The organism is Chitinophagales bacterium, assembly GCA_020636535.1.
Classification (GTDB): domain Bacteria; phylum Bacteroidota; class Bacteroidia; order Chitinophagales; family JADIYW01; genus JADJSS01.
In genome coordinates, this window is the sequence record JACJXT010000011.1 from 576,714 (window position 1) to 807,399 (window position 230,686).

A 230,686-nucleotide genomic window follows, 5' to 3' on the forward strand; every position below is an offset into this window, starting at 1 on the left:
ACGACTACCAATATGGTGGTGGTGCAGGAATGGTATTAATGATAGAACCAATCATCAATTGTATCAATCAACTAAAAGAAAAAAATGCGTACGACGAAATTATTTTTCTAACGCCAGATGGTGAATTGTTCCATCAAGCAATGGCAAACCAATTGTCTTTATATAAAAACCTAATTTTATTGTGTGGACATTATAAAGGCATCGATGAAAGAGTTAGAGAACACATTATTACCAAAGAAATTTCTATAGGTGATTTTGTTTTATCTGGTGGCGAAATTGCTGCTGCTATTGTTGCAGATGCAGTTGGAAGATTAATTCCTGGTGTTTTAAACAACGAAACATCTGCTTTGTCAGACTCATTTCAAGATAATTTATTAGCACCACCAGTGTATACACGACCATCAGCATATAATGGTTGGAAAGTACCAGAAGTTTTATTAAGTGGCAACGATAAACTTATAGATGATTGGCGATATCAGCAATCACTACAAAGAACCAAAGAACGCAGACCAGAGTTGTACAAAAAGCTTGATATAAATTAATTAATATTGACATTTAAAAATAATATTGTATCTTTGCACTCTCTTTAAATCGAAGTATCATGGATAAGATAAAAGAATTAGAACAAACATTGATTACTGCAAACCAGCATCCTGAGTTTAAAGCAGGTGATAATATAGATGTACACTATAAAATTAAAGAAGGAAACAAAGAAAGAATCCAAATCTTTAAAGGTAATGTTTTACAAATCAACGGAAGTGGAATGACTAAAACATTTACGGTAAGAAAAATTTCTAATGGTGTAGGTGTAGAAAGAATTTTTCCAATCAATTCACCAAACATCGAAAAAATTGAAGTGAATAAAGTAGGTAAAGTAAGAAGAGCTAAAATTTTCTACATCAGAGAATTAAAAGGAAAAGCAGCAAGAATCAAAGAAAAAATCGTAGTAAAAAAATAAGCATTACTACTTTAAAATTATATTTAATGCCTTACAATTTTGTGAGGCATTTTTTGTTTCTGGTATTCGTCGTCAATCTGAGTGTAGTTTATGAAGCGAAGATTCTCATTATACCAAAATTATGTAGTTCTCATGCTGAATCTGTTTGCAGTAGGCAGGTTTAATTCAGAATCCGTTATAAAAGTAGATTCCGAAACAAGTTCGGAATGAAGTCTGTGTTATAAATCTATGCTTTGTTTTGTGTCACACGAAACAATATAAATATTCTTACCTTACTTTTTAATCAAGATAACCGTTCTAAAATAGTTTTAATCAATTTATCTACAGGAGCTTTAGTATCTTTACTAAACTCACCCAATGCTCTATTGGCCAAAATAGCATTAAACGAAATACAATGATGACCTAATAATTTTCCCATACCATAAATACCACTCGTTTCCATTTCTAAATTGGTAATCATGCGATCATTCAAAACAGAGCGTTGAGCTAACTCATCTAAAAAGTTTTGTTGCTTGGTAGGCAAACGCAAAACTCTACCTTGTGGACCATAAAATCCTGCATTAGTTAAAGTAATGCCTTTGTAAATATCTTTAGCCAAGCTATTTAATAATTCACTAGAACAAGTAGTAGTGGTAATAGGAATTTTCAAATCACTTAAACATTTTATTATACAATTACTAATACTATTTTCTTCATTGTTTTCTTCATAATGATAAAAACTCATTAAACCTTCTAAACCAACAGCATACTCACTTACTAAAAAACTGTCAACAGGAATTTCTGCTTGCAAAGCACCACTAGTGCCAATTCTAATTATATTTAATTTGGTTAATTCATCTTTTATCATTTTCGTAGATAAATCAATATTTACCAAAGCATCTAACTCATTCATCACAATATCAATATTATCTGTTCCCATTCCAGTCGACATTACAGTCAATTCCGTATTGCCTAATCTTCCAGTATGAATAACAAATTCTCGCTTCGTTTTCTTCAATCTAATACTATCAAAATACTGCGACACTTTAGGCACTCGTTCTGGATCGCCTACAAAAATAATGTTAGTCGCAATATCTTCAGGTAATAAATTCAAGTGATAAACACTTCCATCTTCATTTAAAATTAATTCACTAGGAGCAATAGCTTGTCTTTTCATATCTTAGTAAAAATATTAGGCAATTTACATAAAATCGTGCGTAGTTTGCAAACACCACAAGACATATTAAAACAATATTGGAAATATGATGCATTCAGACCATTACAAGCAGACATTATCCAGAGTGTGTTAGATGGAAACGATACCTTAGCATTATTACCAACTGGTGGAGGAAAGTCAATTTGTTTTCAAGTGCCAGCAATGATGAAAGATGGCATTTGTATAGTTATTTCGCCTTTAATTGCTTTGATGAAAGACCAAGTACATCAACTTAAACAAAGAGAAATTAAAGCAGCCGCTATTTACAGTGGATTGTCTTATCAAGAAATTGATATTATATTAAATAATGCAGTATTTAGTTATTATAAATTTTTGTATGTTTCCCCAGAGCGTTTAAAAACAGATATTTTTTTAGAACGATTTAAAGACATGCCTGTTAATTTAATTGCTGTTGATGAAGCACATTGTATTTCGCAATGGGGTTACGATTTTAGACCACCGTATTTAGAAATTGCCAATATTCGTGAATATCATAATAGCGTACCAGTATTAGCACTTACTGCAAGTGCTACACCAATAGTTCAAAAAGATATACAAGAAAAACTACATTTTAATCACAATCAAGTTTTTAAGAAATCTTTTTTAAGAGAGAACATTAGTTTTGTAGTACGACATGAAACGGCAAAGCTACCTAAGCTTTTAGAAATTATAGAACAACTTAAAGGAAGTGGCATTATTTATGTTCGCAATAGAAAACAAACTCAGGTCATAGCCGATTATCTAAAAAAAAATAAAATTAGTGCCGATTTTTATCATGCTGGATTAGATACACCGACAAGAGATTTAAAACAAAACAACTGGATTGCTAATAAAACTAAGGTAATTGTTTGTACCAATGCATTTGGAATGGGAATTGACAAACCAGATGTGCGTTTTGTAATACACATTGATATTCCAGAAAATTTAGAAGCGTATTATCAAGAAGCAGGAAGAGCAGGAAGAGATGGCAAAAAATCGTATGCTATTTTATTATATACAGATGATGATAAAGAAAATTTAACTAAAAATATAGCACAGAAATTTCCACCAATTGAAGAAGTGAAACAGATTTACAACGCAGTATTTAATCACTACAATATTGCATTAGGAAATGGAAAGTTCAACACTAAAGAATTTGATATATATTATTTTTCAAAGTTATTTAACAAGCAAGTTGCCGTAGTGTATAATAGCTTAAAAATTTTAGAGCAAGCCAATTATATGCAACTAAACGAAAGTGTAATGATTCCAGCACGACTAAAGTTTACTGTAGATAAAATGTCGTTGTACAATTACCAAATTAAAAATCCAAAGTACAATGAAATTATTAAAGCATTGCTACGAGCTTATGGTGGAATTTTAGAATTTTATACCAATATCAAAGAAAAAGATTTAGCTGTATTTTTAAAAACAGATGAATCTTCTATCGTTCAACAACTTAATTATTTGAACAAACAAAATATTATCCACTATTTGCCACAAACCGATAAACCACAAATTACTTTCTTAGAAGAACGATTGCCAGAACAGAGTTTGTTGTTTGATACAGCATATCTACAAAAAAGAAAAGATATTGCTACTGAACAATTAAATGCAATTATAAATTATACTGAAAACACAGCTATTTGTAGACAAAAAATAATATGTACTTATTTTGGTGATGAAATTAATGATTGTGGACAATGTGATGTGTGCCTTGAAAAAAAATACAATGCACAGAAAACTGAAAAGCTAAAAGAAATCAAGAAAAATATATTAAGTATTTCTACAGATGTTTGGATAAACATTAATGATATTATACCAAAAAAACATTTTGAGAAGCACGACTACGAATTGGTAATTAGAGAATTATTAGACGAACAGATTTTAATAATGAACGAAAAAAATGAAATCAAACGAAAATAAACATATCATTTTTACAGTAAGCAACGATATTAGTTTCGACCAACGAATGCATAAAATTTGTTCAACATTAAGTAGTCAATATAAAGTAACACTTATTGGACGATTACTACCAAACTCAATGCCTATAGACAAAAGAAACTACGAAACCAAAAGAATAAAATTGTGGTTCAACAACGGATTTTTATTTTATGCAGTACTAAACATCGCATTATTTTTTAAATTATTATTTATTAAAGCAGACATTTTTTGTGCTTGTGATGCTGATACTTTACTAGCAGTTTTATTGGCAGGAAAAATTAGAAATAAAAAAAATGTTTTTGATGCACATGAATATTTTTCAGAATCTACAGAGATTGTAAACAAACCATTTGTAAAAAGCGTATGGCAAAAACTAGAACAGTTTGCCATACCAAAAGTAGATGCAGCTTATACTGTATGCGATAGCTTAGCCAATATCTTTACCAAAAAGTACAACAAAAAATTTGAAGTCATTAGAAATGTACCTTTTGAAAACAAAAACAAAACATCTATAAATGAAAAAAATAAATATTTATTATATCAAGGAAATTTGAATATTGGAAGAGGTTTAGAAGAAATGTTATTAGCAATGATGTATATCAATAATATTCCTTTATATATTATTGGTGATGGAATTATGCGACCAAAATTAGAAGCAATCATTCAAAAATATCAACTACAAGACAAAGTTTTTTTATTAGGAAGAAAAACACCAAAAGAAATTATTGCGTATACTCAAAATGCTTTTGTAGGAATTAATTTATTAGAAAACAGAGGATTAAGTTATTATTATTCTTTATCTAATAAATTTTTTGATTATATACAAGCACAAGTTCCACAAATTGCCATTGCATTTCCTGAGTATATTCACTACAACGAACAATACAATATAGCAGTAATGGTTGATAATTTAGAAATTCATACTATTGTTGATGCCTTGAATAAATTAATACAAGATGAAGACAAATACATACAACTAAAACTTAATTGTATTGAAGCAGCACAAGCATTAAATTGGAATAAAGAATCAATTCAGTTAATTAATATTTATAATAATTTATTTTAATTAAGTATATGACGGAAAAGCAAAAAATGTTAAACGGAAACCATTATAATACCAGAGATAATGAACTAATTGCAGACTATCATCATGCTAAAAAGTGGCTACAACAATTTAATCACGCTGCTTCAGATGATGCCACACTTAAAGAAAATTGTTTAAAGCAATTACTGCAATTCAAAGGAAATGGTGTTTGGATAGAAGCTCCTTTCTATTGCGATTATGGTTATAATATTGCTATTGGCAACAACTCATTTATCAATGCCAATTGCGTTTTTCTAGATAGCAATTTAATTACCATAGGAAAAAATGCACTTATTGCTCCAAGCGTACAAATTTATACAGCAACGCATCCATTAAAAGCTACAGAAAGAATAATTAATGATAGGTACATTACTTATGCATTACCAGTTGCTATTGGCGATAATGTTTGGATTGGTGGCAATACTATAATTTTTCCTGGCGTTACCATTGGCAATAATGTTACTATTGGAGCAGGAAGCGTAGTAACTAAAAATATACCAGATAATGTGTTGGCTTATGGTAATCCTTGTAAAATTATTAAAGAAATATAAATATTACAATGACTAAAAATATACATATTATTTGTTTTGATGTTCCTTTTCCAGCAAACTATGGTGGTGCTATGGAAGAATTTTATAAAATCAAAGGATTACATCAATTAGGTGTAAATATAATTTTGCATTGCTTTACTTATAACGATAGAATAGAACAAAATGAATTAAATCAATATTGTAATAAAATTTATTATTATAAAAGAGATACTAGTTTTACTAACTTATTATCTAAAATTCCTTTTGTAGTGAAATCAAGAGCCAATGAAGCATTGCTACAAAATTTACTACAAGATGATTATCCAATTTTATTTGATGCTACACACACTACTTATTTTATCAATCACGAAAAATTAAAAAATAGAAAAAAAATAATTCGACTACACAATATCGAATGGATTTATTACAATACATTGTTTCATTCAGAATTTAGTATAAAATCATTATTATACTTTTATTCAGAATATAAAAAATTAAGAAACTACGATGCTGTTTTTGAACATGCTGATATTTTATCTTGCTTATCTACTACAGATTACGACTATTACAAAAACAAATTTCCAGAAAAAAATATCCATTTTATTCCAGTTTTTCATCCAAACGAAACTATAAATTGTAAAACAGGAAAAGGCAATTACATCTTATATCATGGCAATTTGTCGGTCATAGATAATTATGCATCTATCATTTCACTACTAGAAAATGAATTAAAAGACATCGATTTTCCAATTAAAATTGCAGGTAAAAATCCAGACCAATCCTTAATAAATTTTGTCAAAAATAAATCCAATATCCAATTAATTCCAAATCCAACAGATGATGAATTGCAAACACTTATACAAAATGCACAATGTTGTTTAGCTGTTGCTGGTTCGCCAACTGGTGTTAAACTTAAATTGGTCAACACTTTATTTAATGGCAGATTTTGTTTGTCGAACGAAGGTGGTTGTGTTGGCAGCAATCTAGAAAATCAAGTGCTACGCATAGATGAATGTGATACTACAACAATTGAAGCATTGCTACAACAAAACTTTACGCAACAAAATTTGTTAGATAGACAACAAGCATTACTACAATATCATAATTTAGATAATGCACAACAATTAATTAATCATATATTTAATTAACATAAATAAAAAAATATTTTAATTGTAGCGTTTCGTTTGCTTGGAAGTCTTTTTTAGCAATAGTTGCAAATGTTTCGGAAGTGCATTGCGAAGTATGAGCAATAAGCATGAAGAAACAAATTTGTCAACGATTTGCAGCGTGCAACAAAGCAAAATTGCCTTAAAAGACTTCTTGATTTTTGCTCCACTTTGTATCAAGGCAAAGTGGAAAATAAAAACTATTTATAGTTTTTGCTACTTTTGTACCAAGATAAAAGTAGGTAGTAAAAATATTTATTTATCGGTTGGTGTCTTCACCGACCGAAATCTTATGTTAAGGAAATCAAATAATAATATGAATAAGATAATCACTATAACACTCATTTTAATTTTACTTGGATTTATATATTATAAATTTTCAACTAAAAAAGCACCACCAATTCCAATAGACAAAACAAAATTAGAGAAGCAAGATGGTATGTTTATCAACTTAGAAAATTATAGAGGCAAAGTAATGATAGTCAGTTATTTTCAAACATGGTGTGGCGATTGCATTAGAGAACAACCTGAGTTGATGCAATTACAACAAACATTTAGCAAAGAGGAACTTCAAATTTTAATGATAACAGATGAATCTTGGGAAAAAATTAATGCATTCAAAGCCAAACACAATAGTACATTAGATTTTTACAAAAGCGAAAAAGCATTAAAAAGTATTGGCATTCATCGTTTTCCTACCACTTATTTGTTAGATAAAAACGGACAATTAGTAGAAGCAAAAGTAGAAGGCATCGATTGGTACAATGAAACCATGGTAGCAGAAATTAAATCGTTAATCAGTGCAAACTAATGTCCTAGCATTACTAGAAAACTAGTTTTAAGCAATACATCATCATCAGAATAAATAACATAGTACACGCCTGTTCCTAAATTTGCAATTGGTAATGAAATATATTTATCTTGACTCTTAATAGTAATAGCTTGTTCGTATTGTGTACGACCACTAATATCAATAATTCTAATTTGTCCGTTTAAATTTTTAGTAGTATTCGTTTCAATAAACAACTGATTTCTGCCTTCTGCTACCAAATTTTCTATTGCTCTAAAAGTAATATTTTTACTAATATTTTTGATAGTAGCAGTATTGGTTATAAAAACAGAATCCATTCCAACAACTCTATATTTTTCGTTGAATTTATTTTGTGTTAGCTGGTAGTAATTCCAACCAAAATTTGGCATATCATCTACTATAACATAATTTAAAGTGTCAAACAAACCAAACTGTGGCACAAATTCTAACATCAGCTCAAATAAGTCGTTGCTATGTGTTTTCTTCTCTAATTCAAAACTACTGGTTTCGTGTTCGTGAATATTTTTCCAAACTAAATAAACCGAATCGTTACTTAACATAGCATGAAAATCAACTACGCTATCCATTATAAAATACAAAGTATCTGTGTTGGATATTTTGAATGAACCATTTGGTAATGACATTACAACTTGATAAATAGAAGAATCTTTAATTGGTAAAAAATCATCGTAATTATAATTTTGATAAGTCATTCCAACTCTTGAAACATCATCTAACAGTACTAAGTTTTCATGTATTTTGCTTCTATATATATTATAGCTGGTTGCAGTTTCTTGTTTAGCATTCCACTGTAAATTAATTCTGTCGGAAAGCTCATTCACACTAAACTGAAAAATACTGTCTTCTGTATCATCACATAATTTTATAATATTAGTATAAGAAATTTGGTTATTATAATTTACTATTTTTAATCTATAATAAGTACAATTGGTTGTAGCATTGTCTATATAATGATAAGTGGTATCTAAAAATACAGTGCGAGTAGTAACAATAGTATCTAGTGAAATAAAATTTATACTATCTGTCGATTTTTCTACTATATAATAATCAATTCCTGCTTCGTTAAGAACAGACCAACTCACTAAATTTCCGTTTTGAATAGTGATAGCATTAAAATTAAAAATAGAATCTAGTGTTGTATGTGTCGTAGTAAAGTTTTTATCAATCCAAATAGGACTACTCCACGCCCAAACTTCTGTATTGTTGACTTTATTTTTTTGTTTAGCTCTGATGTAGTACATACAGTTCTCTGTAAATGCTGCATCAATCATCGTGTATTGAATAACATTTGGTATTTGCTTTGGATAAATCCTTTTAATAACTTCAAACTGAGGAATGTCATTACTATATATTCCACTAGTAAAATTCCATTTCACAACATCAAGATAGTCTAATTCATCGCTTCCAATACATAGTATATCTAACTTAGGTAAAGTATCAGTATTCAATATCATTTCGCTACCCATTAAACTATCATTTATAATGAAATTTAAAATTATTCGTTCGCCAGTGGTAGCATAAGTATGTCTATTATAAAGTGCTTGAAACAAAGCATCTCTAGTTAATGTATCTGCAATTACGGCTGCACCACCACCTTGTGTTCTAAAAGTAGTTTGTCCTACATGATTATCTCCACTTGCAATTAGTCCAAGTCGTTCACCTTTTGTCCATCCATCTTGAATAAAAGAACCTTTAATACCACAAAAATTAATATTTCCAGAATTATTAGTGTATGATAAAGGATGATTGTCATCGTAATATTCGCTTAAACCATGAACAGAATAGACTTCTGCTAATCTTCTGTACTTAGCATTTCCATATGTACCACTAAATCCCATTGGTACCGTACAGCTATTAGCTACACAGCTAAAACATTTGCCAGTATGATGTGGAATAATTAATGTTTGAATATCGTTTGGTAACAAGTCTGCTTGCTGATACATAGATTGAATGGTAGGACAGTTACTTCGTCCCCATCTTGGAATAGAAAAAAGATTATTATCATTAAAATTAAAAATAGCATTATGATGATTAGATGGAAATGCTAAACTATTTTCAAAACCAACAAATGGTATAAATCTATTAGGTTGATGAAATTGTACTGCTTGATTTAATTGATACGACCATTCAAAATAATTGACACCAAATGTATCAGGATGATTGCCATCGCTATGATCTGTTACAGCACTAAAGTCTAATCCATCAGAATTTCTAGCATAACTTAAAGAGTTATCACCAAGACCATCTCTACTGTATTTTGTGTGTGAGTGAAAATCGCCCCAATAAATATTGCTCAATTTATCATCTACCAAAGTAAAATTTGATTTATATATTTTGCCATTTAAAATACATTCTACTTGATAGATGCCATTTTCTAAAAATGTTATAGGTACATCAATGTGATTAGAATTATTAATTTGAATGGTGTTAGTACAATTTACATTATTAGGAACATTTATACCAATAGTCTTATTATTTACATTTACAATGTTAGTAAACCGATCTGTTATCATTAATTTTAGTATAGCTGGCTCATTTTTTTTAGCTATACTTGGTAGTACCACATTTAAAATTAAATTATTAGAGTCTGGCAATACTTTAAACGATTGAGCAGTAGTATTAAGTAAGTAATTATTAGTATTAAAATTACATAAAACTCTATATTGATCTTCATAAGCATAACCTCTATTTCCTGTAAAAGTGCCGTTGCCATTAGCACCATAAATTATTTCTAATGAAGTTCCAGTTTTTAAAGTATCTAGTAATTTAATGGTTACAATCGAACCTTTATCATCATGTTCTATGTTATAGCTTTGCAAATTTTGATTGGTAAATTCTGCTCGTAATAAATTAACAGATGTTATTTGTTGTGCTTTATTATTAATAGTTGCTTTTAAATAACCTGCTCTAATATTGGCTGGTATAAAAATAAACGGAAACAAATTCATGCCATCATAAGCAAAGTCAGAATATAATTTTGGAAAAATTATCTTAATCTGGGTGTTCGGATAAATATCTGTAGAGTCATTTTTAATACTCAAGTGTTTTGCCGTAGTAGTATTTACACTTACAGTACTAGTATTTGAACTTAAGGTAAAGGCATTAGTATATCCATTAACCATTTGAGCATTTGTTTTTACAGGTATAGCAAAAGAAAAAGTTAAATAGATTAGACTAAGGATAAAACGCTTATAGGAGTTCTTGTTTAGCATGCTAGGAATATTTTAGGGCAGTAATAAATACTATAAAAAGGATTATGCTGCAAATATATCTTTTATTTTTTAAATTTTATCATTTCTTATAAAAAATATTTTGGCTTTAATTGTCTGTATTTTTAATTACATTAGCAACCCAATGCCAAAAATGAAATTAAACTATACTATATCATTTAATAACTATACCAACAACTATGTAGATATTGTTTTATCTATTTCAGATATCAATATTTCTAATGATAAACTACTTCTTTGTTTGCCAACATGGACACCAGGATCTTATTTAATTAGAGAGTATGCTAAAAATATTGACCAAGTTGTTTTATTAGAAGACGATAATAAAACAGTTCTACAAAAACAAAATAAAAATTCGTGGATTATACCTATCAATAATAAAAATGAAATTACTATTGCTTATGCTGTTTATTGTTTTGAATGGGGCGTTCGTAATAATTTTATTAACGATGAATTGATCTTTCTAACAGGTGCTGCTACATTCTTTTATGTAAAAGGCAATGAAAATCTACCTATTGAAATTATTATTGAAGTACCTAAAAATTATACTAAAATTGCAACTTCGCTTAAAAAAGTAGCAGGAAATGAATGGCACCGAAAAGCAGATAATTATGATGAATTAGTAGATAGTCCAATCGAAATTGGCAATCAAGAAAACTTATACTTTACAGTTGATGATGTACCACACCAAGTGAGTGTTTTTGGTGAAAGCAATATGCAAAAAGAAACATTCATCAAAGACTTAGAAAAAATTATTGCGGTAGAAAACGAAATTTTTACTTCCAATCCTTGCGATAATTACTTGTTTATTATACATCATTCTGCTACAAATTATGGAGGACTAGAACACAAATACTGTTCGGTAAATAATGTGCCGAGAAACAATTACAGTAAAGATAAATACGGACAAACCATGAGTTTACTAGCACATGAGTACTTTCATTTATGGAATGTAAAACGCATCAAACCAAGTAGCTTTATTCCTTACGATTATACCAATGAAATGTATACCGATTTGCTTTGGTTTTTTGAAGGCGTTACCAGTTATTACGACGATTTAATTTGCTACAGAGCAGGTATTCATACACAAGAAGAATATTTAAAAATTGTAGCCAATAACTTAAATGTAGTTATTAATACGCCAGGCAATAATATTCAAACATTAGCAGAAGCAAGTTTTGATACTTGGATTAAATACTATAGAAAAAATGAAAATACCAACAACACACAAATTAGTTACTATACAAAAGGAGCTGTTGTAGTAATGTTGTTTGATTTTATTACAATGATTGCAACTGGTGGCGAACGCAATTTCGATTTTGTTTTACGAAGCTTGTATAACGATTATCTAAAAGATAAAAACAAAGGCATTACTGAAGCAGATATTACCAACACACTTTCAAATATTGCCGGAATTGATTTTGCTACCTACATACAAAAATATATTCATCAAACTGGCTTTAACGATTTTGAAAAATATTTTGAGCAAATTGGTTTAACACTCAATACCATTACCGATAGTAAACCTACACTTGGCATTAGCATAAAGAACGAGTTTAATAAAACTACTATCACTCAAAAAAATAGTATTTACAATCAAAGCAATGGCTTTTTAAATGTAAACGACGAAATAATTGCAATAGATGGAGTTGCTCTTAATAATAATTTATCTGATATTATACAATCAAAGTATATTAATCAAAAAATAAATATTTTAGTAAATAGAGATGGCTTGCTAAAAACTTATGATACAACTATTAGTGCAAGCAAAAAAATAAGCTATCAAATAGCAATAAAAAATAATTTAAACGACTTACAGAAAAAGCTACTAAGCATTTGGCTAAAACAAAAACATTTTAATAGTTAATATGTTATTTTAATTTATATTAATTCATCTATAAACTAACTATCTATTTAAAATAATAAATAAAAAGCACAGACCAAAGCAGTTTAGCGTTGAAGCATTTTTAGCAATAGATATAAATGTCTCGAAATTGCATTGTGAGGTACGAGCAATAAGCATGTAGAGACAAATTTATCATCGGTTTGCTTCACCAAAAGAAGAAATAGAGAAAAGCAAAATTGCCTTAAATGCTTCTTGACTTTTTGGTTCGTTTTGTGTCAAGACAAAATGAACAAAGTATTGTTAAATCGACTTAAAGCATTATTCCTTCGAAAGAAGGAATCTATGAACTCTTTCATTATACTTCAATGACAGTTTTTTATTTGTTACAAATTATATATATACTAAGCTTTTATCAGTGCTATAAAATATACACTTTGAATAAAAATGCACCAAAGCATATTTAACTTTTGTTTAGTAGATTTTACATTCCATTTAGTAACTTGCTATAAATAAAATGCAAACTATGAGTACTTACAACACAGATATTCTAATCATTGGTACTGGTTTTGGTGGAATTTGTATGGGCATCAAACTAAAAGAAGCTAACAACAACAACTTCATTATGCTAGAAAGAGATCCAGAGTTAGGTGGAACTTGGTATGCCAATACTTATCCAGGTGCCGAGTGCGATGTACATTCTCACTTATATCAATATTCTTTTGAACCAAATCCAAATTGGAAGAAAATGTTTGGCACACAAGAAGAAATTTTAGAGTACACCAATCATTGTGTAGATAAATATAACTTACGACCTAATGTCCATTTAAGTGCAGAAGTCAATCATGCACAGTACAACGAAGAAGATGGTACATGGACATTAAAAACCAAACAAGGCAAAACTTATCATGCCAACAAAGTTATCATTGCTGGTGGAGGTTTAAGTAGAATTGCATTTCCAGATATCAAAGGCATCAACTCTTTTAAAGGAGAAAAATTTCACTCTGCTCAATGGAATCACGACTACGATTATAGCAATAAAAGAGTAGCCATTATTGGTTCTGGAGCAAGTGCCATACAAATAGTTCCAGCTATTGCCAAAAAAGTAAAATCACTAAGTGTTTTTCAAAGAACACCATCTTGGGTAATTCCAAAGCCAGACAGAGAAATTTCTACTGTAGAAAAAACATTGTTCAAATATTTACCAATAACACAACAACTATATAGAAATGCTTTGTTTGTAAGAAACGAACTATTTGCTACAGGTTTCGTAATCGACCAAAGAGTAATGAAGCTAGTACAACCACAAGTAGAAAAATACATTAAAAAAGTAGTGAAAGATAAATCACTTCAAGAAAAAGTAACACCAAATTATACGCTTGGTTGCAAACGCATTTTGTTGTCTAATGATTATTATCCAGCATTAAATAGAGATAATGTAGAAGTCGTTACAGAAGGTATTGATGCCATCACTTCAAAAGGAATTAAAACGAAAGATGGCAAACAACACGAGTTCGATTTAATTGTTTTTGCTACTGGATTTAAAGCGTCTGAAGATGTTGCACCATTTCCTATTATTGGGAAAAATGGCAACAACCTAAAAGAAATTTGGGATGAAAAAGGTGCAGAAGCATATTTGGGTGTTTCTATTGCAGGATTTCCAAATGCATTTATGGTCATTGGACCAAATACAGGTTTAGGTCATAGCTCTATGATTTTAATGATAGAACATTCTGTGCATTATATTATAGAAGCACTAAAAACATATAATAACAAAAAAGTTAAATCAATAGATGTAAAACAAAAAGTGCAAGACGATTATAATGCAGCTATTCAAAAAAGATTAAACAAAGCAGTTTGGAGTCAAGGTGGTTGTGCAAGCTGGTATAAAACTAAAGACGGAAAAAATACGACACTTTGGCCAGGTTTTACTTTCGAGTTTAGAGCAAGAACTTTATTTTTCGATTCGTCGAAATACAATGTTGAGTATGTTCAACCTAAAGTAGTTTCTAAAAAGAATGTTAAAAAAGACATAGTACTTAATTAATTAGCAATCAATCAATACTATATTAATACTACTAGCAATATATTGGTAGAATAATTCGTTATGTTTGTAAAAAACTATAACATGAAAATTAAAGTATTATTTTTTCTATTGATTTTTGTTTGTTTTGGAACATCATTACTAAATGCAGACAATAAAGCAGTGTACACCAAGAAGTATGCTAAAACGCAGCATAAAAAATGCAAACCAAAAAATGTATATAATCCAGAAGCAGTAGGATTTAGTAGTGGTAAAAAGAAAAAATGTCCAAAGAAAAAGAAAATTCAGTTGTCTAAATATCAGCATTAAAAATACATAGTTTATGAAAAAATATTTTTTTATCTTAATTATTTTAATTGGATTAAGTAATAAAATCATAGCACAAGCTTTTAACGGAGCTCATTATTCTACAAAAGATGCAATTCTGTCTTCTTATATAAATCCTGCAATGCCAATTGCAGGCGATGTAAAATGGCAAGTTAATTTAATAGGATTTGATGCCAATGTCGGAAACAATTATTTTGCACTAGATGGAAGCTTAAAAGATTTAATTAGCAATTTTGATAGAGCCACTTCTTTAAAACAAATCTTAGATGGCAAAAGAAAACACATGTTAATAGAAGCGTGTATTCAAGGACCAGCAGCATATTTCAATATTAAAAACAATGGAATTTCTATTGGCGTTAGAGCAAAAATGAACGCAACATTCAACGATTTTAATGAAGATTTAGTCTATTCTCTATACAACGATTTTGAAGATATTTTAAACTGGCTACCAAGTTTTAGTAACGAAAGAGCTTCTGGTGCAGTCAATGCTTATCACGAAATCTATTTTGGATATTCAAGAAGTATAAATATTGGTGATAAACATGCTATACACCTTGGAGCAAATGCAAAATTACTTACAAACATTTTTAATGCACAATTTGGAGCTAATAATATTAATTTTTCTAAAGTGTATACTTCAATATCAGACAGTGCTATTAATGTTGGCGAATCACAATTCGATTTTTATCTAACAGATAGAGTAGATGATGGCTTCAAATATAAATTTGGTATTAATGGATTTGGTATTGATGTTGGAGCTATCTACGAATTAAAAAAAGACAATAGCAACGACCATTATTTATTAGCAGGATTTTCTGTTAACGACATAGGAAAAAATAAATATACACTTGGAAAAAATAGTAGAACATTTATTGGAAACAATAGAAATGTACCAGCAGAACATTTAGTTGATGATGAAGGCAATACTAAAAACATAGATGAAATTTTAGACTCATTAGGAACGAAAACCATTCCAACAGGAAAACAAAAAATCAATTTACCAACAGCACTAAATGTATTTGTCGATTTTCAAGTAGTACCAAAATTTTATATCAATTCTAATTTTCAATTCAATGTACTCAACTATAAAAAAGGCGATGCAAAAGCCAATGCACCAACCGATATCTCTTTAACACCAAGATTTGAAACTAGAATTTTTTCAGCGTTCTTACCAATGAACTGGAATAAATACAACGGATTTAACGCTGGAGCAGGCATTCGTTTAGCACAATTTACAGTAGGTTCTAGAAATTTAATTACTGCTTTTGCCAAAAAAGAATTTACAGGAATTGATATGTACCTAAACATTGGATTTGGAAAAATAGAAGGCAAAAAGAAAAAATCATCGTCTAAAAAAGATAAATCAGAAGACAATAATAACCAAGACGATGAAATCTGGAATCCAGAAAAAAAAGAGAAACTACCAGAAGAAAGTAGATAAAGACTGAATTCCATTTTCTTGCTCTATGTTTATAATAATGTTGAAGTAAACTAATAACCAAACTTCATTCTGAATTTATTTCAGAATCTTTCTAATTAATTCCCATCAGAGTTATTTGAAGAAAACTCTGATGCAATTAAAAACTGTCTTTACAAAACTTTGGAAGGAAGCACGAACAAAATCGTGACAATCAATAGCATTGGTTCGTGTCCTCACAAAACAATAAAAAGAATAGAATAAACAATTACTTTGGTTTGTATATATAATGATGAAGTAACTTACAAATCAACTTTCATTCTGAATTTATTTCAGAATCTTTCTAATAACCTAAAGTCGATAGTTAATCAATCGCATTGGTTTGTGTCCCAATAGCATTGGTTTGCATCAGAGTTATTTGAAGAAAACTCTGATGCAATTAAATTAAACTGTCTTTACAAAACTTTGGAAGGAAGCACGAACAAAATCGTGACAATCAATAGCATTGTTTCGTGTCCTCACAAAACAATAAAAAGAATAGAATAAACAATTACTTTGGTTTGTATATATAATGATGAAGTAACTTACAAATCAACTTTCATTCTGAATTCATTTCAGAATCTTTCTAATAACCTAAAGCCGATAGTTAATCAATAGCATTGGTTCGTGTCCCAATAGCATTAATTCCCATCAGAGTTATTTGAAGAAAACTCTGATGCAACTAAATTAAACTGTCTTTACAAAACTTTGGAAGGAAGCACGAACAAAATCGTGACAATCAATAGCATTGTTTCGTGTCCTCACGAAACAATTTTTATAATATGTATCTATTGAGTTAAAAGGTATCATTCTTGAAAATTTCGTAGTAAAACGAAGAGATTTTTATCAGGAAACTCAAATCTTATTACAGCAGGAACAGCAATCGGTTATAAAAAAGATTTCCAATAAAGCATGCCTGTCGGTAGGCAGGTTGAGAAAGACAATTTTTATTTTGTTCTAATAAATGCACAACAGGTAGAGATATATACAAGCATACCAAACACATGTAAACTAGATTTCCAAACAAATTTTTAAAAAAAATAAAAATAAATCAAAAAAATAAGTCCTTGTAAAATAAGGGATTCAGCACTCTTAACAATCACATAAAATATTTTTTTTCAAAAAAGCTTGACGAATAAAAAAAATAGACTACCTTTGCACTCGCTTTTAACAAAAAGCACACAATTAAAAGTTCTTTGGCTAATCAAAATGTAGGAATAAAAAAAATAAAAATTTTTATCCACACATGGTGAATTAATCAAAAAAAGTTTTTATCTTTGCAGTCCGTTTTGAAAGAAACGACAATGAAGAAAGTTCTTTGAATTATTGGAGAAACAAATAAGGTTTGTTATCAGAGAGAAATACACAACTCAAAATCAATTTCAAAAATTTATTACAACGGAGAGTTTGATCCTGGCTCAGGATGAACGCTAGCGGCAGGCCTAATACATGCAAGTCGAGGGGTATAGAACTTTCGGGTTCTAGAGACCGGCGTACGGGTGCGTAACGCGTACACAACATGCCTGGTACTGGAAGATAGCCCTGGGAAACTGGGAGTAATATTCCATAATATTTTAGGAAGGCATCTTCTTATTATTAAAGTTCCGACGGTATCAGATTGGTGTGCGTATGATTAGCTAGTTGGTAGGGTAAAGGCCTACCAAGGCAACGATCATTAACTGGCGTGAGAGCGCGATCAGTCACACTGGCACTGAGACACGGGCCAGACTCCTACGGGAGGCAGCAGTAGGGAATATTGGACAATGGACGAAAGTCTGATCCAGCCATGCCGCGTGGTGGATGAATGCCCTCTGGGTTGTAAACACCTTTTATATAGGAAGAAACTACTCGATTCTTCGAGTCCTGACGGTACTATATGAATAAGCACCGGCTAACTCCGTGCCAGCAGCCGCGGTAATACGGAGGGTGCAAGCGTTATCCGGATTTACTGGGTTTAAAGGGTGCGTAGGCGGAATCGTAAGTCAGTGGTGAAAGCCCCGAGCTCAACTTGGGAACTGCCATTGATACTGCTTTTCTTGAATGTGGTTGAGGTAAGCGGAATGTTGCATGTAGCGGTGAAATGCTTAGATATGTTACAGAACACCAATTGCGAAGGCAGCTTACTAAGTCGTTATTGACGCTGAGGCACGAAAGCGTGGGTAGCAAACAGGATTAGATACCCTGGTAGTCCACGCCCTAAACGATGATTACTCGACATTGGCAATATACAGTTCAGTGTCCTAGCGAAAGCGTTAAGTAATCCACCTGGGGAGTACGTTCGCAAGAATGAAACTCAAAGGAATTGACGGGGGTCCGCACAAGCGGTGGAGGATGTGGTTTAATTCGATGATACGCGAGGAACCTTACCAGGGCTAGAATGCTTTTTGACCATTGCCGAAAGGTGATTTTCTCTTCGGAGACAGAATGCAAGGTGCTGCATGGCTGTCGTCAGCTCGTGCCGTGAGGTGTTGGGTTAAGTCCCGCAACGAGCGCAACCCTCATCTATTAGTTGCCAGCGAGTAATGTCGGGGACTCTAATGAAACTGCCTACGCAAGTAGTGAGGAAGGAGGGGATGACGTCAAGTCATCATGGCCTTTATGCCCTGGGCTACACACGTCCTACAATGGCCAGTACAATGGGTCGCGACATGGTGACATGAAGCTAATCTCTAAAAGCTGGTCTCAGTTCGGATTGAAGTCTGCAACTCGACTTCATGAAGTCGGAATCGCTAGTAATCGCATATCAGCAATGATGCGGTGAATACGTTCCCGGACCTTGTACACACCGCCCGTCAAGCCATGGAAGTTGGGTGTACCTTAAGACGATAACCGCAAGGAGTTGTCCAAGGTAAAACCGATAACTGGGGCTAAGTCGTAACAAGGTAGCCGTACCGGAAGGTGCGGCTGGAATACCTCCTTTTTAGAGTTTATCTCTCTAATTATATAACAAACCTGTTTCTCCTTTATAATATACACATAGATCTAGAATAGAATTTCTATTCTGTCTGTAGTTCCCAAGATCGCTGTGCCTTAAAGCCAGCATCATCAGGTAGGGAAACTGTAAACAGTCCCATAGCTCAGTTGGTTAGAGCGCTACACTGATAATGTAGAGGTCAGCAGTTCAAATCTGCTTGGGACTACTTAAGATTTCGATCTATGGGGAATTAGCTCAGCTGGCTAGAGCACCTGCCTTGCACGCAGGGGGTCGTCGGTTCGACTCCGACATTCTCCACTTTTCCGTTTGTACGGATAAAGTTCTTTGACATATTGGACAATTCTAAAAAGAAAATTTAAATAATAAGTTTTTATAAGTTATTAAGAGCACATGGTGGATGCCTTGGCTCTCAGAGGCGATGAAGGACGTGGTAAGCTGCGATAAGCTACGGTAAGGTGCAAACAACCATTATCAACCGTAGATTTCCGAATGGGGCAACCTATTATGCTGAAGGCATAATGTCTAATAAGACGCTAACCCAGGGAACTGAAACATCTAAGTACCTGGAGGAAAAGAAAACAATAGTGATTCCCTAAGTAGTGGCGAGCGAACAGGGAACAGCCCAAACCAATCTGATTTCGGTCAGCTTGGGGTTGTAGGACTGCGATGTGGATTTATTATCCTAAGTAGAAAAATTCTGGAAAGTTTTACTATAAAAGGTGATAGTCCTGTATACATAAAGTTAATATATCCTAGCAGTATCCTGAGTAGTGCGAAGTCGGTGAAGCTTTGCATGAATCTGCCGGCACCATCCGGTAAGGCTAAATACTACTGAGAGACCGATAGCGAACTAGTACCGTAAGGGAAAGGTGAAAAGTACCCCAAGCAGGGGAGTGAAATAGTACCTGAAACCATGTGCTTACAAGCAGTCGGAGTATTGAACTCGTTTCAATATGACGGCGTGCCTTTTGCATAATGAGCCTACGAGTTACTCGTCACTAGCAAGGTTAACCTTTTTTGGGAAGCCGTAGCGAAAGCAAGTCTGAATAGGGCGAATAGTTAGTGGCGGTAGACGCGAAACCTAAGTGATCTATCCATGGGCAGGTTGAAGCTTCGTTAAACCGAAGTGGAGGACCGAACCAGTATACGTTGAAAAGTGTTTGGATGACCTGTGGATAGGGGTGAAAGGCCAATCAAACTGGGAGATAGCTCGTACTCCCCGAAATGTTTTTAGGAACAGCCTTGGAATGTAAGTGTATTAGAGGTAGAGCTACTGATTGGGCTAGGGGGCTTCACCGCCTACCAAACCCTGACAAACTCCGAATGCTAATACACATGTCCAGGAGTGAGGCCCGGGGTGCTAAGGTCACGGGCCGAGAGGGAAACAACCCAGATTATCAGCTAAGGTCTCTAAATTTATGTTAAGTTGTATGAACGATGTTTGGTTGCTATGACAGCTAGGATGTTTGCTTGGAAGCAGCAATTCATTTAAAGAGTGCGTAACAGCTCACTAGTCGAGTGACCGAGCGCGGAAAATAATCGGGCATCAAACATAATACCGAAGCTATAAATACCGATTTATCGGTGTGGTAGGGGAGCATTCCAATTTTGCGTAGAAGGAAATTCGTAAGAATTTCTGGAGTATTTGGAAAAGAAAATGTAGGCATAAGTAACGATAAATACAGTGAAAAACTGTATCGCCGTAAGTCTAAGGTTTCCTGATCAATGTTAATCAGATCAGGGTTAGTCGGGACCTAAGGTCAACCCGAGAGGGGTAGCCGATGGAAAATCAGTTAATATTCTGATACCTACTTATATTGCGATGGGGTAACGAAGGAGTGAAAGTTCTCCGAGCGTACGGATGTGCTCGGTAAAAGGCGTAGGCGTTGATGTGGCAGGCAAATCCACCACTGAGCTGAAACCTGATAGTACCACAACTCTTCGGAGGCGTGGATATGAACCTAATCATACTTCCAAGAAAAACCTCTAAGCTTCAGATATAAGCAGCCCGTACCGTAAACCGACACAGGTAGACGAGGAGAGTATCCTCAGGCGCTCGAGTGAGTCACGGCTAAGGAACTCGGCAAAATGGACCCGTAACTTCGGGAGAAGGGTCGCCACGCTTTGCGTGGCCGCAGTGAAAAGAATCAGGCGACTGTTTAGCAAAAACACAGGACTCTGCTAAATCGAAAGATGATGTATAGGGTCTGACACCTGCCCGGTGCTGGAAGGTTAAGGAAGGTTGTCATCTACTTCGGTAGAGAAGCTTCTGACTGAAGCCCCAGTAAACGGCGGCCGTAACTATAACGGTCCTAAGGTAGCGAAATTCCTTGTCGGGTAAGTTCCGACCTGCACGAATGGTGTAACGATCTGATTACTGTCTCGGCCGTGAGCTCGGTGAAATTGTAGTACCGGTGAAGATGCCGGTTACTCGCCATGGGACGAAAAGACCCCGTGAACCTTCACTACAGCTTAGCATTGATTTTGAGCAAATGATGTGTAGGATAGGTGGGAGACTGCGAAGTGTGCACGCCAGTGTATGTGGAGTCGCCGTTGAAATACCACCCTTTATTTGCTTAGAGTCTAATCCTGCGCAAGTGGGAGACATTGCTTGGTGGGTAGTTTGACTGGGGTGGTCGCCTCCAAAAGCGTAACGGAGGCTTCCAAAGGTACCCTCAGCACGCTTGGTAACCGTGCGTAGAGTGCAATAGCATAAGGGTGCTTGACTGTGAGACCGACAGGTCGATCAGGTAGGAAACTAGGATATAGTGATCCGGTGGTTCTGTATGGAAGGGCCATCGCTCAAAGGATAAAAGGTACTCCGGGGATAACAGGCTGATCTCCCCCAAGAGCTCATATCGACGGGGAGGTTTGGCACCTCGATGTCGGCTCGTCACATCCTGGGGCTGGAGAAGGTCCCAAGGGTTGGGCTGTTCGCCCATTAAAGTGGCACGCGAGCTGGGTTCAGAACGTCGCAAGACAGTTCGGTCTCTATCTATGGTGAGCGTATGAGAATTGAGAAGATCTGTCTCTAGTACGAGAGGACCGGGATGGACTGACCTCTAGTGTACCAGTTATGTCGCCAGATGTACCGCTGGGTAGCTATGTCGGGAAGGGATAAGCGCTGAAAGCATCTAAGCACGAAACCCACTTCAAGATGAGTTCTCAAAGGGTGGTCAAAGACTATGACCTTGATAGGCTACAGGTGTAAAGTTGGTAACAACAAAGCCGAGTAGTACTAATTACCCGTATACTTTTAAAAACTTATTATTTTGTCCAATGTGTTAAAATATATACATGAAAATGTAAAATCTTTTAATGGCGATTATTGCAAGGGTGTTCACCTCTTCCCATCTCGAACAGAGAAGTTAAGCCCCTTAGCGCCGATGGTACTGCCTTTAGGTGGGAGAGTAGGTCGTCGCCAATTTTATTATAACCCCGAAATTTTTTCGGGGTTTTTTATTTTTTGTATTTTAGTACTCAAAATAGGTTTTATGAAAACAATTGCAATTGCCTCAGATCATGCTGGTTTTAATTTGAAAGAATTATTAAAGAAAGACTATTTAAAAGGAAAGTATACTATTTTAGATATTGGTACGCATTCTTCTGAAAGTTGTGATTATCCAATTGTAGCACATGAAATAGCGATAGAAATTCTTAAAGATAATGAGGTAGAATTAGGAGTTCTAATTTGTGGTTCTGGAAATGGTGTGGCAATAACTGCTAATAAACATGAACATATAAGAGCTGCCTTGTGCTGGAATGAACAAATTGCAATTTTAGCAAGACAACATAATAATGCCAATATATTATGTTTACCAGCAAGGTTTATTTCTAATGAAGATGCTATTACCATAGTAGATTGCTTTCTAAATACAAATTTTGAAGGAGGAAGACATCAACGAAGAGTTGATTTAATTGATATTACTGAAAACTGCTAGTTGGTGTGTGAAACACCAACCAAGGCGAGGATATTTATCCCAAATTACGCATTCTTTCTATACCATGAGTTGCACGCATGGTTACTCAAATTGAAGTATTTCACTAAATAGGAAGTACTACGCACTTCCTATTTATTAGTACTAGCTTTTAATACCATTACTTGTTAAAAAATAGTCCAATATAAAACAAAAACTGCGTAGCAGTTTAACCTCATTAGAAAAAAGTAAAGCAATATAAAAATGCCGCGTAGTGGTATAACCTTTTATAGTTAGTTTTTGGACTAATTTGTATTAGCTAATGGTATAAGTAGTAAAGCGTGGCGTAGCCATGCAACCTTAAAAACAAACAAAATGAAAAACTATATTTTCTAATGCGTAATTTGGGTTTATTGTGTAAGGAAACTTCCGACAGCACAGGGAAAATCAATGCGTCCATTGCGAAATTTTGAGAGGAACGAACAAAATTGTGGCAATCTCAAACTATGTGTATCGATCTAAAAAAGTTTACAGTTATTTAGTAAGGACACGAACCATGGCGTAGCTATTTATTGTCGGAAGGAAACTTCCGACAGCACAAGGAATGTAATGACTAATTTATCGGGCGAAGAGCAACGCCCATTGGGCAGCGTACAATGTCAGCTCGGCACAGTTGTTTGCCCACTTGGCAACCTTTAGTTCTGACTTGGCTTGACAGTTTGCCCTGTGGGCATGATGCAATGCCTATAAGGCAGAGGGCATTGCCCGTTGGGCACAGCTTAATGCCTGCTGGGCATAGAGCATTGCCCAGTTAAGAACACTTTGCTATTGCTTAATGTAATGATTAATTTATTGGGCGAAGAGCAATGTCCGTTGGGCAGTGTGCAATGTTAGCTGGGCATAGTTGTTTGCCCAGTTGGCGACACTTCGTTATCACTCCCTGTAACGGTTTGCTGGCTGATGTTGTTTGTGTAGACACGAACCATGGCGTACCTCTTTTTCTCGTCTATACTGAGTGAGGTACTTACTCGTCATGTTGAGCGAGGTACGAGCGAAACATCCCCTTATTAATCGAAGGAGACGCTTCGTTGCACTCAGCGTAGACGAATGTATCGTCCTAAAAAAAGTTTACAGTTGTTTCGTGCGGACACGAACCATGGTGTAGCTATTTATTGTCGGAAGGAAACTTCCGACAGCACAAGAATCACTCAGTGTAACGCTTTGCTTGTTTCTCAACCAGCCCAGTTGGCTCTGTCTAAGCTTCTAAATTGTATGGCTTCGGCGATGTGTTTCGTAGAAATATTTTCGGTATGGTCTAAATCGGCAATGGTTCTTGCTACTTTTATAATTCTGTCATAAGCTCTTGCACTCAACTGTAATTTACTCATTGCTTGATTAAGTATTGCTTGTACATTGTCATCAAGTGTACAATATTTTCTAGTTTGTGTAGCACTCATTTGTGCATTACAATAGATATTTTCTGTATCAAATCGTTCTGTCTGAATTTTTCTAGCAGCTATGACTCTTGCTTGTATCATTTTACTCGATTCTCCTTTTTCATTATTCGTTAATTCGTTCAAAGCAACAGGAATAACTTCTACATGTAAATCAATTCTATCTAATAATGGTCCTGAAATTTTGTTGAGATATTTTTGTACAGCACCAGGCGGACAAGTACACGATTTAATAGGATGATTGTAATATCCGCAGCTACAAGGATTCATACTGCCTGCTAAAACAAATCGACTATCGAAGTCTACTGCAATCTTTGCTCTTGAAATGGTTACTTTTCCATCTTCCATTGGCTGACGCATCACTTCTAATACACTGCGTTTAAATTCTGGCAATTCATCTAAAAATAAAACACCATTATGTGCTAAAGAAATTTCGCCAGGTTGCGGATAGCTTCCACCACCAACTAAAGCTACATCTGAAACAGTATGATGTGGTGCTCTAAAAGGTCGTTCTCTTATAATGGCTGTATCTCCGTTTAATTGTCCAGCTACCGAATGGATTTTAGTGGTTTCTAAAGCTTCTCTAATGGTTAAAGGTGGCAAAATAGAAGGCAAGCGTTTGGCGAGCATGGTTTTACCAGCACCAGGCGGACCAATTAAAATAATATTATGTCCACCAGCTGCAGCAACTTCTAAAGCTCGTTTAATATTTTCTTGTCCTTTTACATCTGCAAAATCAATATCTAAGCCATTGGTATTACTATGATAGTTAAAATCTATATCGCTTTTGGTTGTACTAAACTCCATATCACCAGATAAAAAATGTACCACTTCATTGATGTGTTCCATGCCATAGACTTTAATGCCTTCTACTACAGCTGCTTCTTTAGCATTTTGTTTTGGTAAAATGATGCCTTCAAAACCGTCTCGTTTTGCTTGTAATGCAATAGGTAAAGTTCCTCTTATTGGTTGAAGTATGCCATCTAAAGATAATTCACCCATTATAATGTATTTTGATAGTAAATCGGTGTGCAATTGTTCAGAAGCAACTAAAATACCAATAGCAATAGGTAAATCGTAGGCAGAACCTTCTTTTCTAATATCTGCTGGAGATAAATTGATAATAATTTTAGTTCTTGGCATTCTGTAAAAGTTATGTGTTAATGCACTTTCTACTCTACTCCAACTTTCTTTAATAGCATTATCAGGCAATCCTACTAAAAAATACTTGGTGCCTTTGCATACATTTACTTCTACTGTAATAGGCACAGCATCTACACCATAAACAGCACTACCATAAGCTTTTACTAACATTTTTATTAATAAGACGCAGAATAGTGTGTTTTTCCATAAATAAATTTACTAACAATAGTGAAATACTTCTTTGGTTAAGAGTTTTCATTTTATTATACATTTACACCAAACACCATTTATGTTTATTGATTTTGTTGCTCCTTTAGATGACACTACTATTCAAGAATTACAGCGTTCTAATCCTAATAAAAAACAGAGTATTGTACCGTATTACGATGGAATGCCTCTTGATGCTTTTAGCATTGCGATGGTTGGTATTAATGATTATAATAGACATGAAGCGTTTAAAGGTGTGGAAAATGCGAGTAGCAGTGTTAGGAGAGTACTTTACCAATATGAACAGTTTACAAATGGTGTTCAACTGTTAGATTTAGGAAATATTATAGCTGGCGAAACATTTAATGATTCGTTGGTTGCACTTAGAGAAGTGATTAAAGATTGTATTAAAAATAATATTATACTAATTATTATTGGTGGAGATAATGAATGTGTGAAAGCACAATATGAAGCCATGAAAATTTTTGAAGCACCAATAAAAGTAGCTTATGTTTCTTCTAACAATAAAATATATATTGATAATAATTATATAAAATTATTTTTGAATGATGTTGATTTAAACGCATTACATTTTATAGCGTTACAATCGTATATGTATAGAAGCGATTTTTTTAGTGCATTAGATGATAGTAAATTGAAACAGCTTAGAGTTGGTAAAATTAGAGCTAATTTATATGAAGCAGAACCTTTAATTAGAGAAGCAGATTTAATGGCTTTTGATATTAGTGCCATTCGATTTTCTGATGCACCTGCACAGTTAATGCCATCGCCAAATGGTTTGTTTGGTGATGAAGCTTGTGCTATTGCAAAGTTTGCTGGTATGAGTGAGTTTATAAATAGTTTTGGAATTTATAATTATTTTCCTAATAATGACAAACATTTAGTTACAGCACAACAAATTGCTCAGATGATTTGGTATTTTATGGAAGGAGTTTCTGTGAGAACAAAAGATTACCCAATTACAGATATGAACCAGTTTGACCAATTTACTATACACCATGATGATATGCCTAATGATTTAGTTTTCTTAAGAAGTAAGAAAACAGAACGCTGGTGGATGCAAATTTTTACAGAGCATAATGGCATTCAGAAACACGAGTTGATACCTTGTACTTATCAAGATTATTTATTGGCAAAGCAATTAGAAATTCCAGAAGCATATATTAAAGCTATGAATTTGTTGGTATGATGCTATGTTTCGGTCTGTGAGGACACAGTCGGATAAGAAAGTTTAAAACTTTGACAATGTTATTGGGTTATCAATTTTTCTAACTGCATGCCTCTTGATGCTTTAATTAAAATTTCGGCGTCTTTAAATGTTTGTTGGTTGAACCAAGCAACGGCTTCATCTGTGGTTTCAAATTTTAAAACTGATTCATTGCTTTCACAGTTATAGAATAATTTTCCTACTAATACTATAGTATTAAATTTGTATTTTTCTATTTCATTTACGATGTACTGATGTTCTGCCTGAGCTGCTTCGCCTAGTTCAAACATATCACCTAAAATAACTATTTTATTGGTCGATTTACTTTTTGCAAAATTTTGTAATGCATGATACATACTCGTTGGATTGGCATTATAGCAATCTAATATTACTTTGTTTTGATGCCAATCAATTACTTGCGACCTAGAGTTAGTAGCTTGGTAAGCTTCAATTGCCATTTTTATAGTAGTGGTTGGAATTTCAAAGAATTTACCAATACCAATGGCACATAAAATATTATCTAAGTTGTAATTACCATAAAGTGTAGACGCAATTTTTGTATTATCTATATCAAGTGTGATGCTTGGAAACTCTTGTAATATGGTAAAATGAGTAGTTAATATACTATGAAAACCATAGGAATATTTATTGGCAATTTGTTTTTCTTTTATTAGTGCTATAATATTTTCATCATTAATATTATAAAAAACTATTCCATCATTTGCTTTTAGATAGTCAAATAATTCGCCTTTTCCTTTCTTTACACCTTCTATTCCACCAAAACCTTCTAGGTGAGCTTTGCCAATATTAGTAATTAGTCCATGTGTTGGTTGAGTAAACTTGCAGTAGCTTTTAATTTCTTCTTGATGATTTGCACCCATTTCTATTACAGCAATTTCAGTATTGCTTGGCATTGCTAAGAGTGTTAGCGGAATACCAATATGGTTATTTAAATTGCCTTTGGTAAAGTGTGTTTTGTATTTTGTAGTCAATACGGTACTTAATAACTCTTTCGTAGTTGTTTTTCCGTTAGAACCTGTTAGTGCAATTACAGCTTTTGGTGCTACTTGTTGTCTGTGATGCAATGCTAGTTGTTGTAGTGTTGCTAAAACATCATCGACTAAAATATATTGCTCATTTATTTGGTATTTTTTTTCATCAATTATCGCATAGCTTGCTCCATCTTGTATTGCTTTAGTAGCGTATTCATTTCCATTGAAGTTACTTCCTTTTAAAGCAAAGAATATACTATTATCATATACTTTTCTGCTGTCTGTAACTACTCCTGTACTTTGTAAAAAGAGTGTGTAAAGTTGTTTGATTTCCATTAGTATAAAAATAAAAAAAGTCCTGATAATTGTATCAGGACTTTCTATTATTTAAAGCAAAATATTACTTACTGTATTGTCTTGCTTTTTCATTTTTCTTTAATACTTTCTTTTGTTCAGAGAAAGCTTTTCCTCCAAAGAAATTCCCATCTGGAGAACCTACTCTTACCATAGCACATCTAAAGCCAATGTCGTTTGAAGACATATCTTCGTTCATAAATCTTCTAGTACCTGGCGACATGTAATAACCTCTATCTTTCCAAGAACCACCTTTATAAACTCTTGCTTTGTTGTTAATTAAAGTAGAAACACCATAATTATATTCTACTTGAGAAGATGAATCACCATCTATATAATCTAATGCAAATGCTTTTCTATAGTTTAATCTACCAGCTAACTCATCATCATCTTGTCTAACATATTTTACTCTACCCATTTCATCTAAACCTTCTTCGTCAGACATTTTAGTAAATTCGTTACCTCTAAAAGTATTTAAGTCATCAGCATAAGCTTCTGTCATTGGTCTATATACATCTTGAACCCACTCGTTCACATTACCAGCCATATTAAACAAACCAAAATCGTTAGGGAAGTTTGCATGAACATCACTAGTAATCTCTGCATTATCATTTAATGCACCAGCAATACCCATATAGTCACCTCTACCTCTCATAAAGTTAGCCATGAAATCTCCTTGATTTTTATTGTGGTATTGGTATCTGAAAGTAGCACCATCCCAAGGATAAATTCTTCTGTCAGAAATAACTTCTTCACCTTCGTATGGCATATCACCAATTAAAGCTAAAGCAGCATATTCCCATTCAGCTTCTGTTGGCAATCTATAATCTGGCAATAAAATACCATCCTGCATATTTACATTTCTTGTACCAGTACCATTTGGATTTAAATCTTCTTTTTGATTTTCTCCAGGAGAACCAGTATATAATCCCATAGCATAAGCTTCTGTATTGAAGTTGTCTTCATTTTTCTGCTCTGGATTTGTAGTTAAATATCCTTCTTTAATTAAAATCATTTCATTTACTCTATCGCTTCTCCATTTACAGTACTCATTAGCTTGTAACCAAGTTACACCAACAACAGGATATGTATTGTACGATGGATGTGTAAAGTAATATTTTACATAAGGTTCGTTGTATGCTAAGTTACTTCTCCAACACAAACTGTCTGGTTTTGCAGCATCAACAAATTCTGGATGGTCTGTACCAAATACTCTGCTTAACCAATAGATATACTCTCTATAGTCAACATTAGTAACTTCAGTTTCATCCATATAGAAAGAAGAAACGGTAACTCTTCTTTGAACATTATTGTTTTCGTACAATAAATCTTGTTCTGTTGCTCCCATTACAAAAGTACCGCCTTGTATTAATACCAAGTTCGGACCAGTTGCTTGTTGTACATTATCAGATACTTCAAAACCTCCCCATTCAGGATCATTATAATTCCAACCTGTTGTAGCTGAAGACTCTCCAGACTTCTTACCGCCCTTACAGCTCGTTGCAAAAAGCAAAGCTGATATAGTCAAATAAAAAAATGTTTTCATTTTAAACATTGCCATCTTTTTTAATTTATTTTTGTCAAATTTAAAGTTAATTATTTATTCCACAAAATAGATAATATTATTAGCATTTAACGAATTTTTATAGATTTTCTTGTACTTTTATTGCAAATAGTGTAGAAACTTTTATTTTTTAAGTTTTTCTTAGGATTTAAATTAATTTTATCGCATAATTTTAACTTGTATGAAGCAAAATTATCTCTGCAAAATTATACTTTTAACAATTATTTACCAATTATTTTTCTTTGAAGGTAGCGTCCTTTGTGCTAATAACTTGGTTAAAGACATCCAATTACCTATTCCTACTGTTGAAAATAATCAGGTGAGTTTTAAAAATAGCTACCAAGTAAATGCATTAGATATGCCTTCTTATATATATTCATTTCCAATAAATGAGAATGGGTTTACTTTTCAAATGAGCAATAAAATGTATGAAAAATTATCGGTAAATCTATCTAACACAAATATTAATATTTTAAATGATACTAGTTTTATTGCTATAGAAAAAAAACAAAAAATTGGAAAGGTTGTCATCAATCCATATAAAATTGAAAATGGTAGTGTTTATTTTTTAAAGTCATGCACTGTAAATATTCAAACGCAAAATAATGCTAATGGAAATAGAAGTTCTCAAGCAAATAATACTTATGCTAGTAACTCAGTTTTAGCTAATGGTGCTTGGTATGAGTTTAGTGTAAATCAAGCTGGTGTTTTTAAAATAGACTATACTTTTTTGCAAAGTTTAGGTGTTAATCCAAGTACTGTAAATCCTAATCAAATAAAAGTATATGGAAAGAATGGTGGCATGCTCTCAGAAATTGCTGGTACTAATTATATAGATGATTTACAAGAATATCCTATTAAAAAGTATGCTTCTGGAAATTCATTTCAAAGCAATGATTATATTTTAGTGTATTGTCCTGGACCAAATTCGTGGTACTATGATAATAGCATCAATCAATTTAGAGTAACCAAACATTTATATAGCAATACACAACATTTGTTTTTAACTATTGATAATGGTAACAGTATAACACTACCTACTGTAAGTGGAAGTGGTTTAACACCAAATACTAGTTCTAACAGTTATAACGCAATTACTTTTGTAGAAGATGAATTAGTAAATGTAGCAAGATCAGGTCGTTTGCAATTAGGTGATGATTTATTCAATCAACAAGTAAAAAACTATAACTTTAATGTAGCTAACATTATAAGTGCCAAAATTTCATTAGGATTAGCTGCTAATTCAGTAGTAAGTTCTAACTTTAATATTGCTATCGGAAGCAATAACAGTACAGCAAGTATTAGTGCTATACCACAAGTCTATCCAGGAATTTACAACTTTGCATCTTACAAACAAGCAAATTATTCATATAATAACTTATCAAGCAATTTTTCTGTAGATATTACTTATAATTCATCAGATTTTGCTTCTAAAGCATGGTTAGATTATATTAATATAGATGCAAGAGCCAACTTAGTGTATAATGGAACACCTTTGTATTTTAGAGATATTCAGAGTGTTGGTAGTGGAAAAATCACACAATTCAACATACAAAATACCAATAACAATATTCAAATTTGGGAAGTTACCAATCCGTTTGATGTTAAACAGATTTCGTATTCGTTAAACGGAAGCACTGCTAGTTTCGTAGTAAATACAGACGAACTTAGAGAGTTTGTTTGTTTTGAAAACAGCAATCTAACGCCAACAGCAATTGGAAAAATTAGCAACCAAAATTTACATGCATTAACAGCACAAGATATGTTAATTGTAACTCGACAAGCATTTTTAAATCAAGCCAATGCTATTGCTCAATTACATAGAAATAACGACAACTATCGTGTTGCAGTGGTTACGCTAGAACAAGTATATAACGAGTTTTCTGCTGGTACAAACGACATCACAGCAATTAGAGATTTTGTAAAAATGTTTTACGACAGAGCTGGAAGCAATGCCAACGATTTACCAAAATATTTATTATTATTTGGCGATGGCACTTATCACAACAACGATTTAGGTCAATATTATCTACCAACTTATCAAAGTAAAAAAACATTTGAAGCATTAGAAACTTATACTTCCGATGATTATTTTGGACTTTTAGATGATGGTGAAGGAAGCAACATAGACAATACTGCTGTTGAAATTGTAGATATTGGTATTGGCAGAATTCCTAGTGACAATATGACTAAAGCTCAAATTGCAGTCGATAAAATTAGTCGTTACTATGATAATGTTGCTTTGGGCAGTTGGAGAACACAAGCTACTTTTTTAGCAGATGATGAAGACAACAACATTCATATTGCAGATGCAGATTTTGTAGCCAATTTATTTGCTAGTGCTTTGCCAAAATATAATTTAGATAAAATCTATCTAGATGCATACAATCAAGTTGGTGGAACTAGTGGCAATAGCTATCCACAAGCCAAAAGTGCTGTAAATGCTAAAATAAACAGTGGTACGCTCTTTTTTAATTATGTAGGACATGGTGGTGGAAGTGGTTTAACTCAAGAAGCAGTAGTAACACATAGTGATATTGATAATTGGAATAATACAGATAAATTGCCTTTGTTTATTACAGCTACTTGCGAGTTTACTCGATTTGATGAATACGATTATTACACAGCTGGCGAACGCACTTTCTTCAATCAAAATGGTGGAGCAATTGCAACAGTATCTACAACAAGACTAGTATTTTCTAATAGAAATAGAGAAATGAATATTAATTTCACTAATGGATTGATAGAAGCAGCCAATCAACCCAACTTAAAATTGGGCGATGTATTACAACATGCAAAATCAGTTACCAATACAGGAAATGGTAATAGAAAATTTTCTTTGTTTGGCGATCCAGCACTACGATTGGCTTTTCCTAAAGAAAATGCAATCATTACAAAAATAAATAATGTTGATATTCAACAAGCACACGATACCATTCAAGCATTAAAAACTATTACACTTAGTGGTGAAGTAAGAGATATTGCCAATGCATTATTGACTAATTATAATGGAACAGCTACTATTACAGTATACGATAAAATGAAACAAGTAACTACACTACAAAATGATCCAACAAGTTTACTGTATACATTCAATTTACAAAAAAACATATTATTTAAAGGAAAAACAAATATTGTTAATGGTCAGTTTGAAATTACATTCCTAGTACCAAAAGATATCGACTATAGTTATGGCAACGGAAAAATTAGTATTTATGCAGAAAACAATACTAGCGATGATGCTTGTGGTTATACTAGTGATATTATTGTTGGCGGAATAAACGATACCATTATTCTAGACAATAAAGGACCAGAAGTAGATGTTTTTATGAATGATGAACAATTTGTTTTTGGTGGTATTACAGATGAAAATCCAAATATGTATATCAAACTATTTGATGAAAACGGAATTAATACTACAGGCAATGGCATAGGACACGATATCACTGCTATTTTAGATAATAATACAACTAATATATATATACTAAACGACTACTATGAAATAGATTCTAATAGCAATGCTAGTGGTAAAGTCTTGTATCCATTACAAAAATTAGAAACAGGAAAACACACCTTACAAGTAAAAGCATGGGATATTTTGAATAATTCTGGCGAAGCATATACCGAATTTATAGTAGAAGAAGATGCAGCATTAGCATTATCACATGTACTAAACTATCCAAATCCATTTACTACCAATACTACATTTATGTTTGAGCACAATAAACCCAACCAAGATTTAGCATTAAGAATAGATATTTTTTCGGCTTCAGGTAAATTAATTAAAACCATTCAGCAAGATATTAATACTGCTGGTTATAGAGTTGCAGACATAAATTGGGACGGAAGAGATAATTTTGGTGATAAAATTGGAAAAGGTGTGTATATTTACAAACTGTCTTTAAAAGACAATAGTGAAAAAAAAATTAGCCAATATCAAAAATTAGTCATATTGAATTAGAATATTTACAATAATTTTACCATCTTAATCGTTTGAATATTATAATAGAGATATGAAAAAACGCTTTTTTATTCAACTAACAGCAGTTCTAGTGTTGTTAATGTCTGCTAATTCCTTGTTGGCACAACAAGTTACCGTACCTGTAAACAGTGCAGTACCTTTCCTCAGAATAATTCCAGATGCAAGAGGTTCTGCATTAGGCGATGTTGGTATCGCTACTTCTGTAGATCCAAATGCAAGTTTTTATAATGCTTCTAAATTAGCATTCTCACCAAGAAAATTTGGTATTTCCTTATCCTATGCACCATGGTTAAGAAGTTTAGGAATTACCGACATTTACTTAGCACATTTTACTGGCTTTTATAAATTCTCAAAAACAGATGTAGTAAACCTATCTATGAAGTTTTTTAGCTTAGGCGATATTACTTTTACCGATTTCGCAGGAAACGAAATTGGTCAAGGAAGTCCAAGAGAATTAGCTTTAGATGCTGGTTATGCAAGACGATTAGGGAAGAATTTTTCTTTAGGTGTTAACTTTAGATATATCTACTCTAATTTAGCAAAAGGACAAAGTGTAGGTATCGAGCCAATAACTGCTGGTCACGCTTTTGGAGCAGACATAAGTACTACTTTCAATAAAAGTTTTACCATGGGTAAAAAAGATATGAAAGCCAATATCATGACAGGTGTTGCCATTACCAATATCGGAACAAAAATAGCGTATACAAAAAGTAGTCCAGAAAAAGATTATATACCTACCAATTTTGGTTCAGGCATTGGCTTTAGAATACAACCTAACAAATATCACGAAATAGGTATTTATGGTGATATTAATAAACTACTAGTACCAACACCAACAGGAGAAGATGCTGATAGCAATAGAATTCCAGACTATAAAGAAAAGTCTTCATTCTCTGGTATGTTTACTTCTTTGTTTGATGCACCAGGCGGATTTAAAGAAGAAATGAGAGAATGGACATTAGGCGTTGGTGCAGAATATTGGTACGATCACTTATTTGCAGTAAGAGCAGGTTATTTTGTAGAAGCCAAAGACAAAGGTAACAGAAGATTTGTTGCTACAGGCGTAGGTGTAAAATATAGTGTATTTGGGTTAGACTTCTCTTATTTGATACCAACAAGTTCGCAAAGAAATCCGTTAGACAATACCTTTAGATTTACTTTAAAATTTGATTTTGCTAAACTAGGAGGCAATATAGACGATGGCGATTTACAAGACATTAATCCAGATGCAGACACCGTAGATAAGTCTACCAGAAAAAAGCAAAAGAAAGGAAAAGCAAGCACTGAGGAATAAAAGCTAAACATATGGCTTGTAATTATAGCAACGATTACCTTTTTGGATTTAATGGCATGGAACGCGATGATGAAATAAAAGGTCAAGGAAACTCCTACGACTTCGGTGCTAGAATTTATGACTCTAGGTTAGGTAAATTTATGAGTATCGATCCACTTACTAGTAAATATCCATATTATTCACCATATTTATTTGCAGGAAACAAACCAATAATGGCAATTGATAATGAAGGTAAGGAAGAAAATTATTTAAATGCTGTAAAGAATAGTGTAGAAAAAAGTGCAGCACTACAACAATTTAAACAAGATTCGCCAAATAAGGGTGTGCCTCATGCACCTGAAAATAGTAATTTTGATTTAAATCTGTCTTTTGGTTCAGATTTTAATAAGTCACTTGTTAAATCAGCAAACATAGAATACAATCCGAGCACAGGTAATGTATCGAGTTCTGCTTCATTTACTAATAAGCCAGAAATTGGTATAAAACAAGATTTGACAACAATTAATTTTGGAGTAAAGAGTTCGGCACCACCAGTAGTAAAAAAACAAGAACTTCCTCCATTGCCAATGTATGCTAACCAAACAGATGCTTTAAGCATATATAAAATACCACCGCCTGTAGAATTGTCATCAAATAATGCAAAAACAACAAGTACTTCTTTTGATGTTATACTTGCATCATCTTCGGAGTCGGTTACAACAATAAAAGAGATTGTGTATCCTAAGCAGTATTCAGGTGCACCTTATGCCAATGCTCCGGTTGGTCCTAAAGCAATACTAAATACATACCAAATCACGCAAACGGAAAGTAGTGTAGGAGCTGGTGTTTTTAGTATTGGTTATGGTACTTATGATGTAGTGAAGAATGGAGGGAATATTGGTAGTTGGGATAGAGGTAGCTTTAGTTTGGGTTTAGACAAAGGAGTGGGTGGTAAGAAAAGCCCATTTAAAGCTGGTGCTAGCGGTACTGTAAGAACTAATTATATCAAGAAGTAAAAATTATTTATGAGGATATATGCAATAGCATTTTATTGTTTGTTATGTCTTAATTCTTGTGCGAAAGACTATGTTAAAGAGGCACAAATAGCATATAACAATAAGAATTATCAACAAGTTATAGAGATAGCCAATAAAGGATTGGCAAAAAAAGAAAATAAAGAGCTCTTAAGTTTAAGAGGGTTATCCTATTTTGAATTAAAATATTTTAAACAAGCATCTGAAGATTTAAATAAAGTAATAATTGCAGGTTCAGGCAGTCTAGAAGTATTGGAAAAATCAGTACAAGTAAATCTTTACCTAGATAGAAACGACTTGGCTGTATTAGGATACAAAGAATTATTAAAAGGTTATCCTTTAAATGAAGAATATTACTATCACAGAGCAGAAGCATATACAAACTTAGGAGAGTATAATAAAGCGATGGAAGATTTAGATAAAGCAATTAGTATAGATAGCAATTATCTACAAGCAATTAATCAAAAAGGTATTGTGTATCAAAACTTAAGAAAATTTGATAGTGCAATAATTTATTTTTCTAAAGCTATCAATTTTAACAAGACTAATGATCCAGAAGTTTTATTTTTTAATAGAGGCGTATCTTTTCTTGAATTAAATAAATTTAAAGAAGCAAAAAATGATTTTAATTACTCTATTAAACTTAATAGTAATATTGGCATAGTTTTTTACAATAGAGCCATAGTAAATTCATATTTAGGCGAAAAAGATAGTTGTTGTAAAGATTTAGAACAAGCTATGGCTTTGGGGTATAAAGATATAGATATAGCTTTGTTAGATTACTGCAATAAAAATCCGTTAAAGAATTAATTTATATTTCCAAAGCTGGCGAGCTTTCATAGCTCACGGCAATGTACACAGCCCAGCAATCTCCAAGAAGCATCTACTATAAAAGGTTGGTAAAGTTGTGTGTGTTTTTATCTGCTCGTAAAATCACTAGGTTTAGTATAAGCACAAATAACAGCTAAAACATAAACAATTTGTTTGTTCTCGTCAATACGGTAATGAATGTGGTAAGGAAACTGCTTTAGCAAAATAGTTCTAACATCTTTGTACTTAACAGGACAAGCATAAGGTCGTTGAGCAATAAATGTTTTAGCATTTTTAACTTTATCCAAAAACTGTTTAGCAAGCGTAGCATTTATATCTTTGTAATAAGCAACAGCATCATACATATCCTGCTTAACAAAAGGGTTGTTTCTCAACTTCATAAAGAGCGTTCTATCTCATCAAGTAAATCATCAAAATCAGTTACATCATCAGGGTTTTGTTCCAAGTATTCCAATCTTTCATCAATAATAGGTTTATGCCAATCAGGAATATCAACATCTTTACGAGGCAGTTTAATAATATTCAAAAGCTCTAAATCTTGTAAAAGATGAATAGCATTATCATTAAGCAATTCAATAGTTATAGTTTTCATATAAAATAATTTATAATTGTTATTGTGTATTGTTTCTAAAAATAAAGTTATTAATACAAATATAGCTTATTAGCTACAAATATGCATTCTTTCTTCTTCGTCCTAGGGCGATGTTATCACCGTCCACAACAATTTCTTTTCTATCAGAGTTATTCCAAGAAAATGTTGAATAGTAACACACACGAATAAATTATTACCAATTATAGTATAAAAAATAATATTTTTTATTACCTTTAGATTGATAAACATAACTATTTCTCTAGTAATGTAAGTTATAAGTTTGTATTAATTATTTATAGCTAAGATTATTTAAAGTCATAGTTAGAATAATAGTAATTTTAATATGAATATATTTAGAGGTAATTTTTTCGGAATTGTTTGTACATTAATTTCATTATTTTCTTTGCCATTAATTTTGAGAACTTACCAAAGTTTTATATATCTATTAATATTTCCAACCTCAAAAATTATGGGTACTACAAGTAATATAACATATGGAAGTGACTCAGAAGGAAAGATTGTTTATTATAATATTAATTATGAATATAAAAAAGAAATAAAGACAGTAAATATAAGCAGTAGTATAGGGTTGGATACTTATAAATTAATAGTAGGAGATAGTATTAAACTTATCGTATCAGATATAAATCCTAATATAGCAGCACCAGTTAATGGCAGTGCTTTTTATACTAAATTTTTAAATGTATTGCTCTTCCTGTTTATGAATTATATATCTATTATATTTATTATAAGAATTATAAAAGAAATAAAAAATAAAATAACCATCAATCACTAAGAACAGCAATGTCTAAGAAGTGTTTACTATAAAAGGTTTGTATTCCCGTGGCGTCAGAAGTTACCTTCTGGCATTTTTTATCCAGCCATTTCCAATAAAACCGTACCATAAAATATCCAATATCCAAACAGTATAATAATTTGTTGAAATGGTTATTGCTAATTTTTTACTTAAATTTAGTGCATGTTTCTAGATTTCTATTTACAACTCAAAGAAGAAGGACTACCAGTAAGCATTACAGAGTACCTTAATGTACTAGAAGCATTGCAACAACGAGTAGTACAATTTGATGTTGATGAATTTTACTATTTAACCAAAACCATACTCATTAAACACGAACAATATCTTGATAGATTTGATATTATCTTCGGCAATTACTTTCACAATATTGCTATTGACGATGCACTAGAACAAAAAACAATTCCAAAAGATTGGCTCGACAAACAAATCAATAGACTGTTTACCGATGAAGAAAAAGCCATGATTGAAAAATTGGGTGGACTAGAAGCACTAATGAAACGCTTCGAAGAAATTTATAACAAGCAAAAAGAAAAACACGAAGGTGGCAACACTTGGATTGGCACTGGCGGAACTTCTCCTTTTGGTCATGGTGGCTTTCATTCAGAAGGTATTAAAATTGGCGGACAAGGAAGTGGACAAGGCAATGCGGTAAAAGTGTGGGACAAAAGAGAGTTTCAAAATTATGCTTCGGATGTAGAACTCAACACCAGAAATATTAAAATGGCGTTGAAGCAACTACGCATTTTAACTCGCGAAGGCATTGAAGATGAACTCGACTTACATACTACCATCGAAAAAACTTGTAAAAATGCAGGATATTTAGATATTCAAATGCAGGCATCTAAAAGAAATAAAGTAAAAGTACTCTTGTTTTTTGATGTTGGTGGTTCGATGGATCCACACATAGAAGTTTGCGAGCAATTGTTTTCTGCTGCAAAATCCGAGTTTAAACATTTAGAGTTCTACTATTTTCACAATTGTTTGTACGAACGAATTTGGAAAGACAACTATCTACGCTACGATGATAAAATTCCAACTTTCGATGTTATTCATAAATTCAACAAAGACTATAGAATTATTTTTGTAGGAGATGCTACCATGTCGCCTTACGAAATTACACATCAAGGTGGAAGTGTAGAGCACTACAACGATGAAAGTGGTGCAGTTTGGCTACAACGAATGATAGACAAATTTCCAAATGCTGTTTGGTTAAATCCATCTAATGAATATTATTGGGACGGAATTCCATCACTACAAATAATAAAACAAATATTTAAAGATAGAATGTTTTCGCTAACACTCGAAGGATTAGCAGATGCCATGAAAGCACTCCGAAAAAATAAAAAATAATTTACTCCATCAGTGTCACTCGAAGAGGACACTGTATGTTATATTTATAACTTGAGTTCGGTTTTAAAAATACTAAAAAATATTATAATTATATAATTTATATTATATTAGTTTTATGTTTTAGTAACTGAATAAGTGCGTAGCACTTCAACCTTATTAGAAATGATAGAAAATTTATAAAATACAGCGTAGCTGTATCACCTTTAAGATCTATTTAAATCTAAGTTTTTCTCCACCAGCATCACTCTGTATGTTATGCTAAAACACTTATAAATACGCTTGTTAAACCCAAATTACGCATTAGAAGTTTTAACTCTTCATCTTTTTTCTCCATCAGTGTCACTCGAAGAGGACACTGTATGTTATATTTATAACCTGAGTTCGGTTTTAAAAATACTAAAAAAAATATTATAAGTATTTAATTTATATTATATTAGTTTTATGTTTTAGTAGCTGAATAAGTGCGTAGCACTTCAACCTTATTAGAAATGATAGAAAATTTATAAAATACAGCGTAGCTGTATCACCTTTAAGATCTATTTAAATCTAAGTTTTTTTCCACCAGCATCACTCTGTATGTTATGCTAAAACACTTATAAATAAGCTCATTGAAAATTATCTTTAGATATTGAATTTTTCAAAACAATAATCATAGCAAAACAATAAAAAATAAGTACATACAACCTTTTGTAACTTTTTACTATCTTTGATGTAAATTCTAACAGAATGAAAAAATTATTAATCATAGTAATGCTTGCAGCTTCTGTAGTAGTATTTGCTGCAAGCAATGCAAAAAAGTTTTACGCAGGAGTTGTTTGTTATAAATCTGTTGATGGGAACCAAACAGCTCAGTACACAGAAATTAAAGAGTTCAATGTTCAAAGTCAAGATGTTTTGGCAAAAAGAGCACAGTTAAAAGCCAGTCAAGCATTTAACGATATCAATCAAGATGAAGAAATGAAAGTGTACTACTTTGTTAATCCAAGCAAAACAGTAGTAGAAAACTTAATGAATAAAAAACTAGAAGAAGTAAAAGCTATCGTCGGAGAAAACAATGTAACTCAAATTTCTAACTATACTGTTCCAAACGATTAATAAAATCATAACTTAAAATAAGTTGCCATCTGTTCTTTCAGATGGCATTTTTTTTTATCTTCAAACAGCAAATGAAACAAGAATTTAAAGGTACCGAAAATTACATTGCTACAAACGAACTTCAAGTAGCAGTAAATGCAGCCATTAGTTTAGAAAAACCATTGTTGATAAAAGGTGAACCTGGCACAGGTAAAACGCTGTTGGCATTTGAAGTTGCTAAGGCACTCAATAAAAAAATATATTCGTGGCATATTAAATCAACTACTACAGCACAACAAGGTTTGTACGAGTATGATGCTGTAGCTCGATTAAGAGATTCTCAGTTTGGCGACACTAAAGTCAATGAGATAGAAAATTATATCATTAAAGGTAGTATGTGGCAAGCATTCGAAGCAGAAGAGCAAGCTGTCCTTTTAATTGATGAAATTGATAAAGCAGATATTGAATTTCCAAACGACTTATTACTAGAGTTAGATAAAATGGAATTTTTTGTATATGAATTACAAAAAAACATTAAAGCGAAAAAACGACCTATTGTAATTATTACTTCAAACAACGAAAAAGAATTACCAGATGCTTTTCTAAGAAGATGTTTTTTTCATTATATCCGTTTTCCAGACAGAGCTACAATGATAGATATTATCAATGTACATTTTAATAATTTAGAAGAAGATTTAATGCAAGAAGCACTTAAATTATTTTATGGTTTAAGAGACATCAACGGATTAAAAAAGAAACCATCCACTAGCGAATTGGTAGATTGGATTAGATTATTAAAATTAGGAAGTCTAAATAAAACAGATTTAGAAAAAGTAGATTACTTAGAAAATGATCCACCTTATTTTGGTTCATTATTAAAAAATGAGCAAGACTACGATTTACTTAAACAAATAAAAAGAGCCAATACATTTAGAAAATTTTAAAATATATTATTGTGAGCGAATTAAATAAGTACAGCAAAACCATAACGCAAGATCCAACACAACCAGCTGCTCAAGCAATGTTGCATGCCATTGGACTTACAGACGATGATTTGAAAAAACCACAAGTAGGCATTGCTTCTACAGGTTGGGATGGAAATCCTTGTAATATGCATTTAAACGGATTGGCGGCTGGATTAAAAGGCAAAGTCAATCAATTGGGTTTAGTAGGTTTAAATTTTTATACTATTGGTGTAAGCGACGGAATTTCTATGGGAACTTCTGGTATGCGTTATTCGTTGGTATCAAGAGAAGTTATTGCAGATTCTATTGAAACCAATGCAGGTGCTCAGTTCTACGATGCTATTATTTCTATTGCAGGTTGCGATAAAAATATGCCTGGTGTTATTATGGGCATGGCTCGTTTAAATCGTCCTTCTCTAATGGTCTATGGTGGAACTATTGCTGCTGGAATTCATCATGGTAAAAAAATAGATGTCGTTTCTGCTTTTGAAGCACTCGGACAAAAATTTGCCAATAAAATTTCTGAAGAAGAATATAAAGAAGTCATACATAAAGCTTGTCCTGGTGCTGGTGCTTGTGGTGGTATGTACACAGCAAATACTATGGCATCTGCTATAGAAACGCTAGGAATGAGTTTACCTTATTCTGCTAGTAATCCTGCGGTAAGCGAAGAGAAAAAAGCAGAACTACAACAAGCTGCTGATGCTATTAAATTATTGATTGAAAAAGACATCAAACCTAGTGATATTATGACGAAAAAGGCATTTGAAAATGCTTTTAGAATGGTTACAGTTTTAGGTGGAAGCACCAATGCAGTCATGCACTTAATTGCTATGGCAAAAACAATTGGTGTCGATTTATCGTTAGAGGATTTTATTAGATTGTCTGAATCTACGCCTATGTTGGCAGATTTTAGACCAAGCGGACAGTATGTAATGGAAGATTTACACAAAATTGGTGGTGTTCCTGCAGTTACAAAATTATTGTTGAAACACGGTTTATTACACGGCGATTGTTTAACAGTTACTGGTAAAACACTAGCAGAAAATGTAGCCAATTTACCAGACTTAGCTGAAGGTCAGGATTTAATTCATCCATTAGATAATCCAATTAAAAAAACAGGACATATAAGAATTTTGTTTGGCAACTTAGCAACAGAAGGTGCCGTAGCAAAAATTACAGGCAAAGAAGGTGAGAAATTTGAAGGTACAGCCAAATGCTACGATACAGAACAACAAGCGATAGATGCTATGCAAAGAGGCGAAATTAAAGCAGGTAATGTAGTCGTTATTCGTTTTGTTGGGCCAAAAGGTGCACCAGGAATGCCAGAAATGTTAAAGCCAACTTCGGTTTTAATGGGCGAAGGATTAGGAAAAGAAGTCGCTTTAATTACAGATGGTAGATTTAGTGGTGGTTCGCACGGATTTGTAGTAGGTCATGTTACACCAGAAGCACAAAACGGTGGCAATATAGCTTTAGTTCAAGATGGTGATACTATTGTAATAGATGCAGTAAATAATACCATTGATGTTTTAGTGAGCGATGAAGAACTACAGAACAGAAGAAAAGCATGGCAAGCACCACCATTAAAAGTAAAACGCGGTATTTTATACAAATATGCAAAAACAGTATCCTCAGCATCACAAGGTTGCGTTACCGATGAGTTCTGAGCGAAACGCAGTGTAGCGAAGAATCTTTTTTAATATTGAGGCATAATACTGAAAAATAGTTGGTGTATTGTATCAAGAGTACTATAAATAAAGGTTAAACTAGATATTTTATGAAATGTATTTCATAAAATATTTTCTTTGTTAAAAAATGGCAAAAAAAAGCGATGTTGGAGCTGTAGTAGTTTAGATGTAATATGCTGGGGCAAACAACAAAACAAGCAAAGATTTAAGTGTAAAAACTGTGGCATATTATTCACAAGGAATAGACCAGAACAAAAAATAAAGAACCGATTCATATGGTTCAAGAAATGGATAATAGAAAGACAAACCTACAACACATTATGTAGAGATAGTGGTTATTCAAAAGACACCTTACAAAGAACCTTTTATAAAATTTTAGAGCGTTCGCCCACGGTTAAAATCATAAAAAGAGAACAAGTTAATCTTAGAGTGGACGGTACTTATTTTGCACAGTTCTGTTTAATAGCTTATCAAGATAATCTTGATGGCTATACACAACTTATCCGTTTTTCAGATGGAGAGCATTTTGAAGAGATTAAGGAAGATTTAAGTAATTTAATACACTTAGGCATTAAATTAGAAAGTATTACCTCAGATGGTGCTAAAAGTATATTAAAAGCAATTAAACATACTGACAGTAATATAGTTATACAAAGATGCTTGGTACATATTCAACGAATGTGCTTACTATGGCTTACTAAATACCCTAAACACATAGCAGGACAAGAACTTAGAAAACATATTTTGCTATTACTCAAAATAGAAACACAGAATGATAAAATATGGTGGACAAGAGAGTTAAAGCTATGGTATGAAAGACACAAAGACTATCTTAATGAAAAGACTATTAACTTAGAAACTAGAAGGTATTGGTATACTCATAAACTACTAAGAAGATCCTACTTCTCAATAAAAAGAGCATTGCCTAATATGTTTCACTATTTAGAAAATCCAAAAATACCAAGAACAACAAATGGAATTGAAGGTTATTTTAGCCATCTAAAAAATCATCTTGATTTGCACAGAGGTTTGACTTTAAAAAATAGAATAAATTTCATCAAATGGTATGTGTATTTATCTAATGAAAAATAGAGTTTTTTTAGCCATCAAGTATACCAAAAAATGAAAAAGGTTGATAGTTATCTATCAACCCATTTTTTGTATATACATTAATCCTATTGCTAAAAAGTTGGTCTCCACCAGTGCTTTTATCCTCTTCAGATTAACTGGAGAAAGCTAAACATTATTTTTGTCAAATGCACCAACTATTTTTCAGTACATTACCAATATTGAGTAACTATATCGTGTAGTAAGAATTTTCTGTTTATTTATCCTATTGAGCGTAGTGTAACGAAGCGAAGCATCTAGTTATTGCTGAACTTGCCTGTCTCCGAACAGGTAGGTTTCAGCATCTGTAAGTAAGTATAATAAATAATATAGTAGCATCTCTAAACCATGCTGAACTTATTTCAGTATCTACACAGAAGGAAATATAGGTTACAATGATTTTTCAAACGCTTGCATGGCATCTACTAGTACAGCTACACTTTCTATTGGCAATGCATTGTAACACGATGCTCTAAATCCGCCTACTGTTCTATAACCTTTAATTCCATGAATATTATAAGATTCTACAAAACTTAAAAACTGTTTTTCTACACTTTCATTAATTGCAGTAAATGTAATATTCATTCTGCTTCTGTCTTGTACAACTGCATGTCCGTTAAACAGTGGATTTCTATCTATTTCTTGATACAATAAAGTAGCTTTAGCAATATTTCGTTTTTCCATTTCAGATAATCCACCTAAGTTTTTTAACCATCTTAGTGTAAGCAAGCAAGTATAAATAGCAAAAACTGGTGGTGTATTGTACAACGAGTTATTCTTAGCAAAGGTATCGTAATCGAAAATGGTAGCTTTAACTCTTGGTTGATATTGTAGCAAATCTTTGCGAATAATAACCATAGTTACACCAGCACTTCCTAGGTTTTTTTGAGCTCCAGCGTAAATCAAACCATATTTATTAATGTCGATTGGTCTACTAAAAATGTCAGAACTCATGTCGGCAACTAAAGGAATGTCTACAGATAAGTCTTCTAGAATTTCAGTTCCGTAAATGGTATTATTTGTAGTGATATGGAAGTAATTTGCTTCTTTATTTATGGTATAATTTTTTGGAATATAATTATACACTTTATCTTTGCTACTTGCTACTACATTTATATTTCCAAATAAAGCTGCTTCTTTAATTGATTTTGAAGACCAAACGCCTGTGTCTAAATAACATGCTGTTTGATTTTCTGCTAGTAAATTATAAGGTACTAGCGTAAATTGCATATTGGCTCCACCTTGCATCAGCAATACTTCATAATCATTAGAAATATTGAGTAGTTCTCTAATTAATTGTAGTGTTTCTTCTAATATATCGTCAAATATTTTACTACGATGCGATATTTCTAATAGCGACAAACCACTGTTGTTGATTTCTATACACGCTTGTGCTGCTTGTTGAAATACTTCATCTGGTAGTATTGATGGTCCTGCTCCAAAATTGTGTTTTTTCATAATTTATATTTTTTAATTTATAACACTTTGTTGTATTTAAGCGTCCTCTTACGAGAGACGCTTTGGGAAAGAAAAAAACAAATTCCAAAATCAGTTTGGAATAAATCAAGTGCAAAAATCTAGTCGAATTTAGTTATTCCAATAATAGTTGTGAACAAACTTGGTTTAATTGATTATTAAAGTTTTTGAAATTAAAATATCCAATACTATTATCTATAAATATATTATAAAATTATTATTATTTAACTACTGTGCCATATAAATCAAAATCAGTAGCATCGTCTATGATTACAGTACAAAAATCGCCTACTCTACAATAATTGTTTTTAGCTTCAATCAATACTTCATTATCCACTTCTGGTGAGTCGTATTCTGTTCTTCCTATAAAATAATCGCCTTCTATACTATCAATTAAAACTTTATAGCGTTTACCAATCTTCTCTTGATTTTTTTCGTAGGAAATATCTTGTTGAATTTGCATTAACATGGCTACTCGTTCTTCTTTTACTTCGTCTGGAATATTGTCTTCCAATTCGTAAGCACTTGTACCTTCTTCGTGCGAATATTGAAAAACACCTAATCGCTCAAATTGCATTTCTTTTACAAAATGGCACAAATCTTCAAAATCTGCTTCGCTTTCATTTGGATAACCAACCAACATCGTAGTACGAATAGCAATATCTGGAATAGCTGTTCTTATTTCTTGAATGAGTGCTTTAGTTTCTGCTTGTGTAATTTGTCGTTGCATAGACTTTAGTACATTGTCGTTAGCATGTTGTAATGGAATATCTAAGTAATGACACACTTTACTACAATTTTTTATGGCATCAATTACATCTAAAGGAAATTTAGAAGGATAAGCATAATGCAAACGAATCCATTCAATACCATCAACTTCATTTAATTGATACAATAAATCTGCCAATGCTCTTTTTTTATAGATGTCTAAACCGTAGTAAGTTAATTCTTGAGCAATTAACATAATTTCTTTTACACCTTGCTTGGCTAAATTTTTGGCTTCTGCAATTAGGTCTTCTATGGTTTTAGATACATGATTGCCACGCATAATTGGAATGGCACAAAAAGAACATGTTCTATTACAACCTTCTGCAATTTTTAAATAAGTGTAGTGATTTGGTGTAGTTAAAACTCTTTCTCCAAGTAATTCGTGTTTATAATCGGCATTAAATTTTGCTAAGATATTTGGTAATTCTAAAGTACCAAAAAAATCGTCTACTTCTGGAAATTCTACTTTTAATTCGTCTTTATATCGATGCGATAAGCAACCAGTTACATATAGTTTATCAATGTTGCCATGTTTTTTAGCTTCGGTATATTCAAGTATGGTATTGATAGATTCTTCTTTGGCTCTGTCTATAAATCCACAAGTATTAATAATAATAATATTGGCATCGTCTTCTTCAGCTTGATGTGTAGTATCAATTTCGTTGTGTTGTAACTGTGCAATCAGTACTTCAGAATCGACCAAGTTTTTAGAACAACCTAAGGTTATTACATTGACTTTATCTTTTTTGTGCGATTTGGTTTTCATTAATTACGCAAAGCTACGCATCTATTTTTTAAATTTGATTATTACAACATTATTACTAATGGCATTTGATAAAGTTAGTATCAATACATTATATATATGAATTTAATATAAACTATGATGGCAAGAGAGCAACTTACTTCAAAGTAGAATGGATTCTATATATTTTAATTCCTAAAGATAAAATGCAAAAGGAATAATATATTATAGTTAAAAAATAACTATACCAACTCTTCTTGTGGCAATCTAAATTTTAGTCCGTTTATTTGTTCTGAAATTTTAATTTGACAAGACAACCTACAGTTTCCTGTGTTACATGGAAGTGTATCTAAAATACACAATTCGTCATCGGTTGCTTCAAAAAGATTAATTTCTTCGTTATTGAGTACTTCTACTCTACAAGTAGCACAAAGGGCCATTCCGCCACAAATTGCTTCTATTGGATAACCTTCTCCTTTAAGAATTTCCATTAAACTCAACTCTATACCTAAAGGAATTTCGATTGGTTTAAACTCGAAGTTTTCGTCTTGAACAAATACAGTTATACTCTCCATAATTATAAATTAAAAAGCATTTACACCATTTACGGTGGTGTATTTTAAAGTTGGTTTTTTTCCGCTTATCATTTCAGAGGCACTATGACACATCAATGCTGCTTCATGAAATCCGCATAAAATTAATTTTAATTTGCCATCGTAAGTATTAATATCGCCAATAGCATAAATTCCTTTTATGTTAGTACTATAATCTCTAGTATCTACAAGAATGGCATTTTTATCAATATTTAAACCCCAATTAGCAATTGGTCCTAGTTTTGGACTTAAACCAAACAATGCTAAAAAGTGATGTACTTCTTTGTCGGTAACTTCTCCATCTTTATTGGTGATAGATACTCGTTCTAAAGCATCGTTTCCGTGTAAGTGAGTAACATTTGAGTTTAATACCATATTGATTTTTCCATCTTCTGCTAGTTGTTTACATTTATCTACGCTATCTGGTGCACCTCTAAAGGTTTCGCCACGATGTACTAAAGTCAACTCTTCTGCAATATCTGCTAGAAACATCGTCCAATCCAAAGCACTATCACCACCACCAGCAATTACAATTTTCTTATTTCTAAATTTCTCAGGATCAAGCACCATATACTCAATACCTTTATTTTCATAATCATTAATATTTGAAATAGCAGGTTTTCTTGGCTCAAACACACCTAGTCCACCAGCAATACAAATTATTTTAGCATGTATTTTAGAACCTACATGTGTTGTTAGTATAAATGATTCATCTTCTTGTTTATCTATGCTTTCTACTCTTTCGCCTAGTGTAAATGTTGGATCAAATGGTTTTGCTTGTTCCATTAAATTGTCTACCAACTCTTGTGCTAAAACTGTAGGAAAACCTGGTATATCATAAATGGGTTTTTTAGGATAAATTTCGGAAAGCTGACCGCCTGGTTGTGGTAAATAATCTACTAAATGGCATCTCATTTTTAACAATCCTGCTTCAAAAACTGTAAATAAACCAACTGGTCCAGCACCTATAATGCAAATATCTGTTTCTATCATAATTTAAAAATTGTACTAAAATATTAATTCCTATGAATTTATAATGTTATTACTTCTTTAACTTATGGTTTAATGGATTAATTTGCTTGTGATTTTTTTTTGAAAAAAGATTTTTTTTTTGAAAAAGATTTGCATATTTGTTGAGTAAATCTCTGTTTATGATTTCTAAAATAATCAAGTCCATTTTTTCAGATTCCAAATCAAAAAAAGCAGATGCGAAGAAGAAATCAGAGAAAGTGGAAAAACCAACGCCAGTTGCAAAAAAGAAAAGTAGTACTACTGCATCTAAGCCAGTGAAAAAAGTGGCAAATAAGAAAGCTACTACAACTACCAAAACAGCTAGTAAATCTACGGCTACAAAAACAACCGCTAAAACACCTAAGAAAAAGGAAGTAGCTGCTACGCCTAAAAAAGCTACAGCAAAAAAATCAGTACAAGAAAAAACAGTAAAAGCTACACCTAAGAAACCAACTGTGGTTACGCCTAAAAAAGTGGCTAGTAAAAAAATGGAAACAGCTAAAGCTCCTAGCAAATCTACGGCTACAAAAACAACTACAAAAACACCTAAGAAAAAAGAAGTAACTGCTACTCCTAAAAAAGTGATAAGTAAGAAAGCTGTTGAAACAAAAAAAGCAGATAATAAAAAAACCGAAACACAGACTAAATCAAAAACAATAAATAAAACTGAGTCTACAAAAACTCAAGCAACGAAACAAAACGAAACAATAGTACAAAAAAACGCAACAATAGAAAGTAAAAACAATCCGCCAGTGAAGAAAAAAATTATTGTAGATTACAAGAATGTACCAGATGAGGTACTACAAGCTTTGTCGGAAAAATATCCGTTTGGTTATAACAAAGCAATTATTAAGTTTGTAAATGCTAAAAAAGAGTTAGTCTCTGCTGTACCAATAGAAGTGAATGATATTTCTTATTTGGTTAAAGTTAGCTCTCAGTTACAAAAAATGGTAGATAATATTGAAGAAGATGACAGCGATGATGATTTTGATGATGTAGTGAGTAAAGAAATTCCATCTGGTGTTGGCAATGACTTTGATGATTTTGACCAAGAAGATGATAGCAGTAGCAATAGTTATGATGATGACTATGATGATGCTGATGAAGAAGATGAAGACGACGAGTAATCTAAGATTCTTCCTAAATAAAAAGATATTAAGTTTTTCATTTTTGGTTTGGGTATGCTAAGTCCATCATATTAGTGTATTCTTTAAAGCTCATTTGCTTAACTTTTGAATTTAGAATACTACTTTACTTTCCGATACAAAAAGTAACTTAACTTGATAATCAATAAGTTATGGATATTGGGCAACAAATAGGCAACAAAATCTGTAAAATTGGTGGCAAATAAGAGAAAATGCCTTTGTTGAATTAGAACCTATCTACGAGCAAATATAAGCCTTTTTTCTTTGTTTTAGCCCTCAAATTCAATTCTTGATACTTTGGTAGTTCGGAACAATAAAGTTTATCATAAGGCTTTGCAAAGCCGTTCTTGACCATTATTTCGTTTAAGGTGTTGCCGTTAGGCAATACCACATAAGCCAAAGTTCTGCCGTATGGGTCTTGCTCGTTGCCTACTTCTTGAATTAATGTAATCCGCTTTCCAATCTTTGCCTTAGTTCTCAAAAACTCATAAGACTGGTGTGCAAGCTCCATCAAGAAACGTCCTGATAAATGAGTTTCTCTTTCGTCCTGCTTTAGTTTTTTGCAAGGGGTCAACTCTGGTGCATCAATGCCATAAAAACGTATTTCTTCCTCTTTATTTGAGATTATATTCTTTGCGATTATACCGTCACCATCTACAACTTTTACTATTTCGTAGTTGGTTTTGATTGTGGTCTGACCCCTTACATCTAATTGCTTCATATTGCACTATTTAAGTAATTGATAAACAGCTATTTATGGCGTAAATTTACAATAAATTTTCAACATATAAATAGCGTATCATTATGGCAAGACAAACAGGTCTCGTTCGATACTCTGGCACAATGGGCGGAGTACGACATTTCAAAATTAAAGGACTGCAAGGCGACTTTGCAGGATTATCAGGTGGTCCATCTGCTGAACAAATTGCAACTGATCCAGCTTTCCAAAGAACTCGTGAAAATATGAACGAATTTGGCGGAAGTGCAATTGCAGGTAAATCCTTAAGAACAAGTATTGCAGGTTTAATCCGTAATAATGGCGATAGCCAAGTTACTGGAAGGATTACCGCAATAATGAAAAAAATCAATCTGGAAGATGGTTCAGAAGCCAGAGGTCGAAGAGCAATTTTAGTAACTGTTGCTCCTCAATACTTAGATGGTTTTGAGTTTAACAAGTACACTGCTTTCAATGGTGCTTTTAACGCTCCTTATACCATTACTCCAACTGCTGCGAGGGATAGTTCAACTTTAGATATTGCTTCGTTTAATCCTTTGGATAGAATGTATATTCCTGCTGGTGCTACTCATTTCAAAATCATCAATGCTATTGCTGTATTGTCGGATTTTGAATATAACAGTACGACTGGAGTTTATGAGCCAAAAGACGGTACTACAAACGGCTTAACAGATGTGCAAGATTCAGGGTATCTCCCTGTAAATGCTGTAACTAGTGCGATTAGTGTTGTAAGTACTTTACCGGGTTCTCCTACTATTTCTGCGGATGTGTCGGTTGTTAATGTGTTGGCTGTGGAATTTTATCAGGAAGTAAACTCAAACTACTACTTATTTGCTCAAGGTAATGCAATGAAAGTAGCCAAGATATTCTAATTCTTCATCAGTGGATTAGATGATTTCGGAAAATCGGGAAAGCCTGCTCATATCGAGTGGGCTTTTTTCGTTTGCACCTTTTTTCCTATAATGGTTAAATAAGGTTTAAATAAGTGTAACTAAACCATAAGACAACCATAGGAAAGGTTTTTTATCTCCTTTTGATGTATCGGTAAAAAATAGCCCTTTTAGCATCATTGATAAGTAGCAAAGTTTCTTTGTATTTTTTCTCTTGCTGCTCTAAAATTTCTAATGCCTTTACTGACTTATTGAAGCCTTTTAAATCGTTTTTGGCTTGCTCTAATCCGTTATTTATGGCTTGTTTGCAATCGCCAATGGTAATGAATGGGATAACAGAACCTTTTAAAAAATATTCAAAGGATTTTGCCTTCCATAAGCCGAAACAAAGCGAGTAAAAAAACTGCTTTTCTTCTTCAGTTTTGGCGGTTAAAACAAAGCAATTAGGGCAAGGCTCTGAAAGTGGTTTTCCGCTGTTGTTTCCTTTGCATAGGATGTAGAAATGTGGTTCGTTTATTTGAGCTTTTGGGCTGTACGTTTTAAGTGAGAATTTTGCCATTTTGAGATGATTTTGTTTGCTCCCGAAATCCCCTCTGACAAAAAATTTTTTGACAAAGAAAAAAACGAAAAAAAAAGAAAGCCATCTCATCAGGTGGTGGAGATTGGACAAGCAAGGTTTTTGAGAAAAAAATACTACCCGATAGGGTGGAGATTTTTTTTTCAAAACCCGTAGGGCTTGACCTTGATGGGCCAATTGTAACCACCTACTTTTGCTGCCTTTTTTATTCTTTTTTGTTAAAATATCTCTTATAATTCTAATCTTAATTGATGCACCTTATTTTCAATTCCAATGGGGTAAACACTACCAGAAAAAAAATAAACTATACCTTATTTGTGCGTTGGCTTGTGCGTGGCAAGTGTAGTAACTGAACGGAATGGAACGATTGCGTGGGTGTGGAATGGAGCAATACTGTATGCTTTTGCAGGGTTGCAAACTTTGCAATCTTTACATTTCTGCAAAGTTTATTGTGTTGGGGAAAGCATACGGATTGCGTAATGGAATAGTGCGTTGGGTATCGTGGAATGGAGAGAAGGCACTACTCTTGCTGGCAAATTAGGCTTTAGTGGGTGCTATGTAGAGAAACGGAATAGTACCTACTAAAAGCCGATACTAAACAACATAGTTTATTTTTTTTCTGACCGCTGAAAGGGTGGTGGGGAATTGTGGTTCTTAGGGTGGGTGCGGCTGGTTAAAACACGGCTCTGGACTGATAAGGACAGCTATGGTGCTGGATACTTAACATAATGTTATTATAGGACAGACTGTGCGGTTGGGTGCTTGCACAAGCAGGGGAAAAGGCTGTACTATAATGCCACATTATGTTAATGTAGCTTCCGACATTTTTAATACTGGCATAAGCGAAATGGTGGTGGTGGTTGGAATGTAGCGGCTTTTTGTTTGGGGTGTGTGGGTTGGCAACAGCTCTTTGCTTTTTTAGTTTTTACCGCTAAAGAAATAAATGCTTTAAACAAAAAAGCAATGTGCTGTATAGCGTTGGCAACAGCCCACACAAAAAGTATGACAGTTTAAAAATGGCGGCAGTACCATAGTATGCACTGAAGCGTTGGCATTGTGCGGTGGGAGTGCATAAGCCGTGTTTTGTGCGGTGGCTGGGTGGGTCTTATTTCTTCTTACCTTGTTCGGTAAAAATATGATAGCCATTACCTAAATCAGTTGATTTTAATACTTTGGCTGAATCGAAAGATTTGGGAAGTTTTACTTTAGCAGAATACACGCTTCCTTTAATCAAATTAGAGTTTTCCTCTCTTGATTTTAAAGGTGTATTGTTATATGTTAACTGCTTTGGCATCATCTTAATAGCTAACGATAATTAGATCGAATTATTGTTTAATGCTTTCTTAACAAGCGAATAAGCATCTTCAAATGTAGTGCTTTTTACGCAATAATCCTTTATCTGACGTTCCTTTGCACTCAATAAGCCTTTTTTGGTAGTTTTTAATTCAGCTGTTTTATCATCCTTACCTATTATAGAAATATTATACTCTTTATCGTCTTTTACACATTGCCAAGTGCAACCATTCTCTAATGGAATCATTTGCCAGTTGTGAGATATTTCAATTTTAGCAAGGTCATTTAAAAAATCTAATACGTTTTGATAACGATGCTCAGGATTGGGTTGTAAAGCTGTTCGAATATAATTTCTAAGGGTTTGCGGAATATGATGTAAATATGCACTTCTATCAGGAAACTTACCTTCAAAAATTGCTTTCAAGAATTTGTTTTCATCAATTGTACCCTCTTTAGTTGCAAATTTATTCAGTTGGCTTTTAAAAAAGGCATTACCATTACATAAGCGATATACTGTTAAACCAGCTTGAAAAATATCGCTGTGATGGCTTATTTCATTTGATTGGATTGTTTCGGGTGCTCTATGAAAATGATAAAACTTATCAATCAAGGTTAAGCCATCTTCATTTAGGTAACGGGCTAAACCAAAATCAGTAAGGATTGCATCATTACTATCAGATACTAAAATGTTTGTCGGTTTAATATCGCAATGCAATAATCGTTTTGAATGAATATGATGTAAGCCACTTAAAAAATCAATACTGTATTTAACTATTTCGCCAACTGTGAGAGGTCTTTGATCTATTATGCTGTTCAATGAGCCTTTTTGAAACAAAGGCATTGTAATGTAAATATAATCTTCATCTTGACAGGAATACTGAATTGGTGCGATATTGGGATGGTTTGAGCTATACAACATCTTTGCTTCATCAAAGAATAAAGAATCGTCCTTGAAATCAGATTTGTTTATTTTCTTAACTACTATTTCAGTGTCTAACTGGTTGTCGTGAGCAATATGAACGGTTGAGTTTTTACCTTCCTGACCTATATCTTTTAATATTTTGAAGTGTAATGATGTTTGGGTATAATCAAGCATAAATTTGTATTATAAAGTTATTGAAGCAAAACCTACTAATATTGATTCTCTATGTTCTTTTGAAAATAATTTCCAATCAGTAATATTATTATAATCTTGCGAGCCATCAATTAACAAACCAATTGCACCATCATTACCAATACCTAATTTGGAAGCAATAGACCCTTTTACACCAGTAAAATAGTACTCTACATTGCTGCTTGCTATTAATTCTTGAATGACTGCTTCTAACATTATTCTAAATAAGTCAGGGGACTGGGCATTGTTTTCAGTAATACGTATTCCAGCACGAACTACATTATACTCTTTGAATATATCTAATAAAGTCTTTCTTATATATTTTAGCTTATTAGGAATGTCAAATGACTTAGGGATAATCAATTCTTGATTAACCAATGAAAATGAATCATCTTCTTTTAACTCTATAATGGTATAAAAAACCTTATGCGGTGTACATCTTAATCCTGCTGCAATCATATTTTTTATTTACGAGAATATTGTTTTATAGCGTTCTGACCTTAGTTGAAATGCTTTTTCGCTTCCTTCCATTACATCACAAATTTCTTTCTTAATGGCACTGTTTTCTACTGTTCCTGAATGAAGGACTTTAATGTCTGTTGTTGTTGAATCCATTGAAAGAATGTACTCAGCATCACCATTTACAGGAATATTGGCATTGTGTGTAACAACTATTATTTGTCTTTTCTCCTTTGCTTTCTTTAAGCCCTTTACAACTAAATCATAAACTAATCTATTGTCAAGGTCATCTTCGGGTTGGTCGAGCAATAGAGGTTCATCTCCAAAAGAAAGTAGAAATGTTAGAATAGCTGCTGTTTTTTGACCAGCTGATGCTGTTGACAAAGGCTTAAATACTGATGATCCTTCGGGTTTATATTTTACAATAATATCATCCTCTGGCATAAAGATTTCAATATTATCTATTTGACTTGGGCTTAATTTTTTCAGGGCATTTTTGAAAAATCCGTGAAAATGTTCAGATGAAGTATCGCTATAATGAGCATCTAAAAGTGCCTTTTTAGCAATTAGTATTTTATCCTCAACAACACCAGTAAAACATAATGTTTTTAGTTTTTCAATATCATCACCAAAGGAAGATTCATTGCTAATTATTGACCTTAACTGACTTTCAAAATCATCTCTATTTCTAAAGCCCTTTATTTCTATTTTCAAGTAAGGGTCTTTAATATTATTATTAATAAAAGTGGAACGTGTTTCTGTTATCTCCTTACAAACGGATACATATTCCTTTAAAAGTAAATTACATTTGTTATGTATTTCTTTCATTTCTGTCTCCGTATCATTAATAACTTGAAGCTCTTTCTGTTTTACTGCTACTTTTGATGAAAGTTCTTCATATTGAGTAAGTGATGCTATCTCTGTTTCTGAAAGACTTTTTTTCTTGTTTTCAATTTCTTGATTAAGAATGTTTAATGCTTTCTGCCAATCCGATTTTTGAATGTAATCTTTAAAGGATGCTTTTATACCTGCTACCGTTTCTATTATTTTATCAAGTTCTTTTTCTTGTAGCTCAACCAAAGAAGAAGTGGCGGTAATCAAGCCTTCTAATTCAGTTTTATGTTCAGGTTGTATATTTTCTGTTTCGATTTCGTTAAGTGAAAAGTCAATTTTAACGTTATCTAATGCTAATTTTAAAGCATCAAGATTTTCAATAAATTTGGTTAAAGACCTATTATCTTCTATAAATAAATCTTTACTTTTTATAGTTGAAGTTATACCTGATTTATCAATCGCCTTTAAAGTATTGTTGATGTCTTCTAAATCTGTTTTGATTTTAGTTTTATTACTGATTGAGGCTTGTTTTGTTCTAAAACTGGTTCTTGCTTCCAAAAACTCATTTTTAATTCTATTTTTTTTATCAAAAAACACTTGCATTGATGGAATAGCGTTATCAATCCTTTCACGTAAAGCATTTGGATTTTTTGCTATCTCGTAAATTTGTTTTTGTGAGTACTGCTCAAATTCAAATATTTCTAAAAGGTACTTATCATCATCTTTTACTAAAGCCCAAGAACCATCAATCCATTTAAAGACTTCTATAAATTGGCTTGAAGCGGAAATTATTTTACTTGCTACGATTTTATATAGTACTTCTTTACGGACTATTTCTATTTCAACAACAGATGTATCAAGGTCGAAAACACCTATCGTTTCTTTTTTGTGAGATGTATCTGCTTTTTTATAAAATAAGTTTTGCTCCTTTAAAAGGTCTTCAAAATCTGCAAGATTTACTCCTCTATTGAAAACCCCTCTAATGAACCTTAAAATACTCGATTTACCGCTACCTCTACCACCTATTATTGTATTTAGTTGCGGATTAAAGTCAATTTCTAAATCTTGCTTTTTGGTTAATTCAGTACCCTTTACTTTAAGGCTTTTAAACCAAATATCGGGTTGCTTATTAGGGTCGGTTTCTTTAATATCAAAATCATTTATTACCCTATGTTCAGGAAGTAGAAATGCTTGTCTTAAACCCTCCAATGATGGTGTTTCATCCATTTTTATCCAAGTGAAACGAGAGCCAATACCCCAAAGACCGTGTTTAGAATCGCCTGCTTTATGAGGGTTATCCGAAAATGTTAAGATAGATATATTTTTTTCTTTGGCTAAATCGACTGGTTTTTTCCAAGCATTTATATCAATGGTACTCTTAGTATTACCGTAATAGCTAACTAATTGACTGTGAAAATCAGCAGGAACTTCATTTTCATAAAAAGCCTTATGAACTACTTGAACTGCTGTAATATCAGAACGCTCATAAAAATCAATTAAATTTTGATGACTTAAATTAAATATTCCAGAAAACTCATCTATATGGGCAGGAATAACTATGGCATTACATTTATCTCTTACAATATTTGCAACCTCCACAACTGATTTATTTGTTGAAGCCAATTGATCGCCATATACAGAATGTTCTATATCACATTTGCTTAAAAAACTTTTGATTTCTTCTTCTCCTTTAGATGGGTCAAATAAAATCAATAAATGAATTTTCGTTGAATCGCAAGTTATCTCCACTCCAGGGAATATGGTAAGCGGTTTATCTTTTGCGGCTTCTTGAATTGCTTTTATACCTAAAGGCGTATTATGGTCTGTAACTGCTACACAATGCAAACCTTGTTCAATAGCTTTATCAACCCATTGTTCGGGTGTAACTTCTCTATCAGCAAAACATTCGCTTGCTGTTGTGTGTAAATGCAGGTCGCATTTGTACCATTTTGAACCTTTAAATTCTATCATATTCTACCCTTTAAACTTCGTTGCTAAATAATTCATACTTACTGTTCTGCTTACTTCGTTGTGAGGTAAGATTAAGTACACCCACTTTTTACCTTGATTTTCTGCTGTGTATTCAGAAGCGTATTTACAGTAGCGTTCTGCTGCTACTTTTTTGGCTAATACGGTTTCTTCTTCGGTTTGGTCTGAACGTTTGACTTCAAGCATATAAATGGTGCTTTCAGTTTCTACAATAAAGTCAGGTTCATACCTTTTTGAGTTGTTATCCCAATAAATTCTAAATTGGTTGGGTGCTGGTCTTAACCACTTGATTACTGTGGCATCATTTTCTAATACAAAGGCTAAATCTTGTTCGGCTTTACTGTCAAACTTGTATTCAAAATGACAGGCTTTTTCAAAACCTCTAAATACGTATTTAGGAATCATATTTGTAGGGCTTACTATATCTCGATAGTCTTTGTAGCCTGCATTTACCAATGATGAAAAACTCCATTGCTCTATGCGTATAAATGGAAATACTCTTGGGGCAACATAATCTGCTGAATGCAACTGAAAGTGCTGTTTCATTTGATTGTAAACCTTTTCCGCTATGGCTGCTTTGAATTGGAAGATTGCCGAAGGCAATTCTTCTTCGTTGCTTATATTGGCTTTGATAGCTTCGTAGGCTTGGGTGGCTAAATGATACAAGCAACTCTGCATTTTCATCATAATCAATTTCTGGGTAATCAATTAATTCTGCAATGATGAGTTTGATAGGATTGCCATACGAACCGCTTGATTTTGCTTTTAGGGTTTCTACTTGCCTATCTTTTAAACCCATTCGGATAATCTCTTGCTCTAAGGCTTGGAAATTGAATCCTGTAATATCTAAATCAAAGGTTTTGAACTCGGCTCTTGTTTCGCCTTGCACTAAGTCCATACGTGGTATTTCAATGATATTCTTTTTGTATTCGGTTACCATTGTATCATATACCTCTTTGGCTTCTGCTACAATTTGAGCTGCAAATAGATTCCCTTGCCCTTCTGATAGGTTTTTTTCTACTTGCCGAATTACTTTACGCTTAACTTCCTCTTTACTTAAATCTTCTACTCTGCGAACTTCTGGTAAACTTCCAAAATCGGGCAGTACATTGATAATAGCCTTTTTAGCATCTAAGTTGTTTTGTGCCTTTTGCTTGTCATGTGGGTTGGCTATTACATTAATTTTCTCTTGCTCCTTTACAAAGGTTTGCTCCATTACTGGCTGAGAGGTAACTACTACGGTTTTGGTAGATAAATCTTCTTCAGACAAAATAATTTGACTCAATTTATTTAGAATTGAGTTAGGGTCATTAGCTGCTTCAATAACTGCATTGAAGTTTTCGTGAGCTACTACCGTTAATTTATCAATTTTATCTACGCCTGTACGTTTGCCCTCATAAGGTAATCTTAACCCTCTACCAATGGTTTGTTCTACCAAAATACCTGCATTGGCGGCACGAAGTGGCACAATGGTATATAGATTGGTAACATCCCAACCCTCTTTGAGCATATTTACATGGATAACAATTTCTATTTCGTTATCTGGACTTTCTAAGGAAATAAACTGTTGCTCAATATCTTCTTCTTTTTTGGTAGATGAATCTATTTGTAACACTTTGCCTTTGTATTGCCCATCATAAAAAGCATCTGTATTGATGAGTTCGTATATTTCTTTAGCGTGGGCTATGTCTTTACAAACTACCAAAATGAATGGTTTCACCAATTTCACTTCGTTGTTTTTGGAATAGATTTCCAATTCGTTCTTTGTGTCTTGGTGTATGCTTATGGCATCTTCTAATTTGATGATTTCAACTTCACGATCACTTAAAGAGCCTTTTTGGAAATTTTTACGAGTAGCAATAGCCGGGTTCTTTACATACTTACCATCTGACAAGGCTTGGGCTAAGGAATATTCAAACACTATGTTTTTGAATTGCTTGCCCTTTTCATCAAATGGGGTTGCTGTCATTTCTAAGCCTAAAATGGGCTTTAGCTCATTGATGGCATTTTTAGAAGCATCTGCGTGGTAGCGGTGTGCTTCGTCCATTAGAATGACTAAATCTTCCAAACCTGATAAATATTCCCAATACGATTGCCCTAAATACTCGGATAGTCTTTTGATTTTTGGGGCTAAACTTACTCCGCCTTGTCTTGTACCTCTGTTGTCGGAATTAAACTTGGCTATATTGAAAATATTGATGCGGATTTCGGAATCTGAAAATAATGCACCTTGTTGTGCATAGTTGTCGCCTGTAATGACTACGGGTCTGTTGTGAACAAACTCAGATATGCCATTAAACACATATTTGTGATAGGCAGGATTGCCAAAATCTTCTATGAGTTTGTCGTAAATAGTAAGATTGGGAGCTAAAATGAAAAAGTTCTTAACGCCTTTTTGTAAGTATAAATAAGCCACAATAGCACCCATTAAACGGGTTTTACCTACACCTGTGGCAATTGAAAAAGCAATAGAAACAAAATCTCTTTCAAAATCGGTACAAGTAGGAAAATGAGCTTTTACCTTTTCTAATTCTGCTGCTAAATCAACTTCTTTTTTTAACTCTAATTCTTGACAAAGTTGAGCTACAATATCGAGTGAATCTTGAAGCGGTTCACGAAGTGATAAGCGTTGTTTTATATTATTGGCAATTGTATTCATATTATTGTCTGAATCTGGATTTACTGGATTATTGAATTATCAGAATTATTTGCAGAATTTACCTTGCGGTAATTTTCTGAAAGTCTGTTGTGAAATACTTTTTTATACTCTAAGCTCGTTGCTCCAAAATTGATGAGCAAACCAATGTCGAAATTGTAAGCGGTGAGATAATTTTTGGCTTGGGCTAAATGAACATCTTCGAGTTTTATCAATGCTTTTAATTCTACTACAATGGAATTGTCTATGATAAAATCGGCTCTGCGAGTGCCTACATTATGACCTTCGTAATAAATTTCTTGCTCAACCTCTCTTTGAAAATCAATACCCTCTTTTTGCAATTCAATAGCCAAACATCTTTGATATATGACTTCTTGAAAACCATTGCCCAAGGTATTATGCACTTTCATTGCACAACCTATGACTTTGTATGTTAACTCTTTCTCCATCTGAATTTATTGGATTTTAGAATTTTCAGAATTATTGTTTACATCATCAAAAAGTGATGGTGTTTGAGAAGGCTTGATTTTGTTTTTCTTATCTGCCAGTTCCTGCACACTAATTTTATCATCTATAAAATCCTGCTCATCCTCTAATTCTGTATCTGAATTTTCAGGATTGTTGGATTTTCTGAATTTTTTATTTTGAAATTCATCCTGTTCATCCTCTAATTCTGAAGATTCTGCTTCTGACAGTGGCATATTAATAATATTCAAGCTATAATCTTCCTTACCATATTCGCATCTGCCTAATAGCATTAAAGGAATTTTTTGAATGGTAATGTTGCCAAACTTGCCTTTGCATTCTTTTTGGAAAGACTTACAACAAATGAGCAAAGTTTCGCCTGGTTGCATTTCGTCTTTGATGCTGTCTAAGGCTTCTACGGTAAGGAATTGGGTTGTGGTAAAAATAAAATCTTGCTCAGAGCTTTGCCCTTGTTTCCAATAGGTGCTTTCGTGGGGCTGGTATTTAAAACCCTCTTGCTTTGCCATTGCTGCTGCCAACATATCAGCATTGTACTCTTGGCTAATGACCCAATTGCCAAACTTATCTTGCTTTAATAAACTGGGTGCAAGGGTATAGAATTTGAAACCGCCACCACCTTGCCAGTTTACAGTTTTGCTGATGCCGCCTTGCTCGCCATCTACTACTTGGCTTTTAATCTTGGAACACAATGCGTTTTGGCGTGTTCGCCCAATTCTACGCCTATCCAACGCCTGCCCATTTTTTGGCTACTGCTGTTTGTGGTGCCTGAACCTAAGAAAGAGAATTCACCAGGTCACCTTGTTGTAGCTAACATTATAAACTCTTTCAATTAATTTTCAGGTTTTGGAGTAGCAAATATTTTTCTTCTTCACTAACAGCATTTCTTTTAGAAATTGATATAATTATATCAATTGATGAACCATTATGCCAAATTCTTCAAAGATACAAGTTTGAGCATATATGGTCAGCTATAAAAATATTTTTGCTCTGTAATATCATCATTTGACCTTATGTCCTTGAACCAAATCGATTCTTTCTTCATCTAAAACTCTTGATATGATTTTAATATCTTATATTCATTATTTTTTTTACCAAAAGATGTAGTTATTTCACATAAACCTTCAATCTTTAATTGGTTCAATTTTTTTTGCAATTATTATATTCTCTTCCCAAGGAATTCTCTTGGGTCGTTTATCTGGATTTTTGTACCTTTTGTCCATTTTTCGGCATTTCTTGGAATAATTTTTTCAAACCCAACATTTTTTTACACACAAGTACAAAATATTTAAAGAGAAGAAACCATTTTAAAACTTCATAAAGTTTTATTGCCATATCTTTGAACATAAATTAAAATTATGTCTTCTATTTTTCCAAATACCATATCACAAATACTTTTAGGTAAGCTTTCTTCATCATCAATACTTATCCAAAATTGAGCCATCATTACTCAAAAGATTTCTCAAAATATCCAATCTCTTGTTCTTCATCAAACTCAACCAAAGCGAATGTTCTACACCATCATCATAATGCTCAAAGGCGTTGCCTGTATTGTAAGGCGGGTCTATATAAATGCACTTTACTTTGCCTGCATAGTCTTGTTCGAGGGCTTTAAGGGCAAGTAGGTTATCACCGTGTATGAGCATATTGGGGCTATTGGGGTCGCCATAGCTGTACTCTGGGTTTTCTATTAAAATACGAGGTTCGAGCTTGGGTTCTTCGCCTTTGCCTATCCAAGTGAGTTCGAGTTTTTGGAGTTGTTTTTTATTGCTCATTGGTATCAATTTCTATTTATGTCTTAAAATTTCTAAACGCTATACAAAACAGGCTTATATTATCTTCATTTTTAATTCTTCTGAATAGTCATACTCATATAAAATAGAAGTAACTATTTCCTTTAATAAATCTCGGTCTATAATATTATCTGCAACATCTACCACAATATTTTCCATTTCTAAAATGAATTTATCTACTAAGACCTTTGAAGGTTTTTTACTCCCCTCAGTAAGAAAATAAGCTGCTACAGCAATTGATGAATTTTTATTGCCATCATTGAAACAGTGATTTTTATTAAATGAAAAAATGAGATGTGTTACTTTATCTTCCAGTTCTGGGTAATAAAAGTCGTTTTGAACGTGGTCTATGAGGTTCAATCTATTAAGCCAGTTATCTCTAATACCCATGGAAAAGAAACCTGATTCACGAATGATATTATCGTGTACCTTCAATAGTAAATTCAATTAAAAAGTATTGAAACGCCATCTTTATCTATCTTTTAAGCGTTGACAAAACTTCTTTTAACAATTTGGGGTTTTCATCTTTTTATGTCCCTGTCTATTAAAAAGATTAGCTCTTTTTTATGATCCAAGGAAACGGCTGTAATCTTCTTTGCTTAAAGCACCAATCCATTATTTTTCAAGTATTGAATGAATTAGTGGTACGAAAACCATAATCATTGGGAAGCCATTTTGGTACAGGCATCTTCAATTTGTGGTATCCAATGCCTTTTCTTTTAAAATCGCATTATTAAGACATTCAATTCAGCTTGTTGTATGGGATAAGTTTTCTGCCCAAAGATGCTCTGATTTTTTCCTTCATTTCATCAGCAATACCAACCTCAAAATAAGCTATTAAAGCTTTAATACTTCAGGCATACATTGTATCTCTTGGATGTGTTTTTTTCTCAAGATTTAATATTGTTCAAAGTATATTAGTTCAACTGCTGTTTTCTCAATTCAAAAATAGCTTCTTTAGATGGCATCTGAATAAACTGCATATTTTTACGGACCCATTTCTAAATACATCAGGTTAAATGCATTGGTACCGTAATTTTCTAAACTAATAGGTTCTCATTTGAGTAATAGCTACTAAAAACTCCTCATCACGTTGATTTATGAATTTTGTTGCTCCGCCAATTTTTTTGGTTAATTCTTTTACAAATGGTTTATCAATTACAATATCTAATTTCAAACCAATCAACCTTTTTTTGAATTTTTTACTTTATAATTAGCATTGCAATATTTAAAAAAGCCCTGAAATTGAATACCGCCAAACTTTTAAGACGCTTAAATGATTGATTATCAGTATCTTGATTTTGATTTTACCATCTCAGTTTCCTTCTGTGAAAGATTTTGAAGTTGGTAATACAGTAATTGAAAAGTACTCACGAATAAGTCCTTTAAACTTTTCGAATTTTAAACCAAAAATCACTTGATAACCATTATGTTTTACTTCATCTTTATTCATCTGTTCAATGGATATTTGTTTGGCTAGTACGAGTCTTTAACATCAAAAAAAATCAGCAACCATTTTGGAAGTAAAAAGATATTCGCCTTCATATGAAAAGTCCTACTAATCCAATATGATTTTGTATTTCCAGCATCAATCGCCTTAATTGTTGAAATATTTTACTCTGTCTATTGCAGATTTTGTTAAGTCTTTCATATTAAATCATCTTCCATTTTATGGTGAATAATTCGGTAGTGTTTACTTCTTGCTTTAAGCGTCTTTCAATCTCGTCTAATAGGTTTTCCTTACGGTCGTCTATGGTGTCTTGGGCTTCAAAAAGGTGTTGACGTTTTTCGCTTCGTTTCTTTTCTAAATCCTTAATGGCTCTTTGGGCTTTTACTTTGGCTTCCAGATTCAACATTTTTTTAGCTTCTGACTTTCGGAGTTTGATTTCTGCATCTAAGTCTTTTATTTCCTTATCTAAACTCAATTTCATATCGTCTGCCCATTGGTCGAGCTTATCCATTTCAGTATCAAAAAAGTCTTTGTTACGGTTGGCATTATCTGAAATAACACTTTGTGTTTCGCTGTACAATACTTCTTCTAAAGTCTTTTTAATATCGTCTGGAGCATAAAGCGTTTGCCCTTCTGTAGCTTGAATAGAAAAAAAGCGTTGGGCTATTTCATTATCAATGGTTTCGCCATTATCCGTAATGCAAGCCGTGATTAAAAAATCTTCAAACTCAAAAGAATTGATTTCTAAATGGCTTACCTGCAACCAACCCGATTGCCCTAAGTAGTTTTCCAATGCTGTTACTTTGGTAGGGGTATTGGAATAATCAAAGGTTAATTCCTTTGTTGCTGTATTGAGTCGCTTACAAGCTCCTAAAATTTCTTTGGCTAACTTATGGCCTACACGATAAATATTAGTGTCATCAGGAACATCAATATCCGACTTGCGTTGCCCTTGTTTGGGCTTCAAAATCATATATGGCCCTTGATGAATAGATACATTAGGGAATGGATTTTTCTTTAAGGTAAAGGTGTAGTTTTCATCATCAAACTGGGCTGAGCTGTTTAGATAGAATTTTGTGGTATCCCATAATCGTTCTTCAAAGCGGTTAAGGTTTTCGGTACTTTCAAAAAGATTGGTTTTGAGTTTCTCTCTTACTTCTTCATCAAAGTTTTCAATCAATACTTTTCTTGTTTCCTGTACTTTTTCGGAAATGTCAGGCTTTAATTCTTGTTGTAAATCATCAAAAGCCGTTTGTATTTCTTCTGTGGTTCGGCATTGTTGGTATATTGTAGCGATTCTTTTTTCAAAATCAACACCATTGCCAATGCTTCCTAAAACTTCATCAGAAGCCCCAAAAACGCCATCAAATAAGCGGAATTTTTGGTCTAAGAGTTCATAAACACGTTGGTCAGCCGCATTGGCTTTGTTGAGGAAATTGATAACTACAACATCATATTTCTGACCGTAACGGTGGCATCTACCAATACGTTGTTCAATACGTTGTGGATTCCAAGGCAGGTCGAAATTGATAACCAAAGAGCAAAACTGTAAGTTGATACCTTCGGCAGCTGCTTCGGTTGCCACCATTATAGTTGCTTCATCTTTAAAATAATCAACTATGGCAGCTCTTTTATCGGCAGTTAATGAGCCTGTTAAAATATCTGTGCCTTTGTGTTTTTTAAGATAAGCTGCATAAATCTCTTTTGATTTTGGATCTGCATTGCTTCCGTTAAACTTAACTACCTTATCTGCATATCCTCTTGCTTCCAGTAGGTTACAAATAAAATCTTGTGTTCTTCTGGACTCTGTAAAGATTAGTGCTTTTTGATTAGCACCTAATGATTCTAAGGCTGTAAACCCTCTTTCTAAGGCAGTGAATAATTGTTCTGCTTTTGAGTTTTTTCTAATGCGTTGAGCCAAGGCTCTAAACTTTTCTAAGTCGGCTAATTCACTTTTAACTTCTTCAATTTCTTCTTCTGTATAAACTACTTCCTCAAAATTATCTTCGGCTTCACTTTCATCTTCTTCTTCGCTTTCCCATTCGTCTTGAATTTCATCATAGGTTTCAAAATCAATGGTCATTTCATCTTCTTCCTCAATTGCATTGTGGTTGGTAATGATGTTTTCCAAACGCTTGACTAAAGCATCTAAAGTACCGTAGATGGCATAAGTAGATGATGCTAAAAGTTTACGAAGTATTAAGGTCATTAATTGCCTTTGGCTGAAAGGCAAAGCATACAGTTTTGGTCGTTGTAAATAGTCCGTTACCCAATTGTAAAGCGTTGTTTCATCTTCATTGGGGAAATACTCCTGAACCAAAGGTTTACGCTCGGTGTATTTGATGTATTCTAAAACTTGCCTTCTTAAAGTACGTTTGCAAATAGGCTGTAAACGGTTTCTTAAATCTGTATAGTTTTCTTCATCTATATTCCTGCTAAACTGACTTTTGAAACTTTTTAAATCGCCAAAAATATAGGGGTCAATAAGGCTTACTAAGCCGTATAACTCTAAAATAGAATTTTGCAAAGGTGTTGCAGTAAGCAATACTTTTTTGCAATGGTCTAAGGCATCTTTGATGCCGTTGCCTATTTTATTTGAGGGTTTATAAACATTGCGTAAGCGATGTGCTTCGTCAATAATTACTAAATCCCAATTGATGTGTTTTAGATAAGGTGCTTTGTTTTTAGCAAAATGATACGAACAAATGATAATCGTATCTTCTTGATTAAAGGGATTTAGATTACCTTCTTTAATCGAGTTGTTAAATGACTTTGCTTCCAGAATAACGGAAGGCAAATAGAATTTATCTGCTAACTCTCTGTTCCATTGCTTACGCAAGTTGGAAGGACCAATAATTAATAATTTCCTTTTTCTTTCTGCCCATTGTTGTGATAGTATGATACCGGCTTCAATGGTTTTTCCTAAACCTACTTCATCAGCCAAAACAGCACCTTTAGATAATGGTGATTTAAAAGCAAAAAGTGCTGCTTCTACTTGATGAGGGTTTAAGTCCACTTGAGCATCCTGTAAGGATGCGGTAAGTTTGCCAATATCATTGGCAGGTAATTGCCTTGTTAAATCATAGGCAAAATATTTGGCGTGGTATGCTGATAATTTATTCACCTATAATGTTGTTTAATGCTATTCTAATGGCTTGTTCTGCTTGTGGCTCACTTTCTACCAAATGAGCTACTTGGTCAGCTAACCATAAAGCAATCAATTTATCTGGGTCGATACTGTATAATTGAGCAAGAGCCAAAACGTGTTCACGTTTTGCGGTTTTTTCTCCTCTTTCAATTTTACTTACAAGAGCTGTGTCAACATCTAATTCAGCTGCAATATGCCGAAGTAAAAGTTCTTTTTCTTCTCTTGTGTTTCTAATTAAATCCCCGAATTTGTTCATTACTTCCGTTTGTTATAAATCAATTTGTTGATTATTGACAAATGTACAACAAACAAAAGAAAAGCGAACCAAAAACTATTGAGGAGTTTTCAACATTAATTGATTTTTCGATAATGTCCTGTCTTTGGCTTTTCTAAAAGCATTGGTACAGAGTTGTTTAGAAAATCATCTACTGACCTTTCGGATAAGCCTAACTTTTTACCAAGTGCAACTGCTTCTTTGCGTTGAAAGTCTTGTGGCAACTGGTCTAATAGCTGTTTTTTGTTGTTTGGCATCTTGTACAGAATAGGGTCTTTGTTTTCTTCCAAATTGTTGAACATTAAAAGACTGTGTTGCAAATAGACTTCTGAAAGCATCAAAGATGCTTCAAAGTCATCATCAGTGCAGGTTACATCTTTAGAGCAATCGCCATTTTCAAACTTCCGTAAGGAAGTGAAAATCATACAAAAGCGATACAGGATTAAGCCCAAACGAAATACCACACTTGCTGCATCTTCGCCTGTAAAAATCACTACGTTTTTGAGCTTGTCGAAAAAAACTTGATTGAGTTTATTCCATTGGTTCTGTGTTAAAAATACTTCGGTTGGGTACTGGTTTAAAAAATCAACAATCTTTAGTACTTCGTTTGATAATGCTTCAAAGTGGTCGTTGTAAACTATACCGCCTGGTCTTGGTGATGGGTCTTGCCAAACGATTTCGTTTTTGAACGCATAGAATATAAAGCGACTAAATAAACCATCTTCTGCCGAAGCGATTAGCTTTGGCACTTGGGCAGGTGTGCCTGACAAGGCCACCGCCAATTGTGGGTGTTTTATTTCTAAAAGTTCACGGTTGGTTTTTCTTGCTGCTGATATTTTTTCGTGATGAAAAGCAGCTCGCATAATGTGTGAATAATTGCCCCAATCTTGCTTGTTTGCTCCACTCATTGCATCAGCTTCTGTTTCGCAAATAATGCCTTTACCATCATTGTCTTGTAGAATTTGCATCATCATTGCCTGACTGCAATCGGCTGGAATGAAAAGCAATTTAAAGGCAGGTTCTTGTGGTTTTTCGGGTATTGGGTCGTCTTTCTTACGCTTGCTTAATTGGGCTTTGTATTCAACCATTTCGTTTTCGTGTTGGTCTTTGGCTTGTTTACTACTTTCAACCATTCTTTCGTGGATTTTATCGCCTAATCTTTTGGCATTTTTCAAAACCCCTTTACCACTTGCTGCTGGAGCAATGATGAACGAAAACAAATGCGGATAAACTCTTTCTTGATGATATACGCCTTGAACATCAGGCAAACAACCACTAATAATACACAAGGCACTGGTTAGAAAAACATCTCTTTTACGTGGGTCATTGTCAAATGCTCTTGCACCATCTTGGAAGAGATTAGGCATCAGATTGATGGCTTCTATTGGAATGGTAGGCGTTGTTTTGAGGTAGTCTTCTGTGGTGTCGTTTGTGATTTCCTTTTTTTGCGAACCTGCAAGGTTTGCAAACTTGCCAAACTCTGCTGCATTATTTTGATAGGCACTTTCAATTGATTTGCGTATTTCGGTTTGGTTTTCGTGGTAGAAATTTGATGTAATCAAATTTTCTGCCTCTGGGTGTGGAATGCCTCTTCGATTGCAATTACAAGCTAACTGATACAAATAATTGTTGCGGTTGCCATTATTAAAGGTTAGAATGTTGTTAGTGAAACTAACACATTCATCAAAAATGGTATTGAACGAATTTTGAGCTTGCTCAAAAAGAGGTTCGCTTAAAGGAGCTTGCTCCTGCAAAGCAATTTCAAAAGTGCTTGCACTTTCATTTAAAAAGGCGTTTGGGTCGTTAGACACAAAACAAAGCCTTGTAATGTCTTTGCATTTTGGGTCGGCTTCAATATTAATTTCCTTTTCATAAAAGGCTTGTACTTGCTTATAGGCTTGTTCGTGGGTTTCTTGGTCGGTATTTACTTTGACAAATACTTTTAACCCATCACCACTTGGGCTTGTGAAACAAGCGTAAGTGAAAGGAATTTTGACCGTAAGGTCAAAAGCCTGTTGCAATTCTTCGGGTGTGAGTTTATCAAAATCAAGATGAACGCAACCGCTGTAAGCGGTGAGTAAATCTTTTTTTCTGCCGTCTTTAAAAGTAGCTGAAGGCGTGAACGCCAAAAGCTCTTTTTTGAGTTGGTCGGCTCTTTCGGGTTTGCCCATACCTTTAGCCATACGAATAGCATTTATGCTATCGTGGTAAGTGCCTGTTTTGATATTAGAAATGATTGAGGAAAGTGAAACGTCCTCAATAGGTATATTGAAATTCTTATAAGTCGTTATTGTTGTCATCAGTGGAAATTTTAAGGTTATTGATACTATTTGCAGGAATGGTACTTTTATGGAGTAGATCCATAATGTCGGAAAGTCGGTAGTAGATTTTATTGCCCACTTGTGAATAGGCAATTACATTTTCGGTACGCCAATAAGCTGCGGTACGCTTGCTTATGTTCATTACCTGTAAAAACTCCTGATTGTCGTACCAGATTTGGTCGGGTTCAGTTCTTTGCTTTTGTTTTAAAGTCAAAGAAATTTCATCTAAACGCTGTTTGATGTCTTGAACCTCTTCTTCGGAAAATCTATAAAAGCCCATAATTATTTACGTTTGTTTCTGATTAAATAATTAGCTGCTGCCGTTTCGATGTCCTCTGAAGTTTCCTGCTTGTTTCGCATTAACCATTCGTCTATTTCTTGTCGGTTGAAATAGAGTTTCTTTCCCTGTGGGCAAAAGTGCGGGATTTGCTTTTGAGAGGTTAGCTTGTAGAGATGTGATGCACTGATGTCAAGATACTTGCAGGCATCATTAAAATTGAGTACTTCTTTTTGAAGTAGGTTTTGCTCGTCAATTTTTAGTTCTAATTGACTTAGCTTTTCGAGAATTTGATTTACTTCCATCATTGTATATTTTTATGATTACGGAAGCAAAACAAGGCACTATATGGGTGCTATGGTAGTTGCATAGGGTTGTGCAACCCTATGTTATTGTGTTTATTATCAGCTGTTTAGAGTCTTTATTTTTCTTTATCTTTTTTTGCTCGATGCCCTAAATGATAGAATTTTTCCTGCCAAAAATCTACTGCATTGAAGTCTGGAGATTCAAAAGCGTTTCTCAAAGAGTTGGCACTCACATCTTCTTTTTGTTTGGATGAAAAACTCTCGGCAATGAAATTGCATATATCTGTTTTGTGTTTAGCTTCAATGATGCCTTCCTCATATAAGGCTCTGAATAAATAGGCTATTTCTTTGACAGTTAGATTGGTTTTTAGCTTGTTTTTAGGCTCTTGTTGGGCTTGAATAGAGAAGTCGGCAAATGAACCTAAATAGCCTTTTTTGAAGTCTTGTAGGGCTTGTTCTGTGGCTTCTTGGAATAGGTGGAAATGTTTCTCATACCATTTAAAAACGTGACCGAAATACTTGTTTTCATACTCTGACATTTTAGAGTAATGATCTGGTTCAGGATTAGGATACCAGTAATCTTTATAATACTGTTCTTTCATAGCTTCAAAGCGTAGCTTTGGGCTATGGGTTTTGAACTGGCTCAATGATACCGTAAGGTATTTATTGATTTCGTTGTTATTGAGGTGTTGCGTTCTTTTGTAAATGGTCTGAACAAATTCACTCAATAAAGGACCTTCCATAAATCGGTTGAAATATTCAGGGTCGAATTTGTACTCTTCCCAAAAGTTGTCAAACTTATGTTTGTACTCAACAGCTTCAATTGAAATTCTCAATTCCAATTCTTCTACTAAAAATATTTGCGGTGCTTCCATACTTATAATTTGATTTTGATTTTGTTGGCAGCTTCCACCTTTTTCTCGTTGATAACCTTTGCGTATATCTCGGTAGTAGAAAGGTTTTTATGCCCTAATAATTTTGAAACAGTGTAAATGTCTGTGCCTAAACTCAACTGAAGCGTAGCGTAAGTATGACGAGCACAGTGGAATGTGATGTGCTTATTGATGCCTGCATCAATTAACCAATCCTTTAAGTAGGTTTTGTTCCAGTTGCCATATTTAAGCCCTGTAAAAACCTTTTCTTTTGGCTCTTTCTGTTCGCCTAATAATTCTCTTGCTTCTTCGGCAATGGGTAAGGTTTCAGCTCCGTTGGTTTTTTGTTGACGAAAACGAATGAAGTAGCCTAAATTATCAGAGTGCTGAATTTCTGACCATTTTAGTTTCTCAATATCCGACCATCTTAAACCAGTCAAACAAGAAAAAATGAACATACGCTTTAGCGTTTCATTTCGGCAATGGGTGTTGGCTAACTTTTGTAATTCTTCAAGGGTTAAAAATTCACGTTCTACATCATCCTGTGGAAATGGTTCTACTTGCTCCGCAGGATTGAATTTGATTAGACCTTCTTTTAATGCCTGTTTGAGTGCGGCTCTTAATTTGTTGAAATAGCTGTATTTGGTATTTAATGAAATGCCGTTACCTGTTTTGGTTTTGGCTTCATAGTCCAGGTAATCTTTAAAGCCTTCAACCCATTCTTTATCTAATCGCTCAAAGGTTACATCTTTAGGATTATAGGCTTTTATCAGAATACGGACTGCATTCCAATTTCCATAATTACCCAAACTGGCTTTTTTCTTTTCGGTAAGTGCATCAAAAAACTCAAAGAAACTGCCTTTCAATTTCTCTTTATCTCGGAAACCGTAAATACTGTTTTGAACTTCTAAATGTCTTTTGCTTCGGATGCTCTCTGCCAATTCAAGGATTTTTTTGTTCTCGTCCTTTTGGGCTTTGGTTAAACTTCCTTTTTCGGGTTCGGGTGTGAGGTATAAACCTAAATGCTCATACTCTCGCTTACCTTGGTCGTAGTAGTCAAGGTAGAGGGTAATCTTGTTACCCTTTTTGCGTTGTCTTAATGTTATTTTCATTACTCATCAGTTAAAAAGATTATCAATTTCGGAACGTGGTATTATGGTTCTTCTGCCCAGCTTGCCTGCTTTTATGTCTTCTCTTTGAATCATTCGTTGAATAGTCCATCTGCTTGCACCTAATAAAATGGCAGCTTCTTGAACGCTTAAAAACTCCTTATCTCTAAGATTGATAAAATTGCCTGTTTGAATTGGCAGACTTTGCAGACTTTGCAAGTTTTCGGAATTTGCAGAAGTAACGGATTTGATTTGCTCCTTTAGAGTAGCCTGTACTTTTTCCTCTCGTTTGATTTGCTTGTAGTGTCGGGAATTACAAGTTTTTGAGCAATACCGTGTTGTTGTGGTTTGGGCAACAAATGCCTGACCACAATATTGACAGAATTTCGGAATTTTAATATTACTACTCATTTGGTGCTTATTAGTGCCTGATGTTGCTCGTTGGTGCTGATTGGTGCATCATTTCACCAGTACCTTTCAATTTGTGCCTTTGGGCAACGAATTTGTTGTTTGAGCAACAACTGGGCAACAAAAATAAGCAATAAAGTGCAATTGGGCAACAAATAAGAGAAGAATATTTGTTTGTAAACCCAATAAAAACAAGTAGTTAGAAGATAAGAGAAAGGCAACTACTTCCCGATACAGAATTTAGAAAATATACTATCTAATAAATCGTCGGTGCAGATAGCTCCTGTGATTTCTCCAAGATGATTCAATGCATGTCTAATGTCTAATGCTACAAAATCACTACTTATTTGTGCATCTATATTTTGTAGTGCTTGTTCTAAAGCATTTTTTGCTCCTTGTAAAGCTTCATAATGTCTGCTGTTAGAAATAATTGTAGAAGAAATAGTAATAGATTTGTCTACAACTAATTGATATAATGAGATCTTAATTTGTTCAATGCCAAGATTTTGTTTAGCAGAGATATTCGGTAAAAAAGTAAATCCTTGACTTGCAAATTTTTCGTAAAAAGAATTTAATTCAAGCTGTTCTTGGTTAATATTGGCTTGTATATTATCGTGCAGTTGATGATATTTATCTGATTTATTTGCTACAATAATTACTTTCATTCCATCTTTATATAAACTGTTGATGTCTTCTTCTACTGTGGTTAAATTTAACTCTGTTTCATCAAAAACATATAATAAAATAGAAGATTGATTTACTTTTTCCATTGTTTTCTGAATGCCAATAGCTTCAATAGCATCTGTAGCAGCTCTAAGTCCAGCAGTATCCATTAGTCTAAAAGCAATACCATTGATGTTAATTACTTCTTCAATAACATCTCTTGTTGTTCCAGCAATGTCAGAAACGATGGCTCTGTCTTCTTGTAATAATACATTAAGTAAAGTAGATTTTCCAGCATTAGGTCTGCCAGCAATTACGGTATTTACTCCATTTTTAATAGCATTTCCTAATTGAAAACTTTGAGCTAACTGTTCTAGTGCTTTTAAAATATGATAGATGAGATTTTTTAATCGATCTTTATCAGCAAATTCAACATCTTCTTCACTAAAATCTAACTCTAATTCAATCAAAGCAGCAAAATCAATTAGCTCTTGTCGTAACTTCTGAATTTCATTAGATATACCACCACGCATTTGAGCTATTGCCATATCATGACTTGATTCAGATTCTGAAGCAATTAAGTCAGCCACAGCTTCTGCTTGCGATAAATCAAATCTGCCATTTAAAAAAGCTCTTAAAGTAAATTCACCAGCTTTAGCATACCTTACTTTGTTGCTAGTAAACAAATCAATAATTCTATTTTGGATATATGGCGAACCATGACACGATATTTCAACTACATTTTCTTTGGTATAAGAATTCGGTGCCTTAAAAATACTAATTAATACTTCATCAATTTCATTATTGTTCTGATCTACAATTTTTCCAAAATGAATAGTATGAGATGTTACTTCTAGCAAGTTTTTTCCTCTAAAAAATTGATTAGTAATGGCAATAGCATTACTGCCTGATAATCTGATGACTGCAATAGCACCAACACCATTTGGCGTACTCAATGCTATAATTGTATCAGTTTGTGCTTCAATTTGACTCATTCCTCAAAAATAACTAATGAAAAAGTATAAAAAGCATGTTAAAAAATTATTTTTTTGTAGACTTTATACGCGTATTTTCTAAACTAGTGTTATTTTTGTTATATGAGAGCATTGAAATATAAACTGTTAGCATTGTTAGTGTTGCTATCTGCTAATGTAGTTTTGGGTAACGAAACTACTCCTAAAGATAAAGAAAAGAAAACTGAAAATTCTGGTCAACAATTTTCTACTAGAATTGAAACCAACAGATTCTTAAAAGATTGGTCATTAACACTACACGGAGGTGCAACAACTCCATTTACAGATATTAGAAGTTATGACTGGTTCAGACAGTTTAAAGCTCCAAGTGAAGTACAATGGGGTGCTGGTGTTGGTTTAACTAAAATGATGGGTAATGTTTTTGGTATTAATCTAGATTATACATTAGGTAAATTATTAGGTAGAACAATTACTAGAGGTGGCTTTGCAGAAGATAGAACTTATTGGAAAACACTTGGTTTTGATCAAGAAGTTTATTTTAAAACAGAATTATTTCATCAAGGGTCTATAAATATGTATATCAATTGGAGTAATCTTATTTTTGGAACCAATAGATGGATAAAATCTAACATCAAACAAAAACCATGGAAAGAAAGAAGAGTATCTCTTTATACTAAAATGGGTGTTGGTTTTGTTAGAACAGAATCAAATATCTATAATACAGCAGATGACTTACCAATAACTAATAGTAAATATTTAAGAGGTTTTACCAACAAGTTTACAGAAATTATATTTCCAATGGCTTTAGGACTTAAATTTAAAGTTTCTAAGTCTTTTGATATAGGTTTAGAAGGACAATTTATATTTACCAATTCAGATAAGTTAGATGCATTTAACTTTTCTAGTGCAGGTGGCGTTCAATCTTTAGCTAAAATGAATAGAGATGCCTATGCTTACATGAATTTAAATGTTACCTATAAATTTGGTAGAATTGGTGCTCAAAAAGAACATATAGAATGGGTAAATCCATTAGAAGCTTATATGAGTGTGGTAGATGAAAAACTTAAAAATCAATATAAAGTTAAAGATGCAGATGGCGACGGTGTTATTGATGAACTAGATGAAGAACCAGACACAGAAGAAGGTGCTATTGTTGATACACATGGTGTTACTTTAGATAGCGATAAAGATGGTTATCCAGATCATAAAGATCCAGAACCATTCTCAACACCATTATTGCCAATAGAAAAAGGAATTAATGTAAGACCTGACGGGTTAACACCAGAACAAATTCAAGAGGTGAAAAATATAGTTCAGAATTATATTAATGGACCAAATAACACTTCTGTAACTGTTGATGGCTGGAGTTTATCTATGATTTTCTTCGACTTAGATAAATACAATATCAGAACATCAGAAATTCCAGAGTTATATAAAGTAGCATCTGTAATGAAAAAATTCCCTGATTTAAAAATTAATGTAAAAGGATATACTGATGTTAGAAATACAGATGAATATAATATGACACTCTCTGAAAATAGAGTAAAATCTGCAATTGATTATCTAGTTAAAACTTTTAATATTGATAGAAACAGATTTGTTCCAGGTTATTATGGAGAAAAAGATAACTTGTTTGAAAATGCATCTACAGAGCCACAACATCAATTAAATCGTAGAGTTGAGTTTTATCCAGCCAACTAAAACTTAAAAAAATTATAAAAAATATTAACAAAAAGGCAGTACATTCAGTATTGCCTTTTTTTATGCTCAGATTAAAATGTATTTCCTTAAATTTACAAGCTAAATTTTTCATTTTATGAAATATGCTAAATATATACTCATTGTATTTCTTTTTTGTATCACCTATTTTGCATCTGCTCAAAACATTAATAGTCTTTTAAATAGTATAAGTGGAGGAAATTCATCTTATAATAGTCTTTTAAAAAGTATATCAAACTCTACAGCATCAAAAAGTACACCTTCTGCATCTCAATTGCAAATGCTTGGCTTAGATCAAACTACCATAAACCAAATGTTATCTAAACAAGCAGTAACTAGTGCTAATCAAAAGAATACTGACGATTTATCTATGTTGCAAGATAATGAGCTTATAATGTATCTAACAGAAATGTCTGCAAAGCAAGCAGCAATGCAAGGTAGATTAGACAGTATTCAAGCAGAAAGAAAAGAAGATAAAGAAAAGGACTTATCTGACCAAATTTTTGGACATAATTTTTTTAATTCAAATAACTTAGATCTATTTGCAATTTCTACAGATGGAAAAGCACCAGACTCTTATATTATAGATGAAGGCGATGAAATTAATTTAGCAGTTTGGGGCTATGCAGATTATAATAATTCCTTTAAAGTATCTAAAGATGGCTATATTCAAATTCCAGAATTTGGTCGCTTGTATGTAAAAGGACTTACATTTGGAGCAGTAAAAGCTCAAATTGGTAAGCGATTAAGTACATTTATCAATCCAAAAAATACCAAATATGAAATATCACTTAACTATGCTAGAACTATAGATGTAAATATTGTGGGTGAAGTGTTTAAGCCAGGAACTTACCAAATTCCAGCTATCAATTCTGTTTATAATGCCATCAATGCATCAAATGGAATTACTAAAATTGGTACTGTAAGAAATATTCAAGTAAGAAGAAATGGAAAAACAGTAGAAACATTCGATTTGTATAAATTTTTGCTAGAACCAAATGTTAAAAGTACTTTCTTCTTACAAACAGGCGATTTTATCTTTGTGCCTACTGCAGACAAAATTGTAAAAGTAGCTGGTGCTATTAAAAGACCAGCACTATATGAATTATTGCCAAACGAACAATTAACCGATTTAATTCGTTATGCTGGTGGATTAAGTGCAGATGCCTACTTAAAAACCATTCAAGTTACTAGATTTACAGACGATAAAAAAGAAATTATTAATATTTCTCTAGATTCTCTGATTCGCAATAAACAAGACTTTAATTTAAAAGATGGCGATGAAATAAAAATTATTAGCGTAGAAGACAATGTAGAAAATAAAGTTTCCATTGCTGGTAGTGTACGATTTCCAAATACTTACGAATTAAACGAAGGCGATAGAATTTCCGATATATTAATTATGGCTGGAGGAATAAAACCATCTGCTTATTTAGATAGAGCGTACATTAGAAGAAAACTACCTAATCAAAAAGAAGTATTGTTAAAATTTAACTTAAAAGATATTATTCTAGATCCTAGTTCTCCAGAAAATATATTACTAATGAAAAATGATGCTATTAGAATTTTTTCTTATGAGAATTTTACAGAAAAATTTAAAGTATCTATAGATGGTTCCGTACTAAATCCAACAATTATAGACTATGCAGAAGGTTTAACACTCAACGATTTAATTTTTTATGCAGGTGGATTAAAAGCAGAAGCAGCCAATTCAAAAATAGAAATAGCAAGAGTATTTGATTTTGATCCAGCTGTAGATTCCAATGCTAATCCAGTAAGAATTTTTGTAGAACAATTTGAAATAGGTGAAAATTTAGAGCTAGATGCAGCTTCTAAAGCTTTTCCTTTAATGCCAATGGATAAAATATTTGTTAGGAAAGAGTATGTTTTTTCAGATCAATTGAATGTTACTATCAATGGTGAAGTAAAATATGCAGGGATTTATCCTTTATTAGATAAAAATGAAAAAGTATTAGATTTAATAGAAAGAGCTGGTGGGCTTACGCCTTATGCATTTATTAAAGGAGCTAATTTAGTAAGACAAGAAGATAATCAATTGAAAACAGTTTTTGAATTAAAAGATGCTTTCAAAGACCCAAAATCTATTGCTAATTTAATTCTTAAAGATGGCGATGTTATTACTATACCAACAGTTAATCAAATGGTAAGTATTAAAGGGGCAATTCGTTATCCAAACTTAGATAGCAATCAAACCATTAGCGGAAAGTTTGTTCCAGGAAAAAGCATCAGATGGTATATTAAAAACTATGCAGGTGGTTTCAAAAAAAGAGCCAATAAAAAACATGCTTTAGTACAATACGAAAATGGTAAAGTAGATATTACACATACCTTCTTAGGAATTAAAAATTATCCAACTATAGATAACGAAGGAGCAACTATTATGGTAGAAATGAAACCAGAAAAAAGAACTAAAGCACCAGTTACACCAAGAGAACCTGTTAGCTTAAATATATTACTTCCAAGTGTTATTGCAAGTGTAACATCAGCATTAACAACAGGGCTACTTATATTATTTATTAAACCTTAGCTATGCAAGAATACCAATTTCAAGATGAAGATATTCGTTTAATTGATGTAATTGATGCATTTAAAAAATACTCTTTATATTTATTAAAGAAATTTTATATTGTGATTATTGGCGTTGGCGGATTTACCTATTTGGGCTACTTATTTGCAGTAAAATCACCACCAAAATTTATTGCATTTACTTCTTTCAATGCAGTAGATGCTAGAGCTTCTGGTGGTTTAATGTCTTTAGCTTCTACATTTGGTTTAGGAATGGGTGGTTCAACCAATGATGTATTAATGGGAATCTACTCATCTAATTATGCATTTAAAAAAGCATTATTGGCTGATGTATTTATGAATGGAAGAGAAGATAAATTAGGCAACTTTTACTCAGAAATATATGGTTACAAAGATGGATTGGAAGAAGAAGGAATTAAAGACTTTAAGTTTACAGCTAATTCTATTTATAATATGTCAAAATTAGAAGATAGTATTTCTTCCATGATGTATTACGCTTTTATTGATGACGCTTTAGAAATTGAATACGAAGTCACTGCTGGTCTAGTGTATGCCAATATAGAAACACCAAACTATGATTTATCTAAAAACTTGGCTTTAGAAATATTAAAATCTATCCGAGAGTTTTTTCAAGATAAACAAGATAAAGCTTCAGTTCAAAACTTTCAAAAAGCACAAAGACGATTAGATTCTATTAAAACTGAAATTAAAATAAGAGAAGTTGCCTTGGCTAAATCTCAAGACCAAAACATATTTAATGAAAAAAGATTAGGGATTGTACAAGAACAAAAATTGCAAAGAGAATTAGGCGTTTTAAATATAATGTATAGCGATGCTGCTAATACTTTTGAAGCAGCAAAAGCAGGTGTAAATACCAAAAGCGAGTCACTTAAAATTGTCGATGATCCATTATTTTCTACTTATGCTAAATATCGTAGTGCATTCTTGTTTGGATTAATTGGTTTTGCTATAGGTATTGTTTTAGTAATTATTCCTTTGCTATTAAATAAAGCAGCTATCGATTCGAGAGCAGAAGAAGCAGAAAAACAAAAAGCTCTACAACAAGAACAAGTTATAGAAAATACAGTTACGCAGTAAAATTCTTTTCTGCTATAAAATGTTTATATTTATCTTTCCTAAAATTAGTCTATGGATAGTAATAATAATGCTAATAACTTTCCTAAAAATACTGTAGCTATTGTAGGTATTGGACTACGATTACCTGGAGATATTCAATATTTATCTGACTTTTGGACTGCACTCATCAATAAAAAAGATTTACTCACTACTATTCCAGAAAACAGATTTCCTAACCTTAATCAATATATTGATGCTAATAGAGGCAAAGGTAAAATGGTTACCAAAAGAGGTGGATTTCTAAGCAATATTCAAAATTTTGATGCTAATTTTTTTAATATAGCACCAACCGAAGCAGAAAAACTCGATCCACAACAACGATTATTACTAGAAACTGCTTTCGAAGCATTTGAAGATGCAGGTATTCGACTAGAAGATATGTATGGAAGCAATACTGGTGTCTATTGTGGTAGTTGGTCTAACGATTTTGAGCATAAAATGGCAAAATCAAATTATGATATAGATGCCTATACAACTACAGGTAGCGGACGATACGCACTCTCAGGTCGTTTGTCTTATTTTTTTAATATTCAAGGGCCTTCGCTAACTATAGATACTGCTTGCTCTACTTCTATAGTTGCCTTACATACTGCAATACAAAGCTTAAAGTTAAATGAAATTGATACAGCACTTGTCGGAGCAGTTAATTTAATTCAAGATCCATTTGTTTCCATTGGTTATTCTCGTTCTAGCTTACTTTCCGATTATGGCGAGTGTCGTTTTGGAAACTTAAATGCAAGTGGTTATGTTCGAAGCGAAGCAGCAGTTACTATTGTAATTAAAAGATTAGAAGATGCTATAAAAGATAATAACTTTATTCATGCAGTAGTTTTAGGTAGTGCTTGTAATTCAGATGGTCATGCACATAAATATATGCTTGCTCCAAGTGATATTACTCAAAAAATTATGTTGGATAAAGCTATTAAAAGTGCAAATATAAAATCTAATCAAATTCAATTTGTAGAAGCTCATGGCACTGGAACTAAAGCTGGAGATAAAGCAGAACTCAATAGTATTTGGAATGCTTTTGATGATGGAAACAGAAATGAAATATTGGTTGGTTCTGTTAAATCTAATCTTGGTCATACTGAAGCTGTTGCAGGTTTAGTAGGTTTGGTTAAGACTTGTTTAGCTATTCAACATAAAAAAATTCCTGCTAATTTACATTTTTTAGAACCTAATAATTTGGTCGATTGGACTAAAGTTAAAATTAAAATTCCTACTACAGTTCACGATTGGCCAAATCCAAATCAACCTTTAATTGCTGGTGTAAATACTTTTGGCATTACAGGTACTAATGCTCATGCTATCATTCAAGAAGCACCAAATATTCTTTTAGATAAATCAGATGAAATTCATCGACTAAAATACATTTTACCAATTTCTGCAAATGATAAATCAGCTTTACAAGAATATTTAAAATTATATGATGATGCAATTACAGCAGAAAATTATATCAATTATACCAAAAATATTGCGTTTCATAAAGCTAATCTTAAAGAACGATTAGCCATTTCGTTTACGAATTATCAAGAACTACAATCAACATTACAAAATGCTATTAATAATATAGATGATGAAAATATAATTCATGGTTTTTCTGAAGATATCAACCAAAAAATAGTATTTGTATTTCCAGGTCAAGGTTCGCAATGGTTGGGAATGGCTTTAAATTTATACCAAAATGAAATAGTCTTTAAACAAACTATTGATGAATGTACAACTGCTTTTGCTAAATATACCAATTGGAATTTAATTGATATTTTAAATACGAATGATGAAGATTTATTCCAACAAATAGATATCGTTCAACCAACCTTAGTTGCTGTTGAAATTGCTTTGGCTAAATGGTGGATGAGTTTGGGTATTCAACCTTTTGCTGTTGTTGGACATAGCATGGGTGAAGTAGCTGCTGCTTATATTGCCAATACTATTTCGTTAGATGCTGCTGCTAAAATCATTTGTAATCGTAGTCAATTGATGAAGCAAAAACGAGGCGAAGGTGCTATGGCATATATTGCGTTAAGTGTAGCAGAAACACAACAACTTATTGGCGACAAATCTGATGAAGTGGCTATTGCTGTGGTGAATAGTCCAAATTCTACAGTAATTAGTGGCGATACCAACGCTATTCAGCAAATAGTAGATTTGGCTACTACAAAAGATATTTTTGCAAGATTAATTAAGGTTGATGTTGCTTCTCATAGTCAACAAATGGATAGTGTTTTAAACGATTTGAATGATGCACTCATTCATTTAGATAATAAAAATTCAAATATTCCTTTTTATTCTACTGTAGAAGCTACTTTGTTAAATGGAGAAAATTTAGATGCTAATTATTGGTTGAAGAATTTAAGAAATACAGTACAATTTGGTAAAACTATTCAACAATTAATAGATGATGGAGCTACAATTTTTATAGAGATGAGTCCACATCCAGTTTTAACACAAGCTGTTCAAGAAAATATAGAAGCTAAACAGAGTAATGCTACAACAATCTATTCGTTAGAAAAAAATAAAAATGAAACAGTTATTTTATATAATAATCTGTGTGCAGCATATTGTAATGGCGTAGCACCAAATTGGAAAAAATTCTATGGCACTTACTACGAAAAAATAGAGTTACCCAATTATCCTTGGCAAAAAGAATATTACTGGTTAGAAGATAATACAACACAATTACAAAAAGATAGTCAGCTAACACAAGCACTATTAACTCAATTATCTTTCGATGATACCATTACGCCAACTTATTTATATCAGTCTGCAATTAGTATAGATGCATTTCCTTTTTTACAAGACCACAAAATTGCAGAGGCAATTGTTTTTCCTGCAACAGCTTTCTTGGAAATTGTTAATGAAGTGGCTCAACAGAGTTTTCAATTAGATAGCTTTTCATTACAAGATGTATTTATTGAAAAAGCATTACACTTAAATGAAGATACTACAACTATCTTACATACTATTATCCAAAAAGAGATTGAAAATAGTTATATAATTAAAATGTATTCTATTGTTAATGATGAAAAAGTAATACATTTTAGTGCTATACTTAATGCAAAAGCTATTAGTAATAATGATAGACTTATCACTAATTTATCAGACAAACAAACTATTGATAAAACACAACACTACGAGCTTACACAAAAAATAAAATTACCTTATGGTAATGCATTTCAAAATATATTAAAAATTGAATATAGTAATAATATATTTATATCAAATGCAATAATTAATACAAATGAATTTATTACGCATCCAGCTTTATTAGATGTTGCTTTACAAACTATATTGCCAGCAGTTTATTTAAAAACAGACCAAACTTTTGTTCCAAGCAAAATTGCTCACTATAATTTCTATCAAAAACCAGTAAGCAATCAATGGCAAATCGAAGTTCAAATTCAATCAGAAAATACAAAAAATATTATTGCTGATGTATTTATATATGAAAACAATCAACTAATTATAGCTTGTGTTGGCGTAGCGTTTATTAATATTGATGAACAAAATAATAGCAATCAAACTTCAGTATTTTATCAAACTAATTGGGAATTATTTTCGCTTGATGAAACAAAAACTACTTCAGATATTTGTTTTATTATTCACAACGAACATCATTTATTACCACAGCTAAAATCACTTAATAATATTAAGTTGATAGAATATAATGAACTCAATGATATAGATACATTATTAAAAGAGACAATTACAAACAACTTTGTATTTGTTCCATATATTGCTACATTCAATGAAAATAACATCAATATAAATGTATATGATGATTTTTTATTAGTTGCTCAAGCTATTATCAAATTAAATGTACCTTGTCGATTTTGGTGTATCACGCAAAATGCAAACGGCAATCAAATTAATCCAATACAACATGCACTACAAAATTTTATGGGTGTTTTTTGGAATGAACACTACGAACTAAAACCATCTATTATTGATATTGACAATATTGCATCGTTAGATGTAGTGCCAACAATAATTGCCAATGCTACGAATGAAAACAATTTTAAAATTGCCAATCAACAAGTTTTTGTTGCAAGATTAGACAATATAGAGATAACAAATCTACAAACTACAAATCAACTAATTTCTGTTTCAAATCATAGTTTTTTAGTAGATATAGAAGAAAAAGGTATAATTAATAATTTATTATATAGAAAAACGAATTTACCACAACCTAAAGCCAACGAAGTTATTATAGAAAATAATGCTTTAGGTATTAACTTCATGAATTTAATGTCGGTATTAGGAATTTATCCAGGCAAGGAAAATGGCTTTGCTACATTAGGTATTGAGTGTGTAGGTAAAGTTATAGCTAAAGGCAATGAGGTCAATCATCTCAATATTGGCGATACTGTTTTTGGAATGGCTTATCATACTATGGCAAGTCATGTTATAGCAAATGCAAATGCACTTAGAAAAATGCCAAATAGTATTACAATCGAAGATGCTGCTACGATTCCTACGGTTTTCTTAACTGCATTTTATGCTTTGGTTGAGTTAGCTAAAATCAATCAAGGCGATAAAGTGTTAATTCATGCTGCAACAGGTGGCGTTGGTTTAGCGGCTATTCAAATTGCAAAATATTACGGTGCAGAAATTTATGCTACTGCTGGTACTGCTGAAAAAAGAAGTTATCTAAAAAATATAGGTATTAATCATATTTATAATTCAAGAGATACTGATTTCTATAATCAAATTCTTGCAGATACCAATAATCAAGGTATAGATATTGTATTGAATTCACTTACTGGTGAAGCGATGTTAAAGAGTATGCAATTACTCAAAAGCTTTGGTCGTTTTATCGAAATTGGCAAAAAAGATATCTATAACAATGAGAAATTAGGTTTGTTCGTTTTCAATAATGCATTAAGTTACCATATGGTAGATTTAGAAAAAATGCTATTTGAGAAACCTGAATATTTAGGAGAATTGCTTCAAGAAATTGTACTTATGCTTCAACAAGGTGATATTAAACCTTTGCCTAAAACAGTGTTTAGTATTCAAGAAGCTAAAGAGGCATTCAACTATTTGAATAAGTCGCAACATATTGGAAAAGTTGTAGTGATTAATCAATACGACCAAAACTTACAAATTCAAGATAACAACGATTTAATTATTGATAGCAATGCTTCGTACTTACTAAGTGGTGGTTATGGTGGACTTGGATTGAGTTTTCTTAATTTCTTGTTTGATAAAGGTGCAAGGCATTTTATACTCTTAGGACGAAGTGGTGCTAATGAAACTGCTCAACAGCAAATTAATTTACTACAACAAAAAGGTGTTACCATTCAAATTATACAAACAGATATTAGTGATTTAGATAAGATAAAAAACATTATCAATAATATAGAAGATACGCTTCCTTTAAAAGGTGTTTTTCATCTGGCTGGAATTTTAGATGATGCTGCTATTGCTAATATGACTACTACGCAATTGCATAATGTGCTAAGTCCAAAATTAAAAGGTGCTATAAATCTACATCATGCAACTAAACATATTCCATTAGACTATTTCGTATTATTTAGTTCTTCATCTACTATGTTTGGTTCTCCAGGTCAAGCCAATTATGTTTTGGCTAATGCATTTATGAATGGATTAGCAATTTATAGAAAACAACAAAATCTAACAGCATTGTCCATTAATTGGGGAACTGTGGCTGATGTTGGTTTGGCTGCTCAAGAAAGTAATAGAGCAGATAGATTGAAAACAGAAGGCATTGCTCCTTTAACAACCAACGAGTGTACACATTATTTTGAACAAATAGTACAAACAAATACTACCAATATTGGTTGCTTTAATTTTAATATTGAGAAATGGCAAAATAATTATAGTAGTGCATTACATAATTCGTTTTATAATAATTTAAGAGATAATGTTACTATAAATGAAACGAATACTACTACGCAAAGTTTTGTTGCATCACTACAATTATTAGAAACCGAAGAAGAACAACTAGAAAGCATCGAACAAAAAATTAAAGACTTAGTACATCAAGTTACTAAAATCAATCTCGATAAAATTCAAACATTAGCTACATTCAAATCTTTTGGTATTGATTCTTTAATGTCCATTCAACTTAAAAATTTATTAGAAAAAGTATTTGAAATTCCATTATCAGTTACTGGATTTTGGACATATCCTACAATAAAACAATATGCTGTTTTTGTTATTGAAAAATTAAATATTGATAATGATATAATAGAAAATATTAAAGTTACTACAAATCAAGTGGAAATTGTTGAAGTAGAAATAAATAATGCAACTACTAACGATAACAACACTTCTACAGAGAGTATAGATGATGAATTAGACGACCTAAGTAAATTATTAGATGACGAGTTAAACGCATTATAAAATGTCCGACCAAGAAAAATATAAACAACAAATTAAAGATGCACTTACTGCTATTCAAAAATTAAAGCAGCAACTAAAAAAAGAGCAAGAAAAAAATAATCAATCTATTGCTATTGTTGGTGTGGCTTTGCGTTTGCCAGGAAATGTAAACTCTATGCAAGATTATTGGCAACTACTACTCAATAATATAGATGCCATTGAAGATATTCCCAATAGTCGTTTTAATACAAATGAATTGTATAGTGATAAAAATGATATTGGTAAAATTAATATTAAACAAGGTGGTTACTTAAATAACATCGACTTATTTGATGGCAACTACTTTGATATTTCTAGAGTAGAATTAGAAAGTTTAGATCCACAACAAAGATTATTGTTAGAACTTTCTGTTGAAGCTTTAGAGAATGCAGGCATTAATATTAACAGTTTAAATAATTCGGCTACTGGTGTGTTTACTGGAATTACCAATGTCGATTATCAAGAAAAACATTTTAGAAGTGGCAACTATCAATTGGTTAATCCATATTCGTATTCTGGTAGTGCTTATTGTGCAACTTCTGGTAGAATTTCTTATTTGCTAGGATTACAAGGTCCTTCTGTTGCTATTGATACTGCTTGCTCTTCTTCATTAGTTGCTACGCATTTGGCTTGTCAAAGTTTAAGAAATAACGAATGTGATTTAGCTTTAGTTGGTGCTGCTAACTTAATTCTCGAACCAGAATTAACCATGTACTTTTCACATCTCAATGCATTGTCTGCTACTTCAAGATGTCAGCCTTTTTCAAATGATGCTAATGGTTTTATTCGTTCTGAAGGTGCTGCTGTAATTATATTAAAAAGATTAAATGATGCTGTTCAACACAAGGACAATATCTTAGCAACTATCAAAGGTTCTGCTGTCAATCAAGATGGAAGAAGCAACGGATTCACTGCTCCAAGTGTGCTTGCTCAAACAAAATTGCATCAACAAACATTGCAAAATGCAAAATTAAATGCTCATCAAATTTCTTTTATCGAAGCACATGGTACGGGTACTAAAATTGGAGATCCTATAGAAGTCGAAGCAATGGCAAATGTGTATGCTTCTACAAAATCAAATGATAATCCATTATATATTGCTTCTGTTAAATCAAATATAGGTCATACAGAAAGTGTTGCTGGATTGGCTGGAATGCTTAAAGTTATTCTAGCAATGCAAAATAATTTATTGCCTAAAAATTTACACAGTCAAACACTCAATCAATTAATTAATTGGAACGAATATCCAATAAAAGTAGTACAAGAAAATACTGCGTGGAATGTAAATGAAAAATATGCTGCTATAAGTGGTTTTGGTGTTACAGGAACTAATGCTCAAGTAATTTTATCTAATTATGATAGTAATAATACGAATGATACTAATTTAAGGAAAGATATTTTTGTATTGCCTTTGTCTGCAAAATCAGAAACTGCATTAATTAATTTAACTAAAAAATATATTCAATTTATTACTGAAAGTAATATTCCTATAGAAGAAATTACAGCAATGACGGCTTTGCGAAGAGCTGCTTATCCTATTAGAAAAAGTTTTGTTGCTACAACTAAAAATGATTTGTTAGATGCTATGCAAAATTTCGTCGATTCAAATGAAGTCGATGATTTTAAATTGGTTGATGAAGAAGAAAATTTAAAAATTGTTTTTGTATTTCCTGGTCAAGGTGCTCAGTTTATTTTAATGGGAAAAACATTAATACAACACGAACCAGTTTTTAAATCAGCTTTGGAAGAATGCAATACGGCGTTTAAAAATTTTGTGGATTGGGATATTTTTGAAGAACTAGACAAAACCAAGAACCATCGCTTAGAGGAAATTGATGTGGTGCAACCTTTGTTAGTGGCTATAGAAATTGCTTTGGCTAAGTTGTGGCAAAGTAAAGGTGTTCAACCAAATGCTGTTATTGGTCACAGTATGGGCGAAGTTGCTGCTGCTTATATTGCCAATATTATTTCTTTGGATGATGCTGCAAAAATTATTTGTTATCGTAGTAGTTTAATGAAACAGGCGAGTGACAAAGGTGCGATGTTGGCTACCGATTTATCGTTGAATGAAGCTCAAGAAATTGTCAATGCTAATAATGGTGTAGCAATTGCTGTGGTTAATAGTTTAAATAGTTTAGTACTTTCTGGCGACAAAGAATTGGTGCATCAAATACAACAGGATTTAGAAAATAAAGGCAAATTTGCAAAATTAGTTAAGGTTGATGTCGCTTCGCATAGCAATCACATGGACGAAATTAAAGAAGTATTAGAACAAAAACTAGGCAATATTGTTACAACAAATACTGCAATCGATTTTTATTCTACTGTAGATGGTGATAAAATTAAAGGCGAACAACTCAATGCTACCTATTGGAAAAATAATTTGCGAAGTACAGTTCAATTTCATCAAGCAACACAAAAAATATTAAGTAAGGGAAAATGCTTGTTTATAGAAATGAGTCCGCATCCAACTTTATTATACGCACTACAACAAAATATTAGTAATTCAGATATTAAATCTAATGCAATTGGTAGTTTTGAAAGAGATAAAAATGAACTACAATCGTTTTACAACAATATTGGATTATTGTATCAAACAGGTTATGCATTTAATTGGAAAACAATCTATGAAGACATTGCTTCGTTTGTGCAATTACCTAATTATGCTTGGCAAAAAGAACGCTATTGGATAGATACAGTGGCTAAAAAATCTACAGCAATAAATACTACAAGGGCTATAGACTATTATAAGATAGACAAAATAAAAATAGAAGAAAAAATAAATATACAATATAAAAATATATTATTATTTAAAGATAATAGTGATGAATATATTGCATTAAGTAATTTATTACAGCAACAAAATATTACTGTTACGATTGCTGATATTAATGATACAGTCGATTTTACCAACTACGATGCTATTATTCATTGTAGAACTTGGCATAAAGGCGAGTTTAGTTTGTATTTAGAATGTGGTGTTTTATCGCTACAAAAAATTGTAAAGGAATTAGACGAAAAACAAATTAATATTCCAATTTATGTAATTACCAACGGAAGTTTTGTTTTGGATATTGATAAACAAGTCAACTTAAATTCTTCTATACTAATTGGTTTGATTAGAACTATTCAAAACGAGTACAGCAATATTCCTATTAAACAAATTGACTTACCTTTTAATTTTATTACCAACGATTTTAATTTGGTTTTGAACAATCTTCAAATTAATCAAAATAAAGAAGTATGTATAAGACAAAATAATATTTATAAGAATAAATTACAAAAAATAGATAAAAATCAAACCATCGAAAAAATTAATTTTACTACAGAAGGTACTCATTTAATTACTGGTGGTACAAGTGGTTTGGGTTTAGAGTTAGCTAAATATTTAAGTCAAAAAGGTGCTACACATATCGCACTGATTAGCAGAAGTGGACTTAAAGAAAAAACACAAGAAGCTATCAATGAAATAAAAGCCAATGGTACGCAAGTTGCTGTTTTAAAATGTGATGTTACGAACAAGGAACAATTACAATCTACTATTGCAACCATAGAAACTTCTATGCCAACAATTATTGGTGTGTATCATGCAGCAGGATTTTTAAAAGATGGATTGCTAAGTTTATTCGCAAAAGATGATTTTAATAATATTATTCAAACTAAATCAATTGCAGCTTTGCATCTACACGAATTGTTTGCAGAGCATAATTTGGAACAGTTTGTTTTGTTTTCGTCTATCGCAAGTATTTTAGGAACGAAAGCACAAGCTAATTACAATGCAAGTAATTCTTTTTTAAATGAATTAGCTGCTTTTAGAAGAAACAATAATCAAAATGCTATTGCTATTAATTGGGGAAATATTGGAGAAGTTGGCTTAGCTGCTGCTGATGAAAAAAGAGGCAATGCACTACAACAAATAGGTATGCAGGCGATTACTGTTGAGGAACTCCAACTGTGTTTCGATAAAATTTTTCAGTACAATTTAGCTGAGATTATTCCAGTAAAATTAGATTTTAATTTGTGGTCTGAAAGTTATCAATCAATCAAACAAAATTCGTTTTTTGCTAATGTTGTTGAACAAACAGTAGTAGAAGATAAAAATAAAAGCAGTATTCAAAATGCTACAAGTTTAGTACAAGCAAAGCAAATCATCAACGAACAAATTAAACAGTTGGTGGCTAAAATTACTAAGATTGCTACGAACAAAATTAAGGATGATGCTACTTTTAAATCCTTAGGAATTGATTCTCTAATGGCTTTACAATTGAAAGACTCACTACAAGATATTTTTCAATTGCAATTAGCAGTAGCCAGTATTTGGGCAAATCCTACAATAGAAAAATATACTAATTTTATAGCAAACGAATTAAATTTAGCTACGCAATTCACTAATGATACTATTGAAAATAATATATCAGATAAAAACGAAAATCAATCAGTAGAAACAATGAGTTTAGAAGAGTTAATGAACGAATTAAATAGTAAAGTCAATGAGTGAAACAGAAGAGAAATTACTACAAATGCAACAATTACTTCAAAAGTCTTTGATTAAAATTAGGACTTTAGAAAGTGAATTAGAACAACAAAAAAATCAAACGAATACTATACAACAAGATATTGCTATTGTAAGCACAGCTTGTCGTTTTCCTGCTGGAATTACTTCTACAAAAGCACTATGGCAAATTATAAAAGAAGAAAAAAATATATTCTCAAAAATACCAAATAATAGATTTAATGTTGATGCTATTTATAGCACTGATGAATTAGAGAAAGGAAAAACCAATGCACAATATGGTGCATTTTTAACACATCAACCAAGTGATTTTGATGCTGATTTCTTTGGCATTCCACCAAGAGAAGCTAAGTCTATTGATCCATTACAAAGAATAATGCTCGAAGTTGTTTACGAAGCTTTTGAAAATGCTGGCTTGGCAACGCAACAATTAAAAGAAAGCAATACAGGTGTTTTTGTAGCTATTGGTAATTCCGATTATATTCAAGCTCGCTTGCGAAATGGCAATTTAGAGAGTGTAGATGTATATGATGCTACAGGTATTCCGTTTGCAACTGCTTGTGGTAGAATTTCTTATCTCTACAATTTTAGAGGTACAAGTTTATCTGTTGATACGGCTTGTTCTTCTGTGCTAACAGCAATTCAATTGGCAAAAAATGCATTACAGAATAAGGAGATTGATACGGCTGTTATCGCATCTGCAAATTTAATATTAACGCCAGAATTATTTGTTGGCTTATCAAAATTAGGGTCGCTTTCTACTACAAACGAACTGAAAGCATTCGATCAAAATGCAGATGGTTATATTCGTGGTGAAGGTATTGGTGTGCTTATTTTAAAAAGAGTAGATGATGCTGTTCAACAAAATTTACCAATTGAGTTGGTGATTAAAGCTATTGCTATAAAACACAATGGTACAAGTAATGGTTTTACTGCACCAAATCCAGAAGTGCAAATTCAGTTGATAAATGAAACACTTCAACAAGCGAATATCAATGCGAATCAAGTAGATTTAGTGGAAGCTCATGGTATTGGTAATGTGTTTACAGATGCTATGGAAATTCAGTCGATTGCTACGGCTTATCAAAATAGAATAAATCCAATATATATTAATTCTGTTAAATCAAATATTGGTCACTTAGAAGCATGTACTGGAATGTCTATGATTTTTAAAGTGATAGAAAGTTTTAAAAACGAAACTATTCCTGCTCAAATTAGTATTACCAATTTAAATGAAGATGTTAATTGGAATGCCATCAAAGCTGTAGTTCCAACAACACCTATCGAATGGAAAAAATCGGATAAAAAAAGATATGCAGCCATTAACTTGTCTGGTTATAGTGGAACCAATGCACATATTATTTTTGAAGAAGCACCAAATAAAATTATTTCAGAAAATATAGATTCTACATTTATATTTAATTTTTCTGCTAAAACAAAACAAGCGTTATTAGATTATCTACAAAAATATTTAACTACTAACGATTGGAAAAATGATTCATTAACAGAAATTGCTTATACACTCAACAAAAAAAATCTGTTTGATTATAGATGTAGTATCGTAGCAGATTCACATCAAGTATTAGAAGAAAAAATCAATCAAGTTGTAAATAATGAAAAATCAGATGTATTTATTACAAATGAATTAAATGAATATAATGATATAGCGTTCTTGTGTACTGGACAAGGTGCTCAGTATTTTGGTATGTGTAAACAGTTGTATGATCATTATGAAGTCTTTAAAATGGTTATCGATGATTGCGACAAACAACTACAACCAATGCTACAAGAATCAATTATGGATGTGTTGTGGAAAGATGAAAGCAAAGCTCATCTAATTCATCAGACAAAATTTACGCAACCTTGTTTATTTGTAGTAGAATATGCTATTGCACAATTGTATATGAGTTTTGGTATAGAGCCAAATTATTTAGTAGGTCATAGTATTGGCGAGTTATCTTGTTTGGCAATTGCTAATGCCATTGATTTAGAAGCAGCTTTGCAATTAGTTGTAGCAAGAGCTGCATTGATGCAATCTTTGCCAATAAATGAAGGTGTAATGGCTTCTGTTTTTTGTAGTGAAGCAATTATAAAACCGTTTTTAGAAAATTCTAGCGTAGATTTAGCTGCAATCAATGCGCCAAAAAATGTAACTATTGCTGGATTACAAGCAGATGTAGAAAAAGTATTGGCTACACTTAAAGAAAACAAAATTAAAGCAGTAATGCTACAAGTTTCCCATGCATTTCATTCTTCACAGATGGATGCTATCTTACCAAAGTTTGAACAATTTGTAGCACAGTTTTCATTTAAAGAGCCACAAATTCCTGTTATTTCAAATGCAACAGGTTTGCCTTTATCGTTGTCAGATTTAACGCCTAATTATTTTGCTAAGCACATAAGAAACACTATTCAGTTTGAAAAATCTATTCAGTATTTGTCAGATAAAGTTGGTGTTTTTGTAGAATGTGGACCACATCCTGTTTTAATTAATTTAGCAAAACATTGCAATAGCAATAAAGCAGTATACATTGCTACAACTACAAAAGATAAAGATGCATTAGCTACCTTTAATAATGCTCTACAAGAATTATATATTAATACTATAAATGTTAAGTTTGAAAATTTATTTGTAGGAAAAAAAATCAATACAGTACCATTACCAACTTATGCTTGGCAATGGAAATCGTATTGGTACAATCCAGTGTTGCAAGATTTTTTATTAGAAGAAAATAAAGAGAAAATTTCAATAACAAATCAAAAAGTTAATAATAAAAAAGATATTGTAAAAACTAATTTAAAATTAACTAAAGAGAATTTATTAGTCACCATGCAAATTGAAGCAGCTAAAATTTTAGAGTTAGAAGCTGGTCAAAAAATAAACATCAATGAATCGTTTAGAAATCAAGGATTTGATTCTATGATGAGTGGTGAATTTTTATCTATTATGGAAAGAATGCTAGGCGAGGAGCAACAAATGAGCGTAATACACGATTATCCTACACCAAAAACATTAGCACAATATTGGACAGATAAATATTTTGGTGGTGGTGAAGTAGATGAACACCAAGCTATTTCTATGGCAGATGTAATGTTTGATGCTGCTATGGACGAACAAATTGATGAACAATGGCACGAAATTAAACCTACAGATAATTGGTTAATGAGAGCATTTAAAAAGTTCGATAGCAAATTGCCAAAGGTGTAAATTATTATCCTAGCGTCATTCCTGCGAAAGCAGGAATCTATTTGCTATATTATTTTTACTTTCCTTTATCGGTCTGTGTTTTCACAGACAGAAATATTTTTCTGCCATGTTAAGTGTTTTCACTTTTGCTTTGCTGAACTCGTTTTATAGTGAAAAACGAAGCATCTCCAATCTTTGCTGAACTTGTTTCAGCATCTAATAACTCAAGTTTATTTTATCACAGCATTGCATCACTAATTAATAGGAATGTCTGTAAATTCGCCTTTTAGACTATCAACTCCAGAAATACCACTACCTGCAGTTGCTACAAATGTACCAGAAAGTTTATTGCTTTCATTTTTAGTAATTGTTACGCTACCACTTGAAGCAATCCAATAAGAACCTTTTATATAAGTAATCATATTTATCAAAGAGATATTGTAAGTTCCAACACTAAGTCCAGATAGGTTAATTTCTACAACAGTACTTCCACTATTTTGAGCAATAATAGTATTGTAACTGCCATTTACCCAAGAACTATCTGCTTTTGTAAGTGTAGTTGTATTATTTTCGCCATAGTAAAATCCTACATTAGTGTTCGAGTTAGATGGCGTTGAATCCTCATTTTTGGTGCAAGCTTGAAAAAAAGATACCAAGAAGATACTTACAAACAAAAGGATTAAAATGTGTTTTATTTTTTTCATAATTAATATTTTATTTATTTTTTAATACAAAAACCTGTTAAATGTAGAAACAATACAATATGCTGTTAGCTCTAATTTTATTGTTTATTGATTAACAAGTATATCCGTAAATGTTCCATAAACAGAATGTACTTGAGCACCAACTGTATGCGCTTCTATAGTACCTGATGCTTTACGGGTGTTCATATCAATACTTTTAATGTTAATAGCTCCTGTAGCTGCATTTGGTCTCATTCCTCTAAAATAAAAAGAAACACCAGGCTCTGCTAAGTCGTGGCTACCAACGGTTATAGATGGTAAAGTAATATTAAATAGTACTGATGCTCCACCATTTTGATTTAGAGTATAAGCAAAAATAGTTTGGTCTCCTTTGTTGAGTTGGCAATTTTCGGTATAGTTTTCAGTACCGTTAGGATCGTTCTCATGCCAAGTAAATCCTGCTTTTGCAGGAGCCGAAGTTGTATTATCTTTTTTGCAAGCAGTAAAAGCTGCTATGCATAAAACAACAGTTAATATTTTTTTGAAAAAATTCATATTTCAATATTTATTTTGGACTAATGATTTGCATGTGATAATTTTCAGTATTGTCGTTGTTTGTTTCTTCTCTATATTTTACCGCCACATACAATTTGTTGTTAAACCATTTTATGGCTTCAATTTGTGCATATTCAATCAAATCACTTTCTTTTAATATTACTTCATTCGTACCATTCGCATTATATTTTCTGATAGAGAAATGGGCAGTTGCATTTTCACTTCTACTTTCTACTGCATAAAAATTGCCGGCTTCGTCTATTGCCAAGTTAGTATTGTTGTACAAAATAGTTGTTCCGCCTAGCGTATTGGACGAAACATTGGATTGTGATTGAACGATAGTAATAGTTGGATTGGTTAAATTTATTTTTAAAACCACATAATTACCATTTCCTCCATTTATGGGAGAAAGAATAAAAATATTATCTCCGAATATGGCAGAATGTGATGCGCCTCCCGCTGAAATTACAATGGGTAAATCAGCCAATTTTTTCATAGGACAATAGGCAACTGGCACTCCATAAGCATCTGTGGTATGCACCACAGAGTCGGTTTCGGTAAGTAGGCTCATGCCCCCATCTACCGTGTTAAATCCTACTACATAGCTGCGCCCATTGTACCGCTGGGCTACACAAAAGTTTACACCCATGTTTCTAAAATTATTACTCTTCCATTGCTGGGTTGCATAGCTGTAATGCCCAAAAGATTGGAATGAATTACCCAACCAAAACAAACCATCTTCGGTGGGTTGGTAAGTTTTCCAGTAAGGACTTCCTGTTGAAGAATCGCTAAAACCATCATTCAAATTAATGGTTAAGCCATTACGGGCTACATTGCTTATTTTGGTTTCATCATCTAAGCTCATGCTGATAGCCCACAACACATTGCTATTGTTAATGTTTTTGATTTCGCCGTAATAATTACGAGATTGTATATCTTCATATAATGTCACACTTTCTTGCTTGTTAATTATCATATCTGTATGATGAGAAATAGAATATGGCTGGATAGTTCTGTACCAAAAGTACCAACGCAACTCATCGCCTTTTTGTAGGTTAAATGCTTTTGTATCAAAGGTTCCGCTACCCAACATTGTAAATTTGTGTGAGGATACAACACGCCACTGGTCGCTTTTAAGTATGGTTACGGAAGTGCTGTTTGGATCATTGTTTTTGTCTTTTTTGCACGCCGTAATATTTATTGCTAAAAGCAACAGAAAGTAAATTGTTTTTGAGTAATTTGAAAAAAATATAGTTTTCATATTAATAATTTTTTATTTAATACAAAAATTGATAGATACACATTTCGAGATATACTTTTCATCTCCTTTGGTTTTTATGTTTGCATTTAATAATATTACAACACCTTTATAGTGAATTACTTTGCTAAATATTAGTTTCTTAAACTTTACAAAAGCTTTGATGATGCTTACTATAATTTTTTGTGTTTTTGAATTATTTGAGGTTGGTAATGCTATGCTTTGTGCTTGGCTTGGTATTAAGATGAATAATTGAAAAGTGGTTAATATATAAATTATAATTTGTTTATTATATGGTTGATATTTCATATTTTGAAACTTTTATTTTTAACAAATATCTATTAAAATTTTATCTATAACAATGGGCTGAGTAGCCCATTTTCATTAAATCAAACCTCCTTTTCTGGCTTTATTCAAAAGCTCTATTCTATTGTGGGTTTGTAGTTTTTGATAAATATTTTCGATATGCCTTTTAACGGTAAATGCTGATATAAATAATTGTTCAGCAATTTTTTTATTGGAATATCCTTCACTAATACGGTTTAATATCTCTAATTCTCTTTCTGTAAGTACTACAGTTTCTTCAATTTGATGATTAGTAGATGAACTACTATTTTTTAATAAATTTATGGCTTTAATGGCAATAGCAGGCGACATTACAGCACCTCCGTTTAGCGTGTCATGAATGGCTTCATACATTTTTTCGGCTTTGGCTTCTTTTAAGATATAACTATCGGCACCTGCCTTTATGGTATCAAAAATATGTTGCTCATCGGCAAATACGGTAACCATTATTATTTTGACATTTGGAAACTGTTGTTTTATTTTTTCGGTGGCTTGTACACCATTCATTACTGGCATTTCTATATCCATCAGTATTAAATCTACTGCAGTATGACTTTGCATCATTTCGAATAATTCTTTGCCATTATTAGCTACTAAAATAATATGTAAATCGGTATATGTAGACAGTTTTTCTACTATAGCTCTACGAGCTATTGAATTGTCGTCTGCAATGGCAATTGTTATCATTTCAAATAGGAATTTCAAGTTTATAATAGGTACCTTGTTTAGGTGCTGTTTTAATTTCTATTTTGCCTTTTATTTCTACAATTCTATTTTCAATATTTGTTAAACCATAAGATTTTTCTTTAGCTAATTCATAATCAAATCCTTTTCCATTATCTGTTATTTGCAACAGTAATGAGGATTTTGTTTGCTGCAAATCAATAGTTATGGATGAAGCATCAGCATATTTTATAGCATTGTTGATGATTTCTTGAAAAACTCTGAAAATATTAATCGCCACTTTGGTATCAAGCTGTTTATTTTGCAATATATTAAAATTCAAATGGAAATGGATATCTTCTTTAGCTTCTGTAGCACAATTTACAAAATTGAGCATTTTTAATCGTATATCTTCAAGACATATATTAGAAGAATGCATTGCCCACAAGGTATTTTTGAGTTCGGAAATGGCGTTTTCGGAAAAATCAGAAAGTGTATTAATTTTATTTTTTACGACATCGTTGTCTATAGCATCTGAGCTTTTTAGATTATCCAATATGGAATTCATAAAGATGAGCTGAGACCCTAAGCTATCGTGTAAATCTCTAGAAATTTCTATCCGCTGATTTTGAATCTTGAGGTTGGTTTGTTCTTTTTCTAGTTGATTTTCCAAGTACCATTGTTTTTGTTTTTGCTTCAGTTTTATTCTTTGGTTACTGTAAAGTATGAATCCTAAAAATATGATTGTGCCAAGCAATAATAACCAAATGCTTTTTTGTTTTGAGATAAGCTTTGTTTCAGCAATTTGTTTTTCTTTTTTTTCGGTTTCATATTTTATTTGGTAATCATAAATAATTTTGGCTTTATCTATATTTAACAATGAGTCCTTGAGCACTGTATATTGATTCAAAAAAGAAAGGGCTTGTTTGTAATCGTTGGTTTCATTTTTAAGTTGGTAAGCGTAATAATAAAAATCGATTAGTTTTTCAGGGCTTTTGCTTTTTGAAGCATAAAAATATGCTGAGTCTATTAGCAAATTAGCTTTTGAGTAGTTTTTGACAATGCGTTGAATGTCTAAAAAATTGCTATAAACAGAGGCGAGTTGATATACATCTGAAGTATCTTTTTTAGCAGAATTTAAAGCAAGTTCAAAGTAGTATTTTGCATCTTCCAACTTTCTAATTTTTTTACTTGTATTGCCAAGATTATTATAAGAATAGGAACTATCACTTGCATTTATTCCGTAAGGCAAAGCATTCAAATGGCTTTCTATAGCTTTTTTATAGTGTTTGCTGTCATCATAATTAATTCCCAAATTATTATAAGTATACCACAGTAAATTTTTATCAATTTCGTTTTTGTGTTCTTGAAATGTTTTTAGTGCAAGATTAGCAAGTTCAATTCCTTTGGCATAATCTCCAAAATCGTGATAAGCGAGTGAGAGTCCATTGTATGTTTTTACCAGCATTTGATAATTGTGTGATTTGGAAAAATTATCAATACTTAAAAGATAATATGGTATGCCTTCTGCAAAATAATATTTGTTACAAAGTGCTTTAGCAACAGTAAGGTTTACATATCCTTTGCCTAATTCTGAATGTTTTTTTTCAAAGAAATTGATATATTTTTTGTACCATTTAAGAGTACTATTTTTATCTTGATCGGAATTTTCAAAAAGTTTAGATAGTTCGTTTAGTGCTATTCTAATACTATCTATTGCTACATTATTTTTTTGAACCATTTGTTGGAATGCCATACTAATATTTGGTTCTCTATCGGATATTGTTATATCTATTATGTCTTTTTCCTTTTTGTTATTGCAGGAAAAACTGATGCAAGAAATAATAAATAAAACAAAATAAAAAATTTTCATTTAAACTCAGGCATTAGATTTAGAACAAAGATATTGATAGTTTACATTAATTTTTATATTTTCAAAAAAGCATATAGCAAATACTATTTTTTCTAATTGCTATTAATATCGATATTTGAAAAAGTGAGCAATATAAATTGTTAAAAATTAATCTATAAACAAATATAATTCATGGATTAGATTATTGCAATGGGCTTTTAATCCCATTATACCCTTTCGCCATGTTAAGTGTTTTCACTTGTCTTGCTGAACTCGTTTTATACTGAAAAACAAAGCATCTCCAATCTTTGCTGAACTTGTTTCAGCATCTATTATATAGTATTATTCCTTTATCGGTCTGTGTCTTCACAGACAGAAATATTTTTCTGCCATGTCAAGTGTTTTCACTTGATATATTTGACTTAGCAAATACTTCTATTAAACTTCAACTGTGAGCATTCCAATTTTTACTCTATATTGTGATTAAATAAAAAAACCAATTTAATTTATATTTTGAATATTTTAATAAAATCTATATTATTTGTATTTGCACAACTATATGGTGTCATTATCAAAATTAGATATTGGTTGTATAAACATCACTTTATTGGTTCTACAAGTTTTGATGTGCCTGTAATTTGTATTGGCAATTTAAGTTGGGGCGGAACTGGTAAAACACCAATGATAGAATATCTAATTCAGCTATTGCAAGAACAATATCATATTGGAATTATTAGCAGAGGTTATAAAAGAAATACTACTGGATTTGTTTTGGCTAATTTACATCACTCGTATAATGATATTGGCGATGAACCTTTGTTGTTAAAGTACAAATATCCGAATGTAGCTATTGGTGTTGGTGAAGAAAGAATTGTAGCAATACCCAACCTAATTGCTATGCGTCCTCAAACCAATTTAATTATAATGGACGATGGTTTTCAGCATTTGTCTGTTCGTCCACAAGTCAATATTTTACTAACCACCTATCAAAATCCATTTTGGGAAGATCATTTAATTCCACTAGGAACGCTACGAGAATATCCAAGAGCAAAATCGAGAGCCAATATTATAATTGTTACAAAATGTCCAAAACATATTAATAAAACAGAGCAACAAGAGTTAATTAGACAAATTCAACCTAGTAAAAATCAGAGCGTATTTTTTTCCACTATACAATATCAACCTATTTACCATTTATTGAATGCAGAGAAAAATGATACTATACAACAAAATATAGTTTTAATTACTGGAATTGCTAATGCAGAACCATTGGTAGAACATCTTTCAAAACAATTTAATATTACACATCTAGAATATCAAGACCATCATGCTTTTTCTTTGAATGAATTAGAAAGAATTAAACAAACTTATCCTAATCAACAATGGATAACTACAGAAAAAGATGCCGTACGATTACTAGCACATAAAGATTGGTTAATAGAAAATAATATAGACTTATTCATTCAGCCAATAGCAGTAGAAATACTTCACAACCAAGATGATTTTAAACAACTATTAATAGACTATTTAGAGTTTTTTTATGGTAGAAACGCTTCTTAAAGAGTAAAATAAAGTAAAAATCGTCTTTTTTACAACTCTACTTTCTTCGTTCATAATTTTGAGGAGCAAAAAAATATATGGAATCTATGGTAACTTAAAAAAAGATTTCTACTTCCATTTATTTCAATGACGAATGCAATTAATCTACTCTTTTATAATTTGCTTTATATTGCTCAAAGTTATTGCCTTTGTATCTATACAGTTCTTTTCCCATAAAAGTAATTAGAGGTTCAAACTCTTCAACTTTTACATAACCTTTTAATGGAGTAACCAACTCAAACTTTGGTGTTAAAATAACACAAGTTGGATACGATAACTGGTTTTGCATAAAATACGCCGCTAATTCATGTATACCATTTCTTCCACCAGGTAACCATTTCCAAACTCTACCTTCAAATGCAATATCAGCTTTTTGTTCTGCATCAAACTTTACACAGTAAAAATTTTCGCTCATATATTTTGCAATATATTTATCTTGAAAAGTTTTAGTGTCTAATACTTTACACCAACCACACCAAGAAGTGTAGAAGTCAATAAAAAATTGCTTCGGATTGGTTTTATTTAACTCTACCGCTTCTTCAAAAGAATACCATTTTATAGTACCATCGTCTTTTAAAGGAGTTACTGGCTGTTTTACTTCTTCTTTAGTTACTACCGTTTTTTCTTTAGGTTTGTTATCTGTAGCAAACGAAAGAGCTGTTGTTAAAAGTAAAACGCTAGTTAGTATTGTAAATTTTTGTCTCATATTCTGTTTGTTATAAATGTTATTGTCCAGCTTGGTAAATTTGGAAATCAGTAGTTTTATATGCACCAGAAGTAAAGTAGCTTAACAAAACTTGCATTCCTTGTGCATCTTTATATCCAGGAAAAGTTTTTAATTTATTGCCTTCTTTGTCTAGTACAACAATTGTAGGATAACCTAATCTTCCGTTCATGCTACCTAAATCTAATGCCAACTGATTTACCGTTCTGTTGCCATTTTGTACTAAGTCGTACTCTTTTCCTTTAAACGAAATTTTTTGTTCACTTTCTGCATTCAATTTTACTTTAACAAAATTATCGTTCAATGTTTTTTCTACATTTTCGTCAGTAAAAGTATAATCTTCTAGCTTTTTACACCAACCACACCAATCAGTATAAATCTCTACAAAAATAAATTGCTTTTGTGCCGAAGTTTGAGCCAATGCTTTATCTATACTAGTCCAATTGTTTGTATTGTCATCTTTATTCTCTATAGAATTAGATGCAGATACGCTAAAAAGCATACCTATAAAAAACAATGGAAATAATTTTAACTTTTTCATTTTTAATTTGTTTAACTATGTAATATCAAATTTAATACCAATATTGCAATTATCCTTAAAAATAATGAAATAAAAGATGAAAACAAGGAAAGTTGTTATAGGAATTTCTGGTGCTAGTGGTGCTATTTATGCTAAATTATTACTAGAAAAACTGCAATTATTACAGCAAAGTCAAGCAATTACGGTAGGTGTAGTAATGAGTAACAATGCCAAGATAGTATGGAAAAGTGAGTTAAATACCAATTTTGAACCAATTTCAAGTTTTAATTATTACGATAAACAAGATTTTAATGCACCATTTGCTTCTGGTAGTGCAAAATACGATACCATGATAATTTGTCCGTGTTCTATGGGAACTTTAGGTAGAATTGCTCATGGAATTTCTAACGATTTAATGACAAGAGCTGCTGATGTAATGTTAAAAGAAAGAAGACAGTTAATATTAGCAGTTAGAGAAACACCTTTTAGCTTAATTCATATCAACAATATGAAAATGGTTACAGAAGCAGGAGCAATAGTTTGTCCAGCAAATCCATCTTTTTATAGCAATCCAACTACAATAGAAGCAGTAGCACAAACTGTAGTAGATAGAATTTTAGACTTAGCTAATTTTGAGCACCAATCGTTTAGATGGAATGATAAGTAAGCATGTTTAAAGCAATAGTTTTAATATTGTTTGAATAACTAAGAAACTTCCTAATAGCAATAATAAAATATAGATATAAATATTAAATTTTTCTACACTAATTCTTTGTCTAATTTTTCTACCAAGATACAATGCCAGCATCACCAACGGAAAAGCGAAAGCGTATAGTTTTACTATTGCTAAGGTCATTAAACCACTGCTAATTTGTCCTATAATAATCATAATGTCATTAGGAACAAAGTAAGCTTGTAATGAGCCAATAAAATAGTTAGGTTGCCAATTACTTAAAGTTCCGTATATTACTAAAGGCGGACCACCAGTATTAAATGCACCACCAAGAATACCAGCAATAAATCCAAATAAATAAGCAAAATTAGTGTTAATGATATGCTGGTGTTGTTTTCTAAATTTCCAATTATACACTACTGATAAAATAATAACCAGACCTAAAATTATTTTAATTGCATGTTCATTGCCATTTTTTAAAAAGAAAATTCCAATAGGAATTCCTAGTACAGCACCAAGTAATAAACGAATAACATCTTTCCATACAATGTATTGGTAATGCATTATCAACATAAAAGAAGACAAAAGCAAACCATTTAAAGTCATTAAAGGTGTAGCAGTTTGTGTTCCAAGAAATAGCGTAAGAATAGGCATGGCAAATAAAGCATCACCAAAGCCAAAAGTAGCATATATTAATGAACCAATAAAAAGTGTAATGATTACTACAATATAAAGTTCAATGGGCATTTAAAATTAGTTAAGACATTATAATAAATAGATTTCAAATAAATTTCTTTGCAAACTACGCAATTTTTTGGAATGACGAATTTCTTAATTTAATTGATTTTCATAAGCTTCATCTATTAATAAATTATCGCCATCAGCAGCTTGTGTAGCCAATTCATCACATCTTTCATTTTGCGGATGTTGGTTATGCCCTTTTATCCAAACCATAGTTACTTGATGTTGTTTATAAACAGCAAGAAATCGAAGCCATAAATCTTTATTTTTCTTTTTAGCAAAATCTGCTTTTTTTATCCAAGCAAAAACCCATTTCAAATTAATACTATCCACAACATATTTAGAATCAGTATAGATAGAAATTGTTAAATTTGGCTTTTTTAGAGCTTCCAATGCAACTATACATGCCAATAATTCCATCCTATTGTTGGTGGTTAGTCTATAACCAGCAGAAAGTTCTTTGTAATGTTTGTTGTGTTGTAAAATAATACCATAACCACCTTTGCCAGGATTGCCTCTCGAAGCACCATCTGTATAAATATTTATCATTGTTAATACTTAATTTGATATAATACTGTTCAAATTTATATCTTCGTTTCGTGACTAAGAAAGAAAAGGCAAATTTTATTTTAGATACCTTGGAAGAGTTGTTTCCAAATCCTCCAATTCCTTTACAACACAAAGATGCGTATACTTTACTAGTAGCAGTATTATTGTCAGCACAGTGTACTGATGAGCGAGTGAATAAAGTAACACCATTTTTATTTGATTTAGCAGATGATCCAGAAGCAATGTCGAAAGTAGCAGTGGAAGATATAAAAGCAATCATTAGACCATGTGGTTTATCGCCAAGAAAGTCTAGTGCTATTAGCGAATTATCTAAAATAATTGTTAATAATTACAATGGTAAAGTACCCAATTCTTTTGAAGATTTAGAAAAATTACCTGGCGTTGGACATAAAACGGCATCAGTAGTAATGAGTCAAGCTTTTGGTGTGCCAGCATTTCCTGTAGATACTCATATTCATAGATTGGCGTATAGATGGGGCTTAAGTAATGGTAAAAGTGTAGAACAAACAGAAAAAGATTTAAAAAAAATATTTGTAGAAGATAAATGGAATGCATTACATTTACAAATGATATATTATGGCAGAACTTACTGTAAAGCAAGAGGTCATGATATTAACAATTGTAGAATATGTAAAAAAGTTGGTGTCAAAAATAGAATAAATTAAAATTAATTGGTACTTTTATGCTAAACTTAAAAATTCGAGCTAATGAATAATGTTTTTAAAGTTTTATTGGGAATGATTTTATTAGGTGTAAGTGTTCAATCATTTGCACAAGGTGACGATGCTAAAGGACATCAAGTCGGTTTAGCAGTAGGACCTACATTTCCATTAACTGACCTAGGTGGTGCTAAAAAAACAGGAGCACCTTTTATTAGAGATATTGACTTTCCAGCAACTAGATTTGGCTTGGCAGCATTCTATACTTATAACTTTAATGAATGGGTTTCAGTAAGAGGTAATTTAATGTGGGCAATGTTGCATGCAGATGATGCCAATACAGATGGAGCACCTCCAACAATTAATAATAATCCAGATGATAGTTGGTTTAGAGCTAGAAGAAATTTAAACTTTACTACACATATAATTGAGTTTCAAGCAATGGCTCAGTTGAATTTAAAGAAATATAATCAACATGTTCATGGAAAAGGAGAAAAACAAAGATGGGCTCCATATGTTGGTGGTGGACTAGGGTTCTTTTGGTTTAATCCTTGGACAAAATATAATGGAGATAAAGTGAAGTTACAACCATTAGGAACTGAAGGTCAAGGTTTGTCAGGATATGGAAGTCCTTACAAAAAAATAGCACTAGATTTAATTGGTTTAGTTGGTGTTAAATTTAATGTAAGTAAAAGAGTATCACTTTCACTAGAAGGTTGGTATCATCAAACATTTACAGACTATATAGATGATGTGAGTACTAATTATATTGATCCAAGTGATATTCCTGCCTATGTTGCATTACATGGAGCCGAAGCACAATATATTCAAAATAGAGCTAATGAAGGGAAGTATGGTAGTACTGCCTATAATTTTGTGGAAGGTCAGTATGATAATACAGGTACGCTAATTACTACAGATAGAATTGGAGAGCAAAGAGGTGATGTTCAAGACAATGATCAGTTTTTACATATGCAAGTTACTGTAGCAGTGAATATAGGTAAAACTAAGATGAAAAATAGTACTTTCGGTTGTGGAACAAGATCTAAATACAAACATAAATTTAGCTGTCCAAGTTGGTAATTTTGTGATTTTTGTAAACGATTAATATACACTACTTGCTAATATATAAGCAGTCGTCCATGTTGATTGAAAATTAAAACCACCAGTTACACCATCAATATCTAAAATTTCTCCAGCAAAATATAAATTGGATATACTTTTGTGTTGCATGGTTTTAAAATCAATAGCATTTAAATCAACACCACCTGCTGTTACAAATTCTTCTTTAAATGTATTTTTACCATAAACACTTAATTTATACTGCGTGAGTAATAAGGATAATTCCATTAATGTATTATGGCTTAACAATTGATAAGTAGTAGTAATATCAATATTCAATTGTTGTAGTATTTGATGCCAGAATCGTTTGGCTAAATCATATGGTTTATAATTATACACTAAATGATTGCTATTGTTTTGTTTGTATATTTTTAACTGCTGAAAGCATTGCTCTGTATTTATATTAATAAAATTAATTTGAATAGTAGCATTATAATTGACTTGATGTAAGTATTGTGCTGCAAATCCAGATAGTGTTATAATTGCTGGTCCACTAATGCCTTCGTGCGTAATCATCATGTCACCAGTATTTTGGAATGTTGTTTCTAAAATTTGTAAATGTATATTGTTAATACTTATTCCTGCTAAATTTTGTAGCAGTTTATCATTCGACTTAAATGAAAATAAAGATGGATAAGGTTCAACAATTTGTACTCCTTGTTTTTTTAATAGTTGCCATATTGTTTTATTGCCACCAGCGGTGATAATTAATTTTTCTGCTGTAAAACGATTATTTGTTGTTTTAACTATCCAATTATCATCAACATAAAAATCAATTACTTTAGATGAAGTCAAATATTCAATATTATATTCTTTAGTATAATTTAAGAAGCAATCAATAATAGTTTGCGACTGATTACTTATTGGAAAAACTCGTCCATCTTTTTCTACTTTAGTTTCTACTCCATGATAATAAAGCCAATTCACCATGTCTTCACTATTAAACGAATAAAATGCACCAAGTAGTTGCTTACTTCCTCTTGGATAAAACTGAATCAACTCTTTTGGATTACTAATCACATTAGTAACATTACATCGTCCACCACCAGAAATTTTTACTTTACTAAGTACTGCATTGCCTTGTTCTAGAAGGAGTATTTTTTTATTGCCATGCATTTCTGCAATATTTATAGCAGCAAAAAATCCAGCAGCACCACCACCAACAATAATTATATCGTAATTAGCATCACTCATTATTGTAACAAGATAAGCCAAAATGCTAGCGTAGGAATACATAATAATATACCTAATGTTGGTAAATTTCCAGCTAACTCTTCATTTAAACCATATTCTGATGCTATGATTGAAGATGTAATCATAGGAGGCATGGCACACTCTAAAACAGTTACATCGTACATTAGTCCTTGTTTTTTTAAAACAATAAATAACAATACATATATAATTAATGGAGCAATAAGTAATTTGTAACTAATAGCAACTACAAAAGGTTTCCACTCTACCGATTTTAACTTTAGATGAAATTGCATACCTAAAGAAAGCATTGCTAATGGAACCATGAGCATACCTATATAATGTAAAACATCAAATAATGTTCCAGTGATCCATGTTTTTGGAATGATTAAACTGATGATAAAACAAATAAATGGTGGGAATTTAAACAATCTATCTGCTATCACTTTAAATGAAAAATTACCAGAACTTGCGTACACGGCAACCAAAATTCCAAGCGTACTCATAATAAGAAATGAACCAGGTTGGTCTACAAAAATAGCGTATTGAATACTTTCTTTCCCATAAAAATGTTCAAGTATTGGAAATCCAACAAAAGAAGTATTGCCTAATCCACAAGAAAGAATAATACAAGCCATAGTCGCCTTACTAAAATTAAATATTTTTCCCATGATGATAGCAAATGCAATACAACAGAAAAAGATTATCCACGCAGAAGCAATTGGAAATACTACACTCGAACTGAGTTCTAAAAAAGGAATTTTAGTCAATGTAATAGCTGGTAATGGTAAATAGATAATAAATTTATTTATTTTTTTATATAGTGTTTTTGGCGTAAAACTAAATTGTTTTACTATCCAACCTAAAATAAATAAACTTACTAATAGTATAGGATAAGCCATAATTGCCTTGCAAAAGTGCAAAGATTTATATTAACAAACTGCTATACTTTATTTTTCAGTACTTATTAATAGATAATAAAATGTTTTTGGTATTTAGCATTATTACTATCTAACCAAATCATCGTCATTTTTTTAGGAATATTAACTTGACTAACGGATTGATAGGTTTTAAAAATTCTGTCCCAAAATGCTGTAGTAACACCATGATTGAATTTTGGATTGCCATAGTGATGAAAAAAATGGTGTTTACGCATTCTTAAACCATAACGAATTAATGGAGCTTTAACATGAAATCTTCGATGAGTAATTTCATAGAGGATATACATAGTACATATTCCTAAAGCAAACGAAAAACCTGTTGCTATATTAAAAGGAAGTGCTAGCAAAAGCGTAGCAATACTTAATACAATTATTGCCAAAATTATTTTCTTGTATAACGGAGCAAAATAATCACCTAAACGATGATGCATTAAATGTTCTTTTTTAACTAAAGCGTTTTTTCTTTTCTTGTGACCTAAAAATCGATGAATACAATATTCTAAAAAAGTCCAAGTAATTATTCCAAGTGTAAAAAATAGTATATATTTTATCATTTATAAAAAATTTAAAGCCAATAAACAGTCATTTAAAAATAATAAAATTTCATTAAACTAAAACTAATAATTAAATTAATTTGTTCTACCTTTGCTACAAATACCTTTTATATGTCCTTTAACCCAAGACATACTGCTGTTCCTATACTTATATTAATGTTTGTTTTTTCCGCTTATTATTCTAAAGCTGAAGATAAAACAACTACTACCAAAGCAGGTACTGTTTGGAAAATTGAATTAGAAAAACCAAATCTCGTGCAAAATGGTGTTAAACGACAAATTTATTATTTAATTTTATTTATTGATGGAACTTATATGCAACAAATTTATATTGAACCAGAAAATAAAGAAAATTTTATGGGTGTTACTTATTTTGAGTTAGAAGGTAAGTGGACAAGCAACGATAAAGAATTGATACTAGAAGAGCAAGGTGAAAAAAGAACCATCGACTATGAAACTTTTTATTCTAAGTTCGAAAATGTTGATAATATCATTTACACGCCACCTACAAAAACTAAAAAATAGTTTTATAATCTTTAATTCTATACTAATTAATATTTAAGCAGGTTTTCTCAATACTAAGTTTTGTACTTTTATCGTTTAATGGATACATTGGTAAATAACGAACAGCTTATAGCACTACAACAGCAATTAGAAGGTGAGCTCTTTTTCGATGAAAAAATGCGTATTCTCTATGCTACAGATGCTTCGGTGTATAAAATTTATCCTTTAGCCGTTTGTTATCCTAAGTCAGAAAATGATATTCAACTGCTCATTCAGTTTGCACATCAATATAAAACTTCTTTAATTCCAAGAACTGCTGGTACTTCACTTGGTGGTCAAGTTGTTGGTAAAGGTATTGTGGTAGATGTATCTAAGTATTTTACCAATATTTTAGAAGTTAATGAACAAGAAGCTTGGGTTAAAGTGCAACCTGGTGTCATTCGAGATGAGTTAAATAGATATTTAAAACAATTTAATTTATATTTCGGGCCAGAAACTTCTACTGCAAATCGTGCTATGATTGGTGGAATGGTTGGAAACAATTCTTGTGGTACGAATTCAATTGTCTATGGTTCTACACGAAATCATGTATTGTCCTTAAAAGCTTTTTTAAGCGATGGTTCTTTCGTAGAGTTTGCTTCTATAAGCAATACCGATTTTGAAACAAAAAGACAAATCAATTCATTAGAAGGAAAAATATATCAATTTATTTATGATAATTTATCTCAACAAACTATTCAACAAGAAATAGAAAAAGAGTTTCCTCATAAAAGTATTCATAGAAGAAATACAGGTTATGCTGTTGATGCATTACTAGAACAGAAACCTTTTACGGAAAATGGCAGACCTTTTAATTTGTGCGAATTAATCTGTGGTTCTGAAGGAACTTTGGCTTTTATTACAGAAATTAAACTCAACTTAGTAAACTGTCCACCAAAAAATAAAGTAGTCGTTGCTGCACATTTTCAAACGCTACAAGAAGCTTTAGAAGCAACAGTTATTGCTATGAAATTTCAACCAACTGCTTGCGAAATCATCGATAAAGTAGTGTTAGATTGCACCAAAGCCAATAAAACTTATAGCAAAAATAGAGCTTTTATAGAAGGTGATCCAGCAGCTATTCTTTGTGTAGAATTTTCTTACGACGATTTAAAAGATTGTTTACAGAAGGCAAAGCAATTGCAAATGACTTTAGAAAATGAAGACTTAGGTTATCATTTTCCATATTTGCAAGCAGATGATATTAATAAGTTGTGGAGTTTGAGAAAAGCTGGTTTGGGTTTATTAGCTAATATTCCTGGAGATAGTAAAGCTATTGCCAATGTAGAAGATACAGCAGTTCGTATTGAAGATTTACCAAATTATATCGCCGATTTTAAAGCGATGATGGATAGCTACAATCAAGCTTGTGTGTATTACGCTCATGCTGGAGCTGGTGAATTACACTTACGACCTATTCTTAATTTAAAAGATAAAAAAGACAGAGCTGATTTTAGAAATATTGCTTTAGACACTGCAAAATTGGTTAAAAAATATGGTGGTTCTTTAAGTGGTGAACATGGCGATGGTATTGTTCGTGGTGAATTTTTACCTTTGATGATTGGTGAAAAAAACTATCAACTATTAAAAGCATTAAAGTTTTCGTTTGATGAACACAATATCTTTAATCCAGGGAAAATTATAGACACAGCTCCAATGGATGTCAATTTGCGTTACGAAGAAAATCAAGTAACCAACCAATTTGAAACGGTCTTTAATTTTGATGAAGAACAAGGCATTTTAAGAGCAGCAGAAAAATGCAATGGTAGTGGCGATTGTAGAAAGTTGGCTGAGAGTGGAGGAACAATGTGTCCATCGTATATGGCTACTAAAAATGAAAACGATAGCACAAGAGCAAGAGCCAATATTCTACGAGATTTTTTATCTAATTCAACTCAAGTCAATAAATTTAATCACAAAGAAATTTACGAAGTAATGGACTTGTGTTTGTCTTGCAAAGGTTGTACTTCCGAGTGTCCTTCTAATGTAGATATTCCTACACTTAAAGCAGAGTTTTTATATCAATATTATAAAGAAAATGGAGTTCCGTTTAGAGCTAAAGCATTTGCAAAAATTGCCAAGCTTAATAAACTAGGAGCTATGGTTCCATCTGTTACTAATTTTATGTTTACTAATGGATTTATTAGTAATCGCATAAAAAAAATCTTAAAAGTTGCACCAGAAAGAACTATGCCATTAATTGCTAAAACAACTTTAAAAAAGTGGTATAAAAAGAATATTAATAATATCAATCAATTAAAAGAAAAGAAAGGAAAAGTTTATTTATTTATTGATGAGTTTACCAACTATAATGATGTTGAGATAGGAATCAAAACGATACAATTGCTTAATAAATTAGGTTTTGAAGTAGATTATTTACAGCATGAAGAAAGTGGAAGAACCTATTTGTCTAAAGGTTTGTTAGATGAAGCTCAAGTATTAGCTAAGAAAAATGTAGCTGTTTTTAAAACATGGATTAATAAAAATACACCATTGGTAGGCATTGAACCATCTGCAATTTTATCTTTTAGAGATGAATATCCAAGATTGGTAGACAAATCTGAAGTGCAAGCAGCTAAAAAATTAGCAGCACATTGTTTAACGATTGAAGAATTTTTGTTTCAAGCAGTAGAACAAGGAAAAATAAAAGCAGCACAATTTACTACCGAAGCAAAAAATATTAAGTTGCATGGACATTGCCATCAAAAAGCATTGAGCAATATGGCACAAGTAGCAATGATATGTGCTTTGCCTACAAATTATCAAGTAGAAAATATTCCAAGTGGTTGTTGTGGTATGGCTGGTAGCTTTGGTTATGAAGCAGAACATTATGATGTTAGTATGCAAGTAGGAGAATTGGTTTTATTTCCAGCTGTTAGAAATGCTAGTTCTGAAACAATAATTGTAGCATCAGGAACATCATGTCGTCATCAAATAAAAGATGGCACACAAAGAGAAGCGATTCATCCAGTAGAATTATTATTAGATGCGTTAGTGTAGAGTGTTTAATTATTGATTTTAATAATTGTGTATTTAGAAACGAAATAAATTAGAAATCTTGGGTGTGTAAATTATTAATGACAATAGCTGGTATTGAGTAGTAAGTTTCTTTTAATAGTAGAGTTGTAATTAACTACAAATAAAAAATAGAGCACCAAAAAAATGCTCTATTAACAAAGATAATTATTAAAAATACATATACTAATTGGAATTAAATCTCACAATAACTGCTCTTGTAGAAGCTATTATAATAAACACTATCAAAATTTAAAATTCTTCGTAAGTAAAAGTTTCTGAAATTTCGTAGTCTCTTATTCGTGATGTTGGATAGCCATTGAAATTACCTTCTATTATATAATTTTTGACTTTTAGTGGATAATATTCAGTTGCTTGTATTTCTATAGTTGGCAGTAATGCATTCATAGAATTATTATAATAAAAAATAACACCTGTTATATAAGCTTCTTTTTCAAATCCAGTAATATAAAATGGATTTTTTATAGTAGCAGATAGTTTGTATTTTATTTTCAAAACCTCTGGTGAAACAGGATTGTCTTTATAATACAATAGCACACTATCTCCACCATATTCGTTTCTAAAAAATGACTCATCAATGTATATTCTTTTATCTACAAATCCATTACGATTATAAGTTACAGTAGTATTAGTATATTGGGTATTATATTGCACTATGTTAAAATTGTTACATTCAATATTCATAGCACTATATAAAGAACCATCTGAGTTTTTAGAAATGATACTGTCTAATGATTTATCGTTTTTATAGATGAGATAAGCAGTACGATAAACTAAACCATCTTCTTCCATCACAACTTTGTCCATTTTATTAAAACTGTTGTATGAAATGGTATATTTGAATATACTACTATTATGTTTAACAGTATAAGCTTTTAATCGAGTGCCATGTAGTGTTGCGTCTGTTGGCGTATCTTCTTTTTTGCATGCTGTAAAAAATAATGCAAATACAATGGATATAAAAATTATTTTTTTCATAATTATTTGTTTTTAAAAATTAATATTTTTTTCTTCCAAGCAGTGTCTCTCATAGAGGACGCTGCGTTATAATCTATTTAAAAATTTATGATTGCACTATTTACAGTTGTAGTTGTAGTACCTGCACCTGTAGAAGTCAAATTAATATTACTACTAATGGTAATTTTGTTGCCACTAACATTTATAGTATAACTTACGCTATTGGGATCGAAAGTTAATCCATCTACACCAATATTTACTTTTCCTGTTGGAGTGGTAGCATACGAATAATCATCTACGGTAAAAGTGCCACCAGCTTCTGCTTCTGCTTGGTTGTGAAAAGTAATTTGAATTAATTTAAGTGGATTGTCTTGCTGACAAATAATTGAATAACTACCATTTGAAAATGTTTGTGTTTCAGTGTTTCCTGTGTATTCAACACCATCAATTTTAAACGAACCTGTTTTACCTGTACTGTTCGTGTCTGTATTTTTGTCATTACTACATGCTGTTGTAACAATAGATAATGACATTAATACGATTAGTGTGATTTTTTTGATTGCTTTCATTGTTTAAATTTTTAACTGTGATTAATATTTGTTTTTTTATTTTATTGTGTTACAAAGTTTGTTTTTAGTCTGTTTTTTTACAATTCAATTTTATGCATTTTGTGAGTACTCTTTTTTAAATATTAGATATAAAATATTGATTATCAATTTATTACTTTGCATAGCTTGCGTTTGGATGTACGCCCATAATTCCGTCAAAACATTTTGTACACAGTATGCCTAATTCAGAACCTACTTTTACATCTTGATAATCGTGTACTACAATTGTTTTATTCAATTTGAATTTTTCTTGTAACTCTGCTATGTTTAAAACAGCATCGAAATAAATCCATTCTCTACAATTTTCTGACCATACTTGTCCTCGATAGACTTCTAAATAGCCAATAGATTTTAAATAATCTTCTATAGGTTTTAAATGAATACACATAGTTTTTAATTAAAAATAGTTGTATATTATTGTTCTGTTCTCGCAGCGTCTCTCGTAGAGGACGCTGCTTGGAAATAAGTTTTTCTGTTTTATGGTTTTTGATTTTTAGTTAGATTATAAATCCCAACCTTTAATTAAATTATTGAGTGGTTGCCAAGTAGTAGTTAACAAAGTTTGTCTTCCTTTATCAGCTCCATTAATAGCATCATCTTCTTTATTTCTTGTAAATTCAGCATAGGTTTTGGTATCTAAATCAACAAAAATAATAAGCGTAACAGGTTTTGAATTGTAGGTGATACTTGAGAAGCTATGTGTGTAAGATAAAGCAATAGCAAAATCTGCTTTCGTCCAATCAATTGGATCAGTATCCATATTTCCATTTGGTTTTTTAATTAAGTCTGTAATTTTATAACCCCAAAATAATCCACCAGAAGAATTTATATTATAATAAAATAAATATTCTTGTGTTTTTAAATTAATAAAAAAAGAATTTCTTGTATCGTATGATGAATTATAAGTTTCATAAACTTCAAAATTGCAATTAATAGTACCAGCATTTGCCCAATTGCCTATTGCTTGAAAATCATCAAAGAATGTAGTATACTCATATAATTCAGTTACGCCTTCATCATCTTGATAGCTTGGATATAGTTGATTGGTATTGTCATTATTCATTATTAACCAATCTCCAACATTTGAAATGTTTGTCCAATTTGGAAAATTTCTATCTGCTAAATAAACTTCATTGTTGTGATTAATAGATAAGTTGCCATAATTTGCAATGATAGTATTTGCACCAATTGGTCTGCTTTTTACATATTGTAGTTGTATATTATCTGCAGTTGTGCCTACAATATTAAACGCTGCTTTCTTTGGATTGTTAGCATCTCTTAAATCATAAAATTCAACATCGCCATCTTTTAACATAGAATTTGATGGTACAATTTTTCCTTTTAAGTCAACAGTAGTTGTTGTATTTGTAGAATTGTCTTTTCCGCAGGATATTATTAATACTATTAGTAATGCTGCAATAATTTTTGTTGTTGTTTTCATTGTTATTGTTTTATGAATACAAAGTTGTAGCAAATAAAAAATGAAGCCAAATGAAAAAATGGCATTTTGTGAGTGATTTTGCTAGATGTACTTGTGTAAGTAATTGAATATCTGAATATTAAATACCTTATTGCTAATTTATTTTTTAGAAATATTAGATTCTATTTCTATTTTTAGCCAAGTATAAATCGAAACTAATTTTATTTCAGGATCACAATCTGACTCAAAATCTACAATCATTTTTTGTAGTGTTGAAATATCTTTTTCCGACATTCTTTTTTGTAGTAGATTTTTTTGAGATATAGTGTATAATTTTTTATATAATAAAGCTATTGGTTGATAAAATATCATAATACCTTCTGCATATTTTGGTTGTAGCAAACTGTTGATGATACTTAAAGCAGTATCGTATTCTTGTAGTAAATAAAAGTAAGCAGATTTAATTACTTTAAGCATATAGTTTTGTGGAAATGGTGCTGAATCTAAATCGTAAGAAATATATTTTGATAAATTATTGGTATCTTTTAAATATAAATAACATAGTAATCTACTTTGTAGCAACATGTTTTTATAAAGCAAATTGTCTGTAGAAAAATCGTGTTCTAAAACGCGTAATGCTTCTTTATACATTTTGTTTTTTACCAAATTGGTAACATAGTTTACATAAAAAACAGTTCTGTGTTTGGGAAAATCTTTATCGATACTTAGTTTTACTTTACTTAAAATTTCATGAGCTTTAGCAAAATGTCCATTAGCAGAATATTCTTTACCTAATGCCATTTGTATTACTACACTTTGTTCGTTATACAAAGTATTTTTTTGAATTATTTTTTCTATGGCAGCAATAGCTTTGTCAAAACTTTCTAACTTTAAATTAAGTTCTGGATAATATGATTTTGCATAATTATTATAAAAGACACTTAAATTGTTTTCATTTAGTTTTCCAGTAAAATAGACCTCAATAGGTTGTGTTATATTTTCTTTTTTATGTGCATAGCATAACCAATTTATTTGTGCAATCGACAAATTCATTCGTGAACAAGCAACAGCATAGTTATCTTTCAATAATGTTTTCCAAGTTTCAATATATTCAGGAAAAGCATCAATTCGCTTAGCAACATCTGGTGTAATATGATGTAAATTTTGTAGCAGAATTAATTGTGCATCTAAAGCAAAATTGTACGAAGCATATTCATGTTGTTCAGTAATTAAATTTTCATATTGTTCAGTAATGCCATGTAGATACTTCATTTTATCATAAGCTTGTATCAACAACCAATTGTTGTATGCTTCATTATTTTTTACAATGTGTTCATGTTCTTTTTGTATTAAAAATATTTCTAAAGCTTCTTTCAATAAACGAAGTTCATTTCGCCATAAATAATCATTTTTTTCAGAATACGACTTGCCAAATAGTTTTTTAAACAAAAGCTCTTTTTGTAGTTGTTCGTCGTTTTTTGCACCAACAATTAATTTAAACAACTTAGTAGTTCGCACTTTTTTTATAGTAGAAAAATAACTATTCAATTCTTTCGAATAATTTTCTTCTGTTAATTTAACCAACTCAATTACTGGATGCAAAATCATATGGTTAAGTTAAATAAATCTTTAATTGAGAGTATATTAAATTATGATTGGAGATAAAAACAAAATTCAAAAAGTTTCTATATAACTCAACTTTTTTATTTATATTTGTATTGAAAGATTTAATACGATCATTGAATGAACAAAAATTTTGAAGTAATATTTCTTGAACAGGCACTTGACTTTTTAGAAAACTTAGACTTAAAAACGAGAGAGAAGATATATTATAATATTGATAGAGCTAAACTTGGACTTGACCCAAAACTTTTCAAGAAACTTTCTGATAATATTTGGGAATTTAGAACGAAATATAATGGAATACAATATCGACTATTCGCTTTTTGGGACAAAACAAATAATACTGAAACTTTAGTAATTTCTACGCATGGTATTATTAAAAAGGTAGATAAAGTACCTAAAGTTGATATTGAAAAGGCAGAAAAAATAAGAAACGAATATTTTGAAAGTTAAACATATGGCAACAAAAGATAAACAAATGAACATGATGACTCTTGAAGAATTAAAAGATAGAGACCTAGGAAAAATTGGTACTCCAGTACGAGACAAATACGAATTTGACTTAAAAATGGAACTACTTGGAATAATGATAAAATCAGTTCGAAAAGAAAGAAAGCTCACTCAAGAACAATTAGGAGAATTAGTTGGTGTTCAAAAATCACAAATTTCAAAATTAGAGCGGAATACTAAAAATGTTACTATTGAAACAATATTAAAAGTTTTTCAAGCATTAAAAGCCAATGTAAAATTTAGTGTAGAAATGAATAAGGCAGAATTTAAAGTAGCATAAAAAAGTAATATTTAATATACTACAGAGATTTTTAATATTCATTACCATATTCTAATTTGCTTGTTTATCTTTGCGTATGCAAAAAGTCATCATTCTTTCAGGACCATCAGGAGTTGGTAAAAATACGCTCGGCGATGCCTTAATGCAACAGTTTCCAAAATTGGCATATTCTGTTTCTGCTACTACAAGACCAATTAGAGATGGTGAAGTAGATGGTAAAGATTATCACTTTATTTCTGTAGAAGCGTTTAAGCAAAAAATAGCTCAAGACGAATTTTTAGAATGGCAAGAAGTCTATAAAGACAATTTCTATGGTACACTTAAATCAGAGTTAGATAGAATAAATCAACTAAACAAATTTCCACTATTGGTAATTGATGTGTATGGTGCCATCAATATCATGAAAAATTTAAAATTTAAACCATTGTCTATTTTTATTGATTGTCCGAGTTTGGTAGTCATTAAACAACGCCTAGAAAAAAGAGGCACAGATTCATCAGAAAAAATTGCTAAGCGACTAGAAAAAGCAAGTCAAGAAATATATGAAAAAAAACATTTTGATATTGCTATCGTCAATGATGATTTAACCATAGCACAACAACAATTGTACAGTATAGTCAATTATTTTTTAAATTATTGTAGGATATAATATATTATGAATAAACCTGTTTTAGTTTATAAAATTGGTACTTCTGGTATAACAAATAGTACTGGCGAAGTTGCTTTAGATGTAATTAATGCTATTGCAGAACAATTATCACATCTAAATAACACATATAATATAGTTATAGTTTCTTCTGGTGCAGTTGGCACAGGAAAAAAGTTTCTTACAAACTATAGTGGAAAAATTGAAGAACGAAAAGCTGCTGCTGCAATTGGAAATCCTTTGTTATTGCATGAGTATACTAAAGCTTTTCAACAATATAATATTGCTATTGCACAGAGTTTATGCGAAAGAGAACATTTTTCTGATAGAAATAAATTTTTACAACTTCGTAGCACTTATCAAGAACTTTGGAAAAACAATATCATTCCTATTGCCAACGAAAATGATGTCGTTTCTTCTTTCGAATTAAAATTTTCAGACAATGATGAACTAGCTACTCTCCTAGCAATAAATTTTAATGCACAAGTACTGCTCATTGCTACAAGTACTGATGGATTGCTAGACAATAATCATCAATTAGTAAAAACCATATACGATTTTGATGAAACAGTGATGTCATATGTAAAAAAAGTAACTTCATCAAGTGGTTTAGGTGGTATGTTGAGTAAACTAACTTATGCAAGATTGGCAACATTAATGGGAATTAAAGTACATATTTTCAATGCCAAAGCTCCAAATGCCATTAACGATGCATTAGCAGATAAAATTGGAACGGTTTGTATAGCCAAACCTATTCAAAAAACAGCCAAGCAAAAGTGGTTGGCAAGTGCAAGTATCATCAATGGAAAAATTATAGTAGATGATGGTGCGAAGAAAGCATTGCTAGAACGAAAAAGTTTATTGGCTGTTGGTGTTAAAAATATCATTAGTGAATTTAACGCACTAGAAGCTATAGAAATTTTAGATATAGAAAATAATACTATTGCAATTGCACGAGCAAAGACAGCATCTGAAGAAATAAAAAATCCAACAAAAAATACGATTTTAGCACACGCAGATGATATTGTATTGTTGTAGGACAATTTATTATACCGTTCGTCATTCAGAGCGAAATGTAATGAAGCGAAGAATCTCTTATCTGTAGTATTGATAAAATATCTAATGCTTAAACCATAAGTTATAGGAAACAAATTATACATTTTTTTCAAAACAAAACTCCAAATTTCATATCTTTATAATAGAATTTCAATACAACTAAAAACAGATTAATACCAATGCTATATTCTCATAAAAACACCTATTTAAAATACTGTTATGTGCTTTTCAGTCTGCTTCTAATAAGTTCTTGTAGTAAAGATATTACCACACATAAGTCTTTTACTTGCGATAGCGAAGCTGCTTATGCCAATTGTCTAACGCCAAAGTTTTCACCAGAATATTATATTGATCAAGGTGTAAAATATTTCTTAACGATGGAGTCAACTGTTCCAGCCAATGTACAACCAAATTATTCAGATTTAGTTGTTCGTTGGGAATGGCCACCTTGGTTATTATTAACTGGCTACACTAGAGATGGATTAATTGTTTCTGATATTGTGCTTAAATTAAATCCTACAGCTTATGACACTATTGATTGTCAGTTTTTTGACCAACAACCTTTTTGTAGATGTCATGTAATTTTTGATTACAGTGGTGAAAAATGTCCGATTTATGAAGAGTTTACTTTTAATGACCAAGGTGAAATTACATTTATAGAAGCTTGGTCTGATTATCCTAGTTTAATTCCAATGCAAACTACAGATTATTGGGCAGAATCTCCTACTGTTTATAGACTGTCTGCTGTTGTTCCTGGATTAGGCAATAAAACAGGTAAAATAAATCCAAATGTTGCTTGGATGTTAAAAGCAGCTGAAGCAGATACTAACTTAAGTGATCTTATTCATAGAATTAATGACCCAATAAAAACTTGGTTCGACCAACTTATTGAACATCAAGAAGAACTATCACATGGTTGCGAAAAACCAGAAGGTGATATATTTCCTTATAAATAAAAATATATTTAATTAATAATTAAAGTCTTTGTTTTTTAAAGAATCTAAACCCACTGTTGCTCTTCTTTCATTTATAGTTTCTAAATCATCTGGTAATTGTACTGGACTCATAATAAATTTTCCAGTTGCCTTGTCTTTTACAAACTGAGTTCCATAGTATTGTACATTATTTACTATTAAAGAATAACGGTCATAATAATAAGCAAAATCTATACTTGAAATTTGATAAGTGGTATATAGTTTTTCAATAGTTGGATAGTATTTAACAATAGTCTCATCATTAGAATGATGAATGACGCTCCATGCAATATCAGCAATATTACCATAATTTTTAGCTGTAGGAAATCCATATTCATCTATAAGCTTTGTAATTTTAGGTAAATATTTGTTGGTTAGTATTGTAGAAATTTTGTCTATTTTATTAATAAATAAAGAATCGATAACAAATGTAGAGTCAAACATATTGGCTGTAGTTTCCCATGTTGCATTATTTCTATGAAAGCTTTTATTTCTATTTAATTTCAATAAATAATAAGCAAGTTCATAGTTCCCATTATCAGATATAGTTTCGTTTATAATAACTTGAGTACTGTCATTAAAGGTATTCTTTAATTTTTTATCTGCTACTTTGTCAAAATCTTCTGCCAAATAAATACCATCATAACCAATATATCTATCTATTAATGCTTGATGTTTATTAATTAAATCTTGTAATAAATCTTTATCTTTTAATTGAATTGCAGAATACATTTGCAATCTAAAGAAAATGCCTTGCCATACATCATTATAGGTAATTATACTATCTTGATGACTGTTTATTTCATCTATAACTGTTTTATAGTTTTCATTATAATAGTTCCATAATACATTATGGTGAAAATCAAAAAAATCGAAATCTTTAGAGTTTACAGTAAAAGTACATATTATAAAAAATAGGTTAATTAAAAATGTTTTCATTGTTTCTACTCTATACTTTAAGATATTATAATAACTCAATATAAACAAAAATATTGTATATAATAAGAAAAAAATATAGAGAGGGAATTATTAAGGTGGTTAATAACTTTAACACTGTTTTATAGCATATGCTCTTGTGCTAATTCTTTGCGAACTCTGCTTAAACTTTCTGGTGTAATACCTAAATAACTAGCTACCATTGTTTGTGGTACTCGTAATAAAATATCTGGATAGGTTTTTACAAAATCTAAATAACGCTCTTTAGCAGAACTGGCTAATAATTGATAAATTCTTTTTTGTAAACTATAAATATGTTTATGTAATAGCTGATTACTATATATATTATAAGCTGGATTTTTTTCTATCAATTGATTGATAATATTTTCATCTAACATCAACAACTTAGCTTCTTCTATTGCTTGAATATTAGTCATTGCTGGTGCTTTAAAAAACTGACTGCTTCTGTCTGCTACAAACCAATTTTCTGGTGCAAATTGTATGATGTGTTCTTTGCCTTGTTCATCAATAATAAACTGACGCAACAAACCTTGTTCTACAAAAAAAGAATGCATACATACATTGCCTTGTTGTAGTAAGAACTCATTTTTCTTTACCAATTTAATGCTACAGTTTTGTAGTAGTTGTTCTACAAACTCGTCGCTAATTTTTACATTAGAAGTTAAGTACGAAGTAAAGTTGAATCTGTTCACTAAAGTATAAATATACTAAAGTTAAATTAATTTTTAGTATTAGTGCTGTTACAAGTTTCCTTATGACTGCACTAAATTAGACTAATTTTTTCTTGTTTGACTATACATTGATGAAATATGTTTAAATAAAACATATTTTATCTTATTGTTTTAGTGTATTTGTTGAGTACTAGTTATTATACAGATATTATCCTTTATCGATACAAGAGATACTGGAATCTACTTGTTCTGTATTATGTCTATCGACAGGTAAAGACAGTCAAGTTCAGCAAGACAAGTGCTATTCTATAATAAAATAGATTAATCATTTTTTCGTTCCTCAAAATTTCGCAAAGACGATTGTAAAAAAAAGGTTGGTAATAAAACCAACCAGTAAATGAAAAATGGCACAAAACTACATCCTGAATTTATTTCAGGAACTTTTAAATATATTCCGTCATAGCGAGGAGGTACGACGAAGCTATCTCTTACTTCCAACCGTCATATTGAGTTTACGAAGCTATCTCAATCTTTTATAGATTGCTTCATTTTTTCGTTCCTCAAAATTTCGCAAAGACGAGTACTTTTAACTATTTTGCTCCTATTGGTTCATTTGAAGCATTTATGAAAGATGAACCAATTCCACAAAACGAAGAATAATTTTTCATAATTTATAGATACTATAAGTGATATAAATAGTCTAGAATCTATTATCTAAATATCTAGTGTCTATATTTTACTTCAACAATCCTTGGTAAGTGTCGGTGCTTCTTTGTGCTAGTAACTCCGTTCTGTTTTGTCGGTGTTTGCTTATAGTCGCTTCGTCGTAATGTCTAATGGTAAGTAAACTTAAATTGTTTTCAATGGCAATAGTAAAATCGTTCGCTAAAATTGTATTAACCGCTTCAATTTTTTCTGGAATATCATTTACAACCGCTTCAAACGAAATAGCACCTTGTTGTAGCATATTGAGTTTAAGTTTAGCTTCATGAAAAGCATGCATTAAACCAGCCAAAACATCTTCTTGTATAAAAGAAAAATCTTTGGTGTGTAGCGTAATTAACGATTGGTTGTTTTTTACAATTCGTATAGGCGGTAAATTAGCTTGGTCTTTTTCGCCAACTATAGTTCCTTTTCCATCTGGATTGATAAACGAACGAACATGCAATGGAATATTTTTATTTTGTAGTGGTTTAATGGTTTTAGGATGAATAACCGTAGCACCATAAAAGGTCATCTCTACCGCTTCGTTATATGATATTTGATCTAAGAAAATAGCATCTTCAAAAACTCTTGGATCGCCATTCATTACACCAGGCACATCTTTCCAAATGGTTTGATGTTCGGCATCTAAAATATTAGCAAAAATAGCTGCGGTATAATCAGAACCTTCTCTACCTAAAGTAGTCGTACAATTTTCATCAGTACAACCAATAAAACCTTGTGTAATTACAATTTGCATTTCAATAATACTAGGTACGGTTTGTTGTATTTTTTCAGAAGTTAAAGTCCAGTCAACAATAGCTTCTCTGTATGTAGCATCTGTTTTAACTACATCTCTAGCATCTAACCAATGATTTTGTAAACCAATGTCATTTAAATAAGCAGATAATATTTGCGTAGACAACATTTCTCCTTGCGATACAATTTGGTCGTATACATAATTGTATTGCTCCATTCTATCTTCTTCTAATTGCCATTGCAACTCGTTAAATATATTTTCAATAGTATCAAAAACAGCGTGGTTTTCATCAAACAAGTCACTACAAATTTTTAAGTGATTATTTTTTACCAATGCTACTTTTTCTGCTAAATCGGCAGATTTATTATAATATGCATTTACAACATCTTCTAGTGCATTTGTTGTTTTTCCAGTAGCAGAAACAATTACTACTAATTTATTTTTACTTCCATAGTTAGCAATAATATTGGCTACATTTTTTATTCCAGTTGCATCTTTAACAGAAGCTCCACCAAATTTAAAAACTCTCATTTTTTATTTAAAATTTTGAATCTGCAAAGATAAATAATTATGTGTTTTACTTTTTAATTTTATCTTTGTTTTTATTCAATTTAATATATGCATAAGGTTAGCGAATTAATTACTTTAGATGAATTTATCATAGAAAGACAAGCAAGTATTGAAGATGCAACTGGTGAGTTGTCTGGTTTATTAAGAGATATTGGTTTGGCTTGTAAAATTGTGAATAGAGATTTACGAAAAGCTGGTTTGGTAGATAATATTTTAGGTGAGGCAGAGAAAACAAATGTACAAGGAGAAGAAGTTAAAAAGTTAGATGAATTTGCTAATGATATTTTAAAGCAGTGTTTACAAAATAGTGGCGAGTGTGCTGGTGTTGCTTCTGAAGAGGAAGATGATATTGTTGCATTTCCTAGTAGAAAAACAGCGAAGTATGTAGTATTGTTTGATCCTTTAGATGGTTCATCTAATATAGATGTAAATGCTACTGTTGGAACTATTTTTTCTATCTATAAAAGAAAAACAGAAAGTGGTGATTTATGTGCCTTGGAAGATTTTACACAAAACGGAAGTGAGTTAGCTGCAGCTGGATATGTTATTTATGGTTCTTCTACTATGTTGGTGTATACAACTGGTAATGGTGTAGATGGTTTTACACTAGAACCAAGTATTGGTGAATTTTGTTTGTCGCATCCAAATATAAAAACGCCTAAAAACTCTAATATTTATTCAGTTAATCAAGGTTATTATAAATCATTTCCTAAAGGCGTTCAAGCATATTTAGATTATTGTACCAGTACCGATGGTAAAAAAGCTGGTTCTTTAAGATACATTGGTTCTATGGTTGCCGATTTTCATAGAAATTTAATTAAAGGTGGTTTGTATATGTATCCATCTACTAATATGGATGTAAACGGAAAACTACGAGTTGGTTATGAGTGTAATCCTATGGCTTTTATACAAGAACAAGCTGGTGGTTTAGCTTCTAATGGGTTCATTAGAATTTTAGATATAGATTATGTAGAATTGCATCAAAGGACACCAATATATATAGGTTCAGAAGAAATGGTAAAACAAGTAGAAAGCTATTTACAAAAACATGGTGTATGATGATAGAACACTTGAGTTTTGCTCAAACCAATCAGTTGGCTTCATCGGTTATAGATTATATAGAAAACAAATCTAGCATTCAAAGTATTTTACCAAACACATTTGGTTTAGATAGTTTACCGAATATCATTCAAACCAAACAAAATAATTTTTTGCTTGATAGAAGCCAATTAGTACAAGAAATTTTAAATCAGTATAACAATTTTTCTACAACAGATACCATTCAACAAAATATCAACTTGTTAGAAAATAATAATTGCTTTGCAGTAGTAGCAGCACATCAACTCAATATTTTTACTGGACCATTTTATTACTTATATAAAATTATAAGCACGATTAATACTTGTAAGTTGTATAATGAAAAATTTACAAGCTATCAATTTGTTCCAATTTTTTGGTTGGGAAGTGAAGACCACGATTTTGATGAAATCAATCACACTACTGTTTTTGGAAAAGACATAGCATGGCAAAATCAACAAAAAGGTGCTATGGGAAATTATAGTACTGTTGGTATTGATGCTTGCATTGCTGAAATAAAAACAATTTTGGGCGATTTACCTTTTGCGAATGAAGTAATTGACTTGTTTGAAAAAGCTTATGCAAAAGAAAATTTGGCTCAAGCAACAAGATATTTACTTAATGAATTGTTTGGAAATGATGGTTTAGTTATTGTTGATGGTAATACAAATTTCTTTAAGCAACAATTTAAAACAGTAATGAAAGAAGAATTGTTACATCAATCTTCAAAAGCATTAGTAGAACAACAAAACGAAATATTACAAGCCAATAATTATAAAACGCAAGCATACGCAAGAGCTATCAATTTATTTTTTGTTGATGAAAACGGAAGAAATAGAATTGAGTTAGACAATCATCAATACCAAATTGTAGATACTAATTTGATTTTTTCTAAAGATGCAATCATCCATGAATTAGACAATTATCCAGAAAAATTTAGTCCGAATGTAATACTACGACCATTGTTTCAACAACAAGTTTTACCAGCAGTTGCATTTGTTGGCGGAGCAGGAGAGTTGCAATATTGGATGCAATTGCCAAAAGTTTTTGAGCATTACCAAATACCATTTCCACAGTTAATTTTAAGAAACTCAGTACTTTGGATCAATAAATATCAATACGAAAAAATGAATAAGTTAAATATTAGTATTGAAGAAATATTTAAACGAGAAGATGATTTAATTAAACAATTTGTTCAACACAAACAAGAAGACTTACAGTTAGATGAAGAGAAAGCATTGTTGAGCAGAATTTTTAAAATTATTCAACAAAAAACTAATGCCATTGATAGTGCCATGCAATCGTTTGTAGAAGCAGAGCAACAAAAACAAATAAAAGCGATAGAAAATATAGAAAAGAAATTTAGCAAAGCTATAAAGTCGCAAAATGAAACAGCTATAAATCAAATTGCTAAACTAAAAGAACAATTGTTTCCAAATGGTATTTTACAAGAAAGAGTAGAAAATTTTTCTAGTGAGTATGCTAAATATGGTAAAAAAACAATAGCGTTGCTTAAAGAACAACTCTATCCATATCAAAATGAATTTGTAGTAATAATTACAGATTAATAGACCTACCTGCTCTTTCTTCGTCCATAATTTTGAGGAATGAAAAAATAAATGGAATCTATCATAAAAGATTAAGATTTCTGCTTTCGCAGGAATGACAGTCGAATGTATAACAGGTTATGCTAATAAAATTACTTACAACCTTAAATCTTCGATATATACACCTTGGTGTTTGCTAGGATCAAATTTATAAAAATCGTCGCTATTGGCTGTATTTGATTTTGTTGAAGTTACAGTATAAATATATCTAGAGCCATTTTTATCAAAAATCTTTAATTGTTTAATGTGGTTGTTGGCATCTATCCAAATTCTAATTTTAAAGTATGGTTTAGATTTATCTTTTGGCATTAAGTCAACCGTTTTACAAGTAATACCAGCTACTTTTTCAGAGGTATTGGTGATATAGTTATAATCGGATTGATAGATATTAAACATATTGGCTGGAGAAATTTCGCTCTTGTTGGGCTCATAATCGTTAATTTGAACTTCATTAATATCTTTTAGATAAGTCCAAACAGCAGTTTTGTTGCAATAAATTTCTTGATTGCCCAATTGTATTTTATACATTTCTCCTTTTAAATACACTTTGCCTTCTTCTATGCTTGCTTTTTTATTTGGTATTTCGGTAGTTAGTTTAAAACTTACTTCAATAGACTTATAAGATTTATATTTTTTACTAACATTATCTAAAATAACCTTGGCTTTTGCATCATTATTGGAAGCATTGTTCTGTTTATTTGGTGTGAACAGAAGAAGTAAACTAGTAAAAAAAGTAAACAACAAATTCATAATCAGTTATTTATAATAAAATGGGTTAAACAATAAAATAATTTAGGAATATTCCTGCAAAATTCGTTCCAATTCTTCATCGGTCTTTACATAAACATCTCTTGCTTTGCTTCCAAGATTAGGACCAACGATGCCAACAGCTTCTAATTGATCCATTAATCTACCAGCTCTAGCATAACCTAAAGCCAATTTTCGTTGAATTAATGAAGTAGAACCAATTTGATTAGACACAATTACACGAGCAGCATCTTCAAACAAAACATCTTTTTTGCTCATATCAATGCCTGCACTATTGCCTTCTTCTTTCGGATCTATATATTCTGGCAATTCATATGGTTCTGGATAACCTCTTTGTTTGCCAATAAAATTAGTAATGAGTTCTACTTCTGGTGTGTCTACAAAGGCACATTGTAAACGAATAATATCGCCACCTTGCGACAGTAACATGTCTCCTCTTCCAATAAGTTGATCTGCTCCACTAGCATCTAAAATAGTTCTAGAATCTACTTTTGCAGTAACTTTAAAGGCAATTCTTCCAGGAAAGTTGGCTTTAATTGTACCAGTAATAATATTTACCGATGGTCGTTGTGTTGCTACCACCAAATGAATACCAATAGCTCTTGCTAGCTGTGCTAATCGTGCAATAGGTTGCTCTACTTCTTTACCAGCAGTCATCATTAAATCGGCAAATTCATCAACAATTAAAACAATATATGGCAAAAATCGATGTCCATTATTTGGATTTAATTTTCGACTCAAAAACTTTTTATTGTACTCTTTAATGTGTCGAACTTTGGCCGCTTTTAATAGCTCATATCTTTCATCCATTTCAATACACAAAGCATTTAAAGTGTGAATTACTTTTTTGGTATCGGTGATGATAGATTCTTCTTCGTTTGGAAGTCGTGCTAAATAATGATTTTCTATTAGCGTAAACAGTGTTAGCTCTACTTTTTTTGGATCGACCAATACAAATTTTAATTCTGCTGGATGTTTTTTATACAACAAAGAAACCAAAATAGCATTTAATCCAACCGATTTACCTTGACCAGTTGCACCAGCCATTAATAAGTGTGGCATTTTTGCTAAATCGAAAATATAATCTTCGTTAGAAATAGTTTTTCCAATGGCAACAGGCAAAGCAGCATCTGTGTTCTTGAATTTTTCGCCATCTAACATAGAACGCATAGACACCGTACTCTTTTTCTCGTTCGGAACTTCGATACCAATAGTACCTCTTCCTGGAATTGGTGCTATAATTCTAATACCTAAAGCAGATAAACTCAATGCAATATCGTCTTCTAAATTTTTAATTTTTGAAATACGCACGCCTTTGTCTGGAACAATTTCGTACAAAGTTACTGTTGGGCCAACCGTAGCTTTTATTTTAGAAATACCTATATTGTAGTTGCTTAGTGTTTCTACAATTTGATTTTTGTTTTTCTCTAACTCGTCTTTGTTGATTTCAATATTGCCATCGCCATGTTCTACTAGTAAACTAGTGTCTGGTAGTTGATAATTTCCTAAATCTAGTTTTGGATCGTAGAGCGTGTCATCATCAAATTCTTCTGCATCATCATCACTATCGTCTTCGCTACTTATACTATCTTCATCAACTTCCTCTTCATCTTTTACTTCTTCTAGTTGATTTTTATCTATCACACCAAAAGCTTGTATGGTTTCTATTTCTAAGTCTAAATCGTCTTTTGTAGTAGTTTTTTCTTTCTTTTTACTTGATTTTTCATCGTCATCACTCAATTCTAACTCTAATAAATTACTATCTTCTTCATCTTTATTAGCATCTTTTTCGTCTTCAGCAACTATTTCTATATTGTCGATTTCTAGTTTGTCTTCTTCTTTTAGTTTTTCAAATGTTTTATCTTTTTGATGTGGAATTGGTTCTACTATGTCATCTGGCAAAATAGATTCTAATGAAAAACCTTCTTCCTTTTCTAAATTTTCATCAATATGTTTATTCTGATTAGCTGTATTAATAATTTGTCTTCGTTTAAGTTGTAATGCTGCTATTTTAGAACTAGCAATACTATACATTCGTTTGAATTTGAGTCCAAGTAAAGCTACCGTTAGTGCTAATAATAATAAACCAGCACCTAATCTACCTAGTAAAGTAGAAAGCCATTCATAAAATAGATTACCTACATTGCCACCAAAAGGAAATTCTGTATCTGGAAATAAAAATGTAAATATAGTAGCACCTAAAATCAACCAAATAATAGTATTAACAACTAGTCGAGGTATTTTAAATATTTTTTCTTTTAGTACTAAATTTATTCCTACTGCCGATAAAAAAGAAACCACCAAGAAAGAAGCGATACCAAACCAATCGTAAAAAAACAAATGTGATAACAGAGCACCTAATCGTCCCACTTTATTGGCTACAATAACATCTCTGCTAAATAGTAGTTTCCATGAAAAATCAAGTACTTTATCTTGGTCTGCTTTCCAAGTAAAAAAGTAAGAAATAAAGGCAATAAACAATAAAATAGCAGTAAATAAAGACACAAATCCAACTGTAGTTAGCATTCGGTCTTTATTGATAACACCATTTTCTGTTATTTCTGTATTATTAGACATCATTAAAAAGCTAAGGTAAAAGTAAAGCTACTTATAAAAAAGCAATACTTACTAAACGATGTGCAAAACCAATATTATAATTAGATATTAAATTCAAAAAAAACTAGTTTGCTAGTTTAATAATCATTTTCTAGTACTCATTTATTGGTAATTTACAATTATCAACAGTAATTTAATTTTATTTTCGGTTTTTTTATAATTCTAGCTAGATATTTGTGTGGTAAATATACAATATGAAGCGAGCGATATTTTTACTGATATTAAGTTTTTTTATAATAGATGGATTCAGTCAGTCAACAAAAAATACTAAAAGTGCTACTACAGCCATTTTGTTAAAAGGAAAAGTAATAGATGCAATCACTAATGAAGAATTAATTGGTGTAAATATTTTTGTAGATGGCGATAAAATGAAAGGTACTGTTACCGATTTTGAAGGTAATTATGAACTAGAAGTAGCTAAAGGCGAAACAGTAGTGTATAGATATCTTGGCTATGAAGAACAATCATTTGTTATCGATAATCAAACAACTATAGATGTTAGCTTAAAAGAAGAAGCACTACAACTTAATACCGTAGTAATTTCTGCTTCTAGAAGAAAAGAAAAGATGTTAGATGCTCCAGCTTCAATTTCTACTATTGATACCAAAGAAATTCAAAGTAAAGCAACTACAGACATTAGCGGACATTTAAAAGATATTGCTGGTGTACACATGATGCAAACTGGTTTACAAGGAGCAAATCCATCGATAAGAGGTTTTAACGGATTTTTTACTACAGATGTGTTAACACTAACCGATTATCGTGTAGCAAAGTTGCCAAATACTGGTTTAAGTCAGTATCAAATGTTAGCACAATCTGATGATGATATTGAAAAAATAGAAGTGCTAAGAGGACCAGCTTCTGCATTATACGGACCAAGTGCTAATAATGGTGTTATTCACATTATTACAAAATCGCCAATTGACGAACAAAAAACTAAGTTTGGAATTACTATTGGTGCAAGACAAAAAATTAAAGATACTTTGCTAATGAAAGACCCAAATTCTCCTAGATTTGATGAGTCTTCTTTACTGAAAAGAGGTATTTATGGTGCTTCTTTTTATCATGCGGATACCATTATGAACAAAAAACCAAATTTAGATATTGGTTACAAAGTATCTGCTAAATATTTTAGAGCATTAGATTGGAAATACGACGATTTAGGCGATCCAAGTACAATCATAAAATTTAGAGCAAGTAGCGATAGTGTTTATTATTTATTGGCTGATGGATCAATCGACCAAAACGGAAAAGGTACTGAAGTAACTAATGAAAGAGACGAACAAATTAACAATGGTTCTGTAGATGCAAGAATGGATTTTAGGTTTAAACAAGACTTTAATTTTGTATTGAATGGTGGATTTTCAAAAACACATGGCATTATTGCTAGTCCAGTTGGTGCATTACAAAACGAAGGTTGGAATTACTACTATGCACAAGCACGATTTTCTTGGAAAGACTTCTTCATACAAACTTATATGAATGGCAATAATTCTGGCGATTCTTATTTTGTTCCAGCTGGTGGAATGTATATCGATAAATCTAAAATGTATGCTTTACAAATTCAAAACTCATCTACCATAATTAAACGAATCAATTTATCATATGGTTTTGATGCTTTTTGGAATAGACCAAATACAGATGGTACTATCAACGGAGAAAATGAAGACAAAGACAATTTAGATGAATATGGAATTTATTTTCAAGGAGATTATCAACTGCATCCAAGATTAACATTAGTAGCTGGTTCTCGTTTAGATTATAATACAGTCAACAAAAAAGTATTGTTTTCGCCAAAACTAGCATTATCATACAAGCCAGGAACAGGTCATAATTTTAGATTTACATTTAATAGAGCTTATAAAACACCAGGTATTGCAGGATATTTTGTAGATGCAAAACAAGCAGAGATTCCTCAAGATATAGAAGTAAGAAATGTAGGTACACCAAGAAATGGTTTTCATTACAGCTTTGCCAATAATCCATATTATGATAACCAATTATTGCCACAATTTAAATCGCCTTATGGTACAACAGCAGATGCTTACTATAATGTAAACGATGGTAGTATTAACAACTTAGCATGGAATGGTGTTTTAGGTGCAATTAAAGAACAGTTTTTAGTACAGTTTGGCTTCGATCCAAATAGTCCATTAGGTGGATTAGCAGATCTTTTAATTGGTGCTTTAGCTCCAGGAACAATTCCAGATTCTATCAGACATGTCGTAAAAAACTTAAATACAACTACTAGAAATTTTGAAGACAATACCACTTGGCAAAATACTAAAGATATACAAGGATTAAAACCATCTTTAACTTATAGCTACGAAATTGGCTACAAAGGTGTTATTGCAAAAATGCTAGGATTATCTGTTGATGTATATCGTACAGATTTTAAAAACTACATTGCACCAGTTACTTTAACAACACCAACAGTACAGTTTGATGCTGCTCAATTACTAGCAGTAGTTGCACCAGAAATTGCTGCGAATTATAATGATCCAAATAACGAAGGCATTAAAACTGCTTTAGATGCTTTATTAGATAATAATGAAGATTTAGGTGGTAATGGCAACGGAACTGGCGAAGATGAACTATTGAATTTATTTCAAGATGCATTAAACGCATTGCCAATAGGCGTAATAACACCAATAGAAACTAATGGTGCAGATATGTTATTGGTTACTAGAAATATTGGCGATGTTACTTTATACGGATTAGATGTTGGTGCAAAATTATATTTGTCTAAAAGTATTAGTTTGTCGGCTAATTATTCATGGATGAGTAAAGATTCTATTCCTATTAAAGACGATGCGGTATTTACTTATGTAGCAATGAATGCACCAAAACATAAGTTTAATGTAGGTATGAATTATTATATTGAAAAAATTGGATTGAATTTAAATGCACAGTTTCAGTGGAATGCAGGATTTCCTGTAAACTCTGGTAATTTTATTGGACACCAAAATCCAACTCACGATATGGATATCAATATATCGTATACGCCTAAGTTTTGGAACGACCATTTTAATGCGACGGTATCGGTGCAAAATGTTTATAGCAGAAAACAACAAAAATTTGTAGGCGTTCCAGTAATGGGAACAACTGGAATTTTAAAATTATCTTATACAATGTAGTAGTTAGATTTCTAGAACCAAGATTCTTAGATACTAGACAATTTGCTAGAAAGCTAAATTATTCTAACGCTAACTGAACTTGTTTTAGCATTTATCTGAAATTTAAAAAATACTTTTAACTCATTATCTGATTTTCGTGGTGTCGGAAGTTTTCTTCCGACAGTATCAAAATATTTTTCCCATCAGTGTCACTCATTAAAAGATGCTGATGCTTTCAAAATATAAAAGAATAAAGCTGTTTTGAATGCTATTTAGTATTAGAACTAGAAGTATGAAATACTACAATTTGAGTAACCATGTGTGGAACTCATAGTATAAAAAGACCTAATGCGTAATTTTGGTTTATATACTTAGTATAATAAAATGTAGTGAAGTGGTTTTTAGAAATATCCTGAATATAAAATCTTTACTAGTAGGAATTAATACCTATTTATATAATATTTGTATATTGGATCTTTACACTCATTCGGTTTAAATTTATGAAACTATCAAATAAAACAAAATCAGAATTATTTAGAGCCTTACAAAAAGAGACTAATCTTTTTAGTTTTATGAATCATAATGAACTGATGTTGACATTTCTAAATGATATTTGGGATTTACATGAAATGCCATCTAGTGATTCTAGGTTTAAAGATGCGTATGGAGATATTATTCAACATACTGTCAATAACGATGATTGGACTATTGATTATTTATTTTTAGAAAGACTAAACTTATTTCAAGATGATAATATCTATTTTAGATTTCTTGAAAATTTGGTTAAGGCAGAATATAGAACCAATGATGATGAAGTAATGAAGTTTGTGTTACTTATTAATTCATATCTTGAGAGAGAAGAGCTTGTTTTAACTCTTTATAATTATGACGAGAATGAACAAGCAATTTATTCGGTACAAAAACTTGAGGATAAAGATACATTTATTGATATTGTTCAGAATCAAATTCCATTTTATGTTGTAAAAACACCAAATGACCAACATAATATCTTTTCATCACATAAAAAACCTAGAGATAAACTTGCTTTTGTTTTAGTGCATAACAATAAATGGAATGATTATAGTGCTTGGACAATTTTTGCTCTTTTTTTCTATAAGAAGGATGAAGAGCCAATCTATATAGGTGAAACTAAAATAACTAATGGTAAAGATTATATCACAACCTCTGTTTTGGATGATAAATTTTATTCATTATCAGATTCTTTTTGTTCACTAGGACAGCATTTTTCTTATTATGAGAATCTTAAAAATTCAACAGGAAAATTATTTGAAAGTACTTTATATGCATTAAAAGATGCTGCTTTTTTTTCTGATGTTCACGATAAGTTTGAGAAGAATACTATTTTTATTAAGTCACTTCTAAGAATAGATAACGCAGAAAGACTTTTAAGAGAAGCTAAACATAGATCATATGAATATAACTTAACAAATTTGTATAGTTTTAAATATTTGTTCAAACCTAAATATTCAAAAGAAGAATTAGAAATAAATTTTGATTTTAATAAAAATACTCAACCACCTAATAGAATTTATGCTATTATAGGTAAAAATGGGACAGGAAAAACTCAATTGGTATCAAGGTTACCTTTAGATATCTCTAAAAAAAATATTGAGAGCTTTATACCTAGAGCACCACTTTTTAGCAAAGTAATTGCGGTATCATATAGTATTTTTGATAATTTTGAAATTCCTCAAAAAACATCTATATTTAATTATGTCTATTGTGGTTTGCATACTATTAATCAAGGCAAAAGAGAAATATTAACCTTAAGACAACGAGCTGTACGTTTTCATAACGCATGGAAAAAAATAAAGTCTCTAGAAAGAATGAAGATATTGAGAAAAGTATTACTAACATTTATAGATGAAAGTATTGTAGACAGTTTTATTGTAGAGGAAGAAGAATCAAATGGACTGACAGTTAGCATTGAAGAATTTAATAAAATAAAAGTACAATTAAGTTCAGGACAAAGTATTATTCTATATATTATTTCGGAAATATTATCAAATATTAGGTATGACTCACTTATTCTTTTTGATGAACCTGAGACACATTTACATCCAAATGCGATATCTCAATTGATAAATCTAATTTATGATTTAGTAAATCGCTTTGATTCATATTGTATAATTACTACACACTCACCATTAATTATACAAGAACTTCTGTCAAGAAATGTTTTTGTAATGGAAAGGCATGAAAGTATAAGTTCAATTAGGAAAATTAGTATTGAGTCTTTTGGTGAAAATCTATCAAATTTAACAGAAGAAGTTTTCGGAAATAAAGAGATATCAAAACAGTATAAAAAAATAATAGATAAATTAATAGAGAAGGATTATTCTTATAATGAAATTATTGAAAGTATAGAGTCTGATAATATACCTTTAAGTTTAAATTTAAGATTGTATATAAAAAGCCAATTATTACGATGAAGAATATAAAAGCATACATAGATGATTGTTTTACTTTTCATGAACAAATTGTTGCAAGTAAAAAAAAAAGAAAATCTGACCAAGCTTATAAAGATAGATTAATAATATTAAATCCTATAATAAAAATAAAAATTAAAGAATATATAGCTAATTTTAAGTTAGATAAATTACAGAATTTATTGCCTCATAATTTTAGTAATCCTGAAGAAGAAGATTTAGGTAATTTATATAATTACAAGAATAAAAAATTGCAAAAATTAAAAGTGTTATTAACTACTGATGAAAATAATAGAGTAAATAGTATATGTCAAAATTGTACAATAAGTGAAGTAAATTCATTTGATCATTATCTTCCCAAAAGTGAATTTCCTGAATTTATTGTGAATCCATTAAATCTAATTCCAAGCTGTACCAAATGTAATGGACAAAAAAGTTCTATATGGAGAGCAAATGGAAAACGAAAGTTTTTAAATCTTTATATAGATAAACTACCTAATATTCAATATTTATTTGTGAAAGTATTAGTGCAAAATAATGATATTGATATAGAGTATTATTTAGATGCGAAAAATGGAATTGAACAAAACTTTTTTGAACTATTACAGTATCATTATGATAAACTTAATTTATTTGAAAGATTTAAAGAAAATAGTGATATTATTATTTCTGAGTTAGAGATAGAGATTTCCAAATATTTAAAAAGATTATCAATTGATGAAATTAAAAATACAATCTTAGAAGAATGCCAAGATAATTATAGATTACTTGGTAGGAATAATTGGAAACTAATATTAAAATCTACCTTAATCAATGATATGGATTATTTAGAAAGGTTTAATACCAAAAATTTTATCTAATAAAACACACTTTTTGTGTTAGGCATTGTAGTGTCATTGGTGCGTTGCCAATGTATTCACCATCCATATCAATAGTAATTATATTTTTATCTGATGATTGTATGGTAATTTTTTCAAATTGATGGTACTGCACTTCTGGATGGTCTATTTTAATACATTTTTTTACCGTACCTAAATTTTTAAAGTAATCGCCTAAGCTAACATCGCCAATAATGATAAATGAAAATAAGCCATCGTCTACTTTTGCATCTGGAGCAACACCTAAGCCATTACCAAAATATTTTCCGTTAGCAACTACCATGTTGACGACTTTTCCTTCCCAACAAAAATCATCATTAAAAGCTTGTACACTGGTGTTTTTATAAGTAGCTAATGTTGAAGTAATCGACCAAAAATAATTAATGTCTGCACCTAACCAACTTGGCATGGCATCTTTTCTTTTTACGGTTTCGCCACCCATGCCAACATCAGTTATATTCATAAAAAAACGAACCGACTGTTGTTGATTGTTGTTGTAATATTGCACCCAACCGATGTCTGTAAGTTGTTGACTGTTATTATCTATTAAACTTTTTATATTTTGAAGTGTAGTATTTTTATAAATTGTTTTTACAAAATCGTTAGCACTTCCTGCTGGATATATACCAATTTTTAATTGAGCAATTTTATGCCAATCAAAATCGTTGATGTTTCTATTATCGTTGAGTTGAAAATAATCTACAATGCCATTAATGCCTTCGTTGAGTGTTCCATCACCACCTACAAAAATGAAATGAGTACATTGTTCTTCTATGGCTTTTTTACATAAAGCAGACATTTGTCCAGCATAAGAAGAAATATATAATTCAATAGTATAAGTATTAAAAGTAGATTTAATTTCTTGTTCAACTTTATTGAGTTTCTTAATTTTTCCGTTGATGATAAAAGCAATCTTCATAGTTATTCATTTAAAGATACTCAAATTATTTCCAAGAATGCATAATTTGCCATTCCTTTTTGTAGTGTTCTATTTCGTTAGCTACTTGTTCTTCTGTCCAATGTAATTCTTTTTGCATAATGCTGACAATACTATTAATTAATGCTTCATTCCATTGTTGCATAGCATAAGAGATAATTGTTCTTCTAGTCAATACATCGGTTAATCGTACTGCATGTTGGTGTCGTATAAAAAACAAAACTTCGGCAATTGTATAATTAAAATCAGTTATTGTTTGTAAGTACGATTCATTTTCTTGAATGATTGCTGCAATTAGCGAAGCATTTTTAATGCCATACTTATTTTTAAATTGGTCAATTAAACTTTCTAAAACAACTTCTTCATTTTGTTTAGAACTAATAATATGTTTTTCTGTAATGGTTAAAATAGTATTTTCTGCCATCGATAAGAAAGAAGTCAATTTTCCACCAGAAATAGTCAGCAAGTTATCGTTGTTCCACCAAATATTATAATCTCTAGAGCGTTGATTGCTTTTCTTACTTTCATCGTTATCGTTTAACAAAGGTCGTAATCCTGCATACACACTTAAAATATCATCGTAGGAAAGTTGTTTGTTTTTTAGTTGAGCATTTAAACTATTTAATATATAATCTATTTCTTCTTTTTCTGTCCAAATGGTATCTAAAGACTGATTATAATCTGTATCTGTAGTTCCTACAATATTCAAATTCTCTTCCCAAGGAATACACCACAACATTCGTCCATCATTATTTGTTGTAGGAAATAAAAGCACACAATCTTTAGGTAAATGGTCGTTGCTTACAATTAAATGTATGCCTTTACTAGGAGCCATATATTGTTGTGTATCATTTGGATTGAATTTTCGCAGTGTTTCATCTGTCCAAATTCCAGTTGCATTGACAAAGACTTTACTTCGTATATTAATCAATTGATTATTTAATATGTCTAAACATTCTATACTTGTAACTTGATTATTATTAGTAATAAAGTTTTGTAGTGTTAGATAATTTATAGCAATAGCACCTAATTCTGTTGCTTGCTGAATGACTTCATTGGTTAATCGTGCATCATTGGTTTTAGCATCGTAGTAGATGTAACCACCAATCATGTCATCTGTTTTTATTTGCGGAAATTTATCTTTTACTTCATCAATTTCTAGTGAATTGTGTTTAGGTAAAGAAGTTTCGCCACTTAAATAATCGTAACCAGATAAACCTATATAGTATTTTAATTTATTTAATCTTGATTTATAAATTGGCATAAAAAAAGGTTGTGGTTTTATTAAATGCGGATATTCACTTAATAAATGTTCTCTTTCGTGTAATGCTTCTCTAACCAATTTAATTTGTAGTTGTTGTAAATATCTCAAACCACCGTGAATTAATTTTGCAGAACGAGAACTTGTACCAGAAGCAAAATCTGCTTTGTCAATAATTAAAGTCTTCCAACCTTTTCTAGCAGCTGTTAAAGCAATACCAGCACCAGTTATTCCACCACCTATTACAACTATATCAAATTTTTCATTTTTTAATTTATAGATATGATTATTTCTTATATTCATTTATTGAATAATTTTCCAGGATTTAAAATGTTTTTAGGATCTATTTTATTTTTTATACTTCTCAAAATATCTAAGCCAATAGGATCACTGTATTGCAAATACCATTTTTGATGATCGTATCCTACACTATGATGATGTGATACTGAACCATTATTTCGTTTAATTGTATCGGTCACTAAGTTTTTAATTTCTTGCCATTGTTCAATCTCACTGCCTTTATGCATTGGCGTAATTAAGGTAAAATACATACAAGCTGCATTTGCATAGATATGCGAAATATGTGCTAAAAATAATCCTTTATTTTTATTAAATGCTTTTGATTTTTCTAGTTTGCTTGTTAACTCTTGGTGTAGTTTTAAAACATCATTCCAATGAATAAGTGTTTCCATCGTATCTATATATACAGCATGTTCTACAAATGTATCACGCAAATAAGGTGTTTTAAATCTGTTGGCAGCCCAATTTTCTCCAATACTACTTGGAGCAATCATGCCATCGTATTTATCCACTAAGTTTTTTGCATAAACCATTTGCGAAGCAGAGTTATAACTATTTTGTACAAATCGCATAATCAATACACAAGGTTCATTGAGATTTTTCCAATCTAAAATAAATTTTTGTGCTTCTTTTTTAAATTGTTCTACTAGTCCACCTTTCTCTGTATGATTATTACCTAATTTAGAAAACAACATCGTTTCTTTAGCATCAGACAATCGTACTACAGATGGTTTGATGTCTGCTTGTGCAATAGCTTTTAAGTAGTTGGTGCCTTGTTCAAAATTTGGAAACAATGCTACTACCCAACGATAACTTTTTGGTAGTTTTTTAATTTTTACGGTTACTTCAGTTACAATACCTAAAGTACCTTCGCTTCCTACAAATAATGGCATTAAGTTTATTCCACTAGCATCGTGAGAATAGTCGTTAGTATATAAAGTTCCTGTTGGTGTTACTACACAAAGTTGTTCTACTAAGTCTTCAATTTTTCCATAGTACGAAGACTCTTGTCCAGCACCTCGTGTAACTACCCAACCACCAAGTGTAGAATATTCAAACGATTGAGGAAAGTGTCCTAATGTAAAACCTTTTTCGTTGAGTTCGTCTTCTAAATCTGGACCTAAAATTCCTGCTTGAAATGTAGCAGTAAAATGGTCTTCATCAAAAGCAATCATTTTATTAAAGTGTTGTAAGTTAATACAACAAGTAAGCGTTGTTTTATTGGTTTGTGTTAAAGCACCTACTACATTGCTTCCACCACCAAATGGAATAATTTTTATATTATTATCATTACATTGTTGTACGATGTATTCAATTTCTTGTTTGGTTGTAGGATAAAAAACAAAGTCTGGAGCAATAATATTGTCGTTTTTGCAAATTCTAATGACATCGTAATAGCTTTTTCCAAGTGCTACTTTTAATCGGTCGCTATCTTTAAAGCTCATTTTTTTTTGAGGAATAGAAGCAAAAATGTTTTTAATTTCTTCCGTTTTTTTATCACTCAATTGAGCTAAATTAAATTTGGTAGGTGGTTTAAATTCTTCTCTAAACGAAGTTTGCCAAAATTCTTCTAAGTACTGTTTTGCTTTCGGATAATCATTTATGTGTTTACTTTCTTCAAGATTTCCCCATTTCCACCAATCTTTGTTCATTTGTTTTTTTAGCCAAATATAATCATTAAATAAAATGTATTTGTAGATATTCTGCTACCTTTGCAAAAAAATTTGCGATGATTGCTGTAAATAATCTGTCTTTACAATTTGGGAAACGAGTTTTGTTCGATGAAGTGAATATAAAATTTACTAAAGGTAACTGTTATGGTGTTATTGGTGCTAATGGTGCAGGAAAATCTACCTTTTTAAAAATATTATCTGGAGAAATTGCAAGCACAACAGGAAATGTAGAAATCAGTCCAGGTGAAAGAATGTCTGTATTGAAGCAAAATCACTTTGAGTTTGATGAAAATCAAGTGATTGATACTGTGATTATGGGAAATAAAGTGTTGTACGACATCATGAAAGAAAAAGATGCTTTATATGCTAAACCAGATTTTTCTGATGCAGATGGTTTGAGAGTTGGTGATTTAGAAGCACAATTTGCAGAAATGGATGGTTGGAATGCAGAAAGTGATGCAGCTGAGTTATTGAGCAATTTAGGTGTGAAAGAAGAGCATCATTATCAGTTGATGAAAGAGTTGCCTTCTAACTTAAAAATTAAAGTGTTGTTGGCACAAGCATTATTTGGTAATCCAGATATTTTGATTTTAGATGAGCCAACCAACGATTTAGATGTAAATACGATTGCTTGGTTAGAAAACTTTTTGGCAGATTTCAAAAATACAGTTATCGTAGTATCGCATGACAGACACTTTTTAGATATGGTGTGTACGCATGTGGTAGATATCGATTTTTCTAAAGTTAATTTATTTACAGGTAACTATACTTTTTGGTACGAAACTTCTACTTTATTAGCAAAACAAAGAGCTGATAAAAACAAAAAGAACGAAGCTAAAAAAGCAGAGTTATTAGACTTTATTGCGAGATTCAGTGCCAATGCATCGAAATCAAAACAAGCAACTTCTAGAAAGAAAGCATTAGATAAATTAGATATAGAAAGTATAAAACCTTCTAGTAGAAGATATCCTGGAATTTTCTTCAAACAAAGTAGAGAGGCAGGTGATAAAATTTTAGAAGTGACTAAATTATCTTACGACAACAAAGATGGCAAAACACTATTTAATGATGTATCTTTCGTAGTAAATAAGAAAGATAAAATTGCAGTTATTTCTAATGATGGATTGGCTGTTTCTAATTTATTTAAAATTTTGGCAGGAGAGCAGCAACCAAAATCTGGAAGTTATGAATTTGGAGTCACCATTACAAAATCATACATACCAAATGACAATACGGCTTATTTTCAGTCAGATTTGAATTTAATTGATTGGTTGAGACAATATTCTGAAGAAAAAGACGAGACATTTATTCGTGGATTTTTAGGTAGAATGCTATTTAGTGGTGAAGAAACACTTAAAAGTTGTAAAGTACTTTCTGGTGGAGAAAAAGTAAGGTGTATGTTGTCTAAAACGATGTTAGAAGAAGCCAACTTTTTAATTTTAGATGAACCTACGAATCACCTAGACTTAGAATCTATTACTTCATTAAACAATGGTTTGATAGATTACGAAGGCAGTATGGTATTTACATCGCATGACCACACTTTTATGCATACCATTGCCAATAGAATTATAGAAATTACACCAAAAGGCATTATTGATAGATTAATGTCGTATGATGAATATTTAGCAGACGACAAAGTACAAGCACTAAGAGCAGAAATGTACAGTTGATTGTAATATTGATTTTATGCTTACTTATTATACTTTTTTAATATTTGTCTGATTTTCTTTGACATTTACTGTTGGAGTTCATGTCTGTGTAATAGATAAAGAGTCTATTCTTATTTACTTTAGATAAAGAGCATCATTTTTATTGTATTTTTATTCTTCGTTTTTATTGACAAAAGTAAAAATTTGTAACTATAAAAATTTGAAGATAAACCATACATTTATCATAAATTATTAATACAAGATTATATGAAAAGAATTCTACTATTGTGCTATTGTTTTCCTTTTTTTGCTTTTTCGCAAACGCTAATGGATAATGCTCCAAAGTTTTTACATAATTATATTTATTATAACCAAACTAGTTATGATAGAAATATGGGCAATCAAGATGGAGTGCCAGACAGTTATTTCTTAGATACAATACCAAGTGGTTTAGTCAATAATCCAAACGGAACACCAACTGGTGGTGTAGAATATGTAGTGAGTCATATTAAAGGACCAAGTGTTTTATTTCGTTGGGGTTTTGGCTTAAGTACTTTATCACATGAAGCTCGACTTAAATTTTATTTTGATGGAGAAACTGTTCCTCGAATTTCTAACACATTAAATGAAATTTTTAATATTCAACAAGGTATATTCCAACCACCATTACTATTAAATCTTGCTCAATCTAGTGGAGCTATGGCAAGCTTTATTCCTTTTTTTATAAATAAAGATTTAATTATTACTTCTAATGCAGGTGGTTTTTATCAGTTTAATTATAAAAAATTTAGTACAGACACTAGTGTAACAACTTGGCAACCTAATGTTACAGATTCTGTGCTAATTAATGAGTTCAATAACAAAGGCAATTATCCTAAAAGCAATTTAGCGAGTTTGCAAACCGTACAAAATCAAACAACAATTGCTAGTGGTACTACACAAACTATAGCTAATTTAAGCGGTGCAAAAAGTATAGAACAATTTAAATTAAGTATTAATGAGCTTGATTTCTCGTATGCAGAAAGAAAGGTTTTTTCTGGTCAACAATTTGCTGGTACTAGTGCTTTTAATATGAAGGTAAACGGACAGGCAAATAATGTACAACTTATTTTAACTTGTAATAAAAATTGGGAATTGGCTAATATAGTAACTAAACCAACTTTTTTTAGATTGGCTGTTTATGTAGATAATATTTTCGTTGGATTATGGACAGTATATACTGATAGAGATTATCATTTTTGGTCAGATGAAGTTTTTACAATACCTAAATTTTACTATAATAATAAATCAAATATAAGAATTAAGCTTCAAAAATTTGGAACTGATGGTAAAAATCCAAATGAATATTACTACAAACTAAAATGCGATAACATTATTACAGACTCACTTGCTGTTTTAGATGCTGCAAGCGAAGCTAGTCATAATAAAGTTACAACAGCTATTGTGCCAGCAATTCCTCAAACACAGTCAGAAAGATACATTACACCAGAAAATATAAAATTATTTAATAAAGATATCTTAAAAAATACTTTTATCAAAATAACTTTCGATAATGCAAGTCAAGCACAAGTATATGCACCACTAGGTTTGTTCTTTGGAACTGGATTCAATGATGCTGCATATATGCAATCATTGCCTTGTGGAAATATAGGAAAAGAATACTACAATTATTTTTCTATGCCTTTCTGGAATAATGCTAAAGTAGAATTAATCAATAATTCAAATTCAAATATTACAGTTAGTTATAATGTTGGAACTGCTAATAATAATTCATCTAAGAAAGAAACAGGGTATTTTACTACTCAATTAAACAGTGCAGTTAAAGCAGCTAATGATATTACAAGCTATTTAATTTGTGCTACGCAAGGTAAAGGAAAATATGTAGGAACTATTCTAGAAGCTCATCAAGAAGATATGACCAAATTTGCGTGGATGGAAGGTGATGACAGAGTATATATAGATGATATAGCAACGCCATTAATTCACGGAACAGGAACAGAAGATTACTTTAATGGTGGATTCTATTTCTATACAGGCGAAGTTGATTTTGCTCAATCAGGAATGTGTAATGCAGATAATAACTATTATAGAGCCATGTATCGTTATCACTTATACGACCCAATTTATTTTAGAAAGAATTTTCAGTTTTGGTTTGAAAAAGGAAAATCAAATGAAAAGCAAACTACTTATAACTCATTGGCATTGTTTTATCTTCAACCAAATGACAGCACTTATTTTTTAAGTGACGAACTAAATGTAGGAAATACAACTAGCGAAACAGCACATCAATATACCAATACGAATAATAAAATATATATAAATAAAAATCAAAGATACGAAGGAGAAGCATTTAATACTTATTTATCTAAAGATGGATATTTAAGCCAAGATTCTGTCTCTTTTGTAGCAACTATCTTACCAAACAACGAAGGCGTACAACTTCAAAGAACTATGGATTATACTTATCGCAATCAAGAAGCAGCACTTTATGTAGATGGAGTTTATTTAGGAAATTGGCTAACTGCTGGTTCAAATGGATTCAATGTTTGGAGAGATGATGTGTTCTTTATTCCAAAAACATATACCGCAGGAAAATCATCTATTACTATCAAATTAGTAAAATCAAATAATTGTCAATATTGGACTGCAACAGATTATAAAGTCTATACGCTCTTAACAGAAAATATAGTTAGCACAGCAATTAATCAAAATAAACTAGACAATAAATTTAGTATTTATCCAAATCCAACATCAAACATATTGTATTTAAATACAGCATATATGTATGACAATCAGCCTACACATTATACTTTGTTTAATCAAAACGGACAGTTAGTAAAACAAGAGAAATTGCTCGGTACATTATTCAACTATACAATTGATGTAAATGATTTAGCAAGTGGTCAATATCATTTGGTATTACAGCAGCAGAATAAAATTGTAGGCAGTAAAAAAATTACTGTAATAAAATAAAAAAATATTATATATTGTTACTATGCTAAATAAATTTTCGCTTGTAATATCACTCTTTCTTGTTTTTAATGCATCCGCACTCGATGCAGTTAATCATTTATCTAATATAGAAGAACAGTTTATTACCTATCAGCAAGCCAATTATGCTAAAGATGGTTCTAATAACGATGGTGTAATTGCTAGCAACTTTTTAGATACTATTCCAAGTGGTTTAGTCAATAATCCAAATGGTGTTGCTACTGGAAATAACGAATATGTTTTAGTAAATATTGAAGGACCAGCTATTTTAGAAAGAATTTGGTGTGCAGCAATCAACAACTTAAACGGAAAAATTAATTTTTATTTTGATGGAGAAACTACACCAAGATTTTCATCAACTATAAATCAATTATTTATTAATAAAACAACTATATTTGATAGTATCCTAGCTCAAAATTTATTTGAAAATTCTGGAGGGAATATTCTCTATGCATCAATAAATATTAAACAAAATCTAATTATTACTACAGAAGCACCAATGTATTGTCATGTTGGCTTTAAGTTATTGCCAAAAGATACGATTATTTCATCTTGGACAAATACCAACGATATTAGCCAATCTAATTTGCTAGCACTAAGTGGAAACTATCCTAAACAAAATGCTAGTAGTTTAAGTAGTAATACCAATACAGTGTCGTTAAATTCAAATCAAAAAATAGTATTGTATAGTAGTAGTGGAGGTGGAACAATAGAAGGAATCGAACTCAATATTCAAGACTTAAATTTTGATTATGCAGATAGAATATACGATGAGGGCAATGTTCGAAAAGGTTGGGCTTTATTTAAAATGAAAATAAATGCTAATGCAGACTCATTGTTTCTAGTAAATAAAATGAATAAAAATAATCTGTTATTTGGTATCAATCAAAGTAAAGTAAATGTAATAGTAGAAGGTAGGTTAGTAGGTGTATGGCAAGTAAATAATTACAGAGATTACCATTTTTGGGAAGATGAAAAATTTTATATTCCAAAATCATTTTACCAAGGTAAAAATAACATTAATATAATTATTCAATATATATCTGGTGATGCATGGAACGAGTTTAGGTACCAAACAATATGCGATAATGTCATTACTGATGTATTAGATATAAAAAATGTAAGTAGCCAAAACAGCCACAATTATTTAGTAACAGGTATTTTAAATAACAATGTTAGTCTTTATACTTCATCTGCTAATGCAAGATATAGAACACCAGAACCAATAAAGTACAACAACAAACAAATTTTAGACAGTTTGTATATTTCAATTTATTATGACGGAGAAACTTCGCCAAGCACAACAGCACCAATTGGACTATTTTTTGGTGCAGGAACAAACGATGCATCGTATATGAATGCACTGTTGTTTGGAAATAATAACGGCACTTACTATAACTACTTTACACAACCATTTTGGTCGAGCGTTAAAGTTGAAATAGAAAATAAATCGTCTATAAAAATAGATAGTATAAATACAAATATATTATACACAAATTCTATTTTAGACAAAAAAACAAATGGCTATTTAAAAGCATTTGTTAAACAAGAAAATAAATCAGCAACAGATAGTACCGATTATAATTTCTTAGAAACCAATGGAAAAGGTAAATTAATCGCTATTGTAATACAAGGAGTTCAAGATACAGTAGAATATGGACCAATAGCATACTTAGAAGGAGATGAAAGAATTTATATTGATGATGCACAAACACCATTCATCTATGGTACAGGAACAGAAGATTTATTTAACTGTGGTTTCTATTTTATTTTAGATGAAGTATGTATGCCTTTACATGGAATGTCAAATTCAGATGAAAAATATAATAGAAATATGTATCGTATATTTTTGAATGATGCTATTTACTTTAGAAAAAATATTAGTGCTAATGTTGAACACGGACCAGTTAACGATGTTCAAGCACTTTATAACTCTATCAGTTTTTATTATTGGCAACAAGACACACTCTATCAATTAACAGACAATTTAGATGTAGGAAATACTACAAGTGAAACAGCTCATCAATATACAGTATATGGGAATAGTAACAATATTAATAAATCATCTTATTTTGAAGGAATTAATGACAAGCAACTACTACAACATGATGGAAGAAAAATACAAGACTCAGTAGAGTTTATAGTATCTATCAATGAGAATAATAATGGTGTTCGTTTGCTTAGAACTTTCGATTATAGCTTAAAAAATCAGTCTGCCAATATTTATGTAGACGATGCTTTTGTAGGTACTTGGTTAAATGCAGGAGCCAATACTATCCAACAATTTAAAGACGATATTTTTGCTATTCCAGCAAGATTTACTCAAAATAAAACACAGATAAAAATTAAAGTAGTAGCTAAAAATAATTGGACAGACCTACAATACAAAGTATACACACTACAAAATAGTGTAGTAGCAACACCAATAAAAGAAAATAAGTTTAGCAATATCAGCATTCAATTGTACCCAAATCCAACAAAAGATATTTTAAATATTTATTCTAATAATGAAAATATAAAACAAATAAATATTTATCAAATAAACGGTGTTCAAATTAAAAGTATTAGTACTAATAATAACCAAATTACAATACCAGTGTACGAGTTAGCAAAAGGAATGTATATTGCAGAAATAACCACTTCTAATAATACAGTTGCCATTAAAAAATTCGTAGTAGAGTAGATTGCTTACAACATCTCTAATCTAAAAATCTTGCATCTAGTAATCTTACTACAAAAGGTCTAATATCTAAAAATCTTGTTTCTAGTAATCTTTTAAAAAATTAGCTTTTCCTACGAAAATTTTATACTTTAGCAACAAACTAATTTATGGCAGAGGTTATTGTCGCACCATCAGTTTTGGCTTGTAATTTTGCCAACTTAGAGCATGAGTTTCAAATGATGAACCAAAGTGAAGCTCAATACATTCATATAGATGTAATGGATGGTGTTTTTGTACCAAATATTTCATTCGGAATGCCACTCATTAAAACCATGCGTGCATTAACCAACAAAGTCTTAGATGTACACTTAATGATAGTGCAACCAGAAAAATACATCGAAACATTTGCAACGCTAGGTGTTAATGTGTTATCTGTACACTATGAAGCATGTACACATTTACACAGAACACTACAAACCATTAAAGAAAATAACATGAAAGCAGGTGTTGCTATCAATCCACATACACCAATAAGTGTTTTAGAAGATGTAATTCAAGACATCGATTTAGTATGTATGATGAGTGTTAATCCAGGTTTTGGTGGACAAAAATTCATCGAAAGAACTTATGATAAAATCGCAGCATTAAAAGCTCTAATCAACGAAAGACAAAGCAATACACTCATCGAAATAGATGGTGGCGTTACATTAAATAATGCAAAACAATTAATTACAACAGGTGCAGATGTTTTAGTTGCAGGAAGTACTGTATTTAATTCCAGCAATCCAATACAAACTATTCATCAACTCAAAAATATTATGGCATAAAATGCGTTCTTTTAGTGTGCATATATTATTATTGATATTTTGTTGTTGCATTACAAATATCGCTTTAGCTCAAAACAAAGTAACCATTTATGGAAAAATTACCAACGAGTTAGGCGAAGCAATTCCTGATGTTAACATTGTTCAAGCCAATACCAATAACCAAACTGTTACAGATGCACAAGGTAATTTTTCATTGCGTGTAGATTTTGAAAATTATACGACACTCGAATTTTCACATGTACAATATATTAATTTTTCATATAAAGTTTATCCAAGTAATAAGTTGAAGAAAGAAGTGAATATCAAACTTCAATTCAAAGACAACTACTTAGATTCTGTAGAAATTGTAGCAAAGTCTAAAACCAAAGCTGGAGAAGTTGAGTTAGAAGCCAAGAGTGCCGAATATTTTCCAAATCCAACTGGAGATATTGGTGCAGTTATTAAATCAACTGGATTAGGAACGCAATCGAATACAGAGTTAAGTGGACAGTATTCTGTGCGTGGAGGAAACTACGATGAGAACTTGGTTTATGTCAACGATTTTGAAATCTATCGTTCATTTTTAACTTCTGCTGGTCAGCAAGAAGGATTAAGTTTCCCAAACTTAGATTTAATCGACAAACTGTCTTTTTCTTCTGGTGGATTTGAAAGCAAGTACGCCGATAAAATGTCGTCGGTTTTAAATGTAAAATACAAAACGCCAAAAGAATTTAAAGGTTCTGTCATGGCAAGTTTGCTAGGCGTTAATGCACACATCGAAGGAAGTTCCAAAGAACAAAAGTTTACCTATTTAGCTGGTATTCGCTACAAATCCAACGCTTATTTACTAGGAAGTTTAGACAAGAAAGGAGAGTACAATCCAAACTTTTTCGATGTACAAGCTAACTTTCACTACAAACCAAATATTAAACACGATGTAGAATTATTAGTCAATCATGCATTTAATAAATTTAATTTTATTCCAGATTTACAAGAAACAAGAGCTGGAACTTTTGATAGATTAATTCGTTTCTTAGTTGATTTTGAAGGTGGTGAAAACGATTTATTTAAAAATTCAATGGTAGGTTTAAGTTATAAATTTATTCCTAATAATAATTTGAGTCTAAAATGGATGACTGCTCTCTGGAAAATGAAAGAACAAGAGTCGTTTAACATTACTGGTTACTATTCATTAGATGAAATTGATATCGATTTGTCTAGTGATAATTTTGGCAATGTAAAATATAATTTAGGATATGGCACTTTTCAAGATTGGGCAAGAAATACACTAGATGCTATTGTTTGGAATGGTGCATTTACAGGAAAATACAATGCAGGTAAAAACTTCATGGAGTTTGGTAACACAGTGCAGTACGAAAATATTCAAGATAAATTGAGCGAATGGACAAGAATTGATTCTGCTGGATATAGTTTGCCATATACAGGAAGTATTGTGTCTATTCAAGACAGAATTAAGTCGAGCAATAATTTGCAGTCTATAAGAACACATGGTTATTTTCAAGATACATGGACGATTAGAGAAGATTCAGTACGAATGAGTATTACTGCTGGAATTCGTTATCACTATTGGAATGTTAATAAAGAATTTTTGGCTTCACCACGATTTCAAATTAACTATGCTCCAAATACCAAAAAAGATGTACAGTTTAGATTTGCTACTGGTTTGTATATGCAACCACCATTTTATAGAGAAATCAGAAATTTTGATGGTGATATAGTAAAAAATGTAAAAGCACAAAAATCATTGCATGTGGTAGCAGGTGCCGATTTAAATTTTAGAGCTTGGGGAAGAAATTTTAAATTTACTACAGAAGCATATTATAAATACATATGGCATTTAAATCCTTATGAAGTAGAAGATATTAGAATAAGATATTTTGCCAATAACAATGCCAAAGGTTATGCAACTGGTATTGATTTAAGATTGTTTGGCGAAATGGTAAAAGGTACCGACTCGTGGATTAGTGTTTCGTATTTAAGAGCAAGAGAAGATTTAAATGATGACTTTTACTACACTACTACAGAAAATAATGATGGTAGCATTGATAGTGCTATTCATTATCCAGGATATATAAGGCGACCAACCGATCAATTATTATACTTTAATTTATACTTTCAAGACTATTTAGTAAAAAACAAAAGTTTTAAAGTACACTTAAATTTAGTAATTGGCACTGGCTTACCTTTTGGACCACCAGACCATCAACGCTATAAAGATGTATTAAAAATTCCACCATACAGAAGATTAGATATAGGTTTTTCTTATTTATTAGTAGATGGATTAAAACAAGCAGAAAAGAAACCCAATGGCTTTTGGTCTAAGTTTGATAATGTATGGATGAGTTTTGAAGTCTTTAATATATTAGGCATTCAAAATACACTTTCTTACCGTTGGATAAAAGATACACAGAACACACAATGGGCAATTCCAAACTATTTAACTTCCAGAAGATTTAACTTAAAACTAAGTATTAATTGGTAATTTAATGAGTATTGAGTATCTAGTATCGAGTAGTGAGATTTTGTATCTAATAAGATATTTACGCCATATCAATTGTTTCTTATTTGATATCCTTTCTTTCCCAAAGCGTCTCTCGTAAGAGGACGCTTAAATACTACAATGAAGAAAAAATAAAAACTATCCTTAACTTGCTCTATCAATACGAAGTAAATATTTATATCTCATAGTGCAAAGTTATATCTAAAAAATCTAAAACCTAACAATCTAAAATCAATTAATTTGTAGTATCTAATGTTGGATATTCGTTGAATAGAAATGCTAACTCTTGTTTTATAGTGGCTTCGTCATAGCCATATTCTTCTAAGCTGTAATCGTGTTTGCTTTTATATTTTCTAGTCTTGCTAGTTACTTCATCTAATCGTGCTAAGAAAGCATCACTCAATTCTAGTTGTAACTGCTTGTAAATTTTTATTACGGTATCTTTTGGATGTTTAACTAAGTCGTCATACAAAACAGTAATAAAATTCTCTTCTTTAAAATGTGTTTTTTGTTCGGTAAAATATTTATAATACTCTATTCCTAAATTTCCCCATTCTCTGTATTCTGGCGAGTTTTTAGGAATCTGCGGATATAAAACACTCCAAGTAGAAGCAAACATACTAGTAAATGAAGGCAATACATTCAATGGATTTCTAACCAAATAAATGATTTTAATATCTGGAAAAAGTTCTTGTAGCATTTGTAAGCGTCCTGTACTCATTACCGATTTACATAAAAATAGTTTATCAGAACCTAATGCATACATCCATTTTTGTATAGTAGCGTAATAAAATTTTTTAATGTTGTCTCTTTCTTTTTCAGACATTCTATCAGGAATATACAACTCTCTAAATGCAGCTTCGTAAGGTGTAACTAAGCCAACACTAGCAGAAATTCCAGAGATAAAATGCAAACCTTCATCTTCTTCCGAACGATTAAAACCTGTTGCATGAATATCGTCCCAATCTCCAAAAAAAGTATTGTCTATCCAATCGAAAAATTTACGCATTGGTCTACCAATTTGTCTATCAATCAATCCAAAAAAATCAATAATTTTAAAAATAGTAATCGATGGAAATGTAGTGTGATACAATAAGGTATAGACAAACTTTTCATGGTCTAAACACATTAAACGATGCAAGTAAGTTGTTCCGCTTCTTGGATTGGAAATGATAAATACTGGTTGTTTTACTACAATATTTTTATAGTTCGGAAATAATAATTCGTCGAACAATCTGCAAAAAGAACTAAATAGTGCAACTAAAAAAATGACAAAACCATAGGTAATACCTATAAAAAAGTTTTTTATAGTAAAATGTGTTATGCAAAGTAACTTTATAAATCTTAGATGTGTTTTTAATCTTGTATAATAAACAGAAGCGTCAACTACAACCATAAACAATTATTGGAATGCAAATTTAAAAAAATACCTAAGAATTACTAGATAAATGCCATAAACTTATTGCACAGTACAATTGGTTTCGCCTAAAATAAATCCTTGATTATCAATTATTGTAAAAATATAAGTACCAGCGTCCAGCATATCGTTATAAATAACAGAAGTTTGCTTGCCTTTTTGCACAGGAAAATCTTTACTACTTATTCTCATAAAGTAACCAATATCGTTTTTCTTAGAAATTCTTAAAACAAAATTGGTATTTGCAGCATAAGCTTTGTCGTGTTCATAAAAAATACAAATTTTGCCTTTGTCGGTTTTACTCCAAACATTGCTTACATTTTTAGGTACACCTTCTTTAATATCCTTACACAAAATTACATTTCCTGCATATACTTTAATGCCAAACAGCATAGCACATACAAAGAGCATTGTAAAAATCTTTTTCATAAAATTTATTTTGTTAGTAGTTTATAATTTAAAGTTAAGCATAATTTCTAATTTCTGCTCAAATATTTAAATAACAAACTTATTTAAAAGTTTACTTAACATTTGCATACCAGTATTGGCAAATTTTAGTATTACATTTAAACTATGATTACAGAATCAAAAAGTATACCACAAATTAAATTAAACATCTTTAATTTCTTAAATGAGTTTACTGGTAACAATAGAATTAATTTTTTAGCAGAGCAAGAGGCAAAGTATGGCAATATTTTTGCTATTAATATTCCAAGAAGACAAATTATTATTACTACCAATCCTGATAATGTAAAACATATAGTTGTAGACAATAATAAAAATTATACTAAAAGTTTTGCTTATGATGCTATTCGTGTTTTTTTAGGAAATGGATTGTTAACTAGTGAAGGTGAGTTTTGGAAAAAACAAAGGCGATTGGCACAACCTGCTTTTCATAAACAGAAACTCAATTTGATGTTTCAGAATATGTTACAGCAAACACAAAAGTCGGTGAATATTTTAGAGCAGTATGCTGATTCAAATCAATCAATAAATTTGACTAAAATATTGTATGATTTAACATTAAATATTGTAAACAATACTTTGTTTTATAATGAGATAGAAAGCACTACAGATATGATTTATCATTATGTATCTCAAGGTAATGAGTTTATATCGGATAGAATTGATAATCCACTGCGATTGCCTGATTGGTTGCCAACGCCTGTTAATCTTAGAGAAAAAAGAGCATTGAAATCGATGAATGCACTTTTTTATGACATCATTAATAGAAGAAGAACGCAAAAAGCACAACACGAAGATTTATTGTCGATGTACATGGACGCTATTGATGAAGAAACTGGCGAAGGCATGAGCAATCAGCAATTAAAAGATGAAATTTTAACCATATTTGTAGCAGGTCATGAAACAACACAAGTAGCTTTAGCTTGGATATTTTATTTGTTGAGTCAAAATCCTGACAAAGCCAAAATCTTACAAGAAGAAATAGATAAAGCAGACATCATTAATAATCCAATGGAAATTATGCATTTGTCTTATTTGAAAATGGTAATTCAAGAAGCCATGCGTATTTATCCACCAGCTTGGATTTTTGGTAGAAAAACAATAGAAGAAGATGAGTTGTCTGGTTTTGAAATAGGTAAAAAAGTAAATGTAGTAATGCCAATTATTTTAATTCACAGAAATAAAAACCATTGGAACAATCCGATGCAATTTATACCAGAACGATTTGAAGATGGCAAATCTAAAGAGCGACATAAATATACTTATATGCCATTTGGTGGTGGCCCCAGATTGTGTATTGGCAATAATTTTGCCTTACAAGAAATGCAAATTGTATTGGCATTATTTTTAAAATACTTTAGGTTTGATATAGATAAAACATTTCAACCAGAAATGGAACCAATGGTAACACTACGCATGAAAAATGCATTGTATGCCAAGGTATATAAAAGGTAAATTGAAATGTTGAAATAAAAAAGTGGAGCTGGCGAGAGTCGAACTCGCGTCCGGACAAACCTCAAATAAGCTTTCTACATACATAGTAATAACTTAATTGTAGAGCAATTGTAAGTGTTAATACTGACTAAGCAATTGCCTTAGCTTCTGTGTTTCATCTTTTCATCGAAGCAATTAAAAAGACTATCCTAATTTAATGATGCTCAAGATAAAAGTGTTAGGAGAACTCTTAAATGAACAAAGGTTGTCTAAAATCTAATTTTAGGCAGCCATAGCGAAATTATTGTCGCCATATAAAAAAGTTTCATGCATTAATGTTAACGAACCAATTGCACAAAGCTCGATATGCTTACTTACCTGCAAATCTGCCGTCAATTCCAGGCAGCCCCATAAATCAATGAACTTGTTATTGTAATAACAATTGAAGTGCAAAAATAGTTCCAATTATTGAAAAAGAGAAATAGTTTGTGACTTTATATTGTCTTAGATAAATATTCTTTTGCCGTTAATATAGGTAGTTTGGCTTTTTTAAAGTCTTTTTTGTTTCTTGTAATAATAATATCAATCTGATTTTCAATAGCTGTATAGTATTGCAGACCATCTTCAAAATCATCAATAATCGTACTACTTAAAGCTAATGCAATAACTTTTTGGTCTAAATTTAAAATATCAACTAATACATTAAATTTGGCTAAAATATTTTTGGCTTCTTTTTGAGATTTTAATTTAGATATAATATAATGAGTATTGGCAATAGTTAATGAAGAAACTACTAATTGAACTAATCCTTTGTCTGCAAGTGAAAATAATTCTGCTGCTTCTTGATAATGTTCTCGTTTAGCTAATAAATCAATAACAATATTAGTGTCAATTAATAATTTTGTCATTTGTGTTTTTCTAGTAGATGTTCTGCGTAAATTTCTTTTTCATTAAAATCACTAGGCAACTCAATTACGCCACTTAGACTCTTTATTAAAGGAGTTATTTCCTCTTTTTTATTAGTGCTTTTTGTTAAAGCATTAAGATAAGATTCTATTAGTTTAGATAAACTAATATTATTTGATTTTGCATAAGATTTTGCTTTATCAATTACACTTTCATTTAAACTTAATGTCAATTTCTTATCCATAAAAAAAGTTTTCCGTATAAAAATAAAAAATTTTTACGGAAAAGTAAATCTTAAAATTGTTAATTTAGGTTTATCTAAATATTCCTATCCCACCAAATCTTCCCATTCTTTCATGAGTGATGCTAGTTTCTCTTTGGCTTGCATAAGTTCGTTTACCGTAGCTTCGTCGTAGTTGCTAGCAATTTTTGCTTCTAATGATTGAATATTGGTTTCTGCTTGTTCTATTGCTTGTTCTATCTTGTTGATACTATTTTTGATTTGTTTTTCTTGCTTGTCTATTGGTTTATTAGTAGTAACAATAGTATCTGTTTTTTTAATATCTATTTCTTCTGTTTCAAAAGCTCTAAAATCTGCAATTTTCTTCTCTTCAAAGAAGTTTTCTATATCGCCAAAATATTCTTTCACTGTACCATCGGTAAACTCAAAAACTTTGTCTGTTAGACCAATTAAAAAATCTCTGTCGTGCGAAACAATAATTACAGTGCCTGGATATCTTTTAATACTTTCTTTCAAAACATCTTTAGAACGAATATCTAAGTGATTGGTTGGCTCATCGAGAATTAAAGTATTACTTGGTTGCAACAATAGTTGAGCTAAACAAACTCTGGCTCTTTCTCCACCACTCAACACACTAATTTTTTTATCTACATCTTCGCCACTAAACATAAAAGCACCTAAAATATTTCGTACTTGTAAACGAATATCGCCTTCTGCTAATTGATCAACCGAATCAAAAACAGTTAGATTTCTAGGTAATGCTTCTGCATGATGCTGTGCAAAAAAGCCAATTTCTATATTATAACCTAAATCTAAATTGCCACCACTTTTTTCAATTTCGCCAACAATAATTCTTGCCATAGTGGTTTTTCCCATTCCATTCTTTCCTATGAAAGCTACTTTTTGTCCGCGTTCTATTTCAAAATTCACATCACTCAACACTTGTTTCTCACCATAGCTTTTAGCTAATTTTTCAGTTTTTACTACTACTTTTCCACCTTGGTGTCCAATAGGAAAATCAAAACGCATTGATTTAGTATCTACTTCATCAATTTCTACCAAATCCATTTTGTCTAATTTTTTAATTAAACTTTGTGCAAAAGATGCTTTACTTGCTTTAGCTCTAAATCGTTCAATATTGCGTTCAATCTGCTTAATTTGGTCTTGCTGATTGTTATAAGTTGCAATTTGTTGAGCTCTTCTTTCTATACGCATTTCCAAATACTTAGAGTAATTGGCTTTGTACTCATACATTTTTCCCAACTCAATTTCTATGGTTTTATTGGTGATGTTGTCTAAGAAAGATTTGTCGTGCGACACCATCATGATTGCACCTTGATAGTTTTGTAGAAAACTTTCTAACCACAAAATAGAATCGATATCTAAGTGATTGGTTGGCTCATCTAATAAAATTAAATCTGGTTGCAACAATAAGATTTTAGCTAACTCCAAACGCATTGCCCAACCACCACTAAAAGTACTTGGAGCTTTATCGAAATCGCTTCGCTTATAACCCAAACCTTTCAATACTAATTCTGTTTGTCTGTCCTTGTCATCAGCGTCTATATGAGATAAATGATCTAATAAATCAACATATTGTTGCGATAAATCTAAGTATTCATCAGAACTATAATCGGTTCTTTGCTCTAATTCTTTTTGAATATCATCTACTTTTTGTTGAATAGCATTGATTGTTTTAAAAGCAATTTGAGCTTCTTCCCAAACTGTTGGCGATTGCTGTTGACGAATTTCTTGTGTTAGAAAGCCGATAGTAAAATTTTGAGGTTTGCTAATATTTCCACCATCAGTAGAAATTTCGCCATTAATTAATTTAAGTAGCGTAGATTTTCCTGCACCATTTCGTCCAACTAAACCAATTCTATCTCTTGGTTGAATGGTAAAATTGATATTTTCGAACAGCGTTCTACTACCAAAGTGCAGCGATACATTATTAATTTGTAGCATGAATTATATATTTTTTCTATCACTTTCTTCCCAAGCTCTTGTTTTATCAGCTAAATCCATACAAAATTGTTTCATACTTTCTTGTACATAAGGATTTTGTGTTGCTTGATGATAAGTATTTGAAAGATTAAGTAATATTTGAAAAAAGTGCGTATGCATTTCGTCGATTTGCATATCTTTTGTCCATAAATTAATAGACAATGTATTTTTTTCTTCACCATCCCAAAGATTCACCATCATCGATTTCGCTTTGTCGCCATCGCCTTGTGGACCATCAGTTGCTGTCCAAGAAATTTGTTCTGGTAAATTATTATCGTCTAAGTTTACTTTAAAGTTCACTTCTGTTTGCCTTGCCATTGTAATTTTTTTGCAAAGGTACGCAATCGTTATTTTATTACGATTAAAATAGTATTAAGTAGCTTTTGAAGCCATGCAGTGATAATTAACAGATTTTTGCGGTGAATAATTATTATAATCTCCGCAAAAATACGGTGAATAAGTTATATATTTACCGCAAAATATTTGGTTATGGCTAAGTATATATATCAATACAAGGATTGGTATCATTTTAAATGGAATGATAATGATGTTCAAGTTATTTTGGGAAAAGTTAGACTGTTACAAGGTAAAATATTAGGACAAATGCAAGGTTTGGGTTTTTCAATACAAGAAGAAACAATGTTGTCTGCTTTAACACTAGATGTTTTAAAATCATCAGAAATTGAAGGCGAAATATTAAATTATAAGCAAGTGCGTTCTTCTATTGCAAGACGATTAGGCATAAACTATGCAGGAATGATTCATGCTGATAGACATATTGAAGGTGTTGTGGAAATGATGTTAGATGCAACACAGAATTATAATCAACCACTTCTTGAAGAAAGAATTTTTGCTTGGCATGCGGCTTTATTTCCAACTGGTTGGAGTGGAATGCATAAAGTAAAAGTAGGAGCTTATCGTGATGGCGAAATGCAAATTGTATCTGGACCAATGGGAAAGGAGAGAACACATTATACTGCACCACCAGCTAATATAGTTAAACATGAAATGAATATTTTTTTGAATTGGATTAATACAGAAAATAAAATTGATGGTGTATTGAAAGCCGCAATTGCACATTTTTGGTTCATTATTATACATCCATTTGATGATGGAAATGGTCGTATTGCTAGAGCCATATCAGATATGTTGTTGGCTCGTTCTGAAGATACTTCTCAACGATTTTATAGCTTATCTAATCAAATATTAATAGAAAAGAAAACATATTATAAAGTTTTGCAAGAAGTTCAGTATCATAAAAATGATATAACAGCATGGTTAATTTGGTTTCTAAATTGTTTGTATAATTCATTACTTAATACCAAAACAACTTTAAATAAGGTGTTACAAAAAAATATGTTTTGGGATAAGCATAAAAATACAGTTTTAAATAATAGACAAAGATTAATGTTAAATAAATTGCTAGATGGATTTAAAGGAAAATTAAAAACTTCAAAATGGGCAAAGATTACAAATGCATCAACAGATACTGCACTAAGAGATATTAAAGATTTAATAGAAAAAGGTATTTTAAAACAAGAAGAACAAGGAGGAAGAAGTACTAATTATATATTGATAGGTAATTAATTTCTTTATTTTCTCAACTGTAAAAATACAAAAATAACTAAGCATAAAAAGTTGAGTACTACAGATAATGAAAAGATTTCATTCATTATACCATAGTTGAAATAAGCTATAATGAGCAATATTGAACAAGCGATTTGTAGTAGACCTATAATTTTTCCTAACCACTTTTGTTGAAAAAAGAATGGTGCAAATATTAAAAATACGCTGGCAATACTCGACCATTTTAACCATGTAAACAATTGTAGAAAAGCTAATGGTACTTCAAAGTTTTTTGTAGGATGTAAATTGGTAATTTGAAACAGCTGTAAGTTTTCTAATGCATCAAATAAAATAATTAAAAAACAAAGTATATAGACAATATACATAGATTTATATTGTTTTCTTTGATAGATGCCTATTGCAATACAAAGCAAAAAGAAACTATAAATAAACATAAAAGCAAAGTCAATTTGATTGCCTAAGTTAAATGCTTGTTTGTATGCAACAACATCGTTTACTTCGAATAGGTGATGTACACTAGCAGTATCTTGTATAAATTCGTAAGCAATAATTGGTGTGTAAAATCCATTAGGTAAATTATTTTCTAGCTTTGGATTGATAAACATCAAAATCAAAGAAGTGATGATTAATAATATGCCAAATATTGTAGCTAATTTAAATCCGCTAACTTTCATTGCTATAAAGATACACAAATTTAAAATTTAGTAAAACGACTAACATAGTTTGTTGTACCATCGTAAACATTGACGATATAATAACCATTACTCAACTTTTGAATATTTATTGGTACAGCATTGTAATTAGCAGACATAACTAAATTACCTACACTATTATATATAGTATAATTTAATAATTTATTTGTAGGAATATCTAATTGTATAAATTGCTGAGTTGGATTTGGATATATACTAAATGGAAGTGTCGTTTTATTTTTAATAGAGGATACCACTGCTTGTTCATCATAAATAGTTGACCAATTAACAAATCCACTACTACAAATACTTGCTACTGCAAATTTATATGAATTATTGGTATCTAAAGTAATATCTACACTATTGCTAGTGCTTTCTAAAAATGTTATATTATCTGATGAGTCTATTATAGCAATTCTATAGTTATCTACATTTTCAATTAATGTCCAATTGATAGTATAATTATTTATATTTTTTTCTACATCAACAATAATAGGTTGACTACATTGTACGCTACTAGGAATTTTATTTTGTTGAAAGAAATTCCAACTCTCTTTTGTCCAACTAATATCTTGATTGGTTTTTCCTAAAATACCCAAGAACACATTATCTGCACCAGCCCAAGTATGTCCACCACTAATCATTTTATAAAACGAAGTAGTTACATTATCATTACAGTCAGTATAAGTATATCGTACTGCTCTACTTCCATCAGTAGTATTGGTATTGGGTAATGTGTCGATAATTACATTATTATTACAATTATTGGTTATTTGCCAAAATGATTTGATGCTATCAATTCCTGGAAAATTTAAAGGTATGCCATTGTATGGTGTAATTGGATCTGCTGAACCATTACAAGCAATTAAAGGAAAAGCTCTTGCAGGAACACAGGTTTCAATATTATCATATATCATTGAAGCTACTAATGGTGCAATAGCCGCAAAACGATTCGTAGCATCGCAAGCTAGTTTGTAACTCATAAAACCACCAGCAGAATATCCAGTAGCATATACTTTTTCTAGATTGATATTGTATAGCAAGTGCATTCGGTCGATGAGTTCGCTTAAAAATCCAACATCATTTACATCAGATTCAATAAAGAAAAAAGTACCAGAATTCCATCTCGCATCAATTCCGTTTGGATACACCACAATACACCTTGCTGTATCTGCTAATGCATTGTATTTGGTATAATTCATCTGAAAACCACCATTTTGAGTGAAACCATGCATATTAATTACTAGTGGTAGATTTTCATTAGGAGAGAAGTTTTTAGGAAGATAGACAATATAGTTTCTAACTCTGTTTTCAAATTGAAACTGTCCGTATTGTTGAGCATGAATATTGCCAACAAGTAATAAGAATAATAGTGTAAATATATTTTTCATAATTGTTTAGTCATTGGTTATTTTTTGTAGTCATTAGTCATTGAGTTATTTGTTTTTAATGTCAGAAGGAAACTTCTGACAGCACAGAAAGTCATTATAAAATAAAAGGAATTAAACCAAATGTTTCTTTTTTATAGTTGATATAATCGTTGCCAAATTTACCAATCAATGCTTTTTCTTCTACTTTAATCCTTATTTGAAAAACAATAATAATTATAATAGTTATTATAATTAAAGATAACCAGTTATTTAATGAAATTCCAAATCCAATAAAAGATAAAAGAGATGCAGTATAAGATGGATGCCTAAAATATTTATAAATTCCTTTGTTATTAAGTTCATGTTGATTGCGAATATTTACATCGACTGTAAATTGTACACCTAGAGAATAGATAGCATAGAATCTAATAATACAACCAATAATTATAATTAATAATCCAATGTATCTTATGTTTTCATTCATTGAAGTTGGTAGATAATATGCAGTGCTAATATAACCTGCTATAGAATTGCCTGTGATTATTCCTGCCCAAATAAGTTGCAAAGTATATTTATCTGTATTTTCTGTATCTTGATTTTTAGAACGAAGTAATCTGCTTAATGCAAATTCTGATGCAAACCAAAGTATATATATTATTATGAAAATTATATTCATATTTTATTAATTATTGAAATTTTCATTCTCTGTTTTGTTTGGAAAATGTGCCATAGCATGTTCTGAAATTGCTGTAATACTTAAACTTGGATTTACACCTGGATTTGCAGAAATCATACTACCATCGCAAACCAACATATTTTTATAGCCAAATACTAAATTGTTTTTATCAATTACGCCACTATTGCTATCTTTTCCCATACAAGCACCACCTAGAATATGTGCAGTTGTAGGAATACCCAATAAAGTTTCTGAACTCATTACCATTGCTTTTCCATCAATAATTTGCTCTACTTCTTTGGCTAATTCTTGTGCCTTTGGATTGAAAGCAGTTGGTGCTGGACCAGTGTCTAAGTTAGATTTTAATCCACCAAAAATATTTTTCTTAAAACTTAGTGTAGAATCGATGCTTTCCATATACAATAAAATATGTGTTCGCTTGCTCCAATCATCTACAAAAATAACTTTTAAATTATTGATAGGATGTTTGATGAAATCTAAAATCATATTAAAAAAACGAATTAATATATTTTTTCCTTGAACCATTGGTGCCATAAAAATTCTCCAAAAACCAGAACCTTCAGAATATTTAACTGGTTCTATGTGTCGATGTTCATCTATATTAATAATAGAACCAATAGCAATACCTTCAGAAAAACTAGTTTTCTTGTTAAATGTAGTAACACCTATTAAACTTTCTGAATTGGTACGAATACCACTGCCTAATTTGTTGCTTAAATTAGGTAAAGATGTTTGCTGTAGTTTCAACATTAAATTCATAGTACCTAAAACGCCACCAGAAAAAATAACGCCTTTAGTGGTTACACTTTTCTTTTTAGATGAAAAAATATTTAATGATTCTTTATATTTTATAGTATAACCTGTACTTCCATCTTCATTCATAGGAATTACATCAAACACTTCAGATTCTGCTATGATTTTGCAACCCAATTGTTGTGCTAAGTACAAGTAGTTTTTATCGAGTGTGTTTTTAGCATTGTACTGACAACCCAACATACAACCACCACATTGAATACAACCAGTTCTATCAGGACCTTTTCCATCGAAATATGGATCTGGAACAGTAACATCTTGCTTGCCAAAATAAACAGCAACATCAGTTTGTTCATAAGCATCAGCTCTGCCAATTCGAGCAGCTAACTCTTGCATTACTCTATCGCTTCGTCTTACATAAGGATGTTTTTCTGCACCCAACATTTTTTTAGCTAAAGTGTAGTAAGGTTTTAAATCGTTTTCCCAATCGTTCAAGCCATTCCAATGTCCACTATTGTAAAATTCTGATTTAGGAACAGGTAGTGTGTTTGCATAAACTAAAGAACCACCACCAACACCAACGCCACTTAACACAGCAACATGTCTAAAAAAGCTTAATTTAAATAAACCTTGCATTCCTAATTTTGGCATCCACATCCATTTGCGAAGATTCCAATTAGTTTTAGGAAAATCTTCTGGTTTATTAAACCATTTGCCTTTTTCAATTACTAGTACTTTATATCCTTTTTCAGAAAGTCGCAATGCAGAAACAGAACCACCAAAACCACTTCCAATAATTACAAAATCGTAATCTAACTGTTGAACACTCATATTATTTTATATAGTGTTAAGTTAATATATTTTGTGAAAAAATAAAATTACTAGAATAAAAAATATTAAAACTTAATTTGTTTTTCTATAATTGATAATTGCCCAAGAATTAAAGAATATTGCAAAAGCTATCATAATATAAATATGTGTACTAATGTTTTTTAGTGTGCTTCCTTTTAATACGACCATGCGCATTACTTCTATAAAATAAGTTACAGGATTAGAATATGCAATTACTTTTGCCCAATTTGGCATAGCGTTAATTGGAGTATATAGTCCACTCATTAATATAAAAATCATCATAAAGAAAAAAGCAATAGACATTGCTTGTTGTTGAGTATCTGTATAGGTAGATATCAATAAACCAAAGCCAAGCATTGCTACTAAATAGATAGCTAAAAAGATATATAATAATAAAATATTTCCAATAGGTGTTATTTTGTAAACTAACATTCCGACTATAAAAAATCCAAGTGTAAAAACAAAGATGCCAATTATCCAGAAAGGTATTAGTTTTCCTAATATATAAATATACTTTTTAATTGGTGTTACATTAATTTGTTCTATTGTGCCAATTTCTTTTTCTTTTACAATATTTAAACTGCACATATAAGCACCAATCATGGTAACTAAAATTACGAGTATTCCTGGTACCATAAATATTTGATAATTTAAATAAGGATTAAACCAATTAATTATATTTACAGATATGTTAGATAATTTATTTTGATTGTTTACACTATATAAAGTAGTAGCAAGAGCATAATTAAAATCTTTAATAATAGCACTAGCATAAGAGCCGCCAATACTTGCTTTAACACCATTAATTGAATTGATTGCTAAAAATAATTCTTGATTTCCTTCTTTAATTAAATTTTGTTCAAAATGAGTTGGAATTTCTAGGATTAAATCAGCTTTATCTTGTTCTATTAGTTTAAAAGCGTTGGCGTAATTAATTTCATAAGCAACTAGTTTAAAATAATCAGATGCTGTAATTTTTTTTATTAAGCTTTGTGCATAATCAGAACGATCGTGATCTACTATTGCTATATTAATATTTTTAATATCAAAATCGGCAGCTAATGGCAATATTAATAACTGAATGATTGGCATTAGAAACATCATAGGTAGCAAATTTTTATTTCTAAATATTTGTTTAAATTCTTTAATTAGTAAAAATCGTAGTGTTCTCATGCTAACCTAATTTTAAATTTTTTAAAACTAATGGCTAACATTATTAATGTCATACCAACTAATATTAAAGTTTCTTTCCAAATGGCACCAAAACCCAATCCTTTTATCATAATAGATTTTACAATGATATAATACCATTTTGATGGAATAAAGTTGGATATAATTCTAAGTGGTAATGGCATATTTTCTAATGGAAACAAAAATCCGGTAAACATAATAGTTGGAATTAGCATTGCCATTAATGAAATAAGCATTGCTGCTTGTTGAGAATCGGTACTGTTAGAAATCAACAATCCTAATGATAAGGCACATAATATCATTATGCTACTTTCTATATATAATAATAATATACTTCCATTTATTGGCAAGTCTAATAAAAAAATACTCATTAGTAATATTATAGTTAAATTTATTAGCGATAAGAAGAAATAAGGAATTACTTTTGATATAATTACAATTATTGGATTCATTGGTGAAACGAGTAAAATTTCCATAGTGCCTAATTCTTTTTCTTTTACAATAGATACGGAAGTCATTAAAACACACACCAGTAATAGCACTAATGCAATAACACCAGGAACGAAATTCATAGCACTTTTTAATTCTGGATTGTATAGCATTCTAATTGCTACATTAATAAGTATTGGTGAAATATTATCTTTATTAATACTACTGATGTAATCTTGTATGATATATTGAATATAAGTTGAGGTTGTAGTAGCCGTATTTGGGTCTGATGCATCTGCAATGATTTGAATATTGGCTTTACCTTCGTGATATAAATGATTGCTAAACTCATTAGGAAATACAATAACTAATTTTATATGTCCTTTTTTAAATTCATCTTCAATTTGATTTTGATTGTGTAGTATAGTTGTAACATCAAAATAATTAGAGTGAGCTATTTTGTCTATAATTTCATTAGAAGTATAGTCGTTAGCGTAGTCGCAAATAGCAATTTCAGAGTTTTTGATTTCATTCGTTAGTGCAAATCCAAAGAGAACAATTTGAGCAATAGGTAAACCAAACAACATTAAAAGTGTTTTACTATCTCTAAACACATGATAAAATTCTTTAATGATGAAAGTTTTGAATTGTTGCATCTTCGTTTTCTTTTTTGTTGGCTGTTAGTTGATAGCTTTCACTTTTTAACTTCTTTTGGCAACTCTTGCTAATTGATAAAAAACATCGTCCATAGTTTGTACATTAAATTCTTTTTTTAAATTACTTGGAGTATCTAAAGCAGCAATTTGTCCATCTACCATCATTGAAATACGATTACAATATTCAGCTTCATCCATATAATGTGTTGTTACAAAAACCGTAATTCCTTTTGAAACAGCATCGTATATTAAATCCCAAAACTGTCTTCTTGTAATTGGATCAACGCCACCAGTTGGTTCATCTAAAAATACAATACTTGGTTCGTGTATAATAGCAACTGAAAAAGCCAATTTTTGTTTCCAACCTAATGGCAATGATGCTACTAATTTATTGGATTGCGATGTTAGCTCCAGTTTTTCTATTAATTCATTGCTCTTTGCTTTTAATTTATTATCATTTAGACCATATATTCCACCAAAAAAAATAATATTTTCTTTTACGGTTAAGTCTTCATATAAAGAAAACTTTTGACTCATATATCCTATATTGGCTTTTATTTTTTCAGTATTTTTATATATGTCATAACCTGCAATTATAGCATCACCTGATGTAGGAATTGACAAACCACACAACATACGCATTGCCGTAGTTTTTCCTGCACCATTAGCACCTAAAAAACCAAATATTTCACCTTTATATACATTAAATGTAATATTATCTACAGCAGTAAAATCACCAAACTTTTTAGTAAGATTTTTTGTTTGAATTACAATATCGTTGGTATTAATTGCCATTTGAACTGTTTGACATTTGTTGAATAAAACAATCTTCTATAGTTGGTGATATTGGATTTATAATAATATTTTCTAACTGGTTTTGTTGTAAGGTATTGGTTAAAACCTGTATATTATTATTGTTGTGTTCTTTAAATGAAATGTGATGAAATTCTCCAAATGAATATACTGTTTGAATTTGTTTGTTGGCTCTTAATAAATTTAAAAGCCGACTCATATCATTAGCTTTTATGGCATATAATTGATGTTTATAGTCTTTAATAATTTGTTGTGGTGTATTAACCGACATTATTTTACCATCTTGTATTAAAGCAATTTTTTCGCACAAATTAGCTTCATCCATATAAGGTGTTGAAACAAGAATAGTAATGCCTTCCGTTTTTAGATGTTTAAGCATTTCCCAAAATTCTTTTCTCGAAACAGTATCTACACCAGTTGTAGGTTCATCTAAGAACAAAACCGTTGGTCTGTGAATTAATGCACAACACAATGCTAATTTTTGTTTCATTCCACCAGATAATTGTCCAGCTAATCTATCTTTAAAAGGTTCTAATTGTTCGTATATAGATTTGATTAAATTATAGTTTTGTTGAATACTGGTATTAAAAATAGTAGCAAAAAAGTGTAGATTTTCAGATACACTCATGTCTTGATACAAAGAAAATTTTCCAGGCATATAACCAACTCTTTTTCTAATGGCTTTATATTCGTTTACTACATCGAAGTTATTTACAGTAGCACGACCTTCATCTGGTAACAATAAAGTAGTTAAAATTCTAAAGAGTGTAGTTTTACCTGCACCATCTGGACCAATCAATCCAAAAAGTGCTCCTTTTTCAATTTCTAAATTAATATTATCTAAAGCTTTATGTTTTAGTTTAGGATATGTTTTACTTATATTTTCAACTAAAACATCAGTCATTATTAATGAATTTTATTTCGCCGTACATTCCAATTTTGTAAGCACCATTATTTTGCACCTTTATTTTTACAGCATAAACCATATTGGCTCTATCTTCTTTTGTTTGAATGGTTTTTGGCGTAAACTCAGCTTTATTGCTAATCCAAGTAATAATACCTTTTGTTGAGTTGAACCCATTGTTGCCATCGTCAGTAAGTACTTCTACAGTATCGTTGAGTTTTATTTTTGCTAATTGATTGCCTGTTACATAAACTCTTAAAATAATTGTAGATAAATCGGCAATTTTGTAGAGTGGTTTTCCTACAGTTGTAAATTCACCGCTATAAGCATATTGAGTTAAAACTGTTCCTTTAAATTCATTTATAATAGTTCCATCAGATATTTGATTTTTAATAATGTCTAATTTTTTTTCACCAGGATTTTTCTCACTCAGTATTGCTTTGTTTTGAATGCCTGCAGTTTGTTGTGCTGCTTGAATTTGAGCATTTAACACGCTAATTTGTTTCTTGGCTGTCTGAATTTGTTTTTGTAAAACTTCTTGTTGTCCAACTAAGTCATCTAATTGTTTTTTAGGTGCTGCATTGGCATTAACTAAATTTTGAAATCGGAGAACTTCTTTATTTAAAACAGTTAATTGTTGTTCGAGTGTTGCAATTTGACTTTTTTGGGTATTGATTTGTGCATTTAGTATTTCAATTTGAGGTGCAGCCGTAGTTGTTTTATCGTTAATTGCATTGATAGTAGCTTCTATTTGATTGGCTTGTAGTTGCAAGTTGGTTACATCAATTTTACCAATAGTATCGTTGGCTTGTAGTGTACTTCCTTCTTCTATGTTTAATGATAGAATTTTTCCAGTAGCTTCTGCACTAATAATTCTTTCTACAGCTTCAAAAGAACCAGAAGCATCAAAGTCTTTCTCGTTTCTTTTACAAGCATTTAAACTTAGAATAAAAATAATGATGATAATATGATATTTATTCATTGGTGATGAAATTTAATTTCCTGAAATATAATTGTATTGATAAATTGCCATAAGTAATTCTGTTTGATGTAAAACTAAATCGAGCTTGGCTTTACTTGCTGCATTAACATAATTAATATAATCTAAAGCAGAAATTAAACCATTGTCTAACTGAATATTGGCGGTTGTTTTTATTGCCTCTCTAAGTTCAATTAATTGCTTGTCATTTTCTATAAAAGATTGATATTTAGCAATTGTAGCATCTTGTTGTTTTAATTGAATGCTATTATTGAGTTCAAAAACTTTTTGTTGAGATTGAATATTCTGTTGATTAATAGTAATTATTTTTTTATCTTTTTTTATAGTATATAGTTGACCAATATTCCAATTCATTTTTAGTCCACCAATATAATAAGGCGAAAAATCATTTTTTAAGAAATTTAAAGCAGGTCTTCCATATCCACCTTGAAAAAATACACCAAATTGAGGAATTAATTTATTGTTGATTTGCTTGTATTGAAGCTCATTTGACAATTGTTGGCGTTCAAATAAATGTAGTTCTGGTCTTTGATTGTTGTTAATTGGTAGCGTTGTTTTAGGAATAGTAAGTGTTGTAAGCATACCAATATTTTTTCCTGTTAATATTGCTAATATATTAATGTAAGCATTTTTTTGAGCTTTATTTTCTGCTATTTTTTGTTGTGTATTAATGAGTTCTGCTTTTATTAAATTAGCATTAGTAGGTATTGCTGTGCCATTTTCTATTGCAGCTTCTGTTTTGCTAAGTGTACTATCATAATCAGCATAAAGTAATTGCAATTGTTTACTGTACTCATCTATTAATATAATTCCGAAATAAATTTGATTTATTCTATTTTTTAATTCATACAAATTAACTTCTAATTGTTGAGCATTAATAGCGGCATTTGCATTAATTTGTTCTTTGGTGTTTTTTATAATTTTGGCATTACTAAGTGGAATAAAAAGATCTGCATAAATTTTATATTGGTCTTTATTTAATGATGGAATTTCTATATTGGGTAATTGAATTGGTAATGAGGTAACTTCTGACTGATAGCTTGCTTGTGCTTGAATATTAATTTGTGGCAAAAATGCTTTTGTTGCATTAGATAAATTATATATTTTGGCTTCTTCAATTAACTTTAGTTGTTCAATTAATGGATAATTTTCTTTTGACCAAGCATAACATTCTTCAATAGTAATAGTAGTTAAATTTTGTGCATTACTATAAAAAGTTAATAATACTAATAAATAGAATAGTATTCGTTTCATTTTTTAGGTTTATTCATTATAAGAAATACTTTTTAACCAAATTGGTATTAATTTTTTTCTTTCTTTTAAGATAGAGTTGTATTGAACATCAGGCAATTGAAAGACATTTTTAATTAATGGCATTGCTATAAACGGAAATGCTATAAAAGCCATTGTGTTTATACCAATATGAATTGGATTAATTTTATAATTTACTTCTTGTTTAAACTGTTCCAATAAATATGATTTTTTTATTTGTTTAAAAACGCCAATCTTTTTAATTAATTCTTCTGGATTTTGCCTTATTTCATTTAAAATAAAAGTTGGAACATCTGGATTTTCAATCAATAAATCGGTATAATGTATTACAAATTGCTCTAATTTTTCTTCTATGCTGGTATGTTTGTCATTCAAAATAGGCAATACACCATTTAAAATATGCTGTATCGACTCTAACATAATAATATCGTACAGTTTCTTTTTACTTCTAAAATAGTAATTAACCAAAGCCAAATTAATATTAGCAGCTTTTGCAATATCTCTAGTCTTAGTTGCTGCAAATCCTTTTTCGTGAAAAATTTTTCTAGCAGTTTCTTTAATTAATATTTCTGTTTCGTTGGTATTCATAAAAAATATTAGTAGTATAAAGTTAAATTAAAATTTTGATTTAAACAAATGATTAATACAATTTTTTAAATTAATATTAATTTTGTTCAAAAAAATAAATACGCAATTGTAAAATCTTAATTAATTTCTTATATTAGATTAATGAAGCACTTTTACTTTCTTTTATTTTGTAGTGTATTGCTACCTACCAAGGCAGTTACTATAACTACTCAAAATTTGCCAGCACCAGCCAACTACGATTGTGGCGATGCTAAAGCTAAACTTAACAATGTATTGTTTGGAGCAACACCACCAAATGCTAGTCCAAATCAGCCAGTAATAGTATTTGTACATGGTTGGTTTGATAATGGTTATTCTTGGTTTATGGCAAAAAATCAGTGGTATCAAAAATGCTATAATGCTGGTTATAATACGGCTTTCTTTTTTCATACTAGAAGTGGCTTAATGCAAGAAAATGGTGCCGTAATTGCCGATATGATTCGTGCTACTTGCGAGCATTTTAATACCAATAATGTAATTGCAGTTTGTCATAGTAAAGGTGGTTTAGATATGGAATTTGCTTTGTACAATTCTGGAATTGCCGATTCTGTAAGTGGTGTTATTACGCTATCTTCTCCTTTTTATGGTGCAGCATTAGGTGATTTTATTGCTAATCCACTAATAAAATTAGTAACAGAAAACATACCAATTGTTGGCGAAATTTTTAGAGGTAAAGGTACTTACCAATTGCAAACAGCTTATATGACTGGTGTTGTTAGACCAATGATGGATAATAGTGCAGAAAATCGACCTGAAAAATTTAGATGTTTTGGTGCTTGGGGTTTTAATAATATCATGCGTTTCCCACCAAATATTCCAGATGATATTGCTAAAGTAGTTTTTTATGAACAATATAGACCTTTGTGTTTTGATATTCCTGGATTAGGTGTTATTGCTGGTGGTTTAATGACTGCTGGTTTTACGCTATTAGGTGGAGTGAGTAAAATTATTCCTATTCCTTCTGCATATCAATATCCAAATTATGATAATAATAAATATACAGATGGATTAGTTTCGTACTATTCTGCTTTTAGACCTGGTGCTACTGAAGTCTCTGAACGACCACCAAGTACAAACTCTTTTTTAAATCATGTAGATGTGTTGTTGTCGTCTGAAACTTGGGACGAAGTGTATGAACAGATACAATATTGTACTCAAAATCCTGTGTTGCGAAAAGCTAATCAAGCAAGTGTTCCTACCAATAAATCATATCAAAGAGATGCTATTGCTAGTAATTATAACTTACTTAAAACAAAAACACTTCCTATAACAGTAAATCGTCAAACACAGTTGCAATTAATTGGAAATTATAATAATTTAAATATAAAAATATATAATAATAATCAATTAATAAAAACAATACAACAAGATTTAGCCACTGATTCTTATATCAATTTATTTCATAGCATAGACTTATCTGACTTAAATGAAAATACCAATTATACGCTAGAATTTAATCAAGCAGTAACTGCCTTATTTGTTGATGGAAATGAAGCAGCTTTATCATTAGCATTCAATCAAAATTATGCTACCAATACAGATTTAAACAGTTTAAAAATATATGCAAATAATTTTAATGCTAACTATAAAGAGATACAAGTAGAAGCAATACTTAATAGAAATATGGACGAATTTACTGATGTTGTTTATGAGTCGTCTATTACTATACCAATGATATTTAATCAACAAGAACAGTGTTATCAAATTAAGGAAATACCAAATCTTAAAAATGGAATTTATAATTTAACGATAGTAGCCAATACTAAGACTATTAGTAGAACACTTACTACAAGTATTGCTATTAATAAGAATGAAGTATTAAATAAAAATAGTAAATTATATATATATCCAAATATTATTAGTAATAACGATGTGCAATTAAAATATTATAGTGCTGTATCTAAAAATGATATAATTAATATATATAATTTAGAAGGAAAACTAATATTTCAACAAGCTGTAAATCTTCAAGCAGGAGAGAACCAATTGACATTAAATACAAGTAATGTTAGTTTAGCAAAAGGTATATATATTGTACAACTAAACGAAAGTAGTGCTAAAATTATTAAGCAGTAGTATTTGCCAACAAGTACATACAAGCCATGCGAACTGCAACACCATTTTCTACTTGATGTAGTATAATAGAATGATGAGAATCAGCAACATCACTGGTAATCTCTACACCTCTGTTAATTGGTCCTGGATGCATTATTACAATTTCTTTTTTTAGTTTGTCTAACCTTGTTTTGTTTACACCAAAGTACATAGCATATTCTCTTAAAGAAGGAAAGTATTGTGTTTGTTGTCGTTCTAATTGAATTCTCAAAATGTTAGCTACATCACACCACGCCAGCGTTTCATCAATATTGTAAGAAATATTAACGCCAAGTTCTGCTATATTTTTTGGCAACAATGTTGGTGGCGAACAAAGCGTAACTTCTGCACCTAATTTTTGTAGACAATAAATATTAGATAGTGCTACTCTACTGTGCATAACATCACCAATGATAGCAATTTTCTTGCCTTTTAAAGTGCCTAATTTTTCTCTAATAGAAAAGGCATCTAACAACGCTTGCGTAGGATGTTCGTGAGTACCATCGCCAGCATTTAAGATAACGGCATCAATTTTATCTGCTAGAAAATAACAAGCACCAGGACTTGGATGTCGCATGACCAACATATCTACTTTCATGGCTAAAATATTGTTGACCGTATCTAAAAGCGTTTCGCCTTTTTTAACCGACGATGATGACGATGCAAAGTTAACCACATCAGCACTAAGTCGTTTTTGAGCCAACTCAAATGAAATTTTTGTTCTAGTAGAATTTTCAAAAAACAGATTGGCAATAGTAATATCTCTTAGTGTAGGTACTTTTTTTATTGGTCGGTTAATTACTTCCTTAAAGTTAACAGCAGTATCTAATATCAATTCAATATCATTGGTTTGTAGTGGTTCAATGGCTATTAAATGTTTTGTACTTAACTGTCCCATATTTTTAATTTACAAATACAACTTTATTATTTTTATTATTCCAGTCAACTTTAACTTGTATATTTTCAATAGTATCTACCGACTGTCCAACATAGTCTGGTTGAATAGGTAACTCTCTTTTAAATCTTCTGTCGATTAAAGTAAGCAACTCAATTTTTTTAGGTCTACCATACATTAATAAAGCACCCATTGCAGCTCTTACAGTTCTTCCTGTATATAATACATCATCTACTAATATGATTTTTTTATCTTCAATTTCAAAAGAGATATTCGTAGTATTTGCTGTTACAATTTTTCCTCGTCTAAAATCATCTCTATGAAAAGTGTCATCAATACTACCATGATATACTTTATTTTTGCTAATAGACTGTAGTATAGTATATATTTTTTCTGATAATAAAATACCACGAGGTTGAATGCCAATTAAAAAAATTTCTTCATTTAAATAGTTTTCTAAAACTTCTCTACTTAATCGTTGAAGCATTAAGTGAATTTGTGTATTGTTTAACAACAATTGTGATGACATCAGCACAAAAATAAATAAATAATTTTAATCTCATTTTATTTTGTTTTTTAACATTTTATTTAATAACTTGCCTAGGTTATCAACAATTTGTTTAGAATATGGAACAATTTAATGTAATAATGTGGATAATTATACCAATAGCAAGTGCTTTATTGGGCGTAATTATTACTGCTTGGTATTTTAATAGCAGAAGCAATTCTAAAAAAGATTCTTATAAAGAACTTAAGGCAGAACACGAAGAATTGAAAAAAATGAAAGCTAATTTTTTGTTGCCTAGTAATGATGCTCAAGCAATGAAACACAAGGTTTTTGCACTAGAAAAGGAAAACTGCAATTTAGAGAAACAGCTAAAATCTATTAACAAAGACAATGAATTGCATTTAAATGAGCTTGTTAATACAAAGTATGAAGAGTTAACTAAGCAAGTAAAGCAGTTAAAATCTTATATTATTGAATTAGAAGAGGAGTTATCGTTTAAAAATAAAGACGACCATCAACTTTTAACTAAAAAAGAAAAAATAATTTCTATTCCAGATGATGAGTTAGACCGTATAAAAGCAAAAAATACAGTTATTAATTTTGATAGAATTGGCTTTGCTACAATAGAAGATAAAGATGACTTAACTGTAATTAATGGCATTGGTGCTAATGTAGAAAAACGATTGAATTTAATAGGAATTTTTACGCTAGAACAAATTGCCAACTTTAATGATGAAGATATTATTAAAGTAAATCATGCAATAGAATTTTTTCCTGGAAGAATTGCCAAAGACAATTGGGTAGAACAAGCCAAACAAGAGTTAAAGTTTAGAAGTATAATATAGATACTAGAACTTGTTGTCCATTTGGGCGTCATTCGTAGTATGACGAAGAAATTTACCTGCCTACCGCAGGCAGGTCAGGAATCTCCAGCGTCATTGCTGTGGAAACAGCAATCTGTTGTAAAAAAGATTCCCAATCAAGCCTGCCTGTCGGCAGACAGGTTGAGAATGACGATTTTTCCTTTATTTTACTTCTAAATACATAACAGGATACTAGACTATTTTCCATTTTGAGTGAAATATAATGTAGTGAGGAAAAAACTCTAATTTAGTATAGTAGATAACTTATTCTGTTCCACTTTCAATGGCTTCCATTTTAATATAGAAACCTTTTTGAGCTCTTTGTATCCAAGGTACAGTAATATTCGGATTGCTTTGTGCTACGACCGACCACAACTCTTTGTATACCATACCAACATTTTTAGCATATTTTTCTAAGGAATAAGTATAGTTAATTGCTGTAGAATCATCTTCTTGCAAAACAGTAACTACATCATTAAAAGTAGTGCCTAACGAATTGGTAAATGAGCCACCAGTTTCAATAATTTCGTAAGTCCAAGGCGAATAAAATGACGAATCTATATAAGGTAATGGTGTTTCTATATATTTATTGCCTTGCCATTTTTGTCCTAAGTATGGTGGAAAAACCAATTTTATATATCGCAAATTTTCTTCTACTCGCTCAGCAGCAGTTTCATCTAAAACCTGATACCAAATTCTATCTAAAGACCAACTATCATTTATATTTTGTTTAGTATATCGTTCTATTCTATCTGCATTTCTTCCTAAATTATCAATAAAATGAGACTCTATAACTTCTTTCAAATAAAACGAATGTTGTGTAACCAAAACTGGATTGTAAAAGTTGTTATAAGTAACAGAATCTACTTTATAGATAACATAATGTCCAGAATCATTTGGAAAGTATTCATAAGCATAATCAACTACAAAGGTCTCCGTTTCTTTCTTACAAGAAAAAATAAGCAATGCTGTTGCTAGTACTAATATTATTTTATACTTCATTATCAAAATCAAATTTAATATAAAGTCGGTAGATTTCTACAAATAGTTGTATATTTTTGATAATTGAATTTATTTTATCCTATGAAAACTACAGTTAAAGCATATTTTAAGGTGATACAACAAATACATATTGCACTTTGTTTAGGTGCATTTGTTATAATTGCAATTCTTAAATATTTAAGAACAACAGGAAATATGCCACTAGATAATAGTAATTTGTTTTTATATGTAGGTATTGGTTTGGCATTAATTGCAATTTTGACTTCAAGAATTATGTTTTTTAATTATTTGAAAACTAGTCAAAATAATAATGTTGATTTGTCTACCAAGTTGGCGACTTATAGAACAGCTATGATAATACAAATGGCAATTTTAGAAGGTGCATGTTTTACAAATATTATGTTGTTTTATTTAGATGGAAATGATAAACTATTTGGTATTGCTATTGCCTTGTTGTTATTAATGATTATTAGGCGACCAAATAAAGCAGATGTGGTGAAAGTATTATTTAATGGTAATGAAGCAATGACTAGACAATTGTATGATGATAACACAGAGATAGATGTAAAAGAATTAAATGTTTAAATGAAATAGATGACCAACTAAAGCAGTTAATCCCATAGTAATTGTTCCCCAAAATGTTATTCGTGCAATTGCTTTACCAATGCTAGAGCCACCAACTTTAGCCGCCAATGCACCTAAAACAATTAAAAAAACAATAGAAAAACTATATAAATAATACTCCATATTAAATACAGGTAAAAACAGTGTAACTACAAGTGGTAGTATGCCTCCGAATAAAAATGAAGCAGCAGAAGCCAAGGCAGCTTGTGCTGGTTTTGCTTGATTTATTTCATTAATACCTAACTCATCTCTAATATGAGCAGCTAAAACATTTTTTTCGGTAAGCTCTTTGGCAACAATAAGTGCAGTTTCTTTTTTTAGACCTCTTTCTTCATAAATTTTTGCTAAACGCTGCAATTCTAATTCTGGACTTTCTCTTAATTCTATTTTTTCTCTTTCAATATCTGCATTTTCAATATCTGTTTGAGAACTTACAGAAACATACTCACCAGCAGCCATAGATAAAGCACCAGCCACAAGTCCAGCTAAAGTTGCCAAAACAATAGGCGTTCTTAAATCACTTGCAGCAGCTACACCAATAGCAATACTTGAAGTAGATAAAATTCCATCATTTGCTCCAAGCACAGCAGCTCTTAACCAATTACTACGATGTATATAATGGTTGTCTAAATAATTATCTAACTCTTCTAAATGATTATTCATAGCATTTGTTTTTAGAAATTAAATAACAGCTTTCCTCTAAGATAATTAAGTTTTATAAAAGAAAACAGTGTAACTATTAGTAAATTATATTGGTTTTATAATACTTAACTGATTGATTTCATCTACAATGCTGTATTCATACGGTGTTTGCGAAACAGTATGCGTAATGTTTAATTGTTGTAATGCAGTTGAGGTAGCTTTGCCAATGGCTATTACTTGTTGATTTTCTAGTAGCTGAAATTGACTGAAATAGTTTTCTGCATTCATTGGACTAGTAAATACCAATATGTTTTCGTGTTGTTGTGCTATGTTTTGTATTGGTTGATTACTATATACAATAATATTTTCTGTTTGTATATGATTGAAATTGGCTAGTGCTTTTTGTACACTCATAGAAGAATTATTTGCCATAGGAAATGCTACTTTTCCTTTAGTTATGCTAGCAAATTTTTCAGCACTTGTTGCACCAATACTGTCACCAATAAAATCTACATTGATATTTTTTTGTTGCAAATGAAATGCAGTTGCTTTTCCAAGTGCCGCAATTTTTGTAGTAGACATATGATTTTTATCTACTGTAGTAAAGAAAAAATCGACAGCTCTTTTACTGCAAAAGAATAACCAATCGTAAGTGTTGTTAAATGAAAAATCGACTGCTTTAAAATCGATTAAACTTTTGCCAATAATGCTATCTTGTAATGATTGTTTTAAATAACTATCAGCATCTAAATCTCTAGAAATAAAAATAGTATTTGCAGTATTGTTGAATATATGTTTGTAATTATAATCTAAACTTGGATTTTCAATACATATTCTACTAGGAAAACTATTCCATTGTTTGGCTTGTGCTATCCAAAGTTTGGTTACGCCATTGTTTGTCGTAGCGTAAGCACCTAATGGCATTTGGCAACCACCTTCAAAATCTGCTAATACTTTTCTTTCTAATAATGCTAAATTGCTACTATTGGTATCGTTTAATATACTACAAATACTTGCTAATTCCTTATCATTTTCTCTAATTTGATAAGCCAAAACACCTTGTGCTGGTGCAGGAATAAATAATGGTGCATCAAGTACAATTACTTCAAATTCGTTTAAATTAATTTCCAGTCGTTCAATGCCAGCTTGAGCCAATATGATAGCATCAAATTCACCTTTTCTTAATTTGTCAATTCGTGTAGGTACATTTCCTCTTATGTCTTTAATTTCAATATCGTTTCTATACGATAGTAATTGTGTTTTTCTTCTAGCACTAGAAGTTCCTACAATTGCATTTTGTTGTAATTGTAAAAATTGTGTAGTATCTACTTTATTTTTGTTGATGAGCAATACATCAAACGGATTGGCTCTTTTTGAGTAAGCAGTAATACTTAGTCCTGTTGGTTGTTGTGTTGGCACATCTTTACAAGAATGCACTGCTAAATCAATCTCGCTATTTAGCAAAGCATCTTCTAGCTCTTTAGTAAAAAAACCTTTGCCTTCTAATTTTTCAAAACTTGTATTCCATTGCTGAGAAGTATCGCCTTTGGTTTGAATGATTTTTAATTCAACCAAATAATTGTTCTGTTCTAAAACTTGCTTAGTAAAATTTGCTTGCCATAATGCGAGTTGGCTACCACGAGTACCAATGATAATAGGTGTACTGATACCTTTTGTCATTGTTTTAATATTTAGAACTGTTTAATATGCTTTCTTTAGATACTTTAAATGGCAATGCAATATATTTTTCTTCCATGTATTGCATTACGCTTTCTAAAACTAATTTTGCATTATCATCAAGTGTTGCCACTTCTTTTTTAAACGCTTTGGTTAAAGCTGTTTCTTTAATGTTTTTTACTTCATTAGGAATTTCAGACAATGCCAATTCTAATTTTCTTTCTTTAAAGAGTTCATTAAATACATTAATAAAATCTTCTAGCAATGCTTCTGCTTTGTAGGTTTCATTTTTTCTAAACTGTAAATTTTCTTTTGCTTTAGTTTCTAAAGAAGCTACATCAATATATTTTACAGTTTCTAAATCAGTAATTGCTGTATCAATATCTTGCGGAATTGCTAAATCGACAATTACTAATTTATTATTATGATAAATTTTATTAAAAATAGAATGATTTAAAACATCATAGCTTGCACCAGTACACGAAATAATTACATCAAACGCTTCTTGATGATTAGGCAATTGTTCTAAGCTATATGCTTTGCCATTTTTAAATCGAGATGCTAAATCTTCTGCTTTGTGTAGTGTTCTATTGTAAACAGATACATTCTCAAAACCAAATTTAACTAGCAAATTTGCCATTAGATTATTGGTTTGTCCAGCACCAATAATTAGTAAATTAGCTGTGCTTGGAATATTATTTTCTAATAAAGACCTAAATGCTAAAGAAACTACGGAAATAGGTTTTTCTCCAATTTTAGTTTCAGTGTGGATTTTTTTCGCAAAAACTATAGCTTGTTCTATTGCAAGTCTAATACTATCGCCACTTAAATTGTATTGCTTGCTATTGGCATACGCTTGTTTAAACTGACCAATAATTTCTCTTTCGCCAATTACCAAAGACTCTAGTGAAGATACTACCGCAAAAATGTGTTCAATAGCATCTTTGCCTTCGTAAACCATTGCTTTAGAAATGTGTAAATCAATTAAATCTTTATTTAAATTTGGATTGATAAACAAGAATAATTTTCTTAAGAAATGATTGTCTACTTTTTCTTTAGAAGTAAAAAAGAAAGTAACTCTGTTGCAAGTATTTAAATAGAATAGTTCATCTAAATCAAAGCTATCTTTTAATAAACTAAGTTTACTAATAGGGTAATCACTTTCATCTTCGTCTGTAATAAGATAATCTTTTAGACGATTGACTTTAGTGTTTTTGTGCGATATGGTTACAACCTTATAATGTTGCACTAATGCTTCATTTTTTACAAAGATGCACCATTTCTAGTCAATAAAAAAATGATTTTTGTCATTATTCTAATTCTAACAATAAAATAAAACTACTGCTTTGCGTATTCAATTTTAACATACGCTTTTCCGCTACCTGTTTTTAATTGATTTACAACACCTAATGAAATTCTAGCAGCTATATTTTTGTTTTCGTCTATATCTGGTAATATTCCTAGTACTTTGGCATAGCTAACTTTACCATTGGCTAGATTCGTGATTTTTAAAATAGTACCTACTGGTGCAGTTCTGTGCAAAGCGTAATAGGCATATTTCATAGCAGGATTAGTTGTCGTCATCATGGCTATAGTTACTTCTTCCTTATCTATCTCTTTGTCTGTTGTTTGCTGTTGATAATTATCAAACAAAGGATGTTTTGGAACTACAATTGCACTATCTGTAGTAATTACTTCCAGTTGTTTTTTGCTTGGTTCATCACTTAAAATAACATCCGCTTTTTTATTACTTATTGTCTTCTTTGAACCAATAATCAAAGTATCACCAATAGTAATATTATTGTCCGATAAACTATTCCATTTCTTTAAATCATCTACACTAATATTGTGTTGCTTACTAATGCTATAAAGTGTTTCTTTAGCTTGAACTACATGCTCGTTTTTTGATGGTGTTTTATGCTCTATTTTCTTGTCTGCTTTTTTTTCAGTAGGAATAATTAATTCTTGTCCTAATTTTAAATCTTCTGCTTTTAAATTGTTGTTGGCTTTAGACAAAGCATCTACCGAAACATTAAATTGCTTAGCAATACTATACATGGTATTGCCTAATTGTACAGTATAGGTTTTATTAGATTGACTAAATCCAATATTGGCAATTAAAAAAGTAAATAGGAATAAAAAGTTATATTTCATTATTTTTACATTTGATGGAACTAATTTCATTTTGTTTTCGTTATAATTATTAATCATTTTTCAACATAAAGTGCATATGCAATACATTAAATCGGCTATTTTATTTTTGTTCATTACAATTGCAATAAGTGGTTATGCAAAAAGCGTACCTAATATTTATCAACTGCAATTAAAGCAAGAAATTGATAAAGGTGCTGTTAGATTAATTAATAGAGCAATAAAAGATGCCGAACAACAAAAAGCCGATGTTTTTTTATTAGAATTAGATACTTATGGTGGATTATTAGATGCTGCTGACGAAATTAGAACAACTTTATTAAACACCAAATTAAAAACTGTAGTTTGGATTAACAACAATGCAGCTTCGGCTGGTGCATTAATTTCTATTTCTTGCGATAGTATTTATATGAGTGACGGTGCTAACATTGGTGCTGCAACTGTGGTAGATCAAAATGGAGAGAAAGTAGCAGATAAATACCAATCATATATGCGTGGTTTGATGCGTTCTACTGCGGAAACCAATGGCAGAGATCCAAAAATTGCAGAAGCTATGGTAGATGAAGATTTATCAGTTGAAGGAATAAATGATACTGGAAAAATATTAACTTTTACTACAACCGAAGCGATACAATTTGGTTACTGCGAAGGCAAAGCCAACGATATTCAAACAGTAAAAGATTTTTTAGGAATGCCAGATGCTAAAGTAACTGTACATAAAGTAACCACACTAGATAAATTAATTAACTTTTTGTTGAGTCCATTCATCAACAGTATTTTAATTATGATGATAATTGGTGGCATTTGGTTTGAATTAAAAGCACCAGGCATTGGTTTTCCTTTAGCCATAGCAATTTTAGGAGCAGTCTTGTATTTCGCACCTTTGTATTTAGAAGGATTAGCAGCCAATTGGGAAATTGCCATTTTTGTAATTGGATTAATACTCATTGCTTTAGAAATTTTTGTCATTCCAGGTTTTGGCATTGCTGGTGTACTCGGAATTATTTTTGTAATTGGTGGATTAACGCTCAGTTTATTTGGCAATTTAAATTTTGATATTCCAGGAAATGCGATGAGTGTGATTAGTAAAGCTCTGTTTAGAGTAAGTTTAACACTAGTATTTGGTTTTATACTGTTAACATGGCTTGGTGGAAATATATTTAATTTTCCTTTATTTAATAAAATGGTGTTACAGTCAGAACAGAAAGCTACCGAAGGTTATACCATTAACCAAACGCATAGCGAAAACCTAATTGGTAGTATTGGTACAGCATATACCGATTTAAGACCAGCAGGAAAAGTTGTTATTGGCGAAGATATTTACGATGCCATTACCGAAGCTGAATTTATTTTAAAAGAGGCACCAATTAAAGTAATAGGTATTAGTGGTTATTCTTTAAAAGTAAGAAAAGTAAGCTAATTGAAAATTTTAGCCATTATACCTGTACGATTTGCTTCTAGCAGATTTCCTGGAAAACCTTTAGCCAATATTGCAGGAAAAACTATGGTAGAACGCGTTTTTAATCAAGTAGAGCAGGTGCGTGGTATTGATGATATTGTTATAGCTACTGACAACAAATTTATAGCACAATTAGCTTTAAGTTTTGGTGCAAAAGTAATAATGACATCTACTGAAATAAAAAATGGCACAGAACGATGTGCCGCTGTTGTAGAGCAATTAAATGATGCTTACGACTTTGTAATTAATATTCAAGGTGATGAACCATTTATACAACCACAACAAATAGAAGAATTAATTGCAATATTTGATAATGAACATCAGATTTTTACACAAGCAAAAAAAATATCAGACAAAAAAAATATTGATAATAAAAATATAGTAAAAGTAGATATTAAAAATAATATTGCAATTGATTTTAGTCGAACAGCAAATTATAATTATAAGCATATTGGTTTGTATGCATATACTACAGCAACATTATTAGCTATTGCTAAATTGCCACCAAGTGCAAAAGAAATAGCACGCAACTTAGAACAATGGCGATGGCTAGAAGCTCACTACACTATAAAAGTAGGTCTTACAAATTATACATCAAAAGCTATAGATGTTTACGAAGATTTGTTTTTGGAGTGGTGAGATGGTTAGAAATAAGATTTATAGTGTAGCAACTTTTTTGTTTTTATTTCTGGATTTAATAGAGTTAAGCGAAGCTAATATTTAAACCAATCTACTACAATGCTAAATAATTAGGTCTATCAATACTTGTCCATTTTCATGGTAAGGTAAATACTGATGATTCTCGACCATCTGAAAATAAATGGTAATAGTAATAATAGTATAATTGCGTTGGCAATAAGATAGATTTCCATTTTTTCAAAGAAACCAAAAATTAGTCCTGCTATTACAAAATTAATCAAGCAAAAACCAACACTCAAGGCATAGCTTACATACATTGAAAACCAATAAAAACCTGTTTCATTGCGTACATCAAAATTGCATTTCGGACAGTAATCGTACATTTTATCAATGTCATTAAAATTGTACGGATTTGTATTCTTAAACAAATTTTGTGATTTGCATTTTGGACATTCGCATTTGGCAATTGATGTTAGTGTTTTAAACATGATGCAATTTTGTGCTAAGATAGGGTTTTACCAAATTATTTTGTGTGATAGAAGTTACATTTATAATAAATGTCAGTATAGAATACTATTTCTGAAAGATAATACAAGTGTATTAAGTAATAAGCGTCTTTTACCTTTTATCTTGATATCTACCTTTCGTTAGACAGGCAAAAGCTAACTAAAAAATCAAGATTGCAATAAATGTTAAATTATAATAAATAATATTTTAACTTACAATATGTCAGATTTATCAAAATATTCTGTTTGGTTAATTTTTACTTTAACTGGAATAAAACCTAATGCTTTTACTTTTACATAACCTTTGTAATCTACTCGTACTTGTTTGCCTGTAGCAAGTTTCCAAAAAGTGCTAGAAAATTTGCTTAGTGTAGCACCTGTTTTAACTGAAATTTTTACTGGTAAATCAAAATTAGATTGCTTGGTGACTGGAATAATTTCAGCATCGTCGAAAATTGTACCTAGCAATTTGTCTTCTACAAAAACATCAATTACAATTTCGGTAACTTTTACTTTTACTTTATACGGATTAAAAATAACGCAAGTAATACCTAAGTCGATAGTAGATAATGAGAAATCCTGAATTTTAAAATCTTTGGTTTCTACTAAATAGGGTTCTTTGTTAATTTGTTCATCTTGTACTTCAATGGCAATATCATTATCTTGTTTTTTATTAGATTTTTTATCATCATTACCAGTGAATGCAAGTGTGCTAATTAATACTAATAGTGTTGCAAATAATATGTTTAATTTATTCTTCATTAGCTGATTGCGCTGCTTCTTTTTCTGCTTTTTTTAATTCTTTCTTAGCTTTCTTCATTTCTTTCTTACTTGCCTTTTTTTCATCTTTCTCGGCTTGTTTATCATGATAGTCGATTGCTTCTTTATATTGAATAGGTATAACAAATTCCTTGCCATCTTTTGCAATCATGGTTAAGTCGCCTTCTAATTCTACTAAATAAACATCTGCTGGAACTTGGTTTTCTGCTACAATTTCATTTTTTTCAAAATTGTATTTAAACGGAATGCTAAACTCTGTATTTGGTTTTACTGCTTTATATTCTTTTTCTTTGATAGTGCCAATCGGTTTGCCATCAATTCTAAGTGTTAAAATTAAATCTTTTACGGTTAACTCATTTTCAGAGATGTTATGAAACAGCATAATACCATTTATTTTTGGATTGTTTTTTTGCAGATTACTGAATTTAACATCGACAGTTTTTTTATACTCAATTGCAGTTTCTTGCTTACAAGCTGAGAATATTAGTAGAATAGTTATAAAAGAAAATAGTGTTTTTTTCATGATTCAATTTTCAACAAAGTTAAAGAAGTCTATTGCTATACAATAATTTTAATTGTGAAAAATAGTAAAGAGATTGCTAGATTTATAGAAACAAGAGTCTAGATTTTTAGATTGCTAGACGCTTGTTTTATAACGGAATCTATCATACAACAAGATTTAGATTCCTGTTTTCGTAGGTAGATAAATACACAACGAGTTAATCTACTAGAACAAAACCTTCTGACTTCAAATGAATTAATGACGAATAACTAATTTACTAAATCAAATTGTAGCTTCTTTTAATGAAGTTGGTTAATGCTTCACCTTTTAACAGTCCTTGTGATAGTTTTGCTAAATCGATACTCTGACCAATAATTTGTTTTTGAGCTGCTTCATCTTTTGTCGTAATAATTTTTTCTATCAACGGATGATTGGCATTGACAATTAAGTTAAACATATCTGGCATATTTCCCATAAACATATTACCACCACCAGTTGCTTGCATGTCTTTCATTCTACGCATAAACTCAGCTTGTGTAATCATAAACGGAACAGCATCGCTATCTAAACCTTCAATTTGTATTGTATAACTTGTATTGTTGAGTGTGTTTTTTATGCTTTCTTCTAGTTGTTTTTGCTCTTCTTCGCTCAGCTTGATAATTTTTTCGTCTGTTTTTTTAATTAGATTATCAATATGGTCGGCATCAACTCTTACGAAACTCAATTTTTCGTTTTCGCTTTCTAATTTCTGAATTAAATGTGTGATAATAGGAGAGTCTAACAACAGTACTTCGTATGCTTTTGCTTTCGCTGTTTCAATATAACTGTGTTGTTTCTCTTTATCAGATGCGTATAATAAAACCAAGTTGTCGTCTTTATCAGTTTGTAGTGCTTTGGTTTTTTCTTTTAATTCGTCTAGTGTAAAGTACTGATTATCTACCGTAGGAAATAAATTGAATTTTTGTGCTTTTTCAAAAAACTTGTCTTCTGTAAGCATACCATATTCAATCACTACTTTAATATCATTCCACTTGCTTTCAAAATCTGCTCTATCTTTGTTAAACAGCTCTTGCAGTTTATCAGCTACTTTTCTAGTAATGTATGATGATATTTTTTTGACATTGCCATCTGCTTGTAAATAAGAACGAGAAACATTTAAAGGAATATCTGGTGAGTCGATAACACCTTTTAGCATAGTTAAAAAGTCTGGAACAATGCCTTCTACATTATCTGTAATAAATACTTGATTTTGATATAATTGTATTTTATCTTTTTGAATTTGTAGATTATTAGATAATTTAGGAAAATATAAAATTCCAGTTAAATTAAATGGATAATCGATGTTGAGATGAATATGAAACAATGGTTCTTCAAACAACATTGGATATAACTCATGATAAAATCCTTTGTAATCTTCGTCTGTTAGTTCAGATGGAGTTTTTGTCCATGCTGGATTTGGATTATTGATAATATCATCAACTGTAATTTTTCTGTGTTCTTCTTTCGTTTCTTTTCCTTCTTCGTCTGTAATAGTTTGTGGCTCGTGTGTTGGATCATTAATTTCTTTTGAACCAAACTTAATTGGAATTGGCATGAATTTATTGTACTTCATCAATAAAGCACGAATTCTACCTTCTTCTAAAAACTCTAAAGAATCGTCGTTAATGTGTAAGATAATTTCTGTTCCTCTGTCGGTTTTATCACTTGGTTCTAGTGTGAAATTTGGACTACCATCGCACGACCAATGTACTGCTGGTTCGTCTTTATAACTTTTGGTAATAATTTCTACTTTGTTGGCAACCATAAACGCAGAATAAAATCCTAAACCAAAATGACCAATAATTCCTGCATCTTTGTCAGCATCTTTGTATTTGTTTAAAAATTCTTCTGCACCAGAAAAAGCCACTTCGTTAATGTATTTCTGAACTTCTTCGGCAGTCATACCAATACCTTGGTCTATAATGTGTAGTTGTTTTTTGTCTTTGTCAATTTTTATTTCTATGATTGGATTGCCATATTCTACTTTCGCTTCGCCTATATTACAAAGGTGTTTTAGCTTTAATGTAGCATCGGTGGCATTACTTACTAATTCTCTTAAAAAGATTTCGTGGTCGCTGTATAAGAACTTTTTTATCAGCGGAAAAATATTTTCTACGGAAACATTTATTGTACCTGTTGTCATAATTATTTAAATTTTACTTAGGATAAATCAAGTTGAATGCCAAAGTAGTAGACAATGCCAAGATGACATTTCTGCTATAGATTTTAATTGGGTTTAGTTTTAAAAACTTACTTTACGCCAGGCAATATTTTTTTGAGCATATTGCCCATTAAATTTTTAGATAAGTTACGATTTAAGATTCTAGTATTTAAAAATACTTGTGTTTTGTTAATCATGCCTGGTACTACAAAAGCTTCTTTGCCTAAACTGTTTAATGCTATTTCAACTACTGGTTTTGCTTCCATTAACATTGGTCCTTCTTTCATGCCTTTAGTCATTTCCGATTTTGTCATTCCAGGACACAATGCCAATACATCTACATTTTTGCCTTTAAATTCGTAGTTCAAACTTTCTGCTAAAGACAAAATATAAGCTTTGGTAGCAGCATAATGAGATAAGTATGGATGTGCGTTAAAGGCACTTACAGATGAAGTAAAAATTATACCACCTCTTTTTTGTTTAGTTAGTATTTTTCCAACTTCATAAGCTAAAATAAAAGGAGCTTCTACATTCAATTTTATCATATTGATATTGCGTGGTAAACTACCTCTATAAAAATGACCTTCGCAATTCATGCCAGCATTGTTTACCAATAAACCTATATTTTTATCTTTTATAAATTCAAGAATTTCGTTTTGAAAACCATCTTGTGTTAAGTCTATAGACAATACTTCAACATTAACACTAAACGATTTTACAAGGTCGTTTTTTATTTTTTCTAACTCTTCTTTTCTTCTAGCAATAAGAATTAAATCTAAACCTTTAGCAGCAATTTGATAAGCAAATTCCTTACCAATACCACTTGATGCACCAGTGATTATTGCAACATCACCGTACTTTTCTTTGAACTTTTTAACCATAACAGCGTTTCTTTTAAAAAATGATTGATTACTTTTGACCTCGTAAAATTTAAAGATAATGAAAAAAATAGTTTCAATATTATGTGCTATGCTTATTTTAACTAATGTTATTAATGCCGTACCATGTAAAAAGAAAAAGAAAGGAGCAGAAAAAACTGAGAACACGCCAATATCTGTAACTGAAGTTGCTGATTTGGCTAAAGTGAAACCTATTAATCCGTTAGAATTGAGTTCGGATATTAGACCACAAGATGACTTTTTTGAGTATGTTAACTCAAAATGGATAGCAGAAAATCCAATTCCTAATGATAAATCGAGTTATGGTGCGTTTCATATTTTAGATGAAGAAAGTAGAAATGCTATCAAAACGATTATGGAAGAAGCTAAAACTAGCAATCCGAAAATGGGAAGTAATGAACAAAAATTGAAAGACTTTTATATTGCTGGATTGAATACGGATAAAATTAACCAGCAAGGGTTACAACCAATTCAACCATTAATTGATGAGTTAAATAGTGTAAGCACTACACAGCAATTGGTAAAAGTAATGGGAGAATTTCAAACGATGGATATTGCAACTCCTTTAGCATATTATGTTGGTCAAGATGCTAAAAAATCTGATGAATATATTGTTTACTTAGTACAGTATGGTTTGGGTTTACCAGATAAAGATTATTATTTTAGAACAGACTCTAACTCAGTTAATATATTAAAGAAGTACGAACAGTATATTGAGTCGGTGTTTAAAAATACCAATCAAAGCAATGCTAAAGAAAAAGCACAAACAGTTTTAAAAATAGAGAAACTGTTAGCCAATGCTGCTTTAAGTAGAGTAGAGCAAAGAGACCCAGAAAGAGTGTATAATAAATTTTCATTGGAAGCATTAGAAAAAACTTATCCAAATTATAATTGGAAAACTTATTTTAATGAATTACATATAAATAATCAGAAAGAATTTGTGCTAGAGCAAACTAGACATATGCAAGTATTTGATAGTTTGTTAACGGCTATTCCTTTAGAGGAATGGAAAGATTATCAATATTTTCATTTAGTAAGTGGTTTGTCTAGTTATTTAAATTCAGATTTAGAAGATGCTAAATTTAACTTTTATAATAAAACACTTTTTGGTCAGCAAGAAAAACAACCAAGATGGAAAACAGTGATAGACAATACCAATACTTATTTAAGAGATATCGTTGGACAAGAATATGTGAAAAGATATTTTTCAGAAAATGCAAAAACTAGAGTTACAGATTTAATTAAAAATTTAAAACTAGCTTTAGCAGATAGAATTCAACAATTAGATTGGATGTCTGATACCACAAAAACTCAAGCATTAAACAAATTAAATGCTATAAATGTAAAAGTAGGTTATCCAGATAAATGGAAAAGTTATAACGGCTTAAATATCAATCAAGATGCATATGTAACTAATATATTAAATGTAAGAAAATTTGAAAACCAAAGAGGCGTTGATAAATTAGGTAAGCCAATTGATAGAACAGAATGGGGAATGGGACCACAAACAGTAAATGCTTATTACAATCCGTTGATGAATGAAATTGTATTTCCTGCTGCAATATTGCAACCACCTTTTTTCTTTGAATATGGAGATGATGCTGTAAACTATGGTGGAATTGGTATGGTAATAGGTCATGAAATTACACATGGTTTTGATGATCAAGGTGCTCAATATGATGCAGAAGGTAATTTAAAAAATTGGTGGACAGCAGCAGATCAAGCTAATTATGATAAGAAAACAAAAATATTTATTGATCAATATAGTGGTTACTATCCAATAGATAGTGTGCCTATAAATGGAGAATTAACGCTTGGCGAAAATATTGCTGACTTAGGTGGAATGTTGATTACTTATAATGCATTACACAAAGCTATTGATGGTAAAAAAATAACTACAATAGATGGATTTACACCAGACCAAAGATTTTTTATTAACTACGCTCAAATTTGGAGAGGACATTACCGACCTGAAGCTTTAAAACAAAGATTATATTCTGATGTACACTCACCAGGAAAATATAGAGTAAATGTAGTATTGAAAAACTTACCAGAATTTTATAAAGCATTTAATGTGAAATCTGGAGATGAAATGTACTTGCCTGATGCAGAAAAAGCAACAATGTGGTAGTATTTTAATTTAAGATACGCAATGATATTAGATTCCGTTCTGAAGTTTTTTAGAACGGAATTTTTATTACAAGTCTGATTGTTGAAATTTACTTTTTACTAGTAATTTATAAGTAGATTGTTTGTAGAATTTGTTTACCAAACTCGAGCAATCAATACTATTCCAAATAGAATTAAAATTACTGCAGCCACTTTTTTTACTAATACTAACTTATTTGTTGTTAATTGTTTTATAAGAATATTAGCTAATTGAATTTTGAATAAATCTAATAGAGCAACTGTTAAAAGCATAGCAAAGTAAAAGGCAACTTTTTCTAAAAGTGTATAATTTAATGCAAGCAACATACCATATATGCTTAGCCATAATACAAATACAAACGGATTAAAGATGTTAATACTGATGCCTTTTGCAAAAGCTTGTCCAATTTTTTTAAAATTAAGTTGATAGTTGTTGTTGGTATTCCTTTTTGAAAACCAAGCACTTATGCCGAATAAAACTAAAATAAAGCCACCAATTATACCACCTATTTTCATTGTAGAAGTGGAAATAGTAAAGGTTTTAAAAATTAAATTGACTATTATAATATAAATAATATCACTAAACCAAATGCCGCTGGCAAAAATAAAACCTGTCTTTCTACCTTTTTCAATAGTTGTTTCTAGCAATGCAAAAACGATTGGGCCAATTAAAAGACTAATACTTAAACCAAAAAATAATCCTTTTATAATAGCACTTAGCAAAACTAAAATTTAGAATGGTAAAGCTACTAAAAATAAAGTTTGATGTCATTTTATGGTATTAACTTGTCGTTTTTCATTTTTTACACGCTTTTACTTGTAATGGTGTGAACCTATTTTAGGACAAGACAACTTTATAATCTACTCCAAAATCTTTAATTCTGTTCTACGATTTTGAGCTTTGTTTTGTTCGTTGGTGTTATCAACTAGCGGTTTTGTCATACCATAACCTTTTGCAGTTAATCTATTAAGTGCAATACCTTTTCCTACTAAATATTGTACTACACTTTCGGCTCTTCTTTTAGATAATAATAAGTTATAATCTGCATTACCAGTGTTGTCTGTATGTCCACCAATTTCTACTTTTAAATTCGGATTTTCTTTAAGCAAAGCTACTACTTTGTCTAATTCAGGAAAAGAAGTGCTTTTAAGTTCTGCTTTATCTATATCAAAAAATACATTATTTAATTGTATAATATTATCTTTCTGTATTGGTTGTAAGTAAACATTTAAAATATATGGTTCTACTGCACTGCTAGAACTGAATGAAAAATTCTCTGAGTGAAATAAATATTTATCTTTTTGTACAGTTAATGCGTAGTTTTTATTAGCAGTTAAACAAGCAACAAAATTACCATTGCCATTAGTTTTTCCACTAGTCACTGTTTCGTTTTTGGCTAAATCAAGCAAAGCATAATCTGCAAATAATGCTTGTTTAGAAATGGCATCATATACTTGTACTTTTACAAAAGTAGTTGGCTTTGGTTTGTAAGCATTTGGCAAATCAAAACTATAAATGTCTAATTTGCCAAAACCACCAACTCTGTTACTAGCAAAATAAGCAGTAGTACCATCAGTAGAAACAAACAAACCCATTTCATCTTTTTCGGTATTAATAGGATAACCTAAATTTTTTGGTATTGTCCACTGTCCATTTTCAAGAGTAGTAATAAACAAATCGTTTTGTCCCATACCTTGATGACCATTTGACGCAAAGTAAAGTGTAACACCATCTGGATGAATGAAAGGCGTTTGGTCGTCTTGTGGTGTATTAATGACAGCACCTAAATTTTTTGGTTCGCTCCAACGCAATTGGTCATCTAAATAAGATACCCAAATATCTCTTCCACCAAAACCACCAGGTCGGTCGCTACTAAAATACATAGCATTTCCATTCGCAGCAAAACTTGGTTGTGCATCCCAATAAGGTGTGTTAATTGGTTTATTGATGCCTTTTGCTGTTGTCCAGTTTTTGCCATCATTGTACGAATAAAAAATATCACAACTACCAAAAACATTATTTCTGTTGCAAGTAGTAAAAAACAGCAAGTTGCCATTGGCAGAAATACTTTGAGAACCATCGTTATGTGTTGGATCATTAATTTGATTACTCAGAATTTCGGCAGGCGACCAACTAGAAGTATACTGACTGTGATAAATGTCTTCTTGATTGAAAATTCGTCTAGTAAAAAAGAGTTCACTTCCATCTGGCGTTAATGCAGGAAAATATTCATCATCGGCAGAGTTAACATTTTCGCCAAGGTTAATTGGATTAAAGCTTACTGGATTTTTTTTGGCACTAATAGAAAACGAAGCTTTTGAAATAATGTCGTTTACTTTCTGCTTGCCAAACTCAGAAATTTTATTTTGTTTCAAGTATAAATTTGAAATAGCAATTGCTTTATCATGTTGCTCTGTTAAGTAGTAGCAGTCTGCCAACATCCAATACAGTCTGTTCTGCTGAATATCAGTATAAACCGTTTGAGCATCGGTTTTTGCAGCTTCAAAATAAGGTATTGCTTCGTTATATTTTCGTTGAGCAAAGTACAATTCGCCAATTAAAATTTTAGCATCTAAATACGCTGGATATATTTTAATAGCTTGTTGTAGCGTAGCAATTGCCTCAGTATACTGTGTTTTTTTAGCGTATGCTATAGCATCGTCATACAGTTGTGTTGCTTTTTTTGGTGTTTGAGTAAAGCCAATTAAAGCTATCAATAGCAATGAATATGTTATTAATGCTTTTTTCATACGAAATTAACTACAAACAATATACCAAATTAATACCAAACTACTTTGTGTAGCTTTTGTTTATTTTCTTTTCGAAGAAAGACAAAACCCATTTGGTAAATATCTATAGTAATAGTAGATGCAGGATGATTTTTGATGAACTGCCATGCTTCTTCCATTTCTTCTGTCCAATGTATATCATCGAACACTAGTAAAGTATCGTTGTGTGTATAAGGTAATAATTTTTCGAAGTAATTAATTGTAGGCAATTCTTTATGATTTCCATCGATAAAAATTAAATCGAAAGGACCATTTTTTGTAGCTACATCGTGAAGCACTTTATCAAATTCGCCAACTACCAATTCTATATTATTGAGTTGTAGCTGATTGAAATTTTGTTGAGCAATTTCGGCAATGCTTTTACTGCCTTCTATTGTAGTAACTTTAATATCATTATTTACAGAAGCAATGTAAGAAGTTGTAATGCCTAATGAAGTTCCTAACTCTAATACATTTTTATAGTTAAAATATTTTATTAAATGATAAATAAGATGTGCATACTTCTTTTTCTTTATACTCACTCTAGTAATCTGACTGATTTTTCTTTGGTTACTATTCATTGATTTAGAACCTGCACCAAAATCTTCTACTTCAATAATTGTTTCATTTTGAAGCAGTTGTTGTCTTATAGCTTCAATTTTGTCGGCTGATTCTGGTTTGTTTTTCTTTTCAAAAACTTTAGTAACAATATCAAACAAAAAAGGAGAGTGTATTTTATATTTTGTTTGAGAAACCCAAAGATAAACAATAAGCGATTCGATTCTATACCAAATTCTTTCCATAAGCTACAAAAGTAAGTTAAAAGAATCAATTTTTGAGAATGAAGCACCAAGATTATTAACTACTGTATTTATTTAATAGTTGGTGTTTTCAGAAACTGAAATATACCATTGACAAAGCTATTAATAACATGAAATAAGTTTTTTTACTTATTTGTGGAATAGCTATCTGTGTTATTTACCATTTTGTATTACTTCAATTTTTGTGTATCTAAAAACTTTTCCTGCTTTGTCTTGCCCAACTTTTGCTAATTCTCTTTTTGGAAACCCATTTTCTGATATTAGTTGTCCTGTTACTTTTATTATTATTGGTAAATTTTCTCCATGGAAAAGTGTGTCAGCATTAATTAATTTTTCATTGGCTGGTTCTAACCAATAATTTGTTTTCTTGTTTATGTTATTGCTAAAACGAATTTCACTCCATTGAGCACAAAGACACGAAGTTGCATTGTAGACTAAAGTTAATGTTTCAACTTTGCTGTTTGGTTTGAAATTTGGATTGTCAATTACTTTAAGCTTAGTGTATCTAAATACTTTTGCTTTTGGCATTGGCTCTTCCATTTCAATTGTACCTCGAGGATAGTCTTCTTTTTCATAAAATTGTCCTGTAATTTTAATTTTATGTCTATATGGTTCAAAATATATAGGTATTTCTAAGGTGCTGTCTGCTGGTTCAATGTAAAAATAAAGGTCTTTAAAAGTTTTTGTTGTATCTGTACTTCCTTCGTCTTTAGTTCTTATCCAGTTTGGACAGGCACAACCAATAATGTGATAACTAACTTCTAAGTCTTCAACTTTGTTTGTCAGTTTGTTTGTAGAGTCTGAAATTACTTTGGTATATTTATATTCAGTCTGATTTTGTTGTTCTATTTTATTATTTTTTTGCTTAATTTTTGTCTGTCTACAAAAAACTAATATCAAGCTAAAAAATAAAATTGTCAATATGTTTTTTAGTCTAATCATTTTGTTTGTTGTATTGTTAATGACAGTTAATGAACAGAGCTTGAGCAAAACTTTTATACAATACTCAAATATAAAGAATAAAATGAGCGGTGTATATTTTTTCCCTAAGAATAATTTTTGTCATAAATGATATTATTTATATAAAATTTTATATAATTTATTTCTTATCAATAAATTGTAGACAATAACTTTTAATTGTAATAATACAGTACAATAATTTATATAATTATTGGTATGGTTTTAAGTATTTTACAGGTACATAATCAGTAAGCCAAACACCATTGTCTGAAATATAAAAAGCGTAATTGTCATTATACATTGTTTCGGCAAGTACAATAAACACAAACGGTTTGCCATGCCTTTGTCCCACTTGTATAGCTGTTTCAATGTCTTTACTTAAATGAACATGTTGTCTGTTTTGTTTTTTAAGTCCATCTTTAAGTATAGCATCAACAGTATTTTTGCTAGTACCATGGTAAAGTATTTCAGGTGGTTTTTGATTAATGTAACCTAAGTTGATATCAATAGAATGTCCTTGATTGGCTCTTATTTTATTACTAGTTTCATTTATTGCAAACCTTTGCTTAGCATTTGTAGCAACAATATGATTTAACAGCACACGATTAATTTTTATTCCGTATTGGTGATTGTATAGATTTGATTTTTCAATCAACTCATCAATATCAGCCCAACCATTTTGGTCTAGTTCAATGCCTATTGTTTCTGGTTGATGACGCAATATAAAACTTAAGAATTTACTGATTTGTTTTGCTTGTTTATCACTTGTTATTTGTTTAATATATTGAATTAATATTTATAAAGTAAAAAAACAATACAAGTACAAGATAAATCTTTTAAAAATTTAATATTAGTAGCAACATAAGAAAACTATAAAAATTCTACCAGCCACCGCTAGCACCACCGCCACCAAAACTGCCACCACCAAAGCCGCCGAAACCACCAGAGGAACCGCCGCCGCCACCAGACCAGCCACTTCCACCAGTAGTCGTCCATGTCCAACCACCACGATTGCCAGTATAACCGCCACCACTGCCACCACCTTTAGATTTAGATGCTATAATAATAAATAGTATAAATATGCCTATAAAAATAAGTATTGGAAATATTGGAAAATCACCGTTTTGAGTAGACTCATATGTATAAGTACCTTGTAACAAACCAATCATAGCATTAGTTGCTTCGTCTATACCATTATAATAATTACCTGCTTTAAAGTTTGGTGTTATAATATCATCTATAATGCGTTTTGCATCGCCATCTGTTATATATGATTCTATACCATAACCTAATTCTATATCTATTTTTCTTTCATTTTTGGCAATCAATAATAAAATACCATTGTTTTTACTATTTCCAATTCCCCATTTTCTTCCTAAGCGAATTGCATAATCATCAATTGCGTAATCTCCAATGCTTTCAACAGTTACTACGGCAATTTGCGTAGAAGTAGAATCATTATAATCTACTAGTTTCGTTTCCAATCTTGACTTATCAAAGTCATTCAACATGCCTGCTAAGTCGTTTACTAGTTTTGGTGGATTAGGTGCTTCTGGAATATTTGGATCATCTTTTAATGCCTGTTGTGCATTAGCAATTGAAGCAATTAATAGTATTGATGAAAATATAATATGTTTTATGGTACTAGTTCTCATCAAACGAAATTTCATTACTCAATTCATCAGGATTATTAGTATGTAGTAAAGGAAAATGACGATGTAATTCTTTGCCTACTTTTTCTACAATTGCCACAATACCATTGGCGTAATTTCCATTTTTAAAATTAACAGCTAATTCATTACATAAAGCAGTCCAATAATCAATAGGTGTGCTATGGTCTATTGCTTCGTCTCCAACAATAGCAAACTGTTTATCTTTTACTGCAATATAAATTAAAACACCATTTCTGTTTTTTGTTTGATGCATATTAAGCATGTTAAAAACAGCTTCAGCTCTTACAATGGTAGCTGTATTACAATGGTTTTCTATATGTACACGAATTTCTCCAGTAGTATTATTTTCTGCAATTTTTATAGCATCAGTAATACGATTTTTTTCTGCATCAGTTAGAAAGTGTTTTGCGTTTGCCATAATTTAAAATGCTACTTCTGGAGCTTTTTCTGCACCAGCTTCTGCTTTAAATGGAGTTTTTGTATCAAAACCAAAAATCATTGCGGTTAAGTTAGATGGAAATTTTCTTACTGTGGTATTATAAGTTTTTACAGTACTATTATAATCTCTTCTTGCAATATTGATTCTGTTTTCAGTTCTTTCTAGCTCATTCATTAAATCTTGAAACAAAGCAGTACTTTTTAAGTCAGGATATTTTTCTACAGTTACTAATAATCTGCTTAAAGCACCACTTAATTGCGATTGTGCTTCTTGAAATTTAGCCATATTCTCTGGTGTCAAATCATCGGCAGTTAATTGAATTGAAGTTGCCTTTGCTCTAGCATTAATTACATCTACTAGCGTTTGCTGTTCAAAATCTTTAGCACCTTTAACACTGTTCACTAAGTTTTTAATTAAATCGGCTCTTCTTTGATAAGCCGCTTCTACATTTGCCCAAGCTTCGGTTACCGTTTCGTCTTGACTTATAATATTATTATAAGAACAACTTGGCAATAAAAACATTGCACTTATAGCAATTAACATCAATTTTAAAGTCTTCATAATTTTTTCATTTAAATCACAAAATAACAACTAATAATTTAATAATACACTTTAAAAGGTGTAAAAGTTCCAATGCCTTAATTTTATTTTGTGGATAATTTGGCGTACATAGCAGCAATAGCTCAAAAAATTAAATCTTATAAAGATCAAGGAAAAACAATGTTTGCAAGTTCTTCTTTTCAAACGCATTCCTTACCTATGTTGCATATTTTAGCTCAGATTGATAATAGTATTCCTGTTTATTTTTTAAATACTGGCTATTTATTTCCGCAAACCATTCAATATAAAGATGAAATTGCTAATTTATTTAATATTAAGGTGATTGATGTAAAGTCTGCTACACCAAGAAATATGCAAAAAGATTATGCAGGTAGATTGTTATTTACTTCTGATCCTGATTTTTGCTGTCATTTAAATAAAGTAGCACCAATGGAACCTATTTTGCAATCGCACGATATTTGGATTAATGGTGTTAGAGCCGACCAAAACGCTAATAGAGCCAATATGAAAGAAGAGCAGGCAACACCACAAGGAGCTATGCGTTATCATCCGATGTTGCAATGGACAAAACCTATGATTTATGCTTATATTAAAGAACATAATATTCCTAAACATCCGCTAGAAAATGATGGCTATACTAGTATTGGTTGTGAACCTTGTACTAGAAAAATAGATTTGTCTTTAATGCAAGATGAAAGAATGGCAAGGTGGTTTGGCTTAAATAAAACTGAGTGTGGTTTACATACCGAATTGATTAAATAATATGAATTACCTTTTTGTTTTTGGAGCTGGAAGAACTGGTACTACATTGGTATTGCGAATGATTGACAAAAATAGTACAGTGCAAATATTTCCGCAAGAAACACATGCATTTCCTTGGTTGTGGAAAGGTAATACTTTAAATATTCCATCGCATATAAGTACACCGAAAGAGTTTGCTACTTATATTTTAGAAAAATATCCACTGGTTAATTTTGGTTGGAAAGGCAGTCAATACTTTCCTGTATTGCAACAATTAGTAAGCGATATTGAACAACAAAGTACTTTACCTAAAAACGCTGCTGATTTTATGCAGTTTGTTATTGAACGAAATATTGATAGTAGTATACAATACATTGGAGAAAAAACACCAGCTCATGGTTATTACTATCAACCTATTTTAAATCATTTTAAAAATAGCAAAGTAATTTTCACTATTCGAGATCCAAGAGCAACTGCTTATTCAGAATTAGTAAAAAGAAATATTGAACACTTAAATTTAGATGATTTTAACATATATAATTATATAATAAAATATAATACTATATATCAACAAATAGATAAAGTCAAACAAAAAATTGGTAGTGAAAATGTAATGGTGGTTCGCTACGAAGATGTAGTACTTCAACCAGAGCAAGAAATAAAAAAAATATGTCAGTTTTTAAAAATCAACTTTGAAAAAGAAATGTTAGAAGTTGGTGTATTTAATAGTTCTTTTGGTGATAAATTTCAGACAGATAAACAATTTAATACAGAAAATTTAGATAGGTGGAAAGGTAATTTATCTGATGATATTGTATTTTTGATAGAAAAATATTGTAGTAACTTAATGAGTACCTACAACTATAAAACAACTCATACCAAAGGTAGTTATGATTTTAGTTTAATACAACAAATAAAAATGAAAGTAGCGTATTTGGCAAATAGCATAAATTCGGCTTGGTTTCATCATTTTAATAGAAATAAAAAATATAAATAATGAGAGTATTAATAACAGGTGGTGCAGGTTATTTAGGAACTGAATTAGTTAAAAAACTAGTTCAAATGAAATCAGTTGATGAAATTATTGTTTATGACAACTTAAGCAAAGGTGCCTACAATTTCTTTTTGTGTACTTGTATTGGTGGCGATAATATTAAATTTATTGAAGGTGATATTTTAGATACTAGGAAATTAAAAAAATCGCTAGATGGAATTGATGTATTGATTCATGCTGCTGCAAAAATTTCTACACCATATGCAGAGCAAGATCCACATATGTACGAGCAAGTAAATCATTGGGGAAGTGCAGAATTAAGTTATGCCATAGAAGAAAGCAATATCAAAAAGTTTATACATATAAGTAGTGTATCGGTTTATGGTTCATCGCCAAAAAATAAATTATTAGATGAACAATCTAAACTCAATCCAAGAACAAATTATGGCATTTCTAAAATGCGTGGCGAATCTTTTTCCGAAAGATTATTAGATAAACTTCCAACTTATATTCTACGATTAGGCAACTTGTATGGCTTCAATCAAACCATGCGTTTCGATGCTGTTATTAATAAGTTTGCTTTTGATGCTAATTTTCTAAATAAGATTTCTATTCATGGAGATGGACGACAAGAACGCTCTTTTATTCATGTTGATAAAGCAGCAAAAGTAATTACTGGAATTGTAGATACGGAATTAACTCCAGGTATTTATAATCTAGTAGATAGCAATAGATCTGTAATGGACATTGCTTTAACTTTTAAAGAGATATTTCCGCAGTTAGAAATGCAATTCATCAATCAACATTTACAGTTGAGAAATCTTACGATTAATCCAAATTGTAAGATTTTTAATAGCTTGCCAATAGCGTCCACTAATTTTAAATTAGAGATGGAACACATGTTGGCACAGTTTGCATTTCAATCTTGTTAATTTAATTCTAAGAAAAAGTTAAAAGTCAAAAAATATACTTAAGATAATCCTTCCAGCGTTATTGTATAGTATTATTGCAGTAGGGTTTTTATGTTTCTAGACTTTTAAAGTCAAGCGGATACGTGCAATGTGTGTCCGCTTTTTTTATTTCCCTTTAATCTCAATGATAGATAATTCTGGTGGCATACCAATTCTTCCAGGATAACCAATAAAACCAATTCCTCTGTTTACATTTAAATATTGCTCACCTTTTTGATACCAACCAGCCCACTGTTTGTACAATGCTTGAAATGGTGACCATTTAATATTCATAGAAGGTATTTCTACACCAAACTGAAAACCATGAGTATGTCCAGAAAAGGTAATATCTATATCTTGATATTGTGCTTTGCTATTTACTTCCATGTCCCAATGCGATGGATCATGACTTAGTAGTAACTTTACATCAGTTGCAGGCATATTGTTTGTAGCAAGATGTAAATCACCCAAAGATTTATTATAAGCTCTGCTACCAATATAATGAACGCCAATTAGTCCAATATTTAAATTGTTAATATTTAAAACTTCATGTTCATTTTGTAGTACACGCCAACCTAAACTTTGCTGAAAACTTAAAAAATCTTTATTGTTCTGAAGTAAATCAGCTTCATTGTCCCATTCTTTATAATTACCATAATCATGATTACCATAAATAGAATAAACACCATATTTAGTTTTGATATTTTTAAATATTTCTTTATACGGAAATGCTTCCTTTGCAATAACATTCACCAAATCACCAGTAAATAATAAAAAATCTACTTGTTCTTTATTAATAGTATCCACTAGTTTTTGTATAAAATTGGTATTAGCAAAACTACCTAAATGCATATCAGAAATATGTGCTAATTTTATTCCTTTTGAATTTGATGGAATTTGTTTTAAACGAATAGTATTTCTAGTAATGTTTAAATGATAAGCACCACGCAAAATTCCATAAATAGTACTAGCAAAAACAGTAGTACCTACAACCAAACTCGCTTTGTAAAAAAACTGTAATCGAGTAATTCCATTACCATTTAGATTATTAGTATTAGGTTTACTAAATAACTTCTGAAATAAAAATATAATATCTGTAATAAGGAAAAACACAAGCATAAATATTTTAGTCAAAAAATATGCTTCAGAAATTCCCATCAATAAATTCTTAGTCCAACCACTCCATTCTCTATAACCTTTAAAATAAAGAACTGCTAGAGTAATATAAGGTATAGATGCAATAATAAAAAATAATATTCTAAATAATAATTTAAAATTGTCTGATACAATGTAGTGCATCATCACTTTGTAGAAATAAATATCGGTTACTATAAAAAGTAGTAATGCTATTAAAATAAATGCCATAAAAAATTCCATATAATCAATTATAACACAAAACTAAGGAGCTTGTTTATAAAAATATCTACTAAATTGTATTATTTTTAAAACATGGATTTTAAATCTCTATTTAGAACAAAAAATATTGCTTCTATATTACAAGAAGCAAAACTAAAAGATGCTGCTAGTACAGAAGGCGAATTAAAAAGAAATCTTACAGTAAGAGATTTAGCAATGCTAGGAATTGCAGCCATTGTAGGTGCTGGTATTTTTAGTACTATTGGTCAAGCTTGTTTTGATGGCGGACCAGCAGTAAGTTTATTGTTTATTGGAATTGCCATAGCTTGTGGTTTTTCTGCTTTGTGTTATGCCGAGTTTGCTTCTCGCATTCCAATTTCTGGTAGTGCTTATACTTATGCTTATGCAACTTTTGGCGAAATTATTGCTTGGATAATTGGTTGGGATTTAATTTTAGAATATGCTATAGGAAATATAACAGTATCTATTGCTTGGTCTGGTAACTTTGTCAAATTTTTGTCCGATTGTGGTGTGCATTTACCACAGTACTTAACTACAAGTTTCTTAGAAGCACAAAAATATATGCCAGAATTATATGCATCAGCACCAAAACTATTTGGTATTCCGTTTATAATTAATATTCCGGCATTTTGTATTAATGCATTAATTACTTGGTTGGTATATATCGGAATTAAAGAATCTAAAAACTTTGCAAACGGAATGGTTATTTTTAAAGTACTAGTAATTATAGTGATTATATTAATAGGATTATTTTATATTCAACCAGAAAACTGGTCGCCTTTTGCTCCTAATGGTTTCGGTGGCGTTATCAAAGGTGTATCTGCTGTATTTTTTGCATATATTGGTTTTGATGCTATTTCTACTACTGCAGAAGAATGTAAAGATCCACAAAAAGATTTACCAAAAGGTATGATTTATGCATTAATTATAGCAACAGTATTGTATGTTTTAGTCGCACTAGTATTAACAGGAATGGTGCATTATACCAAACTCAACAACGAAGCATTTTTAGCCAATGCTTTTACAGAAATTGGTTTAAATTGGATGGGTGGTTTAATTGCATTTAGTGCATTAATTGCTACGGCAAGTGTATTGCTTGTATTTCAAATTGGTCAACCAAGAATTTGGATGAGTATGAGTAGAGATGGTTTACTACCTAAGAAATTTGCTACTATTCACAAACGATTTAAAACACCATCTTATGCTACTATTATAACTGGTTTAATTGTAGGTATTCCTTCTTTATTTTTAGATATAAATTTAGTAACTGATTTATGTAGTATCGGAACACTTTTTGCATTTGTTTTAGTTTGTGGAGGTGTTTTAATTTTAAACAAAAATGATGCAGATAATCAATATCAACCAAGTGATGATTTAAAACCAAAGTTTAAAGTAAAATATATTAATGGAAGATATTTTATTATTCTTGTTTGGATTTTAATTACACTATTTCTAGTAAAATACGAACCTAATTTTATAAACAGTGCATTTAGTTTTGAAGGTGGATTTTCTACTTGGCATCATCAAATACCATTTTGGATTTTTTTATTGGTTTCAGTTATTATAACCATATATACTATTAAAAACAAATGGTCTTTAATTCCAGTACTCGGATTTTTAAGTTGTGCATATTTACTGTCTACACTTGGAGTTGCTAATTGGCTAAGATTTATTGTTTGGATGTTAGTCGGACTACTAATTTATTTTGTTTATAGTTATAGAAAAAGTAAGCTGAATAAATAACATTTTTTTATTAATTTTAAGAAATTATCGGAAACGAAATTAAGATATTTGTAAACATCAAAATTTCAAAAAAATGCGAAAGTTATTTTTGTCTATTGTCTTATCTTTATTTGTTTTTATCTCATTTGCTAAAGGTCAAGACAGATTAATTTTACCACAGCCATTAACATTTAAAGAACACGCTAACGATGTAACACAGAATAATGATGAAACACTAGATTTTATTGCTGATTATTTAAAGCAAAATCCACTAGTCACTAAGCTGTTGATAGAATGCCATGTTTTTACAGAAGCTAGTGAGCAAGAAAATCTTTCATTGAGTCTACAAAGAGCAGCAATTGTTGGTTACTACTTAACCGAAAAAGGAATTAATTGCAGCCGTTTAATCATAACAGGTTTTGGTAATTCTAGTCCAGCTGTAGGAGCAACTGATAATCAAGATAATACTAGAATTGAGTTTTTTCCAGCAGAATATGATGGGAAACAAACACTAGATTATAATTTAAATGATCCAAACCTTAGGCAGTACGATCCTTGTGAAATTGACAATTGATGCATAGCAAACATTCTGCTCACGAAAAAAGATATTTAAAGCAAACCATATTAAAACAAGTTGGCATTGAAGGTCAACAAAAATTAATCGAAGCTAAAATTTTAGTAGTTGGTGCTGGAGCATTGGCAAGTCCTGTACTACAATATTTAACAGCAGCTGGTATTGGTACAATAGGTATCATTGATGATGATATAGTCTCAGAAAGCAATTTACATAGACAAGTACTATTCACTACAAATGATATTGGTTTTGCTAAAGTTCAAATAGTAAAAGACAGACTAAATGCTCAAAATCCATTAGTCAATATTGAAACTTATAAAGAACGATTATCTATTAAAAATGCAATTGACATTATAAATAAATATGATATTATTGTAGATTGCACTGATAATTTTCCTACACGATATTTAGTAAACGATGCATGTATAAAATGTAATAAACCTTTTGTTTACGGAGCAATAGAAGCTTTTTTCGGACAAGTTGCTGTGTTTAATTATCAACAAAGTGCTTCGTATCGTTGTCTTTTTCCAGAAATTCCAAAAGCCAACAAACTCAATTGTAATGAATTAGGTGTTATAGGCATTTTGCCAAATATTATTGGTAGTTTACAAGCTAATGAAGTTATTAAAATGATATTAGGAATTGGTAATATATTATCTAATAAATTATTAACTTATAATGCACTAACTAATGAGTCCAAGCAATTTAATATCAAAAGAAATGATACTATTATTGATATAATTAAACAATATCCATTACAAGAAGAAGTAATAGAGAATTGTGAAGTACAAAACAGCATTAAAAACATTAGTAGTGATGAATTTAAATCATTACAACACAACAACGATTACACTATCTTAGATGTAAGACAAATAGGAGAACACCCAATACTACAACAAGACAATGTACTCAATATTAGTCTAGCATTATTGCCATTCAAACTACAAGATTTAGACAAGCAACAACATTATATAGTAGTTTGCCAAAGTGGAGCAAGAAGCAAACAAGCAGCACAGTTATTAGCAGACAATAACTTTAAACACATCTACAACTTAGAAAATGGTTTATTGAGTTTGTAGTAGAATTATCTTCTCAACTATTTTTCTTCCAAGGAAATAACTTAGAAACAGCATCAATATACTGCTGATAATTTTTTCTCTTTGCTAAATTTCTTTTTTCCATCAACGGAATACTAATGAAATAAAATAATCCAAACATTAATAAACTACCAATACCCAAATACCATTGATGAATATCGCAAGCAAGCATCATCACATACAATCCTAGCCAAAATAAAATTTCTCCAAAGTAATTCGGATGCCTAGAATATTGCCAAAGTCCAGTTGTAATAAATTTATCTTTAGCGTGTGTAGCTCTAAATCGTTTACTTTGTATATCAGCAATTAACTCAAATAAAATACCAACAATAGCAATTAAAACACCAATAATATATAAAGGAACTATATTAATATGATATGCAGAAATAATATAATAGCAAGGAATTAAAGCAACAAATACTAATACCGTAGGAAATAAATGAATACCAAAAAAGTTAACCAATGGAAACCACTTACCATTTTGATTTCTCAACTCAGTATAACGCCAGTCTTCATCATGTAAACCTTTCCAACCATAATGCCAGTTTAAAGTTAGTCGTACCGACCAAAATAAAACAACTAATAATAATATATTATTTTTGAATGATATAAAATTGCTATACTCTAAATTGTTCCAGTACATTAAAATAATTGGAGGAACAACACTCCAATAGGCATCATAAATACTAGAATTGTTATAGATACTACTACCAATAAAAATAACAAAAGTGGCTAGCACATTAGCCAAAAAAGATTTCAATAAAATATGCGTAGTGTGTGGTAGCACAAACTGAAATAAAACAAAGGCAGAAATAGCAGCAATCAAATACCAAATAAAAACAATTATGGTCGATTTGGTTTTATTCATACACTAAATATAAGCATAATTTTATAGCTTGTAACGCTAAATACAATCATAACATTAAGTAAAAGCAATTTTCTATACCTTTGATTGATAATAAACACATTAACAAAATGAAAGTATTGGTATTGGATAATTATGATTCTTTTGTATATAATTTAGTGCATTATATAGAAGAATTTAATGTTACCGTTGATGTTTTTAGAAATGATAAAATTTCATTAGAAGCTGTAGCACAGTACGATAAAATTTTACTATCACCAGGACCAGGAATTCCAGAAGAAGCTGGCATCTTATTACCATTAATAGAAAAATATGCTGCTACAAAACCAATATTAGGTGTGTGTTTAGGTCATCAAGCAATTGGTCAGGTTTTTGGTTCAGAGCTTTATAACATAGGAGAGGTGGTGCATGGTAAAGTTAGAAATACAACTATAGTAGAAGACGATTATATATTTAATGGAATCGACAAAAATTTTGATAGCGGAAGATACCATTCATGGGCAATTAAAAATGTAGTAGCACCATTAATTGTTACAGCAGTTGATGATGATAATATTGTACAAGCAGTAAAACACGAATTGTATGATGTAAGAGGCGTACAATTTCATCCAGAAAGCATCATGACACCATCAGGAAAAACCATGATTAAAAATTGGTTAGAGTATTAAAATTAAGTCTTGTCTAGTATTTTTACTTGACAAATATTTTATAGAAAATTGTAAAATTAGCATTCATTCGTCTATGCTGAGCGAAGCGAAGTATCTCTATTAAATTTCTATTTCCTTTTAATACTCCATAAAAGTGATGTACTAATATTATTATCTTTGTTGCTTATGAAAGCATTTTTAGAGACATTATATCAAGGAAAAAAACTCAATGCTAAAGATGCTGAAAAATTAATGCTTGGTGTAGCAAACGGACAATTTGAAACAGCTCAGATTGCAGCATTACTCTCTGTTTATAATATGCGAATGCCAAGTAGTCAAGAGTTAATTGGCTTTAGAAAAGCAATGTTGTCTTTAGCCAATCCAATTCAGTTTAAACAAACCGAAACACTAGATATTGTAGGTACTGGTGGTGATGGAAAGAATACATTTAATATTTCTACACTAGCATGTTTTGTTTGTGCTGGTGCAGGAATTCCAGTTACAAAACATGGTAATTATGGTGTGTCTTCTGTTTCTGGTTCGTCTAATGTGTTAGAAGCGTTAGGCATTCGTTTTACCAACGACAAAAAGATTTTGCAAGAAGAACTAAACAATGCAAATATTACTTTTCTACATGCACCATTATTTCATCCTGCAATGAAAACAGTAGCTCCAATTAGAAAATCACTACAAGTAAGAACCGTTTTCAACCTACTAGGACCACTAATTAATCCTTCTCAGCCAAAACATCAAATCATTGGTGTTTATCATCCAACAATTGGCAATTTATACCAACAAGTAATGGCTACAACAGCTACTAATTTTTCTATAGTACACGCTAAAGATGGCTACGATGAAATTTCATTAACTGGCGATGCTATTATTTGGAAGAAAAGCAGTAAAACGCTGTTTCAAAAATACAATAGAGCAATCTTTAAAAAACATACTCAAAAAAGTATTCATGGTGGTACTACGCTTAAAAGTAATGCTACAATATTCACCAATATATTAAACAATAAAGCTACAGAAGCACAAAAAGAAGTAGTGTTAGCTAATGCTGCACTAGCAATTGCTTTGGTGAAAAATTTAAAATATCAAGAAGCCGTTGATATTGCAAAAGATAGTTTAGAAACTGGAAAAGCAAAAGCAAGTTTAAATAATTTAATAGCTGTTTGTAATGAATATATTAGATAAAATAGTAGCACATAAAAAGCAGGAAGTTTTAACTGCAAAAGAAAAGGTATCTATTAAAAAGTTAGAAAATGAAATATATTTTACTAGAGCGACTAATTCGTTAAAGCAACAGTTTATTAATAAAAATATAGGAATTATTGCAGAATTTAAACGACAGTCGCCAAGCAAAGGAATTATTAATGATGTTGTTACGCCATTAGATGTCGTACTTGGTTATGAGCAAGCTGGAGCCATTGCAAGTTCTATTTTAACCGATTCATTTTTTTTTGGTGGACAAAATCAAGATATATTAGAGGTACGAGATAGTGTAAGCATTCCAATTTTGCGTAAAGAATTCATGATAGATGAATATCAAATTGTAGAAGCAAAAGCGATTGGTGCAGATGTTATTTTATTGATAGCAGCAATCTTAACCAAGCAAGAAATTAAATCGTTTACTACACTTGCACATCAATTAGGTTTAGAAGTATTGCTAGAGTTACACGATACTGAAGAGCTAGATAAAATTGATATTGATGTTGATTTAATAGGCATCAACAACAGAAATTTAAAAACATTTAAGGTAGATATTGAACACAGTATTAAAATGTCGGACTATCTACAAAACGATTTTATTAAAATTGCAGAAAGTGGATTATCTGAAGTTGCTACAGTTAAAAATTTATACCAAGCAGGTTTTAAAGGATTTTTAATGGGCGAAAACTTTATGAAAACTGAAAATCCAGCTTTGAGTTGTAAAAATTTTATAGCACAAATTGATATAAACTAAGCAACATAGATTCAATACATTACTTCTTCTTTTTACATTTTTTCTTTTTAGAATCGGTTTTTATATCATCAGAAGAAATAGAATTGTGCTCTATAATTTCTTCTTGTTCTATATTCTGTTCTTGATTATTGTTGTCTATATCTTCAGTTGATTCAGCTACATCATTCGGATGCTCAATTTCGTAATTCATATTCATAATCATAAGTTTGCTAAGCAATTCATCTACTGTTAGCAAACCAGAAAATCGTTCTAAAATACTATCATTGCTATCAAAAATCATGGTAGTAGGATAGATAGTTACATTGTGTTCTTCTGCTAAATCCATAAACTCAAAATAGTCTACATCAGCTTTTAATACAACAAAGTTATCGTGTAGATATTGGTTGACTTCTTGATTGGTGAAAACTTCATTTTCTAGTTTCTTACAAGGAATACACCATTTTGCACCAAAAACAACCATCAGTTTTTTGTTTTGTTGATTGGCTATTTCATGTACTTCATCGTAGCTGCCTTTGGTATAAAATTGAGAAGCATCAAAATTTTGTGCTACAGAAGTGCTGAGTATAAGAATGGAAATTAGTGTAAAGAATAATTGTTTCATAGTAAAAAATAAAAAAACCGTATTACGAATATAGCAATACGGTTTCAAAATTAATGCCAAAAAAGCTTAATATTTAACGCCAAGTGCTTTTAGCGTTTCTATATTTAAGTTTCCAACTGGCAAGTTATTATCTTGTTGATATTTAATCAATGCTTGTCTAGTATCTTTTCCTAGAATATTATCTACTCCAGCAGGACCAACATCATAACCTCTATCTAACAATGCTTGTTGAATTTGAGAAATAGTATATGAAGTTACTTTGTCGCCACATAAAATTTCTTTCCACTCATTATAACCACCTTTTTTTACGAGTACATTTTTAGTAATAGTTTGATATTCGGCAGGAATAGTTGTTTCTTTAACAGCAGCTGGTTGATCAACTACTGTTTTCGTTACTGTTTTATATTCAGCAGGAATATCTATTTTTTTAGTGGTAGCTGGAGAAGCTAAAACTGTTTTCGTTACTGTTTTATATTCAGCAGGAATGTCAATTACTTGTTCAGCAGCTGGAGTAACTAAAACTTGTTTTGTAATAGTCTTGTATTCAGCAGGAATAGTAATTTCTTTTGTAGATGCAGGTTGGTCAATTACTTCTTTAGACACTTTTTTGTACTGAGCTGGTACCGTTTCTAAACACATAATAATACAATCATCTGGATCTTCAGACAAACAACCTGATGTTTTTTTCTTTACCCATTTTGTAGTTTCATCTGCTACTTTAATGGTTTCTGTAACTGTTTTGTAAGTTGCAGGAATAGTTACAATTTTGCTAGACGCAGCTTTGTCTAATACTTGTTCTGTAACTGTTTTATAAACCGCTGGTGTAGTTACAATTTTTGTAGATGCTTCTTTAATTAGCACTTGTTCTGTAACTGTTTTATACTCGGCTGGTACAGCAATAAGTTTACTAGATGCTTCTTTAACCAACATTTGTTCTGTAACTGTTTTGTAAGTTGCAGGAACAACTGTTTGAACTGTTTTTGCTTCTTTTAAAAGCATTTGTTCAGTTTTAGTTTCGTACACATCTGGCATTAAACATTTTGCATAACATTTTCCTGGTTGAGCGTTTGGTGGATAATCATCTTGACCAAATGAAATCAAAGACGCTAAAACCAAGGCGTTCAATAAAATCTTCTTCATTTTTTTTTGTTTAAATTAAAAATCGATACTTGTAAAGTTATTCAAAATTCAAGCCAAAAGTGTTAAATTTTAAGCTAAGTTATTAACAATTAAGCACATAAAACAAAGAGCTGTCTCATTGACAGCTCTTTACATATCGTATTTTTTCAGTATTTAATACTGATTTAAACTCAGAATTACTTTCCTGGTCTTAAACTTCTTACCGTTTTACCAGCTTGCCACATTTCACTTTCTCTTAATTCTTTCAATTCAGCTTCTAATTTTTCTCTATAATCTGGTTGTGAGTTCGTATCGATACTTCTTTGAGCTTCTTCACCTTTAGCTACTTTATCATACAATTCTTCAAAAACTGGTAAAACTGCTTCTCTAAAAGGACCTTTCCAATCTAATGCACCTCTTTGTGCTGTAGTAGAACAGTTGGCATACATCCAATCCATTCCATTTTCAGAAACCAATTTTATTAATGACTCTGTTAATTCTTCAACTGTTTCATTAAATGCTTCAGAAGGTGAGTGTCCATTTTTTCTTAAAACACTATATTGTGCTTCCATAATTCCAGCTAAAGCTCCCATTAAAACACCTCTTTCTCCTGTTAAGTCAGAGTATACTTCTTTTTGGAAAGTGGTTTCAAATAAGTAACCAGAACCAATACCAATTCCTAATGCAATCGTTCTATCAAAAGCTCTTCCTGTTGCATCTTGAAATATAGCATACGATGAGTTTAATCCTTTTCCTTCTAAGAATAATCTTCTTAAAGAAGTACCAGAACCTTTTGGTGCAGTTAAAATTACATCTACATCTGCTGGTGGAACAATACCTGTTCTATCTTTATAAGTAACACCAAAACCATGAGAAAAATACAATGCTTTTCCTGCAGTTAAGTGTTTTTTTACTGTTGGCCACATTTCAATTTGAGCAGCATCAGACAATAAATACATAATAATCGTAGCTTTTTCTAAAGCTTGCTCTGGTTCAAATAAAGTTTTACCTTCTACAAAACCATCATTAACAGCTTTGTCCCAAGATTTAGAAGGTCTTCTTTGTCCAACAATGACATTAAAACCATTATCTCTTAAATTAAGTGCTTGACCTGGACCTTGAACACCATAACCAATTATTGCAATGGTTTCGTCTTTTAATACTTCTTTTGCTTTCTCAAGTGGAAATTCAGACCTTGTGATCACATTTTCTTCCATTCCACCAAAATTCATTGTTGCCATGTTTAACTATTTTTATTTTTTAAATTTTATGCAATGATGCAGTAAATACATCAATTTGTTTTTGAACTTGTTTTAATAAGTTGTCTGCTTGCCATTCGTCGCTAGTAAATTCAATAGTAAAAATTCCTTCCTCATCACTTTTCTTCTGAAAACCAAAATCAGTTACATTAACTCTTCTTCTAGAAAAAATTAACATAAATCTGCCAATAAGTACAGGTTGATTGTATGACTCAAAAACTATCTTGTAACGCTCCATGCTTATTTTTAGCTTGCTAAAGTTATAACTTATTTTAGATTATTTTAAAACTGTTGTATTAAGATAGTTTTAATTGGCATATTTTAATGAGCATAGTATAAAATTATAAACTAGATTCATTCTGAATTTATTTCAGAATCTTTTACTACATGAATATTTTCAGATTCCGAAACGAGTTCGGAATGGAAGTGATACTAAAGCCATTTCTATAATGAGCATAGTATAAAATTATAAACTAGGTTCATTCTGAATTTATTTCAGAATCTTTTACAACAAGAATATTTCAGATTCCGAAACGAGTTCGGAATGAGAGAAGTGATACTAAAGTCATTTCTATAATGAGCATAGTATAAAATTATAAACTAGATTCATTCTGAATTTATTTCAGAATCTTTTACTACATGAATATTTCAGATTCCGAAACGAGTTCGGAATGGAAGTGATACTATAGCTATTTCTATTTAGCCAAACTAAGTATAGTTGCCACAAAATCGGTAAAATTTTCGGCATGTACCCAATGTCGTGCATTAGCAATTTCTATTAATTGTGCATTTGGAAAGTATTGTAAGCAAGCATTCCAATTATCAACTGTAATATAATCAGATAAAGCACCTTTTATAAAATAGACTTCGCTTGAAGTATCAACAGCATTTATTGTAGGAAAGTCCATGATAATTTCATAGTCTTTTACTAGAATAGGCAAATTACATTTCCATTCAAAACCAGTACTATCTCTTTTCAAATTTTTCAAGACCAATTGTACAATGGCATTACTTTTTATTTGTTGATGCAATTCAACTTCTATATCTTTTCGTTGATGATATTGACCAAGTTGCAAGTGTTGCATTGCATCGAGAATGATTTGATGGTCGCCTTTGTATTTTACTGGTGCAATATCTACCATAAACAATTGATGAATTAATGCTGGTTGAATTAATGCTAAATATGCAGCTGTTTTTCCACCCATTGAGTGTCCAATAATACTTGTTTTTGTAATTTGGTGTTGTTGACAAAAATCGATAATATCATTTGCCATTAACTCGTAAGACATTGAATTTGTATGTGGCGACTTACCATGATTTCTCGCATCAATTAAATAAATTGTAAACTGTTCTTCTAATGCTTTGGCTATGGTTTGAAAATTGTCTAAACTGCCTAAAAAACCGTGCAGAATAATTAAATGTTGATTACCAGAACCAAATTTTTTATAATTGAGTTGTAGCATTATTGCATCTTTTTTCTTTTGAGTAAATATGCCATCAGTATTGGATAATAGCCTTCATTGATATCTGCTTCTACTAAATCTATTTTATACTGTGTACATTTTACTTTAAGTTGCAATTTTTTATCCTTCATTTTTTTGATGTAATTGTCTTTGATTTGATTGGGTTGTAACTTAATCGTTTCACCAGTTTCTAAATCTTCAAACAAATAAGGGCGATTTTCAAAATTAAAGTCAATCTCTTTGCTTTTATCTACTACATGAAACAGTACAACTTCGTGTTTATTGTGTTTAAGATGTTGTAGTGCTAAGAATAAATCTTCTTCATTTTCATTGTCTAACATATCGCTAAAAATTACAATTAACGACCTTTTGTGTACCGTTTCTGCTATTAAATGCAACGATTTTGCTGCTTGTGTTTGTTTAAGTTGTGGTGTTTGTTTGAGCATTTGATACAACTCGTTCATCAACAGTTGATGGTGTTGTGCATTGGTTTTGCTTTTGGTATTGGTGTGAATACGGTCATCGAAAATAGATAAACCAACAGCATCTCTTTGTTTTTTTAGTAGATACATGATAGCTGCAGCAGACAATGCCGAAAATTCTATTTTACTAATCTGACCTTTGGTTTTTTCTAATGGAAAGTACATAGAAGAAGAAGCATCTATTACAATTTGGCATCGTAGATTAGTTTCTTCTTCAAACTTTTTGGTATAGAGTTTTTCAGTTCTGGCGTAAACTTTCCAATCGATTTCTTTAATACTATCGCCGACATTATGCAAGCGATGCTCTGCAAACTCTACTGAAAAGCCATGATACGGACTTTTATGTAAGCCAATAATAAAACCTTCTACAACTTGTTTTGCAAGAATATCGAGTTGGTCGAGTTGAAAATAAGACTGTTGATCTAAAACCATGTTGCAAAATACAAATTTTTGTTGTTAGCATGCGTTAATAAGGTTTAATGTGTGTTCTACTTGAATAATATTAAAGTGCATTAATGCCTATTTGGAGACACTTCGCTATCGCTCAGTGTGACGGTCTGTTGTTTGGGTGTGACGGTTTGCCTGCTGTGCATAAGACAATGTTGGCTCGGCACAGTGTAATGTTACTTGGGCATAGTTGTATGTCTAGCTGGAGACGCTTCGCTATTGCTCAGTGTGACTGTTTGTTGTTTGGGTGTGACGGTTTGCCTGCTGGACATAAGACAATGTTGGCTCGGCAAAGTGTAATGTTACTTGGGCATAGTTGTATGTCTAGCTGGAGACACTTCGTTATTGCTCAGTGTGACTGTTTGTTGTTTGGGTGTGACGGTTTGCCTGCTGGTCATAAGACAATGTTGGCTCGGCACAGTATAATGTTACTTGGGCATAGTTGTATGTCTAGCTGGAGACGCTTCGCTATTGCTCAGTGTGACTGTTTGTTGTTTGGGCGTGACGGTTTGCCTTTTGGGCATAAGACAATGTTGGCTCGGCACAGTATAATGTTACTTGGGCATAGTTGTATGTCTAGCTGGAGACACTTCGCTATTGCTCAGTGTGACGGTCTGTTGTTTGGGTGTGACGGTTTGCCTGCTGGTCATAAGACAATGTTGGCTCGGCACAGTGTAATGTTACTTGGGCATAGTTGTATGTCTAGCTAGAGACATTTCGCTATCGCTCAGTGTGATGGTTTGTTGTTTGGATATAGCTTGTTGTCGGCTAGGCAATGAGGTATTAAAATATAAAAATGCGGAGCGGAAGCCACAAAGTGGCTTCCGCTCCGCAAAAACAATTTTTGTTTATTAAATAAATTAACCAATTACTGCATCTAACTTCCTTTTTAAGTCAGCTTTAGATGCTAATCCAACATGTTTCTCTACAATTTCTCCATTTTTGAAAAACAATAGGGTAGGAATACTCATTATACCATATTCTGCTGCTATATCTCTGTTCTCATCTACATTGAGTTTGCCAATTACAGCTTTACCTTCATATTCTGTAGCTAATTCTTCAATAACTGGTCCAATCATTTTACATGGACCACACCACTCTGCCCAAAAGTCTACTAAAGCCACCGTGTTATCGGCCAAAGCTGTAGCTTTGAAATTTTGTGTGTTTAATTCAGTTGCCATTTTTTAAATTTATTTAGTTAAGTAATTTTACTAACAAATCTAATCAAAATATGTTCCAAATACTAATTTTATTTAATTATGACTTCATTAACAAATGTTCCGTTCATTTTGTCATTTAATCGCTGACAAATTTTCTGTCGTGCCATAAACAATTCTTGTTTTAACACAGCAGAGTTTACATAAACAATTAATTTGCCTTTGTGATAATAGAGTTTGTCTGTTTTATTGGCTATAAAATTGCCCATTTCGCTTTTCCATAGCTGATGAATTTTAATGCTGTCCATTTGTTGGTCTAAACGCATTTCTTTTATCATGGCTTTAAAGACATGATTTAAATCTACAAAGTTGCTACTTCCAATTTTACTCAATGTTTATAATTTTAAAGTCACTAATTGCATTTCGTTCAAATAAATCAGATAGTCTATTTGCCGAAGTGTCTGTAATAATGGTTTGTCCAATTTGATTGGAAGATACTACTTTTATCAATTGATTAATTCTATTTTCATCTAATTTGTCAAAAATATCATCTAACAATAATATAGGTAGTATTTGTAATTTTTCTGCAATGTATTGATATTGTGCTAGTTTTAATGCTAGTAACATAGTTTTTAACTGTCCTTGCGAACCAATTTTTTTTATAGGATTGTCGTTTAGAGATAAATGCCAATCGTCTGTATGAATGCCTTTACTTGTTCTTTGAGCTGCTAAATCGTAAGCCAATTGTTCTTTAAAAATAGCTTTAGCACTGTTTTGTAATAAAGCAGAATCGTAAGTTATATTAATGTCTTCATTGCCATTAAAAATAGCATGGTAAATTTCGTTTACGGCTTCTTTAAAATTGGGTGCATGGTGTTGTCTGTATTCAAATATTTTATCGGCCAATGGGGCTAATCTTTCATCGTAGGTAGCTAATAAGCTTAGGTTTTGCTTTTTGTTAAGAGCAAACTGTTTGAGTAGTGCATTTCTATTTTGTAGTAGTTTATTGTACTGTAAAAGGAGTCTCAAATAATTTAAATCAGTCTGACAATAACTGGCATCAAAAAATTTTCTTCGTTGCTCGCTTCCTGCTAAAATTAGCTGTACATCATCTGGTGCAATAAATACTATGGGAAACTGTCCAACTAATTCACTTTGTTTTTCTACTACAATATCATCAATAATAAATTCTTTTTTGCTTTGTTTTGCATTTTTAATTACAATATGTTTTTCTAGTGAACCAATGCTAAAATGGGTAGCAATTCTAAAAAAATCTGAATCAAATTTAAAGTTTAAAGCATCGTGAGCCGTAAAATAACTTTTGCCAATACAGCTATAATAAATAGCATCTATTAAGTTGGTTTTTCCTTTACCATTATTGCCAACAATTCCAATAAAATTAGCAGCTACATCAAAAGATTGTGTAGTATAATTTTTAAAATGATTAAGTGTTATATGTTTTACTTTTAAGGTTTGATGCATTGATAATGTTGCCAAAATATAAAATTGACACAATTAATTGCATCATTTTAATATAAAATAGTAATTTTGTGGGCTAAAAAATATTTTCATGGCAAAGCAAAAAGCAAATGAGGCAGACCAATTAAGAGATTTTGTAGATAATGCAGAACATTTTTATGAGCAATATAAATTTGTCATCTTAGGTGTATTGGTAGCTTTAATTGTTGCAGTAGGTGGTTTTTGGGTTTATAAAAACATGATTAAAGCTCCAAAAGAAGAGAAAGCACAAAATGCAATTTATGGTGCACAGGAATTGTTTGCAAGAGATTCTTTTGCATTGGCTTTGAAAGGTGATGGTACTGCATTAGGATTTGAAACTATTGCTTCGAAATATAAAGGTACTGCTGCTGGAAATACGGCTAAGTTTTATGCTGGTGTTTGTGAATTGCAAACGGGTAATTTTACTGGTGCTATTAAATATTTAGAAGATTTTGATACAGAAGATGAAATTTTAACAGCTAGAAAATTTGGTTGTATTGGTGATGCTTATGCAGAACAAGAACAAATTGATAAGGCAATAGACAATTATAAAAAAGCAATTGATGCAACAGATAATGAGGTGATTGCTCCTTCATATATTTACAGATTGGCAGCAGCTTATGAGTTTAAGAAAGATTATAAAAGTGCTTTAGAGCAATATAAAAATGTATTTGACAATTATCCGAATACACAAGAAGCTAGTGCTGCTGAAATGGTGATTGCTAAATTAGAGCAAATGCAGTAAAATGGCGTCTAGCTTAAAAAATTTATCAGCATATAATAAAGAAGCAGTACCTACTGTACAAAACAAAAAAATAGGTATTGCCGTTTCTGAGTGGAATGAACACATTACTTTTGCCATGCTAGCTGCTTGTATTGAAACACTACAGCAATATGGTTTAACAGATGATACTATTTTTGTTCAAAGAGTTCCTGGAACATTTGAATTGCCGTTTGCTGCTCAGCAAATGTTAGTACAGCATCAAGTAGATGGTGTTATTTGCATAGGTTGTGTGATAAAAGGCGAAACAGACCACGACATATACATCAATCAGTCGGTAGCTAATGCATTGCAACAACTTAATATTACACAAAATAAGCCAGTTATTTTTGGTGTACTAACACCTAATAATGAACAACAAGCATTAGATAGAGCTGGTGGAAAACATGGCAACAAAGGTGTAGAAGCAGCTATTACATTACTCAAAATGCTAGAAGTGTAAGAACTAAGCTTGTTTTATTAGTTTATACTTTATAATAATTTACTTTGGTATTATTACCCTTTTAACCTGAGTTCGGTTTAAGTAAATTAACAAAACGCAATAACCAAAATGACTTTTCGTCTTTACGAGCAAATGAAAGTAGCAAAGTCTACCTGTTCGGTAGATAGGTAATTTACTTTATAGCAGTTCATAGTTTGAGATTGCCACAATTTTGTTCGTTCCTCTCAAAATTTCGCAATGGACGCATTGATTTTTAATGGTTTATAATTACAATTAAACTGAATTCAAGTTATTAGTTCTCTTCTTTCAATAAATCTTTTAATGCTTCTTCAAGTGCTTTGCCTCGTAAGTTTTTTTGTATGATAACTAAGTTTTTGTCTAATAAAAAAGTACTAGGTATTGATTGGACACCGTAGGTTTGTGCTGCTACAGAACTCCAACCTTTTAAATCAGATACATGATTTTTCCAAACTAAACCATCTTTTGCAATAGCATTTTTCCATGGTCCAAGATTGTTATCTAACGAAACAGAAAATATTTCAAATCCTTTGTCTTTATACTTATTATAAGTTTTAACTACATTTGGATTTTCTTGTCGACATGGTCCACACCACGACGCCCAAAAATCTATCAATACATATTTGCCTTTTAAATCGTAGAGCGAAAGCGTATCGCCATTTGGACTTGGCAACATAATATTTGGTGCTTTTGAACCAACAGCAACGCCAGACACTTGTTCTTGCATCAAGGCATCTTTATACGATTGCAAACTTTGACTCCATAAGTTGACATAAGTTGATTCTTTATCTTTTGCTACGGCTTTATCTACTGTTTTAATAAAAAATGCTGCTTCATCTTGAAAGAAACTTGCTAAATAATTTAAACCAAAACAGGCAACTTCTACATTGTCTTCTTTTTCTATAAATGATTTAATTGCATTAACATAATTCTCTTTTGCTAGTACTTGATTTTGGTCTAATGAATCTTTTAGTTTAGCATTAGTGTTGTTTTTAAATTCTGAATAAGCACTATCTAATAAAATTGCTTTTTCGTTGGCAATAGCATTTAAAGCAGCTAAGTCTTCGCTACCTTTATTACCTTTAATTTCGTAAGCAGGAAATTGATTTAAATCTAAAGATACTTCTAGTTTATCTCCGTTTTCTACATATATAATGATGTCTTTTTTATCACCAAATCGTAGACGCATTAATTTATTTAAAGAATAATTTTTAATATGAAATTTATTGTTCACTATAGTAACGGTGTCAATAGTTTCTACATTATTGGTAGAAATATCTTCTAATGCAACTTGAGTTCCGTTGGCATTTAAAACAGTTCCATCGATAGTAAACCCTTTAAACTTATTACATGATGAAAATAATATTAATGATAGTATTATGAATAAATATTTTGATTTCATATTAGTTGTTTAGTTTTTTACTCAATATTTGATTGGTTAATTTTGGATCTGCTTTTCCTTTAGACACTTTCATTACTTCGCCCATAAACAAACCAATTAATCCTTTTTTGCCTTTTTTATATTCTTCTACTTTTTCTGGTAGTTGATTCAATACACTATCAATCCATTGTTCTAATTCGTCTGCATTAGATGACTGAATTAAATTGAGTTGTTCTGCTAATGCTTTTGGTGTTTGACTAGGTTGCTCTAACAAGTGCTGAAATATAGTTTTTGCAGCAGATGAGTTGATTAAATTCTCATCGGTTAAGGCAATTAAAGCAGCAATTTTATCTGTTTGAATTGGAAACTCGTTGATGCTTAATCCTTTATCGTTTAAATACGATTTAACTTCACCCATTATCCAGTTGGCAGCAGATTTATAATTTTTGGTTTGCTGTGTTAAATCAACAAAATACAAAGCAATATCTTTTTCGTCTGTAAGTACCGTAGCATCATAGTCAGATAAACCCAACTCATTCGTAAATTGTAAATACAATTGTTTTGGTAGTGGAGGCATATTGGCTTTTATCGTTTCAATTTGTGCATCTGTAACAACAGCAGGTGGTAAGTCTGGTTCTGGAAAATAACGATAATCATGTGCAAACTCTTTGCTTCGCAAGACAAAAGAACTACCATCAGTTGCTACAAAACTTCTCGTTTCTTGATCAACAGTTCCACCAGCTTCAACAATATCTACTTGTCTGATAATTTCGTTGTCGATAGCTCTTTTTACATTACGAATAGAGTTCATGTTTTTAACTTCGACTCTAGTATTTAGAATTTTTTCGCCTTTTAAACGAATAGAAATATTGGCATCACAACGCATAGAACCTTCTTCCATATTTCCATCACATATATCTAAATAACGCACTAATTTTCTAACTTCTGTAAGGTACGCATAGGCTTCATCACTAGAAGTAATACAAGGTTCAGACACAATTTCTACCAAAGGTGTACCTGCTCTGTTTAAATCGACCAAAGAATAAAATGGATCTAACTCGTGGTTGTTTTTACCAGCATCTTCTTCCATGTGTACTCTTGTTAATTCTATTTCTTTTTTAGTACCATTGATTTCAATTTCAACAGTTCCACCAACACAAATTGGCGTTTTATCTTGTGTAATTTGGTAACCTTTAGGTAGATCGGCATAGTAGTAATTTTTTCTAGCAAATTCATTGACTTTAGTAATATTTGAACCACAAGCAATACCCATTTTAATAGCTTTTTCTAAAACAGCTTTGTTGAGTTTTGGCAAAACACCAGGCATGCCAAGCGTAATAGCACCAACTTGCGTGTTTGGTTCGGCACCAAAAGTGGTAGCATCTGCTGCGAAAATTTTTGTAGTAGTATTTAATTGAGCGTGTACTTCTAAACCAATCACCGCTTCGTATTTATCGTAAACAGACATGTATTTAATTTAAGTGGCTAATTTCGTTAAAATGCATTGAATTATAAAATTTAAGGTATTAAATTAGTATTGAGATTGTTGGATTACAAGTAGTAAGTACTAAGAATTTTTGTATTTAGACTGTTGGATTGTTAGATTTTTATTTCAATTGGTTATAAAGCCAACAAACATGTACTACTAGCTGCCATGACCTACAACTTACAGAAGTACTTAAAGTTTATTACCCAAACCAGAAAAATAGCCATAAAAGCAATAGAAATAGCCAAAAAATAGCTAAAAAATGCTATAAAAAGCTTAATTTTTAACATTTGTGTACCAGTAAGCTACCAAAAGTACCACACAAAAATACCAAAACCAAAATATAATTTATATAAATAAGTATATGTAATAGTGTATACTTATATTTTTTAGCATTTTTTACCCAGTTGTGCAACGGTCATCCGTGTTATGTATCGTATTTTTTATTTTTGTTGTTTTATTTGTGAATTTGTATTTTACTTCTCATATTTGCAAATAATAAAAAAGTTTTGATTATGTCTGAATGGAATAATAAAGTCAAACGAATACTAAAATCTGAATTGGTTAAGAGAGGTTTATCAACGGAAGATTTAGTCCATTTGTTGAATGAAAATGGCTGTACAGAAACCAAATCAAGTGTTGATAGTAAAATTAGTCGTGGTACTTTTAGTGCTTCCTTTTTTATGCAATGTTTGTTTGTTATCGGTTGTACTAAAATTGAAATTGAAGAATATCGTTCAGTTGTTCCAATTTATGAAACATCAAATTTAATGGTCGCAGAACCCAATGTTGAATATAAAGCAGTAAAAGATGAAAACTAAATTAAAATTTATTGATTTATTTGCAGGTCTTGGTGGTATTCGTCTTGGTTTTGAACAAGCTTGTCAAGAAAGGGGAATTGAAGCTGAATGTGTTTTGACCTCGGAAATCAAACCTTATGCAATCGAAACACTTAAACACAATTATCATCACGAAAATTTTGTAGGAGATATTTTTCAGGTTAAAAATGAAGATATTCCGCAATTTGATTTTTTATTTGGTGGTTTTCCTTGTCAGCCGTTTAGTGCAAGCGGAAAACGAAATGGTTTTGCAGATACAAGAGGAACTTTATTTTTTGAAATCGAAAGAATTATCAAATATCATCAGCCAAAAGGTTTTATTCTTGAAAATGTTGAAGGATTGGTAAAGCACGATTTGGAAGATAAAAATGACGAAATTGGAAGAACGCTAAAGACAATTTTAGACAAACTTGAAAACGAATTGGAGTATCAAGTGACTTGGAAAGTTTTGGATAGCGTTCATTTTGGAGTACCACAATCGAGAAAGCGTATTTTTATCGTTGGTACTAAAAACGAAAAAGTATCATTAGATAATTTTGAATCTACTTTTAAAGTTTTAAAAGATGTTTTAGAAACTTCTAAACCAACAATGAATACTGATTTTACAAAAAAGTTGCTTTCTCATTTTTCAGTTGAGGAACTTTATGGAAAGTCAATTAAGGACAAGCGAGGTGGGGAAAATAATATTCATAGTTGGGATATTGGTGTAAAAGGCGAATGTACAAAAGACCAAATAAATTTGTTAAATAGACTTTTTAAAGAGCGTAGAAAAAAGCAATGGGCAAGTGAAATAGGGATTGATTGGATGGACGGAATGCCTTTGACTTTAAGCCAAATTCAAACATTTTTTCCTGACAATAATTTATTTAAAAACATTGATATACAAGCACTTTTAGATGATTTGGTGGAAAAAGGATATATAAAATTTGAACATCCTAAAAAATTAGTAACCGAAATTACAGAGAGCGGGACAATTACATCTCGTGTATATGACGAAACAAAACCGAAAGGTTACAATATTGTAACAGGAAAATTAAGTTTTGAAATCAATAAAATTTTAAATCCGAATGAAATTGCACCAACTTTGGTTGCAACCGATATGGTTAAAATTGTTGTCCCTGACGGAAAAGGCGTAAGAAGATTGACGATAAGGGAAGGGTTAAGAATTTTCGGTTATCCCGAAAATTACGAAATTCCTGTAAAAGAAAGTTTGGCTTTCGATTTGTTAGGAAATACAGTTGTTGTTCCTGTCATCAAAGCTGTTTCAGAGCGAATTTTAGATGCTATGAAAGTCGAAGAATACGAATTATTAGAAACAGAAAACGCAGGAGTTAGAGTTTAATTCCTGTATTTTCAAAATATTTTTCCTTTACATTTTTAAGCCAATTTTCGCTGTAACTGCTTGTACTGTGCGAATATTTTTCAAGCGTTTGAGAGATAGCGTTTATAAATTCTGTTTTGTTTGCAAAAGGTTTGTTTCTTGCCGTTTTTGCATACCATTTTATAGGTCTTAAATTGTAGGGTTGACTGTTTTTAGTTTGCATATTTACAGGATTTGTTCCTGAAGTTCCTGCAATTTCCCATACTTTTTTGAGCCATAAATTGTCCACACTCAAAACAGAATCAACCATTTTATAACCAAAAATCAAATAATCAGCATCAATCCTTTCAGGTTTTACAAGTAAAGATTTATTGTAAGAATCAAAGTTTGCAATATCAAATGCTGGTGTAGCATTTGCGTTAAAAGTTTTGATTTCTAAAAATCCACTTTTATCGTTTTCAGCAAGTAAAAAGTCTGGAAATTCTTGTGTATTTACTCTTGTTCTAAAATAAAAATTCTTTTGCTTTAGCCATTCACCAAGCCATTCTTGTAGTAAATCTCCGATTGCATCTTTTCCGTTGTATTTTGCAGAAATTCCACCAAGTATAATTTCAACACTTCCGATTTGTTCTTTGATTTTAAACTCGTTTAATAACAAGTCGTAAATTTCATTCGCTGTTACTTTTTTCTTTTCTGCCATTCGTTCATTTGGTAATGTTAAAATTCTGTCGCAAATGTACAAATATTTTGTTGATGTTCATTATTGTTATGCGTTTGGTAATATGGCATACAACGTTTTGCGTGTATGAGAAGTAGCGGATTAAAAAGCACTTCACTTTCAGTTTGGCACTGACTTTTATTAAAAGTACTGACCTTTGATTTAGCACTGAACCCGCTATTTCTTATACACGCTGTTACCTGCTGGCTTTTCTTCTTTCGCATTTTCATTAATCAGTTCTTTAACAGATACATTTAGTATTTCGGCTATTTGAAAAAGTGTCTCAATAGATGGTTGCATATCATTAGTACACCACCTTGAAACTGTTGATTTGTCTTTTTCTATTTTTTCGGCAAGCCACTTGCTAGACCTGTCTTGTTCTGTCAGAACTATTTTTATGCGATTATATTTAAAATTGATTTTCACGAAAATTAATTTGCGTATTACGAAACTTTAGTTTATATTTGTGAAATATATTCAAAGTTAGGCGAATTTTGCCATATAAATTGAGTTTCTTTGTAAAATAATCAAAGAAATATTATAAGTATGTGCAAAATCGAGGACAAATTAAATGAGGTTTTAGGTAAATATGCTGATAGTTTTACAGATAAAGTTTACGTTGATGATTTTAACGATTCAGATGTATTAATGGAGGCGTTTGGTATTACTCAGAAACTTAAAAGTGAAAACAAACAATATTGGGGTCGAGAACTTGGTAAGTGTTGGGAAAATTTGTTACGAGATTTGTTTGAAGTCACTTGTGTAAATTTTGCACCACCCAAAAGATTTGGGCAAGATGAACCTGCTGATTTCTTTTGTGGGAAAGATGCGATTGATACAAAATATAGAGTTGGTTCAGGAGATTCAGGGACTTTAAAGAAATTTGAATCTTATGGCAAACTTCTACAAGAAGAAGGATATAGACCTGTTTTCTTGTTTTTAAGGTCTGATAATCTAAATGCGGCTTTAAGCAAAATGGATGCTGGTGGCTGGACAAGATATGTTGGTGATGACACTTTTGAATATATAAAGGAGAAGACAGGTTTTGATTTGAAACGCTGGCTAATTGATTTGAAAGATAAAGGAACATTTAAAATTATTAGAAAATGAAATTTGAATTAAATAAGGTTTATTCTGGGGATTGTATTGATGTTATGAAAAAGTTTCCCGAAGAATCTATTGCTTGTTGTATTACTGACCCACCATATAACTATGAGTTCATTGGTCATAAGTGGAGCGACTCAGAAGTTAAGCGAAGAACAGAACGGGTTCAAGACAGTAAAACAATGGTAAAAAATATACCTTATGGAAGTGGTCTAGCTGGTGGCGTTCGCAATGCTCGTTGGTATGAGAAAAATAGAAACAATGATTTAGAATATATGCGTTGGTGTCAATTGTGGACAGATGAATTGTTTAGAATCTGTAAAGCTGGAGCACCTGTTGCTGTTTTTAATAGTAATCGTTCTATTGCTCACGTTCAAATTGCACTAGAAAATAGTGGGTTTTATACAAGAGATGTCCTTGTTTATAGAAGAAATTCAGGTATTCCTAGAGGTCTTAATTTAGAAGGTAAATTAGAAAAAATGGAAAATCCTGATGCTGAAAAGTGGAGCGGTTGGCATAGTGCTTTTAGAAATGAATGGGAAGGAATTGTTTTGGTTCAGAAGCCATTAGAGAATAATTATTGGGAAACTTTACAGAAAACTAATGTCGGTGTTTTTAAAACTGTCAATCAAGATGGTTCTTTCCAATCAAATATTCTTGAAAATCTAAGTAAGAAAGATAAGTCTGAAAAATATAGTCATTGTACTGTTAAGCCATTGACTTTGATTAAAAAACTGGTCGATACTCTTTGTCCACTGCACGAAGAGAATATAATTTTTGACCCATTTGCTGGAAGTGGTACTACCTTAGTTGCTGCACAAGAATTAGGTTTCAATTTTGTTGGTGTCGAAATTGAGGAAAACTATATTCCAATAATTAATGAAAGGTTGAAATCGTCAAAACTTCATAAGGAGTTGAATCCGTCTCTCTTTTAAGCTTGCAGGTAACTATTATATTACCGCAAGAATTTGCTGTAATATTTTTATATATCGGCAAGTTTTAGCTATAACAAGATACGCGATTATTTTTAATGGATAAATATTTTATTTGTAATTTATAGTTTTTTATTTGTAAGCATCAGCGTCCTCTACGAGTGACACTGATGGGAAGAGAATGCACCCAAATGCACAACAGGATTTTAATTCAATTATAAAATTACTGGTCGTGTTTAACCCATAAAAGCTCCTCAGTGTTATATCCTATGTCTTTTGCTATTTTTAAATATTCTTGTTTTATGTTGTTAGGTATATTGGTTTCACGCGAAAGTATCCATAAATATTTTAGATTTGATCCTGCAACCAAAGCATATTTATAATCTTTATCAATAGCAATTACATTATATCCAGCATAAAATGGACCAAAAAAAGATACTTTTAATCTAGCAATATTATCATCTCCAACAAATTTTGCTTTACCAATAGCTTGTTCCCATTTATCTTTTACTGTATTATATCCTTTGTTATCAACTTTTATCGATCCATTATCATTTAACGAATATTCTGCGGTAGTATTATTTAGATCTTTTTCATATTTAAAATCTAATCTTGCAATTTCATACCATTTACCAAGATATTTTTCTTTGTCAAAAGATTTTACGGCAGTAGCACCTTTAGGTATAGACACACATGAGTTAAATGCAACAACAACTATAAATAGTATATAAATTAATTTTTTATTTTTCATTTTGATTATAGTTTTAAAATGACGGTTTTGTTTTGATTATAATTAACCAATAAGTTACTCTTTAATTTTTAATAATAATGTTTTTATTAACAGTAAAAAGACTAAAATGTTTTTATACAAACTGTTTTTTTATTAATTTTTAGAGATTATTACTGTTTAGTTGGTACTGCTCAAAATTTTGCAATGATTATTGATTGCTAATTAATAGTTTACTCTTTTATTTGAATGGGTTTGTCAAAAATATTTATGCCACCTTTTACGCCAAAATCTAAAGTAGTAACAGGATAAGCAATAGAAATATTTTCTTGTTCAAATCGTTTTTTTATTTGCATAATGGCATCATTCATGCCTCTACAATAATCATCGTTGCTATCGAATTGTACCCAAAATCGCAACATAAAATTATAAGTTGAACCACCAATATTGGTATAGTAGAAGTCTACGCCTTCATTAGGTAAATAGTGCTTAATGTTTTTCACTTCATCTAAAGCTACTGTTCGTACATGCTCTAAATCATCGCCATAAGAAACACCTGTTTCTAGTATAATTCTTCTTTTTCTCCACGAAGAGTAATTAGTAAAAGTATTATTATATACATTTTGATTAGGTACAAAAACTTCTTGTCCAGGAACTGTTTTAATTTTTGTAGTAACTGAACCAATTTCTAATACTACACCATAATTGCCATCAATATCTACCCAGTCGTTTTTTTTATATGGTCGTTGAATTTTTAATAATAATCCTGCAAAAAAATTGCTACCAATATCTTTAAATGCAAAACCAGCTACTACGCCAACCACTCCTGCACCAGCTAAAACATGCTTTAGCATTATTTCTAAACCAGCTACTTGTAATGCGATAATTGTTCCTGAAAGTATTAAAAAGAAATAAATTACAGTAGAAATTAGATATGCTGCATCGGTGTATTTTTTTATAGTACGACTGTAAAATGCAAAGCTTATTTTTCTTGCAATTTTAGCAACAAAAATAAATACAATAAAAACAATTGCTGCTAAAAATAGTTTTGGTAAATGATGATAAACAACATCTTTCCAATCGTATAAAATTTTAGATAAACTATTTAATGACTCGTTCATAAAATTATTAATTAAGCATTGATGTTACTTTTTCTTCTGTGTATCCATTCAATGATAAAACAGAAAACAATAATTCCTAAAGAAACAAAAATACCTGTAATATTGCTTTGTATTTGTTGTTTAATTAATATTATGAGTGCTATAATGCATAAAATAAATCCAGCCATTGGTATTATTTTATTGGCATTAATTTTATTAGCTAGTTTATATGCTACTAGATTTACAATTCCGAATATAAGAATAAAACCAATACTTCCTGTTGTAGAAATACTTTCTAGGTTTAATACATTAACTAATATTAGTGTTGCTACTGTGGTAACGACTAGTCCAATTGGTTGTCCCCAAAGTTTTGCCAAATAATGTTTTGGTAGCTGGTTGTCTTTAGCAATTTCGTAGTTTACTTGACTTCCTCCATATATTGTAGCGTTGATAGCCGAAAAGGTAGAAATTAATGCAGCAATAGTAATTATGGTGAAGCCAATTTGTCCTAGCATTGGTTTAGCTGCTTCTGCTAATACATAATCTTGAGCATTGGCAATTTGATTAAATGGTAGTGAACCTACTGTTACAAATGCAATGGTAATGTATAGTATTATTACAAATATAACTGAATAGTAGTATGCTTTAGGTATATTTTTTATTGGATTAACTATATCTGGTGCTGCATTGGCAATGAGTTCAAAACCTTCGTATGCTACAAAAATGACCATACCACCAGCAAATAATTTTATAGGATTTTCCCAATGTGATATAGATAATTGTTCTAAGTTTGGATTACCAATTAGTCCGTATGCTCCAATAATTACAAAACCGATTAATATAATTAATTTTATTATAACTGCAAATGATTCAATTTTTCCTACAATAGCAATGCTATAATAGTTGATTGCTGTAGCTATGATTATAATAGCACTAGCATATATATGAAAATTAATAGTTTTGTTAGAAGTAATTTCCCAAAGATTTGGAGCATATGACCCAAATGCAGATGCGTATAACGATAGCATGATAATATAACTCAACCACAGCAAGTTATTTATTGCTCCACTAAAAACGGTAATGCCAAATCCTTGATTAATGAATTTTACAGTGCCACCTCTGTCTGGAAAGGTTAAAGACATTTTTGCATAACTATATGCTGTTAGTATTGCAACAATTCCTGCGAAAAGGAAAGCAATTGGCGTACCACCTTTGGCTAATTCTACAGCAAGACCAAGTACTGCGAAGATTCCACCACCAACCATTCCACCAATTCCAATAGCTATGGCATCTTTAAGTGCTAGTTTTTTGTTAATAGACATTTTAATTGTTTAGTACAAGATATGATAAATAGTAATTATATCTAAGCGGTTGTGCATACTTCTCAAAATTTTGCAATGATTTCTATGATAATACCAAATAGATTTATTTACTGTTAGTATTATAACATTATTTGTTTTCTGTATTCTTTCCAAATTTTACAAAGGGTATAATTGGGCAAGAAAGTTAGTTTTATCAACAATGCAATCTTTGCTTATTATCTTTTGTTTAGTGCTTTTTTTGGCATTTTAATATACTTTAGATAAAAAAATAACATGACCACTCGACCAGAAGCTAAAATTAGAAAGGTCAATTTTGTTTTCGAAAAACCTTTTCCTAAGCATTGGTACAATGACAATCCAATTGCTACACATTTTATGAATGCACAACATTTGGCATTTCCAGATGGTGAAAAATTCTTTATTAGAAGTGTAAAAGCTTTCGCCGATGCCTATAAGAATGACCCAGAGTTAAAGAAAAGAGTCAATAATTTTATAGGACAAGAAGGCACACACTATGCAGAACATCAAAAGTTTTGGGACATTATGGAAAGTCAAAACTTAAATCCAATGAAGTTTGTAAAAGTATTTAGAAACTCTGCTTGGAATGGTCTAGAAGCGTATGCAAGAAAGCAATTCAATAAAAATAAATTCGCAGACAAAATGTGTCTAAGTATTACTGTTGCACTAGAACATTATACAGCTATGCTAGCAGAAAGTGGCATTTTAGCACCAGAAATTACACAAAATATGCCTGCAGAAATGAAAGACTTATTTATGTGGCATGCTGCAGAAGAAATTGAGCACAAAGCCATTCCTTTTGATGTACTCAAAAAAGTAGATGATAGCTATGCATTACGAATTGGTGGAATGGCAATAGCTTCGTGGGGACTTTGGTTTTACTTAGGATTAGGTACTGTAATGTTATCTATCGAAGATGAAGACATTAAAGCAAAAGATGTTCCTAAAAATCTGTTGATGTTTTTATTTGGGTTTAATCGAACTTTTGGAGGCACATTAAGAAAACAGTTTTTTCAATATTTTAAAAAAGATTTTCATCCAGACCAAATTGACAATTATTATTTGGCTGAAGAACTATTAGCAGGAAAAAATTATGCATAACAAATAAAATTATTAATCTAAAAAATATTAATATGAAAACTAAACAAAAAGAAAACAATAAAAAAGCATATAATCATGAAGAAATAAAAG

The 230,686-nt window shown here is 31.0% G+C and carries 189 protein-coding genes, 2 tRNA genes, 3 rRNA genes, 1 other RNA gene and 1 pseudogene (2 of these 196 only partly in view); 82 read left to right on the forward strand and 114 right to left on the reverse strand.

The annotated features are described in order from the left end of the window. Together trmD and rplS are read left to right on the forward strand one after the other, a co-directional pair. Positions 1 to 542, forward strand: the 3' portion of a protein-coding gene (gene trmD, locus H6553_02875; GenBank protein MCB9032761.1) for a tRNA (guanosine(37)-N1)-methyltransferase TrmD. It extends 148 nt beyond the left edge of the window; the window shows 542 of its 690 coding nt (coding positions 149-690); its start codon lies off the left edge, out of view; the stop codon is at positions 540 to 542. 59 nt (positions 543 to 601) lie between these two features. After that, the gene (rplS, locus tag H6553_02880) at positions 602 to 958 is read left to right on the forward strand and encodes a 50S ribosomal protein L19 (protein MCB9032762.1); all 357 of its coding nucleotides are present in this window, start codon (positions 602 to 604) and stop codon (positions 956 to 958) included. 283 nt (positions 959 to 1,241) lie between these two features. Here the strand turns inward: rplS and H6553_02885 are convergent, their stop codons facing one another. Then, positions 1,242 to 2,114, reverse strand: a complete 873-nt coding sequence (locus tag H6553_02885; protein ID MCB9032763.1) for a nucleoside phosphorylase — start codon at positions 2,112 to 2,114, stop codon at positions 1,242 to 1,244. Positions 2,115 to 2,159: 45 nt separating this feature from the next. Between H6553_02885 and H6553_02890 the strand changes: the two genes are divergently transcribed. The 5 genes from H6553_02890 (at position 2,160) to H6553_02910 (ending at position 7,667) form a co-directional block, all read left to right on the forward strand. Then, positions 2,160 to 4,058: a RecQ family ATP-dependent DNA helicase gene (locus H6553_02890; GenBank protein MCB9032764.1), complete on the forward strand. Its 1,899-nt coding sequence runs from the start codon at positions 2,160 to 2,162 to the stop codon at positions 4,056 to 4,058. Continuing rightward, the gene (locus H6553_02895) at positions 4,039 to 5,142 is read left to right on the forward strand and encodes a glycosyltransferase (protein MCB9032765.1); all 1,104 of its coding nucleotides are present in this window, start codon (positions 4,039 to 4,041) and stop codon (positions 5,140 to 5,142) included. The genes H6553_02890 and H6553_02895 overlap by 20 nt, the downstream gene beginning before the upstream one ends. A gap of 8 nt (positions 5,143 to 5,150) precedes the next feature. Then, positions 5,151 to 5,711, forward strand: coding sequence for a sugar O-acetyltransferase (locus tag H6553_02900; protein MCB9032766.1), 561 nt, complete (start codon positions 5,151 to 5,153; stop codon positions 5,709 to 5,711). A gap of 8 nt (positions 5,712 to 5,719) precedes the next feature. Further along, positions 5,720 to 6,838 carry a glycosyltransferase gene (locus H6553_02905; GenBank protein MCB9032767.1) on the forward strand — a complete coding sequence of 373 codons (1,119 nt, stop codon included), beginning with the start codon at positions 5,720 to 5,722 and terminating at the stop codon, positions 6,836 to 6,838. Positions 6,839 to 7,172: 334 nt separating this feature from the next. Next, a complete protein-coding gene (locus tag H6553_02910) occupies positions 7,173 to 7,667 on the forward strand; it encodes a TlpA family protein disulfide reductase (GenBank protein MCB9032768.1) in 495 nt (164 codons plus the stop codon). Here H6553_02910 and H6553_02915 read toward each other — a convergent pair. Beyond that, the gene (locus H6553_02915; GenBank protein ID MCB9032769.1) at positions 7,664 to 10,810 is read right to left on the reverse strand and encodes a DUF3604 domain-containing protein; all 3,147 of its coding nucleotides are present in this window, start codon (positions 10,808 to 10,810) and stop codon (positions 7,664 to 7,666) included. The two genes, H6553_02910 and H6553_02915, sit on opposite strands and share 4 nt — an antisense overlap. Before the next feature lie 241 nt (positions 10,811 to 11,051). On the opposite strand from H6553_02915, the gene H6553_02920 reads away from it, so the two are divergent. The 10 genes from H6553_02920 (at position 11,052) to rpiB (ending at position 23,464) form a co-directional block, all read left to right on the forward strand. Continuing rightward, positions 11,052 to 12,785, forward strand: a complete 1,734-nt coding sequence (locus H6553_02920) for a M61 family metallopeptidase (protein ID MCB9032770.1) — start codon at positions 11,052 to 11,054, stop codon at positions 12,783 to 12,785. Positions 12,786 to 13,287: 502 nt separating this feature from the next. Further along, a complete protein-coding gene (locus H6553_02925) occupies positions 13,288 to 14,808 on the forward strand; it encodes an NAD(P)/FAD-dependent oxidoreductase (GenBank protein ID MCB9032771.1) in 1,521 nt (506 codons plus the stop codon). Between the two features lie 81 nt (positions 14,809 to 14,889). Then, positions 14,890 to 15,114, forward strand: coding sequence for a hypothetical protein (locus H6553_02930; protein MCB9032772.1), 225 nt, complete (start codon positions 14,890 to 14,892; stop codon positions 15,112 to 15,114). 13 nt (positions 15,115 to 15,127) lie between these two features. After that, the gene (locus H6553_02935) at positions 15,128 to 16,573 is read left to right on the forward strand and encodes a hypothetical protein (protein ID MCB9032773.1); all 1,446 of its coding nucleotides are present in this window, start codon (positions 15,128 to 15,130) and stop codon (positions 16,571 to 16,573) included. A 1,410-nt stretch (positions 16,574 to 17,983) separates the two neighbouring features. After that, positions 17,984 to 19,514 (forward strand): 16S ribosomal RNA (locus H6553_02940). Positions 19,515 to 19,654: 140 nt separating this feature from the next. Beyond that, a tRNA-Ile gene (locus H6553_02945) sits at positions 19,655 to 19,728 on the forward strand. A gap of 18 nt (positions 19,729 to 19,746) precedes the next feature. Next, positions 19,747 to 19,820: transfer RNA gene (locus tag H6553_02950), tRNA-Ala, on the forward strand. Positions 19,821 to 19,893: 73 nt separating this feature from the next. After that, positions 19,894 to 22,785: ribosomal RNA gene (locus H6553_02955) — 23S ribosomal RNA — on the forward strand. A 55-nt stretch (positions 22,786 to 22,840) separates the two neighbouring features. Next, a 5S ribosomal RNA gene (gene rrf, locus H6553_02960) occupies positions 22,841 to 22,950 on the forward strand. Together the 16S, 23S and 5S rRNA genes with 2 tRNA genes alongside form the textbook arrangement of a ribosomal RNA operon. 67 nt (positions 22,951 to 23,017) lie before the next feature. Continuing rightward, the gene (gene rpiB / locus H6553_02965; protein ID MCB9032774.1) at positions 23,018 to 23,464 is read left to right on the forward strand and encodes a ribose 5-phosphate isomerase B; all 447 of its coding nucleotides are present in this window, start codon (positions 23,018 to 23,020) and stop codon (positions 23,462 to 23,464) included. 1,208 nt (positions 23,465 to 24,672) lie between these two features. Here rpiB and H6553_02970 read toward each other — a convergent pair. After that, on the reverse strand, positions 24,673 to 26,208 hold the full coding sequence (locus H6553_02970; GenBank protein MCB9032775.1) for a YifB family Mg chelatase-like AAA ATPase: 1,536 nt from the start codon (positions 26,206 to 26,208) through the stop codon (positions 24,673 to 24,675). Positions 26,209 to 26,326: 118 nt separating this feature from the next. Here H6553_02970 and H6553_02975 point away from each other — a divergent pair, with 118 nt between their 5' ends. Continuing rightward, positions 26,327 to 27,454, forward strand: coding sequence for a hypothetical protein (locus H6553_02975; GenBank protein MCB9032776.1), 1,128 nt, complete (start codon positions 26,327 to 26,329; stop codon positions 27,452 to 27,454). Between the two features lie 59 nt (positions 27,455 to 27,513). Here H6553_02975 and H6553_02980 read toward each other — a convergent pair whose 3' ends face one another. Together H6553_02980 and H6553_02985 are read right to left on the reverse strand one after the other, a co-directional pair. Next, positions 27,514 to 28,800, reverse strand: coding sequence for a UDP-N-acetylmuramoyl-tripeptide--D-alanyl-D-alanine ligase (locus H6553_02980; GenBank protein MCB9032777.1), 1,287 nt, complete (start codon positions 28,798 to 28,800; stop codon positions 27,514 to 27,516). Positions 28,801 to 28,864: 64 nt separating this feature from the next. After that, entirely contained in the window at positions 28,865 to 30,364 is a 1,500-nt protein-coding gene (locus tag H6553_02985; GenBank protein ID MCB9032778.1) for an SUMF1/EgtB/PvdO family nonheme iron enzyme, read from the reverse strand. Positions 30,365 to 30,653: 289 nt separating this feature from the next. Here H6553_02985 and porU point away from each other — a divergent pair, with 289 nt between their 5' ends. Genes porU through H6553_03005 form a run of 4 tightly spaced genes read left to right on the forward strand, consistent with a single transcriptional unit; the run spans position 30,654 to position 37,481 of the window. Next, on the forward strand, positions 30,654 to 34,343 hold the full coding sequence (gene porU / locus H6553_02990; GenBank protein ID MCB9032779.1) for a type IX secretion system sortase PorU: 3,690 nt from the start codon (positions 30,654 to 30,656) through the stop codon (positions 34,341 to 34,343). A 52-nt stretch (positions 34,344 to 34,395) separates the two neighbouring features. After that, on the forward strand, positions 34,396 to 35,658 hold the full coding sequence (gene porV, locus H6553_02995) for a type IX secretion system outer membrane channel protein PorV (protein MCB9032780.1): 1,263 nt from the start codon (positions 34,396 to 34,398) through the stop codon (positions 35,656 to 35,658). An 11-nt stretch (positions 35,659 to 35,669) separates the two neighbouring features. After that, a complete protein-coding gene (locus tag H6553_03000) occupies positions 35,670 to 36,653 on the forward strand; it encodes a hypothetical protein (GenBank protein MCB9032781.1) in 984 nt (327 codons plus the stop codon). 39 nt (positions 36,654 to 36,692) lie between these two features. Beyond that, the gene (locus H6553_03005) at positions 36,693 to 37,481 is read left to right on the forward strand and encodes a tetratricopeptide repeat protein (protein ID MCB9032782.1); all 789 of its coding nucleotides are present in this window, start codon (positions 36,693 to 36,695) and stop codon (positions 37,479 to 37,481) included. Positions 37,482 to 37,588: 107 nt separating this feature from the next. Here H6553_03005 and H6553_03010 read toward each other — a convergent pair whose 3' ends face one another. Continuing rightward, the gene (locus H6553_03010; GenBank protein MCB9032783.1) at positions 37,589 to 37,882 is read right to left on the reverse strand and encodes a type II toxin-antitoxin system RelE/ParE family toxin; all 294 of its coding nucleotides are present in this window, start codon (positions 37,880 to 37,882) and stop codon (positions 37,589 to 37,591) included. Continuing rightward, the gene (locus tag H6553_03015) at positions 37,879 to 38,094 is read right to left on the reverse strand and encodes a hypothetical protein (GenBank protein ID MCB9032784.1); all 216 of its coding nucleotides are present in this window, start codon (positions 38,092 to 38,094) and stop codon (positions 37,879 to 37,881) included. Before H6553_03015 ends, H6553_03010 begins: the two co-directional genes overlap by 4 nt. A gap of 343 nt (positions 38,095 to 38,437) precedes the next feature. On the opposite strand from H6553_03015, the gene H6553_03020 reads away from it, so the two are divergent. From H6553_03020 to H6553_03045, 6 genes are all read left to right on the forward strand, one after another. After that, positions 38,438 to 38,890, forward strand: coding sequence for a hypothetical protein (locus H6553_03020; GenBank protein MCB9032785.1), 453 nt, complete (start codon positions 38,438 to 38,440; stop codon positions 38,888 to 38,890). Positions 38,891 to 39,073: 183 nt separating this feature from the next. Continuing rightward, complete coding sequence (locus H6553_03025; GenBank protein MCB9032786.1) at positions 39,074 to 40,261, forward strand: VWA domain-containing protein; 1,188 nt, start codon at positions 39,074 to 39,076, stop codon at positions 40,259 to 40,261. Between the two features lie 726 nt (positions 40,262 to 40,987). After that, positions 40,988 to 41,356 (forward strand): hypothetical protein, encoded by a 369-nt coding sequence (locus H6553_03030; GenBank protein ID MCB9032787.1) that lies wholly within the window; start codon positions 40,988 to 40,990, stop codon positions 41,354 to 41,356. A 71-nt stretch (positions 41,357 to 41,427) separates the two neighbouring features. Then, complete coding sequence (locus H6553_03035) at positions 41,428 to 42,279, forward strand: MoxR family ATPase (GenBank protein MCB9032788.1); 852 nt, start codon at positions 41,428 to 41,430, stop codon at positions 42,277 to 42,279. A gap of 11 nt (positions 42,280 to 42,290) precedes the next feature. Then, the gene (gene ilvD, locus H6553_03040) at positions 42,291 to 43,970 is read left to right on the forward strand and encodes a dihydroxy-acid dehydratase (GenBank protein MCB9032789.1); all 1,680 of its coding nucleotides are present in this window, start codon (positions 42,291 to 42,293) and stop codon (positions 43,968 to 43,970) included. A 129-nt stretch (positions 43,971 to 44,099) separates the two neighbouring features. Then, positions 44,100 to 45,083 (forward strand): transposase, encoded by a 984-nt coding sequence (locus tag H6553_03045; GenBank protein ID MCB9032790.1) that lies wholly within the window; start codon positions 44,100 to 44,102, stop codon positions 45,081 to 45,083. Positions 45,084 to 45,488: 405 nt separating this feature from the next. On the opposite strand, the gene serC is transcribed toward H6553_03045, so the two are convergent. From serC to H6553_03065, 4 genes are all read right to left on the reverse strand, one after another. Beyond that, entirely contained in the window at positions 45,489 to 46,556 is a 1,068-nt protein-coding gene (serC, locus tag H6553_03050; GenBank protein ID MCB9032791.1) for a 3-phosphoserine/phosphohydroxythreonine transaminase, read from the reverse strand. A 238-nt stretch (positions 46,557 to 46,794) separates the two neighbouring features. Next, a complete protein-coding gene (gene rimO / locus H6553_03055) occupies positions 46,795 to 48,108 on the reverse strand; it encodes a 30S ribosomal protein S12 methylthiotransferase RimO (protein ID MCB9032792.1) in 1,314 nt (437 codons plus the stop codon). A gap of 218 nt (positions 48,109 to 48,326) precedes the next feature. Further along, the gene (locus H6553_03060) at positions 48,327 to 48,659 is read right to left on the reverse strand and encodes a 2Fe-2S iron-sulfur cluster binding domain-containing protein (protein ID MCB9032793.1); all 333 of its coding nucleotides are present in this window, start codon (positions 48,657 to 48,659) and stop codon (positions 48,327 to 48,329) included. A gap of 9 nt (positions 48,660 to 48,668) precedes the next feature. Further along, positions 48,669 to 49,670 (reverse strand): NAD(P)/FAD-dependent oxidoreductase, encoded by a 1,002-nt coding sequence (locus H6553_03065; protein ID MCB9032794.1) that lies wholly within the window; start codon positions 49,668 to 49,670, stop codon positions 48,669 to 48,671. Between the two features lie 770 nt (positions 49,671 to 50,440). Between H6553_03065 and H6553_03070 the strand changes: the two genes are divergently transcribed. Continuing rightward, positions 50,441 to 50,815, forward strand: coding sequence for a DNA primase (locus H6553_03070; GenBank protein MCB9032795.1), 375 nt, complete (start codon positions 50,441 to 50,443; stop codon positions 50,813 to 50,815). Positions 50,816 to 51,059: 244 nt separating this feature from the next. Here H6553_03070 and H6553_03075 read toward each other — a convergent pair whose 3' ends face one another. After that, positions 51,060 to 51,554: a thermonuclease family protein gene (locus H6553_03075; GenBank protein ID MCB9032796.1), complete on the reverse strand. Its 495-nt coding sequence runs from the start codon at positions 51,552 to 51,554 to the stop codon at positions 51,060 to 51,062. 83 nt (positions 51,555 to 51,637) lie between these two features. On the opposite strand from H6553_03075, the gene H6553_03080 reads away from it, so the two are divergent. Further along, entirely contained in the window at positions 51,638 to 52,441 is an 804-nt protein-coding gene (locus H6553_03080) for a hypothetical protein (protein ID MCB9032797.1), read from the forward strand. A 151-nt stretch (positions 52,442 to 52,592) separates the two neighbouring features. Here the strand turns inward: H6553_03080 and H6553_03085 are convergent, their stop codons facing one another. The 20 genes and pseudogenes from H6553_03085 to mnmE all read right to left on the reverse strand — a co-directional run bounded on the left by H6553_03085 (position 52,593) and on the right by mnmE (position 75,479). Continuing rightward, positions 52,593 to 53,213, reverse strand: coding sequence for a hypothetical protein (locus H6553_03085; GenBank protein MCB9032798.1), 621 nt, complete (start codon positions 53,211 to 53,213; stop codon positions 52,593 to 52,595). A gap of 928 nt (positions 53,214 to 54,141) precedes the next feature. Then, entirely contained in the window at positions 54,142 to 54,330 is a 189-nt protein-coding gene (locus H6553_03090; GenBank protein MCB9032799.1) for a hypothetical protein, read from the reverse strand. Between the two features lie 21 nt (positions 54,331 to 54,351). Continuing rightward, positions 54,352 to 55,425, reverse strand: coding sequence for a serine/threonine protein kinase (locus H6553_03095; protein MCB9032800.1), 1,074 nt, complete (start codon positions 55,423 to 55,425; stop codon positions 54,352 to 54,354). A gap of 9 nt (positions 55,426 to 55,434) precedes the next feature. Continuing rightward, positions 55,435 to 55,902, reverse strand: coding sequence for a hypothetical protein (locus H6553_03100; GenBank protein MCB9032801.1), 468 nt, complete (start codon positions 55,900 to 55,902; stop codon positions 55,435 to 55,437). Positions 55,903 to 55,911: 9 nt separating this feature from the next. After that, the gene (locus tag H6553_03105; protein ID MCB9032802.1) at positions 55,912 to 58,707 is read right to left on the reverse strand and encodes a PHP domain-containing protein; all 2,796 of its coding nucleotides are present in this window, start codon (positions 58,705 to 58,707) and stop codon (positions 55,912 to 55,914) included. 3 nt (positions 58,708 to 58,710) lie between these two features. Then, entirely contained in the window at positions 58,711 to 59,130 is a 420-nt protein-coding gene (locus H6553_03110) for a hypothetical protein (GenBank protein ID MCB9032803.1), read from the reverse strand. Further along, a complete protein-coding gene (locus tag H6553_03115) occupies positions 59,120 to 61,384 on the reverse strand; it encodes a DEAD/DEAH box helicase family protein (GenBank protein MCB9032804.1) in 2,265 nt (754 codons plus the stop codon). The genes H6553_03110 and H6553_03115 overlap by 11 nt, the downstream gene beginning before the upstream one ends. 20 nt (positions 61,385 to 61,404) lie before the next feature. Continuing rightward, positions 61,405 to 61,830 (reverse strand): GxxExxY protein, encoded by a 426-nt coding sequence (locus H6553_03120; GenBank protein ID MCB9032805.1) that lies wholly within the window; start codon positions 61,828 to 61,830, stop codon positions 61,405 to 61,407. A gap of 6 nt (positions 61,831 to 61,836) precedes the next feature. After that, positions 61,837 to 62,595 (reverse strand): site-specific DNA-methyltransferase, encoded by a 759-nt coding sequence (locus tag H6553_03125; protein MCB9032806.1) that lies wholly within the window; start codon positions 62,593 to 62,595, stop codon positions 61,837 to 61,839. A 584-nt stretch (positions 62,596 to 63,179) separates the two neighbouring features. Further along, positions 63,180 to 63,639: pseudogene (locus H6553_03130) on the reverse strand (hypothetical protein). A 54-nt stretch (positions 63,640 to 63,693) separates the two neighbouring features. Then, positions 63,694 to 64,047: a Fic family protein gene (locus tag H6553_03135; GenBank protein MCB9032807.1), complete on the reverse strand. Its 354-nt coding sequence runs from the start codon at positions 64,045 to 64,047 to the stop codon at positions 63,694 to 63,696. A 1,262-nt stretch (positions 64,048 to 65,309) separates the two neighbouring features. After that, on the reverse strand, positions 65,310 to 68,231 hold the full coding sequence (locus H6553_03140) for a DEAD/DEAH box helicase family protein (protein MCB9032808.1): 2,922 nt from the start codon (positions 68,229 to 68,231) through the stop codon (positions 65,310 to 65,312). Further along, positions 68,224 to 68,511: a helix-turn-helix transcriptional regulator gene (locus H6553_03145; protein MCB9032809.1), complete on the reverse strand. Its 288-nt coding sequence runs from the start codon at positions 68,509 to 68,511 to the stop codon at positions 68,224 to 68,226. The genes H6553_03140 and H6553_03145 overlap by 8 nt, the downstream gene beginning before the upstream one ends. 95 nt (positions 68,512 to 68,606) lie before the next feature. Next, positions 68,607 to 70,829 carry a DUF3987 domain-containing protein gene (locus H6553_03150; protein ID MCB9032810.1) on the reverse strand — a complete coding sequence of 741 codons (2,223 nt, stop codon included), beginning with the start codon at positions 70,827 to 70,829 and terminating at the stop codon, positions 68,607 to 68,609. Continuing rightward, positions 70,807 to 71,130, reverse strand: coding sequence for a helix-turn-helix domain-containing protein (locus H6553_03155; GenBank protein MCB9032811.1), 324 nt, complete (start codon positions 71,128 to 71,130; stop codon positions 70,807 to 70,809). Before H6553_03155 ends, H6553_03150 begins: the two co-directional genes overlap by 23 nt. Before the next feature lie 2 nt (positions 71,131 to 71,132). Beyond that, positions 71,133 to 71,432 carry a helix-turn-helix domain-containing protein gene (locus H6553_03160; protein MCB9032812.1) on the reverse strand — a complete coding sequence of 100 codons (300 nt, stop codon included), beginning with the start codon at positions 71,430 to 71,432 and terminating at the stop codon, positions 71,133 to 71,135. Positions 71,433 to 71,548: 116 nt separating this feature from the next. Further along, positions 71,549 to 72,307 (reverse strand): hypothetical protein, encoded by a 759-nt coding sequence (locus H6553_03165; GenBank protein ID MCB9032813.1) that lies wholly within the window; start codon positions 72,305 to 72,307, stop codon positions 71,549 to 71,551. Between the two features lie 2 nt (positions 72,308 to 72,309). Then, complete coding sequence (locus tag H6553_03170; GenBank protein ID MCB9032814.1) at positions 72,310 to 73,416, reverse strand: site-specific integrase; 1,107 nt, start codon at positions 73,414 to 73,416, stop codon at positions 72,310 to 72,312. A gap of 6 nt (positions 73,417 to 73,422) precedes the next feature. Next, positions 73,423 to 73,824: a helix-turn-helix domain-containing protein gene (locus H6553_03175; protein MCB9032815.1), complete on the reverse strand. Its 402-nt coding sequence runs from the start codon at positions 73,822 to 73,824 to the stop codon at positions 73,423 to 73,425. 218 nt (positions 73,825 to 74,042) lie between these two features. After that, entirely contained in the window at positions 74,043 to 75,479 is a 1,437-nt protein-coding gene (gene mnmE / locus H6553_03180; protein ID MCB9032816.1) for a tRNA uridine-5-carboxymethylaminomethyl(34) synthesis GTPase MnmE, read from the reverse strand. A gap of 102 nt (positions 75,480 to 75,581) precedes the next feature. Here mnmE and H6553_03185 point away from each other — a divergent pair, with 102 nt between their 5' ends. The 6 genes from H6553_03185 (at position 75,582) to H6553_03210 (ending at position 94,969) form a co-directional block, all read left to right on the forward strand. Continuing rightward, positions 75,582 to 77,159 (forward strand): OmpA family protein, encoded by a 1,578-nt coding sequence (locus tag H6553_03185; GenBank protein ID MCB9032817.1) that lies wholly within the window; start codon positions 75,582 to 75,584, stop codon positions 77,157 to 77,159. A gap of 115 nt (positions 77,160 to 77,274) precedes the next feature. Beyond that, a complete protein-coding gene (locus H6553_03190) occupies positions 77,275 to 79,725 on the forward strand; it encodes an SLBB domain-containing protein (GenBank protein ID MCB9032818.1) in 2,451 nt (816 codons plus the stop codon). A 2-nt stretch (positions 79,726 to 79,727) separates the two neighbouring features. Next, positions 79,728 to 80,822 carry a hypothetical protein gene (locus H6553_03195; GenBank protein MCB9032819.1) on the forward strand — a complete coding sequence of 365 codons (1,095 nt, stop codon included), beginning with the start codon at positions 79,728 to 79,730 and terminating at the stop codon, positions 80,820 to 80,822. 51 nt (positions 80,823 to 80,873) lie between these two features. Next, a complete protein-coding gene (locus tag H6553_03200) occupies positions 80,874 to 87,230 on the forward strand; it encodes a type I polyketide synthase (GenBank protein MCB9032820.1) in 6,357 nt (2,118 codons plus the stop codon). 1 nt (position 87,231) lies between these two features. After that, positions 87,232 to 91,746, forward strand: coding sequence for an SDR family NAD(P)-dependent oxidoreductase (locus tag H6553_03205; protein ID MCB9032821.1), 4,515 nt, complete (start codon positions 87,232 to 87,234; stop codon positions 91,744 to 91,746). Continuing rightward, positions 91,739 to 94,969, forward strand: coding sequence for a type I polyketide synthase (locus H6553_03210; GenBank protein ID MCB9032822.1), 3,231 nt, complete (start codon positions 91,739 to 91,741; stop codon positions 94,967 to 94,969). The genes H6553_03205 and H6553_03210 overlap by 8 nt, the downstream gene beginning before the upstream one ends. Positions 94,970 to 95,202: 233 nt before the next feature. Here H6553_03210 and H6553_03215 read toward each other — a convergent pair whose 3' ends face one another. From H6553_03215 to H6553_03240, 6 genes are all read right to left on the reverse strand, one after another. Next, the gene (locus H6553_03215; GenBank protein MCB9032823.1) at positions 95,203 to 95,652 is read right to left on the reverse strand and encodes a hypothetical protein; all 450 of its coding nucleotides are present in this window, start codon (positions 95,650 to 95,652) and stop codon (positions 95,203 to 95,205) included. 84 nt (positions 95,653 to 95,736) lie between these two features. Then, a complete protein-coding gene (locus tag H6553_03220) occupies positions 95,737 to 96,186 on the reverse strand; it encodes a hypothetical protein (protein ID MCB9032824.1) in 450 nt (149 codons plus the stop codon). Between the two features lie 10 nt (positions 96,187 to 96,196). Next, positions 96,197 to 97,279 (reverse strand): hypothetical protein, encoded by a 1,083-nt coding sequence (locus tag H6553_03225; protein MCB9032825.1) that lies wholly within the window; start codon positions 97,277 to 97,279, stop codon positions 96,197 to 96,199. A gap of 180 nt (positions 97,280 to 97,459) precedes the next feature. Further along, positions 97,460 to 97,753, reverse strand: a complete 294-nt coding sequence (locus H6553_03230) for a hypothetical protein (GenBank protein ID MCB9032826.1) — start codon at positions 97,751 to 97,753, stop codon at positions 97,460 to 97,462. A 75-nt stretch (positions 97,754 to 97,828) separates the two neighbouring features. Continuing rightward, a complete protein-coding gene (locus tag H6553_03235; protein ID MCB9032827.1) occupies positions 97,829 to 98,476 on the reverse strand; it encodes a response regulator transcription factor in 648 nt (215 codons plus the stop codon). A gap of 1 nt (position 98,477) precedes the next feature. Next, entirely contained in the window at positions 98,478 to 100,208 is a 1,731-nt protein-coding gene (locus H6553_03240) for a hypothetical protein (protein MCB9032828.1), read from the reverse strand. 609 nt (positions 100,209 to 100,817) lie between these two features. Between H6553_03240 and lpxK the strand changes: the two genes are divergently transcribed. Then, a complete protein-coding gene (lpxK, locus tag H6553_03245) occupies positions 100,818 to 101,864 on the forward strand; it encodes a tetraacyldisaccharide 4'-kinase (protein MCB9032829.1) in 1,047 nt (348 codons plus the stop codon). A 139-nt stretch (positions 101,865 to 102,003) separates the two neighbouring features. On the opposite strand, the gene H6553_03250 is transcribed toward lpxK, so the two are convergent. Then, on the reverse strand, positions 102,004 to 102,609 hold the full coding sequence (locus tag H6553_03250) for a DUF255 domain-containing protein (GenBank protein ID MCB9032830.1): 606 nt from the start codon (positions 102,607 to 102,609) through the stop codon (positions 102,004 to 102,006). Positions 102,610 to 102,628: 19 nt separating this feature from the next. Then, on the reverse strand, positions 102,629 to 103,168 hold the full coding sequence (locus tag H6553_03255) for a thioredoxin family protein (GenBank protein MCB9032831.1): 540 nt from the start codon (positions 103,166 to 103,168) through the stop codon (positions 102,629 to 102,631). A gap of 76 nt (positions 103,169 to 103,244) precedes the next feature. On the opposite strand from H6553_03255, the gene H6553_03260 reads away from it, so the two are divergent. Beyond that, positions 103,245 to 103,814 (forward strand): UbiX family flavin prenyltransferase, encoded by a 570-nt coding sequence (locus H6553_03260; protein ID MCB9032832.1) that lies wholly within the window; start codon positions 103,245 to 103,247, stop codon positions 103,812 to 103,814. Between the two features lie 6 nt (positions 103,815 to 103,820). On the opposite strand, the gene H6553_03265 is transcribed toward H6553_03260, so the two are convergent. Both H6553_03265 and rnhA read right to left on the reverse strand, forming a co-directional pair. After that, positions 103,821 to 104,567, reverse strand: coding sequence for a sulfite exporter TauE/SafE family protein (locus H6553_03265; GenBank protein MCB9032833.1), 747 nt, complete (start codon positions 104,565 to 104,567; stop codon positions 103,821 to 103,823). Positions 104,568 to 104,651: 84 nt separating this feature from the next. Then, positions 104,652 to 105,110 carry a ribonuclease HI gene (gene rnhA / locus H6553_03270; GenBank protein MCB9032834.1) on the reverse strand — a complete coding sequence of 153 codons (459 nt, stop codon included), beginning with the start codon at positions 105,108 to 105,110 and terminating at the stop codon, positions 104,652 to 104,654. A gap of 50 nt (positions 105,111 to 105,160) precedes the next feature. On the opposite strand from rnhA, the gene nth reads away from it, so the two are divergent. After that, the gene (gene nth / locus H6553_03275; protein ID MCB9032835.1) at positions 105,161 to 105,796 is read left to right on the forward strand and encodes an endonuclease III; all 636 of its coding nucleotides are present in this window, start codon (positions 105,161 to 105,163) and stop codon (positions 105,794 to 105,796) included. Positions 105,797 to 105,838: 42 nt separating this feature from the next. Further along, positions 105,839 to 106,873, forward strand: coding sequence for an outer membrane beta-barrel protein (locus H6553_03280; GenBank protein ID MCB9032836.1), 1,035 nt, complete (start codon positions 105,839 to 105,841; stop codon positions 106,871 to 106,873). Positions 106,874 to 106,894: 21 nt separating this feature from the next. Here the strand turns inward: H6553_03280 and H6553_03285 are convergent, their stop codons facing one another. The 3 genes from H6553_03285 to H6553_03295 form a co-directional block, all read right to left on the reverse strand. Beyond that, on the reverse strand, positions 106,895 to 108,106 hold the full coding sequence (locus H6553_03285) for an NAD(P)/FAD-dependent oxidoreductase (GenBank protein MCB9032837.1): 1,212 nt from the start codon (positions 108,104 to 108,106) through the stop codon (positions 106,895 to 106,897). Further along, on the reverse strand, positions 108,106 to 109,005 hold the full coding sequence (locus tag H6553_03290; protein MCB9032838.1) for an AEC family transporter: 900 nt from the start codon (positions 109,003 to 109,005) through the stop codon (positions 108,106 to 108,108). The genes H6553_03285 and H6553_03290 overlap by 1 nt, the downstream gene beginning before the upstream one ends. Positions 109,006 to 109,070: 65 nt before the next feature. Next, positions 109,071 to 109,598 carry a sterol desaturase family protein gene (locus H6553_03295; protein MCB9032839.1) on the reverse strand — a complete coding sequence of 176 codons (528 nt, stop codon included), beginning with the start codon at positions 109,596 to 109,598 and terminating at the stop codon, positions 109,071 to 109,073. A gap of 111 nt (positions 109,599 to 109,709) precedes the next feature. On the opposite strand from H6553_03295, the gene H6553_03300 reads away from it, so the two are divergent. Beyond that, on the forward strand, positions 109,710 to 110,123 hold the full coding sequence (locus tag H6553_03300) for a hypothetical protein (protein MCB9032840.1): 414 nt from the start codon (positions 109,710 to 109,712) through the stop codon (positions 110,121 to 110,123). A gap of 78 nt (positions 110,124 to 110,201) precedes the next feature. Then, positions 110,202 to 113,141: an FAD-binding protein gene (locus H6553_03305; GenBank protein MCB9032841.1), complete on the forward strand. Its 2,940-nt coding sequence runs from the start codon at positions 110,202 to 110,204 to the stop codon at positions 113,139 to 113,141. A gap of 267 nt (positions 113,142 to 113,408) precedes the next feature. Here the strand turns inward: H6553_03305 and H6553_03310 are convergent, their stop codons facing one another. The 5 genes from H6553_03310 to H6553_03330 all read right to left on the reverse strand — a co-directional run bounded on the left by H6553_03310 (position 113,409) and on the right by H6553_03330 (position 117,770). Then, positions 113,409 to 114,155, reverse strand: a complete 747-nt coding sequence (locus H6553_03310; GenBank protein MCB9032842.1) for a hypothetical protein — start codon at positions 114,153 to 114,155, stop codon at positions 113,409 to 113,411. Between the two features lie 77 nt (positions 114,156 to 114,232). Beyond that, on the reverse strand, positions 114,233 to 114,703 hold the full coding sequence (locus H6553_03315) for a hypothetical protein (protein ID MCB9032843.1): 471 nt from the start codon (positions 114,701 to 114,703) through the stop codon (positions 114,233 to 114,235). A 151-nt stretch (positions 114,704 to 114,854) separates the two neighbouring features. Next, a complete protein-coding gene (locus H6553_03320) occupies positions 114,855 to 115,130 on the reverse strand; it encodes a hypothetical protein (protein ID MCB9032844.1) in 276 nt (91 codons plus the stop codon). A gap of 114 nt (positions 115,131 to 115,244) precedes the next feature. Beyond that, positions 115,245 to 116,183, reverse strand: coding sequence for a hypothetical protein (locus tag H6553_03325; protein MCB9032845.1), 939 nt, complete (start codon positions 116,181 to 116,183; stop codon positions 115,245 to 115,247). Between the two features lie 138 nt (positions 116,184 to 116,321). Beyond that, a complete protein-coding gene (locus H6553_03330; protein MCB9032846.1) occupies positions 116,322 to 117,770 on the reverse strand; it encodes a hypothetical protein in 1,449 nt (482 codons plus the stop codon). Positions 117,771 to 117,905: 135 nt separating this feature from the next. Between H6553_03330 and H6553_03335 the strand changes: the two genes are divergently transcribed. From H6553_03335 to H6553_03355, 5 genes are all read left to right on the forward strand, one after another. After that, positions 117,906 to 118,238 (forward strand): type II toxin-antitoxin system RelE/ParE family toxin, encoded by a 333-nt coding sequence (locus H6553_03335; GenBank protein MCB9032847.1) that lies wholly within the window; start codon positions 117,906 to 117,908, stop codon positions 118,236 to 118,238. Between the two features lie 4 nt (positions 118,239 to 118,242). After that, positions 118,243 to 118,575, forward strand: coding sequence for a helix-turn-helix transcriptional regulator (locus tag H6553_03340; GenBank protein MCB9032848.1), 333 nt, complete (start codon positions 118,243 to 118,245; stop codon positions 118,573 to 118,575). 76 nt (positions 118,576 to 118,651) lie between these two features. After that, positions 118,652 to 119,224, forward strand: a complete 573-nt coding sequence (gmk, locus tag H6553_03345) for a guanylate kinase (protein MCB9032849.1) — start codon at positions 118,652 to 118,654, stop codon at positions 119,222 to 119,224. Positions 119,225 to 119,230: 6 nt separating this feature from the next. After that, the gene (gene proB / locus H6553_03350) at positions 119,231 to 120,259 is read left to right on the forward strand and encodes a glutamate 5-kinase (GenBank protein ID MCB9032850.1); all 1,029 of its coding nucleotides are present in this window, start codon (positions 119,231 to 119,233) and stop codon (positions 120,257 to 120,259) included. A gap of 197 nt (positions 120,260 to 120,456) precedes the next feature. Continuing rightward, positions 120,457 to 121,233 carry a hypothetical protein gene (locus H6553_03355; GenBank protein MCB9032851.1) on the forward strand — a complete coding sequence of 259 codons (777 nt, stop codon included), beginning with the start codon at positions 120,457 to 120,459 and terminating at the stop codon, positions 121,231 to 121,233. Between the two features lie 12 nt (positions 121,234 to 121,245). Here H6553_03355 and H6553_03360 read toward each other — a convergent pair whose 3' ends face one another. From H6553_03360 to H6553_03370, 3 genes are all read right to left on the reverse strand, one after another. Next, on the reverse strand, positions 121,246 to 122,190 hold the full coding sequence (locus tag H6553_03360; GenBank protein ID MCB9032852.1) for a hypothetical protein: 945 nt from the start codon (positions 122,188 to 122,190) through the stop codon (positions 121,246 to 121,248). 119 nt (positions 122,191 to 122,309) lie between these two features. Continuing rightward, complete coding sequence (locus H6553_03365; GenBank protein MCB9032853.1) at positions 122,310 to 122,900, reverse strand: Crp/Fnr family transcriptional regulator; 591 nt, start codon at positions 122,898 to 122,900, stop codon at positions 122,310 to 122,312. Positions 122,901 to 123,615: 715 nt separating this feature from the next. Next, the gene (locus tag H6553_03370; GenBank protein MCB9032854.1) at positions 123,616 to 124,872 is read right to left on the reverse strand and encodes an aspartate kinase; all 1,257 of its coding nucleotides are present in this window, start codon (positions 124,870 to 124,872) and stop codon (positions 123,616 to 123,618) included. An 87-nt stretch (positions 124,873 to 124,959) separates the two neighbouring features. Between H6553_03370 and fbp the strand changes: the two genes are divergently transcribed. Continuing rightward, a complete protein-coding gene (gene fbp / locus H6553_03375) occupies positions 124,960 to 125,970 on the forward strand; it encodes a class 1 fructose-bisphosphatase (protein ID MCB9032855.1) in 1,011 nt (336 codons plus the stop codon). Next, positions 125,967 to 127,556 carry a bacillithiol biosynthesis cysteine-adding enzyme BshC gene (gene bshC / locus H6553_03380; GenBank protein ID MCB9032856.1) on the forward strand — a complete coding sequence of 530 codons (1,590 nt, stop codon included), beginning with the start codon at positions 125,967 to 125,969 and terminating at the stop codon, positions 127,554 to 127,556. The genes fbp and bshC overlap by 4 nt, the downstream gene beginning before the upstream one ends. 135 nt (positions 127,557 to 127,691) lie before the next feature. Here bshC and H6553_03385 read toward each other — a convergent pair whose 3' ends face one another. Beyond that, positions 127,692 to 128,345 carry an outer membrane lipoprotein carrier protein LolA gene (locus H6553_03385; GenBank protein MCB9032857.1) on the reverse strand — a complete coding sequence of 218 codons (654 nt, stop codon included), beginning with the start codon at positions 128,343 to 128,345 and terminating at the stop codon, positions 127,692 to 127,694. A 42-nt stretch (positions 128,346 to 128,387) separates the two neighbouring features. Next, positions 128,388 to 130,943 carry a DNA translocase FtsK 4TM domain-containing protein gene (locus H6553_03390; GenBank protein ID MCB9032858.1) on the reverse strand — a complete coding sequence of 852 codons (2,556 nt, stop codon included), beginning with the start codon at positions 130,941 to 130,943 and terminating at the stop codon, positions 128,388 to 128,390. 230 nt (positions 130,944 to 131,173) lie between these two features. Here H6553_03390 and H6553_03395 point away from each other — a divergent pair, with 230 nt between their 5' ends. From H6553_03395 to H6553_03405, 3 genes are all read left to right on the forward strand, one after another. Beyond that, complete coding sequence (locus H6553_03395) at positions 131,174 to 134,116, forward strand: TonB-dependent receptor (GenBank protein MCB9032859.1); 2,943 nt, start codon at positions 131,174 to 131,176, stop codon at positions 134,114 to 134,116. A gap of 479 nt (positions 134,117 to 134,595) precedes the next feature. Beyond that, positions 134,596 to 136,548, forward strand: coding sequence for an AAA family ATPase (locus tag H6553_03400; protein MCB9032860.1), 1,953 nt, complete (start codon positions 134,596 to 134,598; stop codon positions 136,546 to 136,548). Continuing rightward, positions 136,545 to 137,405, forward strand: coding sequence for a hypothetical protein (locus tag H6553_03405; protein MCB9032861.1), 861 nt, complete (start codon positions 136,545 to 136,547; stop codon positions 137,403 to 137,405). The genes H6553_03400 and H6553_03405 overlap by 4 nt, the downstream gene beginning before the upstream one ends. Here the strand turns inward: H6553_03405 and H6553_03410 are convergent. The 3 genes from H6553_03410 to H6553_03420 are packed head-to-tail and all read right to left on the reverse strand — an operon-like array spanning position 137,398 to position 141,573. After that, complete coding sequence (locus tag H6553_03410) at positions 137,398 to 138,342, reverse strand: hypothetical protein (protein MCB9032862.1); 945 nt, start codon at positions 138,340 to 138,342, stop codon at positions 137,398 to 137,400. The genes H6553_03405 and H6553_03410 overlap by 8 nt on opposite strands. Positions 138,343 to 138,367: 25 nt before the next feature. Then, on the reverse strand, positions 138,368 to 139,924 hold the full coding sequence (locus tag H6553_03415) for a glycerol-3-phosphate dehydrogenase/oxidase (GenBank protein MCB9032863.1): 1,557 nt from the start codon (positions 139,922 to 139,924) through the stop codon (positions 138,368 to 138,370). Continuing rightward, complete coding sequence (locus tag H6553_03420; protein MCB9032864.1) at positions 139,921 to 141,573, reverse strand: FAD-binding oxidoreductase; 1,653 nt, start codon at positions 141,571 to 141,573, stop codon at positions 139,921 to 139,923. The genes H6553_03415 and H6553_03420 overlap by 4 nt, the downstream gene beginning before the upstream one ends. Positions 141,574 to 141,650: 77 nt before the next feature. On the opposite strand from H6553_03420, the gene H6553_03425 reads away from it, so the two are divergent. The 5 genes from H6553_03425 to H6553_03445 all read left to right on the forward strand — a co-directional run bounded on the left by H6553_03425 (position 141,651) and on the right by H6553_03445 (position 152,208). Beyond that, the gene (locus H6553_03425) at positions 141,651 to 143,267 is read left to right on the forward strand and encodes an ATP-binding cassette domain-containing protein (GenBank protein ID MCB9032865.1); all 1,617 of its coding nucleotides are present in this window, start codon (positions 141,651 to 141,653) and stop codon (positions 143,265 to 143,267) included. Between the two features lie 246 nt (positions 143,268 to 143,513). Next, positions 143,514 to 146,219: a DUF2961 domain-containing protein gene (locus H6553_03430; GenBank protein ID MCB9032866.1), complete on the forward strand. Its 2,706-nt coding sequence runs from the start codon at positions 143,514 to 143,516 to the stop codon at positions 146,217 to 146,219. 22 nt (positions 146,220 to 146,241) lie between these two features. Continuing rightward, a complete protein-coding gene (locus H6553_03435; protein ID MCB9032867.1) occupies positions 146,242 to 148,920 on the forward strand; it encodes a DUF2961 domain-containing protein in 2,679 nt (892 codons plus the stop codon). 146 nt (positions 148,921 to 149,066) lie between these two features. Next, entirely contained in the window at positions 149,067 to 149,726 is a 660-nt protein-coding gene (locus H6553_03440; GenBank protein ID MCB9032868.1) for a ribulose-phosphate 3-epimerase, read from the forward strand. Next, on the forward strand, positions 149,653 to 152,208 hold the full coding sequence (locus H6553_03445) for a carboxypeptidase-like regulatory domain-containing protein (GenBank protein MCB9032869.1): 2,556 nt from the start codon (positions 149,653 to 149,655) through the stop codon (positions 152,206 to 152,208). Before H6553_03440 ends, H6553_03445 begins: the two co-directional genes overlap by 74 nt. A gap of 253 nt (positions 152,209 to 152,461) precedes the next feature. On the opposite strand, the gene H6553_03450 is transcribed toward H6553_03445, so the two are convergent. Next, positions 152,462 to 153,460 carry a sulfotransferase gene (locus H6553_03450; GenBank protein MCB9032870.1) on the reverse strand — a complete coding sequence of 333 codons (999 nt, stop codon included), beginning with the start codon at positions 153,458 to 153,460 and terminating at the stop codon, positions 152,462 to 152,464. 225 nt (positions 153,461 to 153,685) lie between these two features. After that, the gene (locus H6553_03455) at positions 153,686 to 154,072 is read right to left on the reverse strand and encodes a hypothetical protein (GenBank protein ID MCB9032871.1); all 387 of its coding nucleotides are present in this window, start codon (positions 154,070 to 154,072) and stop codon (positions 153,686 to 153,688) included. Between the two features lie 144 nt (positions 154,073 to 154,216). Between H6553_03455 and H6553_03460 the strand changes: the two genes are divergently transcribed. Further along, entirely contained in the window at positions 154,217 to 155,563 is a 1,347-nt protein-coding gene (locus H6553_03460) for a cytochrome P450 (protein ID MCB9032872.1), read from the forward strand. Positions 155,564 to 155,583: 20 nt separating this feature from the next. Here the strand turns inward: H6553_03460 and ssrA are convergent. The 5 genes from ssrA to gldC all read right to left on the reverse strand — a co-directional run bounded on the left by ssrA (position 155,584) and on the right by gldC (position 159,011). Next, positions 155,584 to 155,952, reverse strand: a transfer-messenger RNA (tmRNA) gene (gene ssrA, locus H6553_03465). A gap of 84 nt (positions 155,953 to 156,036) precedes the next feature. Beyond that, positions 156,037 to 156,450 (reverse strand): PIN domain-containing protein, encoded by a 414-nt coding sequence (locus H6553_03470; GenBank protein ID MCB9032873.1) that lies wholly within the window; start codon positions 156,448 to 156,450, stop codon positions 156,037 to 156,039. Continuing rightward, positions 156,447 to 156,692, reverse strand: coding sequence for a hypothetical protein (locus H6553_03475; protein MCB9032874.1), 246 nt, complete (start codon positions 156,690 to 156,692; stop codon positions 156,447 to 156,449). The genes H6553_03470 and H6553_03475 overlap by 4 nt, the downstream gene beginning before the upstream one ends. An 84-nt stretch (positions 156,693 to 156,776) precedes the next feature. Continuing rightward, the gene (locus H6553_03480; GenBank protein MCB9032875.1) at positions 156,777 to 158,654 is read right to left on the reverse strand and encodes an ABC-F family ATP-binding cassette domain-containing protein; all 1,878 of its coding nucleotides are present in this window, start codon (positions 158,652 to 158,654) and stop codon (positions 156,777 to 156,779) included. A 3-nt stretch (positions 158,655 to 158,657) separates the two neighbouring features. Next, the gene (gene gldC, locus H6553_03485; protein ID MCB9032876.1) at positions 158,658 to 159,011 is read right to left on the reverse strand and encodes a gliding motility protein GldC; all 354 of its coding nucleotides are present in this window, start codon (positions 159,009 to 159,011) and stop codon (positions 158,658 to 158,660) included. Between the two features lie 171 nt (positions 159,012 to 159,182). On the opposite strand from gldC, the gene H6553_03490 reads away from it, so the two are divergent. Then, positions 159,183 to 160,280: a Fic family protein gene (locus H6553_03490; GenBank protein MCB9032877.1), complete on the forward strand. Its 1,098-nt coding sequence runs from the start codon at positions 159,183 to 159,185 to the stop codon at positions 160,278 to 160,280. A 5-nt stretch (positions 160,281 to 160,285) separates the two neighbouring features. Here H6553_03490 and H6553_03495 read toward each other — a convergent pair whose 3' ends face one another. The 11 genes from H6553_03495 to H6553_03545 form a co-directional block, all read right to left on the reverse strand. Next, complete coding sequence (locus H6553_03495) at positions 160,286 to 160,954, reverse strand: hypothetical protein (protein MCB9032878.1); 669 nt, start codon at positions 160,952 to 160,954, stop codon at positions 160,286 to 160,288. A 20-nt stretch (positions 160,955 to 160,974) separates the two neighbouring features. Next, positions 160,975 to 162,363 carry a T9SS type A sorting domain-containing protein gene (locus H6553_03500; protein MCB9032879.1) on the reverse strand — a complete coding sequence of 463 codons (1,389 nt, stop codon included), beginning with the start codon at positions 162,361 to 162,363 and terminating at the stop codon, positions 160,975 to 160,977. Between the two features lie 94 nt (positions 162,364 to 162,457). Next, positions 162,458 to 163,018: an isoprenylcysteine carboxylmethyltransferase family protein gene (locus tag H6553_03505; protein ID MCB9032880.1), complete on the reverse strand. Its 561-nt coding sequence runs from the start codon at positions 163,016 to 163,018 to the stop codon at positions 162,458 to 162,460. A gap of 6 nt (positions 163,019 to 163,024) precedes the next feature. Then, entirely contained in the window at positions 163,025 to 164,623 is a 1,599-nt protein-coding gene (locus tag H6553_03510; GenBank protein MCB9032881.1) for a GMC family oxidoreductase, read from the reverse strand. 72 nt (positions 164,624 to 164,695) lie between these two features. Then, positions 164,696 to 165,817, reverse strand: a complete 1,122-nt coding sequence (locus H6553_03515; protein MCB9032882.1) for an ABC transporter permease — start codon at positions 165,815 to 165,817, stop codon at positions 164,696 to 164,698. Next, positions 165,814 to 166,920, reverse strand: a complete 1,107-nt coding sequence (locus tag H6553_03520) for an ABC transporter permease (GenBank protein MCB9032883.1) — start codon at positions 166,918 to 166,920, stop codon at positions 165,814 to 165,816. The genes H6553_03515 and H6553_03520 overlap by 4 nt, the downstream gene beginning before the upstream one ends. Positions 166,921 to 166,965: 45 nt before the next feature. Continuing rightward, the gene (locus H6553_03525) at positions 166,966 to 167,715 is read right to left on the reverse strand and encodes an ABC transporter ATP-binding protein (GenBank protein MCB9032884.1); all 750 of its coding nucleotides are present in this window, start codon (positions 167,713 to 167,715) and stop codon (positions 166,966 to 166,968) included. Then, positions 167,705 to 168,637, reverse strand: coding sequence for an ABC transporter ATP-binding protein (locus tag H6553_03530; GenBank protein MCB9032885.1), 933 nt, complete (start codon positions 168,635 to 168,637; stop codon positions 167,705 to 167,707). The genes H6553_03525 and H6553_03530 overlap by 11 nt, the downstream gene beginning before the upstream one ends. Continuing rightward, positions 168,630 to 169,619: an HlyD family efflux transporter periplasmic adaptor subunit gene (locus H6553_03535; protein MCB9032886.1), complete on the reverse strand. Its 990-nt coding sequence runs from the start codon at positions 169,617 to 169,619 to the stop codon at positions 168,630 to 168,632. The genes H6553_03530 and H6553_03535 overlap by 8 nt, the downstream gene beginning before the upstream one ends. A 12-nt stretch (positions 169,620 to 169,631) precedes the next feature. Beyond that, positions 169,632 to 170,891 carry a TolC family protein gene (locus H6553_03540; GenBank protein ID MCB9032887.1) on the reverse strand — a complete coding sequence of 420 codons (1,260 nt, stop codon included), beginning with the start codon at positions 170,889 to 170,891 and terminating at the stop codon, positions 169,632 to 169,634. A 9-nt stretch (positions 170,892 to 170,900) separates the two neighbouring features. Next, positions 170,901 to 171,497, reverse strand: coding sequence for a TetR/AcrR family transcriptional regulator (locus H6553_03545; protein MCB9032888.1), 597 nt, complete (start codon positions 171,495 to 171,497; stop codon positions 170,901 to 170,903). Positions 171,498 to 171,638: 141 nt separating this feature from the next. Here H6553_03545 and H6553_03550 point away from each other — a divergent pair, with 141 nt between their 5' ends. Then, on the forward strand, positions 171,639 to 173,612 hold the full coding sequence (locus H6553_03550) for a T9SS type A sorting domain-containing protein (GenBank protein ID MCB9032889.1): 1,974 nt from the start codon (positions 171,639 to 171,641) through the stop codon (positions 173,610 to 173,612). Here H6553_03550 and H6553_03555 read toward each other — a convergent pair. Then, positions 173,602 to 174,528, reverse strand: a complete 927-nt coding sequence (locus H6553_03555) for an aspartate carbamoyltransferase catalytic subunit (GenBank protein MCB9032890.1) — start codon at positions 174,526 to 174,528, stop codon at positions 173,602 to 173,604. The two genes, H6553_03550 and H6553_03555, sit on opposite strands and share 11 nt — an antisense overlap. 4 nt (positions 174,529 to 174,532) lie before the next feature. Further along, the gene (pyrR, locus tag H6553_03560; protein MCB9032891.1) at positions 174,533 to 175,054 is read right to left on the reverse strand and encodes a bifunctional pyr operon transcriptional regulator/uracil phosphoribosyltransferase PyrR; all 522 of its coding nucleotides are present in this window, start codon (positions 175,052 to 175,054) and stop codon (positions 174,533 to 174,535) included. 98 nt (positions 175,055 to 175,152) lie between these two features. On the opposite strand from pyrR, the gene H6553_03565 reads away from it, so the two are divergent. After that, positions 175,153 to 175,878: a hypothetical protein gene (locus H6553_03565; GenBank protein ID MCB9032892.1), complete on the forward strand. Its 726-nt coding sequence runs from the start codon at positions 175,153 to 175,155 to the stop codon at positions 175,876 to 175,878. 282 nt (positions 175,879 to 176,160) lie between these two features. On the opposite strand, the gene H6553_03570 is transcribed toward H6553_03565, so the two are convergent. Then, positions 176,161 to 176,898, reverse strand: coding sequence for a hypothetical protein (locus H6553_03570; GenBank protein MCB9032893.1), 738 nt, complete (start codon positions 176,896 to 176,898; stop codon positions 176,161 to 176,163). An 81-nt stretch (positions 176,899 to 176,979) separates the two neighbouring features. Between H6553_03570 and H6553_03575 the strand changes: the two genes are divergently transcribed. Then, positions 176,980 to 177,483: a hypothetical protein gene (locus H6553_03575; GenBank protein MCB9032894.1), complete on the forward strand. Its 504-nt coding sequence runs from the start codon at positions 176,980 to 176,982 to the stop codon at positions 177,481 to 177,483. Here the strand turns inward: H6553_03575 and H6553_03580 are convergent. From H6553_03580 to H6553_03595, 4 genes are all read right to left on the reverse strand, one after another. After that, on the reverse strand, positions 177,472 to 178,185 hold the full coding sequence (locus tag H6553_03580) for a VIT family protein (GenBank protein ID MCB9032895.1): 714 nt from the start codon (positions 178,183 to 178,185) through the stop codon (positions 177,472 to 177,474). The genes H6553_03575 and H6553_03580 overlap by 12 nt on opposite strands. An 84-nt stretch (positions 178,186 to 178,269) precedes the next feature. Beyond that, positions 178,270 to 179,844, reverse strand: a complete 1,575-nt coding sequence (gene hemC / locus H6553_03585) for a hydroxymethylbilane synthase (protein MCB9032896.1) — start codon at positions 179,842 to 179,844, stop codon at positions 178,270 to 178,272. A 4-nt stretch (positions 179,845 to 179,848) separates the two neighbouring features. After that, entirely contained in the window at positions 179,849 to 181,090 is a 1,242-nt protein-coding gene (gene hemA / locus H6553_03590; protein MCB9032897.1) for a glutamyl-tRNA reductase, read from the reverse strand. An 89-nt stretch (positions 181,091 to 181,179) separates the two neighbouring features. After that, positions 181,180 to 182,052: a LysM peptidoglycan-binding domain-containing protein gene (locus H6553_03595; protein MCB9032898.1), complete on the reverse strand. Its 873-nt coding sequence runs from the start codon at positions 182,050 to 182,052 to the stop codon at positions 181,180 to 181,182. A 19-nt stretch (positions 182,053 to 182,071) separates the two neighbouring features. Between H6553_03595 and H6553_03600 the strand changes: the two genes are divergently transcribed. Together H6553_03600 and H6553_03605 are read left to right on the forward strand one after the other, a co-directional pair. Next, entirely contained in the window at positions 182,072 to 183,412 is a 1,341-nt protein-coding gene (locus tag H6553_03600; GenBank protein MCB9032899.1) for a nodulation protein NfeD, read from the forward strand. Further along, positions 183,413 to 184,090, forward strand: coding sequence for a 3-deoxy-manno-octulosonate cytidylyltransferase (locus tag H6553_03605; GenBank protein ID MCB9032900.1), 678 nt, complete (start codon positions 183,413 to 183,415; stop codon positions 184,088 to 184,090). It begins immediately after the preceding gene. Positions 184,091 to 184,209: 119 nt separating this feature from the next. Here H6553_03605 and H6553_03610 read toward each other — a convergent pair whose 3' ends face one another. The 5 genes from H6553_03610 to H6553_03630 form a co-directional block, all read right to left on the reverse strand. Then, positions 184,210 to 184,578, reverse strand: coding sequence for a hypothetical protein (locus tag H6553_03610; GenBank protein MCB9032901.1), 369 nt, complete (start codon positions 184,576 to 184,578; stop codon positions 184,210 to 184,212). A gap of 231 nt (positions 184,579 to 184,809) precedes the next feature. Beyond that, a complete protein-coding gene (locus tag H6553_03615; protein ID MCB9032902.1) occupies positions 184,810 to 185,358 on the reverse strand; it encodes an LEA type 2 family protein in 549 nt (182 codons plus the stop codon). After that, entirely contained in the window at positions 185,348 to 185,899 is a 552-nt protein-coding gene (locus H6553_03620) for a hypothetical protein (GenBank protein ID MCB9032903.1), read from the reverse strand. The genes H6553_03615 and H6553_03620 overlap by 11 nt, the downstream gene beginning before the upstream one ends. A 256-nt stretch (positions 185,900 to 186,155) precedes the next feature. Continuing rightward, positions 186,156 to 188,060, reverse strand: coding sequence for a molecular chaperone HtpG (gene htpG, locus H6553_03625; protein ID MCB9032904.1), 1,905 nt, complete (start codon positions 188,058 to 188,060; stop codon positions 186,156 to 186,158). Positions 188,061 to 188,167: 107 nt separating this feature from the next. Next, positions 188,168 to 188,959, reverse strand: coding sequence for an SDR family NAD(P)-dependent oxidoreductase (locus H6553_03630; protein ID MCB9032905.1), 792 nt, complete (start codon positions 188,957 to 188,959; stop codon positions 188,168 to 188,170). Positions 188,960 to 189,017: 58 nt separating this feature from the next. On the opposite strand from H6553_03630, the gene H6553_03635 reads away from it, so the two are divergent. Then, positions 189,018 to 191,108, forward strand: a complete 2,091-nt coding sequence (locus H6553_03635; protein MCB9032906.1) for a M13 family metallopeptidase — start codon at positions 189,018 to 189,020, stop codon at positions 191,106 to 191,108. 134 nt (positions 191,109 to 191,242) lie between these two features. On the opposite strand, the gene H6553_03640 is transcribed toward H6553_03635, so the two are convergent. The 8 genes from H6553_03640 to H6553_03675 all read right to left on the reverse strand — a co-directional run bounded on the left by H6553_03640 (position 191,243) and on the right by H6553_03675 (position 198,348). Next, entirely contained in the window at positions 191,243 to 191,848 is a 606-nt protein-coding gene (locus tag H6553_03640; protein ID MCB9032907.1) for a LysE family transporter, read from the reverse strand. Between the two features lie 138 nt (positions 191,849 to 191,986). Further along, positions 191,987 to 193,876 carry a PD40 domain-containing protein gene (locus H6553_03645; GenBank protein ID MCB9032908.1) on the reverse strand — a complete coding sequence of 630 codons (1,890 nt, stop codon included), beginning with the start codon at positions 193,874 to 193,876 and terminating at the stop codon, positions 191,987 to 191,989. A gap of 29 nt (positions 193,877 to 193,905) precedes the next feature. Next, positions 193,906 to 194,697, reverse strand: a complete 792-nt coding sequence (locus tag H6553_03650) for a class I SAM-dependent methyltransferase (GenBank protein MCB9032909.1) — start codon at positions 194,695 to 194,697, stop codon at positions 193,906 to 193,908. Between the two features lie 171 nt (positions 194,698 to 194,868). Next, positions 194,869 to 195,615, reverse strand: coding sequence for a hypothetical protein (locus H6553_03655; protein MCB9032910.1), 747 nt, complete (start codon positions 195,613 to 195,615; stop codon positions 194,869 to 194,871). A 268-nt stretch (positions 195,616 to 195,883) separates the two neighbouring features. Next, positions 195,884 to 196,447, reverse strand: coding sequence for an RNA 2'-phosphotransferase (locus H6553_03660; protein MCB9032911.1), 564 nt, complete (start codon positions 196,445 to 196,447; stop codon positions 195,884 to 195,886). Positions 196,448 to 196,556: 109 nt separating this feature from the next. Next, positions 196,557 to 197,330 (reverse strand): TPM domain-containing protein, encoded by a 774-nt coding sequence (locus H6553_03665; GenBank protein MCB9032912.1) that lies wholly within the window; start codon positions 197,328 to 197,330, stop codon positions 196,557 to 196,559. Beyond that, positions 197,320 to 197,766, reverse strand: a complete 447-nt coding sequence (locus H6553_03670) for a TPM domain-containing protein (GenBank protein MCB9032913.1) — start codon at positions 197,764 to 197,766, stop codon at positions 197,320 to 197,322. Before H6553_03670 ends, H6553_03665 begins: the two co-directional genes overlap by 11 nt. A gap of 3 nt (positions 197,767 to 197,769) precedes the next feature. Continuing rightward, complete coding sequence (locus tag H6553_03675; GenBank protein MCB9032914.1) at positions 197,770 to 198,348, reverse strand: LemA family protein; 579 nt, start codon at positions 198,346 to 198,348, stop codon at positions 197,770 to 197,772. Positions 198,349 to 198,507: 159 nt separating this feature from the next. Here H6553_03675 and H6553_03680 point away from each other — a divergent pair, with 159 nt between their 5' ends. From H6553_03680 to H6553_03690, 3 genes are read left to right on the forward strand one after another with little or no spacing between them, the layout of a single operon-like run. Then, positions 198,508 to 199,110 (forward strand): phosphoadenylyl-sulfate reductase, encoded by a 603-nt coding sequence (locus H6553_03680; GenBank protein MCB9032915.1) that lies wholly within the window; start codon positions 198,508 to 198,510, stop codon positions 199,108 to 199,110. 1 nt (position 199,111) lies between these two features. Further along, on the forward strand, positions 199,112 to 200,086 hold the full coding sequence (locus H6553_03685; protein ID MCB9032916.1) for a sulfotransferase: 975 nt from the start codon (positions 199,112 to 199,114) through the stop codon (positions 200,084 to 200,086). Continuing rightward, positions 200,086 to 201,015 (forward strand): SDR family oxidoreductase, encoded by a 930-nt coding sequence (locus tag H6553_03690; protein MCB9032917.1) that lies wholly within the window; start codon positions 200,086 to 200,088, stop codon positions 201,013 to 201,015. The genes H6553_03685 and H6553_03690 overlap by 1 nt, the downstream gene beginning before the upstream one ends. A gap of 144 nt (positions 201,016 to 201,159) precedes the next feature. On the opposite strand, the gene H6553_03695 is transcribed toward H6553_03690, so the two are convergent. Further along, positions 201,160 to 202,398, reverse strand: coding sequence for a metallophosphoesterase (locus tag H6553_03695; GenBank protein MCB9032918.1), 1,239 nt, complete (start codon positions 202,396 to 202,398; stop codon positions 201,160 to 201,162). An 84-nt stretch (positions 202,399 to 202,482) separates the two neighbouring features. Here H6553_03695 and H6553_03700 point away from each other — a divergent pair, with 84 nt between their 5' ends. From H6553_03700 to H6553_03710, 3 genes are all read left to right on the forward strand, one after another. Beyond that, the gene (locus H6553_03700) at positions 202,483 to 204,153 is read left to right on the forward strand and encodes an amino acid permease (GenBank protein MCB9032919.1); all 1,671 of its coding nucleotides are present in this window, start codon (positions 202,483 to 202,485) and stop codon (positions 204,151 to 204,153) included. A gap of 73 nt (positions 204,154 to 204,226) precedes the next feature. Continuing rightward, positions 204,227 to 204,706, forward strand: coding sequence for an OmpA family protein (locus H6553_03705; GenBank protein ID MCB9032920.1), 480 nt, complete (start codon positions 204,227 to 204,229; stop codon positions 204,704 to 204,706). Continuing rightward, a complete protein-coding gene (locus tag H6553_03710) occupies positions 204,706 to 205,785 on the forward strand; it encodes a ThiF family adenylyltransferase (protein MCB9032921.1) in 1,080 nt (359 codons plus the stop codon). Before H6553_03705 ends, H6553_03710 begins: the two co-directional genes overlap by 1 nt. A 13-nt stretch (positions 205,786 to 205,798) precedes the next feature. On the opposite strand, the gene H6553_03715 is transcribed toward H6553_03710, so the two are convergent. Continuing rightward, on the reverse strand, positions 205,799 to 206,671 hold the full coding sequence (locus H6553_03715) for a DUF1295 domain-containing protein (GenBank protein ID MCB9032922.1): 873 nt from the start codon (positions 206,669 to 206,671) through the stop codon (positions 205,799 to 205,801). 107 nt (positions 206,672 to 206,778) lie between these two features. On the opposite strand from H6553_03715, the gene H6553_03720 reads away from it, so the two are divergent. The 3 genes from H6553_03720 (at position 206,779) to trpC (ending at position 209,278) form a co-directional block, all read left to right on the forward strand. Continuing rightward, positions 206,779 to 207,336 (forward strand): aminodeoxychorismate/anthranilate synthase component II, encoded by a 558-nt coding sequence (locus H6553_03720; protein MCB9032923.1) that lies wholly within the window; start codon positions 206,779 to 206,781, stop codon positions 207,334 to 207,336. A gap of 165 nt (positions 207,337 to 207,501) precedes the next feature. After that, the gene (gene trpD, locus H6553_03725; GenBank protein MCB9032924.1) at positions 207,502 to 208,509 is read left to right on the forward strand and encodes an anthranilate phosphoribosyltransferase; all 1,008 of its coding nucleotides are present in this window, start codon (positions 207,502 to 207,504) and stop codon (positions 208,507 to 208,509) included. Continuing rightward, a complete protein-coding gene (trpC, locus tag H6553_03730) occupies positions 208,493 to 209,278 on the forward strand; it encodes an indole-3-glycerol phosphate synthase TrpC (GenBank protein ID MCB9032925.1) in 786 nt (261 codons plus the stop codon). Before trpD ends, trpC begins: the two co-directional genes overlap by 17 nt. Before the next feature lie 19 nt (positions 209,279 to 209,297). Here the strand turns inward: trpC and H6553_03735 are convergent, their stop codons facing one another. From H6553_03735 to recF, 9 genes are all read right to left on the reverse strand, one after another. Beyond that, entirely contained in the window at positions 209,298 to 209,879 is a 582-nt protein-coding gene (locus tag H6553_03735) for a thioredoxin family protein (protein ID MCB9032926.1), read from the reverse strand. A 66-nt stretch (positions 209,880 to 209,945) separates the two neighbouring features. Then, positions 209,946 to 211,019, reverse strand: a complete 1,074-nt coding sequence (locus tag H6553_03740) for a peptidoglycan-binding protein (protein ID MCB9032927.1) — start codon at positions 211,017 to 211,019, stop codon at positions 209,946 to 209,948. A 176-nt stretch (positions 211,020 to 211,195) separates the two neighbouring features. After that, positions 211,196 to 212,239 carry a ketol-acid reductoisomerase gene (ilvC, locus tag H6553_03745; protein ID MCB9032928.1) on the reverse strand — a complete coding sequence of 348 codons (1,044 nt, stop codon included), beginning with the start codon at positions 212,237 to 212,239 and terminating at the stop codon, positions 211,196 to 211,198. A 19-nt stretch (positions 212,240 to 212,258) separates the two neighbouring features. Continuing rightward, entirely contained in the window at positions 212,259 to 212,495 is a 237-nt protein-coding gene (locus tag H6553_03750; protein MCB9032929.1) for a hypothetical protein, read from the reverse strand. Between the two features lie 457 nt (positions 212,496 to 212,952). After that, positions 212,953 to 213,720, reverse strand: a complete 768-nt coding sequence (locus H6553_03755; protein ID MCB9032930.1) for an alpha/beta fold hydrolase — start codon at positions 213,718 to 213,720, stop codon at positions 212,953 to 212,955. Then, entirely contained in the window at positions 213,720 to 214,634 is a 915-nt protein-coding gene (locus H6553_03760; GenBank protein ID MCB9032931.1) for a DUF58 domain-containing protein, read from the reverse strand. Before H6553_03760 ends, H6553_03755 begins: the two co-directional genes overlap by 1 nt. An 875-nt stretch (positions 214,635 to 215,509) precedes the next feature. Beyond that, positions 215,510 to 215,830: a thioredoxin gene (trxA, locus tag H6553_03765; GenBank protein ID MCB9032932.1), complete on the reverse strand. Its 321-nt coding sequence runs from the start codon at positions 215,828 to 215,830 to the stop codon at positions 215,510 to 215,512. Between the two features lie 68 nt (positions 215,831 to 215,898). Further along, entirely contained in the window at positions 215,899 to 216,198 is a 300-nt protein-coding gene (locus H6553_03770) for a DUF721 domain-containing protein (protein ID MCB9032933.1), read from the reverse strand. Then, positions 216,191 to 217,303 (reverse strand): DNA replication and repair protein RecF, encoded by a 1,113-nt coding sequence (gene recF, locus H6553_03775; protein ID MCB9032934.1) that lies wholly within the window; start codon positions 217,301 to 217,303, stop codon positions 216,191 to 216,193. The genes H6553_03770 and recF overlap by 8 nt, the downstream gene beginning before the upstream one ends. Positions 217,304 to 217,376: 73 nt before the next feature. On the opposite strand from recF, the gene H6553_03780 reads away from it, so the two are divergent. Both H6553_03780 and H6553_03785 read left to right on the forward strand, forming a co-directional pair. After that, positions 217,377 to 218,051, forward strand: coding sequence for a tetratricopeptide repeat protein (locus H6553_03780; protein ID MCB9032935.1), 675 nt, complete (start codon positions 217,377 to 217,379; stop codon positions 218,049 to 218,051). A 1-nt stretch (position 218,052) separates the two neighbouring features. After that, positions 218,053 to 218,529, forward strand: a complete 477-nt coding sequence (locus tag H6553_03785; protein ID MCB9032936.1) for a 6,7-dimethyl-8-ribityllumazine synthase — start codon at positions 218,053 to 218,055, stop codon at positions 218,527 to 218,529. Between the two features lie 292 nt (positions 218,530 to 218,821). Here H6553_03785 and H6553_03790 read toward each other — a convergent pair whose 3' ends face one another. Both H6553_03790 and gatB read right to left on the reverse strand, forming a co-directional pair. Then, a complete protein-coding gene (locus H6553_03790; protein MCB9032937.1) occupies positions 218,822 to 219,949 on the reverse strand; it encodes an AhpC/TSA family protein in 1,128 nt (375 codons plus the stop codon). Position 219,950: 1 nt separating this feature from the next. Further along, entirely contained in the window at positions 219,951 to 221,396 is a 1,446-nt protein-coding gene (gene gatB, locus H6553_03795; protein ID MCB9032938.1) for an Asp-tRNA(Asn)/Glu-tRNA(Gln) amidotransferase subunit GatB, read from the reverse strand. A gap of 533 nt (positions 221,397 to 221,929) precedes the next feature. On the opposite strand from gatB, the gene H6553_03800 reads away from it, so the two are divergent. Both H6553_03800 and dcm read left to right on the forward strand, forming a co-directional pair. Next, entirely contained in the window at positions 221,930 to 222,235 is a 306-nt protein-coding gene (locus H6553_03800; protein MCB9032939.1) for a hypothetical protein, read from the forward strand. Further along, on the forward strand, positions 222,225 to 223,595 hold the full coding sequence (dcm, locus tag H6553_03805) for a DNA (cytosine-5-)-methyltransferase (protein ID MCB9032940.1): 1,371 nt from the start codon (positions 222,225 to 222,227) through the stop codon (positions 223,593 to 223,595). The genes H6553_03800 and dcm overlap by 11 nt, the downstream gene beginning before the upstream one ends. On the opposite strand, the gene H6553_03810 is transcribed toward dcm, so the two are convergent. After that, positions 223,585 to 224,274, reverse strand: a complete 690-nt coding sequence (locus H6553_03810) for an NgoBV family restriction endonuclease (protein ID MCB9032941.1) — start codon at positions 224,272 to 224,274, stop codon at positions 223,585 to 223,587. The genes dcm and H6553_03810 overlap by 11 nt on opposite strands. Positions 224,275 to 224,469: 195 nt before the next feature. Continuing rightward, on the reverse strand, positions 224,470 to 224,712 hold the full coding sequence (locus H6553_03815; protein ID MCB9032942.1) for a helix-turn-helix transcriptional regulator: 243 nt from the start codon (positions 224,710 to 224,712) through the stop codon (positions 224,470 to 224,472). A gap of 120 nt (positions 224,713 to 224,832) precedes the next feature. On the opposite strand from H6553_03815, the gene H6553_03820 reads away from it, so the two are divergent. Then, the gene (locus tag H6553_03820) at positions 224,833 to 225,402 is read left to right on the forward strand and encodes a restriction endonuclease (protein ID MCB9032943.1); all 570 of its coding nucleotides are present in this window, start codon (positions 224,833 to 224,835) and stop codon (positions 225,400 to 225,402) included. Beyond that, the gene (locus tag H6553_03825; protein MCB9032944.1) at positions 225,399 to 226,331 is read left to right on the forward strand and encodes a site-specific DNA-methyltransferase; all 933 of its coding nucleotides are present in this window, start codon (positions 225,399 to 225,401) and stop codon (positions 226,329 to 226,331) included. Before H6553_03820 ends, H6553_03825 begins: the two co-directional genes overlap by 4 nt. Before the next feature lie 220 nt (positions 226,332 to 226,551). Here H6553_03825 and H6553_03830 read toward each other — a convergent pair whose 3' ends face one another. From H6553_03830 to H6553_03840, 3 genes are all read right to left on the reverse strand, one after another. After that, entirely contained in the window at positions 226,552 to 227,079 is a 528-nt protein-coding gene (locus tag H6553_03830; GenBank protein ID MCB9032945.1) for a lipocalin family protein, read from the reverse strand. 209 nt (positions 227,080 to 227,288) lie between these two features. Beyond that, positions 227,289 to 228,176: a mechanosensitive ion channel family protein gene (locus H6553_03835; protein ID MCB9032946.1), complete on the reverse strand. Its 888-nt coding sequence runs from the start codon at positions 228,174 to 228,176 to the stop codon at positions 227,289 to 227,291. An 11-nt stretch (positions 228,177 to 228,187) separates the two neighbouring features. Further along, on the reverse strand, positions 228,188 to 229,471 hold the full coding sequence (locus H6553_03840) for an amino acid permease (GenBank protein MCB9032947.1): 1,284 nt from the start codon (positions 229,469 to 229,471) through the stop codon (positions 228,188 to 228,190). 279 nt (positions 229,472 to 229,750) lie between these two features. On the opposite strand from H6553_03840, the gene H6553_03845 reads away from it, so the two are divergent. Both H6553_03845 and H6553_03850 read left to right on the forward strand, forming a co-directional pair. Further along, positions 229,751 to 230,596 carry a metal-dependent hydrolase gene (locus tag H6553_03845; GenBank protein MCB9032948.1) on the forward strand — a complete coding sequence of 282 codons (846 nt, stop codon included), beginning with the start codon at positions 229,751 to 229,753 and terminating at the stop codon, positions 230,594 to 230,596. A 32-nt stretch (positions 230,597 to 230,628) separates the two neighbouring features. Then, a protein-coding gene (locus tag H6553_03850) for a metal-dependent hydrolase (protein MCB9032949.1) crosses the window boundary here: on the forward strand, positions 230,629 to 230,686 show its 5' end (the start). The gene runs 815 nt beyond the window's last position; 58 of the gene's 873 nt are visible here — the first part of the coding sequence; it begins with the start codon at positions 230,629 to 230,631; the stop codon falls past the right edge of the window.

Bases quoted from the DNA above. Each gene is read 5' to 3' on its own strand.
- rplS (MCB9032762.1), top strand. From the start codon at position 602: ATGGATAAGATAAAAGAATTAGAACAAACATTGATTACTGCAAACCAG.
- H6553_02885 (MCB9032763.1), bottom strand. From the start codon at position 2,114: ATGAAAAGACAAGCTATTGCTCCTAGTGAATTAATTTTAAATGAAGAT.
- H6553_02895 (MCB9032765.1), top strand. From the start codon at position 4,039: ATGAAATCAAACGAAAATAAACATATCATTTTTACAGTAAGCAACGAT.
- H6553_02900 (MCB9032766.1), top strand. From the start codon at position 5,151: ATGACGGAAAAGCAAAAAATGTTAAACGGAAACCATTATAATACCAGA.
- H6553_02905 (MCB9032767.1), top strand. From the start codon at position 5,720: ATGACTAAAAATATACATATTATTTGTTTTGATGTTCCTTTTCCAGCA.
- H6553_02910 (MCB9032768.1), top strand. From the start codon at position 7,173: ATGAATAAGATAATCACTATAACACTCATTTTAATTTTACTTGGATTT.
- H6553_02915 (MCB9032769.1), bottom strand. From the start codon at position 10,810: ATGGTTAATGGATATACTAATGCCTTTACCTTAAGTTCAAATACTAGT.
- H6553_02920 (MCB9032770.1), top strand. From the start codon at position 11,052: ATGAAATTAAACTATACTATATCATTTAATAACTATACCAACAACTAT.
- H6553_02925 (MCB9032771.1), top strand. From the start codon at position 13,288: ATGAGTACTTACAACACAGATATTCTAATCATTGGTACTGGTTTTGGT.
- H6553_02930 (MCB9032772.1), top strand. From the start codon at position 14,890: ATGAAAATTAAAGTATTATTTTTTCTATTGATTTTTGTTTGTTTTGGA.
- H6553_02935 (MCB9032773.1), top strand. From the start codon at position 15,128: ATGAAAAAATATTTTTTTATCTTAATTATTTTAATTGGATTAAGTAAT.
- rpiB (MCB9032774.1), top strand. From the start codon at position 23,018: ATGAAAACAATTGCAATTGCCTCAGATCATGCTGGTTTTAATTTGAAA.
- H6553_02970 (MCB9032775.1), bottom strand. From the start codon at position 26,208: ATGTTAGTAAAAGCTTATGGTAGTGCTGTTTATGGTGTAGATGCTGTG.
- H6553_02975 (MCB9032776.1), top strand. From the start codon at position 26,327: ATGTTTATTGATTTTGTTGCTCCTTTAGATGACACTACTATTCAAGAA.
- H6553_02980 (MCB9032777.1), bottom strand. From the start codon at position 28,800: ATGGAAATCAAACAACTTTACACACTCTTTTTACAAAGTACAGGAGTA.
- H6553_02985 (MCB9032778.1), bottom strand. From the start codon at position 30,364: ATGAAAACATTTTTTTATTTGACTATATCAGCTTTGCTTTTTGCAACG.
- porV (MCB9032780.1), top strand. From the start codon at position 34,396: ATGAAAAAACGCTTTTTTATTCAACTAACAGCAGTTCTAGTGTTGTTA.
- H6553_03000 (MCB9032781.1), top strand. From the start codon at position 35,670: ATGGCTTGTAATTATAGCAACGATTACCTTTTTGGATTTAATGGCATG.
- H6553_03010 (MCB9032783.1), bottom strand. From the start codon at position 37,882: ATGAAGTTGAGAAACAACCCTTTTGTTAAGCAGGATATGTATGATGCT.
- H6553_03015 (MCB9032784.1), bottom strand. From the start codon at position 38,094: ATGAAAACTATAACTATTGAATTGCTTAATGATAATGCTATTCATCTT.
- H6553_03020 (MCB9032785.1), top strand. From the start codon at position 38,438: ATGAATATATTTAGAGGTAATTTTTTCGGAATTGTTTGTACATTAATT.
- H6553_03025 (MCB9032786.1), top strand. From the start codon at position 39,074: ATGTTTCTAGATTTCTATTTACAACTCAAAGAAGAAGGACTACCAGTA.
- H6553_03030 (MCB9032787.1), top strand. From the start codon at position 40,988: ATGAAAAAATTATTAATCATAGTAATGCTTGCAGCTTCTGTAGTAGTA.
- H6553_03035 (MCB9032788.1), top strand. From the start codon at position 41,428: ATGAAACAAGAATTTAAAGGTACCGAAAATTACATTGCTACAAACGAA.
- serC (MCB9032791.1), bottom strand. From the start codon at position 46,556: ATGAAAAAACACAATTTTGGAGCAGGACCATCAATACTACCAGATGAA.
- rimO (MCB9032792.1), bottom strand. From the start codon at position 48,108: ATGAAAACCAAATCGCACAAAAAAGATAAAGTCAATGTAATAACCTTA.
- H6553_03060 (MCB9032793.1), bottom strand. From the start codon at position 48,659: ATGGAGAGTATAACTGTATTTGTTCAAGACGAAAACTTCGAGTTTAAA.
- H6553_03065 (MCB9032794.1), bottom strand. From the start codon at position 49,670: ATGATAGAAACAGATATTTGCATTATAGGTGCTGGACCAGTTGGTTTA.
- H6553_03075 (MCB9032796.1), bottom strand. From the start codon at position 51,554: ATGAAGCAATTAGATGTAAGGGGTCAGACCACAATCAAAACCAACTAC.
- H6553_03080 (MCB9032797.1), top strand. From the start codon at position 51,638: ATGGCAAGACAAACAGGTCTCGTTCGATACTCTGGCACAATGGGCGGA.
- H6553_03090 (MCB9032799.1), bottom strand. From the start codon at position 54,330: ATGCCAAAGCAGTTAACATATAACAATACACCTTTAAAATCAAGAGAG.
- H6553_03095 (MCB9032800.1), bottom strand. From the start codon at position 55,425: ATGCTTGATTATACCCAAACATCATTACACTTCAAAATATTAAAAGAT.
- H6553_03100 (MCB9032801.1), bottom strand. From the start codon at position 55,902: ATGATTGCAGCAGGATTAAGATGTACACCGCATAAGGTTTTTTATACC.
- H6553_03105 (MCB9032802.1), bottom strand. From the start codon at position 58,707: ATGATAGAATTTAAAGGTTCAAAATGGTACAAATGCGACCTGCATTTA.
- H6553_03110 (MCB9032803.1), bottom strand. From the start codon at position 59,130: ATGATTCCTAAATACGTATTTAGAGGTTTTGAAAAAGCCTGTCATTTT.
- H6553_03115 (MCB9032804.1), bottom strand. From the start codon at position 61,384: ATGAATACAATTGCCAATAATATAAAACAACGCTTATCACTTCGTGAA.
- H6553_03120 (MCB9032805.1), bottom strand. From the start codon at position 61,830: ATGGAGAAAGAGTTAACATACAAAGTCATAGGTTGTGCAATGAAAGTG.
- H6553_03135 (MCB9032807.1), bottom strand. From the start codon at position 64,047: ATGGGTATTAGAGATAACTGGCTTAATAGATTGAACCTCATAGACCAC.
- H6553_03145 (MCB9032809.1), bottom strand. From the start codon at position 68,511: ATGAACAAATTCGGGGATTTAATTAGAAACACAAGAGAAGAAAAAGAA.
- H6553_03150 (MCB9032810.1), bottom strand. From the start codon at position 70,829: ATGACAACAATAACGACTTATAAGAATTTCAATATACCTATTGAGGAC.
- H6553_03155 (MCB9032811.1), bottom strand. From the start codon at position 71,130: ATGGGCTTTTATAGATTTTCCGAAGAAGAGGTTCAAGACATCAAACAG.
- H6553_03160 (MCB9032812.1), bottom strand. From the start codon at position 71,432: ATGGAAGTAAATCAAATTCTCGAAAAGCTAAGTCAATTAGAACTAAAA.
- H6553_03165 (MCB9032813.1), bottom strand. From the start codon at position 72,307: ATGGAAGCACCGCAAATATTTTTAGTAGAAGAATTGGAATTGAGAATT.
- H6553_03170 (MCB9032814.1), bottom strand. From the start codon at position 73,416: ATGAAAATAACATTAAGACAACGCAAAAAGGGTAACAAGATTACCCTC.
- H6553_03175 (MCB9032815.1), bottom strand. From the start codon at position 73,824: ATGAGTAGTAATATTAAAATTCCGAAATTCTGTCAATATTGTGGTCAG.
- mnmE (MCB9032816.1), bottom strand. From the start codon at position 75,479: ATGAGTCAAATTGAAGCACAAACTGATACAATTATAGCATTGAGTACG.
- H6553_03185 (MCB9032817.1), top strand. From the start codon at position 75,582: ATGAGAGCATTGAAATATAAACTGTTAGCATTGTTAGTGTTGCTATCT.
- H6553_03190 (MCB9032818.1), top strand. From the start codon at position 77,275: ATGAAATATGCTAAATATATACTCATTGTATTTCTTTTTTGTATCACC.
- H6553_03195 (MCB9032819.1), top strand. From the start codon at position 79,728: ATGCAAGAATACCAATTTCAAGATGAAGATATTCGTTTAATTGATGTA.
- H6553_03200 (MCB9032820.1), top strand. From the start codon at position 80,874: ATGGATAGTAATAATAATGCTAATAACTTTCCTAAAAATACTGTAGCT.
- H6553_03205 (MCB9032821.1), top strand. From the start codon at position 87,232: ATGTCCGACCAAGAAAAATATAAACAACAAATTAAAGATGCACTTACT.
- H6553_03210 (MCB9032822.1), top strand. From the start codon at position 91,739: ATGAGTGAAACAGAAGAGAAATTACTACAAATGCAACAATTACTTCAA.
- H6553_03215 (MCB9032823.1), bottom strand. From the start codon at position 95,652: ATGAAAAAAATAAAACACATTTTAATCCTTTTGTTTGTAAGTATCTTC.
- H6553_03220 (MCB9032824.1), bottom strand. From the start codon at position 96,186: ATGAATTTTTTCAAAAAAATATTAACTGTTGTTTTATGCATAGCAGCT.
- H6553_03225 (MCB9032825.1), bottom strand. From the start codon at position 97,279: ATGTTGGGTAGCGGAACCTTTGATACAAAAGCATTTAACCTACAAAAA.
- H6553_03230 (MCB9032826.1), bottom strand. From the start codon at position 97,753: ATGAAATATCAACCATATAATAAACAAATTATAATTTATATATTAACC.
- H6553_03235 (MCB9032827.1), bottom strand. From the start codon at position 98,476: ATGATAACAATTGCCATTGCAGACGACAATTCAATAGCTCGTAGAGCT.
- H6553_03240 (MCB9032828.1), bottom strand. From the start codon at position 100,208: ATGGCATTCCAACAAATGGTTCAAAAAAATAATGTAGCAATAGATAGT.
- H6553_03250 (MCB9032830.1), bottom strand. From the start codon at position 102,609: ATGAGACAAAAATTTACAATACTAACTAGCGTTTTACTTTTAACAACA.
- H6553_03255 (MCB9032831.1), bottom strand. From the start codon at position 103,168: ATGAAAAAGTTAAAATTATTTCCATTGTTTTTTATAGGTATGCTTTTT.
- H6553_03260 (MCB9032832.1), top strand. From the start codon at position 103,245: ATGAAAACAAGGAAAGTTGTTATAGGAATTTCTGGTGCTAGTGGTGCT.
- H6553_03265 (MCB9032833.1), bottom strand. From the start codon at position 104,567: ATGCCCATTGAACTTTATATTGTAGTAATCATTACACTTTTTATTGGT.
- rnhA (MCB9032834.1), bottom strand. From the start codon at position 105,110: ATGATAAATATTTATACAGATGGTGCTTCGAGAGGCAATCCTGGCAAA.
- H6553_03280 (MCB9032836.1), top strand. From the start codon at position 105,839: ATGAATAATGTTTTTAAAGTTTTATTGGGAATGATTTTATTAGGTGTA.
- H6553_03285 (MCB9032837.1), bottom strand. From the start codon at position 108,106: ATGAGTGATGCTAATTACGATATAATTATTGTTGGTGGTGGTGCTGCT.
- H6553_03290 (MCB9032838.1), bottom strand. From the start codon at position 109,005: ATGGCTTATCCTATACTATTAGTAAGTTTATTTATTTTAGGTTGGATA.
- H6553_03295 (MCB9032839.1), bottom strand. From the start codon at position 109,598: ATGATAAAATATATACTATTTTTTACACTTGGAATAATTACTTGGACT.
- H6553_03300 (MCB9032840.1), top strand. From the start codon at position 109,710: ATGTCCTTTAACCCAAGACATACTGCTGTTCCTATACTTATATTAATG.
- H6553_03305 (MCB9032841.1), top strand. From the start codon at position 110,202: ATGGATACATTGGTAAATAACGAACAGCTTATAGCACTACAACAGCAA.
- H6553_03310 (MCB9032842.1), bottom strand. From the start codon at position 114,155: ATGAAAAAAATAATTTTTATATCCATTGTATTTGCATTATTTTTTACA.
- H6553_03315 (MCB9032843.1), bottom strand. From the start codon at position 114,703: ATGAAAGCAATCAAAAAAATCACACTAATCGTATTAATGTCATTATCT.
- H6553_03320 (MCB9032844.1), bottom strand. From the start codon at position 115,130: ATGTGTATTCATTTAAAACCTATAGAAGATTATTTAAAATCTATTGGC.
- H6553_03325 (MCB9032845.1), bottom strand. From the start codon at position 116,183: ATGAAAACAACAACAAAAATTATTGCAGCATTACTAATAGTATTAATA.
- H6553_03330 (MCB9032846.1), bottom strand. From the start codon at position 117,770: ATGATTTTGCATCCAGTAATTGAGTTGGTTAAATTAACAGAAGAAAAT.
- H6553_03335 (MCB9032847.1), top strand. From the start codon at position 117,906: ATGAACAAAAATTTTGAAGTAATATTTCTTGAACAGGCACTTGACTTT.
- H6553_03340 (MCB9032848.1), top strand. From the start codon at position 118,243: ATGGCAACAAAAGATAAACAAATGAACATGATGACTCTTGAAGAATTA.
- gmk (MCB9032849.1), top strand. From the start codon at position 118,652: ATGCAAAAAGTCATCATTCTTTCAGGACCATCAGGAGTTGGTAAAAAT.
- proB (MCB9032850.1), top strand. From the start codon at position 119,231: ATGAATAAACCTGTTTTAGTTTATAAAATTGGTACTTCTGGTATAACA.
- H6553_03355 (MCB9032851.1), top strand. From the start codon at position 120,457: ATGCTATATTCTCATAAAAACACCTATTTAAAATACTGTTATGTGCTT.
- H6553_03360 (MCB9032852.1), bottom strand. From the start codon at position 122,190: ATGAAAACATTTTTAATTAACCTATTTTTTATAATATGTACTTTTACT.
- H6553_03370 (MCB9032854.1), bottom strand. From the start codon at position 124,872: ATGAGAGTTTTTAAATTTGGTGGAGCTTCTGTTAAAGATGCAACTGGA.
- fbp (MCB9032855.1), top strand. From the start codon at position 124,960: ATGCATAAGGTTAGCGAATTAATTACTTTAGATGAATTTATCATAGAA.
- bshC (MCB9032856.1), top strand. From the start codon at position 125,967: ATGATGATAGAACACTTGAGTTTTGCTCAAACCAATCAGTTGGCTTCA.
- H6553_03385 (MCB9032857.1), bottom strand. From the start codon at position 128,345: ATGAATTTGTTGTTTACTTTTTTTACTAGTTTACTTCTTCTGTTCACA.
- H6553_03390 (MCB9032858.1), bottom strand. From the start codon at position 130,943: ATGATGTCTAATAATACAGAAATAACAGAAAATGGTGTTATCAATAAA.
- H6553_03395 (MCB9032859.1), top strand. From the start codon at position 131,174: ATGAAGCGAGCGATATTTTTACTGATATTAAGTTTTTTTATAATAGAT.
- H6553_03400 (MCB9032860.1), top strand. From the start codon at position 134,596: ATGAAACTATCAAATAAAACAAAATCAGAATTATTTAGAGCCTTACAA.
- H6553_03405 (MCB9032861.1), top strand. From the start codon at position 136,545: ATGAAGAATATAAAAGCATACATAGATGATTGTTTTACTTTTCATGAA.
- H6553_03410 (MCB9032862.1), bottom strand. From the start codon at position 138,342: ATGAAGATTGCTTTTATCATCAACGGAAAAATTAAGAAACTCAATAAA.
- H6553_03415 (MCB9032863.1), bottom strand. From the start codon at position 139,924: ATGAATATAAGAAATAATCATATCTATAAATTAAAAAATGAAAAATTT.
- H6553_03420 (MCB9032864.1), bottom strand. From the start codon at position 141,573: ATGAACAAAGATTGGTGGAAATGGGGAAATCTTGAAGAAAGTAAACAC.
- H6553_03425 (MCB9032865.1), top strand. From the start codon at position 141,651: ATGATTGCTGTAAATAATCTGTCTTTACAATTTGGGAAACGAGTTTTG.
- H6553_03430 (MCB9032866.1), top strand. From the start codon at position 143,514: ATGAAAAGAATTCTACTATTGTGCTATTGTTTTCCTTTTTTTGCTTTT.
- H6553_03435 (MCB9032867.1), top strand. From the start codon at position 146,242: ATGCTAAATAAATTTTCGCTTGTAATATCACTCTTTCTTGTTTTTAAT.
- H6553_03440 (MCB9032868.1), top strand. From the start codon at position 149,067: ATGGCAGAGGTTATTGTCGCACCATCAGTTTTGGCTTGTAATTTTGCC.
- H6553_03455 (MCB9032871.1), bottom strand. From the start codon at position 154,072: ATGAAAAAGATTTTTACAATGCTCTTTGTATGTGCTATGCTGTTTGGC.
- H6553_03460 (MCB9032872.1), top strand. From the start codon at position 154,217: ATGATTACAGAATCAAAAAGTATACCACAAATTAAATTAAACATCTTT.
- H6553_03470 (MCB9032873.1), bottom strand. From the start codon at position 156,450: ATGACAAAATTATTAATTGACACTAATATTGTTATTGATTTATTAGCT.
- H6553_03475 (MCB9032874.1), bottom strand. From the start codon at position 156,692: ATGGATAAGAAATTGACATTAAGTTTAAATGAAAGTGTAATTGATAAA.
- H6553_03480 (MCB9032875.1), bottom strand. From the start codon at position 158,654: ATGCTACAAATTAATAATGTATCGCTGCACTTTGGTAGTAGAACGCTG.
- gldC (MCB9032876.1), bottom strand. From the start codon at position 159,011: ATGGCAAGGCAAACAGAAGTGAACTTTAAAGTAAACTTAGACGATAAT.
- H6553_03490 (MCB9032877.1), top strand. From the start codon at position 159,183: ATGGCTAAGTATATATATCAATACAAGGATTGGTATCATTTTAAATGG.
- H6553_03495 (MCB9032878.1), bottom strand. From the start codon at position 160,954: ATGAAAGTTAGCGGATTTAAATTAGCTACAATATTTGGCATATTATTA.
- H6553_03500 (MCB9032879.1), bottom strand. From the start codon at position 162,363: ATGAAAAATATATTTACACTATTATTCTTATTACTTGTTGGCAATATT.
- H6553_03505 (MCB9032880.1), bottom strand. From the start codon at position 163,018: ATGAATATAATTTTCATAATAATATATATACTTTGGTTTGCATCAGAA.
- H6553_03510 (MCB9032881.1), bottom strand. From the start codon at position 164,623: ATGAGTGTTCAACAGTTAGATTACGATTTTGTAATTATTGGAAGTGGT.
- H6553_03515 (MCB9032882.1), bottom strand. From the start codon at position 165,817: ATGAGAACACTACGATTTTTACTAATTAAAGAATTTAAACAAATATTT.
- H6553_03520 (MCB9032883.1), bottom strand. From the start codon at position 166,920: ATGCAACAATTCAAAACTTTCATCATTAAAGAATTTTATCATGTGTTT.
- H6553_03525 (MCB9032884.1), bottom strand. From the start codon at position 167,715: ATGGCAATTAATACCAACGATATTGTAATTCAAACAAAAAATCTTACT.
- H6553_03530 (MCB9032885.1), bottom strand. From the start codon at position 168,637: ATGACTGATGTTTTAGTTGAAAATATAAGTAAAACATATCCTAAACTA.
- H6553_03535 (MCB9032886.1), bottom strand. From the start codon at position 169,619: ATGAATAAATATCATATTATCATCATTATTTTTATTCTAAGTTTAAAT.
- H6553_03540 (MCB9032887.1), bottom strand. From the start codon at position 170,891: ATGAAACGAATACTATTCTATTTATTAGTATTATTAACTTTTTATAGT.
- H6553_03545 (MCB9032888.1), bottom strand. From the start codon at position 171,497: ATGAATACCAACGAAACAGAAATATTAATTAAAGAAACTGCTAGAAAA.
- H6553_03550 (MCB9032889.1), top strand. From the start codon at position 171,639: ATGAAGCACTTTTACTTTCTTTTATTTTGTAGTGTATTGCTACCTACC.
- H6553_03555 (MCB9032890.1), bottom strand. From the start codon at position 174,528: ATGGGACAGTTAAGTACAAAACATTTAATAGCCATTGAACCACTACAA.
- pyrR (MCB9032891.1), bottom strand. From the start codon at position 175,054: ATGTCATCACAATTGTTGTTAAACAATACACAAATTCACTTAATGCTT.
- H6553_03565 (MCB9032892.1), top strand. From the start codon at position 175,153: ATGGAACAATTTAATGTAATAATGTGGATAATTATACCAATAGCAAGT.
- H6553_03570 (MCB9032893.1), bottom strand. From the start codon at position 176,898: ATGAAGTATAAAATAATATTAGTACTAGCAACAGCATTGCTTATTTTT.
- H6553_03575 (MCB9032894.1), top strand. From the start codon at position 176,980: ATGAAAACTACAGTTAAAGCATATTTTAAGGTGATACAACAAATACAT.
- H6553_03580 (MCB9032895.1), bottom strand. From the start codon at position 178,185: ATGAATAATCATTTAGAAGAGTTAGATAATTATTTAGACAACCATTAT.
- hemC (MCB9032896.1), bottom strand. From the start codon at position 179,844: ATGACAAAAGGTATCAGTACACCTATTATCATTGGTACTCGTGGTAGC.
- H6553_03595 (MCB9032898.1), bottom strand. From the start codon at position 182,052: ATGATTAATAATTATAACGAAAACAAAATGAAATTAGTTCCATCAAAT.
- H6553_03600 (MCB9032899.1), top strand. From the start codon at position 182,072: ATGCAATACATTAAATCGGCTATTTTATTTTTGTTCATTACAATTGCA.
- H6553_03610 (MCB9032901.1), bottom strand. From the start codon at position 184,578: ATGTTTAAAACACTAACATCAATTGCCAAATGCGAATGTCCAAAATGC.
- H6553_03615 (MCB9032902.1), bottom strand. From the start codon at position 185,358: ATGAAGAATAAATTAAACATATTATTTGCAACACTATTAGTATTAATT.
- H6553_03620 (MCB9032903.1), bottom strand. From the start codon at position 185,899: ATGAAAAAAACACTATTTTCTTTTATAACTATTCTACTAATATTCTCA.
- htpG (MCB9032904.1), bottom strand. From the start codon at position 188,060: ATGACAACAGGTACAATAAATGTTTCCGTAGAAAATATTTTTCCGCTG.
- H6553_03630 (MCB9032905.1), bottom strand. From the start codon at position 188,959: ATGGTTAAAAAGTTCAAAGAAAAGTACGGTGATGTTGCAATAATCACT.
- H6553_03635 (MCB9032906.1), top strand. From the start codon at position 189,018: ATGAAAAAAATAGTTTCAATATTATGTGCTATGCTTATTTTAACTAAT.
- H6553_03645 (MCB9032908.1), bottom strand. From the start codon at position 193,876: ATGAAAAAAGCATTAATAACATATTCATTGCTATTGATAGCTTTAATT.
- H6553_03650 (MCB9032909.1), bottom strand. From the start codon at position 194,697: ATGGAAAGAATTTGGTATAGAATCGAATCGCTTATTGTTTATCTTTGG.
- H6553_03665 (MCB9032912.1), bottom strand. From the start codon at position 197,330: ATGAGAACTAGTACCATAAAACATATTATATTTTCATCAATACTATTA.
- H6553_03670 (MCB9032913.1), bottom strand. From the start codon at position 197,766: ATGGCAAACGCAAAACACTTTCTAACTGATGCAGAAAAAAATCGTATT.
- H6553_03675 (MCB9032914.1), bottom strand. From the start codon at position 198,348: ATGAAGACTTTAAAATTGATGTTAATTGCTATAAGTGCAATGTTTTTA.
- H6553_03680 (MCB9032915.1), top strand. From the start codon at position 198,508: ATGTTTGCAAGTTCTTCTTTTCAAACGCATTCCTTACCTATGTTGCAT.
- H6553_03685 (MCB9032916.1), top strand. From the start codon at position 199,112: ATGAATTACCTTTTTGTTTTTGGAGCTGGAAGAACTGGTACTACATTG.
- H6553_03690 (MCB9032917.1), top strand. From the start codon at position 200,086: ATGAGAGTATTAATAACAGGTGGTGCAGGTTATTTAGGAACTGAATTA.
- H6553_03695 (MCB9032918.1), bottom strand. From the start codon at position 202,398: ATGGCATTTATTTTAATAGCATTACTACTTTTTATAGTAACCGATATT.
- H6553_03700 (MCB9032919.1), top strand. From the start codon at position 202,483: ATGGATTTTAAATCTCTATTTAGAACAAAAAATATTGCTTCTATATTA.
- H6553_03705 (MCB9032920.1), top strand. From the start codon at position 204,227: ATGCGAAAGTTATTTTTGTCTATTGTCTTATCTTTATTTGTTTTTATC.
- H6553_03710 (MCB9032921.1), top strand. From the start codon at position 204,706: ATGCATAGCAAACATTCTGCTCACGAAAAAAGATATTTAAAGCAAACC.
- H6553_03715 (MCB9032922.1), bottom strand. From the start codon at position 206,671: ATGAATAAAACCAAATCGACCATAATTGTTTTTATTTGGTATTTGATT.
- H6553_03720 (MCB9032923.1), top strand. From the start codon at position 206,779: ATGAAAGTATTGGTATTGGATAATTATGATTCTTTTGTATATAATTTA.
- trpD (MCB9032924.1), top strand. From the start codon at position 207,502: ATGAAAGCATTTTTAGAGACATTATATCAAGGAAAAAAACTCAATGCT.
- trpC (MCB9032925.1), top strand. From the start codon at position 208,493: ATGAATATATTAGATAAAATAGTAGCACATAAAAAGCAGGAAGTTTTA.
- H6553_03735 (MCB9032926.1), bottom strand. From the start codon at position 209,879: ATGAAACAATTATTCTTTACACTAATTTCCATTCTTATACTCAGCACT.
- H6553_03740 (MCB9032927.1), bottom strand. From the start codon at position 211,019: ATGAAGAAGATTTTATTGAACGCCTTGGTTTTAGCGTCTTTGATTTCA.
- ilvC (MCB9032928.1), bottom strand. From the start codon at position 212,239: ATGGCAACAATGAATTTTGGTGGAATGGAAGAAAATGTGATCACAAGG.
- H6553_03750 (MCB9032929.1), bottom strand. From the start codon at position 212,495: ATGGAGCGTTACAAGATAGTTTTTGAGTCATACAATCAACCTGTACTT.
- H6553_03755 (MCB9032930.1), bottom strand. From the start codon at position 213,720: ATGCTACAACTCAATTATAAAAAATTTGGTTCTGGTAATCAACATTTA.
- H6553_03760 (MCB9032931.1), bottom strand. From the start codon at position 214,634: ATGGTTTTAGATCAACAGTCTTATTTTCAACTCGACCAACTCGATATT.
- trxA (MCB9032932.1), bottom strand. From the start codon at position 215,830: ATGGCAACTGAATTAAACACACAAAATTTCAAAGCTACAGCTTTGGCC.
- H6553_03780 (MCB9032935.1), top strand. From the start codon at position 217,377: ATGGCAAAGCAAAAAGCAAATGAGGCAGACCAATTAAGAGATTTTGTA.
- H6553_03785 (MCB9032936.1), top strand. From the start codon at position 218,053: ATGGCGTCTAGCTTAAAAAATTTATCAGCATATAATAAAGAAGCAGTA.
- H6553_03790 (MCB9032937.1), bottom strand. From the start codon at position 219,949: ATGAAATCAAAATATTTATTCATAATACTATCATTAATATTATTTTCA.
- gatB (MCB9032938.1), bottom strand. From the start codon at position 221,396: ATGTCTGTTTACGATAAATACGAAGCGGTGATTGGTTTAGAAGTACAC.
- H6553_03800 (MCB9032939.1), top strand. From the start codon at position 221,930: ATGTCTGAATGGAATAATAAAGTCAAACGAATACTAAAATCTGAATTG.
- dcm (MCB9032940.1), top strand. From the start codon at position 222,225: ATGAAAACTAAATTAAAATTTATTGATTTATTTGCAGGTCTTGGTGGT.
- H6553_03810 (MCB9032941.1), bottom strand. From the start codon at position 224,274: ATGGCAGAAAAGAAAAAAGTAACAGCGAATGAAATTTACGACTTGTTA.
- H6553_03825 (MCB9032944.1), top strand. From the start codon at position 225,399: ATGAAATTTGAATTAAATAAGGTTTATTCTGGGGATTGTATTGATGTT.
- H6553_03830 (MCB9032945.1), bottom strand. From the start codon at position 227,079: ATGAAAAATAAAAAATTAATTTATATACTATTTATAGTTGTTGTTGCA.
- H6553_03835 (MCB9032946.1), bottom strand. From the start codon at position 228,176: ATGAACGAGTCATTAAATAGTTTATCTAAAATTTTATACGATTGGAAA.
- H6553_03845 (MCB9032948.1), top strand. From the start codon at position 229,751: ATGACCACTCGACCAGAAGCTAAAATTAGAAAGGTCAATTTTGTTTTC.